Source organism: Yoonia sp. SS1-5 (assembly GCF_038443705.2).
Classification (GTDB): Bacteria; Pseudomonadota; Alphaproteobacteria; order Rhodobacterales; family Rhodobacteraceae; genus Yoonia; species Yoonia rhodophyticola.
Map to the genome: position 1 here is coordinate 2,979,385 of NZ_CP151767.2, position 228,533 is coordinate 3,207,917.

Annotated in this window: 224 protein-coding genes, 2 tRNA genes and 3 pseudogenes (2 of these 229 only partly in view); 136 read left to right on the forward strand and 93 right to left on the reverse strand. The window is 57.6% G+C overall.

The genetic code is table 11. The features are described 5' to 3' along the window. From AABB31_RS16105 to AABB31_RS16115, 3 genes are all read left to right on the forward strand, one after another. Positions 1–157, forward strand: partial view of a HAMP domain-containing sensor histidine kinase gene (locus AABB31_RS16105; RefSeq protein WP_342077180.1) — the 3' end only. Its footprint begins 1,235 nt before the window's first position; 157 of the gene's 1,392 nt are visible here — the last part of the coding sequence; its start codon lies beyond the left edge, outside the window; its stop codon occupies positions 155–157. Positions 158–532: 375 nt separating this feature from the next. After that, a complete protein-coding gene (locus AABB31_RS16110; protein ID WP_342077179.1) occupies positions 533–2,617 on the forward strand; it encodes a DUF1800 domain-containing protein in 2,085 nt (694 codons plus the stop codon). Between the two features lie 17 nt (positions 2,618–2,634). Beyond that, a complete protein-coding gene (locus AABB31_RS16115) occupies positions 2,635–3,828 on the forward strand; it encodes a DUF1501 domain-containing protein (RefSeq protein ID WP_342077178.1) in 1,194 nt (397 codons plus the stop codon). 76 nt (positions 3,829–3,904) lie between these two features. Here the strand turns inward: AABB31_RS16115 and AABB31_RS16120 are convergent, their stop codons facing one another. Next, complete coding sequence (locus AABB31_RS16120; RefSeq protein ID WP_342077177.1) at positions 3,905–4,471, reverse strand: hemerythrin domain-containing protein; 567 nt, start codon at positions 4,469–4,471, stop codon at positions 3,905–3,907. Between the two features lie 168 nt (positions 4,472–4,639). Between AABB31_RS16120 and AABB31_RS16125 the strand changes: the two genes are divergently transcribed. Both AABB31_RS16125 and AABB31_RS16130 read left to right on the forward strand, forming a co-directional pair. Continuing rightward, on the forward strand, positions 4,640–5,572 hold the full coding sequence (locus AABB31_RS16125) for a pirin family protein (protein ID WP_342077176.1): 933 nt from the start codon (positions 4,640–4,642) through the stop codon (positions 5,570–5,572). Positions 5,573–5,644: 72 nt separating this feature from the next. Continuing rightward, entirely contained in the window at positions 5,645–7,588 is a 1,944-nt protein-coding gene (locus AABB31_RS16130) for a serine hydrolase domain-containing protein (protein ID WP_373635005.1), read from the forward strand. Positions 7,589–7,598: 10 nt separating this feature from the next. Here AABB31_RS16130 and ugpC read toward each other — a convergent pair whose 3' ends face one another. From ugpC to ppk2, 11 genes are all read right to left on the reverse strand, one after another. Then, positions 7,599–8,654: a sn-glycerol-3-phosphate ABC transporter ATP-binding protein UgpC gene (ugpC, locus tag AABB31_RS16135; RefSeq protein ID WP_342077174.1), complete on the reverse strand. Its 1,056-nt coding sequence runs from the start codon at positions 8,652–8,654 to the stop codon at positions 7,599–7,601. 3 nt (positions 8,655–8,657) lie between these two features. After that, on the reverse strand, positions 8,658–9,494 hold the full coding sequence (ugpE, locus tag AABB31_RS16140) for a sn-glycerol-3-phosphate ABC transporter permease UgpE (protein WP_342078957.1): 837 nt from the start codon (positions 9,492–9,494) through the stop codon (positions 8,658–8,660). Positions 9,495–9,514: 20 nt separating this feature from the next. Next, entirely contained in the window at positions 9,515–10,396 is an 882-nt protein-coding gene (ugpA, locus tag AABB31_RS16145; protein WP_342077173.1) for a sn-glycerol-3-phosphate ABC transporter permease UgpA, read from the reverse strand. 51 nt (positions 10,397–10,447) lie between these two features. Beyond that, positions 10,448–11,758 (reverse strand): sn-glycerol-3-phosphate ABC transporter substrate-binding protein UgpB, encoded by a 1,311-nt coding sequence (gene ugpB, locus AABB31_RS16150; protein WP_342077172.1) that lies wholly within the window; start codon positions 11,756–11,758, stop codon positions 10,448–10,450. Between the two features lie 140 nt (positions 11,759–11,898). Beyond that, the gene (locus AABB31_RS16155; RefSeq protein ID WP_373635006.1) at positions 11,899–12,522 is read right to left on the reverse strand and encodes a TIGR02466 family protein; all 624 of its coding nucleotides are present in this window, start codon (positions 12,520–12,522) and stop codon (positions 11,899–11,901) included. A 40-nt stretch (positions 12,523–12,562) separates the two neighbouring features. Then, a complete protein-coding gene (locus AABB31_RS16160) occupies positions 12,563–13,807 on the reverse strand; it encodes an ROK family transcriptional regulator (RefSeq protein WP_342077171.1) in 1,245 nt (414 codons plus the stop codon). 78 nt (positions 13,808–13,885) lie between these two features. Next, complete coding sequence (locus tag AABB31_RS16165) at positions 13,886–15,400, reverse strand: CRTAC1 family protein (protein ID WP_342077170.1); 1,515 nt, start codon at positions 15,398–15,400, stop codon at positions 13,886–13,888. A 102-nt stretch (positions 15,401–15,502) separates the two neighbouring features. After that, positions 15,503–15,808: a PDZ domain-containing protein gene (locus AABB31_RS16170; RefSeq protein ID WP_342077169.1), complete on the reverse strand. Its 306-nt coding sequence runs from the start codon at positions 15,806–15,808 to the stop codon at positions 15,503–15,505. 13 nt (positions 15,809–15,821) lie between these two features. Then, on the reverse strand, positions 15,822–16,691 hold the full coding sequence (locus AABB31_RS16175; RefSeq protein WP_342077168.1) for a toll/interleukin-1 receptor domain-containing protein: 870 nt from the start codon (positions 16,689–16,691) through the stop codon (positions 15,822–15,824). 111 nt (positions 16,692–16,802) lie between these two features. Beyond that, positions 16,803–17,051, reverse strand: a complete 249-nt coding sequence (locus AABB31_RS16180; RefSeq protein ID WP_342077167.1) for a DUF465 domain-containing protein — start codon at positions 17,049–17,051, stop codon at positions 16,803–16,805. Positions 17,052–17,071: 20 nt separating this feature from the next. After that, positions 17,072–17,962, reverse strand: coding sequence for a polyphosphate kinase 2 (ppk2, locus tag AABB31_RS16185; RefSeq protein ID WP_342077166.1), 891 nt, complete (start codon positions 17,960–17,962; stop codon positions 17,072–17,074). 193 nt (positions 17,963–18,155) lie between these two features. On the opposite strand from ppk2, the gene AABB31_RS16190 reads away from it, so the two are divergent. The 13 genes from AABB31_RS16190 (at position 18,156) to rpmD (ending at position 24,272) form a co-directional block, all read left to right on the forward strand. Next, positions 18,156–18,503 (forward strand): hypothetical protein, encoded by a 348-nt coding sequence (locus AABB31_RS16190; protein ID WP_373635007.1) that lies wholly within the window; start codon positions 18,156–18,158, stop codon positions 18,501–18,503. A 339-nt stretch (positions 18,504–18,842) separates the two neighbouring features. Beyond that, positions 18,843–19,805 carry a DUF2971 domain-containing protein gene (locus tag AABB31_RS16195; RefSeq protein ID WP_342077164.1) on the forward strand — a complete coding sequence of 321 codons (963 nt, stop codon included), beginning with the start codon at positions 18,843–18,845 and terminating at the stop codon, positions 19,803–19,805. Positions 19,806–19,956: 151 nt separating this feature from the next. After that, positions 19,957–20,163, forward strand: coding sequence for a 50S ribosomal protein L29 (rpmC, locus tag AABB31_RS16200; RefSeq protein WP_342077163.1), 207 nt, complete (start codon positions 19,957–19,959; stop codon positions 20,161–20,163). Positions 20,164–20,166: 3 nt separating this feature from the next. Next, positions 20,167–20,397 carry a 30S ribosomal protein S17 gene (rpsQ, locus tag AABB31_RS16205; protein WP_045997902.1) on the forward strand — a complete coding sequence of 77 codons (231 nt, stop codon included), beginning with the start codon at positions 20,167–20,169 and terminating at the stop codon, positions 20,395–20,397. Positions 20,398–20,474: 77 nt separating this feature from the next. Beyond that, complete coding sequence (rplN, locus tag AABB31_RS16210) at positions 20,475–20,843, forward strand: 50S ribosomal protein L14 (protein ID WP_108386712.1); 369 nt, start codon at positions 20,475–20,477, stop codon at positions 20,841–20,843. After that, on the forward strand, positions 20,843–21,148 hold the full coding sequence (gene rplX / locus AABB31_RS16215; RefSeq protein ID WP_342077162.1) for a 50S ribosomal protein L24: 306 nt from the start codon (positions 20,843–20,845) through the stop codon (positions 21,146–21,148). Before rplN ends, rplX begins: the two co-directional genes overlap by 1 nt. After that, on the forward strand, positions 21,148–21,711 hold the full coding sequence (gene rplE, locus AABB31_RS16220) for a 50S ribosomal protein L5 (protein WP_342077161.1): 564 nt from the start codon (positions 21,148–21,150) through the stop codon (positions 21,709–21,711). The genes rplX and rplE overlap by 1 nt, the downstream gene beginning before the upstream one ends. 13 nt (positions 21,712–21,724) lie before the next feature. Continuing rightward, positions 21,725–22,030, forward strand: coding sequence for a 30S ribosomal protein S14 (gene rpsN / locus AABB31_RS16225; protein ID WP_342077160.1), 306 nt, complete (start codon positions 21,725–21,727; stop codon positions 22,028–22,030). A 12-nt stretch (positions 22,031–22,042) separates the two neighbouring features. Continuing rightward, positions 22,043–22,435 (forward strand): 30S ribosomal protein S8, encoded by a 393-nt coding sequence (rpsH, locus tag AABB31_RS16230; protein WP_342077159.1) that lies wholly within the window; start codon positions 22,043–22,045, stop codon positions 22,433–22,435. Between the two features lie 11 nt (positions 22,436–22,446). Beyond that, entirely contained in the window at positions 22,447–22,980 is a 534-nt protein-coding gene (gene rplF, locus AABB31_RS16235) for a 50S ribosomal protein L6 (protein WP_373635009.1), read from the forward strand. Positions 22,981–22,991: 11 nt separating this feature from the next. Further along, positions 22,992–23,357 carry a 50S ribosomal protein L18 gene (gene rplR / locus AABB31_RS16240; RefSeq protein WP_342077158.1) on the forward strand — a complete coding sequence of 122 codons (366 nt, stop codon included), beginning with the start codon at positions 22,992–22,994 and terminating at the stop codon, positions 23,355–23,357. Positions 23,358–23,494: 137 nt separating this feature from the next. Then, on the forward strand, positions 23,495–24,070 hold the full coding sequence (gene rpsE, locus AABB31_RS16245) for a 30S ribosomal protein S5 (protein ID WP_342077157.1): 576 nt from the start codon (positions 23,495–23,497) through the stop codon (positions 24,068–24,070). Between the two features lie 13 nt (positions 24,071–24,083). Next, the gene (rpmD, locus tag AABB31_RS16250) at positions 24,084–24,272 is read left to right on the forward strand and encodes a 50S ribosomal protein L30 (RefSeq protein ID WP_108386720.1); all 189 of its coding nucleotides are present in this window, start codon (positions 24,084–24,086) and stop codon (positions 24,270–24,272) included. Between the two features lie 347 nt (positions 24,273–24,619). Here rpmD and AABB31_RS16255 read toward each other — a convergent pair whose 3' ends face one another. Then, positions 24,620–25,237, reverse strand: coding sequence for a hypothetical protein (locus AABB31_RS16255; RefSeq protein ID WP_342077156.1), 618 nt, complete (start codon positions 25,235–25,237; stop codon positions 24,620–24,622). 481 nt (positions 25,238–25,718) lie between these two features. Between AABB31_RS16255 and rplO the strand changes: the two genes are divergently transcribed. The 7 genes from rplO to rplQ all read left to right on the forward strand — a co-directional run bounded on the left by rplO (position 25,719) and on the right by rplQ (position 31,014). Beyond that, a complete protein-coding gene (rplO, locus tag AABB31_RS16260) occupies positions 25,719–26,192 on the forward strand; it encodes a 50S ribosomal protein L15 (RefSeq protein ID WP_342077155.1) in 474 nt (157 codons plus the stop codon). A 124-nt stretch (positions 26,193–26,316) separates the two neighbouring features. After that, complete coding sequence (gene secY / locus AABB31_RS16265) at positions 26,317–27,657, forward strand: preprotein translocase subunit SecY (RefSeq protein ID WP_342077154.1); 1,341 nt, start codon at positions 26,317–26,319, stop codon at positions 27,655–27,657. Further along, positions 27,654–28,298: an adenylate kinase gene (locus AABB31_RS16270; protein WP_342077153.1), complete on the forward strand. Its 645-nt coding sequence runs from the start codon at positions 27,654–27,656 to the stop codon at positions 28,296–28,298. Before secY ends, AABB31_RS16270 begins: the two co-directional genes overlap by 4 nt. A gap of 261 nt (positions 28,299–28,559) precedes the next feature. After that, complete coding sequence (gene rpsM, locus AABB31_RS16275) at positions 28,560–28,928, forward strand: 30S ribosomal protein S13 (RefSeq protein WP_342077152.1); 369 nt, start codon at positions 28,560–28,562, stop codon at positions 28,926–28,928. 15 nt (positions 28,929–28,943) lie between these two features. Continuing rightward, positions 28,944–29,333, forward strand: coding sequence for a 30S ribosomal protein S11 (gene rpsK / locus AABB31_RS16280; protein ID WP_008236527.1), 390 nt, complete (start codon positions 28,944–28,946; stop codon positions 29,331–29,333). 108 nt (positions 29,334–29,441) lie between these two features. Further along, positions 29,442–30,458 carry a DNA-directed RNA polymerase subunit alpha gene (locus tag AABB31_RS16285; protein WP_342077151.1) on the forward strand — a complete coding sequence of 339 codons (1,017 nt, stop codon included), beginning with the start codon at positions 29,442–29,444 and terminating at the stop codon, positions 30,456–30,458. A gap of 136 nt (positions 30,459–30,594) precedes the next feature. Further along, positions 30,595–31,014, forward strand: coding sequence for a 50S ribosomal protein L17 (gene rplQ, locus AABB31_RS16290; protein ID WP_342077150.1), 420 nt, complete (start codon positions 30,595–30,597; stop codon positions 31,012–31,014). A 156-nt stretch (positions 31,015–31,170) separates the two neighbouring features. On the opposite strand, the gene AABB31_RS16295 is transcribed toward rplQ, so the two are convergent. Next, positions 31,171–31,566: a DM13 domain-containing protein gene (locus AABB31_RS16295; RefSeq protein ID WP_342077149.1), complete on the reverse strand. Its 396-nt coding sequence runs from the start codon at positions 31,564–31,566 to the stop codon at positions 31,171–31,173. A 193-nt stretch (positions 31,567–31,759) separates the two neighbouring features. Between AABB31_RS16295 and AABB31_RS16300 the strand changes: the two genes are divergently transcribed. Continuing rightward, positions 31,760–32,287, forward strand: coding sequence for a TetR/AcrR family transcriptional regulator (locus AABB31_RS16300; protein ID WP_373635811.1), 528 nt, complete (start codon positions 31,760–31,762; stop codon positions 32,285–32,287). Between the two features lie 125 nt (positions 32,288–32,412). Here AABB31_RS16300 and AABB31_RS16305 read toward each other — a convergent pair whose 3' ends face one another. Together AABB31_RS16305 and merF are read right to left on the reverse strand one after the other, a co-directional pair. Next, on the reverse strand, positions 32,413–32,637 hold the full coding sequence (locus AABB31_RS16305; protein ID WP_342077147.1) for a GDCCVxC domain-containing (seleno)protein: 225 nt from the start codon (positions 32,635–32,637) through the stop codon (positions 32,413–32,415). Beyond that, positions 32,613–32,822, reverse strand: coding sequence for a mercury resistance system transport protein MerF (merF, locus tag AABB31_RS16310; protein ID WP_342077146.1), 210 nt, complete (start codon positions 32,820–32,822; stop codon positions 32,613–32,615). Before merF ends, AABB31_RS16305 begins: the two co-directional genes overlap by 25 nt. A 322-nt stretch (positions 32,823–33,144) precedes the next feature. Between merF and AABB31_RS16315 the strand changes: the two genes are divergently transcribed. The 9 genes and pseudogenes from AABB31_RS16315 (at position 33,145) to AABB31_RS16355 (ending at position 42,595) form a co-directional block, all read left to right on the forward strand. Then, positions 33,145–34,455, forward strand: coding sequence for a replication-associated recombination protein A (locus tag AABB31_RS16315; protein ID WP_342077145.1), 1,311 nt, complete (start codon positions 33,145–33,147; stop codon positions 34,453–34,455). Positions 34,456–34,486: 31 nt separating this feature from the next. Continuing rightward, a complete protein-coding gene (gene crcB / locus AABB31_RS16320) occupies positions 34,487–34,846 on the forward strand; it encodes a fluoride efflux transporter CrcB (RefSeq protein WP_342077144.1) in 360 nt (119 codons plus the stop codon). Further along, a complete protein-coding gene (locus AABB31_RS16325; RefSeq protein WP_373635012.1) occupies positions 34,843–35,898 on the forward strand; it encodes an RluA family pseudouridine synthase in 1,056 nt (351 codons plus the stop codon). Before crcB ends, AABB31_RS16325 begins: the two co-directional genes overlap by 4 nt. Further along, the gene (locus AABB31_RS16330; protein ID WP_342077143.1) at positions 35,891–36,562 is read left to right on the forward strand and encodes an HAD-IA family hydrolase; all 672 of its coding nucleotides are present in this window, start codon (positions 35,891–35,893) and stop codon (positions 36,560–36,562) included. Before AABB31_RS16325 ends, AABB31_RS16330 begins: the two co-directional genes overlap by 8 nt. Beyond that, positions 36,559–37,266, forward strand: a complete 708-nt coding sequence (locus AABB31_RS16335; RefSeq protein ID WP_342077142.1) for an ATP12 family protein — start codon at positions 36,559–36,561, stop codon at positions 37,264–37,266. Before AABB31_RS16330 ends, AABB31_RS16335 begins: the two co-directional genes overlap by 4 nt. A 217-nt stretch (positions 37,267–37,483) precedes the next feature. Next, positions 37,484–38,503 carry an amino acid ABC transporter substrate-binding protein gene (locus AABB31_RS16340; RefSeq protein ID WP_342077141.1) on the forward strand — a complete coding sequence of 340 codons (1,020 nt, stop codon included), beginning with the start codon at positions 37,484–37,486 and terminating at the stop codon, positions 38,501–38,503. Positions 38,504–38,646: 143 nt separating this feature from the next. Continuing rightward, entirely contained in the window at positions 38,647–39,924 is a 1,278-nt protein-coding gene (locus tag AABB31_RS16345) for an ABC transporter permease subunit (RefSeq protein WP_342077140.1), read from the forward strand. Between the two features lie 1,204 nt (positions 39,925–41,128). Next, a pseudogene (locus tag AABB31_RS16350) lies at positions 41,129–41,791 on the forward strand (amino acid ABC transporter permease); the annotation flags it as partial. 12 nt (positions 41,792–41,803) lie between these two features. Then, on the forward strand, positions 41,804–42,595 hold the full coding sequence (locus AABB31_RS16355; RefSeq protein WP_342077139.1) for an amino acid ABC transporter ATP-binding protein: 792 nt from the start codon (positions 41,804–41,806) through the stop codon (positions 42,593–42,595). 46 nt (positions 42,596–42,641) lie between these two features. Here AABB31_RS16355 and AABB31_RS16360 read toward each other — a convergent pair whose 3' ends face one another. From AABB31_RS16360 to ttcA, 8 genes are all read right to left on the reverse strand, one after another. Then, positions 42,642–43,166 carry a histidine phosphatase family protein gene (locus tag AABB31_RS16360; RefSeq protein ID WP_342077138.1) on the reverse strand — a complete coding sequence of 175 codons (525 nt, stop codon included), beginning with the start codon at positions 43,164–43,166 and terminating at the stop codon, positions 42,642–42,644. Beyond that, positions 43,163–43,813, reverse strand: coding sequence for a ferredoxin (locus AABB31_RS16365; protein WP_342077137.1), 651 nt, complete (start codon positions 43,811–43,813; stop codon positions 43,163–43,165). Before AABB31_RS16365 ends, AABB31_RS16360 begins: the two co-directional genes overlap by 4 nt. An 18-nt stretch (positions 43,814–43,831) precedes the next feature. After that, on the reverse strand, positions 43,832–44,332 hold the full coding sequence (locus AABB31_RS16370) for a hypothetical protein (protein ID WP_342077136.1): 501 nt from the start codon (positions 44,330–44,332) through the stop codon (positions 43,832–43,834). Positions 44,333–44,395: 63 nt separating this feature from the next. Beyond that, on the reverse strand, positions 44,396–45,250 hold the full coding sequence (gene argB, locus AABB31_RS16375; RefSeq protein ID WP_342077135.1) for an acetylglutamate kinase: 855 nt from the start codon (positions 45,248–45,250) through the stop codon (positions 44,396–44,398). Positions 45,251–45,267: 17 nt separating this feature from the next. Further along, the gene (gene yihA / locus AABB31_RS16380) at positions 45,268–45,915 is read right to left on the reverse strand and encodes a ribosome biogenesis GTP-binding protein YihA/YsxC (protein ID WP_342077134.1); all 648 of its coding nucleotides are present in this window, start codon (positions 45,913–45,915) and stop codon (positions 45,268–45,270) included. A 1-nt stretch (position 45,916) separates the two neighbouring features. Then, positions 45,917–46,672, reverse strand: coding sequence for an MOSC domain-containing protein (locus AABB31_RS16385; protein WP_342077133.1), 756 nt, complete (start codon positions 46,670–46,672; stop codon positions 45,917–45,919). Beyond that, entirely contained in the window at positions 46,673–48,505 is a 1,833-nt protein-coding gene (gene yidC, locus AABB31_RS16390) for a membrane protein insertase YidC (protein WP_342077132.1), read from the reverse strand. A 119-nt stretch (positions 48,506–48,624) separates the two neighbouring features. Beyond that, positions 48,625–49,494: a tRNA 2-thiocytidine(32) synthetase TtcA gene (gene ttcA, locus AABB31_RS16395; protein ID WP_342077131.1), complete on the reverse strand. Its 870-nt coding sequence runs from the start codon at positions 49,492–49,494 to the stop codon at positions 48,625–48,627. Between the two features lie 45 nt (positions 49,495–49,539). Here ttcA and AABB31_RS16400 point away from each other — a divergent pair, with 45 nt between their 5' ends. Further along, positions 49,540–50,133 carry a DUF1353 domain-containing protein gene (locus AABB31_RS16400; RefSeq protein ID WP_342077130.1) on the forward strand — a complete coding sequence of 198 codons (594 nt, stop codon included), beginning with the start codon at positions 49,540–49,542 and terminating at the stop codon, positions 50,131–50,133. Between the two features lie 27 nt (positions 50,134–50,160). After that, a complete protein-coding gene (locus AABB31_RS16405; protein WP_342077129.1) occupies positions 50,161–50,700 on the forward strand; it encodes a DUF3833 domain-containing protein in 540 nt (179 codons plus the stop codon). Between the two features lie 48 nt (positions 50,701–50,748). Here the strand turns inward: AABB31_RS16405 and AABB31_RS16410 are convergent, their stop codons facing one another. After that, positions 50,749–51,042 carry a hypothetical protein gene (locus AABB31_RS16410; protein WP_342077128.1) on the reverse strand — a complete coding sequence of 98 codons (294 nt, stop codon included), beginning with the start codon at positions 51,040–51,042 and terminating at the stop codon, positions 50,749–50,751. Between the two features lie 175 nt (positions 51,043–51,217). On the opposite strand from AABB31_RS16410, the gene AABB31_RS16415 reads away from it, so the two are divergent. Next, positions 51,218–51,598: a hypothetical protein gene (locus AABB31_RS16415; protein WP_342077127.1), complete on the forward strand. Its 381-nt coding sequence runs from the start codon at positions 51,218–51,220 to the stop codon at positions 51,596–51,598. Positions 51,599–51,671: 73 nt separating this feature from the next. Here the strand turns inward: AABB31_RS16415 and yidD are convergent, their stop codons facing one another. The 3 genes from yidD to rpmH form a co-directional block, all read right to left on the reverse strand. Beyond that, positions 51,672–51,893, reverse strand: coding sequence for a membrane protein insertion efficiency factor YidD (gene yidD, locus AABB31_RS16420; RefSeq protein ID WP_342077126.1), 222 nt, complete (start codon positions 51,891–51,893; stop codon positions 51,672–51,674). Continuing rightward, positions 51,890–52,213 (reverse strand): ribonuclease P protein component, encoded by a 324-nt coding sequence (rnpA, locus tag AABB31_RS16425; RefSeq protein ID WP_342077125.1) that lies wholly within the window; start codon positions 52,211–52,213, stop codon positions 51,890–51,892. Before rnpA ends, yidD begins: the two co-directional genes overlap by 4 nt. An 83-nt stretch (positions 52,214–52,296) precedes the next feature. Beyond that, positions 52,297–52,431 (reverse strand): 50S ribosomal protein L34, encoded by a 135-nt coding sequence (gene rpmH / locus AABB31_RS16430; RefSeq protein ID WP_008231458.1) that lies wholly within the window; start codon positions 52,429–52,431, stop codon positions 52,297–52,299. A 287-nt stretch (positions 52,432–52,718) separates the two neighbouring features. On the opposite strand from rpmH, the gene AABB31_RS16435 reads away from it, so the two are divergent. The 6 genes from AABB31_RS16435 (at position 52,719) to AABB31_RS16460 (ending at position 60,843) form a co-directional block, all read left to right on the forward strand. Then, entirely contained in the window at positions 52,719–53,450 is a 732-nt protein-coding gene (locus AABB31_RS16435; RefSeq protein ID WP_342077124.1) for a TVP38/TMEM64 family protein, read from the forward strand. 3 nt (positions 53,451–53,453) lie between these two features. Further along, positions 53,454–54,872: an NAD(P)/FAD-dependent oxidoreductase gene (locus AABB31_RS16440; protein ID WP_373635015.1), complete on the forward strand. Its 1,419-nt coding sequence runs from the start codon at positions 53,454–53,456 to the stop codon at positions 54,870–54,872. Positions 54,873–54,890: 18 nt separating this feature from the next. Continuing rightward, complete coding sequence (locus tag AABB31_RS16445) at positions 54,891–56,291, forward strand: sensor histidine kinase (RefSeq protein WP_373635017.1); 1,401 nt, start codon at positions 54,891–54,893, stop codon at positions 56,289–56,291. A gap of 61 nt (positions 56,292–56,352) precedes the next feature. Then, positions 56,353–56,429: transfer RNA gene (locus AABB31_RS16450), tRNA-Arg, on the forward strand. 215 nt (positions 56,430–56,644) lie between these two features. Beyond that, a complete protein-coding gene (locus AABB31_RS16455) occupies positions 56,645–58,969 on the forward strand; it encodes an AAA family ATPase (RefSeq protein ID WP_373635019.1) in 2,325 nt (774 codons plus the stop codon). Continuing rightward, positions 58,966–60,843, forward strand: a complete 1,878-nt coding sequence (locus AABB31_RS16460) for a UvrD-helicase domain-containing protein (RefSeq protein ID WP_342077122.1) — start codon at positions 58,966–58,968, stop codon at positions 60,841–60,843. Before AABB31_RS16455 ends, AABB31_RS16460 begins: the two co-directional genes overlap by 4 nt. A 99-nt stretch (positions 60,844–60,942) precedes the next feature. Here the strand turns inward: AABB31_RS16460 and AABB31_RS16465 are convergent, their stop codons facing one another. The 3 genes and pseudogenes from AABB31_RS16465 to AABB31_RS16475 all read right to left on the reverse strand — a co-directional run bounded on the left by AABB31_RS16465 (position 60,943) and on the right by AABB31_RS16475 (position 64,245). Continuing rightward, positions 60,943–61,680 carry a TaqI-like C-terminal specificity domain-containing protein gene (locus AABB31_RS16465; protein ID WP_373635020.1) on the reverse strand — a complete coding sequence of 246 codons (738 nt, stop codon included), beginning with the start codon at positions 61,678–61,680 and terminating at the stop codon, positions 60,943–60,945. Between the two features lie 119 nt (positions 61,681–61,799). After that, a pseudogene (locus AABB31_RS16470) lies at positions 61,800–61,985 on the reverse strand (transposase); the annotation flags it as partial. An 88-nt stretch (positions 61,986–62,073) separates the two neighbouring features. Continuing rightward, on the reverse strand, positions 62,074–64,245 hold the full coding sequence (locus AABB31_RS16475; RefSeq protein ID WP_342077120.1) for a calcium-binding protein: 2,172 nt from the start codon (positions 64,243–64,245) through the stop codon (positions 62,074–62,076). A gap of 260 nt (positions 64,246–64,505) precedes the next feature. On the opposite strand from AABB31_RS16475, the gene AABB31_RS16480 reads away from it, so the two are divergent. Next, positions 64,506–65,885, forward strand: coding sequence for a phosphomannomutase (locus AABB31_RS16480; RefSeq protein ID WP_373635021.1), 1,380 nt, complete (start codon positions 64,506–64,508; stop codon positions 65,883–65,885). Here the strand turns inward: AABB31_RS16480 and galE are convergent. Further along, positions 65,882–66,895, reverse strand: coding sequence for a UDP-glucose 4-epimerase GalE (galE, locus tag AABB31_RS16485; protein WP_373635023.1), 1,014 nt, complete (start codon positions 66,893–66,895; stop codon positions 65,882–65,884). The two genes, AABB31_RS16480 and galE, sit on opposite strands and share 4 nt — an antisense overlap. Positions 66,896–66,953: 58 nt before the next feature. Then, positions 66,954–68,957: a M10 family metallopeptidase C-terminal domain-containing protein gene (locus AABB31_RS16490; RefSeq protein WP_342077116.1), complete on the reverse strand. Its 2,004-nt coding sequence runs from the start codon at positions 68,955–68,957 to the stop codon at positions 66,954–66,956. A gap of 330 nt (positions 68,958–69,287) precedes the next feature. On the opposite strand from AABB31_RS16490, the gene AABB31_RS16495 reads away from it, so the two are divergent. The 6 genes from AABB31_RS16495 to AABB31_RS16520 all read left to right on the forward strand — a co-directional run bounded on the left by AABB31_RS16495 (position 69,288) and on the right by AABB31_RS16520 (position 75,210). Further along, positions 69,288–70,043, forward strand: a complete 756-nt coding sequence (locus AABB31_RS16495) for a DUF2793 domain-containing protein (protein ID WP_342077115.1) — start codon at positions 69,288–69,290, stop codon at positions 70,041–70,043. A 293-nt stretch (positions 70,044–70,336) separates the two neighbouring features. Beyond that, positions 70,337–70,897, forward strand: a complete 561-nt coding sequence (locus AABB31_RS16500) for a F0F1 ATP synthase subunit delta (protein ID WP_373635024.1) — start codon at positions 70,337–70,339, stop codon at positions 70,895–70,897. Continuing rightward, positions 70,898–72,436, forward strand: a complete 1,539-nt coding sequence (gene atpA / locus AABB31_RS16505) for a F0F1 ATP synthase subunit alpha (RefSeq protein WP_342077114.1) — start codon at positions 70,898–70,900, stop codon at positions 72,434–72,436. Positions 72,437–72,459: 23 nt separating this feature from the next. Then, positions 72,460–73,332 carry a F0F1 ATP synthase subunit gamma gene (locus AABB31_RS16510; RefSeq protein ID WP_342077113.1) on the forward strand — a complete coding sequence of 291 codons (873 nt, stop codon included), beginning with the start codon at positions 72,460–72,462 and terminating at the stop codon, positions 73,330–73,332. Between the two features lie 18 nt (positions 73,333–73,350). Beyond that, positions 73,351–74,775, forward strand: coding sequence for a F0F1 ATP synthase subunit beta (gene atpD / locus AABB31_RS16515; protein ID WP_373635026.1), 1,425 nt, complete (start codon positions 73,351–73,353; stop codon positions 74,773–74,775). Between the two features lie 9 nt (positions 74,776–74,784). Then, positions 74,785–75,210 (forward strand): F0F1 ATP synthase subunit epsilon, encoded by a 426-nt coding sequence (locus AABB31_RS16520; protein ID WP_342077112.1) that lies wholly within the window; start codon positions 74,785–74,787, stop codon positions 75,208–75,210. Between the two features lie 174 nt (positions 75,211–75,384). On the opposite strand, the gene AABB31_RS16525 is transcribed toward AABB31_RS16520, so the two are convergent. Genes AABB31_RS16525 through AABB31_RS16535 form a run of 3 tightly spaced genes read right to left on the reverse strand, consistent with a single transcriptional unit; the run spans position 75,385 to position 76,644 of the window. Beyond that, positions 75,385–75,798: a DUF1772 domain-containing protein gene (locus tag AABB31_RS16525; RefSeq protein ID WP_342077111.1), complete on the reverse strand. Its 414-nt coding sequence runs from the start codon at positions 75,796–75,798 to the stop codon at positions 75,385–75,387. Next, positions 75,791–76,210, reverse strand: coding sequence for a DUF4345 family protein (locus AABB31_RS16530; RefSeq protein ID WP_342077110.1), 420 nt, complete (start codon positions 76,208–76,210; stop codon positions 75,791–75,793). The genes AABB31_RS16525 and AABB31_RS16530 overlap by 8 nt, the downstream gene beginning before the upstream one ends. Before the next feature lie 14 nt (positions 76,211–76,224). After that, the gene (locus AABB31_RS16535; protein ID WP_342077109.1) at positions 76,225–76,644 is read right to left on the reverse strand and encodes a DUF2147 domain-containing protein; all 420 of its coding nucleotides are present in this window, start codon (positions 76,642–76,644) and stop codon (positions 76,225–76,227) included. A gap of 115 nt (positions 76,645–76,759) precedes the next feature. On the opposite strand from AABB31_RS16535, the gene AABB31_RS16540 reads away from it, so the two are divergent. Beyond that, entirely contained in the window at positions 76,760–77,368 is a 609-nt protein-coding gene (locus tag AABB31_RS16540; protein WP_373635027.1) for a TetR/AcrR family transcriptional regulator, read from the forward strand. Positions 77,369–77,371: 3 nt separating this feature from the next. Here the strand turns inward: AABB31_RS16540 and AABB31_RS16545 are convergent, their stop codons facing one another. After that, positions 77,372–77,956, reverse strand: a complete 585-nt coding sequence (locus AABB31_RS16545; protein WP_342077107.1) for a hypothetical protein — start codon at positions 77,954–77,956, stop codon at positions 77,372–77,374. 78 nt (positions 77,957–78,034) lie between these two features. On the opposite strand from AABB31_RS16545, the gene AABB31_RS16550 reads away from it, so the two are divergent. Beyond that, positions 78,035–78,487, forward strand: coding sequence for a MarR family transcriptional regulator (locus tag AABB31_RS16550; protein ID WP_342077106.1), 453 nt, complete (start codon positions 78,035–78,037; stop codon positions 78,485–78,487). Between the two features lie 327 nt (positions 78,488–78,814). Here AABB31_RS16550 and AABB31_RS16555 read toward each other — a convergent pair whose 3' ends face one another. Then, positions 78,815–80,413 (reverse strand): phosphoenolpyruvate carboxykinase, encoded by a 1,599-nt coding sequence (locus AABB31_RS16555; RefSeq protein WP_342077105.1) that lies wholly within the window; start codon positions 80,411–80,413, stop codon positions 78,815–78,817. Positions 80,414–80,714: 301 nt separating this feature from the next. On the opposite strand from AABB31_RS16555, the gene AABB31_RS16560 reads away from it, so the two are divergent. From AABB31_RS16560 to AABB31_RS16590, 7 genes are read left to right on the forward strand one after another with little or no spacing between them, the layout of a single operon-like run. Further along, positions 80,715–81,416, forward strand: a complete 702-nt coding sequence (locus tag AABB31_RS16560; RefSeq protein WP_342077104.1) for a response regulator transcription factor — start codon at positions 80,715–80,717, stop codon at positions 81,414–81,416. A 13-nt stretch (positions 81,417–81,429) separates the two neighbouring features. After that, the gene (locus AABB31_RS16565) at positions 81,430–83,166 is read left to right on the forward strand and encodes a sensor histidine kinase (protein WP_342077103.1); all 1,737 of its coding nucleotides are present in this window, start codon (positions 81,430–81,432) and stop codon (positions 83,164–83,166) included. Continuing rightward, complete coding sequence (locus tag AABB31_RS16570) at positions 83,166–83,600, forward strand: HPr kinase/phosphorylase (protein WP_373635028.1); 435 nt, start codon at positions 83,166–83,168, stop codon at positions 83,598–83,600. The genes AABB31_RS16565 and AABB31_RS16570 overlap by 1 nt, the downstream gene beginning before the upstream one ends. After that, on the forward strand, positions 83,597–84,517 hold the full coding sequence (gene rapZ, locus AABB31_RS16575; protein ID WP_373635030.1) for an RNase adapter RapZ: 921 nt from the start codon (positions 83,597–83,599) through the stop codon (positions 84,515–84,517). Before AABB31_RS16570 ends, rapZ begins: the two co-directional genes overlap by 4 nt. Next, positions 84,514–84,909, forward strand: coding sequence for a PTS fructose transporter subunit IIA (locus AABB31_RS16580; RefSeq protein WP_342077101.1), 396 nt, complete (start codon positions 84,514–84,516; stop codon positions 84,907–84,909). Before rapZ ends, AABB31_RS16580 begins: the two co-directional genes overlap by 4 nt. Beyond that, on the forward strand, positions 84,906–85,175 hold the full coding sequence (locus AABB31_RS16585) for an HPr family phosphocarrier protein (RefSeq protein WP_342077100.1): 270 nt from the start codon (positions 84,906–84,908) through the stop codon (positions 85,173–85,175). The genes AABB31_RS16580 and AABB31_RS16585 overlap by 4 nt, the downstream gene beginning before the upstream one ends. A gap of 33 nt (positions 85,176–85,208) precedes the next feature. Continuing rightward, positions 85,209–86,075, forward strand: a complete 867-nt coding sequence (locus AABB31_RS16590) for a lysophospholipid acyltransferase family protein (RefSeq protein ID WP_342077099.1) — start codon at positions 85,209–85,211, stop codon at positions 86,073–86,075. A gap of 9 nt (positions 86,076–86,084) precedes the next feature. Here AABB31_RS16590 and AABB31_RS16595 read toward each other — a convergent pair whose 3' ends face one another. Then, positions 86,085–86,960, reverse strand: coding sequence for a 3-hydroxybutyryl-CoA dehydrogenase (locus AABB31_RS16595; RefSeq protein ID WP_373635032.1), 876 nt, complete (start codon positions 86,958–86,960; stop codon positions 86,085–86,087). Between the two features lie 155 nt (positions 86,961–87,115). On the opposite strand from AABB31_RS16595, the gene AABB31_RS16600 reads away from it, so the two are divergent. From AABB31_RS16600 to AABB31_RS16615, 4 genes are all read left to right on the forward strand, one after another. Further along, on the forward strand, positions 87,116–87,967 hold the full coding sequence (locus tag AABB31_RS16600; protein WP_342077098.1) for a DUF6473 family protein: 852 nt from the start codon (positions 87,116–87,118) through the stop codon (positions 87,965–87,967). Positions 87,968–88,098: 131 nt separating this feature from the next. Continuing rightward, complete coding sequence (locus AABB31_RS16605; protein ID WP_373635812.1) at positions 88,099–88,449, forward strand: transposase; 351 nt, start codon at positions 88,099–88,101, stop codon at positions 88,447–88,449. 129 nt (positions 88,450–88,578) lie between these two features. Next, on the forward strand, positions 88,579–89,136 hold the full coding sequence (locus AABB31_RS16610) for a transposase (protein ID WP_373634885.1): 558 nt from the start codon (positions 88,579–88,581) through the stop codon (positions 89,134–89,136). Between the two features lie 239 nt (positions 89,137–89,375). Then, a complete protein-coding gene (locus AABB31_RS16615; RefSeq protein ID WP_342077096.1) occupies positions 89,376–90,053 on the forward strand; it encodes a hypothetical protein in 678 nt (225 codons plus the stop codon). Positions 90,054–90,142: 89 nt separating this feature from the next. On the opposite strand, the gene AABB31_RS16620 is transcribed toward AABB31_RS16615, so the two are convergent. The 4 genes from AABB31_RS16620 to AABB31_RS16635 form a co-directional block, all read right to left on the reverse strand. Beyond that, positions 90,143–91,522, reverse strand: coding sequence for an IS1182 family transposase (locus tag AABB31_RS16620; RefSeq protein WP_342075069.1), 1,380 nt, complete (start codon positions 91,520–91,522; stop codon positions 90,143–90,145). Positions 91,523–91,729: 207 nt separating this feature from the next. Then, positions 91,730–92,656 (reverse strand): FAD-binding protein, encoded by a 927-nt coding sequence (locus AABB31_RS16625; RefSeq protein ID WP_342077095.1) that lies wholly within the window; start codon positions 92,654–92,656, stop codon positions 91,730–91,732. Continuing rightward, the gene (locus AABB31_RS16630; protein ID WP_342077094.1) at positions 92,656–93,414 is read right to left on the reverse strand and encodes an electron transfer flavoprotein subunit beta/FixA family protein; all 759 of its coding nucleotides are present in this window, start codon (positions 93,412–93,414) and stop codon (positions 92,656–92,658) included. The genes AABB31_RS16625 and AABB31_RS16630 overlap by 1 nt, the downstream gene beginning before the upstream one ends. A 96-nt stretch (positions 93,415–93,510) precedes the next feature. Further along, a complete protein-coding gene (locus AABB31_RS16635; protein ID WP_342077093.1) occupies positions 93,511–93,915 on the reverse strand; it encodes a MerR family transcriptional regulator in 405 nt (134 codons plus the stop codon). A gap of 92 nt (positions 93,916–94,007) precedes the next feature. Between AABB31_RS16635 and AABB31_RS16640 the strand changes: the two genes are divergently transcribed. Continuing rightward, on the forward strand, positions 94,008–94,262 hold the full coding sequence (locus AABB31_RS16640; protein ID WP_373635035.1) for a zinc ribbon domain-containing protein: 255 nt from the start codon (positions 94,008–94,010) through the stop codon (positions 94,260–94,262). Positions 94,263–94,331: 69 nt separating this feature from the next. On the opposite strand, the gene AABB31_RS16645 is transcribed toward AABB31_RS16640, so the two are convergent. Both AABB31_RS16645 and AABB31_RS16650 read right to left on the reverse strand, forming a co-directional pair. Then, complete coding sequence (locus AABB31_RS16645; protein WP_373635036.1) at positions 94,332–95,336, reverse strand: NAD(P)-dependent alcohol dehydrogenase; 1,005 nt, start codon at positions 95,334–95,336, stop codon at positions 94,332–94,334. Positions 95,337–95,348: 12 nt separating this feature from the next. Continuing rightward, positions 95,349–96,077: a DUF4386 domain-containing protein gene (locus tag AABB31_RS16650; RefSeq protein WP_373635037.1), complete on the reverse strand. Its 729-nt coding sequence runs from the start codon at positions 96,075–96,077 to the stop codon at positions 95,349–95,351. A 136-nt stretch (positions 96,078–96,213) separates the two neighbouring features. Here AABB31_RS16650 and AABB31_RS16655 point away from each other — a divergent pair, with 136 nt between their 5' ends. The 3 genes from AABB31_RS16655 (at position 96,214) to AABB31_RS16665 (ending at position 98,150) form a co-directional block, all read left to right on the forward strand. Further along, complete coding sequence (locus AABB31_RS16655; protein ID WP_373635813.1) at positions 96,214–97,113, forward strand: LysR family transcriptional regulator; 900 nt, start codon at positions 96,214–96,216, stop codon at positions 97,111–97,113. A gap of 109 nt (positions 97,114–97,222) precedes the next feature. Continuing rightward, positions 97,223–97,588 carry a glycine zipper family protein gene (locus tag AABB31_RS16660; RefSeq protein ID WP_342077088.1) on the forward strand — a complete coding sequence of 122 codons (366 nt, stop codon included), beginning with the start codon at positions 97,223–97,225 and terminating at the stop codon, positions 97,586–97,588. Positions 97,589–97,772: 184 nt separating this feature from the next. Next, the gene (locus tag AABB31_RS16665) at positions 97,773–98,150 is read left to right on the forward strand and encodes a hypothetical protein (protein WP_342077087.1); all 378 of its coding nucleotides are present in this window, start codon (positions 97,773–97,775) and stop codon (positions 98,148–98,150) included. Between the two features lie 10 nt (positions 98,151–98,160). On the opposite strand, the gene AABB31_RS16670 is transcribed toward AABB31_RS16665, so the two are convergent. After that, positions 98,161–99,189, reverse strand: coding sequence for an AraC family transcriptional regulator ligand-binding domain-containing protein (locus AABB31_RS16670; RefSeq protein WP_342077086.1), 1,029 nt, complete (start codon positions 99,187–99,189; stop codon positions 98,161–98,163). 126 nt (positions 99,190–99,315) lie between these two features. Here AABB31_RS16670 and AABB31_RS16675 point away from each other — a divergent pair, with 126 nt between their 5' ends. Continuing rightward, the gene (locus AABB31_RS16675; RefSeq protein ID WP_342077085.1) at positions 99,316–100,017 is read left to right on the forward strand and encodes a hypothetical protein; all 702 of its coding nucleotides are present in this window, start codon (positions 99,316–99,318) and stop codon (positions 100,015–100,017) included. Between the two features lie 42 nt (positions 100,018–100,059). Here the strand turns inward: AABB31_RS16675 and AABB31_RS16680 are convergent, their stop codons facing one another. From AABB31_RS16680 to AABB31_RS16710, 7 genes are all read right to left on the reverse strand, one after another. Beyond that, positions 100,060–100,551, reverse strand: a complete 492-nt coding sequence (locus tag AABB31_RS16680) for an anthrone oxygenase family protein (protein ID WP_342077084.1) — start codon at positions 100,549–100,551, stop codon at positions 100,060–100,062. 62 nt (positions 100,552–100,613) lie between these two features. Beyond that, entirely contained in the window at positions 100,614–101,663 is a 1,050-nt protein-coding gene (locus AABB31_RS16685; protein WP_342077083.1) for an MBL fold metallo-hydrolase, read from the reverse strand. 92 nt (positions 101,664–101,755) lie between these two features. Beyond that, the gene (locus AABB31_RS16690; RefSeq protein WP_373635038.1) at positions 101,756–102,757 is read right to left on the reverse strand and encodes an AraC family transcriptional regulator; all 1,002 of its coding nucleotides are present in this window, start codon (positions 102,755–102,757) and stop codon (positions 101,756–101,758) included. A 61-nt stretch (positions 102,758–102,818) separates the two neighbouring features. Continuing rightward, positions 102,819–103,391 carry a cob(I)yrinic acid a,c-diamide adenosyltransferase gene (locus tag AABB31_RS16695; RefSeq protein WP_342077082.1) on the reverse strand — a complete coding sequence of 191 codons (573 nt, stop codon included), beginning with the start codon at positions 103,389–103,391 and terminating at the stop codon, positions 102,819–102,821. A 4-nt stretch (positions 103,392–103,395) separates the two neighbouring features. Next, entirely contained in the window at positions 103,396–103,602 is a 207-nt protein-coding gene (locus AABB31_RS16700) for a twin transmembrane helix small protein (RefSeq protein WP_342077081.1), read from the reverse strand. A gap of 59 nt (positions 103,603–103,661) precedes the next feature. Continuing rightward, positions 103,662–104,489 carry an SDR family NAD(P)-dependent oxidoreductase gene (locus AABB31_RS16705; RefSeq protein ID WP_342077080.1) on the reverse strand — a complete coding sequence of 276 codons (828 nt, stop codon included), beginning with the start codon at positions 104,487–104,489 and terminating at the stop codon, positions 103,662–103,664. A 41-nt stretch (positions 104,490–104,530) separates the two neighbouring features. Next, complete coding sequence (locus tag AABB31_RS16710; protein ID WP_342077079.1) at positions 104,531–105,031, reverse strand: SH3 domain-containing protein; 501 nt, start codon at positions 105,029–105,031, stop codon at positions 104,531–104,533. 132 nt (positions 105,032–105,163) lie between these two features. On the opposite strand from AABB31_RS16710, the gene AABB31_RS16715 reads away from it, so the two are divergent. The 5 genes from AABB31_RS16715 (at position 105,164) to AABB31_RS16735 (ending at position 111,790) form a co-directional block, all read left to right on the forward strand. Further along, positions 105,164–107,473 carry a DNA topoisomerase IV subunit A gene (locus AABB31_RS16715; RefSeq protein ID WP_342077078.1) on the forward strand — a complete coding sequence of 770 codons (2,310 nt, stop codon included), beginning with the start codon at positions 105,164–105,166 and terminating at the stop codon, positions 107,471–107,473. 86 nt (positions 107,474–107,559) lie between these two features. Further along, positions 107,560–107,928, forward strand: coding sequence for a hypothetical protein (locus tag AABB31_RS16720; RefSeq protein ID WP_342077077.1), 369 nt, complete (start codon positions 107,560–107,562; stop codon positions 107,926–107,928). A gap of 41 nt (positions 107,929–107,969) precedes the next feature. Next, a complete protein-coding gene (locus AABB31_RS16725) occupies positions 107,970–109,277 on the forward strand; it encodes a PepSY domain-containing protein (RefSeq protein ID WP_342077076.1) in 1,308 nt (435 codons plus the stop codon). Between the two features lie 131 nt (positions 109,278–109,408). Further along, complete coding sequence (locus tag AABB31_RS16730) at positions 109,409–111,289, forward strand: PhoX family phosphatase (protein ID WP_342077075.1); 1,881 nt, start codon at positions 109,409–109,411, stop codon at positions 111,287–111,289. 210 nt (positions 111,290–111,499) lie between these two features. Beyond that, positions 111,500–111,790 carry a hypothetical protein gene (locus AABB31_RS16735; protein ID WP_342077074.1) on the forward strand — a complete coding sequence of 97 codons (291 nt, stop codon included), beginning with the start codon at positions 111,500–111,502 and terminating at the stop codon, positions 111,788–111,790. A 26-nt stretch (positions 111,791–111,816) separates the two neighbouring features. On the opposite strand, the gene AABB31_RS16740 is transcribed toward AABB31_RS16735, so the two are convergent. The 5 genes from AABB31_RS16740 to AABB31_RS16760 form a co-directional block, all read right to left on the reverse strand. Continuing rightward, positions 111,817–112,482, reverse strand: coding sequence for a L,D-transpeptidase (locus AABB31_RS16740; protein WP_342077073.1), 666 nt, complete (start codon positions 112,480–112,482; stop codon positions 111,817–111,819). Between the two features lie 128 nt (positions 112,483–112,610). Further along, on the reverse strand, positions 112,611–112,982 hold the full coding sequence (locus AABB31_RS16745; RefSeq protein ID WP_342077072.1) for a VOC family protein: 372 nt from the start codon (positions 112,980–112,982) through the stop codon (positions 112,611–112,613). A 44-nt stretch (positions 112,983–113,026) separates the two neighbouring features. Next, positions 113,027–113,392: a hypothetical protein gene (locus tag AABB31_RS16750; RefSeq protein ID WP_342077071.1), complete on the reverse strand. Its 366-nt coding sequence runs from the start codon at positions 113,390–113,392 to the stop codon at positions 113,027–113,029. 15 nt (positions 113,393–113,407) lie between these two features. Further along, on the reverse strand, positions 113,408–114,262 hold the full coding sequence (locus tag AABB31_RS16755) for a sigma-70 family RNA polymerase sigma factor (RefSeq protein ID WP_342077070.1): 855 nt from the start codon (positions 114,260–114,262) through the stop codon (positions 113,408–113,410). A 6-nt stretch (positions 114,263–114,268) separates the two neighbouring features. After that, positions 114,269–114,622: a YciI family protein gene (locus tag AABB31_RS16760; protein WP_342077069.1), complete on the reverse strand. Its 354-nt coding sequence runs from the start codon at positions 114,620–114,622 to the stop codon at positions 114,269–114,271. A 209-nt stretch (positions 114,623–114,831) separates the two neighbouring features. Here AABB31_RS16760 and tuf (AABB31_RS16765) point away from each other — a divergent pair, with 209 nt between their 5' ends. From tuf (AABB31_RS16765) to rpsJ (AABB31_RS16775), 3 genes and pseudogenes are all read left to right on the forward strand, one after another. Beyond that, positions 114,832–116,007 (forward strand): elongation factor Tu, encoded by a 1,176-nt coding sequence (gene tuf / locus AABB31_RS16765; protein WP_342077052.1) that lies wholly within the window; start codon positions 114,832–114,834, stop codon positions 116,005–116,007. 382 nt (positions 116,008–116,389) lie between these two features. Then, on the forward strand, positions 116,390–116,644 hold the full coding sequence (locus AABB31_RS16770; RefSeq protein WP_342077068.1) for a hypothetical protein: 255 nt from the start codon (positions 116,390–116,392) through the stop codon (positions 116,642–116,644). 264 nt (positions 116,645–116,908) lie between these two features. Continuing rightward, positions 116,909–117,010, forward strand: a pseudogene (rpsJ, locus tag AABB31_RS16775) (30S ribosomal protein S10); the annotation flags it as partial. Between the two features lie 166 nt (positions 117,011–117,176). On the opposite strand, the gene AABB31_RS16780 reads toward rpsJ (AABB31_RS16775), so the two are convergent. Next, positions 117,177–117,911 (reverse strand): DUF374 domain-containing protein, encoded by a 735-nt coding sequence (locus tag AABB31_RS16780; protein WP_342077067.1) that lies wholly within the window; start codon positions 117,909–117,911, stop codon positions 117,177–117,179. Positions 117,912–117,990: 79 nt separating this feature from the next. Here AABB31_RS16780 and AABB31_RS16785 point away from each other — a divergent pair. The 6 genes from AABB31_RS16785 (at position 117,991) to rplA (ending at position 121,322) form a co-directional block, all read left to right on the forward strand. Continuing rightward, positions 117,991–118,066: transfer RNA gene (locus AABB31_RS16785), tRNA-Trp, on the forward strand. A gap of 38 nt (positions 118,067–118,104) precedes the next feature. Continuing rightward, the gene (locus AABB31_RS16790) at positions 118,105–119,013 is read left to right on the forward strand and encodes a hypothetical protein (protein WP_373635041.1); all 909 of its coding nucleotides are present in this window, start codon (positions 118,105–118,107) and stop codon (positions 119,011–119,013) included. A 54-nt stretch (positions 119,014–119,067) separates the two neighbouring features. Then, complete coding sequence (gene secE / locus AABB31_RS16795; RefSeq protein ID WP_342077065.1) at positions 119,068–119,268, forward strand: preprotein translocase subunit SecE; 201 nt, start codon at positions 119,068–119,070, stop codon at positions 119,266–119,268. A 280-nt stretch (positions 119,269–119,548) separates the two neighbouring features. Then, the gene (gene nusG, locus AABB31_RS16800) at positions 119,549–120,079 is read left to right on the forward strand and encodes a transcription termination/antitermination protein NusG (protein WP_342077064.1); all 531 of its coding nucleotides are present in this window, start codon (positions 119,549–119,551) and stop codon (positions 120,077–120,079) included. 116 nt (positions 120,080–120,195) lie between these two features. Then, entirely contained in the window at positions 120,196–120,621 is a 426-nt protein-coding gene (rplK, locus tag AABB31_RS16805; RefSeq protein ID WP_342077063.1) for a 50S ribosomal protein L11, read from the forward strand. Continuing rightward, the gene (rplA, locus tag AABB31_RS16810) at positions 120,621–121,322 is read left to right on the forward strand and encodes a 50S ribosomal protein L1 (protein WP_342077062.1); all 702 of its coding nucleotides are present in this window, start codon (positions 120,621–120,623) and stop codon (positions 121,320–121,322) included. Before rplK ends, rplA begins: the two co-directional genes overlap by 1 nt. A gap of 121 nt (positions 121,323–121,443) precedes the next feature. On the opposite strand, the gene AABB31_RS16815 is transcribed toward rplA, so the two are convergent. Next, the gene (locus tag AABB31_RS16815) at positions 121,444–122,157 is read right to left on the reverse strand and encodes a phytanoyl-CoA dioxygenase family protein (RefSeq protein ID WP_342077061.1); all 714 of its coding nucleotides are present in this window, start codon (positions 122,155–122,157) and stop codon (positions 121,444–121,446) included. Positions 122,158–122,330: 173 nt separating this feature from the next. After that, a complete protein-coding gene (locus AABB31_RS16820; RefSeq protein ID WP_342077060.1) occupies positions 122,331–123,239 on the reverse strand; it encodes a DUF1963 domain-containing protein in 909 nt (302 codons plus the stop codon). A gap of 467 nt (positions 123,240–123,706) precedes the next feature. Between AABB31_RS16820 and rplJ the strand changes: the two genes are divergently transcribed. Both rplJ and rplL read left to right on the forward strand, forming a co-directional pair. Next, on the forward strand, positions 123,707–124,219 hold the full coding sequence (rplJ, locus tag AABB31_RS16825; protein ID WP_342077059.1) for a 50S ribosomal protein L10: 513 nt from the start codon (positions 123,707–123,709) through the stop codon (positions 124,217–124,219). A 69-nt stretch (positions 124,220–124,288) separates the two neighbouring features. Further along, complete coding sequence (rplL, locus tag AABB31_RS16830; protein WP_342077058.1) at positions 124,289–124,663, forward strand: 50S ribosomal protein L7/L12; 375 nt, start codon at positions 124,289–124,291, stop codon at positions 124,661–124,663. A gap of 175 nt (positions 124,664–124,838) precedes the next feature. Here the strand turns inward: rplL and AABB31_RS16835 are convergent, their stop codons facing one another. Continuing rightward, positions 124,839–125,294: a Rid family hydrolase gene (locus AABB31_RS16835; RefSeq protein WP_342077057.1), complete on the reverse strand. Its 456-nt coding sequence runs from the start codon at positions 125,292–125,294 to the stop codon at positions 124,839–124,841. A gap of 515 nt (positions 125,295–125,809) precedes the next feature. On the opposite strand from AABB31_RS16835, the gene rpoB reads away from it, so the two are divergent. Next, entirely contained in the window at positions 125,810–129,949 is a 4,140-nt protein-coding gene (rpoB, locus tag AABB31_RS16840) for a DNA-directed RNA polymerase subunit beta (protein ID WP_342077056.1), read from the forward strand. A 95-nt stretch (positions 129,950–130,044) separates the two neighbouring features. Continuing rightward, a complete protein-coding gene (gene rpoC, locus AABB31_RS16845) occupies positions 130,045–134,304 on the forward strand; it encodes a DNA-directed RNA polymerase subunit beta' (RefSeq protein ID WP_373635046.1) in 4,260 nt (1,419 codons plus the stop codon). A gap of 78 nt (positions 134,305–134,382) precedes the next feature. On the opposite strand, the gene AABB31_RS16850 is transcribed toward rpoC, so the two are convergent. After that, positions 134,383–134,952, reverse strand: a complete 570-nt coding sequence (locus AABB31_RS16850) for a hypothetical protein (protein WP_342077055.1) — start codon at positions 134,950–134,952, stop codon at positions 134,383–134,385. A 380-nt stretch (positions 134,953–135,332) separates the two neighbouring features. On the opposite strand from AABB31_RS16850, the gene rpsL reads away from it, so the two are divergent. The 4 genes from rpsL (at position 135,333) to tuf (AABB31_RS16870) (ending at position 139,565) form a co-directional block, all read left to right on the forward strand. Next, positions 135,333–135,704, forward strand: coding sequence for a 30S ribosomal protein S12 (rpsL, locus tag AABB31_RS16855; protein WP_045998418.1), 372 nt, complete (start codon positions 135,333–135,335; stop codon positions 135,702–135,704). A gap of 12 nt (positions 135,705–135,716) precedes the next feature. Further along, positions 135,717–136,187 (forward strand): 30S ribosomal protein S7, encoded by a 471-nt coding sequence (rpsG, locus tag AABB31_RS16860; protein ID WP_342077054.1) that lies wholly within the window; start codon positions 135,717–135,719, stop codon positions 136,185–136,187. Between the two features lie 15 nt (positions 136,188–136,202). Next, positions 136,203–138,320, forward strand: coding sequence for an elongation factor G (fusA, locus tag AABB31_RS16865; protein WP_342077053.1), 2,118 nt, complete (start codon positions 136,203–136,205; stop codon positions 138,318–138,320). A 69-nt stretch (positions 138,321–138,389) separates the two neighbouring features. Then, positions 138,390–139,565, forward strand: a complete 1,176-nt coding sequence (gene tuf / locus AABB31_RS16870; protein WP_342077052.1) for an elongation factor Tu — start codon at positions 138,390–138,392, stop codon at positions 139,563–139,565. A gap of 322 nt (positions 139,566–139,887) precedes the next feature. Here tuf (AABB31_RS16870) and AABB31_RS16875 read toward each other — a convergent pair whose 3' ends face one another. Then, positions 139,888–142,107, reverse strand: a complete 2,220-nt coding sequence (locus AABB31_RS16875; protein ID WP_342077051.1) for a methyl-accepting chemotaxis protein — start codon at positions 142,105–142,107, stop codon at positions 139,888–139,890. A gap of 288 nt (positions 142,108–142,395) precedes the next feature. Here AABB31_RS16875 and rpsJ (AABB31_RS16880) point away from each other — a divergent pair, with 288 nt between their 5' ends. The 6 genes from rpsJ (AABB31_RS16880) to AABB31_RS16905 all read left to right on the forward strand — a co-directional run bounded on the left by rpsJ (AABB31_RS16880) (position 142,396) and on the right by AABB31_RS16905 (position 145,325). Continuing rightward, positions 142,396–142,710 (forward strand): 30S ribosomal protein S10, encoded by a 315-nt coding sequence (rpsJ, locus tag AABB31_RS16880; RefSeq protein ID WP_341368335.1) that lies wholly within the window; start codon positions 142,396–142,398, stop codon positions 142,708–142,710. 12 nt (positions 142,711–142,722) lie between these two features. Continuing rightward, positions 142,723–143,568: a 50S ribosomal protein L3 gene (gene rplC, locus AABB31_RS16885; protein WP_342077050.1), complete on the forward strand. Its 846-nt coding sequence runs from the start codon at positions 142,723–142,725 to the stop codon at positions 143,566–143,568. Next, positions 143,558–144,178: a 50S ribosomal protein L4 gene (gene rplD / locus AABB31_RS16890; protein WP_342077049.1), complete on the forward strand. Its 621-nt coding sequence runs from the start codon at positions 143,558–143,560 to the stop codon at positions 144,176–144,178. Before rplC ends, rplD begins: the two co-directional genes overlap by 11 nt. Next, positions 144,175–144,471, forward strand: coding sequence for a 50S ribosomal protein L23 (locus AABB31_RS16895; protein ID WP_342077048.1), 297 nt, complete (start codon positions 144,175–144,177; stop codon positions 144,469–144,471). The genes rplD and AABB31_RS16895 overlap by 4 nt, the downstream gene beginning before the upstream one ends. 125 nt (positions 144,472–144,596) lie before the next feature. Beyond that, positions 144,597–144,965 (forward strand): STAS/SEC14 domain-containing protein, encoded by a 369-nt coding sequence (locus AABB31_RS16900; protein ID WP_342077047.1) that lies wholly within the window; start codon positions 144,597–144,599, stop codon positions 144,963–144,965. 12 nt (positions 144,966–144,977) lie between these two features. Continuing rightward, positions 144,978–145,325, forward strand: coding sequence for a DUF2200 domain-containing protein (locus AABB31_RS16905; protein WP_342077046.1), 348 nt, complete (start codon positions 144,978–144,980; stop codon positions 145,323–145,325). Here the strand turns inward: AABB31_RS16905 and AABB31_RS16910 are convergent. Further along, positions 145,322–145,696: a DUF1304 domain-containing protein gene (locus AABB31_RS16910; RefSeq protein WP_342077045.1), complete on the reverse strand. Its 375-nt coding sequence runs from the start codon at positions 145,694–145,696 to the stop codon at positions 145,322–145,324. The genes AABB31_RS16905 and AABB31_RS16910 overlap by 4 nt on opposite strands. 270 nt (positions 145,697–145,966) lie before the next feature. Here AABB31_RS16910 and AABB31_RS16915 point away from each other — a divergent pair, with 270 nt between their 5' ends. Further along, positions 145,967–146,920: an FkbM family methyltransferase gene (locus tag AABB31_RS16915; protein WP_342077044.1), complete on the forward strand. Its 954-nt coding sequence runs from the start codon at positions 145,967–145,969 to the stop codon at positions 146,918–146,920. 190 nt (positions 146,921–147,110) lie between these two features. Next, complete coding sequence (locus AABB31_RS16920) at positions 147,111–147,392, forward strand: hypothetical protein (protein WP_342077043.1); 282 nt, start codon at positions 147,111–147,113, stop codon at positions 147,390–147,392. 13 nt (positions 147,393–147,405) lie between these two features. Here AABB31_RS16920 and AABB31_RS16925 read toward each other — a convergent pair whose 3' ends face one another. Further along, positions 147,406–148,488: an IS481 family transposase gene (locus AABB31_RS16925; RefSeq protein WP_342074941.1), complete on the reverse strand. Its 1,083-nt coding sequence runs from the start codon at positions 148,486–148,488 to the stop codon at positions 147,406–147,408. Between the two features lie 38 nt (positions 148,489–148,526). Here AABB31_RS16925 and AABB31_RS16930 point away from each other — a divergent pair, with 38 nt between their 5' ends. The 13 genes from AABB31_RS16930 to AABB31_RS16990 all read left to right on the forward strand — a co-directional run bounded on the left by AABB31_RS16930 (position 148,527) and on the right by AABB31_RS16990 (position 161,817). Continuing rightward, on the forward strand, positions 148,527–149,171 hold the full coding sequence (locus tag AABB31_RS16930) for a Fic family protein (RefSeq protein ID WP_342077042.1): 645 nt from the start codon (positions 148,527–148,529) through the stop codon (positions 149,169–149,171). A 178-nt stretch (positions 149,172–149,349) separates the two neighbouring features. Beyond that, positions 149,350–150,192, forward strand: coding sequence for a 50S ribosomal protein L2 (gene rplB, locus AABB31_RS16935; RefSeq protein WP_342077041.1), 843 nt, complete (start codon positions 149,350–149,352; stop codon positions 150,190–150,192). Positions 150,193–150,194: 2 nt separating this feature from the next. Further along, complete coding sequence (gene rpsS / locus AABB31_RS16940) at positions 150,195–150,473, forward strand: 30S ribosomal protein S19 (RefSeq protein ID WP_055295568.1); 279 nt, start codon at positions 150,195–150,197, stop codon at positions 150,471–150,473. Continuing rightward, positions 150,470–150,850: a 50S ribosomal protein L22 gene (gene rplV / locus AABB31_RS16945; RefSeq protein ID WP_342077040.1), complete on the forward strand. Its 381-nt coding sequence runs from the start codon at positions 150,470–150,472 to the stop codon at positions 150,848–150,850. The genes rpsS and rplV overlap by 4 nt, the downstream gene beginning before the upstream one ends. Next, the gene (gene rpsC, locus AABB31_RS16950; protein WP_342077039.1) at positions 150,850–151,554 is read left to right on the forward strand and encodes a 30S ribosomal protein S3; all 705 of its coding nucleotides are present in this window, start codon (positions 150,850–150,852) and stop codon (positions 151,552–151,554) included. Before rplV ends, rpsC begins: the two co-directional genes overlap by 1 nt. An 11-nt stretch (positions 151,555–151,565) precedes the next feature. Further along, positions 151,566–151,979 (forward strand): 50S ribosomal protein L16, encoded by a 414-nt coding sequence (rplP, locus tag AABB31_RS16955; protein ID WP_342077038.1) that lies wholly within the window; start codon positions 151,566–151,568, stop codon positions 151,977–151,979. Between the two features lie 224 nt (positions 151,980–152,203). Then, positions 152,204–154,267 (forward strand): hydantoinase/oxoprolinase family protein, encoded by a 2,064-nt coding sequence (locus AABB31_RS16960; RefSeq protein WP_373635049.1) that lies wholly within the window; start codon positions 152,204–152,206, stop codon positions 154,265–154,267. Beyond that, positions 154,264–155,919, forward strand: a complete 1,656-nt coding sequence (locus tag AABB31_RS16965; protein WP_342077036.1) for a hydantoinase B/oxoprolinase family protein — start codon at positions 154,264–154,266, stop codon at positions 155,917–155,919. Before AABB31_RS16960 ends, AABB31_RS16965 begins: the two co-directional genes overlap by 4 nt. Continuing rightward, positions 155,916–156,902 carry a TRAP transporter substrate-binding protein gene (locus AABB31_RS16970; RefSeq protein WP_342077035.1) on the forward strand — a complete coding sequence of 329 codons (987 nt, stop codon included), beginning with the start codon at positions 155,916–155,918 and terminating at the stop codon, positions 156,900–156,902. The genes AABB31_RS16965 and AABB31_RS16970 overlap by 4 nt, the downstream gene beginning before the upstream one ends. A gap of 45 nt (positions 156,903–156,947) precedes the next feature. After that, on the forward strand, positions 156,948–157,469 hold the full coding sequence (locus AABB31_RS16975; protein WP_342077034.1) for a TRAP transporter small permease: 522 nt from the start codon (positions 156,948–156,950) through the stop codon (positions 157,467–157,469). Continuing rightward, entirely contained in the window at positions 157,462–158,751 is a 1,290-nt protein-coding gene (locus tag AABB31_RS16980) for a TRAP transporter large permease subunit (RefSeq protein WP_342077033.1), read from the forward strand. Before AABB31_RS16975 ends, AABB31_RS16980 begins: the two co-directional genes overlap by 8 nt. Next, on the forward strand, positions 158,748–159,464 hold the full coding sequence (locus tag AABB31_RS16985; protein ID WP_342077032.1) for a GntR family transcriptional regulator: 717 nt from the start codon (positions 158,748–158,750) through the stop codon (positions 159,462–159,464). The genes AABB31_RS16980 and AABB31_RS16985 overlap by 4 nt, the downstream gene beginning before the upstream one ends. Positions 159,465–159,678: 214 nt before the next feature. Continuing rightward, a complete protein-coding gene (locus AABB31_RS16990; RefSeq protein ID WP_373635050.1) occupies positions 159,679–161,817 on the forward strand; it encodes a hypothetical protein in 2,139 nt (712 codons plus the stop codon). Positions 161,818–161,933: 116 nt separating this feature from the next. Here the strand turns inward: AABB31_RS16990 and AABB31_RS16995 are convergent, their stop codons facing one another. From AABB31_RS16995 to AABB31_RS17005, 3 genes are read right to left on the reverse strand one after another with little or no spacing between them, the layout of a single operon-like run. Next, a complete protein-coding gene (locus AABB31_RS16995) occupies positions 161,934–162,794 on the reverse strand; it encodes an MBL fold metallo-hydrolase (protein WP_342077029.1) in 861 nt (286 codons plus the stop codon). A gap of 7 nt (positions 162,795–162,801) precedes the next feature. Further along, positions 162,802–164,148 (reverse strand): aspartate aminotransferase family protein, encoded by a 1,347-nt coding sequence (locus tag AABB31_RS17000; RefSeq protein WP_373635051.1) that lies wholly within the window; start codon positions 164,146–164,148, stop codon positions 162,802–162,804. Then, positions 164,145–164,954: an IclR family transcriptional regulator gene (locus AABB31_RS17005; RefSeq protein WP_342077027.1), complete on the reverse strand. Its 810-nt coding sequence runs from the start codon at positions 164,952–164,954 to the stop codon at positions 164,145–164,147. Before AABB31_RS17005 ends, AABB31_RS17000 begins: the two co-directional genes overlap by 4 nt. Before the next feature lie 107 nt (positions 164,955–165,061). On the opposite strand from AABB31_RS17005, the gene AABB31_RS17010 reads away from it, so the two are divergent. The 5 genes from AABB31_RS17010 (at position 165,062) to AABB31_RS17030 (ending at position 170,869) form a co-directional block, all read left to right on the forward strand. Next, entirely contained in the window at positions 165,062–166,006 is a 945-nt protein-coding gene (locus AABB31_RS17010; protein ID WP_342077026.1) for a tripartite tricarboxylate transporter substrate binding protein, read from the forward strand. A gap of 75 nt (positions 166,007–166,081) precedes the next feature. Further along, complete coding sequence (locus AABB31_RS17015) at positions 166,082–166,621, forward strand: tripartite tricarboxylate transporter TctB family protein (protein WP_342077025.1); 540 nt, start codon at positions 166,082–166,084, stop codon at positions 166,619–166,621. A gap of 12 nt (positions 166,622–166,633) precedes the next feature. After that, complete coding sequence (locus tag AABB31_RS17020; RefSeq protein ID WP_373635053.1) at positions 166,634–168,151, forward strand: tripartite tricarboxylate transporter permease; 1,518 nt, start codon at positions 166,634–166,636, stop codon at positions 168,149–168,151. Positions 168,152–168,155: 4 nt separating this feature from the next. Further along, positions 168,156–169,640 carry an aldehyde dehydrogenase family protein gene (locus tag AABB31_RS17025; protein WP_342077022.1) on the forward strand — a complete coding sequence of 495 codons (1,485 nt, stop codon included), beginning with the start codon at positions 168,156–168,158 and terminating at the stop codon, positions 169,638–169,640. Next, the gene (locus tag AABB31_RS17030) at positions 169,637–170,869 is read left to right on the forward strand and encodes a Tm-1-like ATP-binding domain-containing protein (protein WP_373635054.1); all 1,233 of its coding nucleotides are present in this window, start codon (positions 169,637–169,639) and stop codon (positions 170,867–170,869) included. Before AABB31_RS17025 ends, AABB31_RS17030 begins: the two co-directional genes overlap by 4 nt. Before the next feature lie 277 nt (positions 170,870–171,146). Here AABB31_RS17030 and AABB31_RS17035 read toward each other — a convergent pair whose 3' ends face one another. Further along, positions 171,147–171,332 (reverse strand): hypothetical protein, encoded by a 186-nt coding sequence (locus tag AABB31_RS17035; RefSeq protein ID WP_342077020.1) that lies wholly within the window; start codon positions 171,330–171,332, stop codon positions 171,147–171,149. Between the two features lie 1,046 nt (positions 171,333–172,378). Further along, positions 172,379–172,471, reverse strand: a complete 93-nt coding sequence (locus AABB31_RS17040; protein ID WP_373635055.1) for a PEP-CTERM sorting domain-containing protein — start codon at positions 172,469–172,471, stop codon at positions 172,379–172,381. Here AABB31_RS17040 and AABB31_RS17045 point away from each other — a divergent pair. Both AABB31_RS17045 and AABB31_RS17050 read left to right on the forward strand, forming a co-directional pair. Then, positions 172,428–185,987, forward strand: a complete 13,560-nt coding sequence (locus AABB31_RS17045; protein ID WP_373635056.1) for a hypothetical protein — start codon at positions 172,428–172,430, stop codon at positions 185,985–185,987. The two genes, AABB31_RS17040 and AABB31_RS17045, sit on opposite strands and share 44 nt — an antisense overlap. Before the next feature lie 12 nt (positions 185,988–185,999). Then, a complete protein-coding gene (locus AABB31_RS17050; RefSeq protein ID WP_373635058.1) occupies positions 186,000–189,479 on the forward strand; it encodes a hypothetical protein in 3,480 nt (1,159 codons plus the stop codon). 12 nt (positions 189,480–189,491) lie between these two features. On the opposite strand, the gene AABB31_RS17055 is transcribed toward AABB31_RS17050, so the two are convergent. The 5 genes from AABB31_RS17055 to AABB31_RS17075 all read right to left on the reverse strand — a co-directional run bounded on the left by AABB31_RS17055 (position 189,492) and on the right by AABB31_RS17075 (position 195,022). Then, positions 189,492–190,472, reverse strand: coding sequence for an ABC transporter ATP-binding protein (locus AABB31_RS17055; RefSeq protein ID WP_342077012.1), 981 nt, complete (start codon positions 190,470–190,472; stop codon positions 189,492–189,494). Then, positions 190,469–191,461 carry an ABC transporter ATP-binding protein gene (locus AABB31_RS17060; RefSeq protein ID WP_342077011.1) on the reverse strand — a complete coding sequence of 331 codons (993 nt, stop codon included), beginning with the start codon at positions 191,459–191,461 and terminating at the stop codon, positions 190,469–190,471. Before AABB31_RS17060 ends, AABB31_RS17055 begins: the two co-directional genes overlap by 4 nt. Next, complete coding sequence (locus tag AABB31_RS17065; RefSeq protein WP_342077010.1) at positions 191,461–192,339, reverse strand: ABC transporter permease; 879 nt, start codon at positions 192,337–192,339, stop codon at positions 191,461–191,463. Before AABB31_RS17065 ends, AABB31_RS17060 begins: the two co-directional genes overlap by 1 nt. After that, the gene (locus AABB31_RS17070; RefSeq protein ID WP_342077009.1) at positions 192,336–193,310 is read right to left on the reverse strand and encodes an ABC transporter permease; all 975 of its coding nucleotides are present in this window, start codon (positions 193,308–193,310) and stop codon (positions 192,336–192,338) included. Before AABB31_RS17070 ends, AABB31_RS17065 begins: the two co-directional genes overlap by 4 nt. A 134-nt stretch (positions 193,311–193,444) precedes the next feature. Further along, positions 193,445–195,022, reverse strand: a complete 1,578-nt coding sequence (locus AABB31_RS17075) for an ABC transporter substrate-binding protein (protein ID WP_342077008.1) — start codon at positions 195,020–195,022, stop codon at positions 193,445–193,447. Between the two features lie 335 nt (positions 195,023–195,357). On the opposite strand from AABB31_RS17075, the gene AABB31_RS17080 reads away from it, so the two are divergent. Continuing rightward, the gene (locus AABB31_RS17080; RefSeq protein ID WP_342077007.1) at positions 195,358–196,041 is read left to right on the forward strand and encodes a GntR family transcriptional regulator; all 684 of its coding nucleotides are present in this window, start codon (positions 195,358–195,360) and stop codon (positions 196,039–196,041) included. Here the strand turns inward: AABB31_RS17080 and AABB31_RS17085 are convergent, their stop codons facing one another. From AABB31_RS17085 to AABB31_RS17100, 4 genes are all read right to left on the reverse strand, one after another. Continuing rightward, on the reverse strand, positions 196,042–196,953 hold the full coding sequence (locus AABB31_RS17085; protein ID WP_342077006.1) for a CobW family GTP-binding protein: 912 nt from the start codon (positions 196,951–196,953) through the stop codon (positions 196,042–196,044). Beyond that, complete coding sequence (locus tag AABB31_RS17090; RefSeq protein ID WP_342077005.1) at positions 196,950–198,596, reverse strand: amidohydrolase; 1,647 nt, start codon at positions 198,594–198,596, stop codon at positions 196,950–196,952. The genes AABB31_RS17085 and AABB31_RS17090 overlap by 4 nt, the downstream gene beginning before the upstream one ends. Before the next feature lie 572 nt (positions 198,597–199,168). Continuing rightward, a complete protein-coding gene (locus AABB31_RS17095; RefSeq protein ID WP_342077004.1) occupies positions 199,169–200,038 on the reverse strand; it encodes a DUF5666 domain-containing protein in 870 nt (289 codons plus the stop codon). Continuing rightward, positions 200,035–200,832 (reverse strand): DUF6502 family protein, encoded by a 798-nt coding sequence (locus tag AABB31_RS17100; protein WP_342077003.1) that lies wholly within the window; start codon positions 200,830–200,832, stop codon positions 200,035–200,037. The genes AABB31_RS17095 and AABB31_RS17100 overlap by 4 nt, the downstream gene beginning before the upstream one ends. 242 nt (positions 200,833–201,074) lie before the next feature. Here AABB31_RS17100 and AABB31_RS17105 point away from each other — a divergent pair, with 242 nt between their 5' ends. The 3 genes from AABB31_RS17105 to AABB31_RS17115 are packed head-to-tail and all read left to right on the forward strand — an operon-like array spanning position 201,075 to position 204,728. Continuing rightward, complete coding sequence (locus tag AABB31_RS17105) at positions 201,075–202,649, forward strand: AMP-binding protein (protein WP_342077002.1); 1,575 nt, start codon at positions 201,075–201,077, stop codon at positions 202,647–202,649. Then, complete coding sequence (locus AABB31_RS17110; protein ID WP_342077001.1) at positions 202,646–203,962, forward strand: hypothetical protein; 1,317 nt, start codon at positions 202,646–202,648, stop codon at positions 203,960–203,962. The genes AABB31_RS17105 and AABB31_RS17110 overlap by 4 nt, the downstream gene beginning before the upstream one ends. 1 nt (position 203,963) lies before the next feature. After that, positions 203,964–204,728: an enoyl-CoA hydratase-related protein gene (locus AABB31_RS17115; protein WP_342077000.1), complete on the forward strand. Its 765-nt coding sequence runs from the start codon at positions 203,964–203,966 to the stop codon at positions 204,726–204,728. Between the two features lie 783 nt (positions 204,729–205,511). On the opposite strand, the gene AABB31_RS17120 is transcribed toward AABB31_RS17115, so the two are convergent. From AABB31_RS17120 to AABB31_RS17135, 4 genes are all read right to left on the reverse strand, one after another. Beyond that, positions 205,512–205,757, reverse strand: a complete 246-nt coding sequence (locus tag AABB31_RS17120) for a hypothetical protein (RefSeq protein ID WP_373635060.1) — start codon at positions 205,755–205,757, stop codon at positions 205,512–205,514. Positions 205,758–205,816: 59 nt separating this feature from the next. Beyond that, entirely contained in the window at positions 205,817–206,248 is a 432-nt protein-coding gene (locus AABB31_RS17125) for a hypothetical protein (protein WP_342076997.1), read from the reverse strand. Next, a complete protein-coding gene (locus AABB31_RS17130) occupies positions 206,245–206,565 on the reverse strand; it encodes a hypothetical protein (protein WP_342076996.1) in 321 nt (106 codons plus the stop codon). The genes AABB31_RS17125 and AABB31_RS17130 overlap by 4 nt, the downstream gene beginning before the upstream one ends. A gap of 167 nt (positions 206,566–206,732) precedes the next feature. Further along, a complete protein-coding gene (locus tag AABB31_RS17135; RefSeq protein ID WP_342076995.1) occupies positions 206,733–208,814 on the reverse strand; it encodes an SdrD B-like domain-containing protein in 2,082 nt (693 codons plus the stop codon). A 357-nt stretch (positions 208,815–209,171) separates the two neighbouring features. On the opposite strand from AABB31_RS17135, the gene AABB31_RS17140 reads away from it, so the two are divergent. Further along, a complete protein-coding gene (locus AABB31_RS17140; RefSeq protein WP_342076994.1) occupies positions 209,172–211,652 on the forward strand; it encodes an EAL domain-containing protein in 2,481 nt (826 codons plus the stop codon). Between the two features lie 116 nt (positions 211,653–211,768). On the opposite strand, the gene AABB31_RS17145 is transcribed toward AABB31_RS17140, so the two are convergent. The 3 genes from AABB31_RS17145 to AABB31_RS17155 form a co-directional block, all read right to left on the reverse strand. Further along, the gene (locus AABB31_RS17145; protein ID WP_342076993.1) at positions 211,769–213,826 is read right to left on the reverse strand and encodes a pyridoxamine 5'-phosphate oxidase family protein; all 2,058 of its coding nucleotides are present in this window, start codon (positions 213,824–213,826) and stop codon (positions 211,769–211,771) included. An 11-nt stretch (positions 213,827–213,837) separates the two neighbouring features. Continuing rightward, positions 213,838–214,467: a glutathione S-transferase family protein gene (locus AABB31_RS17150; protein WP_342076992.1), complete on the reverse strand. Its 630-nt coding sequence runs from the start codon at positions 214,465–214,467 to the stop codon at positions 213,838–213,840. A gap of 110 nt (positions 214,468–214,577) precedes the next feature. Next, positions 214,578–215,474: a LysR family transcriptional regulator gene (locus AABB31_RS17155; RefSeq protein WP_342076991.1), complete on the reverse strand. Its 897-nt coding sequence runs from the start codon at positions 215,472–215,474 to the stop codon at positions 214,578–214,580. A 101-nt stretch (positions 215,475–215,575) separates the two neighbouring features. On the opposite strand from AABB31_RS17155, the gene AABB31_RS17160 reads away from it, so the two are divergent. The 8 genes from AABB31_RS17160 to AABB31_RS17195 all read left to right on the forward strand — a co-directional run bounded on the left by AABB31_RS17160 (position 215,576) and on the right by AABB31_RS17195 (position 221,376). After that, positions 215,576–216,205, forward strand: coding sequence for a DsbA family protein (locus AABB31_RS17160; RefSeq protein WP_342076990.1), 630 nt, complete (start codon positions 215,576–215,578; stop codon positions 216,203–216,205). 24 nt (positions 216,206–216,229) lie between these two features. Further along, the gene (locus AABB31_RS17165; RefSeq protein ID WP_342076989.1) at positions 216,230–216,859 is read left to right on the forward strand and encodes an NAD(P)H-binding protein; all 630 of its coding nucleotides are present in this window, start codon (positions 216,230–216,232) and stop codon (positions 216,857–216,859) included. Positions 216,860–217,093: 234 nt separating this feature from the next. Then, positions 217,094–217,717, forward strand: a complete 624-nt coding sequence (locus AABB31_RS17170; protein WP_342076988.1) for a rhodanese-like domain-containing protein — start codon at positions 217,094–217,096, stop codon at positions 217,715–217,717. Between the two features lie 11 nt (positions 217,718–217,728). Then, entirely contained in the window at positions 217,729–218,298 is a 570-nt protein-coding gene (locus AABB31_RS17175; protein WP_342076987.1) for a LysM peptidoglycan-binding domain-containing protein, read from the forward strand. A 201-nt stretch (positions 218,299–218,499) separates the two neighbouring features. Continuing rightward, positions 218,500–220,230, forward strand: coding sequence for an OmpA family protein (locus AABB31_RS17180; RefSeq protein WP_342076986.1), 1,731 nt, complete (start codon positions 218,500–218,502; stop codon positions 220,228–220,230). A gap of 23 nt (positions 220,231–220,253) precedes the next feature. Next, on the forward strand, positions 220,254–220,502 hold the full coding sequence (locus AABB31_RS17185) for a hypothetical protein (protein WP_373635061.1): 249 nt from the start codon (positions 220,254–220,256) through the stop codon (positions 220,500–220,502). 222 nt (positions 220,503–220,724) lie between these two features. Beyond that, complete coding sequence (locus AABB31_RS17190) at positions 220,725–220,913, forward strand: PLDc N-terminal domain-containing protein (RefSeq protein WP_342076984.1); 189 nt, start codon at positions 220,725–220,727, stop codon at positions 220,911–220,913. Positions 220,914–220,989: 76 nt separating this feature from the next. Next, positions 220,990–221,376 carry a DUF202 domain-containing protein gene (locus tag AABB31_RS17195; RefSeq protein WP_342076983.1) on the forward strand — a complete coding sequence of 129 codons (387 nt, stop codon included), beginning with the start codon at positions 220,990–220,992 and terminating at the stop codon, positions 221,374–221,376. 29 nt (positions 221,377–221,405) lie between these two features. Here AABB31_RS17195 and AABB31_RS17200 read toward each other — a convergent pair whose 3' ends face one another. Next, entirely contained in the window at positions 221,406–221,588 is a 183-nt protein-coding gene (locus AABB31_RS17200) for a hypothetical protein (RefSeq protein ID WP_342076982.1), read from the reverse strand. A gap of 106 nt (positions 221,589–221,694) precedes the next feature. On the opposite strand from AABB31_RS17200, the gene AABB31_RS17205 reads away from it, so the two are divergent. Next, positions 221,695–222,753, forward strand: coding sequence for an AI-2E family transporter (locus tag AABB31_RS17205; RefSeq protein WP_342076981.1), 1,059 nt, complete (start codon positions 221,695–221,697; stop codon positions 222,751–222,753). On the opposite strand, the gene AABB31_RS17210 is transcribed toward AABB31_RS17205, so the two are convergent. From AABB31_RS17210 to AABB31_RS17225, 4 genes are read right to left on the reverse strand one after another with little or no spacing between them, the layout of a single operon-like run. Further along, entirely contained in the window at positions 222,687–224,186 is a 1,500-nt protein-coding gene (locus AABB31_RS17210) for a phospholipase D family protein (protein WP_342076980.1), read from the reverse strand. The two genes, AABB31_RS17205 and AABB31_RS17210, sit on opposite strands and share 67 nt — an antisense overlap. A gap of 12 nt (positions 224,187–224,198) precedes the next feature. Next, on the reverse strand, positions 224,199–225,902 hold the full coding sequence (locus tag AABB31_RS17215; RefSeq protein ID WP_342076979.1) for a sensor histidine kinase: 1,704 nt from the start codon (positions 225,900–225,902) through the stop codon (positions 224,199–224,201). Beyond that, entirely contained in the window at positions 225,899–226,456 is a 558-nt protein-coding gene (locus AABB31_RS17220) for an RNA polymerase sigma factor (RefSeq protein WP_342076978.1), read from the reverse strand. The genes AABB31_RS17215 and AABB31_RS17220 overlap by 4 nt, the downstream gene beginning before the upstream one ends. Continuing rightward, complete coding sequence (locus AABB31_RS17225; protein ID WP_342076977.1) at positions 226,453–226,617, reverse strand: NepR family anti-sigma factor; 165 nt, start codon at positions 226,615–226,617, stop codon at positions 226,453–226,455. The genes AABB31_RS17220 and AABB31_RS17225 overlap by 4 nt, the downstream gene beginning before the upstream one ends. Before the next feature lie 103 nt (positions 226,618–226,720). Between AABB31_RS17225 and AABB31_RS17230 the strand changes: the two genes are divergently transcribed. Next, positions 226,721–227,527 (forward strand): response regulator, encoded by an 807-nt coding sequence (locus AABB31_RS17230; protein WP_342076976.1) that lies wholly within the window; start codon positions 226,721–226,723, stop codon positions 227,525–227,527. Between the two features lie 112 nt (positions 227,528–227,639). Here AABB31_RS17230 and AABB31_RS17235 read toward each other — a convergent pair whose 3' ends face one another. Beyond that, positions 227,640–227,801 carry a DUF1328 domain-containing protein gene (locus AABB31_RS17235; RefSeq protein WP_342076975.1) on the reverse strand — a complete coding sequence of 54 codons (162 nt, stop codon included), beginning with the start codon at positions 227,799–227,801 and terminating at the stop codon, positions 227,640–227,642. A gap of 161 nt (positions 227,802–227,962) precedes the next feature. Between AABB31_RS17235 and AABB31_RS17240 the strand changes: the two genes are divergently transcribed. Next, the gene (locus tag AABB31_RS17240) at positions 227,963–228,298 is read left to right on the forward strand and encodes a DUF883 domain-containing protein (protein ID WP_342076974.1); all 336 of its coding nucleotides are present in this window, start codon (positions 227,963–227,965) and stop codon (positions 228,296–228,298) included. A gap of 1 nt (position 228,299) precedes the next feature. Then, a protein-coding gene (locus tag AABB31_RS17245; protein WP_342076973.1) for a phage holin family protein crosses the window boundary here: on the forward strand, positions 228,300–228,533 show its 5' portion. 99 nt of this gene lie beyond the right edge of the window; only the first 234 of its 333 coding nucleotides appear in the window; the start codon lies at positions 228,300–228,302; its stop codon lies off the right edge, out of view.

Here is a 228,533-nt window from a genome sequence, read left to right on the forward strand (position 1 = left end):
TCGCGCTGATAGCAGCCGGTCGACGCCCGGCAATGGGCTGGGCCTGAGCCTTGTGCAGGCCATTGCCGAATTGCACGCGGCTGATATCGCCGTCGCCGATGATACGCCGGGGGCCGTGTTCACGCTGCGGTTTCCGGTTAGGGTCAGGACCCAATAATTCCATGCCGCCAGCGCAGATTTCACGAAATATCAGCGGTTTGGGACGCGCAGGCCATAGTTGCTCTACGGACAAGCGGCCCACGCCGCTGAGATGAAGTGAAATCTGTGCCCGAAGGGTTTGGCTGATTTTGGCCGTGACCATCGTTGCATCCCCTTGAAATAGAAACACTATTACTGCGGGGCTGCGCCTCGTCACGACCAAAATCAGTCAAACTGGCGACGTGGAATTATTGGGTCCTGACCCTAAGGCCTGAACTTTACAGCATTGTATGAAACCGGTGCGCGACATGTAAAACCGCGCGCCGCATGCGCGTGCTAGCACGGTATTGCGCCGCGATCCCCATTGGTTGCGGCCCAACCGAAAGAGGCTCGCATGTCCATACTCCACCAAAAAATCCTGCTGATCGGGGCCGCATTTTGTCTGATGCACACACCCGCATTTGCCGGACCCGAGGCCATGACGGCAGAGGAGGCCCGGCATCTGATCGCCCGCACGGGCTTTGGCGCCGCACCGCATGAAATTGCCGCGATGACCGGTAAATCCTATCGGGACGGTATTGCTGAAATCATGGCAGGGCTGCGCAGCACAGCCCATACACCAATGCCCGCATGGGCGGATCACTGGGACTATCCGGCGGAACAAATCTGGACACTCGGGCAAACCCCGGCCGAGCTTTTCTACGCCCGGCGCTGGTCAGAGATGGAGGAACTCTCGGGCTGGTGGATCGCTGAAATGGTTGCCACGCCCTCACCATTGACCGAACGTCTGGTCCTGTTCTGGACGGACCACTTTGCGAACTCTTTTGATGATCACGAGAATGCGCAATGGCTTGTGCGGCAGAACCGGTTCCTGCGTCGCAACGCGGGGGGCAATTTTGCCGATCTGGCCCATGGCGCGCTGAACGACCCTGCGATCCTCGAATATCTGGACAATGTGTCAAACTTTGCGGATGCTCCGAACGAGAATTTGGGTCGCGAATTTCTGGAACTGTTCACCCTGGGCGAGGGTCGTGGGTACACGCAGGACGATGTGCGCGCGGCGGCCCTGATGCTGACCGGATTGACCATTGCCGAAATCGGGGCGCCTGTCGCGTTTCTTGATCCAGAGGTTCACGATGACGGGCCAAAAACGATCTTTGGCACGCAGGGGCGCTTTGGGGCTGATGATCTTGTTCGCCTGACGCTCGCCCATCCGGAATTCGGCCCCTATATCGTCGAAAAACTGTGGCGACACTTTATTTCGGACACACCGGATCCAGCCGAAATTGCCCGCCTTGCCGAACTTTGGAAGGCTGAGGATCTCGACCTTGCACCGCTGCTGACGGCCTTGTTTGAAACAGATGCGTTCTGGGATCCGGCCAATCGGGGCCGGTTGGTCAAAAGCCCGATTGAGTTGCTGGTTGGCACCTCGCGCAGTCTTGGGCTTGCCAGACCGGACGGGCGCGAGTTTGCATGGATCAGTTCGGAACTTGGTCAGGCCCTGTTCCTTCCGCCCAATGTGGGCGGCTGGCCCGAGGGGGTGGCGTGGATCAATGACGCAACCGCGGCTGGCCGCGCCGCTGCGCTTGCCTATCTTCTATCGGGTGCCGAGATCGACGCCGCTGCATCAATGGCGCCGATGATGACCAGCCCTGATACCCCGACCGACGCAACTGTCGGCGCCAATGATCTGCGCGTGGGTCAGGTGTTTACGACCTATGTCGAAGAACGCGACCCCGGCGAGGGCTTCGGCGGGTTGTTCACCCTTTATGATGTGGGGTTCGACGGGCACACATGGCGGTCGATTACCTTTTGGCTTGAATATATGGAGGATGAGGAATTCACCGGGCTTTATATCTTTACCGGTGATTGCGGATCTGGCTGCCTGATCAGCCTGCCGGATGACCCCGATGACCCCGGTTGGGTCACGTTTGAACCATGGGCGGATTTTCTGGCAGAAAGTCCCGCACTTACCCAGGCTGATCAGGCGTTGCTGTCTGCCCTTGGGGCACATCTGCCCGCCATCATTGCCGCCACAGAGCATCAATCGCCCTTTACCGATGATACCTATGCGGACACCGCCGCATTTGCCCCGTTTCAGGAGGCCGCGAATATCTTCGCCACGCAGTCGGCAGCCCATATTGGCACCCATGACGGGGCCTTTGTGCAGGCGCTGAGCCATCCAGAGGTGCTGGGTATTCCCGGGCGCGCGATGTCCATCAACATGGATGAGGTGGACGATTACCTAGAAGCTGATGACGCCCGGCGCGGTGTCGCGGCGATACCGGCCGTGACATATGCCACCGCGCGCGACTGGATAGATGCACTTGACGGCGCAGGCCCGGAAAGCACCCGGGCGGCCGAGGCATTGCTTGCGGTGGCGCGCCCGGCGCAAGGACAGCGCGACGCGTTGATTGCCAGTGATCCCGAGGCGCTGCTGCGTCGGTTGATCATGTCCCCCGCTTACCAGCTCAAATAATGCAAAGGAGATGATCAATGCGGAATTCAGACCTCTCACGCCGGCGTTTCATGGCGGCAGTTGGATCAGGGCTTGCCAGTCTCCCGCTTTTGCCTGCGGTTGGGTTTGCCCAAAACCTTGCCACGGCAGACGGCAATATCCTGATTTTGGTGGAGCTTGCCGGTGGCAATGACGGGTTAAATACGGTGATCCCGATCAAGAACCCGACCTACCGCCTGCTGCGCCCGGAAATCGGGCTTCATTCATCCGACACTTTGACACTGGACGCGGATACCGGGCTTCACCCGTCAATGCGCGCCGCCGCAGACCTGTGGGAAAGAGGCGAGATGCAGATTATCGAGGGGGTCGGCTATCCCGATCCAAACAGATCGCATTTCCGGTCGATTGAAATCTGGAATGCAGGTCTGGGCGCGCAGACCAAGACCACGCAGGGCTGGATATCACACGCCTTTGACAACGAGGATCATCGTTTTGATACGGATGCGGACGGTCTTGTACTGGGCGGTGAAATGGGCCCGCTTGCCGGACAGGGTCGGTTTTCCGCAATGCGGGATGAAGAGCAGTTTCTGGATACGCTGCAGGATTTATCCGGGATGCAGCATCCCGTCAGGCCGGCCACGCATCGCACCCCCTTGGCGCATGTTCTGGCGACATACGAGAATGCCCAGATCACCGGCGATGCCATCCGCCGCAAACTGGAAGCCAGCCGGGAACGCCAGTGGCATTTCCCGCAAACTGATCTGGGCCAGCAATTGCGCACGGCGGCCCGGCTGCTGGATGCAGGCGTCACTGTTCCGGTGCTGAAGGTTGTGCAGGACGGGTACGATACCCATGACGCACAACCTGATCAGCACGCGGCCTTGCTGCAGGATCTGTCGGACGCGATAGACAGCTTTGCGGCCGCGATGCGTGATATCGGGCTGTGGGAGAACGTGACCATCCTGACCTATTCCGAATTCGGCCGTACCGCGCGGGAAAATGCCTCTGCTGGCACTGATCATGGCACTGCGGCCCCCGTGTTTGCGATGGGCGGGCGGGTCAGGGGTGGTCTGTCGGGCAAACAGCCGTCGCTGGATGCGCTGGTGGATGGCGATCTTGCCCATACGACCGATTATCGGGACGTCTATCGTGCTGTGCTGACTGATTTATGGGGTATCCGGCCCACGGCTGGGCTTGCCGGGGACGGTTCGGACATTCAGTTACTTGGTTGAGGTCCCGATGCGGGCGCGCCTTGTGTCGCATAGCCGGGCCATATCTGGCCCGGTTGATTGTCGATGCGCGGCGCGTCTAGCCGCGCAGGCGGTGGTGCAGGATAATCGGCACCGCAAGTTCCTCTTCATCGCCCAGATGGCGATCAAGAAATGCGTCAATTGTCGTTGACGCATTGTGCAGTTTGCCCACCTCGTCGCGGGCAGCGCTTTCGTCCAGCTGGATCAGTTTGATCGTGCGATTTGCCGACCGGGTGAAATGATCCAGCACGATGTCCAGTGCGGCATGATCCTTTTCCAGGATCTCGAGCCCCGCATCAAAACGTGGATCAGCCGCAGACAATTCGGGAAAGTAGGCGTGATCTTCCCAATGGTGATGCCCATGCAGGTTGCCAACCAGCGCATTGCCGCGAACGGATAATCTGCCGGCATAATCCTGCGGGTCGATCTCGCGATCCAGATAGAGCGCGGTGTCCTTGCCGATTGTCGCGCTAAGGTGGCGGAACATGCGATGCGCACCCAGCCATTGGCGGGTCTTCTCGCGAAAGCCCGGGTGATCGCCCCACGCGTCGCGCGGGTATTGCTGCAACAGGCTCTGCATTTCTGCTGGCATGTCATCGGTGCGGATGTTGAATTGATCAAACATGGCGTTTCCTTTCCGGGCCTAAATGGGATGCGCCTTACCTCAGGAGTACCGGCGCGCGGACATGACAGCTATGCAGTGAGGGGGCTTGTCACTGGTGACATGTCCGGGCCCGAGTGGTTTTATGCGGGTATAGGCAGTCACCCCACCTGCATCACAAGGAGGCCTCACATGAGCTGGAACCCCGCCCTCGAGCCGCATTGCCCGGCCGCAAATGCCGTTGACGCGATAGAGACGATCATTGTGCCGCGTGCGCGCGATATCGGTGATTTCGAAGTGCGCCGCGCATTGCCATCGGTCGAGCGCAAGATGGTCGGCCCATTCGTGTTTTTTGATCAGATGGGCCCGGCGGAGTTTCTGACCGATCAGGGGATTGATGTGCGTCCGCATCCGCATATCGGCCTGGCCACGGTCACCTATCTGTATCAGGGCGAGTTTCAGCATCGCGACAGTCTTGGCACCAACCAGATGATCTACCCTGGCGAGGTGAACTGGATGATCGCCGGCAATGGGGTGACCCATTCAGAACGGACAAGTGCCGCCACCCGCGCGGGCCCCAGCAAACTGTTCGGCATTCAGACATGGGTCGCCCTGCCCGAAAAAGACGAGGAAACCGATGCTGGCTTTGAGCATCACGGCCAGGACGCGCTGCCCTTTCTTGAGGGCGAGGGCAAGCAGGTGCGGCTGATCCTCGGCACTGCCTGGGGGGAACGTGCGCCCACAAAGACATTTTCAGAGATGTTTTATGCTGATGTCATATTGCAAGCCGATGCCCAGCTGCCGTTGCCGGATGACCACGAGGATCGCGGGCTCTACGTCATTCAGGGCAGCATAGACGTGGCTGGCGACACGTTTGAGGTGGGACAGATGATGGTCTTTCGGCCGGGTGACAAGATCACCGTCAAAGCGGGCCCTGCCGGTGCCCGCCTGATGGCTTTGGGCGGCGAGACATTGAACGGCCCCCGTCACATCTGGTGGAATTTCGTGGCCTCATCAAAGGACAAGATTGAAGCGGCCAAGGTGGCATGGGCTGCGGGTGACTGGGCGCATGGGCGGTTTCAGTTACCACCTGATGACAAGGATGAATTTATCCCATTGCCTTAGTGCACCTTGGTTTTCCCGCCACCCGTTCCTACCTGATGATGACGGGTTTAAAAGTGGGGGTAAGGGGCTGGCATGCGTCTGATCAGTTGTTTGGCAATGATTTTGGCCCTCATGCTTTGCGGGCCGTTGGCGGCCCAAACCGGTTCAGCGCAGGGGCAGGATCAATCCGCTGTCGATCCGCGCTTTGGCCCGACGGATATCGACGCATGGCTTGACGGCTTTGTGCCGCTTGCCATCACGCAGGCGAACATCGCCGGCGCTGTTATTGTGGTGGTTGACCGTGGCGGGATCGTATTCCAGCAAGGATATGGCCTTTCCGACATCGCCGCCGCCAAGCCTGTCTCGGCCACAGATACGCTATTTCGCCCGGGGTCCATCTCCAAACTGTTTACGTGGACGGCTGTGATGCAGCAGGTGGAAAGGGGACATCTTGATCTTGATGCGGATATCAACACCTATCTGGATTTCGAGATCCCACCCTATCAGGATCAGCCGATCACCCTGCGTCAGATCATGACCCATACGCCCGGTTTTGAAGAAGCGCTGCGCTATCTCTTCACCGCGGATCTGATGCCGCTTGAGACCTATATCAAACAGTCGCTGCCCGCGCGCGTTTTTGCGCCCGGATCGACCCCGGCTTATTCGAATTATGGATCTGCCCTTGCAGGCTACATCGTTGAACGCGTCAGTAGCATGCCGTTCAATGACTACGTGGATGCCAATATCCTGGGTCCGCTTGACATGACCAACGCCACATTCGCCCAACCGCTGCCGGCGGCGCTGGCCGATCAGATGGCGCGTGGCTACCAGGATGCCCGTTCCCCGCCCCGTGACTTCGAGATCATCTCGGCTGCGCCTGCAGGCGCGTTGTCAGCCAGTGGTCAGGATATGGGAAAGTTCATGATCGCCCATCTGAATGCGGGGCGGGGCCTTTTGCGCCCGGCAACTGCACGGATGATGCATGACTATCGCGCACCGGGGATTGACGGGCTGAACCGCATGGCACTGGGCTTTGTCGAAAAATGGGTCAACGGCCATCGCGGTATTGGCCATGGCGGCGACACCCAAGGGTTTCACAGCGATCTGACGCTCTTTCCAGACGCGGGCATTGGCCTTTATATCTCGCTGAACAGCGGCGGCACGGCTGGCGAGAGCTTTGCAATACGTCAATTGCTGCTGGAAGGTTTTGCAGACCGCTACCTGCCGGAAGTTGCCCCCATTGATCTGGTTCCGGGTGTTGATGCCGAAACGGCCCGCGCGCATCTTGATCTTGTCGCAGGCAGCTATGTCAGCAGCCGCGGGTCATTCACCAATTTTCTGAGCCTTGCAGGTTTTCTGGGGCAGACGCCGGTTGGCAAGACGGCCGATGGCAAGCTGTCATTTCCGATGCTGGACAGTATCGGCATAGGGCCGTTTGATTGGGTCGAGGTTGAACCGTTCATCTGGCAAGACAGATATTCAAGTCAGACCATCGCGGCCGAGGTGATCGACGGGCAGGTTGTCAGGCTAAGCACGGATATCTTTTCGCCGGTGACGGTTCTGACCCCGGCGCCTGCGTCACAGAATGCGGCAACGTTGCTGCCGCTTCTGGTGGTTGCGCTGCTCACGATCCTGCTGCAGGCGGTCCTGTGGCCCACACGGTTGTTGGTGCGCCGCAAGTTCGGGGCTGCCTTAGCGCTGGATGGCGGGCATTTGGCGGCCTATCGTTTGACGGGCCTGTTTTCGTGGGTTGTGCTGATTGCGATCATCGGATGGGTCGTGTTTGCAATCGCCGTTTCGGCCGATGTGACGCTGCTGGGTGGTGGGCTGGATTGGTTGATCAACGCGCTGCGGATCGTGCTGCCACTTGCAGCAATTGGGCTTGTTCTGGCGTCGGCGGCGCATTTGATCCTGTCGTTCAACAAGGGGCGCGCCTGGCTGTCGCATCTTGGCCGCATCCTGTTGCTGCTATCGGCGCTGTTGATCCTGTGGATCGTCTTTTCCTTCAACCTTTACGGCCTTGGGCTGCAGTTCTGATGATCGCGGACTAGCCGGTGCGGCGCAGGCCGGTTGCCGCGTCAAACAGGTGGGCTTGACCGGGTTGAACAGAGAACTGCATCGCCGCCGTTTCACTGGTCAGGATATGCACGCCCGGCAGGCTGGCGGTAAAGCCTTCCTGCGTCTCTGTCAGATGACAATGCAACAGGGTATTGGCACCAAGCGGTTCCGCCATTTTGGCATGCACGCGAATAGGGCCGGTGTCTTCGGCAATCAGATGCTCGGGCCGGATGCCAAGCTTGACGGGACCATCCGGCCCGGTGGCTGGGGCTATTGGCTGATCGCCCAGAATGATCTGGCCGTCCCGGACTGTTGCATCCAGAATGTTCATGGCCGGACTGCCGATGAATTGCGCTGCAAAAAGGGTCCGCGGGGTCTCGTAAACCTCCAGCGGTGTGCCGATCTGTTCAGCGACGCCGCCATTCATCACGATCATGCGGTCGGCCATGGTCATCGCCTCGACCTGATCATGGGTCACGTAGAGCGACGTGATCCCCAGCTTGGACTGCAATTCCTTGATTTCCAACCGCATCTGCACACGCAGTTTGGCATCCAGATTGGATAGTGGTTCGTCAAACAGAAAGACCGCCGGTTCGCGCACAATCGCGCGCCCCATCGCAACGCGCTGCCGCTGGCCGCCAGACAGCTCTCTTGGTTTGCGATCCAGGAGCGGTTCTAGCTGCAACAGCTTGGCCGCTTCGCCGACCTTGGCGTTGATCTGATCCTTGGACATGCCCGCGATTTTCAGCCCGTACCCCATGTTCTGCCGGACCGACATATGCGGATAAAGCGCGTAATTCTGAAAAACCATGGCGATATCGCGGTCCATCGGCTCTTTGTCATTGGCGCGGTTGCCACCGATCAGGACGTCGCCCGCCGTCACGGTCTCCAGACCTGCAACCATCCGCAAAAGCGTGGATTTCCCGCAGCCAGAGGGGCCAACGATGACAATGAACTCACCGTCCGCGATGTCGGTGGTAATCCCGTGGATCACATCAGTTGATCCAAAGCTTTTCTTGATGTCTTTGAGGGAAACGGTGGCCATTTGCTATTTCTCGCTATCGACAAGGCCGCGAATGAACAGCCGCTGCATGCCGACGACAACGATCACCGGCGGGATCATTGCCAGGATTGAGGTCGCCATGATCGTGGGCCAATGCGCAAAGTCATCCCCACTGGGGAACATCTGCTTGATGCCCATCACGATGGTATTCATTTCGGGGTCGGTGGTGATCAGAAGCGGCCAGAGATACTGGTTCCAGCCGTAGATAAAGAGGATCACAAAAAGTGCGGCGATGTTTGTCCGGCTCATCGGTACGACGATATCCCAGAAAAACCGCATAGGCCGTGCGCCGTCGACCCGTGCGGCCTCGGCCAGTTCATCGGGGATCGTCAGAAAGAATTGCCGGAACAGGAATGTGGCCGTGGCCGATGCGATCAATGGAAAGATCAGCCCGGAATATGAATTCAGCATCCCGAACCCGGCCACGACCTCGTAGGTGGGGACGATCCGGACTTCGACGGGCAGCATCAATGTCAAAAAGATCAGCCAGAAGAAAACGGTGCGCCCGGGGAACTTGAAATAGACAATCGCAAAGGCCGATAGCAGTGAGATGATGATCTTGCCCACTGCAATCCCGATTGCCATGACAAGGCTGTTGAACAGCATGGTGGCCACCGGAACATTCACCCCCGAGAACAAGGCGTTTTTGTAGTTGGTCCAGAACTGGTCGCCCGGCCATACGGGCATCGGCGGCCGGATGATATCGGCCTGTGTGACGGTCGAGGCGACGAAGGCCAGCCAGATCGGGAAGAAGATCACCAGCACACCGATGATCATGAACACATGGGTCAGCCACAGCCCGGCCCCCCGTTTTTCAACCATGCCATGGGTTTCGCGCGCCATCAGTAATGCACCCGCTTTTCAATGAATTTGAACTGCACCACCGTCAGCAAGCCCACGACAATCAGCAATATAACAGACTGCGCCGAGGACGACCCAAGATCCTGCCCCACAAACCCGTCTGAAAAGACCTTGTAGACCAGGATTGTGGTTGTCTGTTGCGGCCCGCCGGCGGTGATCGTGTGGATGACGCCGAAGGTCTCGAAGAAGGCGTAGACGATGTTCACAACCAGCAAGAAGAAGGTGGTGGGTGATAAAAGCGGCAAGACAATTGTCCAGAACCGCCGCCAGAAATGCGCGCCGTCGATTGCGGCTGCCTCGATCACTGATTTCGGCACGGATTGCAGGGCCGCAAAGAAGAACAGGAAGTTATAGCTGATCCGCCCCCAGGCGGATGCAACGACGACCAGCCCCATCGCCTCGCCCCCGTTCAGCACATGGTTCCAGTCGTAGCCCAATTGCCCCAGATACCACGACACCACGCCCACCCGTGTGTTGAACATGAACAACCACAGCACGCCAGCAACAGCGGGCGCCACTGCGTAGGGCCAGATCAACAAGGTGCGGTAGACCCCTGATCCCTTGATCAAGCGGTCCGCGATGACCGCCAGAAATAGCGCGGGTATCATTGAACACAGCGTGACCAGGATCGAAAAGATCGCCGTTGTGACGAAAGATGCGCGGTAGAACCTGTCCGATAGCAGAAATTCAAAATTGCCCAGGCCCACATATTGCATCGACAGGCCAAACGGGTCGGGGATGAACAGTGATTGCCAGATGGCCTGCCCGGCAGGATAGAAAAAGAAGACCGCCGAGATCACAACCTGCGGCGCAATCAGTAGCAGCGGCAAAAGCCAGCCACGGAATTTGACCCGTTTTTCCATCACGCCCCTCGATAAAAAAGGCGGGCTGTTTTGCCCGCCTTTTCGATTGCCTTAGCCGTTTGCGGCTTCGAACCGGCGCAACAGCGCGTCACCGCGTTCCTTTGCGCTGTCCATGGCCTCTTGCGCGGTCTTGTCGCCCGCCCAGATCGCTTCGAGTTCTTCGTCGATGATCCCGCGGATCTGATCAAAGGACCCAAGGCGCAGACCCTTGGAATTTGCTGTCGGCTCTTTCGCGGTCATCTGGATCACGGCGATATCCGTGCCGGGGTTTTCGTCATAAAAACCGGCTTCGCGCGTGGCTTCACCAGCTTCGGCCGTGATGGGCAGATAGCCGGTATCCTGGTGCCATTGGGCTTGCACAGCACTGGATGACAGGAACGCAAGGAACGCGCCGACGCCGGCATATTCATCTGCTTCATGCCCTTCCATGACCCAAAGCGATGCACCACCGATGATGGTGTTTTGCGGGCCGTTTCCAACGCCTTCCCAATAAGGCAGCGGGCGGACGTCAAAGTCAAATTCGGCCTCGGCCTTGATACCTGCATAACCAGCAGAGCTTTCGGTGAACAGCGCGCATTCACCGGCCCGGAAATTGGCACCACCTTCGTTGCGGCGGCCGGTATAGATGAATTTGCCATCCTGGGCCCATTCGCCCATCGCGGTCAGATGTGCGACCTGTGCTTCGCCGTTTAACATCAGTTCGGTATCAAGCCCGGCAAAACCGTTATCCTGACTGGCGAAAGGCACGTCATGATAGGCCGAGAAGTTTTCCAGGTGGATCCAGCTTTGCCATGCGGTGACCAACGGGCATTCAGACCCGCCTGCTTTCAGCGCCTCAAGCGTTTCGCCGACATTCTGCCATGTGGACAGGTCTGTGTCAGGGTCGACGCCTGCGGCCTCGAACGCATTCCGGTTCACCCAGAGCACTGGCGTGGATGAATTGAACGGCAGGGACAGCATGTCGCCTTCGGTTGTGGTGTAGTACCCCTTGACCGATCCGATATAGGCTGACGGGTCAAATGTGGCGCCGCTTTCGGCCATGACTTCAAAGACAGGTTTGGTGGCGCCCTGGGCAGACATCATGGTGGCGGTGCCAACCTCGAAAACCATCAGGATATGCGGCTGTTCGCCCGCGCGGAACGCGGCGATCCCGGCATTAAGCGTCTCGGAATAGTTGCCCTTGTGGCTTTGCACGACAACATAGTCGCTTTGGCTGGCGTTGAATTCCTCAACCTGTGCGGCAACCAACTCACCCAGTCGGCCGGTGAACGCATGCCAGAATTGCACTTCGGTTTGGGCCATTGCTGCCACTGGCGACAGAATGGTGCTTACGGCGAGTGCGCCGATCAAAGACTTTTGCATTATTCCTCCCTTGCACCGCAACGGTGCTTTGTCATGTGATGCAGTGGTTCATGCCCTGCACATATTATGCGACCTCAAAACGATACACGCGTCAGGCATTTTGGCAAGCACCTGGAAATCGCGTCGGCACTGTGTGTGGGTTATTCCCACTTGTAGTTGAAGCTGACCGAGATCCGCTCATCCTCTTCTGACATGTTCATCGGCACTTCGTGACGCAGCCAGCTTTCCCATAACAAGACATCCCCCGGCTTTGGCGCGACATAGACAAATTGGCGCATTTCCTCGGGCGCGTCGGTTATCCGTGGGGGGGCGGCCATCATCATCGCAAGACGCGGATCTTCGAATTTGATCGCTGCGGCCCCTTCGGGAACGGCGACATATGTGGTGCCGCTGACCACGGAATGCGGATGGATATGGCCGGTATGGATGCCGCCGGGGGGCAGGATATTGATCCAGATATCCTCAAGGATCAGTCTTTTCTCGCCCAGATCAAAGGCTGCGTCTTTGGCAAAGGCAGCGACATGGGCATCAAGTGCTTTGACAAGATCTGCAAAAATGGGAAATCGCCACGGAAGATCCGTCAGCGACGCATAAGAGGTATAGCCCGGAAAGGCCTTGGCCTCGCACCATTCCTGGCCGGCTTCATCATCATCGGCGATCACAAGGCAGGAATTTTCCAGCTCTGCCGGGTCTACTGCTGCCCCAAAGGCGGACAGGTCGGCCTGATATAGCCGGGTCGCAAAAAGGGATCTGATATTTGTCATGCTGTCTCTGAACGTGCTGGTTGATGATGGGCAGACGAAGCTACCCCGCCTTTGTTTCCGCTTTGCCCAAGGCATGCACCGAAAGTTGCGAAATCTGTTCGATCCCGTAAGCCGCCGCGCCCTTGGCCCACATCAGGTCGCCCCATCCATGGACGCAAATCTGCGGCATGGGGCTGTCAACATGCATGACCAGCCGGGCGACATCATCCAGGACAGACTGATCACACAAGGGGTGCCTGATGGTATTCTTGCTGGCCAGTATCAGCAATTCGGGATCAAAGATATTGATCAGATTGGCCAGACCAACCGCGAATAACGCGCCTGCGTGTTGCAGGGTTTGTGCAGCGGCAGCGTCGCCGTCGGCCGCGGCCTGGCTGAGGGCGTTGATGTCGGTAAACGGTGTGCTGCGTCCGCGATTGGCGTGGCCCAGCAGGGCGTATTCACCTGCATAAGCTTCAAGACAGCCGCGCTGGCCGCATTGGCATTCCGCGCCATCGGTATTGACCTTTGTGTGCCCGAACTCGGCGCCGCAGCCCCGTTTCCCGCGGTACAGTTTGCCATCAATGACGATCCCCATCCCAATCCCATGTTCGATAGAGACGACCAGAAAATTATCGAAATGCCGTCCTTCGCCAAAAAGCTGTTCAGCCTTGGCCACAAGATTGGCGTCGTTTTCGATAAAGACCGGGCAGGGGGCCTTGGTTGCCAGAATGGCCCCCATATCCACATTCCGTTCTAGCAGGGACGAGGACCAATGCACGTAGCCCGAACTGCCGTCAATCTGTCCGGCCAGCCCCAGCCCGATCCCGGATATGTCGTTGATGCCCAGACCATGGGCGGCGCAGGCCCCACGCACGGCGGCCATGATCTGATCTGCAAGGGCATCGCCGCTGAACTTTGTGGCGGGCAGCGCGTGTTCGAAATCGCCCAGCGCGGTGCCTTCGAAATCGCTGATCAGGACCGTGATGCAATCCGTGGCGACTTTCAGTCCCGCGACACGTTTGTAGGCGCCGCGAATTTTCAGGGTCTCGCGTGGGCGCCCGCGCTTGGCACCTGCCAGCAGGCTATCGGCACTGATCACGGGCTCGATCATGCCAACCGCCAGCAATTCGGCAGTCACCGCCGTGACGGTTGCAGGGCTAAGCCCGGTCTGCCGCGAGATATCAATCCGCGCGATCTGACTTTCCCGGCGGATCAGGTTCAGGACACGCAGCCTGCCTTGTCGGCGCGGGTCGTGGGGTGTCGTGTCAGATGCGGCGGTCTTGGTATGCAAGTTCAAGCTCATACCCCTTTTTTGCGCTTTCGCAGCCAATTTGGAAAGCCGCATTCGAAGAACGGCACAAAGATAAGGTGTGTTGGCCCGTCAGCGTGCCTTGGTCAGGGTGATCTGCGTCCCGCTGGACACAAGGGTCCAGTCCCCGACGGTCTGATCGGGCCAGATCACCCGGACCTGCGCATTCTTTGCCGCACCGAGCCCGAAATGTGCCGCCCCCAATTGCCCGCTGACATGGCCGCCGCCGATTGTGACCTCGCGGGTTTGCAGCCCCTGATCCGTCCGCAATTCGATGATCGCGCCGATAGCATGTGTGTTACCGCCGTTCTGGCGTAAGTTGATGCCAACCCAATGTCCGGCATCTTCGGTGGTGTTCTGCCAGATTTCGAGCGGTGCGCGCCGGTTCAGCACAACGATATCCAGTCGCCCATCGCCGTTCAGATCAACCAGGCCGGCCCCGCGCGATCTGGCCCCACTGGCAATACCTGCCTGATCGGCCATTTCCACAAAGGTCCCGTCAGGTTGCTGCATCAGCAGGTTGTTGGGGTCCTCCATCGCCATGCCGGGCATCTGGTCCACATTGCCCTTGGCGATAAACAGGTCATCGCGCCCGTCATTATCCATATCGCCAAATTCCGCGTGCCAGCCGGTCGAGGGGCGCCCGTCATCGCCCACGAAAGGGCGCTGCGCAAATGTGCCTGTCGAATAGGGAACGATGTCAAAGCCGGTGCCGCTGTTGGTCATCAGTTTCTGGTCGCCCATTGATGTCAGCATCACCTCGGGCAGACCGTCGCCCGACAGGTCGCGGCTTGCGATACCCATGCCCCATATCTGAACCGGCCCCCAACCGTCCGCATCCCCCCATTCCCGTAGCGGGTTCAGATCCCACATTTGCTCGTACCCGTCCCGGACATAATATTGGCGGTCATTGGATATCCGTAGCATTGCCTGGCCCGTGCGACGCCAGTCGGTGAACAGCATGGACAGAGGGCAAAACCCCGGATCAAGCGCGGTTGGTGGTGCAAACGCGCGGCCATCAGGCCGGATCAGCCAATTTGTGTCGCAAGTGCCAAAGGGCCCGTCAGGATCATCTGCATCCACATAATTCCCTACCGCCAGTGTTGGAAAGCTGTCGCCGGGCATCCACATGGCCGAAAAGGCGGTGGACCATGCATCACCCGCCGGAAAATTCCAGTCGGTGGTCACGTCGTGAAAGGTGCAGTCCCCCTGTCCCTGCCAGACAAGATTGGGGCCGTTGCGCAGGATGATCAGATCGGCATGGCCATCGCCATCAATCTCGATCGGATAGGCGCCGGTCACGTCCGTTAGCTGGCCGATATCTACGGGTTCAAAGGTAATATCCGGACCAGAGCTGTTGATCAGCATGCTGGCGGGGTTCTTGCCACCAGCCGCGAATATGTCGGGCCGCGCGTCGTTGTTGCAGTCGAAGATCGCAACGCCGCCGCCGACAAAATGCGCCCAGCCGCCGTCATAGACATGCGCCACCGGCAGATGCGCGGCCCGGTCCACAAATTTCGGGCCAGCCTGCGCGCCGCTAGCGATGATCGCGCAGGTCAGAAAAGGCAGATAGAATCCTGGTCGCATTGCCGACTTTCGTATTCGTATTTTTGGCGCAGGATGGGCCGCGCATCCGCGAAGGTCAAAGCGCAATTGCACCAATCGCATTGCGGGCTGATGCGCGTGCCGTCACCTGATCGACAGGGACACCCTTTTACCGATCCCATCCCGATCAGCCCGCAAGGTAAGGCTGCTCAGGCCGACCCGCTCTGACAGTGCAATGACAGCGACAAGGTCAGCCAGCGAGGACACATCGTCAGGGCCTGCTTTGACAATGCGGTCGCCAACGCGGAGCCCGCCGCGATAGGCTTCGCTCAGCGGATTGATAAACAGGACCCTGAGATAGCTGTCGTCACCATCGGTGTGTGTTTCCAGCAGCATCCCTGCCAAGACAGCAACCCCGGTTTCCTGACCGGGTGGGACATCAGACAGCATTTCATCCAACGCATCAAATGCGGCCTCGTAGCGTGTGATCTGCTGCTGCAGGGATGCAAGCTCGGCCGCGTCGGCCGGCGGCAGTTTCGGCAGGCGGCGTTGCCAGCGCCTCGCGCAGGCGGATGCGCAACGCCTCTAGTTCCTGGTAGGCTGCGGATAATTGGGACTGGGTGACTTGCAACCTTTCGTCTGTGCCGGGATCGGGCCGAATATCTGACGGCATGCTTTGAAACGATGCATATCCAGCCGCGGCCGTGCCTAACGCAACCGTCAGCGCCAGAACCGGAAGCCTCCTGACGGGCGCATACCAGCGGCGCAGACCTTTGGCCTGCTTTGTGGCCGCGTCTACAAAGACACCGTCGGGATAGACTTCAACATATTTCTCATATGCCTCTGCCAGCCCGATCTTGTCGGCGACCTGATAGAATTCCAGATCGCCTTCTACCAATTGTGACTGGACCTCGGCGGCGGGCTTGGCCAGCCTCGGTGGCCCAATGATCCGGTAGATTTCGGCCTGAATGTCGGCCAACTGATCCGTTACCGGACCATCGGACAGATCAAGCCAGTTATTGCCGCGCACCGCCAGCGGGAGAGTTCCGGGGCGCAGCTTGCCGATGCGCAAGCCAAAATATTTGCCTTGTCGCTCTGCCTCTTCGGCTTCCTTGCGGACCCAGCGTGACGTGACTGACGCTGCCGTCCACAAGACGACGACCAGCTTGGCTTGACGGATCATGGCGTCAATCGCATCGCCGAAATCCACGGCCTTCTGGATATTGAGATCGGTTACTGTCGTGTACCCAAGATCCGTCAGACAACGCGAAACGGTTTCGGCAAGGCCCTGTTCTTCGCGCTTGTACGAAATGAAAACGTCGATTTCACTCACAAAACTACTCCACCCCTGGATGACAGCAGATTATCAGCTTCAACGCAAAAAGGAACGGATTCGGTGGCAGGTTGCCATCCGGGCGTGGTTGCTGGGGCGGTGAACGATCCGCTAGCTGGCTTGCTGGCTCTTGAGGTAGGCGTAGATCGTATCCTCGAGGTGCATCCGCGCTTTGCGGAGCGCGGCCATATGTTCGTCCGATGTTGGCGCGACATCCGTTTCGGCCCGGTGCACCGCCCGGTTGGCGGTGTGATAGGCCTCGGACAGATTGGCAAAATGCGCGTCGGCCGTGCGCAATTGATGCATCAGGCCCACATGTTCGGGGAATTCCTCGGCAAGCTCATGGGGTGTGTTGGACATGGTATTGGTTCCTTCGGGTTTCAGCGTTTGCGGGTTTGCGGGTGTAGCGACGACGCCAGAATATGTTCCGACCGCTGCAGGATATGATTGGCATGCAGCACGATCTTGGGGTCAGCAGGCGTGGCGATTTCGGGGTTCTTGTCGGGGTAGTCGAGCTGTGACAGGAAGTGCTTCATACAGTTCAACCGGGCGAGTTTCTTGTCGTTGGATCGCACGACCGTCCAAGGCGCATCTGCGGTATCGGTGTAAAAGAACATCGCTTCCTTGGCTTCGGTATAGTCATCCCACCGGTCAATACTGGCCCGATCCACGGGTGAAAGTTTCCACATCTTGAGGGGGTCGGTTTCGCGTGATTTGAACCGTTGTCGCTGTTCTTCACGCGTGACCGAGAACCAGTATTTGAACAGTTTGATCCCGCTGCGTACCAGCATCCGTTCCAGTTCCGGGGTCTGGCGCATGAATTCCAGATATTCGGCCGGTTCGCAAAAGCCCATGACCCGCTCAACCCCCGCCCGGTTGTACCACGACCGGTCATAAAGCACGATTTCCCCCGTGGTCGGCAGATGCTTGATGTAGCGTTGAAAGAACCATTGCCCTTTCTCGGCGTCGGATGGTTTGTTCAGCGCGATGACCCGGGCAAAGCGGGGGTTCAGATGTTCGGTAAACCGCTTGATCGTCCCGCCTTTGCCAGCCGCGTCCCGCCCTTCAAACAAAAGTACGAATTTCTGCTGCGTTTCCTGCACCCAGTGCTGGACCTTGAGCAATTCGACCTGCAAGGCGGCTTTCTCGGCCTCGTATGCCTGCCGGTGCAGTTTCTTGGCGTAAGGGTATTCACCTTGCTCAAAGCCGATGATTTCCGCTGTGCGGGCGTCTTTCTGCGCGGCGGCGGGTGTCTGTTTTGCGATTGGCATGGGACCTCCTGACGAATTCAGGTCGACCCTAGGGGCCGTCGAAACACCGGTCGTTGATGCAGGTAAAATTGGGAAGGCGTCGGACCCAGATCGATGACGCGGTTTTTCGGCCGAGGGCGTGTGCGGCGAAAGTGGGAATATGGCACGAAAGGTTTGCGGTCTGTCGGATGAGCACGGTATTGTCTCAAGAATAATGACAGATCGGGGACAGCGTTTGTTCAACCTATTGAAGCTCGCCTTGATTGCTGCCGCGCCTTTCTTTGCTGGCGATGCACGCGCGCAGGGCATGGAACTTGTTTTCACACAAGAGATCGGCGGCCCATACACGCAGGATTGGTGGACGGCCTACCTGACCGATGCGGGCGAGGCCGGACACGAGATTTACGTCAAGGGTGACGGTAAGAATGGCGACTTCTTTGGTGTGCTGCGGCTGGACTGCGCAACGCCGCGGCTTTCCCGGTGGCTCGCGCTGGGGGGATATCTGAGTGAAGACGACGTGCCGGCGGAAGCTGTGCGCGAGATCAGGCAGCGATATTGTTAGAGCGGCGCGATTAAGAATTCGCGACAGTGGGCGCGGTGGAGGCCCCGGACCAAGTCCGGGGCTGCGTCGCGACAAAGCGCTGAGGGCAGCGCCCGACCTGGAGGGCGTTTGCTAGGATTGTGTTATGGGTGATGGTGCTACGAGGGCTGGTGTTGTATTGTTTGAGACGTTGCAAGAGCGCGCTCCGGGGGGAGGTCGGGCGCTGCCCGGCGGTGCCGCCGGGCGAGGGATTGCAATTATTGCCTGAGCGCCCCAGTCTTTGTCAGCTATTGGAGTTAATACCACACCTGCAACCGTAGCTAATAGTTTTGCGATTGCATATTTAGCGAGGGACTCAGCTTGAACGAATACGACAAGGACATGCTCACTTACATGAATGTGTTTTTTCCCGGATATCTGGAGAGAAACGCCCAAAAACTCTCTGATGGCCAACGACTTGTCTATTACACATCCGCGGAGACCGCTCAGAAGATCATTCAAGATCAGCATCTGTGGTTGAGAAACGCTAGCTTGATGAACGATTTCTCCGAGATATCGTATGGGTTAGAGTTCGTCGCCGAAACGTTGTTACGCGATAGCGGTCAGGAATTCCGTGATGCAGTTTCTGAACTTAATCCAGAAGTCCTAGAGCTTACCTTGGACAACCTTCGTGGTTGGGAGCAAGATTGGCGGTTAGAGACCTACATTTCGTGTGTGTCTGAACATGACTTTTCTGAAGACCAGAGTGGACGACTTTCAATGTGGCGAGCGTATGGCGATGTTGCACTCGTACTAAATAGCACCCCGTTCGGTGCAGTAACTGACAAACTAAAGGTTTACTCAACTGAGGTGAACTACTGGGACGGAACGCATCTTAAAGCACACTTGGATGACATCATTCTCAAGATTGATGAAAACTCAGATTATTTATCAGAGTTGTCGACAAATCAGTTTGTTGGATTTCTACATGAGAAGTTCAAGATAATGGCTTTGGCCACAAAGCACCCCGGTTTCAAGGAGGAGCGGGAGTGGCGTATCTATTTTAGACCGTCTGAGTTGGGCGAAGATGACTGTATTCTTTCCAAAAAGATTGTTGTTCTCGATGGTGTTCCTCAAACAATTTGGTCATTGCCGTTGCGCCACGATCCCGACAATGGTCTTTTTCACGCCGATTTGCCAAGCCTTCTGGACCGCCTCATTATTGGCCCCACAGAATATCCGTACGTTTCTGCCGAAGCTTTCCGAGAACTGTTAGTAAGAGCGGGCGTTGACGCCTCGGACCCGAAAGTGACTGTTTCCGATATTCCACTGAGGTCCAAGTGAATTGGTGATCCCGCCACCTGATGCACGAGTGGATATAATGGCCCTTGCCAACCCAACTTCCTCCCCCTATACGGCGCACTTCTACACCCCTCCACCGGGAATCGGGTGACGTTTTGCGCGGCCCACCGGTGATGTTGAAAGGACCAATGGCATGGATGCCAATGAACTGCGGGAGAAAACTCCCGATCAGCTTCGTGAAGAGCTGACAAATCTGAAGAAAGAAGCCTTTAACCTGCGTTTCCAGCAGGCCACTGGCCAGTTGGAAAACACCGCTGCAATGCGTGCTGCCCGCCGCAATGCAGCCAAGGTCAAAACCATTCTGAACGAAAAAGCTGCCGCAGCAGCCAAGGAGGCTTAACCTATGCCTAAGCGTATCCTGCAAGGGGTTGTGACAAGCAACCAGAACGCCCAGACCGTCACTGTATCGGTCGAGCGTCGTTTCAAGCACCCGCTGCTGCAAAAGACCGTCCGTAAGTCCAAGAAGTACCGGGCCCACGACGAGAACAACGCTTTCAACGTTGGTGACACAGTCCGCATTCAGGAATGTGCCCCAAAATCGAAAACCAAACGCTGGGAGGTGATTGCCTCCTGAGGCGGTCACACCCGGTTTAATGAAACCCTGGGGCGCCGGTCAGAAATCGGCATCTCCCCAAAGGTCGGAGAAACCAAATGATCCAGATGCAGACCAATCTGGATGTTGCTGACAACAGCGGCGCGCGCCGTGTTCAGTGCATCAAGGTTCTGGGTGGTTCTCACCGTCGTTACGCCAGTGTTGGAGACATCATTGTCGTATCGGTGAAAGAAGCCATCCCGCGTGGTCGCGTAAAGAAAGGTGACGTCCGTAAGGCCGTCGTCGTACGCACCGCCAAAGAAGTTCGCCGCGAAGATGGCACCGCCATCCGCTTTGACAGCAACGCTGCTGTCATCCTCAACAACAACAATGAGCCGATCGGTACACGTATCTTTGGCCCGGTTGTGCGCGAGCTGCGTGGCAAGAACTTCATGAAGATTATTTCTCTCGCTCCGGAGGTGCTGTAATGGCTGCCAAGCTCCGCAAAGGTGACGACGTGATCGTTCTGGCCGGTAAGGACAAGGGCAAGAAGGGCACAATCAGCTCTGTCGACCCCAAGTCAGGCAAGGCGATTGTTGATGGTCTGAACATGGCTGTCCGTCACATGAAGCAATCCCAGACGACGCAGGGTGGCCGCACCCCAAAGGCGATGCCGATCCAGCTGTCGAACCTGGCTATCGTTGACAAGAATGGCAAAGCGACCCGCGTTGGCTTCCGCATGGATGGCGACAACAAGGTCCGTTACGCCAAGACAACAGGGGATGCGATCTGATGCTTGATACCGCAAACTATACCCCCCGTTTGAAGACCGAATACACTTCCAAAATTCGCGCCGCGATGAAGGAAGAGTTCGGCTATAAGAACGAGATGCAGATCCCGAAGCTGGACAAAATCGTCCTGAACATCGGCTGCGGTGCAGAAGCTGTCCGTGACAGCAAGAAAGCAAAATCCGCACAGGAAGATCTGACAACCATCGCCGGTCAGAAGGCCATGACAACACGCGCCAAGAAATCCATCGCTGGTTTCCGCGTGCGTGAAGACATGCCACTGGGTGCAAAGGTGACTTTGCGCGGCGACCGGATGTTTGAATTCCTGGATCGTCTGATCACTGTTGCAATGCCTCGTATCCGTGACTTCCGCGGCGTATCTGGCAAGTCTTTCGACGGTCGCGGCAACTATGCCACTGGCCTGAAAGAGCATCTGGTGTTCCCCGAGATCAACTTCGACAAGATCGATGAGAACTGGGGCATGGACATCGTCATCTGCACAACAGCGAACACTGACGCTGAAGCAAAGGCACTGTTGAAGCACTTCAACATGCCATTCAACAGCTGAGGGGAAATTAGATATGGCTAAGAAATCCATGATCGCACGCGAAGTGAAGCGTGAAAAGCTGGTCAAGCAGTATGCCGAAAAGCGTGCCGCCTTGAAAGCAATCATCAACGACAAAGAAAAGCCCGTGGAAGAGCGGTTCAAGGCCACACTTGAACTGGCCAAACTGCCCCGGAACTCTTCTGCGACCCGTTTGCACAACCGTTGCCAGCTCACCGGGCGTCCACACGCCTATTACCGTAAACTGAAGATCAGCCGGATCGCGCTGCGGGACCTTGGGTCCAATGGCGAAATCCCCGGCATGGTCAAGTCAAGCTGGTAAGGAGCATTTGATATGAACGATCCTATCGGTGATATGCTCACACGTATCCGCAACGGCCAGATGCGTGGCAAGGCGGCGGTGGAAACACCAGCGTCCAAGCTGCGTGGCTGGGTTCTGGATGTGTTGTCTGACGAAGGCTACATCCGCGGCTATGAAAAGAAGGACGGCAAAGACGGCCATCCTGCTTTCAACATCGAGCTGAAGTATTACGAGGGCACCCCTGTTATTCGTGAAGTGAAGCGGGTTTCTAAACCCGGTCGTCGCGTTTATCTGGGCGCTAATGACATCCCATCAGTCCGTCAGGGCCTGGGTGTGTCGATTGTCTCCACCCCCAAAGGTGTGATGTCGGACGCGAATGCACGCGCAGCCAATGTTGGCGGCGAAGTGCTTTGCACCGTATTCTAAGGAGATCGTAGATGTCTCGTATTGGGAAAAAACCGGTTGAGCTGCCATCAGGTGTTTCTGCATCTGTCAGCGGTCAGACCATCGAAGTGAAGGGCCCCAAGGGCACCCGCAGCTTCAAAGCAACCGACGATGTATCCATCACCGTTGACGGCCAGGCCGTCACCGTGGAACCCCGCGGCAAATCCAAGCGCGCCCGCCAGCAGTGGGGCATGAGCCGCACGATGGTTGCGAACTTGGCCACGGGTGTTTCCGAAGGTTTCAAGAAAGAGCTTGAACTGTCTGGTGTTGGTTATCGTGCGCAGATGCAGGGCAATGTCCTGAAACTGTCGCTTGGTTATAGCCATGACGTGAATTTCGAAGTGCCCGAGGGTGTCACAGTGACAGCCGCAAAGCCCACCGAAATCACAGTGGAAGGTATCGACCAGCAGCTTGTTGGCCAGGTCGCGGCAAACATCCGCGAATGGCGTAAGCCAGAGCCCTACAAGGGCAAGGGCATCAAGTACAAAGGCGAATATATCTTCCGCAAAGAAGGTAAGAAGAAGTAAGGACCGCAAAAATGGCAAACAGCAAGAGACAACTGTTTCTGAAGCGCCGTATGCGCGTTCGGAACAAGCTGCGCGGTGTGACCGCCAATCAAGGCCGGGCCCGTTTGTCCGTGCACCGCAGCAACAAGAACATCAGCGTCCAGCTGATCGACGATGTAAACGGCGTGACAATCGCGTCGGCCTCATCGCTCGAAAAAGCTCTGGGCGTGGTTGGCAAGAACAACATCGAAGCGGCCACAAAGGTGGGTTCTGCAATTGCAGAGCGTGCCAAGAAAGCCGGCGTCGAGGTTGCGTATTTCGACCGTGGTGGTTTCCTTTTTCATGGCAAGATCAAGGCCTTGGCCGATGCTGCCCGTGAAGGTGGCTTGAAAATCTAAAAGGTAAGATGGGTTAAAACCCATCTTACGACCCTGTAGTTGTCCCGCGCGATGTGGGTCAGCTCGATGATCCGGGAGCGATGCTCACTTGGATTGGACAACCGGGCGGGAGCCCAGAATGACAAAGGATGCCATCAATGGCAGAACGTGAAAACCGCGGCCGTGGCCGCAACCGTGAAGAACAGGCCCCCGAGTTTGCTGACCGTCTGGTCGCGATCAACCGGGTGTCCAAGACCACAAAAGGCGGCAAGAACTTTGGTTTTGCAGCCCTTGTCGTTGTGGGTGACCAGAAGGGCCGTGTCGGATTTGGCAAAGGGAAAGCCAAGGAAGTGCCTGAGGCAATCCGCAAAGCCACTGAGCAAGCCAAGCGCCAGATGATCCGCGTGCCTTTGCGCGACGGTCGTACCCTGCACCACGACATGGAAGGCCGTCATGGCGCCGGTAAGGTTGTGATGCGGACCGCCCCTGTTGGTACCGGGATCATCGCCGGTGGTCCGATGCGTGCCGTCTTCGAGATGTTGGGCGTACAGGACGTTGTGTCCAAATCCATCGGGTCCGCAAACCCCTACAACATGATCCGCGCCACCATGAACGGCCTGACCAAGTCGCAAAGCCCACGCAATGTGGCCCAGCGTCGTGGCAAGAAAGTGGCTGACATTCTGCCCAAGCGGGACGAGGCACCAGCCGCCGCCCCCGCCGAAGCTGACGCATAAGGAGACCTGACAGATGGCTAAAACAATCGTCGTCAAGCAGGTGGGTTCGCCCATCCGTCGCCCCGAAAAGCAGCGTGCCACGCTGATCGGCCTTGGCCTGAACAAAATGAACCGCACCCGCGAGCTGGAAGACACCCCTTCCGTGCGTGGCATGGTGAACTCTATTCCTCACCTCGTAGAGATCATCGAAGAACGCGGTTAAGGATGCGGCGCCCGTAAGTGCGTCGCTTAAGAAACAGATAAACGCCCTCGAGAGATCGGGGGCGTTTTTCTGTTCGGAGATGGGGTGGAGATGAACTCCGGGAACCTACGGATATTGGAATTGACCTGCGCCCCTAAAAGGCTCTCGATTTGAGGTTGGTCTGGTCGCTAGCTGAGGAAACAAAAGAACATCATGCTGGGCTGGACGCGAAGGCACTGTGCCCGAAGCGGGGGCAGTGATGCGACTGTCTATAAACGGGGGTGAGCGGACAGTGAGGTCACCCTGCAAACTGCAAACGCCACCGGGATGTTCCGACGGCGTTTGTGGTAATCCCTAGATCGCGATGATCAGAACGTATATCGCAGGCTGAGACCGAAATCGAACCCGTCAAGTTCCGTTGTGTCATCGGCGGATGCCGCAGGTGATGGCGTGCAGGCGTCGGCGCTGGGGCCCGTGCATTCGGCGGTTTCATCCAGGTCGACCCAGCTATAGCCTAGTCTTGAGACGGCCGCGATATTATCTGTAATCGCGGCATTCACCCCGAGCGACAGCCCGATCCGGCGTCCGTCCATTTCTTTGATCAGGAAGTTTCCGCTTTCGTCGGCCAGGTTTGCTTCGTGGTCAATCCGGGCCCAGCGCAGGCCAGATGTCCATGACCACGTGTCGTTGATGGCCATCTCATGCTCGACCCGCACACCCAGTTCGCGCCATTCAAAATATCCGCCAGGATTGTCTGTGGAAATGACGCCCCTGTTTTCGCTGGACGCCCCGTCAAAGGCCTGACTGTAATAGGGGCTGACGATCCACCGGCGCTGATTTTGGCCCAGATCACCGCTTGCGAAGTTCAGGGCGAATGTCAGGTTGCTGGCCTCGGCTCCGGCAAACTCATCTACTGCGGGTGGCGTTCCGCCGAAAAGATGCGCGCCGTCGAACTCGGCCCCTTCGATGCCTGCCTCGGCGCCCATGAGATGCCAGCCTCTGGTTGGCTCCGGCTGGGGCGCTGGTGCTTCAATAATGGGGTCTGCGAGCCCGCCTGCAAAGCTTGCAGTGCTCAGAGATGCGCATGAAACGATGCAAAGACCGGTGAATAATGTGGTTGTGAAAGCCCTGTGAAATGTGGCCATGTGAAATCCTACTTGTTACATACCCGCCACCGGCGCAGTCCCTAGCAGCGCTTATTGGCCAAAAAAAGGCCATTTGGGTATTCTTGGTGAACAGGTTTGGCCCGCCGATGCATGATGACATCATATGTTTTAGTGTCCCGCCTTTGCCGAAGCCTGAACTGTTCGATAACGGCATACCAACAGTGTGCCCCTACATTCTTGACCTGTTCCTGCACCCCGTCTATACGCCGCTGGTCGGCAGGCATACGCCCCGACTCAGATGAAACGCCGTGTTTGCCCGCTCCCGTCGCTGGGGGGTAGTTCCGGCCAAAGGAGAAGCGACATGAAACTGAACGAACTTTCCGACAATCCGGGCGCCACACAGCGCAAGAAGCGTATTGGCCGTGGTCCGGGTTCCGGCATGGGTAAGACCGGTGGCCGTGGTATCAAGGGTCAGAAGTCCCGTTCCGGTGTGGCCATCAAAGGCTACGAGGGCGGCCAGATGCCACTCTACCAGCGTCTGCCGAAGCGTGGCTTTAACAAGCCGAACCGCAAGGCATTTGCTGTGATCAACCTGGGCCTGATTCAGAAATTCATCGACGAGGGCAAGATCGACGCCAAAGCAGACATCACTGAGGATGCGCTGGTGGCATCCGGTCTGGTCCGTCGCAAAAAGGACGGTATTCGCGTGCTGGCCAAGGGTGATTTCAAAGCCAAAGCCAAGATCACGGTCACGGGCGCATCCAAGGGTGCCGTCGAGGCTGTTGAGAAAGCGGGCGGCTCACTGACCGTCACAACACCGGCAGCGGCTGAGTAAACCCTTGTGGGTGGCCGGGTGGTCGCCTACATAATTCTTCGAGTTTTCCAAAACGCCGCTGCCCGGGGAACCGGTTGGCGGCGTTGAGCATGAAAGGCCCCTTATGGCTTCTGCAGCAGAGCAAATGGCATCCAACATCAGTTGGAGCGCCTTCGGCAAAGCAACTGAACTCAGGCAACGGATCCTTTTCACGATCGGCCTGTTGATCGTCTACCGGCTTGGCACGTTCATTCCTGTTCCGGGCATTGATACAGCCGCGCTCGCCCAGTTCATGGAAGATGCGCAGGCGGGTATCGGTGGCATTCTGTCGATGTTTACCGGTGGCGCCCTGTCCCGGATGGCGATCTTTACCCTTGGGATCATGCCATATATTTCTGCATCCATCGTGATGCAGCTGCTAGGGTCCATGTGGGAGCCCTTGAAGAACCTCAAGAAAGAGGGCGAGGCCGGCCGCCGCAAGCTGAACCAATATACCCGATACGGGACGGTCATTCTGGCAACAGCGCAGGCTTACGGCCTTGCTGTCAGCCTGGAGGCTGGCGGTCTTGCTGCTGATCCGGGGCTGTTTTTCCGCGCCTCCTGCGTGATTACCATCGTTGGCGGGACAATGTTCCTGATGTGGTTGGGCGAACAGATCACCGCCCGCGGCATCGGCAACGGTATTTCGCTGATCATCTTTGTTGGTATCATCGCCGAGATCCCTGCAGCCATGGCCCAGTTTCTGTCGCAAGGGCGGTCCGGTGCGATCAGTCCGCTGGTGATTGTGGGCATCATCCTGATGGTCATCGTCATTCTGACTTTTGTGGTGTTCATGGAAAGGTCCCTTCGCAAGATCCATATCCAATACCCACGTCAGCAGCGCGGCATGAAGGTCTATGATGGCTCTTCCAGCCATCTCCCGATCAAGGTGAACCCGGCCGGTGTGATCCCGGCGATCTTTGCCTCTGCCCTGCTTTTGCTGCCGACCACGATCAGCACATTCAGCGGCGGGACATCGGGGCCGGTCATGTCGACCATCCTTGCGCTATTCGGGCCGGGGCAGCCGCTCTACCTGATTTTCTTTGGTGGGATGATCATCTTTTTCACCTATTTCTATACGCGCGAAGTAGCGTTCAAAACGGAAGATGTGGCCGAGAATCTCAAGAACCAGAACGGGTTTGTCCCCGGTATTCGTCCGGGCAAGAAGACGCAGGAATATCTGGATTACGTGGTGACCCGTATTCTGGTCCTTGGCTCGGGCTATCTTGCGCTTGTGGCCTTGTTGCCGGAAATCATCCGGGCCGAGCTGTCAATCCCGTTCTATTTCGGCGGTACCTCGGTGCTGATTATCGTGTCCGTGGGGATGGACACTATCCAACAGATCCAATCCCATCTGGTGGCACACCAATACGAAGGTCTGATTGAGAAGTCGCAATTGCGTGGTAAGCGCGGTGCAGGCAAACGCAAAGGACCGTCGCGTCGATGAATATCATACTGCTGGGACCGCCGGGGGCGGGTAAGGGAACACAGGCACGCAAGCTGGTAGATGAACGCAATATGGTGCAGTTGAGCACCGGCGATATGCTGCGCGCGGCTCGCACCAGCGGGACCGAGATGGGCAAGCAGGTTGCCGCCGTCATGGACCGTGGAGATCTTGTCACCGACGAGATTGTCATCGGTTTGATCCGCGAGCAGCTGGAGGCTGATACCGGGGCTGGTGGCTACATCTTTGACGGCTTCCCCCGCACATTGGCGCAGGCCGATGCATTGGGCCGCCTTTTGGTTGATATGGGCGAAAACCTGGATTGCGTGATCGAGATGCAGGTCGACGATGAGGCCCTCGTCGCCCGTATTACCGCCCGTGCGACATGCAAGGATTGCGGCGAAGTCTATAATGACAACACCAAACCGATCCCGGCAGACGGCAATTGCACCAATTGCGGGTCGCGCCAGATCGAACGGCGTGCGGATGATAATGAGGAAAGCCTCAAGACCCGGTTGATGGCCTACTACAAGCAGACCAGTCCGCTGGTCGGGTACTATTATGCTAAGGGTGATCTGAAATCCATTGATGGCCTGGCCAGCATGGATGAGGTTGCAACGAGCATCGCAACAGCGTTGGGTTGAGCCAACAAAATTTTTGCAAAAATTTTGTCCGACAGATGGATTTTCGCGAAAATCCATCGCCCCTCGGGGCACCTATTGACCATCAGGGCGATGCCCCCTAAACAGCGCCATCCCGCAAGGGAATCAACTTGTCTGTTAAGGGTCGCGCCCTGAAACTGACGACCACCTGATATGACGCAGCCCGGCGCCCAAACGCTCCGGGCTTACGTTGTGAAAAAAGGGTCTGGAATGACGGACCCGCAACGAAAAGGAATTGCACACGTGGCACGTATTGCCGGCGTAAACATACCCACTGGAAAGCGGGTTCCAATCGCCCTGACCTACATCACCGGAATTGGCCCTGCCAAAGCCGAAGAAATCTGTGAAGCAACCAAGATCGACCGCGCCCGCCGCGTCAATCAACTGTCCGATGCCGAAGTTCTGGCCGTGCGTGAATATATCGACGCCAACCTGATGGTTGAAGGTGACTTGCGTCGCGATACGCAGATGAACATCAAGCGCCTGATGGATCTGGGTTGTTACCGTGGCCTGCGCCACCGCCGTAACCTGCCGGTCCGCGGTCAGCGTACATCAACCAACGCACGTACACGCAAAGGCCCCGCAAAGGCCATTGCCGGTAAGAAGAAATAAGGGAGGGCTTGATCCATGGCACGTGATACAAAACGCACCAAAAAGAAGGTCTCCAAGAACATCGCCGCTGGTGTGGCGCATGTGAACTCTTCTTTCAACAACACGAAAATCCTGATCTCTGACGTGCAGGGCAACGCCATTTCATGGTCCTCTGCGGGTACGATGGGTTTCAAGGGCTCTCGGAAGTCTACGCCTTATGCGGCCCAGATGGCTGCGGAAGATGCGGGCAAGAAGGCACAGGATCACGGCGTCAAGACGCTGGAAGTCGAAGTGCAGGGCCCCGGTTCTGGCCGTGAAAGTGCGCTGCGCGCGCTGGCTGCTGTTGGTTTCAACATCACATCGATCCGTGACGTGACCCCAATGGCCCATAACGGCTGCCGCCCACCTAAGCGTCGCCGCGTATAATTACCCAACGCTTTGGGGTCGTGTGTTTTCGCACGGCCCCAATCCGTCATTTTAAACCTCGGGCGTTTGCCTTTTTGGACATGAAGGCAGACTGGTATGGAGGGACATATGATCCACAAGAACTGGGCTGAGTTGATCAAACCAACTCAATTGGAAGTAAAACCGGGCAACGACCCGGCACGACAGGCAACCGTCATCGCTGAGCCGCTGGAACGTGGTTTTGGTCTGACTTTGGGCAACGCCCTGCGCCGCATTCTGATGTCGTCTTTGCAGGGTGCCGCGATCACTGCAGTGCAGATCGACAATGTTCTGCACGAGTTCTCATCCGTGTCTGGTGTGCGTGAAGACGTCACCGATATCGTGCTGAACCTTAAAGGTGTTGCGATCCGCATGGAAGTCGAAGGCCCCAAGCGGCTGAGCGTTCAGGCCAAAGGCCCTGGCGTTGTGACGGCGGCTGATATCTCTGAAACCGCAGGCATCGACATTCTGAACAAAGATCACGTGATCTGTCACCTGGATGACGGTGCTGACCTGTACATGGAACTGACCGTCAACACCGGTAAAGGCTATGTCGCCGCCGACAAGAACAAGCCAGAAGATGCGCCCATCGGCATGATGGCGATTGATGCGATCTATTCACCGGTCAAGAAAGTCAGCTATGATGTCCAGCCAACCCGCGAAGGGCAGGTTCTGGATTATGACAAGCTGACCATGAAAGTTGAAACTGACGGATCACTGACCCCTGACGATGCGGTCGCTTACGCGGCCCGCATCCTGCAGGATCAGCTGTCGATCTTCGTGAACTTTGATGAGCCTGAATCCGCACAAGCTGGTGCCGACGATGACGGTCTGGAATTCAACCCGCTGCTTTTGAAGAAAGTGGACGAGTTGGAGCTGTCTGTCCGCTCTGCAAACTGCCTGAAGAACGACAATATCGTGTATATTGGTGATCTGATCCAGAAGACCGAAGCCGAAATGCTGCGCACGCCGAACTTTGGCCGCAAATCCTTGAACGAGATCAAGGAAGTGCTGTCAGGCATGGGGCTGCACCTTGGTATGGACGTCGAGGACTGGCCACCAGACAACATCGAAGATCTGGCGAAGAAGTTCGAAGATCAGTTCTAAGATCGTAGGATGGGTTTAAACCCATCCTACCAAATGCCCGCGTAGGCGGGGAACATCTGGGCAATTCCGCCCCAAGGAGAGTGGCAGACACGCATCTGACCGCCAGACAAAGCATAAGACTTTAGGAGACTGAAAAATGCGTCACGCAAGAGGTTACCGCCGCCTGAACCGCACACATGAGCACCGTAAGGCGCTCTTGTCGAACATGGCAGGCTCGCTCATCGAACATGAGCAAATCAAAACAACACTGCCCAAGGCGAAAGAACTGCGCCGTGTGGTTGAAAAGCTGGTCACACTTGGCAAGCGCGGTGATTTGCACGCCCGCCGTCAGGCTGCCGCCCAGCTCAAGCAGGACAAGGACGTCGCCAAGCTGTTCGAAGTCCTCGGCCCGCGCTACGCCGAGCGTCAGGGTGGTTACATCCGCATCATGAAAGCCGGTTTCCGTTATGGGGACATGGCCCCAATGGCGATCATCGAATTTGTTGATCGCGACGTGGACGCCAAAGGTGCCGCCGACAAGGCCCGCTTGGCCGAATATGAGGCCGCCGAAGACTAGGTCGCCTTACAGATCGATTTGCACATAAAAGGCCCCGCATTGCTGCGGGGCCTTTTATGTTTGGGCGGTTGCCGCACTGTCGCGGGCACCTGGAAAAGGCGGACCACCAGACACGAACCATGCTTGGTGGCCATCGCCAGGTCGTTTGTTTTGAGCTCAGGAAATCTGTGCAACGCCCAGCGGAACGCCAAATTCCAGACACCAGATATACACTTCGTTGAAGTCATCGACATTGACCGAAGCCGGGACGATGTAGACCTGAACGCCCGTCAGATTCTGAAGTTCGCCCAGATCTGCAGCCTCTGCGTAGACACCGTCTTTACCAAAGCCCACGCGTGGATCAGGGGCACCGTCGAGGCTGAAATTGCTGTCGAGTATCACAACTGCGCCGCCGTCTGCTGTCTTAACAATCTGGACGCCGCCCGTCGTGATGTGCTCGCTTGCGCCACTAAAGGTGCCGGCTACGGGTTTGGTGACCTCGTCAGCTGACGCCGCCGTAAAGCCGATTGTCGCAATGGTAAGTGTGATGAGTGCGGTTGAGAAGAGTTTCATATTTTGATCCTTTGTGCATTTTCTAGCGGACATTGATCGTCCGAATGCGCCATCGTTAGCATTAGGAACTGACCAGTTCCAAACACGGTTGCGTGATTAGGAACTGCTTGGTTCCAAAATTGGGAAACCTGTATATATTTGCCCTATGGCAAGACCAAGAGAGTTCGAATTTGACGAAGCTGTCGCCCGCGCGATGAACGTTTTCTGGACGTTGGGTTATGATGCCACAACGACAGATCAGTTGTTGCAAGGGATGAAGCTGACACGCGGCAGCTTGTACAAGGCCTTCGGCGACAAGAAACAATTGTTCCTTAAATCATTGGAGCTTTATGACCAGCGCGAGGTGCAAGAGGCTGTTTATGCGCTGGCGACGCCGGGCACGTCGGGAGCAGAGCGCATCAGACTCTTGTTTTCGTCAATTGCCAACGCGGTCGAGGCCGGAGATCATATTGGCTGCCTGCTTTGCACAACATTGTCGGGCCCGTCGGCAACCGACCCGGAAATTGCGGCAAGCACGTCGGCTCAGGCACAGAAATTGCGTGATGGTTTTTCAATCGCGCTGAAACATGATGGTGATGGCAAGTACCCAGACAGTTATGCCGACTTGCTTGTTACACAATATGTTGGGCTGCGCATGCTCTCCAGAGCGCGGGTTCCCGTTGCAATCATTCGGGAAAGCGTGGATGCCATCAGCCAGCTGCTTGAGCGTCCGGATCAATAGCAACTGCCCCGGCAGGCAAACTATATCAAGATCGCCCGGGATGACGCCACTGCGGACCTGAGCGACCAAGGCACCGAATGACTATCCCGTTCCGCACCGTCGCTACTGATCATCTGAAGGGCAGGTCAGGTGCCGCAGGATTTGCCTTCCTGGATTGGCGGGCAAGGGACAGTCGCGTAGGAACAATAAACACAGCAGTCACCTTCAAGCGGTTTCAAGACTGTTTTGCATGACCTGCACTCGTAAAACCACTGGCATGCATCAGTTGGCATGGTTTCGGTTTCGACATGTCCACAGGACGGACAGGTCAATGTCGAGCTCAACACTATTTTTGTTTCGCCATTCGCCATAGTGCGTACCCCGTCAAAATGAGAAATCCAGCCAAGACTGGTAAAAGGACCGCGTCATTATATATCACGCCAAGCAGCCCGGTGAGGCCGAGCGCCGTCAGTATAATCGGCAATAGTGGCGTGAAGCAGCACAGAACCGCTAGAATCGTGCCGCCCAATCCGATCACGAGTAGTCGGTTGTTCATTATGTCTCTCTCCACAAGTCGCGCCTGACCGATTGCGCGACCTTTGACGCTGGCGGCGCATTATTGGCCGAACATACCCCAATTCCGGATTGTATCATCGTTTTCGGGATCCTTTTTTGGGTCCGTCACGAAACAGTGATGACGGGGCAGCAGCATGCCCGATGCTCGACCCACTGATGGGCGACCGCGCCGGTGATGGTTTCCATGCAACGCCGGCCCCTTGCAATCCTACCCCCGCCCGAACATATCTGGTGCGCCATGATCTTTGCGTACCCATCAGTTCAATTTGCCGCAGCCCGCAGTGGCTGGTTAGCGTGCGTCGATGGCTGATCTCTTCGACACTGGTGCCGCGACGCCACCCACCGCACCCCGTCCCCTCGCGGATCGTCTGCGCCCTGCCAAGCTGGCCGATGTGATCGGGCAGGATCAGGTGCTTGGCCCGGATGCGCCACTTGGCACGATGCTGGCGTCGGGATCTTTATCATCGCTGATTTTCTGGGGTCCGCCCGGGGTCGGCAAGACCACGATTGCCCGGCTGCTGGCCGATGAGACGGACCTGCATTTCATCCAGATCAGCGCGATCTTCACCGGTGTTCCCGAATTGCGCAAGGTGTTCGAGGCGGCCAAGATCCGCCGCCAGAACGGCAAGGGGACATTGCTGTTCGTTGATGAAATCCATCGTTTCAACAAGGCGCAGCAGGATGGGTTTCTGCCGCATATGGAAGACGGCACCATCCTTCTGGTCGGCGCCACAACCGAGAACCCAAGTTTCGAATTGAACGCAGCGGTGTTGAGCCGGGCGCAGGTGTTCATCCTCAAGCGGCTGGACCTGAAGGATCTTGAGTTGTTGGCCCAACGGGCGGAACAGGAGTTGGGCAAGGGTTTGCCGCTGGACGGACCGGCCCGCGAGGCCTTGCTGGAAATGGCCGACGGCGATGGTCGCGCCCTGCTGAACCTGATCGAGCAGGTCGCAGCCTGGAAAGTGGATGCCAAGCTATCAACCGATGATCTGACAAAGCGGTTGATGAAGCGGGCGGTGAAATACGACAAGACCGGCGATGAGCACTACAACCTGATTTCCGCTTTGCACAAGTCCGTGCGCGGGTCTGATCCGGATGCCGCGCTGTACTGGTTCGCGCGGATGCTGGAAGGGGGCGAGGATCCCCGCTTTCTGGCCCGGCGTATCACCCGCATGGCCGTTGAGGATATTGGTCTGGCCGACCCACAGGCGCAGGCCGTGTGCCTGCAGTCATGGGAGACGTACGAGCGGCTGGGCTCGCCAGAGGGCGAATTGGCGTTGGCCCAGGCGCTTGTCTACCTTGCGCTGGCGCCGAAATCGAACGCGACCTATGTGGCATATAAGGGCGCTGTGAAGGCCGCCAAGCAGACCGGATCAGAGCCGCCACCCGCGCATATTCTGAACGCCCCGACGGCCTTGATGAAAGAGCAGGGATTTGGGGCGGGCTATGCCTATGATCACGATGCCGAGGATGCGTTTTCGGGGGCCAACTATTTCCCCGACACCATGAAGCGTGGCGTCTATTACACCCCAGTTGATCGCGGGTTTGAGCGGGAATTGAAAAAACGCGTTGACTACTTTGCGGGTCTGCGTGCGAAACGCCGCAAGAATTGACATCGGCCTGCGAAAGGGCGATGGGACGCGCATGATGACACCTGTGATCTCTGTCGCTTTGGGCGGCGCGTTGGGCGCTGTGGGCCGTTACCTTGTTGGGGTAGCGGTGGCGTTCCCTTTCGGCACCTTGGCGGTCAATGTGATCGGGTCTTTTGCCATTGGCCTTTTGTGGGTCCTGCTGGCCGCACGGGGCCTTCAGCATTGGGTGCCTTTTCTGATGACGGGGTTGCTGGGCGGGTTCACGACGTTTTCCGCCTTTTCGCTGGATACGTTGCGACTGGTTGAGGCTGGACGTGTGACAGCCGCAGGCGGCTACGTACTGGCGTCTGTCATGTTGTCGTTATTGGCCTGCGCGCTGGGTCTGTGGTTGGCCAAAGGAATGACGACATGAGCGGTGTGCAGACGCGGGTCATTGGCCCTGATGATGGGGATCAACGGGTCGACCGCTATTTGCGCCGCCTGTTTCCGCATTTGACCCAGGGCCGGATCGAGAAGATGTGCCGCAAGGGTGAATTGCGCGTCGATGGGGGGCGGGTGAAGACCGCAACCCGCCTTGAAGCGGGCCAAAAGATACGTATTCCCCCCCTCCCGACCGAGGAAGAGGCGAATGCGCTGCGTTCGCTCGCCAAGCAAGGCGTGACCAAGGCCGATGCCAAACTGATCCAGTCCTGTGTGATTTATAAGGACGACCATATCATTGCGATTAACAAGCCCGCGGGCCTCGCCACGCAAGGTGGGTCCAAGACCACCCGCCATGTCGACGGCATGGCTGAGGCGTTGACCTTTGGCTATGAGGAAAAGCCGCGCCTCGTTCACCGGCTGGACAAGGACACGTCGGGTGTTTTGCTGCTGGCCCGGACCCGGATGATGGCCAAGCAGTTGACAGAGAACCTCAAGCACCGTGAAACCCGCAAGATCTATTGGGCTGCCGTGGCAGGTGTGCCGCATCCGCGTGCCGGGACGATCAAATACGGGCTGGTCAAGGCCCCCGGTCACGGCAGAGGCGGCGAGAATGAAAAGATGCGTTGCGTGCATCCACGCGATGTCGACAGCACCGAAGGCGCCAAGCGGGCGACGAGCGACTATGCGGTGATGGATCAGCTTGCCAGCCGGGCCGCATGGTGTGCCTTGGTTCCGATCACAGGCCGGACCCATCAGTTGCGCGCCCATATGGCCGAGATCGGGCATCCCATTATCGGCGACGGCAAATACGGTGGATCAGGGCAGGAAAACCTTGGCGACGGTTGGGGCGCCGGGATGGGATCAGAGATCGGGCGCAAGATGCATTTGCACGCCCGTAGCCTGACCATCAAGCATCCCGCGACGGGTGCTACCTTGCATCTCACCGCGGACCTGCCCGAACATATGCAGAATACCTGGGATTTTGTCGGTTGGGTCGTAGGCCATGCGCCGGTGGATCCGTTCAATATGCCTGATGAGTGATCTGCGGCTTGTCATCTTTGACGTCGACGGCACGCTGGTCGATAGTCAAACCGAGATTTTCGCAGCCATGACAGGTGCGTTCAGGGCCGAGGCGCTTGCGGTTCCGGATCGAACGGCGGTGCTGTCGATTGTAGGCCTGTCGCTGGACGAAGCCTTTGCGCGGCTTTGCCCCGATAGCGACGCCGCCCTGCGGCGGCGCCTGGTGGATGGCTACAAGGCCTCCTTTGCCGGATTGCGTGCCGAGAACAGGGAGATGGGCCCACTATTTCCCGGCGCCAGGGCGGTGTTGCGCCAGCTGGAGTCCATCGACGACGTTCTTTTGGGCGTCGCGACAGGCAAATCGCGTCGCGGTCTCGACAAGGTGCTGGAGCGTCATGACCTGCAGGGCGTTTTTCATACCGAGCAGGTTGCAGACCATCACCCGTCCAAGCCCAACCCCTCGATGATCCTGACCGCGCTGAACGAGCTTGGGGTCGCCGCACGGTCTGCGGCCATGGTGGGTGACACGACATTTGATATGGATATGGGGCGTGCGGCTGGTGTGCATACGGTTGGGGTAAGCTGGGGTTATCACCCCGCAGACAGCTTGCGTCCGGATGTTCTGATTGATGCGTTTGACACCCTTCCTGCGGCAATCAACAAGGTGATGGATACAGAAAGATGAGCGATTGGCAGCCAAAACGGTTCTGGAAGGTAGCAGAGGTCGTTGCCGGGCCAGAAGGCCACGAAATCCACCTGGATGGTCGGCCGGTCAAAACGCCAGCAAAGGCATCGCTTGTGGTGCCAACGGACGCCATGGCGCGTGCAATTGCACAGGAATGGGACGCACAAGCGGATAAAGTTGATCCGCGGACCATGCCCGTCACCCGCAGTGCGAACGCAGCCATCGACAAGGTGCGCGTCCAGCGCAATGAGGTCATTGACCTACTGGCAGAGTATGGCGACAGCGATTTGCTATGCTACCGCGCGTCGGGGCCGGAGGGTCTGGTCCTCAAACAGGCAGCGGCATGGGATCCGATGCTGGAATGGGCGGCCCAAACGCTGGGTGTCCATCTGGCGGTCGGTCAAGGTGTCATGCATGTCGCGCAGGATCCGGGGGCGGTTGCGCGTCTGCGCAGCGAAATAGCGGGGCTTGATGAATTCGCGCTTGCCGCTGCGCATGATTTGATCAGCCTGTCAGGATCACTGGTGCTGGCCTGTGCGGTAATGCGTGAACACATTGCGCCGCAAGATGCATGGGACAGATCCCGCGTGGACGAGGATTGGCAAATCAGTCAGTGGGGCGCCGATGACGAAGCCAGCGCCGCCGCCGAAGTCAAACGGGCCGCTTTTTTTCACGCCGCAAAGTTTTATGACCTTACGTCATGATCAACGAAAGGGAGTGTTTGCCCGCATTGTCCCTAAAAATGCCGATTTATTGAGCAAATGCACCCGCTTTTCCACTGTCGACCCTTGACGTCAATCCTTGTTTCCGCCCACTCTAGGCGCGCTGGGGCGGGGGACCGCTCTCACAATCATACTGTCTAATGGGACGGACAAAAAAAACCGCGGCTGCATGGCCGTGGAAACTCAGGAAGAGGTAAAAATGAAAACAACCGTATTCTTCGGCGCGCTGACCGCCGCTGGCTTGGCAGCTGGCATGGTATCTGCGGCAACACTTGACGACGTCAAGGCACGCGGGTCGCTGAACTGCGGCGTGACAACAGGTCTGGTCGGCTTTGCTGCCCCCGACGCCAACGGTGTATGGACCGGTTTTGATGTTGGTGTGTGTCGTGCTGTTGCTGCTGCAATCTTTGGTGATCCGACTGCGGTCGAATTTATTCCAACAACCGGTCAGACCCGCTTTACAGCGCTCGCATCCGGCGAAATCGACATGCTGGCCCGTAACACCACATGGACATTCAGCCGCGACGTTGACCTGAAGTTCGAATTTGTTGGCATCAACTACTATGATGGCCAGGGCTTCATGGTTCCAAAAGAGCTGGGTGTGACCTCGGCCAAGGACCTGGACGGCGCGACTGTGTGCATTCAGACAGGGACCACGACAGAGTTGAACCTGGCTGATTTCTTCCGGACCAACAACATCGAGTACAAGCCTGCACCGATTGAAACCAACGCCGAAGCACAACAGAAGTATCTGTCTGGTGCCTGCGACGTCTACACAACCGATGCATCCGGTCTGGCCGCGACACGTGCAACATTCGAAGCACCAGGCGATCACGTTCTGTTGCCTGAAATCATCTCCAAAGAGCCGCTTGGCCCGCTTGTGCGTCACGGCGACAGCGAATGGGGTGATGTGGTGCGTTGGACATTGAACGCGCTGATCACAGCCGAAGAGCTGGGCGTGACATCCACAAACGTCAAGGAACTGGGCGCTGCGGCAACCGACAACCCAGAAGTAAACCGTCTTCTGGGCACCGAAGGTGAGCTGGGCGCGATGCTGGGTCTCGACGCTGACTGGGCGATGAACGCAATCCTTGCTGGCGGTAACTACGGCGAGCTGTTCGAGAAGAACATTGGTGAGAATACGCCAATCGGCCTTGCACGTGGCCTGAACGCCAAGTGGACCGAAGGTGGTCTGATCTACTCTCCACCTTTCCGCTAAACTCAAAAATGGTGAAGGGCCCGGTTCTGACCGGGCCCTTTTCCTGACAGCGCCATGCTAGAAATACGCGCATCCCGCGCGCAGTGACATTCGGAAAACCGAAGCCTGCGCAATACGCCAGCGGGATCGACCGGGAGAAATACATGTCAACGTTGACGGACGCTCCGAAACAAGGGTTTCGGCTGAGCCAACTTATCTATGATACCCGCTACCGATCAATCACCATCCAAGTGGTGGCGATGGTCCTGATGCTTGCCGGGTTCTTTTGGCTGATCAACAATACCGTGCAAAACCTGGCCAATCTGGGCAAGGATTTCGATTTCGGTTTCCTGGGGAATCCGGCGGGCTATGACATCAACCAGATGTTGATCGAGTACAACAACCAGATGTCCCACGGACGTGCGGCAATGGTTGGTATTCTCAACACGCTTCTTGTTGCCTTTCTGGGCTGCATCACGGCCACGATCCTGGGCGTGATCATTGGTGTGCTGCGCCTGTCCAAGAACTGGGTCGTCAGCCGCTTGATGGCAGTTTATGTCGAAGGCTTTCGAAATGTGCCGCTGCTTTTGTGGATTGTCCTGATCATGGCAATCGTCAACGAAAGCATGCCGCAACCACGTGATTTCCGCGGTGACGAGCCCGCTGCCGAGATGATCCTGAACGACAGCGTGGCGATCACAAACCGCGGCGCCTACATTCCGCGCATTGCATTCACCCGCTCGCTAAGCGGTAACGAACCCGTTGCCTCGGCCGATGGCCTGACCCCGGTTGCGTCAGGTGGCATTGATTGGCTGCTTATCCTGGGCGTTCTGGCGACGAGCATTTTCGCGGTGCGCTATTTGCGCAAACGTGCCGACAAAATCCAGGCTGCAACTGGCGACCGGCCAACCCAATGGTATCTGGAACTTGGTGTTCTGATCGTGCCGGTTGCGATTGTGTTGCTGCTGCTGGGTGCGACGATTGTGAAACCCTACCTCAAAGGGTTCAACTTTGCCGACGGGATCGAGATGAGCGACTCGCTTATCGCGCTGTGGTTGGCCCTGTCGCTTTACACGGCGGCCTTTATTGCGGAAATCGTGCGGGCCGGGATCATGGCGATCTCGAAGGGGCAGACCGAAGCAGCCTTTGCGCTGGGCGTTCAGCCGGGCCGCACCATGCGCCTCGTGATCCTGCCACAGGCCATGCGGGTGATCATCCCGCCGCTGATTTCGCAATTCCTGAACCTGACGAAGAACTCATCATTGGCTATTGCGGTGGGGTATATGGATGTGCGCGCCACGCTGGGCGGCATCACCATCAACCAGACAGGTCGCGAGCTTGAGGGGATGCTGTTGCTGGGCGCCTTCTATCTGGCGCTGTCATTGGCCATTTCGGGGCTGATGAACATCTACAACCGATCCACACAGTTGCAGGAGCGCTAGGATGTCTGACACACACGCACAGACCGTTTCATACGTCCGCGACACCATGATCCCCGAGCAGGCACCGCCGGTGACCGAGGTGGGCGTGATCAAGTGGGTTCGCGAAAACCTGTTCTCCAGCTGGCTGAATATCATCCTGACGGTGATCTCGCTTTATGTGATCTATGTGGTCCTAAGCGGCGTTCTGCCTTGGCTCTTTGGGTCGGTATGGAATGCCGGGTCGCTGACGGAATGCCGCGAAGTTCTGGCTGCTTATGGCAAAAGCGGACATGACGGGGCCTGCAATGCGGTTGTCCGTGATCGCTGGTTCCAGCTGATCTTTGGGTTCTATCCGACCGGGCTGGTTTGGCGGCCTATTCTTGCCTTCGTTCTGCTTTTTGTCGCCTTGATGCCTGTCCTCTATTCAGAGAAATTTCCGCGGCAGATGCTGTGGTTCTCTTTCGCGTACCCGTTTCTGACCACCTGGTTGATCTGGGGTGGCGCGTTCTGGTCGCCATTGCTGGTCTTTGCGGGCTTTGCGGCGGGGTATGTCGGATATCTTGTCGGCGCCCGCTTTGGTGGGCAGTTACTGGGGTCCATCCTTGCTATTGTCGCGGCCTTGGTCTGGTGGTTCTTTGTTGCCGGCGCTTTGAACGAGACGTTCAACCGGATGTCGACAGCCGTCCGCTCGGAAAGTGTTGCCGCCGAGATGACGGAGGTTGTCGAGACACTTCCCGCGGAGATCGCCGCGCTTGAGCAAGAGCGCGAGGCGATCGGCGCCGAGGTCGACGCCTTGCTGGCTGAAAAGAATGCGCTGGCCCCTGCGGTTGCGGCCGCTGTCGAGGAGGGTGCCGACAATGTCGATGCGGACCGTGATGCGCTGATTGCGCTATTTGCGGAACTCACCGACAAACGCGAGCGGTTCAACGAATTGTCCATCGCGATATTCACCCGCGAAGAGCAACTGTCAGAGGCGCGGACCTTGCGCGCCAATATCGCAGGCTTGCCTGCCCGGGTGGAAAGCCTGCCGAAACTGCAGGCCACAGCCAATGAGTTGACAGAAGCCTTGCCGGATAGCGTGCGCGATATTGATACGCTTAACCTGCTTGAAAATACGAACGCGCCTGCAGACGCAAAATCCGCATGGACCGAAGCCAACAAAGCCCGCAACGACCTGTCCGCCATGGAAGGGATTGTGCGGGATACATATGCCGAGGTTGGTCGTATTGGCCTGCAACCCGTTGCCAGCCGCGAAATTGGCGGCTTTATGCTGGCCATTATCATCGGGGTGGCCGCAATTGTCCTTTCGCTGCCGCTGGGCATTCTGTTGGCGCTTGGGCGGCAATCAGACCTGTTTGTGATCAACAAGCTCAGCGTGATCTTTATCGAAACGATCCGTGGCGTGCCGTTGATTGTGTGGCTTTTCACCGCGCAGTTGCTGTTGAACTACTTCCTGCCGCCGGGGACCAGTTTTGACCTGCTGCTGCGGGTGATCATCATGGTGACCTTCTTCTCGTCGGCCTATATCGCCGAAGTGATCCGGGGCGGTCTGGCCGCGCTGCCTAAGGGCCAGTACGAGGCCGCAGATGCGCTTGGTCTGGATTATCCCCGCGCCATGCGCCTGATCATCCTGCCGCAGGCGTTGAAGATTTCGATCCCGGGCATCGTGAACACCTTTATCGGCCTGTTCAAGGACACCGTGCTGGTGGTCTTCATCGGCCTTTCCGACCCGATTGGTTTTTCCAACCTGATCCGCGCCTCAACCGACTGGAACGGTATCTATTGGGAACTCTTCCTCTTCATCGGCATCATGTTCTTTATCTTCTGCTACAGCATGGGCCGCTATTCACTTTACCTCGAGCGCAAGCTTCAGCGTGAACACCGCTAAGGAGACCTGACAATGGTTGAAATGACACAAGAACGCGAGATTGATCGCAGCCAGATGCAGGTCTCTGACGAGGTCGCCATCGAGATTCAGGACATGAACAAGTGGTATGGCACCTTCCACGTGCTGCGCGACATCAACCTGACCGTTCAGCGCGGTGAGCGGATCGTTATTTGCGGCCCGTCCGGTTCGGGCAAATCGACCCTGATCCGGTGCATCAACCGGTTGGAGGAACATCAATCCGGCCACATCATCGTTGACGGGACGGAACTGTCATCGGACCTCAAGAATATCGACAAGATCCGGTCAGAGGTCGGCATGTGCTTTCAGCATTTCAACCTGTTCCCGCATCTGACAATCCTCGAAAACTGCACGCTGGCCCCGATCTGGGTTCGCAAGACGCCCAAGAAAGAGGCCGAGGAAATTGCGATGCATTTCCTTGAAAAGGTCAAGATCCCCGATCAGGCATTGAAATACCCCGGTCAGTTGTCAGGCGGGCAGCAACAGCGTGTGGCCATCGCCCGGTCGCTTTGCATGAAGCCGCGCATCATGCTGTTTGATGAACCGACATCGGCGCTTGACCCCGAAATGATCAAGGAAGTTCTCGATACGATGATCGAGCTGGCCGAGGAGGGCATGACCATGTTGTGTGTGACACACGAGATGGGCTTTGCCCGGCAGGTCGCCAACCGCGTGATCTTTATGGATCAGGGCCAGGTGGTCGAGCAGAATGAACCAGAAGAGTTCTTCCTCAACCCGAAATCCGAGCGGACGCAATTGTTCCTTAGCCAGATCCTGGGCCACTAGGAACCGCAATGGCCTCGGGGTGCCGATGCGCCCCGGGCCTTTTGCGCTAGTCGATATCGCCCCCCGCGCCAACCAGATCGCGGGGTACGACAAATGCGACACAATCTCCGCCCTGCTTTTGCATGTCCTGCCAATCGTCGATGGCAAAGTCGATGACCGTGGTGGCGCATGTAGGATAGTCATCGAACCGGTGATGTAGCGGGCGCGTATCCACCAGCATATCAGCGGCCATCCCGATCCCTGGATTATGCCCGATAACGGCGATTGTGTCGGTTTGTGCCTTGCGGACCAGGTCAATGACCGTGTCCGGTGCGGCATGATACAGCATTGCCGTCAGTTCCAGTTTTGGCTGTGCGGGCAGGGTGCTGATGATCCGTTCCGCTGTTTCTTGCGTACGTGCCGCGTCAGAGCAAAGGATCGCCTGTGGGACGTGTCCTTCAGTCCCCAGCCAGTTGCCGATGGCCGTCGCAGCGGCGCGGCCGCGCGGGTTCAGCACCCTTTCATGATCATCTGCAAAGGCATTATCCCAGCTTGATTTCGCATGGCGGATCAGGATCAGACGTTTGGTCATAGGAATGCTTTCATGTGGAAATGGGCTTGCGCTGGCAGTCGTCGGCCCTGGCCAACCGGGCAGGCCCGTCGTGCGGCACAGCCTTGATGCATGCAGTCATTGCCAGCCGGGGATCGCAGATAGGTCTTGCAGGTATCGACGTCGTAGCCATCGTCAAATGCGCCAACCGGGCAGGCCGTTTTGCAGGGCTGTGTCGGGCAGGTATCGCATGGGCTGCTTTGGGGTGGCGCCTGGGCAAAGGTCCAATTCAGCAACAGCGCGCCCCGATAGGATGCAAACAGCCCTGCGGTCGCATGTACCAGAAAGCCGATAGGGGATGTCCATGCCTGCCCACTGCGCAACGCCCAGCTATGAAAGGGCTGAAATGGTGGCCCGCCAAAGGGGTAGAGTGCCAGGGCATCGTGATCAGCTGCGACTTTATCGAGGGTTTGCCGGGACCAGCGATCAAGCGGATCAGCGCCCTGATCCCGATAGGCCGGGCTTTGCGTGAAAACACTCCAAAACCGCGGCTCGTCCGGCCCGATAAGCATCAGCGTACCAGTCTCAAGCGGAAGCATGTCCTGCGCGGTGATTGCAAAATGCCCCATGGATTTCAGCCCATGTGTGGCCAGCTCTGCTAGCAATGCGTCGTGACGCGGCGGGTTCATGGCAGGCTTGCCCTGTCTTCAGCCTGCGCGCGTCCAGCTTGGGGGCATGGTTGGGTTTGGTCCGTCCGTCTGGAACGTGACCGCGCTACTGCTGCAGTCATAGGTGCCACTGCCCCCGCCCATCATACCGGTGGAAGAGTCAAACGGGATCGTCATCGTCTGGCCCATGACATTCGCGGATCCAACCAGGTTGTAGCTGGATGTCGCAACTGTCCAGCGTCCGCCCTCGGCGGTAAAATTGCCACTGCTGACGCCGTTGACCCCAACATCCATCGCCGGTGCGTTCGGGACCACCACGTTGATGACCATATTGTTCACATTCATGCTGGCGACACCATCTGGTGTGATCTGCATCGTCACACTGCCACCGACCGGTGTTGCGGTGCCATTCATCTGACCTGCCATGATATCCGCCAGCCCGGCCAAATCGGCCTGCCAGGTGCCGATCAGACAATCATCAACCGCGAGCGCCGGCGATGCACAAACTGCAAGGGCCAGCGTGAAGGACGTAAGACGCATCTGAAAGCTCCTGTGTGACAATGTCACCCGCAGGTTAGCACAAGATCTGCATTGCGGAAGGGTCTAACGCGGTTCGCGAATGATCGACCCGGCCCCGTGTTCGGTAAAGAGTTCCAGCAGGCTCGCATTGGGCAACCGCCCATCCAGGATGACCACGGCCCGGACACCGCGCGCAAGCGCGTCCAGCGCGGTCTCGGTCTTGGGGATCATGCCGCCTGCAATCGTACCCTCGTTGATCATTTGCCGTGTCTGATCGGGGCTAAGCTGGGTCACCACCTCGCCGCTGGCATCCTTGACGCCGGCCACATCCGTCAGAAGCAACAGACGATCCGCCTTTAACGCGCCGGCAATTGCACCTGCTGCAGTGTCACCATTCACGTTGAATGTCTGGTTGGCATCCATGCCGGTGGCAACGGGTGCCACAACCGGGATAATCCCGGCAGAAAAGAGATCGCGCAGCACCTGCACATTCATCTCGGTTGGTTTGCCCACGAAACCCAGTTCAGGGTCATCTGCCTCGGCCACCATCAGGTCATCATCCTTGCCGGACAGGCCAACCGCCCGCCCGCCTTCATCCATGATGGCTTGCACGATGCGCTTGTTGACCAGCCCGGTCAGCACCATTTCAACCACTTCGACAGTGGCCTGATCTGTCACGCGCTTGCCGCGCACAAACTCGGACTGGATCCCGAGCTTGTCGAGCATCTGATTGATCATTGGCCCGCCCCCGTGGACGACAACGGGGTTCATACCGACCTGTTTCATCAACACGATATCGCGCGCGAAATTCGCCATCGCATCCGCGTCACCCATGGCATTGCCGCCGAATTTCACGACAACAACCGCGCCGGAATAGCGTTGCATATAGGGCAGGGCCTCGGACAGGGTGCGGGCGATGGCGATCCAGTCACGGCTCATATCTTGGTTCCTTGTCTTCATGCGATCCCCGCGATGATCGCGCGCAGGGTCGGGATACCTTCGCCCTTTTCGGACGAGGTCAGCAAAAGCTCTGGAAAGGCGGCGGGATGCTTGGCGAGGGCCGCGCGGGTCTTGGCCAGGCTTTCGGCAAGGGCTGCACCCTTAAGCTTGTCGATTTTGGTCATCACCACCTGAAACGTGACCGCCGCGCTGTCGAGCAGCGACATGATCTCCTCGTCCACGGCTTTGGCGCCATGGCGCGCATCAATCAGCACAAAGACCCGGCGCAGGGTTTGCCGGCCTTGCAGATATTGTTTCAACAGGCGCTGCCACTTTTCCACAACGGCAACAGGGGCATTGGCAAAACCGTAACCTGGCAGGTCGACCACATAGATATCCCCGGCGGTGAAATAGTTGATCTCTTGTGTCCGGCCGGGCGTGTTTGATGCGCGTGCAAGCCCCTTTCGGCCGGTCAGCGCATTGATCAGGGACGACTTGCCGACGTTGGACCGGCCCGCAAAGCAAACCTCGACCCGGTCGGCGGGGGGCAGGCCGTCCATTGCGACCACGCCCTTGACGAAGGTGGTTTCACCCGCAAACAGCAGGCGGCCTTTTTCAATCGCGTGATCATCTGGAGTTTCGGCTTCGGGGAAGTGCATCTGCATTCTAAAGCACCTCTGCTATATCGTTCAGGCTGATGGTGCCGGATTTCGTCACCGTGGCATATACGCCAAAATGTTGGTGGTCCCACGCTTCGCGCAGGATCCCAAGCGTGTCGGTATCGCGGTGTCCGGTGCGTGGATTGGCCATCGTCGCCTTGCAGCGCCGGATGGGCTCTTGAATATCAAGCTCGGCCGTTCCGATCCGAATTGTCTTGCCGGTCCATTCGAACTCTTCCCAGGCTGCGGGGCCGTCCAGCCAGATATTCCCGCGCCACCGCTCGGGTTCAAGCTTGCGTCCGAGCCGCCCTTCGACCGCGCGGTGTGTGGCCGTATTCATGATTGAGATCGACGGGAAACTGGTATCTGTCATGCCGCGGGCCGGTACCGCAACAATGCCGGTGGGAACCCGTTGATCGGCCGGGCAAAGCGGCATCACCCAGGCCAGAAAACCAGCGATCTGATCCGGATCGTCCGGGTTGAACCGGTGGCTGCCCAAATCGTCATGGCGCAGGGTGATTTCGCCTGCAGCCTCATCCAGGGTGGCCCAGATACCGGCAAGCCCCGGGGTGGCGACGGTGATCATGAAGTTGCGGCACATGACCCAGCGCGGGTCGGCCTGATCGAACTTGTGATCTGCATGGGTGACGGCCCAATGACGATCCCATGGCATGGTCTGTCCGGCGGTCAGCGCAACCGTCTCGATCGCCTCCCGCCCGTGACTTTTGATCGGATGCCGCCACAAAGCGGCGACACGGGTCATTTACTTGCCCTCTTTCTTGGCAGGCTCTGCCGCGTCTTTCGCCTCTTTCTTGCGTCTGACGCTGGACTTGATGTTTCCAAACACATCTGGCTTTGCCCCATGACTGCGCATGATGAAATACTGCTGCCCGAAGGTGATGATGTTGTTCGCAATCCAATAGATCACAAGGCCGGACGCAAACGATCCAAGCATGAACATAAAGACCCACGGCATCCATGCAAAGATCATCTGCTGGGTCGGATCGGTTGGAGCGGGGTTCAGTTTCTGCTGCAGCCACATCGAGACACCCAACAGGATCGGCAATATGCCAATCATGACAAGCGCCAGAATTGATCCAGGCTCGGGTGCGGCCCATGGCAGGGCGCCAAACAGGTTGAAGATCGAAGATGGGTCAGGCACGCTGAGGTCCTTGATCCAGCCAATCCACGCGGCATGCCGCAATTCGATGGTGACGAAGATCACCTTGTAGAGCGAGAAAAAGATCGGAATTTGCAACAGGATCGGCAGACACCCGGCGGCGGGGTTTACCTTGTTGTCCTTGTACAGCTTCATCATGCCTTGCTGCATGGCCTGCCGGTCATCGCCTGACCGCTCTTTCAGCGCCTCCATCTCGGGCTGCAGCTCTTTCATCTTGGCCATGGAGACGTAGGATTTATATGCCAGCGGCAGCACCAGCGCCTTAAGGATGAATGTCAGCGCGATGATCGACCAACCCATATTGCCGATGGCCAGGTTCAGCGTGTGCAACAGCCAGAAAATTGGCTTTGTCAGGAAAAAGAACCAACCCCAGTCGATACTGTCCAGAAAACCCTGCACGCCGCCTTCGTTTTCGTAGTCACGGATCGCTTCCCATTCCTTGGCGCCAGCGAAAAAGCGGGTGCTGACCGTGGCCGACGCCCCGGGCGCAACTGTCTGCGGGGCCATGACAGCCTCGGCCTGATAGAGATCGCGGTTATCGAAATATTTGGAGGTCGAGCGGAATGGTGATGACTGATCGGGGATCAAGGTCGTCATCCAGTAATGGTCTGTGTAGCCGATCCAACCGGATGAGGATACATCCAGACGCTCGGCCTGCGTGCGTTCGCGTGGGTCAATGTCATATTCGGTAATGGCGTCATAGTCGGTCTCTTCCAACTCGCCATCGGTCATCCGCACCAGACCCTCGTGCAGGATGAAGAAGTTTTTCAGGTCATCGGGCTGCCCATGCCGGCGGATCAGCCCGTAGGGCCGCGCGGCGACTGGTTGTGCCCCGGTATTTTCCACCGATTGGGTAAAGGTGAACATAAAGTCATCATCCACCCCGACTTCGGTCCGGAATGTCTGACCCGCACTGTTGTCCCAAACCAGGGTCACCGGGGTGCTGGGTGTCAGCACATCGCCGCTTTCCAGCGCCCATTCGGTGTCGGGGCCGGGGACATTGGCAGGATCAATACCGTCCGTTGCGGTCCAGCCGAATGTCGCAAAATAGGCCCCGACTTCGCCAACCGGGCGCAACAGGCGCACTGTCTCGGCCCCCGGATCCAGTGTTTCGCGGTAATTGGTCAGCGCCAGATCATCAATGCGCCCGCCCAGCAGCGACAGCGACCCGCTCAACACATCCGTCTTGATTTCGACACGGGGTGCGTCAGCGACCGGTTCGGGCACATCTGTGGGCGCGGTGGGCGCACCTGCAACCGGATCTGCAGCCGGAAGCGCCCCGCCTTCGGTACTGACGGCCGTTTCTTGGGTGGGCGCGACAGGAATGTCTTCTGGCGGGAAGAATGCGGTCCAGATCATGATGACCGCAAAGCTCAGCACAGTGGCGAGTATGAGGTTCCTGTTCTGTTCGTTCATCTGAAAACCGCCCGTTTCCCACAAAAAATCTAGACGCCGTTCAACCTGTCAGGGGGCAAAAGGTCAAGCGGTTTTGCCTCATATAAGGCCAAATGACCCAATTGCGATGGGCGTTTTGACTAGTCTTGCCGTTTCTGGGGTGATCCCAATGCCAAGCCCGCGAAATCGAACAGTTTCGGGTCGAGCAAATGGGATGGGCGCGCGTTCATCAATGCGCGAAACATGACCTGTCGCCTGCCAGGGCTATTCTTTTCCCAACCGTCGAGTATTTGCTTGACCTGCTGGCGCTGCAATCCGTCCTGCGAGCCACACAGATCACATGGAATAATCGGATAATTCATGGCCTTGGCAAATTTTTCGCAATCCGCCTCGGCCACATGGGCCAATGGCCGATAGACGAAAAGATCACCCTCTTCGTTGAGCAGTTTGGGTGGCATCGTTGCCAGCCGTCCACCGTGAAACAGGTTCATGAAGAATGTTTCGAGAATATCATCCCGGTGGTGCCCCAGAATGATTGCGTCGCACCCTTCCTCGCGCGCCACACGGTAGAGGTTGCCGCGCCGCAGCCGCGAGCAGAGCGCGCAAAAGGTCCGCCCCTGCGGGATCTTGTCCATTACGATTGAATAGGTGTCCTGATATTCGATCCGGTGAGGGACACCCATTTTTTCAAGGAATTCAGGTAAGACCGTCGCCGGAAAGCCCGGCTGCCCCTGATCAAGGTTGCATGCCAGCAACTCCACCGGCAAAAGCCCGCGCCATTTCAATTCGTAAAGCACCGCCAGCAATGTGTAGCTGTCCTTGCCGCCGGACAAGCATACCAACCATTTGGGTGTTTTGCCCGCCTGTCCATCGCCGTTTCCAGGCGCGATCATGCCGTATTGTTCAATTGCCTCGCGGGTCGCGCGCACGATACGTTTACGAAGTTTCTTGAACTCCGTCGTAGAAGGGGCGCCATGAAAAAGCGGATGGATTTCGGCATCGTCAAGCATGCCCAAGCCCTACCCCGCGTCAGCCCTTCCGCCAAGAGGTAAATCATGAAGTGTTACCACGGCCCGCTGCAAGCCAGCGACCCTTATCCCGCACCCGGAACGCCCGTTGCGGCGGCAAGTTTTGAAAGCAGTCTGGTGCTGTTTCGTCCGGTCGAGGGGATCGTCGCATGTGACGGTACCACCCCGCGCGACGGCGAAGACGTCTATCTGACGGGTGCGCCGCTGGTCTGCCGATGGCAGGATGATCAGCAAAACCAGTTCGAGGTTGTGGTCACGCCCGGCTTTGTCACTGACCTGACAAGCGTTCCCGCACCGCTGCGGGGTCTGATCAGCCGGGCAGGGCCATGGTTAGAGGCCGCCATTCTGCATGACTATCTTTACGTGGCCTGGCAGGATCTGCCCGGGCGCGGCGCCTTGCCGGATGATCGCCGCTTTGCTGATCGGGTGATGCTGGCTGCGATGCGGGCGGCCGGGGTCGGGGTGATCCGGCGCTTTGCGATTTTTGCAGCCGTACGCATTTTTGGCGGACCCGGCTACCGGACTGCCCGGGCGTTTCGATTTGGCGATGCGACCGACCCCCGGCTTGTCCATCTTGCAGCGGTACCTGATCTGGTCGAGGACGCGCCCCGTATTACCTGATAGATAAATATCAGGAATTCAGCCCATATGCGTTTCTTTGCAATCTGCGCCATCGCCCTTCTGACCGCCTGCACGGGCAAGCCGTCATTTGATGACCCGCCCTTGAGTGACCGCAAACTGAACCTTGAAGAGTTCTTTGCCGGCGAGCTGGTGGCTTATGGCCAGTTTCAGGATGTGCTAGGCACCGTGCGCCGCAGTTTCGTCGTCACCATAAATGGCGACTGGGATGGGGAGCGGCTGCGGTTGGTTGAGGATTTCGTCTACGAGGATGGCTCAACCGAGCAACGGATCTGGACCCTCACCAAAACCGGCCCCGACAGTTGGACGGGCACCGCGCCCGGCGTGATTGGCGCCGCCACAGGGATCGAGCAAGGCGATCGGTTCAACTGGAAATACGAGATCGACCTGCCGGTGCCGTCAGCCACGGGTGAGGCGGAAACACTGCGTGTCACGTTCGATGACTGGATGTGGTTGTTGGCGGAGGACCGATTGCTCAATCTGGCTTACGTGAAACGGTTTGGACTGGACATCGGTGTTGTGACGATCTCGTTTGAGAAAAAGGTATAACTGGCGGCTTCTGAATTGCAAATTTCTGCTCTGAGCCCGACTTTGACATTAGATCACGGTCCATTCTTCCGTGGTAACCCAATTGTCTTCCGCGACGTGGTGGTCTGATGCGCAGAATAATATAGCGTCGGACATTTTTTCAAAAAAGTAGTCGTTGCGTTCTTCAAGTAGGTCTTGATCATTGTATAGCACCACATTTACAGGTGGGTTTATCGGATCATTTTCAATTTCTTGCGAACCAGTTTCGATCGAAATTGATCTTGGATAGTCCTGTTCCTCGCCATATTTTTCTTTCATCAAGTCGCCATCTAGCAATGCTGTGGATTTGCGCAGCCAAGCCATGAAAAAGGCCCTCTCAAGAGTCTAGTCGGATCGTAATGCATCGCCGCAACGGATGGCAACAAAGTCCGCCCTGCGCGCTTTGATAACCCGCCAGCAGTCAATCCGGCACATTGTCGATGATGCTGCATTGAGGCTAACGTCCGCTATGCGGAAATAGGAAAGGATGAGACCAAGAATGGGGCGCCGTTATTTGACATCCAATGAAGTCGAAGCCGCTTTGGGTAGGGGGAAGACAATCGAGTGCTTTATTGGTCCTTTTTCTTCAAGTGGCCGAACGGGCGTTCGTCATCTTGCTTTGAAAGCCACAGGAAAAAGGATTGAGCTCAAGGTCTTTGAAACAGCCGACCTAGGTAGCCCGGATTTTCTTGACTTAGGTGAGTTTGGCTCTGTCAATCCAGACGTCGAGTTTGGAGATGCAGACGTGGTGATGAAATTCGACGATCTCGCTGCTTGCTTCTCATATCTGGAAGAGAGATGGCATGGATGCACGCAAGCGTTGGTGAACGAGGGCATTGTGCAGGATGAATATGCCGACTATCTGGCTCGAGATTGTTGAAAGCTGACTTTAGCGCCAAGATACCCAATGACCGCTGTGTCCCGCCCTGCGCGCTTTGATAGACCGCCAGCGGTCAATCCGGCACATTGTCGATACCGGCCCCGCCCCACGGGTGGCAGCGTCCGATCCGCCGGGCGGCAAGCCAGCTGCCCTTGATCGCACCGTGTTTTTCCAGCGCTTCCAGCGCATAGGCCGAACATGTCGGTTGAAACCGGCAGCCATGGCCGACCCATGGCGACAGGATCAGTCGGTAGCCTCGGACAGGCAGTGCAACGAGATGGGCCAATGGTGTCATTCGTGCACCTTGCGTAGCGCCCGCCGCAGATCTGCCAGCATATGATCAAAGGGGAGATCCGCCGTGGTATCCTTGCGGCCGACCAGCACATAGTCCCATCCGGACCGACCGAATTCAGGCAAGACGATCCGTGCTGCTGCGCGCAGACGCCGCTTGGCCCGGTTGCGGGCTACGGCGTTGCCGACCTTTTTGGAGCATGTGAAACCGACGCGCATCCCATCCGCGTCGCCATCGCCGCGCTTGCGGGCCTGCAGGTGAATTGCGGGCGTGGCCTGCCGACGCGCCTTGGATGCCCGCACGAAATCGGCCCGCTTTTTCATCACCTGTAGACAAACAGAAACCGCCGGTGTGCCCCTATCAGGCGCAACCGGCGGTTTGAAATCGGTCAAGACGTGTCCGGCGCTTACGCGCTCAGCTTCGCGCGGCCTTTGGCACGGCGATTGTTCAGGATCTTGCGTCCGGCCTTTGTGGCCATCCGTGCGCGAAACCCGTGGCGGTTCTTGCGAACCCGGTTAGATGGTTGGAACGTGCGCTTCATCGCGTTCTCTCCGGTCTGTGGCCAAACCCAACAAGGGATTCGAAGCCGATCAACATTTCAGACCTGTCGTTTAGAGGGGGCATGCGGATGTGTCAACGAGGATCACGCCCGCTTATTGCAACAATTTAACCCCTTGTTTGCCCCCAAATGTTTCAAATATCACGACGAAAGGCCCTGAAACTGAAACAACCGCGGTGCTTTCCATCAATGGCCCGTGAAGTGGGTATCGCGGCGGGCCGGTTCCGTCCATCTAGGCTGCAACCCGACATCCTCACAGGACCCGAAAGATGACCGATATGCCCGACACCCCCGCCAATCCCTTGTTACGCAAGCTGCCGTTGATCGCCATTCTCGTGGTCGCTGCCTTGGGGGCGTATTTCTTGCGGGATTATCTGACCTTCAACGCGCTGGCCGAAAACCGCGAGGCTTTGCTGGCCTTTCGTGACAACAACTATGTGCTGACCGTTCTGGTCTTTATTGCCGCCTATGTGCTGATCGTCGCATTCTCGCTGCCCGGTGCATCCATCGCCACGCTGACCGGCGGTTTCCTGTTTGCCACCTTCCCCGGCGCGCTGTTCAACATGACCGGCGCCACAATCGGGGCAACGGCGATTTTTCTGGCCGCCCGGTGGGGGTTCGGTGAAAGCCTTGGCAAACGGCTGGAGGATTCCGAGGGGATCGTCAAAAAGATTAAGGACGGGATCGACGAAAACCAGTGGTCCATGCTTTTCTTGATCCGTCTGGTCCCTGCTGTCCCGTTCTTTCTTGCGAACCTGATCCCTTCATTTCTTGAGGTAAAGCTGCACCGCTTCGTGATTTCGACCTTTATCGGGATTATTCCGGGGTCGGTGGTCTACACATCCGTCGGTGCGGGTCTTGGTGAGGTCTTCGCGCGTGGCGAGACCCCGAACCTGGGAATTATCTTTGAGCCGCAGATCCTGTTTCCCATCATCGGCTTGTGTGTTCTTGCGGCCCTTCCAATCGTGATCAACACGATCCGCGGCAAGAAAGGGCTCTAGATCATGAACCGGATCAAAACAGATATCTGCATCATTGGTGGTGGTTCCGGCGGTTTGTCCATTGCGGCAGGTGCCGTTCAGATGGGGGCCAAGGTTGTGCTGCTGGAAGGCCACAAGATGGGGGGCGACTGCCTGAACTACGGTTGCGTTCCTTCCAAGGCCCTGATCGCCTCGGCCAAGCAGGCCCATGCCATGTCGCATGGCGAAAAACTGGGCGTGGCCGAGGTGCAGGCACAGGTCGATTATGCGGCTGCCAAAGACCATGTTCATGATGTGATCGCAACGATTGCACCCGTCGACAGCGTGGAACGCTTTGCGGGTCTGGGTGTGCACGTGATCGAAGAATTCGGGACCTTTATCTCAAAAACCGAAGTGAAGGCCGGCGACACGATCATCGAAGCACGCCGGTTTGTCGTGGCCACGGGATCCGGCCCCTTTGTCCCCCCCATTCCGGGGCTGGATACTGTCAAGCACTACACCAACGAAGACATCTTTGATCTGCGCGAGAAGCCCAAGCATCTGATCGTCATCGGTGGCGGACCCATCGGGATGGAGATGGCGCAAGCGCATCGGCGTCTTGGCTGCGAGGTCACCGTCATCGAAGGCGCAAAGGCCTTTGGCAAGGACGATCCGGAAATGGCCGCCATTGTGCTCGACAATCTGCGCGCCGAGGGGATCAATATCATCGAAGAGGCGCAGGCCGAAAAGATCAGCGGTGATGATGCCGCCATCACGGTGCATACGCCAAAGGGCGATTTCGCCGGGTCCCATTTGTTGATGGCCGTCGGGCGCAAGGTGAACACTGACAAGCTTGACCTTGATACAGGCGGCGTCGCGCATGATCGCGCCGGGCTTAAGGTTGGTCCCGACCTGCGCTCTGTCACCAACAAAAAGGTCTATGCGGCCGGCGACGTTGCTGGTGGGCTGCAGTTCACCCATGTGGCCGGCTATCATGCGGGCGTGTTGATCCGGTCCATGCTGTTTGGCCTGCCGTCAAAACAGCGCACGGACCATATCCCATGGGCGACATATACCGATCCGGAACTGGCGCAGGTTGGCCTGACCGAGGCGCAGGCAAAGAAGAAATTCGGCGCCGCACTTGAAGTGGTGCGGTTTGAATTTCACCACAATGACCGGTTGATTGCAGAAAGAAAGACCAAGGGCCTGATTAAGGTGATGGTGGTCAAGGGCAAACCTGTCGGGGCCTCGATTGCAGGTCACATGGCGGGCGAGCTGATCGGGATGTGGGCCATGGCCATTGCCAACAAGATGAAGATGTCAGCCATTGCCAACACCGTTTTACCCTATCCGACCGTCAGCGAGGTTAACAAACGCGCAGCGGGCGCCTATTTTAGCCCAAGACTTTTCGAGAACCCCACCGTAAAGCGGGTTGTCGGATTTGTGCAGCGCTGGCTGCCGTAACAGACAGGCGACGTTGCAATGATCAACTCTCTCTCAGGCCGCTTCTTGATCCTCACGATTATCTTCGTGATGCTGGCCGAGGTTTTCATTTTCGTGCCCTCCGTCGCGCGGTTTCGCGAAGACTATCTTTTGGCACGGCTTGAGAGGGCGCAGATCGCTTCGCTCGCGTTGGAGGCTGACGACATGATCAGCCCCGCGCTGGAACGGGAGCTGCTCAAGAACGCCGAGGTCTATAACGTTGTTCTGCGCCGGGACGAAATTCGCCAATTGGCGCTGTCATCGCCAATCCCTTCGCCCATTGTCGCAACCTATGACATGCGTGACCCGTCCGGCATGGTGCTGATCCGCGATGCCATGATGACCCTGGCCAATACCGATGACCAGATCATCAGGGTCATCGGCAACCCGGTCCGCGATGGCGGTTTGCTGATCGAAGTCACCATGGACGAGATGCCCTTGCGTGCCGCGATGCTGACCTATGGGCGCAATATCCTGATCATCTCGGCGTTCATTTCCATCGTGACAGCGGTCTTGCTGTTTCTGGCGGTGCAGATCCTGCTGGTCCGCCCGATCAAGGGCGTGGTTTCCCATATGCAAAGCTATGCCAAATCGCCCGAAGACGCCCGCCAGATCATTACGCCCTCGGCCGGCGTCACGGAATTGCGCGATGCCGAGGAAGCCCTGCAGATGATGCAAACCCAATTGACGGGCGCGCTGAAACAGAAAGAAAGGCTCGCACAGCTTGGTGGCGCGGTGGCCAAGGTCAGTCACGATCTGCGCAATATCCTGACCTCTGCGCAGTTGTTCACTGATCGGATCGAAGGGTCCGATGACCCGCTTGTCAAACGGATGGCCCCGAAGCTTGTGAATTCCATTACCCGGGCGGTCAATCTCTGCGAAACCACCCTGGCCTTTGGCCGCGTTGATGAACCTGCCCCGACACTGGGGCGGGTGAACCTTGGGTCGATCGTCGGTGATGTCATTGATAGCGAAAGGCTGGCTGCGGGCGACTACCCGTTATCATTCGCCGAAGACATCCCTGCGGTGCTGAGCCTGCGGGCGGATGGGGAACAGCTGTTTCGGGTGATTTTCAATCTTGTCCGGAATGCCCGACAGGCGATTATGGCGACGGGTAATCCCGGCGAAATTGCGGTGCAGGCGACAGAGGATGACAGCGCCTGGCATATCACGATCACCGATACGGGGCCGGGCTTGCCCCCCAAGGCGCGCGAGCATCTGTTCCAGCCGTTCCAGGGCGGCGTGCGAAAAGGCGGGTCCGGTCTTGGTCTGGTGATTGCTGCCGATTTGATCCGTGGTCACGGTGGCCGCCTTGAACTTCAGCGCACTGACGAGACAGGCACCACATTTGCCATTCAACTGCCCAAGGCCGACCTGGCCCTTAGCCCCGCCGCGGAATAGTGCCACGATGGGCAATTGCCCCTTGCATCAAGGCGAACGTCGGTCTAAATCGCCTCTACGCGGATTGGTAGCTCAGCTGGATAGAGTACTTGACTACGAATCAAGGGGTCGGGGGTTCGAATCCTCCCCAGTCCGCCATCACCCCACTTGTCGAATGTTGATGTAAGTTGCTTTTTTGAGCGCATTGTTACCTTTTCATTGATCAGAGCAGGCTAAAACCTCCATTAAAGTCTTAAGTCAGATGCCAATCCGACATGGAATATTCAGCCTAGCCGTGTCTGGACAGTGTTGGCGACCATCTAAAGATGTTACGACTACCCATATTGATCTGTGGCGATTGTATGGGACTAGGTATGCTTATTAAGTTTTTTGAGATCGCAAATTTTCGTAAACTTCTATCGGTTCGAGTGGACCTATCAGAAAAGCAGACGCTCTTCGTAGGGGCCAACAACAGCGGAAAAAGCTCAGCAATGCTTGCGCTCAGACGTTTCCTGGTTCCCAAGCGATGCCCATTCGAAATTCATGATTTGACCCTATGCCACTGGCCGGAAATTGACCGCATCGGTCAAACATGGATTGAGGCCGTCAAAGCGGAGAAAACTACCGACCTGTCACTCGGTCAATGGCTACCATTTCTTCCGACGCTTGACCTCTGGCTTGATGTGGATTCAGGCGAGATGCACCATGTCCGAGACCTAATACCAACACTTGATTGGGAAGGAGGCCTTCTTGGCGTGCGTCTCCGCTACGAACCGGCAAACGTAGAAGATTTGTTCAAAGATTTCATTCTTGCAGTGAAGGACGCAGAGGAGCTTAAAGCGGCTGCCTCAAAGCAACACGACGAGAATGTGAAAGCGGCTGGCGTCGAACAACTGCGCCAGAAATTGACCCTTTGGCCAACGTCATTGACCGACTTCCTGAGAAAGCGATTATCTCAACATTTTAAGGTCTGTGCTTATACGCTTGATCCAAACGAAGTGAAGGCACCGCAAAACGGGCAGGCTAATCTACAAGTATTGCCATCGACCTCCCCTGCCCTAGAGGGTGATCCTCTCAGGGGCCTCTTGCGCATTCACGATATTCCAGCACAGCGAGGCTTTGGAGAGGAAAACCCCAACGAAGAAGACGAAGATGCGCCCGCCGGATCGCCTGGGAGCAAGCTCTCAGATCAGCTCCGAAGTTACTATTCCAAGCATCTCGATCCTACCAAAGGGCCAGATGCAAACGATCTAGGCGCATTGCAGGCAATAGAGGCCGCCCAAGATGCGTTCGATCACAAGCTAACAGAGAGCTTTGCCGCCGCATTCAATGAAGTTGAAGGAATGGGCTATCCGGGCGTTACCGACCCCAAGCCCAAAGTTTCGACTCGACTGAAAACAATTGACGGCCTTAACCATTCTTCAGCGGTGACGTTTGTTGTCGATGTTTCGCCGACCAAGGGCGAGACGGCGGTTCCTTTGCTCCGCCTGCCCGAAAACAACAACGGCTTGGGCTATCAGAATCTAATTTCAATGATTTTCCGTTTAATGAGTTTCAGGGATTCTTGGATGCGAGTCGGTAAGGCATCTAGCGACGACAAGGCGATGCATTTTGAACCGTTGCATCTTTTGCTGATCGAGGAGCCGGAGGCGCATTTACATGCGCAAGTACAACAAGTTTTTATCAATAAGGCCTACGAAGTACTCCGAGCTCATAAAGACTTGGGTTCTACCAAACTTCGCCGCACCCAGTTGGTCGTTAGTACGCACTCGAGCCATGTTGCACATGAGGTATCGTTCGATTGTTTGCGGTATTTTCGAAGACTTCCGGCGGGGATGGCAAGTCGCATTCCTGTTTCGACAGTGATCAATCTGACTGAGGTGTTCGGACCCAACAACGCGACGGCAAACTTTGTCACGCGGTATCTGCGTGCTCAACACGCTGATCTCTTCTTTGCTGATGCTGCCATTTTAGTTGAGGGTCCGGCTGAGCGCATGCTTGTCCCAAATTTCATCCGATCCAATTTCCCTGTATTGAACAAGTGCTATGTTACTATGCTGGAAATTGGTGGCAGCCATGCCCACAGACTTCGACCTCTGATTGAGCATCTTGGCTTGCTGACTCTGATTGTGACTGATCTTGATAGCCTATCGGCGAAACCAGCTAGTGCGGCGGCGCAGCCGTGCCCGGCCAAAGGGCAAACCACAGACAACGTTACTTTGCGCGATTGGGTACCCAAGAGAACTGGAATCGACGATCTGTGGGCCGCTACGCCTGCCGAGCGGACTTTGGAAGGCGATGAAGATCCACTGTTCGCGGTGCGCGCAGCGTATCAACTTCCGATAGAGCTGAAAATGCCTGAATCACCCGATGACGACAAGGCATACCCATACACATTTGAAGACGCGCTCGCGTTTGAAAACCTCGATTTTTTCAAGGCATTAGAAGGATATGGGTTGGTAGCAAAGTTTCGTAAGGCTATCGAAGACGGCGGAAATGCCTCGGCAGTCGGAGAGAAGTTTTTCAAAGATCTCAGAACAGGCAAGAAGGCTGAGTTTGCGTTGGATGTGCTCAACTCTGAGAAATTTGATACACTGAAAGTCCCTACTTACATCGTAGATGGATTGACCTGGCTCGAGGAGCGTTTGCAGAAAAAGCAGGTAGAAGTTCTGCCCACGAAAGTTGAGGGGCCAGAATGACTGCGGCATCTTCAGACAATAGCCACGACGCTTTGGCGGATGAGACTATTCGAGAATGCCTTGCGTTGGATAGTCCAAAGAGCTTTTTCCTTTATGCTGGGGCGGGTTCGGGGAAAACGCGTTCCTTGGTGACTGCGATCCGCGACCTGCTAGAAAAGCAAGGGCGCCAATTGGTGCTAACAGGTCGAAAGGTGGCAATAATTACTTACACCAACGCTGCCTGCGATGAAATTAAGCAGCGGCTTGAATTTGACCCTCGCATTGATGTTTCTACAATTCACAGCTTTGCATGGTCCCTTATCCGAGGCTATGACGACGACATTCGTAGATGGATCGATGCGCGGTTGCTTGAAGACATCGCCGAACTCGAAGAAAAGCAAAAGAAGGGACGCGCTGGCAAAGCCACGATTGAGCGCGCTCAGTCCATCGAAAGCAAGACGCGGCGCAGAGCCATGCTCGGGGATATCCAGCGTTTCATCTACAGCCCCACGAGTGACAACAGGACACGCGACGCCCTCAATCATGCTGAAGTAATAGCCATGACAGCCGATTTCTTGAGCCAGAAACCAGGGCTACGTCGCCAACTTGTGACGCGCTATCCAGTTCTGCTTATTGATGAAAGCCAGGATACGACTAAACGCCTGATGGACGCCTTTCTCTTGGTACAGGAAGCATTTGCTGAACAGTTTTGCTTAGGGCTCCTTGGCGATACGATGCAGCGGATTTATGCAGACGGTAAAGTTGGTCTAGCAGAAGCAATTCCATCGACCTGGGCGTTTCCCCGCAAGGTTATGAATCATCGCTGCCCCAAACGTGTCGTTACTCTAATTAACAAGATACGCGCTGACGACGACGCTCAGGAACAAAAAGCGCGAAGCGATGCATCAGAAGGTTTCGTTAGGTTGTTCCTCATTTCAGAAGGTGTGGCCGACAAAAACGTGATTGAAGCGAAAGCCGCGGCACAGATGGCTCAACTGACTGGCGATCAGGCTTGGGCTGGTGAACATGCTGATGTCAAAACACTGGCGCTCGAGCACATGATGTCGGCCCGCCGTTTTGGTTTCGAACGTTTTTTTGAACCGCTCTATGGCTATGAGCCAATACGAACGGGCCTGCTCGATGGTTCAGGCCGTGGCATAGGTTTCTTTACTCGCGAACTCTTGCCTCTTGCGCATGCGCTGATGTCAAAAGATCATTTCGGGGTCGCGTCAGCAACTCGCCGCTCCTCTCCGTTGCTTGATCGCAGTTTTCTTGCTGAAGCTGGCAAAGATCAGAAAGAAGCCCTTAAGGCAGCAAAGCTGGCATGTGACGGCCTTTACGAGCTTTTGGTGGACGAGACGCCTCCTACTCTGCGAACAATCCTGCGTCATGTCGCTCAAACCAAGTTGTTCGAAATTCCAGATGTTCTCAAACCGTTCGTACCCGAAAATGACGAGGTGATCGAAGAAGGCGAGGATGATGCAAAGTCTGAGCTGGGAGCATGGCGAATGGCGCTGGACGCACCCTTTCAGGAGATTCAAAAGTATGATCGCTATGTGCGCGGGGTCTCTCAGTTCGATACGCACCAAGGCGTCAAGGGCCTCGAGTTTCCACGGGTTATGGTAATCATCAGTGATGCAGAGGCTCGTGGCTTCCTCTTCAGCTACGGCAAGCTCATGGGCACCAAAGAAAAGTCAAAAGCCGATTTGGATAATGAGGTTGCTGGCAAGGACACCAGCATCGACCGCACCCGCCGACTCTTTTACGTGACTTGTAGCCGAGCGGAAGAAAGCTTGGCCGTAGTTTACTATTCAGATGACCCGACAGCGGCACGCGCAGCAATCCTTGAGCAGGGCTGGTTTGGCGAGCAAGAAATTGAAATTATGACCGCCTAAAAGGAGTGCTCACGCGAAGCCACTCCCTAAATGATTGATAGAGGCACGCCGCTATTGCGGAACGCTTTGAGGGGAGTAGGCGCGCTTGTTCGGGTAGCGTCAACTTCTTTCTAGCGTGCCCAAATTTTCAAAATACTGCTCTATCATCGCAATTTCCGCGCCCGATAAGCCGTAGAGGCTGAAAACTTCGCGCTCATTTTCATTGTCCAGTTTTGTGAACTCTTCGGGTAAATCACCACTACTGGCCATCTCAATGAGTTGGATCGTCCGCGTTGAAACTCTTGATAGTAGGTCCTTATTTCCAGCCAGTTCTGGCAATGGAAAAGTCTTTACATCATTCACAAGAATTTTGGGGAATGCACCCTTCGTTGCTTTAGGAGATGAGTTGAAATGGAAGAAGCTAGCAACTTTAGAGTTCAAGATCGCGAGCAACGCATACCGATCAAATGCCTGATCATTCTCGACCAAGATGTTGATGAGCGCAGGATCATTGTATAGCTCTTCCTGAGTGTATGCCGCAAAAACCCTTGGATTTGTGATCTCTCGAACCAAAATCCTTGGTTTCTGAAAGAATTCTGGCTTTCTAGGGTTCGCGAGTTTTGGGGAATACTCTACATACTCACGCTCGTTCCACCTGACGGAAAACCGAGTTACGTCTTCCCCTTTAAGCCAAGGAGAATTGGTGCTTGTTGCGTGCTCTGAGTGATATACTCGATTCTTGATTATTTCTTCTGATTGCCCTTGGTATTTGTCGTAGGCGATCAGGCCTTGGGAAATCAACGGGAAGTGATCCTTGAGTTGTTGACCAACGTTTCGGATCTTCGAAACGGCGCTCATAACCTTTGCATCCAGTCGAAACACGAGGCCCCAGTTCCCGATATTTTCTGAAAGAACGTTGACGGGTGCGTTTTCAATCGGTTGCAAGAGGTAGGAGAAAACATCCCTGCTTTGCCCGGTTCGTCTTCCAGCTCACGCAGCTTCTTCATGTCCGTCGGCAACATACCGGCGTACTTCTTCTTCCAATTGAAGTACGTCGCTTGGCTGATCCCAGCCTTCCGACAAATCTCAGCAACTGGCGTGCCTTCGTCGCCTTGCTTGATGATGAACGCCTTCTGCGCGTCCGTGAATTTGGATGCTTTCATCGTCATCTGCTCCTCTCCCAGCCAAGGGAAATCTAGCGGAAAACTCTAGCCAGAAACGAGGACGTTTTCAGGGATCACAGCACCCAGTTCAGAATAACGCCATGTCGTCAGCAAATGTGCTGTAATTGCTGACCCCGCTGACCAACAGGCTGTTGCCTTCGCCGAGGTCGATCATGACGTCGGTTCCGGCGATGGTGCTGTAGGCGAGGACCACATCGGACGCCGATGTCAGCCCGGTCCAGAGTGACGCATCCAGGGTGATCTGATCGACGCCTTGCTGGAAATCCGCGATGTGGTCACGACCGCCCACAAAGATGAAATGGTCCGCACCGGCACCGCCGAACAAAACATCATCGCCCAGGCCGCCATCGAGCGTGTCATGACCCGATCCACCCATCAGCGTGTCGTTGCCAGCGCCGCCATCCAGCGTGTCACGACCAGCGCGACCCAGAAGGATATCGGCACCGTTCCCGCCGGTCACCCGGTCATTGCCGCCGCCGGCCATGATGACATCATCACCTTCACCACCATCAAGTGTTTCGTTGTTCGTCTCGCCCCAGATGATGTCAGCCGCATTGGAACCCACAGTTGCGGCAGCAGATGCGCTTCCGGCTGCGGCAGTGCGCAAATCCCCAAGAACCAAGCCGCTGAGAAGGCCGATGCCGGTGCTGGCGTTCATCTCGGCGTCTGGGCCGGTTGCCGGGCGGGTGATTTGATCGGCGACCGGGACGGCCGGGCCCGCATAACCGGGCTCGAGCGTGGTATTGATGCGCGTGCTGACGATGATGTCTGTCGCAGTCAGCGTGCGGTAGTCGATGGTGTTGCCATCGGCGCTTTGGACGATCAGTGTTTCGTCCCCGTATGTGATCTGCATCCCGTCGGTCCGAAGCGCAAAGGTCAGTTGGCTGATGTCACGCAACATCGGCCACAGCCCCAGGTCGATGCTGTCCTCGCCAAGGGTGAAGTCAGTGATCGTGTCTGTGTCCCCGTCGCGCGACATCACAAACATGTCTGCACCGGCGCCGCCTGTCAGCGTGTCACTGCCAGCCCCATCGCGCAGAATATCCGCACCAGCACCGCCATGCAGGATATCGGCCGCATTCCATCCTTGCAGGATGTCGTTGCCGACGGTCCCGGTCATCAGCCCGCCAGCGGCATCGCCGCTAAGCGTCACGCCCGCCGGCCCAGTATCATAGCGAAGCTGGGTGACGCCGGTTTCAGAGCTGCTTGCGACAAAGATATCAAGCCCATCATCATTGCCACGTGCGGCCAAGGCGCTGATATTATCCAGACTTGTCAACGTGGTGTCAGCAATATGATCCCGCGCGACAAGCTGACCGCCATCCAGAAGCAGGAAGATCGAGATACCGTCATCCGCGCCGCCAGCAATGACAAAGGTCCGATCCTGATGCGTCACGACCTCTAGGCTGGTGACACCGGCAAACCGGGTATCGCGGCTGTCGATGATGTGATCGCGCAGGTCCAGCGCGCCATCGGGGCCAATTGCCATCACGGACAGGCTGTTGCTTCCGGCGGCGCCAAGAATGACATAATCACTGCCATTCACCGATGCGGTTTCAATCACGCTTGGCGCGCTGATCCACAAGCCGTCCTCGGGCGTCAGGGTGTCTGCGACGGCCAGCGCGCCATCCGTGCCGATTGTCCAACTGACAATCGCGTTTTCAGCGGTATCTGCGGTGAGCAGGAATGTCTGCGTATCTGTGGACGCTGTGGCCAGGGCCGCGACCTGCTCAACCGGGGCTGTCGCAGGTTGCATCACCGCATGGGCGGCGAGCGTCCCGGCAGACGTGAAAAACAGCGCGGCCATCCCCGGATCACCGGCAATGGTGCCATATACCGCCAGCGTGCCGTCTGTCAGCGTGGCGGTGACCCCATGTTGAAAGCCGCTCATGGCGCGGGGCAGGCTGGATAGATCGTTTATTGTGCCGAACGTGCCATCGGGCAGGACCTGCAACATTTGCACGGCGCCATCTGTTCCGCCGCCCGCCAGCAGATTGCCATTCCCAAGCGTGGTCAGGGTCGGATCACTGCCCGGCAAATGACCACCGTCCAGTTCCCATGCATCAGCGGCGCGCAACCCGCTTGTGTCGATGGACCAACTTGTCGCAAACCCGTCATACCGGGTTGTTCCCACTAGAAAGTCATCATCCCCACGTGTCGTGATCGCCAGATCGGTGATCCGCGAATGATCAACTTCGCCTTCGGAAAAAACAGTTGTGACATGAAACAAAGATGACATTTTACTACCCCACGATACCGGCCCAGCGCCTGCGTAGAACTTGGCGTGACAGGGCGGCTGGCCCGTGACGGAAATGCGGCGCAAGGGTGAACCTTGGCGCAGAATTGGCTCAAGAACTTCGCGTGTTTGGTTCAACACCGAGGCGAGTTTGACGTGGTTTTGGCGTGCTTTTTATGCAAAGTGACCGGGGCGGTTTTTTGGTGTCGGTTTGCGTTGCCAACCGATAGAAGACCGCGAGGCAACAGGGTTGAGGCAGGCGCATGGCACCAAAATTCGGAACAAGCGGGCTACGGGGGCTGGTGACCGAGCTTGATGAACGCTGCGTTGGCGATCATGTCGGGGCGTTTATCGCCGCCTGTCAAACCGGCACGGGCCTTTTTGTGGGCCATGATCTGCGCGACTCTTCACCGGATATTGCCCGGATGGTTATGAATGCGGCCCGCGCATGCGGTCTGCAGGTTACCGATTGCGGCGCCGTCCCAACGCCGGCCCTTGCGCTGGCGTCGACGAGTACGGATGCGGCGGCCGTCATGATCACCGGCAGTCATATCCCGGCTGATCGCAATGGTCTGAAATTCTACACCCCAAATGGCGAGATCACCAAAGCGGACGAGGCTGCGATTGTCGCGACACTTGGCGCTGCGCGTGATCGGGTCACGCCCGGTGATCTGACGTCCGCTGATGATGTCGGGCAGGCGTATCTGGCCCGTTACACAACGGCCTTCGGCGCGGATGCCCTGGCGGGGATGCGTATCGGTATTTATGCGCATAGCGCCGTTGGGCGCGGATTGATGGCGGATTTGTTGCGTGCACTCGGGGCAGAGCCGGTGATGCTTGGGGCGTCGGATAGTTTCATCCCCGTTGATACAGAGGCCGTGGCACCTGAAATCCGTCAACACCTGCGCGATTGGGCAGCGGCAGAGCGTGTGGACGCCATCGTCTCGACCGATGCGGATGGTGATCGCCCGCTGGTAACCAATGAGCTGGGCGAGGTCGTGCCAGGCGATATTCTGGGTCAGATTGCAGCAACGATGCTGGGGGCCGACAAGGTGGTCACGCCGATTTCATCCAATACCGGCGTTTCGGCGAAAGGTGTGTTTGATGATGTGGTGCTGACCCGGATCGGGTCGCCCTATGTGATTGCCGCGATGGAGGATATCGGCGGTCAGGTCGTGGGCTACGAGGCCAATGGTGGCTTTCTGTTGGGTTTTTCAGCGGATGGCCCGGCCGGGATACTGGCCCCGTTGATGACGCGCGATGCGCTATTGCCCATGCTGTGTGTTTTGACCGCCGCCAGATCCAGCAGTCTCAGCGCGCTGGTCGCTGCGGAACCACCGCGTTTCACCGCAGCCGACAGGTTGCAGGAGGTGCCGACGGCGCGGTCGACCGCCTATGTTGCCAAGCTGACCGAGAATGCGGCAGATCGCGCCGGTTTTCTTGCCCATTTTGATGGTGCCGAAGCCGAGGTGAACACGACGGACGGCTTGCGCATGACATTGACGGATGGTCGCGTATTGCATCTGCGCCCATCGGGGAATGCGCCCGAACTGCGCCTTTATGTGGAAGCAACTGACAGGCAGGTCGCCCAGGCAACGCTTGATCAGGGACTTGCTGTGTTGCGGACGATCTTTACGGGCTAGCCTTCATACCCGTCGGGGTTTTTGGACTGCCAGGCCCAGGTGCTTTGCGTCATGTCGTCAAGATCGTGCCGGGCGGCCCACCCCAATTCGTCTTTGGCCCTTTGGGCGTCCGCCTGCATTGCCGCAATATCGCCAGCACGGCGGGCGGCAACCTTGGCCGGGATCGGTTTGCCGCAAGCCTTGGCGAAAGCCGCGATCATGTCCCTGACGCTGTAGCTTTGGCCGGTCCCGATATTAAAGGGGCGGGCGCCCTTGTGGCGCTTGCCATAGTCCAGTGCGGCCACATGCGCGCGTGCCAGATCCACGACGTGAATATAGTCTCGCTGGCCGGTCCCATCGGGGGTGTCATAATCATCGCCAAAGATCGTCAACGCCTCGCGCTTGCCAACCGCGACCTGCGCAATGAAGGGCATCAGATTGTTGGGAATATCGCGGGGATCCTCGCCGATCCGGGCTGACTCATGCGCGCCGACGGGGTTGAAGTAGCGCAGGATCACGGCAGAGGCCTGATCACGGGCGGCGGCCCAATCCGTCAGGATATGTTCCACCATCAGCTTGGACCGGCCATAGACAGATGTGGGATTGGTTGGGTGTGCTTCGTCATAGGGCAGATAGACAGGTTCGCCATAGACGGTCGCGGATGACGAAAAGACGATAATGTTGCAATCAACCTTTGCCATCGCGTCGAGCAGGTTCAGTGTACCGGCGACATTGACATCGTAATAGTAAAGCGGCTTTTCGGTGCTTTCGCCAACGGCCTTCAGCCCCGCAAAATGGATCACGGCCTCGGGTCGGAAATCGGCCATCACTGCGTCCAGTGTAGCGCTGTCCCGAATATCACCTGTGTGATCACTGATCTGGCCGTTTGACAGGCTGCGGACCCGGGTCAACACCTCGGGCGAGGCATTGCTGTAATTGTCCAAGACGCAGACCTCGTGGCCTTGCGCCATCAGTTCCAGCAATGTGTGACTACCGATGTAGCCGGCCCCCCCGGTAACCAAGACCCGCATGACCAAACCCTTCCAATACAATAATTGCGGTTCTAATCGGTGGGCCGGATTATCGCAATCAAAGGATCAGGTCAGACGCGGAGAGATCTGTTGTGTTCAGCAACAAGATCTCAAGGTCGGCATGGCCATCACCGTCGGCGTCCAGTTGAAGAACCGCATCCGTGCCGTCTTGGTCAAGCCGCAGCTGACCTGCGCCGTCAAAGTCCCGGGTGCCGATAAATGCAAGCCCGTCCGGTGCACTTGTGGCGATCAATCCAAGGTCGATCATGTCATGTCCTGTTTCGAAATCGGTAATCACATCGCGCTGGCCACGTCCTGCCGCGCTGTCGGATGCGATATGAAAGACAAAGCTGTCTGCGCCCAGACCACCGGTCAATGTGTCAGCGCCCCAGCCGCCGGTGATTTGATCGTCCCCGTCACCACCATCAATGATGTCGCGGCCACGTCCACCGAACAGGACGTCGTTTCCGTCCCCACCCGTCATCATATCATCACCGCTGCCCCCATGGATCAGGTCATTGTCAACGCCACCGGTCAAAACATCGGCACCGCCGCCGCCATGCATTTCGTTCTGTCCGGCTGTCGCTGCGATCCGATCTGCACCAGCGTTGCCCGTAAGACTATCGTCACCAGCCCCGCCTGAGAGATCGTCGTTACCGATCCCGCCGAACAAGGCGTCCTGACCCGCGCCGCCAATCAGCGTGTCATCGCCTGTGCCGCCGATCAGTTGATCGTCGCCATCATTGCCTTCGAGGCGGCTGTCCGCATCAGACGCAATCAGCGTGTCGTTGCCCGCGCCGCCAACGGCCCCTTCGATCTGAACCCCATATGCAATCAGGTAACCACCGGTGAACCCGTCAACCGACGAGATATGGCCGGCCCCGCCTTGCCCATACGCCAGATCGGCGGCGCGCAGGTCAATTGTGGTATCAGCTGTGCCGTCATAGCGGATCGTGTCATGGCCGGCAGCGTCCCAGATCGCCTCCCAATAGGCCATGTCGTCGAACAGCACGTAGCTGTCATCGCCCCGGGCCGTTGTCGTGTTGGCGCCGTAGAGGTCTTGCAACGCAATGATATCAAGCGTCATCGGGCCGGCCTCGTTATGGCGAAAGCGTCCGACATGGCCGGTCGTGGCGTAGCCGCCATTGTAGGACATCGTTGTATAGATGCCCTGATTGTAACCATTGGCGCCCAGATCCTCGAACGCGACATGCGTGCCTGCAACGGATGACGCAGATTCGTGCGGATGGTCCAGACCCAGACCGTGCAGCAGCTCGTGGACGATGGTTGCGTAGCCCAGACCACCCTTTTCCAATCCGCCCCGGCTTTCGTCGCTCCACCCCTGGCCCTTTGCATTGAAGACGCCGACGCTGGGGCGACTGCTGGAGGGTTGATAGAAATAGCCAAGCAGACCGTTATTCTGCAGCTCGTTATCATCCAGTACCAACTGATAATCCGCATTGGGGTTGTCGGTGATTGTGAAGGTCACGTTGGTCACGGCCGCGATGGCGTCAAAGGCGGCAATGAACCGTACCATTTCATAGTCGGTCCAGCCATCGGATGTGATGTCGTCCTGTTTGTCGCGGCTGGTCCGGTATCCCTGGTTCGCCCGGTCACCCTCGGGCACAAAATACACGCTGATGTCGCGATCACTGCGCTGGTTCCCGCTTTCAAGTACATCTGCAAGGCTGCCGCGTGGGGCGGCCACCTGCTGTGCGTTCAGAACATAGTCGCCGGTTGTCCGATCCCGGTAAGAGGCGGCCTCGATATAATAGGTGCCGCCGACGCCGCCGTCGAACAAAAGGGCTGCGTCAAGGTTGCTGTTTGATGCGTTCAACTCGTCATCTGCTGTCAGCAGGTTCATCTCGGAATCGTAGACCCGCAGGAACGAGTCGCTGACCGGGTTGGCGCCTGTACCACGCTGGGTGACCTGTACCCATGCACCCGGTGCAACATCAATCTGGTACCAATCGCGGTCGCGGTAGGTTTCCAGTGATCCGGTGACGTCGGTACCATAAGTCAGGATTGCGGTGGTGGTGTCGTCGGCTGGCAGGTCTGGCATCGTTGATATCCCCATAGATCAATTGCGTTGATCAACAGGTACGATGCGAAACATTTCCAACAGATGCAGAAATTAGGCGCAATTGTTCCCAACCGGGCCATTTGCACCTTTTTTGTTCCGTCAATTTTGTTCGGTTTTGACAGGCCTTCCCTAACAAAGCGTTACCGTTTCCCGGCCAAATTGTCTTTTTTTTGTGTCTCTCCGGATAGTTTCAAATTTTTCCTCAATTGGGCCGTTGCCACGTGACCGCGCGTGGCCTCAAAGATGTGTTTATGCAAACGGCTTGATAGTGCGGGCAACTTCAATTCTTGCGGAAGGTGCAGCGTTTCCATGCCTGATCAGACCCCCAATCTCGCCATGCCATTCATTCAGCCTGCGCAGGCGCAAAAACACGTGACCCATAACGAAGCGATTGAGCTGTTGGACGTCGTTGTCCAACTGACACTGGAATCCGTTGGCGCGACTGCACCGCCCGGGACGGCGACGGAAGGTCAGGCGTGGATCGTGGGCGACGCCGCAACCGGGGACTGGTCCGGGCAGGACGGCATGATTGCGGGCTGGCACGGTGGCGGGTGGCTCTACGTGACGCCGCAGGAAGGCTGGCGCGCCTGGGTCGTTGATGCTGGCATGATCATGGTCCTGGTCGGTGATAGCTGGCAGGCGGCTGCATCGCTTGAGAATATCGCGGGCATCGGGATCAACGCCAGTTTCGATGCGATCAACCGGTTGAGTGTGTCGGCCGCTGCAACCCTTCTTAGCCATGAAGGTGCCGGTCATCAGGTCAAGATCAACAAGGCTGCCGCAACTGATACGGCGTCGCTGTTGTATCAGTCCGGGTTTTCGGGGCGGGCGGAACTTGGTCTGGCCGGGAACGATGATTTAAGCATCAAAGTGTCGGATGATGGCGCAAGCTTCGTCAATGCCCTGACCATTCCGGCGGCTACCGGGCATGTGCAGGTTGATCAACTGCTGCGTCTTACACCCGGAATTCCGCCGGTCACGCCGACGGCGGGTGATATCTATTTCGATGCGGCCACAACAAAACTGCGATGTTATGACGGAACCGGCTGGCAGGACCTGTTCTGACACGCACACATATTTCGATGAACATTAGCGCGGGATCAGCAATGATCTCGCGCTTTTTGTTGTTTTCGGCCCAATCATGCATCGAATTGGCTGGCGAAGTTCCACCCTCGCACCATATGGCAAATGCAGAGACGGATTCTTAACGCAGAGTCCTTGCGACCCCATAGTAGCTCTGCTACATCGCGCAAGATTTTGCCGCTCTCGTGGAAACGGGGGCAAAACAACATGTCCATTCGCTTGCCCCGCTTTGCGGGGCGTCGCGGGTCTGGGCCCAAGACATCGGAAGGCGACACGTGTCCGAAACTGCTGGTATTTCAACGGGTATCGCGCAGCGCTATGCGACTGCTGTGTTCGATATCGCCAAAGAAGGCAAAGCCATCAAAGCACTCGAATCAGATGTTGCTGCACTGGAAGGTGCAATGGCCGAAAGCGCAGACCTGCGCACATTGCTGACCTCACCGCTTTACAGCCGTGATGAACAATCCGGGGCGATTGGTGAAATCGCCAAGAAAATGGAACTCTCCGACACCACACGCAACGTGTTGTCCTTGCTGGCAAGCAAACGTCGCTTGTTTGTAATGCCGCAGTTGCTGGCTGTTCTGCAGGACATGCTTGCCGACGAACGTGGCGAGGTCACTGCAGAAGTCACAACCGCCAAGAAGCTGACAAAAGCGCAGGCCGACAAGCTGGCCGAAACGCTGAAGGCTCAGGTCGGTAAATCCATCACCATCAAAGAAACCGTGGATGAGAGCATCATTGGCGGTCTTATTGTTAAAGTGGGCTCAAAGATGATCGACACGTCGATCGCCTCCAAGCTCAACGCACTCCAAAACACTATGAAAGAGGTCGGATAAATGGCGATCCAAGCGTCTGAAATCTCTGCGATCCTGAAGGACCAGATCAAGAACTTCGGTCAAGAAGCCGAAGTGGCCGAAGTTGGCCGGGTACTCAGCGTGGGCGATGGTATCGCCCGTGTCTACGGCCTGGACAACGTGCAGGCCGGTGAGATGGTTGAATTCCCTGGCGGTATCCGCGGGATGGCATTGAACCTGGAAGCCGACAACGTGGGTGTTGTTATCTTCGGTTCCGACCGTGACATCAAAGAAGGCGACACAGTCAAGCGCACGAAATCCATCGTGGACGTCCCTGTGGGTGACGAACTGCTGGGTCGCGTTGTTGACGGCCTTGGCAATCCGCTGGATGGCAAAGGCCCGATCAAGACAAAGACCCGCGCTGTTGCTGACAGCAAGGCCCCGGGCATCATCCCACGCAAATCGGTGCACGAGCCGATGGCAACTGGTCTGAAATCCGTTGACGCGATGATCCCAATCGGTCGTGGCCAGCGTGAGTTGATCATTGGTGACCGCCAGACAGGTAAAACCGCAGTGGCGCTGGATACGATCCTGAACCAGAAATCCTACAACGATGCTGCCGGCGACGATGAAAGCCAAAAGCTGTATTGTGTTTATGTGGCTGTTGGCCAGAAACGTTCAACCGTTGCGCAGCTGGTGAAGAAGCTCGAAGAATCCGGTGCGATTGAATACTCCATCGTGGTCGCCGCGACGGCATCTGACCCCGCACCAATGCAGTTCCTTGCACCTTACTCCGCAACAGCAATGGCCGAGCATTTCCGCGACAATGGTCGCCACGCGCTGATCATCTATGATGACCTGTCCAAACAGGCCGTGTCTTATCGCCAGATGTCCCTGCTGCTGCGCCGTCCGCCAGGGCGCGAAGCCTACCCAGGTGACGTTTTCTACCTTCACTCCCGTCTGCTGGAACGGTCTTCGAAACTGAACGAAGACAACGGGTCCGGTTCGCTGACCGCACTGCCGATCATCGAAACCCAGGGTGGTGACGTGTCGGCCTTTATTCCGACGAACGTGATTTCGATCACCGATGGTCAGATTTTCCTTGAGACCGAGCTTTTCTATCAGGGTATCCGCCCTGCGGTGAACACCGGTCTTTCTGTTTCTCGTGTTGGATCGGCCGCGCAGACAAACTCTATGAAGTCGGTTGCAGGTCCGGTGAAACTGGAACTTGCCCAGTATCGTGAAATGGCGGCCTTTGCGCAGTTTGGTTCCGATCTGGATGCCGCGACACAGGCATTGCTGAACCGTGGTGCGCGTCTGACCGAGCTGATGAAGCAGCCGCAATATTCGCCGCTGACCAATGCCGAGATCGTGTGTGTTATCTACGCTGGCACCAAAGGGTATCTGGACAAGGTTGATGTGAAAGATGTTGGTCGGTTTGAGGCTGGCTTGTTGAAGCACTTGCGCACAAACGCATCCGACGTGTTGGACTACATCACCAAGGAAGATCCAAAGATCAAAGGCGAGGCTGAAGACAAGATCAAAGCCGCTTTGGACGCATTCGCCAAAGATTTCGCCTGATTCATTGGACATAGGAGACCCTTATGCCCAGTCTTAAGGACCTAAAAAACCGGATCGAGTCGGTCAAATCGACCCGCAAGATCACAAAGGCCATGCAGATGGTCGCGGCTGCAAAACTGCGCCGCGCCCAGGATGCAGCCGAGGCATCGCGCCCCTATACCGAACGGTTCAACGCCGTGATGGCGGGGCTGGCTGCATCGGTTGGCGGATCAGATTCTGCGCCAAAATTGCTGTCCGGCACAGGCAGTGATCAGGTGCAATTGCTGATCGTCATGACCGCCGAACGCGGGCTTTGCGGTGGCTTTAACGGCAACATCGCCAAGCTGGCCAAAAGCCACGCGCAAAAGCTGCTTGCCGAAGGCAAGACAGTGAAAATCGTGACCGTCGGCAAAAAAGGCCGCGACGCGATCAAGCGTGACCTTGGCAGCCACTTCATCGACCATGTCGACCTGACAGAGGTAAAGCGTGTCGGCTACGCCAATGCCCAGGAGATCGCCAAAGGCGTTCTGGCTCGCTTTGATGCCGGCGAATTTGACGTGGCGACGATCTTCTTTGCCCGCTTCGAAAATGTCGTCACACAGCACCCCACCGCCCAGCAGATCATTCCTGCCAAGTTCGAGCAGGCCGAAGACGCGGAAGCGACTTTGTACGACTACGAGCCCGGCGAAGAGGAAATCCTCGCTGATCTGTTGCCACGCGGTGTCGCCACGGCCATTTTCAGCGCGCTGCTGGAAAACGCGGCCTCTGAACAGGGCGCGCGGCAATCTGCCATGGACAACGCGACACGCAACGCTGGTGAAATGATCGACAAGCTGACAATCGAGTTCAACCGCTCGCGTCAGGCCGTCATCACCAACGAGCTGATTGAAATTATTTCGGGCGCGGAAGCGCTCTAGGACCCCGGAGAAACATAAATGGCAAACGCAAAAGGTAAGATCACGCAGATCATCGGCGCCGTCGTTGACGTGCAGTTTGATGACCATCTGCCTGAGATTCTGAACGCCCTGACGACCGATAATAACGGCAAGGAACTGACACTTGAGGTGGCACAGCACCTCGGTGAAAACACGGTTCGTGCCATCGCGATGGACTCGACCGAAGGTCTGGTGCGCGGTCAGGAAGTCACCGACCAGGGGACGACCATCACCGTGCCTGTGGGCGACGCCACATTGGGCCGGATCATGAACGTTGTGGGTGACCCCGTTGATGAAAAGGGCGCAATCGGCGAGCAAGAGCGCCGGTCTATTCACGCAGAAGCCCCACCATTCGAAGCACAATCCACCGCGTCCGAAGTGCTGGTGACCGGGATCAAGGTCATCGACCTTCTGGCCCCTTATGCCAAGGGTGGTAAAATCGGCCTCTTCGGTGGTGCGGGTGTTGGTAAGACCGTTCTTATTCAGGAACTGATCAACAACATCGCCAAGGTGCACTCTGGTTACTCTGTTTTCGCCGGTGTGGGTGAACGGACCCGCGAAGGGAACGACCTTTACTACGAATTCATCGAATCCGGTGTTATCAACGCCGAAGACCTGACCAAATCCAAAGTGGCACTGGTTTACGGCCAGATGAACGAGCCTCCGGGTGCGCGTATGCGTGTGGCCCTGTCCGGTTTGACCATGGCGGAATCCTTCCGCGACCAGTCCGGGACAGACGTTCTGTTCTTCGTCGACAACATCTTCCGCTTTACCCAGGCCGGTTCCGAGGTGTCCGCGCTTTTGGGTCGTATCCCATCCGCTGTGGGCTATCAGCCAACACTGGCGACCGACATGGGTGCGATGCAGGAACGGATTACATCCACCAAGAACGGGTCGATCACCTCCGTTCAGGCGATCTACGTGCCTGCGGATGACTTGACCGACCCTGCGCCTGCGACATCGTTTGCGCACCTCGACGCGACAACCGTTCTGAACCGTGCGATTTCGGAAAAGGGTATCTACCCGGCCGTTGACCCGCTCGATTCTACATCGCGTTTGCTGGACCCAGCGATTGTTGGTGAAGAGCATTACGCCGTGGCCGCCGACGTGCAGCAGATGCTGCAGCGCTACAAGTCGCTTCAGGATATCATCGCGATCCTTGGCATGGACGAACTGTCAGAAGAAGACAAACTGACCGTGTCCCGTGCGCGTAAGATCGAGCGCTTCCTGTCGCAGCCGTTTGACGTAGCCGAGGTGTTCACCGGCTCACCTGGTGTTCAGGTGCCACTGGAAGACACAATTGCATCGTTCAAGGCCGTTGTGGCCGGTGAATATGACCACTTCCCTGAAGGTGCCTTCTATATGGTTGGCGGCATTGAAGAAGTGAAAGCCAAAGCCGAGAAAATGGCTGCGGACGCAGCGTAAGGAGCCGACATGGCAAACCTACAATTTGATCTCGTCTCGCCCGAACGCCGTCTGGCGTCGGTCGAGGCATCCGAGGTCCAGATCCCCGGCGCAGACGGTGACATGACCGCGATGGCGGATCATGCCCCGACGATCACCACATTGCGCCCTGGCGTGCTGACCGTGGTGCATGGTGGCGGGTCCGACCAATATGTCGTCTCGGGCGGTTTTGCGGAAATCACAGCTGCGGGTGTTTCGGTTCTGGCCGAACAGGCGCTGCCCAAAGCCGAAGTGACGCAAGAGGTCTATGACCAGATGGTTGCTGATGCCAAAGCCGCATTTGGCAAGGCGCAGGAAACGTTCAAGAACGAACCGGGCCCCGTGGATGACGCGGCCAAGCTGTTGGCTGACATGGTCGCTATCGGCGGAACTATCGGATTGAACGCCAACAATTGAGATCTGCGTTTCAATATTTCAAAGGGCTCCGCATTGCGGGGCCTTTTTTGTTTGTATGAATGTCAACTCAGAGCCCTGGTTACCTACATTCCGCGCCGCAGTTAAGGTCCGCTTTGGCAGATACGGCAACCTGCTGGTCAAGACTGGTTTGTGCCATTTGGGTCCAGCCATTGATCACGCGACAAATGACAGAGCAGCGAAGGCTGCAAGCATCATAAAGGTTCTAGCATGATGCCAAATTGCCCATCGTTCTAAGACCTTCGGAAGATCAGCCTCGTTATACGCATGCGCCGACAGCTTGTTATTCACTGCCCGGAAAAACACGAAAAACGAAGCGAAGGTCAGGCAACACAAACTCGCGGCGATCCAAGACCCGATATCCCCGTCGGTCACCGCGTGAACAATCGAAGCGACAACAGCAAGCGCGGTCAAAGGCGCAAAATAGCGAAATAGCCTGGGACCACCCGAGCCATGCAATTCATAGAATTTATCCATCGGCAAACTGCGCCAGAACGGGACCAAGACCATCCCTTCGGTCAAGAGGCTTCCTGCCAAGAGACCGACGAGGATCAGTGTGAGTTCATACATGTCCCTGGTCCCCCGCTGCCTTGAATATCCATAGCCCAAGCAGTGGGACCAAGATCAGCTCGGCGATCAATGAAGGCGCAATCGCTCCGCTGAGTAGCAGGCTGCTATCGCCTTGGGTCAAACGCATCAGGCCACCGACAAAAATCATTGCGATCAACGCAAGCATGACAGCGCGCATTTGCGGTAAAGCGAACGCGCCGGCGATGAACAAAACACCGACACTGGTCCACACCCCTGCGATGAACCGTGTATGGTTATCTTGGACCGCAAAGACTGCGGCATCAGTGATTTCGAGAAAGCCGCTTGCGCCCTGCCAGCCGAGGGTTTGAATGCCGCCAAGCCCGACATTCAGACCAAGCCAGGTGATGACAAGGCCAGTGAGAAAGAGAATGGGTCTGAGAAGTTTCGTCATTGTCGTGTCCTTTGCTATTGGGAAACACGGTGCCAGATATTGCTGCGGCAAATGACGCCCCAACATCCGGTCACACGTAGGGTTTGGGACGATTGCAATGCGATGCGCGCGTCAAAGCTGTTGCCGTCATGCGGGTTGTAGATGGTTCCAGATGCGCCGCTATTGGCGGTAGCTGGCACATCAGACAGGATTTCAGTCCCGGTGAGGTCTCTGTTGCGAAGGGTCGGGTTTGGGTTTTGACGGTCAATCGGACCCGTAGGCGATTGTGGGTCAAACCAAACGAGCGTTCCGCAAAACCGGTCTGCACCGCAGGGTTGGATGTGCACATGGCCGTCGCGGTCTTGGGTTTGCCAGATACCAATAACGCTGTCAGCGCTCGCGGATATGGGCATCGTTCCTGCGATCCAGATGGCTGAGATGAGTTTTCTAAGCATCGGCATACTCCTTTAAAAGTACGCGTACATTAATATATGCCTGCCTGTACATATTAAATATACGCGTATACTATTTTGTGAGAAAAGTTACTGATATCCGTGAAAGCCCGTGACAATGGCAAAACAACCCGCCCTTCGTGGCCGTCCCACTCTGTCCGATAATGCAATGACCGAACGCCGCGAAGAGATTGCGTCGGTTGCTTTGCGCTTGTTTCTGGATGAGGGGTTCGCGTCCGTTTCCATGCGCAGACTGGGCAAAGAGGTCGGGCTGACGCCTATGGCGCTTTACCGATATTACTCGAGCAAGCTAGATATATTGGCGCGGTTGTGGGGTCATATCATTGGGAAAGCCTTCGAGGATGTGTCAGCCGCGACCCAGGACTGTGCGAATGCGCGGGCTATCCTGCACGCGGCCGCGCAAGCCTACACAAGCTATTGGTGCAATCACACCGACCATTATCATCTGGTTTTTATGAATTCTGGCGTCGGCAATGCAGATGTGCGGTCTTTCGTGGGCGACGATGCCACCATCGCGCACTACGAGGTTTTCTTTCAGGCTGTTGCAAGCGTCCGGTCAGAGGATCGAGACAGCCCATCTGTCAAAATAGCGACAGACGGGCTGCTGTGTCATTTGCACGGGATCATGCATTCCTTGATCACCATGCAGGGCTATCCTTGGACCAATGCCTCGCAGTTGGTGGACGATGCGGTGACGCGGGTCTAAGGATCACTGGGACGCCTCAATCGCTGCCGCTGAAAATCGCTCAAGCCCCCCAGCAATGAAGCCTTCGATGCTATCCATATTGCCGCGTATCACCTGCCGCGCGACGAAATGCTTGGGCAGCACCTTGTAGGTCCATTCAAACCGCGTGCCTCCATCAACCGGTACAAAGCGCTGCTCGCCAACGATTTGATCCACGCCACGTCCGGCCGCATTTGTGAAGACAAATATCTGATAGTCGAATGCACCGGGATCATTGCGAAGAATCCGCTCGATTGCATAGTGGCCATCGGCCAGTTTCACGCGGCGCGTTGCTCCAATCTCACCCCACGTTCCTTCCAGCGTTTCAAACGCGACCGGGTTCGAGATATTTCCGGTGGGTTCCAGAAACGTCACGATGGGGCGTTCCAGCATAAACTGACGCAAGTCAGGAAGCGACATAGGGATCACATGTTCGGTGTAAGCGATAACAAAATCGGATGTTCCGACAGGCGGGGGCGCGGTCAGCTCTGGTGGTTGATCTGGTGGGGCGATGTCAGAACAACCGGCGAGAATGCCCAATGCACCGATAAGCGTGGCAAGTCTGTTCATGGGTGAGGTCCTCTTGTATAGTACGGATATCGTATGAGTTAGTACGGTATCCGTACTATACAAGAGATGGACGCGAAATTGTCTGACGACCGCACAAAGGAACTGGGCCTCTATCTCAATCTGATCATTCGGGCGCTGCTGGTTGCAGGCAAACAGGGGGCACCGGCAGAAGGCCTTATCCCGTTCAACCCGCTCTATTTTAACATGCTGCGCATTCTTCAAGCGGAGGGACGTTGTCGTCCTTCGCATCTTGCGGAGGTCTTGTCGGTGCCGCGCACTACCATCTCGACTGCAGTTACGTCTCTCGTAAAACGCGGAATTATCCAGTCGGAAAAAGACAAGGACGACGGACGCGCTGTCGTCCTTTCTTTGACGGAGCAAGGGTCGGAAGTGATTGCGGCTATCATTCGCCAAGACCTTCGGAATGCCGGAGCCATGTTGAGCGCCTTGGACGACACCGAGCAAAAGGCTCTGCTTTCAGCATTGGCTAAGGTTTCAAAACATCTATCTGGCCCAAAGGCTGGTGGCTGATATATCCTTGCGGGCATGACTTCGAAGTTGCGAACGAACAGTAGAGCAGGAGAGGCGAAACGTCTCATGCATATTGGCAAAGCCGATCTTGGCGCTCGCGCAGCGAAGGTCGACAATGTCCCGTATATGAGACACTAGGCGTTGACCGCAGCGAAGCCCACCGTGCCTGTTAGAAACACCGCGTTCGGAGGCTAAATCAAAGCCGTGCAACTTGCTGCGTAAGCCTCTTCCTATTCGTACCTGACAGGTTGTCTGCTTTGCTGCTGCTTCACACGCGCAGATGCGCAAGTGGCCGGGGTTTGCATCCAAACCCCATGCCATCTTTGCCTAGCCAATCGCAGCAGCCTTCACGTCGTCGTCAATAAAGGGCACATACTTCTCAAAATTGTCGCTGAACATCGCCACAAGTTTTGTGGCCTGCTTGTCATAGGCCGACGCGTCTGCCCAGGTTGAACGCGGGTCCAGCAAGCCATCATCTACCCCGTCAACCGAAACAGGTACCTCAAAACCGAAATGCGGATCCTTGCGGAAGCTGCTTTCGATCAATGTCCCGTCAAGTGCGGCCGATAGCAATGCGCGTGTCGCCTTGATCGGCATCCGAGACCCGACACCATATGCTCCGCCCGTCCAGCCGGTATTGACCAGCCAACAAGTCGCGCCATGGCTTGCGATCTTGCGGCGCAACAGGTTGCCGTATGCTTCGGGACGGCGCGGCATGAATGGTGCCCCAAAACAGGTGCTGAATGTGGGTTCAGGTTCTGTCACCCCGCGTTCTGTTCCGGCTACTTTGGATGTAAAGCCCGACAGGAAATGATACATCGCCTGTGCCGGCGTCAGCCGGGCAATTGGTGGCAGAACGCCGAATGCATCACAGGTCAGCATGATGATATTCTTTGGATGTCCGCCAAGCGCACTTTCGGATGTGTTCGAAATATAGTGCAGCGGATAGGCGCAGCGCATGTTGGCGGTCAGGCTGTCATCCTCGAAATCAAGCTCTTTGGTGTCCGGATCGAACACCATGTTTTCGATCACGGTATGGGGCATCTCGCAGGTTGCGTAGATATCAGGCTCTGCCTCGGCGCTCAGGTTGATTGTCTTGGCGTAGCAGCCGCCCTCGAAATTGAAAGTGCCCCGATCAGACCAGCCATGTTCATCATCACCGATCAGAACGCGTGACGGGTCTGCCGAAAGCGTGGTTTTCCCTGTGCCAGAAAGACCGAAGAACACGGCCGTATCAACCGGGTTGCCGGGGGCATGATTGGCCGAGCAATGCATCGGCATAATACCCTTTTCGGGCAGGAGATAATTCAGCAGGGTAAAGACAGATTTCTTATTTTCGCCCGCATATTCCGTGCCTGCGATCAGGATCATCTTCTTGTCGAAATTCAGCGTGATGACCGTATCAGACCGGCAACCGTGCCGTTCCGGATCGGCCTTGAAGGAGGGGCAGTTGATGATTGTGAAGTCCGGCGTGAAGGTCGCAAGCTCCGATCGCTCGGGGCGGCGCAGCATGTGGCGGATGAAAAGCCCGTGCCATGTCAGCTCTGTGATGACGCGCACATCCAGTCGGTGGGCCGGATCCGCGCCGCCGAACAGATCCTGCACATCATAGCTGCCGCCCTGCATATGGGCCAGCATGTCGGTATAGAGCTGATCAAATTTGGCGGGCTCCATCGGCGGGTTGTTTTCCCACCAGATCGTGTCTTCGACATCGGGTGTGCGGACAACGAATTTATCCTTCGGAGAGCGGCCCGTATGCTTGCCGGTCGACACCAGAAACGTCCCGCCCTTGCCGTTCACCCCTTCGCCAGCAGCGACCGCAGCGTCCTGCAATTCCTGCTCGGTCCGGTTGTAATAGACATAACCCAGCCCGGTGATGCCTTGATCTTCAAGTTTCATCTCGGGGTTGACCTGACCTTGGTCCATGGGTTCGCTCCTTAAAATATCGGCCGGAAGTGGCCAGCGACCCGTTATGCATAACACTATGTTTTTAAGGCCGGATAGTCCGGTTTGTCGCAGTTAGCGCAACCAATTCAGTGTTAGCGCAACCAAATTCAAGAGATTGGAAACAATTGCCGCGTAGGTACATTGCCAATTGCAAAAATGAACCAATGCGCCGCACGAAAGGGGCGCAGGCGGAGTTAGGGATTGATTCGTCCGCGCAAAAAGATGAAAACTCTCCTAGAAGGTTCAAAAACAACATCAAATACTATCGAGGGGGCAACCCATGTCCAGAATCGCGTTGGTCGACGATGACCGCAATATCCTGACCTCGGTGTCGATGACACTTGAGGCTGAAGGATTCGAGGTCGAGACCTATAATGACGGTCAGTCTGCCCTCGAGGCTTTCAATAAACGCATGCCCGACATGGCGGTTCTTGATATCAAGATGCCCCGCATGGATGGTATGGATCTGCTTCAGCGACTGCGCCAGAAGACGTCGATGCCCGTGATCTTCCTGACCTCCAAGGACGACGAGATTGACGAAGTCTTGGGCCTGCGGATGGGCGCGGATGACTATGTGAAAAAGCCGTTTTCGCAGCGTCTGCTGGTGGAGCGTATCCGCGCGCTGCTGCGTCGTCAGGATGCCATCGCCGGCGAAGAGATTGAAGAAACCGAAGAAACCAAGGTCATGGTGCGTGGTGAGTTGGTCATGGACCCGCTGCGCCACGCCGTGAAATGGAAAGGGCGGGACGTTTCGCTGACAGTGACCGAATTTCTGTTGCTGCAGGCGCTGGCCCAACGCCCCGGTTTCGTCAAAAGCCGCGATCAGTTGATGGATGTGGCCTATGATGATCAGGTGTATGTCGATGACCGCACGATCGACAGCCACATCAAACGTCTGCGCAAGAAGATGCGTAACACGGATGACGAGTTTTCTGCGATTGAGACGCTTTACGGCATCGGATACCGCTACAACGAAGAGTAACATGAGTTAAGGCATGACAGCCGCCCCGAAGATTGACGTACGCGACCTCAAGTCCGTGCGCGCTGCCGCGCGTACGCCTGATCTTGTACTCGGGGATGACTGGGTTGATCCCGAAATCGTCGAACCCGAGGGGATAGCGGATAGTCAACGCCAGCGTGGTGTCTATGCCCTGCGTGGATCCCCGATTGCCCGCAAGATTGTAACCTTCAACCTGATCGCGCTTATTCTACTGATCGCTGGCGTGCTGTATCTGAACCCGTCCCGGGATAACCTTGCCTATCAGCGTGCCAAGGGTCTGGTGAACGAGGCGCAACTGATCGCCGATGTTTTTGAGGCGCAATTGCCGACGATGGCGCCGGTCAATCTGGCGACGGCCGATGGGATCAACCCTGCGGCAACCCTTGCAGGTTTGAACCTGCGCGGCGGGGTTGAGGTTTCAGTATACACAACCGATGCCACCCTGGTTGCGACAGCCACCGGCCGATTGGCCGCAAATGAGATTGCGGAACTGGATATCCAGGCCGGTGGTACGTTTATCACCGACTTTCTGGGCGCGGTGTGGAACATATTTGTGGGGTTGCTCACTTTTAACGATGATCAACGAACGCCCGAAGAACAGCTGATAGAATTGTCCCAGGAAAGCGTCCGCGCCGCAATCGAGGGGGGCACGCTCTTGGGCGCGTCCTCAATCGGCGGTGTCACAAGCTTTATCGTGACCACACCGATCATGCGCGACGGCCAGGCAGTGGGCGTTATTGGCGTGACCACCGCGGCGGGGGAGGTCGACAGCCTGGTGCGCCGCGAGCGCGAGCAGGTCTTGCGCCTGTTTCTGGTCGGGATCATGGTCAGCATCGGCTTGAGCCTTGTGTTGGCATCAACCATCGCAAACCCGCTGGCTGATCTGGCGACAGCGGCCGAGGCAAGCCACGAAAAGAACGCCCGAAAAATGTCACCGGTCAAGGTGCGCATCCCCGACCTGACCGCCCGCCCGGACGAGATCGGGCGTCTATCGGGGGCTTTGCGCGGCATGGTTTCAGCGCTCTACGAGCGGATTGAAGGTAACGAACAATTTGCCGCCGACGTTGCCCACGAAATCAAGAACCCGCTTGCGTCGCTGCGATCTGCGGTCGGCACCATGCGCGTGGCCAAGCGGGATGACCAGCGCGAGAAGCTGCTTGAAGTGATCGAGCATGATGTGAAACGTCTTGACCGGCTGGTCAGCGATATTTCAAACGCCTCGCGGCTTGATAGTGAGCTGGTCAAGGAAGAAGAGGAAACATTCGATCTTCTGACGATGCTTGGCAATATCATTGATTTCCTTGGCAAAGACGCCGCCGATCGCGGGATCGAATTTATCGCCGATATGCCCGAGCAACCCATCGAAGTGCAGGGCCTTGAAGGCAGGTTGGCCCAGGTCTTTGTCAACCTGATCACCAATGCGGTGTCGTTCTGCGAAGATGGCGATGCTATTCGGATCTGGGCCCGCAAACGTCAGAACCGCGTTCTGGTCGTGGTCGAGGATACCGGTCCCGGCATCCCGGACGAGGCATTGGCCAAGATTTTCCAGCGCTTCTATTCCGAACGCCCCGAAGGTCAGTTCGGCAATAATTCCGGCCTTGGGCTGGCGATTTCCAAACAGATCGTCGAGGCGCATGGCGGTGTGATCTGGGCAGAAAATATCCGGCCCACCGACGCTGATGCGACGTCAGAGCCGTTGGGCGCGCGGTTTGTGGTCGGCCTGCCGGTCTAGTGGCGCTATCCGACGCCGACCAACCTGTGCATGCAAGCTGCGTGGCGTGGCAATCGCAAGGGGTGCTGATTACGGGGGCATCGGGCGCCGGGAAATCCGCGCTTGCCCTGATATTGATGGGCTTTGGGTGTGATCTGGTCGCTGATGACCGTGTTTGCCTGCGCCGCGCCGGTGATCGGCTGCTGGCGACCGCACCGGACACAACCCAGGGCCTGATCGAGGCGCGGGGGATCGGGATATTGCAAGCCCAGCCCCGACAGCAGGCCGAAATTGTCCTGATGGTTGACCTGGATCAGACCAGCGCAGAGCGGCTGCCCCCCCGACGCAAGGTCACGGTTTTGGGATTGGAAAGACCCTTGATATATGGGGTAACAGGCCCACATTTTGCACCGGCAATCATTCAAATCCTCAAAGCGGGTTGGAGCGACCGATGACCGTCTCGTCACTTGATACGCCGAAAGATACACTTGCCGTGGTTCTTGTGACCGGCCCGTCAGGTGCGGGCCGATCAACCGCGATCAATGCGCTTGAGGACCTCGGATATGAGGTGATCGACAATCTGCCACTGTCCCTGTTGCCGCGACTTCTGGAAGGTCCGCCACCGAACCGGCCGCTGGCGCTGGGTCTGGATGTGCGCAACCGGGACTTTGGGACCAACGCCCTGATCCAGACGATTGACCGGCTGTCCGCCGAAGGGCAGCCCGCTGTGCAGGTGCTGTATCTTGACGCCGCAGAAGAAGAGTTGCTGCGCCGCTATTCCGAGACGCGACGCAGGCATCCGCTTGCCCCTGCCGGTCCCCCGCTGGCCGGCATCGCGCGCGAGCGTGACCTGTTGGTTCCGATCCGGGCGCGGGCAGATGTGCTGATCGACACGACCGGGCTGTCGCCCCACGACCTGCGCGCCGAGATCGAGCGATGGTTTGGTGGCGAGGATGGGCGCCCGATTGGGGTCACGGTGCATTCGTTCTCGTATAAGCGCGGGCTGCCGCGTGGTATGGATATCGTGATTGATTGCCGGTTTTTGCGAAACCCCCATTGGGAGGCCGCGCTGCGCCCGTTGGATGGGCGGGATTCTGCGGTGGCGATCTATGTGGCAGAGGACCCGCGCTTTGATCCGTTCTTTGAGCGGGTAAAGGCGCTGATTGATCTGGTCCTGCCCGCGCATACAGACGAGGGCAAATCGCACCTGTCCATCGGGTTCGGATGTACCGGGGGGCAACACCGGTCTGTCGCAGTGACGGAACGGCTTGCATCCGCTCTTGCGCAGGACGGATGGCAGGTGTCTAAACGGCATCGGGAAATGGAACGGCGCGATGGGCACGCGCTTGCGGAAAAGGGACAAGGGGTGTGATTGGTATCGTGATTGTTGCGCATGGTGGGCTTGCGCGCGAGTATCTTGCGGCGGTTGAACATGTGGTTGGCGAACAGCCCGGCATGACGAGCATCACCATTGGCGCCGATGACGACAGGGCCGCCAAACAATCTGAAATCTGTTCAGCGGCGGACGCGGTTGACACTGGCAGCGGCGTGGTGATTGTGACGGACATGTTCGGCGGATCACCTTCCAACCTGTCCCTTCGCGCCTGTCGGCCGGAAAATCGTCGCATCCTCTATGGCGCCAACCTGCCCATGTTGATCAAGCTGGCAAAGTCCCGCAAGCGCACTGTGCCTGACGCGGTCGAGGCCGCGATTGCCGCTGCGCATAAATATATTGATTGCCACAATGGCGGCCTGCCCCAATGACCACCAGCCGGCTGAAGATCGAGAATATCAAGGGTTTGCACGCCCGCGCATCCGCACGGTTGGTCGAAGTGGTTGAAAGCTTTGACGCAGACGCCACAATCAGCAAGGATGGGATCGAGGCCAGCGGCAACAGTATCATGGGCCTTTTGATGTTGGCAGCTTCGGTGGGAACCTATATCGAAGTAGCTACAAGTGGGCCGCAGGCAGATGCGCTTATGGCCGCGTTGACAGAGCTTGTCGCTGACAAGTTCGGAGAACCAGATTAGGCGAGGCGGGCAAGGCCCGGATAGGACGACCGTTTGACAGAAACGACCCGGCATATCACTGCGCCCGATGTCCCGCCGCGCGTCTATGACAGGCGCAGCCTGACATATTCCAACACATTCGACAGTCCGGTAAAGCGCAACATCATCCGCACGATCGAGTGGTTTACCGGCAAGATTCATATCATTCGGATGATCCGGAAATTCGAGAAGCAGGGCAAATTTCACGGCCAGGCCTTTTGGCGCGGTGCCTTGGATGTGATGGGTATTGACCTGCTGACCCCGGCAGAACAGTTGGCCCGTATTCCCAAAACCGGCCCTGTTGTGCTGGTCGCAAATCACCCGCATGGCATGGTTGACGGGATGATCATGGCCGATCTTATTGGCAAGGTCCGGACAGACTATCGCATTCTGACCCGCTCTATCCTCACTGGCATTGATCAGGATGCATCGGATTTCATGATCCCGGTTCCGTTTCCACACGAGCCGGATGCACAGCAAAAAATGGTCGAGATGCGGCGCGCGGCGATGGATCATTTGAAAAATGACGGTCTGGTGGCCTTGTTCCCATCCGGGGTTGTCGCGTCATCTGATACGATGTTCGGCCCCGCGCAAGAGGCGGAATGGAATGTCTTCACCGCCAAGATGATCCGGATATCCGGGGCGACTGTTGTGCCATGCTTCTTTCCGGGCGCGAATTCGCGTTGGTATCAGATCGCGAACCGGATTTCGGCGACTTTGCGTCAAAGCCTCTTGCTGCATGAAATCGTGCATGCCTGCGGCAAACCGCAGAAACCGGTGATCGGCACACCGTTTGAAAAGGCTGACGTCGACGCCCGCCTGAGCGAGCCGCGCGCCTTCATGGCCTGGCTGCGCGAGAACACGCTGGCCCTACGCGAGTAGGCGCGCGCCCTACCGGGTCGGAACCGGCGTATCGCCTCTGTAGTCGTAAAATCCGCGCTTTGATTTGCGCCCCAGCCAGCCCGCCTCGACATATTTGGTCAAAAGCGGGCAGGGGCGATATTTGGTATCCGCCAAGCCATCATGCAGCACATTCATGATCGCCAGACAGGTATCCAGCCCAATGAAATCCGCCAGCTCCAGCGGCCCCATCGGATGATTGGCGCCCAGCTTCAGCGATGTATCAATGGACTTCACTGAACCGACACCCTCGTAGAGAGTATATATCGCTTCGTTGATCATCGGCATCAGGATGCGATTGACGATAAAGGCCGGGAAATCCTCGGCCGTGGCGGATGTTTTGCCCAATTTCTCGACGACGGCATGGCAGGCCTGAAATGTCGGCTCGTCGGTTGCGATGCCGCGGATCAGCTCGACAAGCTGCATGATGGGCACGGGGTTCATGAAATGAAACCCCATGAACTTTTCCGGCCTGTCCGTGCGTGACGCCAGTCGGGTGATCGAGATTGACGAGGTGTTCGAGGTCAGGATCGTGTCGGGTTTCAGATGCGGGACAAGATCTTCGAAGATCGCGGTTTTCACCGTTTCGCGTTCGGTCGCGGCCTCAATGATCAGATCGGTCGGCCCCAGATCTGTCAGGCGCGTCGTTGTCGCAATCCGGGCCATCGCGTCGGTTTTTTCGGCGTCGGTGATCAACGTTCGGCTGACCTGCCGGTCCAGATTGCGCGCGATTAGCGAGGTTGCGCTGGTCAAGGCATCTTCGCTGATATCAGTCAGCAGCACCTCATATCCCGCCAGTGCAAAGACATGGGCAATGCCGTTTCCCATTTGGCCGGCGCCCACGACGCCCACACGTTCAATCGCCATTGCAGTCCCCTGTCTGGTTCACCGGCACCTTATGCTGCAGCGCGGCCCAGCTTCAAGGTCAGGGCCCGTGGAAAACTTATATACAATTGGCCCTTTAGTGATTTCTCAAGCGATTTGGGCGAATCTGACTTGGGAAAAAAGGAGTGGTGGTACAAATGAAGCATGAAAATATCGAGGATGGTGACCTGTCATATGCGCCGTGTCGCTATGGTAGTTCACGGATCCTGTTTCGCGGACCCCGGCGTCGCCTTGATCAGCCCTATATTGCCTTTATCGGCGGGACAGAGACTTACGGCAAATTCGTCGCAAAGCCGTTCCCGGCGCTTGTCGAAAAGGCCATGCGCCAAACCTGTGTCAACCTTGGTTGCGTGAATGGCGGCATTGATGCCTTCGTGAACGATGCAACCGTGATGGGAATTTGCCACGACGCGGATATGACCGTCGTTCAGATCATGGGCGCCAATTTCCTGTCGAACCGGTTCTATTCAGTGCACCCGCGTCGGAATGACCGGTTCTTGCGGGCATCAACCGTTCTTCAGGCCATCTACAGCGATGTCGATTTCTCGGAGTTTTCGTTCATTCGGCATATGCTTGGGGCGCTGCATACAAAGTCGCCCGAACGGTTCGATATCGTCGTGGCAGAACTGCGCGAGGCCTGGCTTGCACGGATGAAAAACATGCTGACGCAGATCGGGCCGCGCAGCATCCTTTTATGGTTCTCGGAAGAAGAGTTGAACGATCAGGATTGGTCCGAAAGGTCCAGTCAGCTGCAAAGCGATCCGCTGTTCATCACCGCCAGCATGGTCGAGGAGTTGCGGCCATTGGTCAAAGATGTGGTCGTCGTCAATCCATCTGAGGACGCGCTGGCCGAGGGCACAAAAGGCATGCAGTTTCGTGAAAGCCAAAGCGCGCTTGCGTCCGAAATGCTGGGTGTCCGCTGCCATGCCGAGGCTGGTATGAAATTGGTGCAGTCGCTGCGGGAAAGTCTTTACGCGATGCAGGAGTAAAAAAATACCATGCTGGACGGCGGCGCGGCTGACTGCTGCGATGCCGGAACATTCCCAACCAAGGAGTTTCCAGCATCGTCAAGAAAGCAACACGTATTTCGCGGTTTCTAGCAGCCGTCGAAGATCGTCCGATCTATGTCGGTCTTGATGTCCACAAGAAGACTTATTCAGTTGCGCTGTTCGATCCAGAAGACGGGATCGTAGAGACCTATACTTGTCCATCCGGCCAAGAGGCGCTGGCCGATCAACCGTCAGGGCTTGGATGTCAGATCGCGCATGTCGTGTATGAATCGGGTCCGACGGGGTTCGCCTTGTCGCGTGCCTTGGAGCGGGCAGGTTTCGCAGTCTCCGTGATTGCTGCTTCTCGCATTCCACGCGGTTACGCAGCGGCGGCCAAGACTGACCGTATTGATGCAGTGAAGCTGGCGAACTATTTCGCGCGGGGTTTGCTGCGCCCGATTGCCATTCCCACCGTCGAGTAGGAAGGCTATCGCGCCCTTGTTCGGCGGCGGAAGCGGATCGCGGAAAGTCGAGGCAAGATCGAACAGAAGATCAAAGGCTTTCTTCTGGCCTCCGGTATCGACGAACCTCCAAGCCTACAGAAGTGGTCATTGGCGGCGTCCGACGACCTGTCAGCACTGCCGATCCCACCCCAGCACCGTATGGCACTTGCCTCGATGGTCCGCGAGTATCTTTTCCTACTTTCCGAGGACAAGCTGCTGCGTGCTGAGATCAGGACAGCAACGATGCGGATGCATCCTGACCGTTTCAAACGGCTGACGTCCATCATTGGGGTGGGGGAGACTGCGGCGTCGCATTTTCTCGCTGAACTGTTTTCACCAGAGCGCTTCAACCGGGCGGAAGAAGTCACCTCATATCTTGGGCTCGCACCAGTGGTCAGCCAAAGCGGCAACAGCAAAGCGCGGGCAAAGCTGCGCCCGGTTGGACAAAAACGCTTGCGCGGCATTCTTGTCGAGGCCGCGTGGCAATGGACCTGGCGCGATCCAGAAGCTAAGGCCATCTACAATCATCATTTCGCGAAGCATGGGATCGGGCAGAAGGCCATTGTCGCCGTCGCCCGCAAGCTCGCGATCAAGCTCTGGCGCATGACGGTGGAAACGCCGCCTTCGCCAGTCGAGGGTGTCGCGCGCGGGGCCTGGTCGGGATAACCGACAACAAAAAAGGGCGGCACCCTCATCAACCGGCGCGTACCGAAAACGGTACTTGGTGATCCTGCATCCTGACAGGCACGAATAAGAAAAGGCTTACGCAGACCGGGTAACATCGCTGTTTTGGCTTCAATCCGCCGCGCACAAAGCGAGCGGATAAGGCTGATGTGCGACCGATCAATGACTGATGTGCGGCCATTGATGCCGTTGACGATTTGCATGCGAGGCCGCAAAACTCGATGCTTAGTTTGTCAGATTGCGAGCCGTTCAACATGATTCCAAAATCACTTTTTGCTTTGCTGGATACAACTGAGATCATACATCCGACTTCAGTTCGGGAACTTAGAATATCCGATGGCACAGCGGTTATGGAAATTGATGGATTTCCATGGTGGCTCCCATTCGAGGACGCCAAGAAAATTCAAGAAGGCTCGGCAACTATTGAGTTTGATGAGATTTTGCGAGCGAAGTTAACCGAGTCTTGTCTTGCTTCCGTTCCATTGAGCAAAGACCCTTGCAGTGAAGACCTCGAAGAATTCAGCATCACTAATTTGGCGCAAGCGACTTGGAATAAGGTAAATTCCACTGAAGTTTTTTGCTCCGAGCCACTTAATGATCCACTTGCTTTTTTGACTTCACTGGACCGCTTTTTGACTGATACCGAATGCCCCTTTGGACACTCGGAGTTCGTCAATTGCGGCGAGGCTCTCGAGAAGTTCGTAAGTCTGTCTAAGTTGGACATGTTCCAGATCGCGAAAGGGCCAGATGCCATATGCCAGATGATATCTGAAGAACTCAACAGGCAAGGCGTTAAGCACACAACCACACAGACAGATGTTTCATATGCGACCGGGTTTTTGGTTCTATGGTGGGATGGGTTCTTAATCTGTAAGGGCGCCAAGATTTATTGGAGTTAAAGCCCAAAAGCCACTATGGGCGGATTGTGTTGAAAAACTCGGCTTGAGAGGTGCCTTCGCTTGCGGATTTAGTTTGGCCAGCGTTGATCTTACGCCATCGCCGGGCCTGCTGGGCGCAGCTTTGCAAGCTTCCGGAGGTTTTGGGCGGTTGCTGCGAGAAGGAACTCGTCTTTTACGCCGTTTGGTCCACGAAGGCGCAGGCGGTCGAGCCGCATGATCTTCTTGAGGTGTGCAAAGAGCATTTCGACCTTTTTTCGTCGCCTGCTTGCATCGGTATAGGCGTCGGTTTTGGCAATTTGGCGTGCTTTGTTGCGAGCTGCCTCATGAACATGTCTTGAGACGATGCGGGCGTCTTGGTTTGGGGTGCATTGGTCCTTGAGGGCGCAAGTCGCGCAGTGTGTTTTGCTCGCGTAGTAGCGCTTGATGCCATCCTTGCTGACGCCTGTCCGTGCGGTGCGCATCTTTCGCCAATATTTCTTGAGGGGATTGCCGCCAGGACATGTGTACTCATCAGTTTTCTGATCATAGCTGAAGTCGAGGTTTGAGAACGAACCATCTTTGCGATCCGATCTATCGATGACAGGAATGTGCGGGTCGATGTTCTGGTTCACCAGCCACCCCAGCATGTCGCCGGACCCGTAAGCGGTATCAGCGGCCAAACGATCAGGAAACAGGTCGAACCGATCTCGCGTGCGCGTCAGCATGGTGCGTGTCGCACCAACCTCGGCTTGGCGGATGGCACGAGAGGCTTCCACATCAAGGATGATCGCATGGTCGGTGTCGATCAGGTAGTTGGTCGAATAGGCAAAGAATGCTGGCCCTTTCAACGCACCCGTCCACTGGCTGGCTGGGTCAGAGAAAGACATGAACTTTGGTGTCACATCACTGGCCGCACCAAATGCGGTGTCATCCAAGGTCTCCAGATACTCCCGCACGGCCCTTGGCACGACCGCCGGATCAATCTTTGCCGTTTCCCATTCTGCCTTTGGTGCCGAGTACTGCTTGTTCGCATCGGCCTGGATTATGCTGGCATCCGTCGCAAAGGTCTCGCCGCCAACCAAGCCCTCTGCCATGCAACGCGCCACGACGGTCTCAAACAGATGCCGGAACAGATCGCTGTCACGGAACCGTCCATGTCGGTTTTTGGAAAAGGTCGAATGATCCGGGATCGGATCTGAGAGATCGAGCTTGCAAAACCAGCGGTAGGCGAGGTTCAGATGGACCTCTTCGCATAAGCGGCGTTCTGATCGGATGCCAAAGCAATATCCCACCAATAGCATTCGGATCATTAGTTCGGGGTCGATCGAAGGACGTCCAGTATGACTATAGAAATCCGCTAAATGAACACGAATTTTGCTCAGATCCGTGAACCGATCAATCGCCCGCAATAGGTGATCCGGCGGGATGTGATCCTCAAGCGAGAACTCATAGAACAATGCTGCTTGCGCTTCCTGCTTTGGTCCCATCATCGCGATAAATCCTCTGCATCAATGAAGAGATTGAATCAGGGTGCAGCACCCTAAACAAGCAGAGTTTTTCAACACAATCGGCGCAATCCTGCTATTTGAGAGCGGATTGAGTTATCGCAGCATCGAGCGTTCCACTTGACAAGTGTCCACATAAGAAAAGGCCCCGCGAAATACGCGAGCCCCTTACTATCTTGTGATGCGTCCGGATCAGAGCTTTTCTGTCAACGCAGGAACCGCCTCAAACAGGTCGGCAACAAGGCCGTAGTCGGCCACCTGGAAGATTGGCGCCTCTTCATCCTTGTTGATCGCAACGATGATCTTGCTGTCCTTCATCCCGGCAAGGTGCTGGATTGCGCCCGAGATGCCGACTGCCACATAAAGATCTGGTGCGACAACCTTGCCCGTCTGACCAACCTGCCAGTCATTTGGCGCGTAGCCGCTATCAACCGCCGCCCGTGATGCGCCGACAGCCGCGTTCAGCTTGTCAGCCAGCTTTTCAATCAGTGCGAAATCTTCCTCTGATCCCACGCCGCGGCCACCTGACACAACAACACCCGCTGATGTCAGCTCTGGCCGGTCGGAGGCTGCAACCTTGTCCTCGACCCATTCCGAAAGGCCGGGATCGCCAGCGGCCCCAATGGTTTCGACGGCCGCAGCGCCGCCCATACCTGCGGCATCAAAGCCTGCCGTCCGGATCGTCATGACTTTCTTGGCGTCAGCGGATTTCACGGTCTGGATCGCGTTGCCCGCGTAGATGGGGCGCTCAAACGTGTCGGCATCCACGATACCGGTCACCTCTGAGATCACCATTGCATCCAGCAGGGCGGCAACCCGTGGCATGACGTTTTTGGCGTCTGTCGTCCCGGGGGCGGCGATATGGGAATAATCGCCGGCCAAGGACACGATCAGGTCTGCGGTCGGTTCGGCCAGACGATGCCCAAGGGCAGCATCTTCGGCACAGAGTACCTTGGCCACACCGTCAATTTTGGCGGCTTCATCTGCCGCCGCCTTTGCATTTGCGCCCGCGCAAAGCACGGTCACATCGCCCAGTGCGGCTGCCGCTGTGACGGCCTTGGCCGTGGCATCAACTGCCAAGGCACCTTCGGTGACTTCACCAATGAGAAGAACAGCCATTATACAGCCCCCGCTTCTTTAAGTTTTTCGACCAGTTCGTCCACTGACCCAACGACGATGCCTGCCTTGCGGGCCTCTGGCTCTGTGGTGCTGACAATGCTCAGCCGTGGCGTGACATCAACGCCGTAGTCGGCGGGTGTCTTTTCATCCAACGGCTTTTTCTTGGCCTTCATGATGTTGGGCAGGGATGCATAGCGCGGTTCGTTCAGGCGTAGATCGACGCTGATGATGGTGGGCATGGACACCTTGATCGTCTGCAGACCGCCATCCACTTCGCGGGTGACCGTGGCGCTGTCGCCGTCGATATTCACCTCAGATGCGAATGTGGCCTGTGACCAACCCAGCAGTGCCGACAGCATCTGACCCGTCGCGTTCATGTCGTTGTCGATGGCCTGTTTGCCGCACAGGACCAGACCAGGGGCCTCTTCCTTGACGACAGCGGCCAAAAGCTTGGCAACGGCAAGTGGTTCGATATCTGTGTGCACGTCGTCCGCAGCGACAATCAAAATGGCCCGATCCGCGCCCATGGCCAGCGCCGTCCGCAGGGTTTCCTGCGATTGTTTGACGCCGATGGATACTGCGACAACCTCTTCGACCTTTCCTGCTTCGCGCAGGCGAATGGCCTCTTCGACGGCAATTTCATCAAACGGGTTCATGGACATTTTGACGTTGGCGAGATCGACACCTGAACCATCCGCTTTGACGCGAACCTTCACGTTGTAGTCGATCACGCGCTTGACGGGTACGAGGACCTTCATCTGCGTTTCTCTCCCTAAGAATCTGAGCTATTTTTGTCTCGGGACGTTACTATCCTGCACGCGCGGGCGAAAACAGTGCAAAATCGACGCGGGTCGTCATCCGGACGTCACGTCCTGCCGGTGCGCATGTTTCGACACCAAATCATCCGCATGCGGGCTGATTGCCGCCTTGGTTGCCAGCAGCACATCGCGCGTACGTTCGGCGGTGGCAATAATATGGTCCAAATGGCGGATGCGGGTTTCCAGAAAATCATCCAGATCAAAAGCCCCCAGTTCGCCATGTTCCATACAGTCCAGCAAGGTCTTCAGGTCGGCGATGGACAGGCCGGCATCGCGTGCATCCGTGATCATTCGCAGACGTTCGGCCGTATCGTCGGGGTAGTCCCTGTAGGTGTTTGACGGTTCATCCGATGGATTGGATCGGATCAGCCCCTGCCTTTCATAGTAACGCAGCGTGTCCCGCGACAGCCCTGTCAGGGCAGAAAGCGCACCAATACGCATCAGGCCTCCAAAACCATTGACTCCACTCCATGGTTTTATGACACTGGGGTCCATCCGGCAAGACCGGAACGACAGAACGGAAAGGACGAACCATGGGCCAGATATGTCAAAGCTGTGCGATGCCGATGAACAAGGATCCGGCTGGTGGTGGAACCGAGGCTGACGGATCGCGCAGCGCTAAATATTGTTCGCTATGCTATGATGAAGGCCGCTTTCGTATGCCCGATATCGACGTCGCCGGCATGCAGGCGTTCTGTATCGAGGCTTTGCAGAAAAAGGGCATGCCACGGTTCATGGGCTGGGTCTTTACCCGCTCGCTTCCGCGTCTGGAACGGTGGAAAACCTGACAGGCCGGCCCAAAGGAGCGCCGCAAAACCCCCGCCACCTTGCCGGGCGGGGGTTTATGTGGGCTCATATCAGCTGGCCAGTTGTTCGGCATTTTCAAGTGCTGAAAATGCAACCACGACATTCCCCTTCTTGTGCCCGGTATCCACATGGGCATGGGCCGCGATCATCTGATCTGCGGCAAAGCAGCGGTCGATCACCGGGTGGAACGCGCCTGCTGCGGTCAGGTCTACCACGGCTTGCAGGATCTCACGGCTTTCGGTGGCAACGCCCCCGATCAGCCGTTTGCCGCGTAATCGTGCCTTCAGCCCGCCGAAAATCATATCCGATGTGCTGCCCGCGATCAGCAGCATGCGCCCGCCCGGTCGCAAGGCATGTTGTGTCCGCGACCACGGCGCGCTGCCCACGGTATCGACAACAACATCATAGGTGGCGTCCTGATCGGTGAAGTCCTGCGTCTGGTAGTCAATGACCCTGTCGGCCCCAATGGCGCGCACCATATCCGCGTTCTTGCCGCTGCAAACGCCTGTGACATGCGCGCCCAGATGTTTGGCAATTTGGACCGCGGCAGATCCGGTCGACCCGGATGCCCCGTTGACCAACACACGCTCGCCGGCGCGCAGCTGTCCTTTGTTGACGAGGAAATCATAGGCGGTTGAAGCCCCGAACGGGATCGCGGTAGCTTGCGCAAAGCTGATATTTTCAGGTTTGCGCACCAGTTTGCCAGCCGCTGACATGGTGATGTATTCCGCATGCGCGCCAAACGCGGCACCAGGAAAACCGATCACCGCGTCGCCCGGATGATAGGCCGTGACGTTGGCCCCCACGGTTTCGACGACGCCCGAAAACTCGGTGCCCAGAACGGGTTTACGCGGTCCGGTGACGCCAAAAACCAATCGTCCGACCCAGCCCATGCCTGTTGGCATTGTCAGGCTGCGCGCCCGCCAATCCCCGGCGCTGACCGTTGTGGCCACAACCTTGATCAGCACCTCGTCGCGCTTTGGGACGGGTTTGCTGATTTCAACCCGTGTGACGACGTCGGGGGCGCCGTATTGTGAATAAGAATATGCAAACATGATGATGCTCCTTCAGGCCGCTGCGGCCATTTGATTTTCGGATTTGCGTGTGGGTGCGCCGCCGCGAAAAAGAAGCCACAGGCCAAAGCTGACCTCGGACAATGTGACAACGACGAGCAATGCGATGATGATCTGGTCCAGCAGGGCAATGTCGGTAAACGTCAATTCGACCAGCCCCTGGATCAGATAGCCAAATGCCCCGACAAACAGACCCCAACCCAAAAAGTTTGGGACCGCGTCGGATTTGCAAACCAGCCAACCCAGTGCCAGCAGGTGTGCGCCAAAGAACAACTGCCAGACAAAGACGCCCATCGCATGCGCGTCAAAGCAGAACTGCGCGAGTATGTGCGGTTGATCTGAGGAAAAGGCCTCGGGGCCGGTCAGGACGATATAGCTCATCACCCAGAACAGCAGGTTGACGCCCATGATGACGATCATGCCCGCCCGTGAGAGCAGGGCAACCATGGCCATCGTTGGGCTGGTTTGTCGGAACAGGTGATAGAGGATGACGGTAATCGCCAATTCGAACAGGATCACCGCGCTATCGGCAAGAACGCCGAGGCGAAACAGCCCCTGGTTGGCCAGAAGATTTGCGGCAGAAGCCGCCGGATCGCCTGCGACGACAATCTGCATCGGGACGTACCCGATACTGAAACCGCCACAAATGGCGATGGCAAGATAAAGACCGCCCGCAGCTCGCGCTGCGCTGGGGTCCCATTGGGTCTGCATTTGATGTGTCATTTCCAATCCTTTTTCTGTTGGGCCGCGCGATCCGCACAAGCACTGCCGATGCCGCGGCTGGGTTTCCGTTGCGGTACTGCGACCGGTCTAACGCGGATGGAAAATCATGCGAATTGACCAAATTTTCAGATTTGATATGCAGATATGCATGGATTGGAGAGCGGTGAAATTTGACTGGAACAAAGCCCGCGCCTTTCTTGTGACAGCGGAAGAGGGGTCTCTTTCTGCAGCCGCGCGTGCATTGGGCATGGCGCAGCCAACTTTGGGCCGGCAGGTCGACGGGTTGGAGCAGGAGTTGGGCATCGCCTTGTTCGAAAGGGTTGGCCGTGGCCTGACGCTGACCCCCAGCGGGATCGAATTGTTGGCCCATGTCCGCGAAATGGGCGCGGCGGCAGGCCGCGTGTCGCTCAGCGCCCTTGGCCAATCCCAGGCGCTGGAAGGCAATATCAGCATCTCGGCAAGCGAGACTTATGCGGCCGTCCTTCTGCCGCCGATTGTCACCCGGCTGCGCGAGGCTGAACCTGGCATTCAGGTTGAGATCGTTGTTGCCAATCACGCCAGCAATCTGTTGCGCCGCGAGGCGGATATCGCCATCCGAAACTTTCGCCCGACAGAGCCTGATCTGGTCGCCAAGAAAGTTGGCACCGCAGACGCGGTGCTTTACGCAACCCCTGACTATCTGCGCCGTCTGGGGTACCCGGCCACACCTTATGACCTGCGCCATGCGAGTTTTGTGAACATGGACCGGTCGGGGGGAATGATCAAAGGATTGAACAGTCTCGGCCTCGGGCTGACCGAAGCAAATTTCCCGATCCTGACCGAAAGCTATATCGTCATGTGGGAACTGGTGAAACAGGGTGCGGCCATCGGCATATTGGACGCGCTTATTGGCGACGCAGAGCCGGGTGTCGTCCGGGTTTTACCCGATCTTGAACCGCTAACCTTTCCGATCTGGCTGGTTGCCCATCGCGACGTGACAACCAGCCGCCGGATTCGCCGTGTCTATGACTTTCTTGCGGATGCATTACATCGCTAAGCAGCGTTTGGGACGCCCGGTCTATCCATTGCAACCAACGGTCATGTCGGTGCGCCCCCCTACATTCTAAATCGGTCCTGCACATGAAACATCATATTGTAGGTCCATCATGAAATTATTTTATATTCTCGCGCTATGTCCACTGATTGCAATCGCCGGATGCGCGGATAGCGGGGCCGCCTACACGCCGATCCTGGATGGTCCCCCGCAGCCCTCCTTCCAATCCGATCTGCAGGCCTGTCAGGGGCTTGCGCGCAATCAGTCGCAATTCGATCAGGAAACAGCGGCCGCCGCCGTGTTGGGCGGTGGGGTCGGTGCCTTGCTTGGCAGGTTCGATGATGACACGACCGTTGCCGAAGGGTTGGTCGGTGGTGTGCTTGCCGGTGGTGTCGCCGCCGCCGTCGACGCAAACGACCGGCGGGAGGCTATTGTCATGGCCTGTCTGAAGGGGCGCGGCCACCGTGTGGTGGGCTGATGAGGTTGGAAGTGACAAGCGGCGGTCATGCAGGTCGCATCGCGCCGCGGCCTAACCGGCGGCCTTGTCAAAGCGGGGTGAACCTGCCCGATACATTGCGGCATGATATGGGTCTGGCGGCGATGGTGCCGGTGATGTCCCGGGTCCCGCATTGGCAATTGTGCAATAGCAGATGGAGGTCCCCATGCCCGAGACTTTAGCCGCGATCCTGTATGCATGCCTTGTCGTGCCGCCCGCCATTGTTCAACTGGCTTTGGCGCTTGGGGCGCCTTGGGGCGTGTTGACCCTTGGTGGTCGCTGGCCCGGTGTGTTGCCCCCGGCGATACGCGGTATCGCCCTGTTGCAAATGATCATTCTGGCCGTGATGGCGTTTGTGGTTCTGGCCGATGCGCATGTGGTTGATGCGGTGGTGCCCGCCTGGGCCATCTGGGCCGTCGTCGGGCTGAGCATCCTGTCGGCCATTGGCAATCTGGCAACGCCGTCGCTCCCGGAACGACGCATGTGGGGGCCGGTGACTGTGTTGATGCTGATTGCATCGGTGATCGTTGCGGTCAGTGGCTAGGGTCAGGCCCCTAGGTCAGCGAATGCTGTTGGCCACGATACTGGACCGGTGTCATACCGGTCCATCGCCGAAAGGCACGCACAAAGGATGAGGCCTCGGAAAATCCAACCAGATATGCGGTTTCATTCACCGATGCTTTGCGGGCAGACAGGTAGTCCGAGGCCATCCGGCACCGCAGATCATCCAGTATCTGCGCAAAGGTCACGCCCTCATCTTTCAGACGCCGATAGAGCGTTTGCCGGCTCATCCCCAAATCGCGCGCCACCGTGTCGATCTTGACCTCGCCCTTGTGCAATTCGGGCAGGACAAGCGCCTCGATACGTGCGCGCAGGCTGTCTTCGGTTTCCAGCCGGGCCAGCAAGGCATCCGCCCGTTCGGCGTAGATACCAAAAACATAGCCGATGTGATCATCGAACTCCTGTTCGAGCCATTCCGAACCAATCAGCATCGCGTTGCGCTGGGCATTGAACGTCACTGGGCAGCGCAGAACCCGTTCATAGGCCTCGGCATAGGATGGGGCTGGATGCGTCACCTCGATTGCCAATGCAAACGGATGGTCGGGGAATTCGCGGGAAAACTCGCTAACGAAACGACCGTAATTCGCCTCGGTCAATTCGGGAAAGCTGTTCGGATCGGGGCGGTTATCCACAACCCAGACGCCTTCGGCGCAAGGCTCCATGCTGAAACGCTCGCCACTATCCATCACGTCAACTTCGACCATCAGCTTGGCATAGCGGTTCAGCTGCACCATTGAATCGGCCATGGATTTCGCGCTGTGCACGATCAGCCCCACCACCGAGATTTGCCGCAATTCGGTATCCATCGCGTGGTGCAGCACAAATGCAGGATCGCCCGTGGCATCCTTGGCCGCCAAGATCAGGGTGCGATAGGTTTCAAGCGGCAGCCGATCATCCTGATCGACGATGGCTGCTTCGGTCAGGCCCGCGGCAGATAGCAAAGCTACCCGATCCGCGCCCTTGCGTTCGGCATAGTCGATATAGGTTCTGGCTAGTCCGGCCGCGACAGTCAGCACTTTCATAGCTGCAATTTTGCCCAAACTGAGCCCGCAGGACAAGCGATTGATACCAACGGTCATGTGGGCCGAGGCGTAAACCATGTATTGTTGCACCCATTAAGACTGATACGAGATTTGAAAGGGTGAAAGATGAAAGATCCACGATTTTGGGGCGGCACGGCGGCATTCGTCTGCGCAGGCACATATATTTTCGGCTTTGTGGTGTTGCTGACTTTACTGGCCCCGTCAGGATATGGGGCCAACGATGCCGATCCGGCAGCGATTGCCGCCTTCATTGCCGAAAATACCGGGCTGATGATCATTTGGAACCTGGCCATCTACGTGGTCAACGGGTTGGCGCTTGCAGCACTTGCCGTCACATTGGGGATGTATTTTGCCGGTACATCACCGCATCTGGCACAGATGGTCCGCAGTTTTGGCATGCTTTGGGCCACATTGGTGGTCGGCGCGGGTATGGTCGCCAATGTTGGCATTGCAGCGGTAGCCGAAAAGTTCGCCACCGCCCCCGATGATGCCGTTCGCATCTGGGAAGTGATAAGCCTTGTGGAAAATGGTCTGGGCGGCGGGAACGAGATCGCGGGCAGCGTCTGGGCGATCCTGATTGCGATCGCTGCGATGGCCCTGCCGCGCCCACCCCGCGCGCTTGCGCTCTTTTCGGTAGTGATCGGCGTCAGCGGTCTGCTGACGATCATTCCGCAAACCGGCGAGCTACCCGGCGCAATCTTTGGCCTTGGTTATATTGTCTGGTTCATTTGGGTTGGCATCCTGCTGATCCGGGATGGTCGCCAGGCGCAAGCCGGCCGGCCCGTGTCGACAGCAGGTCTGGCCTAAGCGCGCAGGGCGGCGTGTTTTGCGCCGCCCTGCAAGGGCGTGTCATCTAACCAGCATCGGCAATGCCAGCAGCAAACAGACGGATGCCGCGACGCAGGCAATCGTGCGGATGCTGTTCCAATAGGTCCAGTTCGGCAGGTATACCTGATCCCAGTAGGCCTCTGTTCCCGCTGCATCCAGCGCCATTGCGCCCAGTGTTTCGTTCATCGGCACATTGAACCGGATCGTGACCCCGAAACATCCGATCAGGTAGATCAGACCGGCGCCCGTCACCAGATTGCCAGCCAGCCCGTTAAGATTGGTCACACTGTAGACAATCAGGACAAGCGATATCGGGGCCAGGCCCAGAAACAGGACCATGAAGACCCACCGAAACACCTCGCGGTTGATGATTTGCATGGCTTCGATGCCGCCCTTTTGCCCAGTCCGGCCAAGCGCGCGCATGATGAAATCGGAAAAGGCAAGAAAGACGCCCCCCACAGTCGCATATGAGATGAGGGCAATTTGGATAAGAACAAGAAACGTTACAGACATCTGATGATCCTCTTTGTTGGAGCCGCGCGGAGGGCGCCATTGGCTGACGCCGTCTGCCGGGTTCAGTGCATGATGGCGAATGTGACGATGGTGTCGCAGTGGCTGTCTGCCCAAAGGTCGACCACCGATAATTCGTCCTGCCACCGGTCAATGATCTGCCCGGCGCAATCGTCCCGGATCGTTTCCATTGCGTAGCGGTAGGCAAGATTGGGGTTCTCGAATGCAACGGCCTCAAGCGCCTCCATCATCCGGTCATTGAACGTGGGCATCAGCGCATACACCGTGTCACGCACGTCGAACGCATAGTCCCTGCTCTTGATGACATCATCGCGGGTCCCAAGAACAGAGACATGCCCCGACAGAAAGTGGGTGAAGTCGTAAGACAGGAATGTCTCGAAATTGGCCAGATAGCCGCTGATATCGGCTGTTGCGCCGAAATTCTTGAACGGCGCCTCGCCGGGTGTGATCGTATCAATGGCCATGAGGAACTTTTGGTCCGGCAGATAGATCAGCGTGTCCACATCTTCGGCATGGAAATCCGCAGTCTGCAAGTTGATCGCAAGACCGCCAATGTTCAATACCAGCGTATCAGCGAAGGTCCGTGTTGGGGTCAGCACGCCCTGCAAAGGATGGGCCGCCAACGTGTCTGCGACGGCCGCGGCGCTGATGACCTCCAGGTCGGGGATATCGGCAAAGGTGTAACCACCCCCATTGTGATCACTATGCCCGTGGCTCATGATCAGATGGGTAATGGGTTGGTCGGGAGCGACCAACGCTATGGCCTTGCGCAGATTGTCACCAAAGCTGGGCGGGGCGTCAAAGACGACAACGCCGTCATCCGTGATGGCGAATGCGGACTGGTAGACCAGATCTGTGACAAAGAACAAGCCGGGTTCAATTTCGCTGACATGAAGGCCAAACGCCGTGTTGATCTGCGCCGCCCGGGCGCGCATCTGGGGCAATTCGGGCGCAAAATTCAAAAAGCTGTTGGGGTGATCTGCCGATAGCGAAATTGCATTGGCCCGGTTAACGTCCGGGTCCATCGCAAAGGCCGCAGTTGCCGCGCAAAGAAGGCAGGCCGGTGTGATCAGCGTGGTGATAAGATTGTGCATGGGTGGTCTCCTTGGTTGATAACTGCACCAAGGGATAGAAGGCCGGACCGCATCGGTATTGCCCGTCGCCGCCAAAGCATTGACCGGGGCGGTCAGACCTGACCGCGTTCCTTACGAAAGTTGGCAGGGGTCACGCCCAGCCAGCGTTTGAATGCCCGATTAAACGAGCTTTGTTCCGCAAAGCCGGTCAGAAACGCAACCTCGGACAGGGAAAAGCGTGCGTCGCCAAGCATGCCGATGGCCAATTCCTTTCGGGTTGTTTCGGCCAGGGTTTGAAAGCTGACCCCGTCATCCGACAGCCTGCGATGCAAGGACCGGCTGCTCATCCCCAGCCGCCGCGCAATATCATCCATCTTGGGTTGCCCCTCGCTCAGCGATCGGGCGATCAGATCGCGGATCCGGTCCTGTAGCTGCGATTGGCTGGTGACTTGGGCCAGTTCCTGTTCCAGATGGGTGATCAGAAACTGCGTGATCCCCTGATCCCCAAGCTTGTTTGGCCGATCAAGGGATGCATTTGCGAAGATGATCCCGTCACGATCCGAATTGAAGATCACAGGGCAGTCAAAATAGTCCCGATGCTGCTGCAAGGTCGGGGGTGGTGCGTGGGTCAGATGGACCTCCTGTGCGCGCAACTGACCGTCTGGCGACACCTCGCGGCCAATGGCGATCGCGCTGGCAAGTGTCGCCTCGTTGGACAGGCGCATGCCCAACCGCCGCGGCCCATGCCGGTGCAGGTTGAACCAGGTCCCGGCATCTGTGCGCTCGGAAGAGTATTCAACAACATTTGTCCAAAGGCGCGCAAAGCGTGCGACACGCGCATAAGAGTCGCGCAGGGTTGGTGCCGCCTTGAAAGCAAGGCCCAATGCGCCGTAATCGTCACAACGCATCGACGCCCCCGTGCGCAGGGGCAGGGCGGTCGCGTCTGTTTCTGCCGCGATACGTTCCAGCAATTCGTAGTAAGCCGTTGCCGCAACCATCGCCTTGGGGTCAATGGTTGCATCGGCGGACAGCCCGACCGAGGCAAGCAGTTTCGCCTGATCGAGGGTCGATGCGGCTACCATCTTGCGCACAAAAAGTGAGGTCACAAAATCCATCGGCCGCATATTATCGGCGCGTGCGGCGCTGTCACCCTTGTCGTGGCTTTAACCGTCGCGGCTAGCGATTGGCGCCCGGCACCCACAGGACGTCGTTCTTGCCGTTATCATTGGCAATGCGCCCGGCCTGAAAGAACCAGTCGGACAGACGATTGAGGTATTTTACCGCTGGCGGGTTCACCGCCTCCATCGTGGCCAGCTCAACAGCCAGCCTTTCGGCCCGACGCGAAACAGTGCGGCACAGATGCAATTGCGCGGCCAGCGGTGATCCGCCCGGCAGGATGAAACTGCGCAGCGGCGCGACCAGTTTGGTCATTGCGTCAATCTCATCCTCAAGCCGCGAGACCTGCGCATCTGTCATGCGCAGCACCGGATATTCAGATTCCGCATCCTTTTCCATATCGGGTCGGCAAAGATCGGCGCCCAGATCAAAAAGGTCATTCTGGATCATTGCCAGTTGCGCATCCATCTGGCCATCCGCATGCAGCCGGGCGAGACCGACCGTGGCGTTGGTTTCATCAACAGTGCCGTAGGCGCAGACGCGCATTGCGTGTTTTGCCACGCGGCTGCCATTGCCAAGCGCGGTTTCGCCTGCATCGCCGGTCTTGGTGTAGATTTTGTTCAGTACAACCATTGGTTCAGGCCCCCTGCCTGCGAAGATAAACAAATAGCAGGATCAACAGGACCGCGATGAACTGCGCCCCGATCCGCCAGCGCATGATTTTGTTGGCGTTCTTGCGGTTAAACTCGCCGCCTTTGCCAAATGATCCGATACCCAAAAGCAGGATACCCAGCACAATCAGAACCGCGACAGCGACCAACCAAAACAGGGGATCATCAGCCATTTTTCATTTCCTTTATTCTTTGGATGTGAACCTAGCGGGGTCGCGCCTGAAGGAAACCCTTAGACGCGTGATACGACGGCATCCAGCAACCGGGTCGACATGATCCGCCGCAAAATTCCCATCAGGTATGTGGGGAACGTGATGTAGTACCGGGGTTTTGGTCTGTTCGCCGTCAGCGCGTGCAACAGTTTTTTGGTCACGGCACTTGCTGGCAATTCGAATTGGTCGGGGCCGCTGTCTTCGTAAAGCCGTTTGCGCAGAACACCATATTGCGACCGCCGGGCCGAGTTTTCCCAGTCAATCCACTTTTCAAAATGCGGGATCGCATTCTGACGGATCTTCGAGGTAACGGGGCCGGGTTCGACCAGAATAACCTTGATCGGGGTGTCCGCCATTTCGATCCGCAGCACGTCCGTCAGGCCTTCGAGCGCAAATTTGGTTGCCACATAGGCACCGCGCCAGCGCATCCCGACAATCCCCAGAACGGAGGAATTGTTGATGATCCGCCCATGCCCCTGTGCTCGCATCACCGGGATCACCAAACGTGTCAGCGCATGGTATCCAAACAGGTTGGCTTCGAAAATCTCGCGCAATGCTGCGACCGGCAGATCCTCGACCGCGCCGGGGCAGCCGTAGGCCCCGTTATTGAACAGCGCGTCCAGCGTGCCGCCGGTCGTTTCAAGGACTTCGGCAAGCCCGTTGGTGATGCTGTTTTCGTCGGCATAGTCGATCAGTGGGCTGTCAAAGCCTTCGGACTGCAATTGCGCGCAATCTTCGGGTTTGCGGCAGCTGGCAAACACGCGCCAGCCCGCACCGCGAAGCCCCTGTGCTGCGTCAAGGCCGATGCCGGACGAACATCCGGTGATCAATATCGTTTTCTGTGTCATCCTGCTGTCTTTGCCCAAAAGGACAGCAACAGCAAGGGCGCTTAACTATCGCTAAGCAGGCGCTTGGCCATCCAGCCGGTTTCGCCGCTATCTTGCAGGCGGACCTGTGCCCAACCATCGGCATTGACTTCGATAAGCTCTGCCGCAGTCCCGCGCGGCACGGTGGTCAGAACCGCGTAATCGGTGCTTGGCCCATCGCGCATATTCACCCAATCCGCAGCCACCTCGTAGATCACGGGTGTATCTTCGGTTTCAGGTTCCGGCGCGGCAACGGGTGTGGGTTCAACGATGTCCTGCTGCGGCGCGGCTTCGATCAGCGCGTCGGGCACGATCTCTGCACTTGCCAATTGGACATCTTCGACCGGTGCTGGCGCTGATGTGGCCAGTGCAGTTTCGGGCACCAGCGTAAAGGTATCCTCGGTCTTGGCCGGTTCACTGGCTGCGACCGCCTCGCGTGCCAGTGGCTCAAAATCGGCGCCGCCTGACAACTCGTAAAAACCCCAAAAAAGCACAAGGCTGGAAAAAATAATAAACTTAGGCATGAGAACCCCCCTCAACCACTTGTAAAGAATCATTAATTATCACGATTCGGTGTTCCCACCTACAACGTGTCATGGGAAATTTGGTTCCAACCCGCCTTTACGGCCAATTTTCCCGACGCTACACCAGCTTTCATGAGTGATGAGACAGATGCCGATCTGGGCCCAAATGACGTAACCGAAAGCCTGCGGCGCGCAATCGGCGATCGCTACCTGACCTATGCGTTGTCCACGATCATGCACCGGGCCTTGCCGGACGCCCGTGATGGGCTCAAACCGGTGCATCGCCGTATTCTTTATGCCATGTCGCGGCTTCGGCTGTCGCCAACAGGCGGTTTCTTGAAATCTGCGAAGATCAGTGGCGACACGATGGGTGATTTCCACCCGCACGGGGATGCGGCAATCTACGATGCGATGGCCCGCCTCGCGCAGGATTTCAACGTCCGCTACCCGCTGGTCGACGGGCAGGGGAACTTTGGCAATATCGACGGTGATAACCCGGCTGCGTCGCGCTATACCGAGGCACGGATGACCGCAGCGGCCGAGGCGTTGCTGGAAGGCCTGTCCGAGGATGCCGTTGATTTCCGTGACAATTACGATGGCAGGCTGACCGAACCTGCCGTTCTGCCCGCAACCTTTCCGAACCTTCTGGCGAATGGGTCTTCCGGCATTGCGGTTGGCATGGCGACCAACATCCCACCCCATAACCTGCACGAGTTGATTGATGCCTGCCTGCATCTGATCAAGGCCCCGAACGCGCGGGACGAGACCCTGTTAGAGATCATCCCCGGCCCGGATTTTCCAACCGGCGGGACAATTGTCGAACCGCGCGAGAATATCGCAGAGGCCTATCGCACCGGGCGCGGCTCCTTCCGGCTGCGCGCAAAATGGGAGGTCGAGGATCTGGGCCGCGGGCAATGGCAGATTGTCGTTACCGAAATCCCCTATCAGGTGCAGAAATCCAAGCTGATCGAAAAGCTGGCCGAGGTGATCCAGACCAAGAAAGTGCCATTGCTGGCCGATGTGCGCGACGAAAGCGCGGACGATATTCGCGTGATCCTCGAACCTCGCGCCAAAACGGTCGACCCCGAGGTCATGATGGGGATGCTGTTCCGGAACTCCGATCTGGAAACCCGGTTCAGCCTGAATATGAACGTGCTGATTGACGGGCTGACCCCCAAGGTCTGTTCGCTCAAGGAAGTGCTGCGCGCCTTCCTTGACCACCGGCGCGATGTGCTGATCCGGCGCAGCAGGTATCGGCTGGAAAAAATTGATCACAGGCTGGAAGTGCTCGAAGGTTTTATCATCGCCTTCCTGCATCTGGATCGCGTGATTGATATCATCCGCTACGATGACGACCCCAAACAGGCGTTGATGGTCGAAGACTGGGCCAAGGATCACGTGCGGGCCACGTCCGAAAAAGACTATGCGTCCCCGATCATCCCCGGCGCCGACCCCGAGGTGGCGCTGTCCGAAATCCAGGCCGAGGCGATCTTGAACATGCGCTTGCGCAGCCTGCGACGGCTGGAAGAGTTGGAGCTGATCGCCGAACGCGATGCGCTGATGGAAGAACGCGCGGGTATCGAGGACCTGCTGGAAAGCGACGATCTGCAATGGGCAAAGATCGCCGAGCAGTTGCGCGAAACCCGCAAGATATTTGGCCGCGACAGTGCCGGCGGTGCGCGCCGCACCCAGTTTGCCGAGGCTGCCGAAGTGGTCGAGGTTCCGCTGGAAGCCATGATCGAACGCGAGCCGATTACGGTGGTCTGTTCCAGGATGGGCTGGGTCCGTGCCATGACCGGGCATATCGACCTGACCCGCGAGTTGAAGTTCAAGGATGGGGACGGCCCGCGGTTTATCTTTCACGCCGAAACCACGGATCGGTTGCTGGTCTTTGGGGCCAATGGCCGCTTCTACACGGTCAGTGCCGCAAACCTGCCCGGCGGGCGCGGGATGGGCGAGCCCCTGCGCCTGATGATCGACCTGCCCAATGAGGCCGAGATCGTCGATATCCTGATCCATCAGCCGGGCGCCAAGATCCTTGTGGCCTCTGCCGAGGGGAATGGTTTTGTGGTCCCCGAAGATGACGTGCTGGCCCAAACGCGGACCGGCAAGCAGGTTCTGAATGTCGGTTCCGGCGTGGCGCAGGTGTGCCGCCGGGTCAGCGGGGATCATGTTGCCGTGGTTGGTGAAAACCGCAAGGTTCTGGTCTTTCCGCTGGACGAGTTGCCCGAGATGGGGCGCGGCAAAGGCGTGCGGCTGCAGAAATACAAGGATGGCGGGATGTCCGACGCCACCACCTTTGTATTGTCTGAAGGGCTTAGCTGGCTGGATCCGGCAGGCCGGACGCGGACAGAGACTGCATTGGACGAATGGGTGGGCAAGCGGGCCAGCGCCGGCCGCATGGCCCCGCGCGGCTTTCCACGTGACAATCGCTTCAATTGACGGATTGTTAACCAAACTTCCGCAATTTTTCAGATAGCGGGATCAATCAGGGATCACATGAGTCGCGTCAGGCAGCCTCTTACAGGATGATGTTATGTGGGCGTGGTCTGCGCCTCGCGCTGGTGTCGCTGATGGTTATCGCAATGCTGGCCCCGCGTGTGTCCGCGCTTGTCGTCGACATTCTGCCCGGTATGCAGAAGATGGTGATCTGCACCGGTGACGCGCTTGTCGTCTGGACGATTGGCCCCGACGGCACGCCGATAGAGGCGGTCGAAGTTGTCGAACACCCGTGCCTGATCGGCGAAGACGCCGTTTTTGCGGCGGCCGCAAGCGCGCGTTGGATGGCGCTGGCGCAGGACTATCAGAACCGTTTTGCCATTGTTGAAAGCCCTGCTGGATGCCCTGATCATCCGGTGGCGGTTGGCCCGGTGCGCGGCCCCCCTGTCGTTGTCTAAGAACACCTACTCGACAACTTTACCTATGACAGGAAAATCTGATGACTGATGCAACCGCATCGGCACCAGCCGCGTCTGAAAAGACTGCTGGCGGCGCCTTCTATCGCCTCGTTTGGAAATGGCATTTCCTTGCGTCTCTTTATGTTCTGCCGTTCATGGCCATGCTGGCCGTCACCGGCGGGATCTATCTTTACAAACCCCATATCGAAGAAGTGATTTATGCCGACCGGTTGAACGTCGCGGTCGGCCCGGAACGGCAAAGCTACGAGGCGCAGCTTGCAGCCTTGTCCAAAGTGGCGGATGTCACCCGCATTCGCGGCATCGAAACCGAGGACGCACCAGGCCGCGCGACGCTGGTGACCTATGATGATGCTGACAAGATACGAACCTATGCATGGATTGATCCCTACACGACCGAGGTTCTGGCGACCCAACCGCGTGACGAAACAGCGATGCGTGTTTTGCGCAAATTTCATGGCGAATTGCTGTTGGGGGATTTCGGGACAAAGTTTGTCGAACTGGCCGCGCATTGGGCCATCGTGATGTTCGTCACAGGGATCTATCTATGGTGGCCCCGCGGGCAGCGCACGGTGAAAAAGGCATTCACGCCGCCCGCAGGTCGCGGTCGCAGCTTTTGGCGGGAAACGCATTTGTTTACCGGCTTTCTTGCGGCGGTCTTGGTGCTGCCGATTATCTTTGCAGGGTTGCCCTGGACCGATGTCTGGGGCGGTGGGCTGGGCATGATCCAGGAACGGACCGGCACCACGACCAAAAGTCTGCGATTTGGCGGGGATGTGCCCGGCTCTACCACTGCGGATGGCACGCCGATCAGCTATGACGCTGTGTTTGCCGTTGCAAAGGCCCAAGGTCTTGTCCCGCCCTACGAGACACGCCCGCCCCGCGACGCCGCAGCGGCCTATTGGGTCCGCTCGGCCAGCGTGAACCGGGCCGAGCAAACAGAATTGATTGTCGATCAGTATTCCGGCGCGGTCCTCAAACGGCACGACTTTGCGGATAACCCCGCGCTGGCTCGCGTGGTGTCACAAGGCATCTCATTTCATCAGGGCGAGCTTTACGGGTGGTTGAACCTGGCGCAAAATACCCTGGCCGTCATTCTGACCTTGATCTTATCCGTCTCCGGATTTGTCGCATGGTGGATGCGCCGCCCCGCCGGATCGCTGGGCGTGCCAGCGGCGCCGCAAGCCTCACTGGGTATCGGAATGATCGTGCTGGTTATCGGGCTGGGCATCCTGTTTCCATTGGTGGGCGCGTCGCTGATCGTCGCCTTGTGCCTTGATTGGCTGATCTTTCGCAGGCTAGGGTGGTTCCAAGGCCATCAGGCAAACTAGTCCCATTTGGGGGCGGCTTTTTCGCCGCCCCGCCGGACATGGTGACGCATTACAAGTACCTGTCATATAGCTGTTAAAAATTGTGCCTAACGGTCTCGGAGTGAATGAACGCCAGCAAGGGGGCCAGCACTATGAAAGATATTGATACTTACGATCTGTCCTGGGACGAATGGGATGAATTGCAGCGACCAGCTGCTGAAAACACGGATTTTGATGCCGTGGTTGAGGCCGCGATTTCGCGTCGCGGATTTCTGACCGGTGTTGTCGCCTACGGATCAGGTGCCGCCGTGATGGGCACAGGGCTATTGTCCGGCACATCCGCCGAGGCCCAGGCTGCCAGCCGTTTTGGATTTACCCCGATCCCGATCGCAACCGATGGGACGGTCCACGTCCCCGAGGGGTATACATGGCACACGGTCGCCAAATGGGGCGAGCCGCTGTTTTCGGACGCGGAACCGTTTAGCCAGGATACTGCCGTAGGCGTCGCCAGTTCCGACCGCGTGTTTGGCGAGAACACCGATGGGATGGAAGCCTTTGTCGTAGATGGCCGACAGGTGATTGCGGTCAATCATGAATATGTAAACACCCGGATCAACCTGCCACTGACCGAAGGCGAGACGACCAGCGCGGATGATGTTCTGACATTGCAGAACATGCAGGGTGTCACCGTGATGGAAGTGGCCGAAGGCGACGATGGCTGGGCCATTGTTGTTGATAGCGACCTGAACCGTCGGATCACGCATAACACCCCGATGACAATCGCAGGACCTGCCGCCGGTCACCCACTGCTGCAAACCGAAGCGGACCCTGTTGGCACAACGGCGCTGGGCACGATGAACAATTGCGGCGCCGGCAAGACCCCGTGGGGCACCTATCTGACTTGCGAAGAAAACTTTAACGGCTATTTCGGATCAACCGACGAGGCCTTTGAATTGCCCGAGGACTATGCCCGCTACGGCATCGGTGCCGAGGGGCGCTATGGCTATGAAAAGTTTGACCCGCGCTACGATGTCTCGAAGAACCCCAACGAGCCCCGGCGCTTTGGCTATATCGTAGAGATTGATCCGTCCGATCCGACATCCACCCCGATCAAGCACACCGCGCTGGGCCGGTTCAAGCACGAGAACGCAGCCGCCGTCATCGCACCGGATGGCCGTGTTGTCGTCTATATGGGCGATGATGAGCGTGGCGAGTTCATGTATAAATATGTCTCGAACGGGGTTTACACGCCCGGTGGTCCCACATCTGCCCTGCTGGATGATGGCCAGCTTTATGTCGCCAAATTCAACACCGACCTGACCGGTCAGTGGGTTGCGCTGACACCCGAGGCGACCGGCATGGAAGAGGCCGAGATCGCGATCTTCTCGCGTGTTGCGGCATCCAAGGTTGGGGCCACGACAATGGACCGTCCTGAGTGGGTCGCCGTGAACCCGGTCTCGGTCGAGGGCTATTGCTGCCTGACCAACAACCGCAATCGCGGCGTCAAGCCGAATGCAGGCGGTGACGATACCGCTGTCAACGGCCCTAACCCGCGCGCCGAGAACAACTATGGTCAGATTGTGCGCTGGTTCCCCAGCAATGATGACCACGGAGCCGATACGTTTACATGGGACCTGTATGTCATGGCGGGCAATCCAACCGTACATGATGATGCCTATGCAGGATCGGCCAATATCAACGAAGGCAACCTGTTCAATTCACCCGACGGGATGATGTTCGACAGCACAGGCTTGCTTTGGATCCAGACCGACGGTGATGACAGCAACGAAGAAGGCTTTGTCGGGATGGGCAACAACCAGATGTTGGCTGGCGACCCCGCAACCGGCCAGATTGAGCGTTTCCTGACCGGGCCAAACGGGTCAGAGGTGACAGGTCTGACATGGTCGGCGGATAAGCGGACAATGTTCGTGGGTATCCAGCACCCCGCCGCACCTTTCCCCGATGGTGAAGGCCAGCTTCCCCGTTCGTCGATCATCGCGGTCAAACGGGCCGACAACGCGATGGTTGGCTGATCAATCCTATCCTTGGGGCGGGCCGCATCTGGCCCGTCCCAGTTTTCTTTCAGGCGCAGTTGCCATCGCCAATTGCCGGTACTGCGACCAAGATGTCGCAGGTTTTGTCTTTCAGCGCCGTCAGGCTGGTATTTGCCCAAACGCTCGCCCAATCTGCATCCCGGGCCGCGACCGCATTCGCAGGCCCTGCAATACATGGGGGTGATCGGTGTGAGAGTTTCAGTCAGTATCTTGGTGGGCGCGGCGTTTCTGGTGACGGCCTGTAGCGATATTCTTCCGACCGGTTCTTCGCCCGATGAGGCTTTTATCAAGGAATTGCCTGAAGGCGTTGCCGCTATTGCGGCCCCAAATCAGGATTTACAGGCGGTCAAGATTGACCCCGCAGACGGATGTTATGTCTATCGCTATGCCGGACCTGTTGAGACAACCTTCCTGCCATTGCGCACGCAACAAGGGCGCCCTATCTGCGGGGCCAAACCGGAACCGCAGGCCGAGACCTGATTGACAGCGACCGGACGGACCGGTTGTCAGCTGGTTGATGCCAGTGCGCTCTCGGGCGCATAGAGGAAGGCGGTTGAACCCGTCGATACCTGCTCGTACAGCCCGTTGATATGAGCCATAACCATGCGCACGCAGCCAGAGCTTGCGCGCCCGCCGATGGATCGCGGGCTCGGCGTTCCGTGGATCCGCAGATAGGTGTCCCGGTTCCCAACATAGAGATACAGCGCCCTGGACCCCAAGGGGTTGCGGGGGCCGCCATCCATGCCGTCGGCATGTTGTTCGAAAAGCTCGGGCTCGCGTTCGATCATGTCGTCGGTTGGTCGCCACGTGGGCCATTTTGCCTTGCGCTTGATCGTGTAAGTGCCCGGCTCGTAAAGATTGCCCCGTGCGATGGCCACGCCATAGCGCATGGCCGTACCGTCTGCCCGGATGTGATAAAGATAGCGCGCCACGGCATCCACGTGGATGTCGCCGGGCCGCAGACCGTCATTGGCCTGCACCAATTGCGGCAGAAAGCGCGGGTGAAAACCCCAGGGGTTCGTTGTCGCAGGGTCATAATTTGCAGGCGTCACCTGCGCGTCCCAGCGCGCCCATTTAGAGCGGTCCGATACCGGGTTGGCGGCCACAGCCCCCGGAATGGGCGCCGAGAAGAGCGATGCAGTCGTGATGACAAAATGGCGTCGTGTTAACATGGAAACCGTATCCTTTTCAGACCCGCTGACTGTTTCAACGACTCAACGGTTAAGACACCAGAAGTGTCGCATCCCGATCCAATAACAATTTCGTGACCCTGACGCCAATCAATTGGTGCCGCAGGTCCCTAGCGGTGCTGATCGACCAGAACGGGATTTCCGTCAGGGTCCATGATGACAAAGCTGGCCGGCCCGGTTGTCGTCTCATCCGCCTCGCTGACGAAGGTGACACCATCTGCCTTCAGCCGCTTCTGAATATCGCGCACATCTTCGAAGTCTTCGACATTCTGTGCGTGTTGGTCCCATCCTGGATTGAAGGTCAGCGCGTTGGCCTCAAGAAACCCGCCGAACAAGCCCAGCACGGTTTCACCATTGCGAAGCATCAGCCAGCCCTGGGCTTCGTCACCACCGAAAGGTTCAAAGCCGAGCTTTGCATAAAAAGCCTTTGAAGCTGCAATGTCCTTCACATTCAAACTGATCGAAAAAGCACCTAGTTTCATGAGAGTCTCCCCGTTCAATATACTTCAGCCTACCCAAAAGCGGCTTAGTGAGAAAGCGCATCAAGCTTGCGTTGCAAAAACGCGCGGTTCGGGGCCTCATCAGTAAGTGCGATAGCGGTGACATAGCTTTCGCTTGCCGAAAACCTGTCGCCTGCGCGTTCCAACAGATCCGCGCGTGCGGTATGGTAAGGCTGATAGCCAGCTATCTGCGGGTCATCGGCGATGCTGTCGAGCAGTGCGATCGCGTGGGAGACCGAATGCGCATAGGACACCGCCATCGCCTGATTGATCCGAACGACTACGGACGGCTGTATCTGATACAGCAACGCATAAAGCGCTGAAATCTGTGGCCAATCCGTATCCTCCCATGTCGGGCTTTGGGCGTGTAGCCCGCTGATTGCGGCCTGCAACTGGTAAGGACCGACCTAACCAAGCGCCAGCGCATCTTTCAGGATCATGTCACCCTGTTTGATTTTGGACCGATCCCAGCGCGCCCGGTTCTGGTCAGCCAAAGCCACCATATCGCCGTCTGCATCAAGACGGGCCAAGCGCCGCGCGTCATGCATCAGCATTAGTGCCAACAAGCCCGCGACCTCGGGTTCATCTGGCATCAATTGGTGAAAGATGCGGGCCAGCCGGATAGCTTCGTCGTTCAAACGCGACTGACCAGATGTTGCTGTCGTGTAGCCTTCAGTGAAGATCAAATAAATCACTGCCAGCACGGCCTTCACCCGCTCGGGCAACATGTTCTGGTCGGGCACCTCGTATGGGATCTTGGCCGCTGCAATCTTGCGTTTGGCACGCACCAGGCGCTGGGCCATCGCCTCTGGCTTGTCAAGAAAGGCGGCGGCAATGGCATCGGTGGTCAGGCCGCCCAAGGTGCGCAAGGTCAGCGCCACTTGGGTCTTTTGTTCTAAAGCGGGGTGGCAGCAGGTGAAGATCATCTCCATCCGCTTGTCGGGTATCACCTGGGTGTCATCAGTTTGCGTGTGCGCGGCCTCTGCAAGCAGCGACAATTCCGGGATGCGCGCGGCAAAGCGCGCGTCCCGGCGCAATCGGTCATTGGCACGCCGGCGGGCCGTTGTGATCAGCCAAGCCGCAGGAGAGTTTGGCAGACCGGCGTCTGGCCAAACCTCCATGGCTTTTGCGATAGCGTCCTGCAGGCTATCCTCTGCAAGCTGCAGATCGCCAAGCGACTTGGTCAAAGCGGCCAATATGCGGCCCCACTCTTCCCGAACGACCGCCTCGATGGCTTGCGCAGTGGTCAGGTGAGGCAGCATTGGGGTTTAGCTATCCCAGACGACGACAGGGCGGATTTCGATCCGACCATAGGTGGCCGTCGGGATTTTGGCGGCCTTGGCGATGGCCTCATCAAGGTCTTTGCATTCCAGCAGGTAATAGCCGCCAAGCTGCTCTTTGGTTTCGGCAAACGGGCCGTCTGTGGTGATGGTTTTACCGTCGCGGACCGTCACCGTCGTTGCGGTGGCAATAGGTTGCAATGCGTCGGCATGGACCATCGCGCCGCTGTCACGCATCTCTGTGGTGTAGTCCTGATAGGCTTTCATGAAAGGACCAAATGCATCGGTCCCCGGCTGCGGTCCGGTTCCTTCGGCCGAATAGATAAGACACATATATTGCATGTTTCCGTCTCCTGTTATGCGGTCGGCGTGATTGCCTTCCTGCCTACCAGACGTCCGGGTTTTTCCAAAATCGACATCCATGGGGAAATTTTTTTCAGGCACCGCGCATGATGTACAGATGTGCTTGATTTCCCGGCCGATTCCAAATACATCGCCCGCGATGTTGGAACGGGCCGCTATGGCCCCTCAGAATTAAGGGCCCGCACGCTATGGCTAAGGCAAAGTTTGAACGCAATAAACCGCACGTTAACATTGGCACGATTGGCCACGTTGACCACGGGAAGACGACGCTGACAGCGGCGATCACGAAGTATTTTGGCGACTTCCAGGCCTATGACCAGATCGACGGCGCGCCCGAAGAAAAGGCCCGCGGGATCACGATCTCGACCGCTCACGTGGAATACGAGACCGAGTCGCGTCACTACGCCCATGTCGACTGCCCCGGCCACGCCGACTACGTCAAGAACATGATCACCGGTGCGGCGCAGATGGACGGCGCCATCCTGGTTGTGAACGCAGCCGACGGCCCGATGCCACAGACGCGCGAGCACATCCTGCTCGGCCGTCAGGTGGGCATCCCCTACATGGTCGTCTACATGAACAAAGTTGACCAGGTCGACGACGAAGAGCTGCTGGAACTGGTGGAAATGGAAATCCGCGAGCTTCTGTCCTCTTACGAATATCCTGGCGATGATATCCCTGTGATCCCTGGTTCGGCCCTGGCCGCCATGGAAGAGCGTGACGACAATATCGGCAAAGAATCCATCGAAAAGCTGATGGCCGCTGTTGATGAATACATCCCAACGCCTGCCCGTGCGGTTGACCTGCCATTCCTGATGCCAATCGAGGATGTGTTCTCGATTTCTGGCCGCGGGACAGTTGTAACCGGCCGTGTGGAACGTGGCGTGATCAATGTCGGTGACGAGATTGAAATCGTGGGTATCCGCGACACCAAGAAGACGACCTGCACAGGCGTTGAAATGTTCCGCAAGCTGCTGGACAGCGGCGAAGCTGGCGACAACATCGGTGCGTTGCTGCGCGGTGTTGACCGTGACGGTGTTGAGCGTGGTCAGATCCTGTGTAAGCCGGGTTCCGTCAAGCCACACACCAAGTTCGAAGCAGAAGCCTATATCCTGACCAAGGAAGAAGGCGGGCGTCACACGCCGTTCTTCGCGAACTACCGTCCACAGTTCTACTTCCGGACGACAGACGTGACCGGCACGGTTGAGCTGCCAGCGGGCACCGAAATGGTGATGCCGGGCGACAACCTGAAGTTCAACGTTGAGCTGATTGCGCCAATTGCGATGGAAGACGGTCTGCGTTTCGCGATCCGCGAAGGCGGCCGGACTGTTGGCGCGGGTGTTGTCTCCAAAATTGTAGAGTAAGCCACAGGCTTACTCACTATTCAGGAGCGGGAATGGCAGGCGTTTGCAAAGCAAATGCCGAGAACGCACCTGGTAGCAAATTGAACGCAACGCCGTTCCTGACGTGATCCGGGACCTCCCACAGTAACAAAGGCCGCCTCGAATGAGGCGGCCTTTTTGCATTGCGCTTGGTTAGCGGCGAAACGACCTTGGCGCTTCTCGGGACAGAGCCAGACAGACCGACACCGTAGGTTGGGCCTCGACCCATCATACCCAAACAAACAAGGTCACTTCGAACTGGGCGACTCTTAAGTGGTTCCTGATAATCAATTTGAATTGGTTTCTTGGTAGTCAATGTATGAATCACCGACTAAAAATACACGAAGTCGAAAAGGGAAATTAGATGAAACATTTTTTATGGTCTCTGGGTCTGCTAGCCGTGACTGCCGCATGTAGTAGCCAGCCATCTCCCGATATGCTTGTTCAAAATCGCGATGGAGACATGGTTACAGGTAAGTTCGGTTCAAACTGGACTGTTGAAGAGCTTCGAGGCGATGGGTTGGGTGCTGTTTGCGAAGCGGGTGAAACTGCAACTAATTTTGTCGCAGAACTTGCTCCAGATGGATCGGGATCATTTTCAGCGACCTGCACGCGTTAGTGCAATAGCTTAGCGCACCTCCGGCAGGACAACTCGTCGGAGTGCGCGCCAATGTGCATCGGTAATCAACCCAGTCCATTCCGGGCTATGGCGGTATTGGTTGATCACGCACTGTCCATTCATCCCGTTACGCCTCCCCCTACACGCCCGGTACCCAACGAGGACGCGCCGCGCGGGCCCTTTATGCGTTGGGCAAAAAAGACGCGATGAAGGGGCGGATGAGCCTCTATCCTACTCTCCGATTCAGGCCCCATCGAAAAGGTGATGCACCTGGCCGCTCCGCGCCAAAACATCCGTATCCGCCTTAAGGCGTCGGATTACCGAGTGCTTGATGCAGGCACGCAGGAAATCGTCAGCAACAGGCGCTTGCGTTCACGATACCAACGCTGACAAGAAACCCCGCGACAAGTTGCGACCAAACCCCCAATCCTTGTTTAAGTGAAATCTGCTTTGCCAAATTACATTCAACGAAAGTGGTCTGCGCTTTGGGACGACCCTTGTTCAAATCCTTGCACATCTCTCACAAAGACCTCTACGGCCCCGCCGGCAGTCCCAGCGCCTTGTCGGCCTTTGCCGTCTGGGCCAGCAAAAAGGCCTGCATCTCGGACCGTAATGCTATCTGCTGCGCTGCATCCATCTTACGTGGCACTTCTGACGGAAACCGCGAGAACACGACCGACCCTTTTGTAAAGGGCAGCGGCACCAGCATCCTGTCCCAACTGTCCACCCGCTTGGCCCGCTGCGTGGCAAAGGCATAACTGAACACCGGTCGCCCGGTGGCCCGCGCCCAGTCGATTGGCGGGTCCTTCATGATCAGGGCAGGGCCTTCGGGCCCATCTGCCGTGATCCCGATACTGGTGCCTTCTTTCACCTGCTTCATGATCTGGCGTGATGTGGCCCGGTTGGATCGCTTTTCGCGCATCTCGAAGGGTTGCAGCCCTTGTTGGCGTTGCATCGCCCCGACGACGCGTCCAATGGGCGAACTGGTGTGGATGCTGGATAGCTGCCCGTCTTTGACCGGCCAGTGAAACGGACCCATCAGCAACCGGCTATGCCAAACGACCAGAATGATTGGTCCATCCGCAAGTGCGGCCTTTAACGCGTCCAGCCCCTGAATGTCCCAGCGTGTTGTCCGGTAGCACAGCCCGAAGTAACAGCGCGCGACAAACCCCAGTATCCAGGCGAGCGTCTTGGATTTTTCGAGCCGTTTGCGCAGCGACATGAGAACCGGGCCTTCATCCAGCAATTGTCCGCCCTGTTTCAACATTTCTTGGGGTGATGACAAGCCTGCCGCGTGTTCACTCTTGAACCGCTCCGCAATTCGGACTAACCCAACACCCGGTCATAGGGGTATAGCTCAGTTGGTAGAGCGGCGGTCTCCAAAACCGTAGGTCCCGGGTTCAAGTCCTGGTGCCCCTGCCAGACCAGATCACCGCCCGCCGGAGGATCGTTGTTTTCCCATGCATATCGCCAAGGATCGGCTGAGCATCGCGTTTCACGTGGGCGCCCATAAAACCGCAACGTCCCATCTGCAGCGGTCGCTGCGCGCGGCGTCTGATGCGTTGGCAGATCAGGGCGTGATGTATTACGGCCCCGATCATTTCCGGTTGCCCGGTCGGTCGCTGCCTGCGCTATTTGGCCAGAAAGCCACCCAGAAACGCGCCCCTGCCGATCAACTGGATCTGCTGCGCAAGGGCGGTCACCGGCTGATCATCAGCGAAGAGAATTTCATGGGCGTTCTGAACAGTCCGCGCCGCCGCCCCGTCAAGATGCGCTACCCCGAGGCCGGACGCCGCGTTGCCGACATCGCAACTGCCGTGGATGTTGGCGGGCTGGATGTCTTTCTGAGCATCCGGAATCCCGCGACCTTTCTGAACTCTGCCTATTGTCAGATGTTGCTGGGCGGCCGGGTGATGCCCTTTGCAAAATTCGCGCGGATCAACCCGATTGAAAGCGTCAATTGGCATTCATTGGCAAAGCGATTGAGCAGAGCGCGCGGCGTCAATCGGGTCGTGGTCTGGCGGTTCGAGGATTACGCGCCGCTCTTTCCGCGCATCTGTACGGCGCTGGCGGGTCCAGATGCGGGCGGGCTGATCGCCCCCTTGGCGCGGCGCATCCATGTGGGTCTGTCTGCGACCGCTGTTGCAGAGGTTCTGATGCAGGACGGAACGGGGGCTGATGACAGGGTCGCGAACCGTGCGCGTAAGGCACATCCGGTATCCGCTGACACCCCCCCTTTTGACGGTTTTGATACACATATTCATGGATTGGCAGATGCCGCATATTCCGGGCAGATCGCGGCAATCCGGGCACTCCCGAAGGTCACTTTTCTTGATCCTGCTGTCACGCCCGATACAGTGCGGTCTTGAAACTGCGCCGCAGACTTCGTATGTGCAGCCCTGTTTCCACAAAGGACCTCTGCCATGGCCATCGCCAATCCCGCCAAATTCATTCAGGAAGTCCGCGCCGAAATCGCCAAGGTGGTTTGGCCGACCCGTCGCGAGGTGATCCTGACCACGATCATGGTGTTCATCATGGCGGCTGTCACTGCGGTGTTCTTTTCCCTTGTAGATCTCCTGATCCGTAATGGACTGACCGGCGTTTTAAACTATTTCGGCGGCTAGGGCCGCAGTGATCGGGGCGGTATCCGGCGCTGGCCCACGGCCAGGACCGCCGCATCAAACCGTCTGGTCTATCGTTGGGGTTTCGCGGCCAGACCCGGGCAGAATATATCCCTCGCCCTCTTGAAAAACGGCAGGGTCGGCGGTATCAGCCACACAACTTCCGAAAATGGCGTGCGGCGAATCGTGTTGCGCGCCGCTTTTATTTTCGGCGGACAGCCATGCGGCTGGATGAACATGAAATTTCGGCCCGGTGGGTCGGCGACGACAGGGTGCCCTAAACATGGCAAAACGTTGGTATTCGGTGAGCGTTCTCTCGAATTTCGAGAAAAAGATCGCAGAAGAAATCCGCACCAAGGCGGAAGAGCGTGGTCTGGACGAACAGATCGACGAAGTGCTGGTGCCCACCGAAGAAGTCATCGAAATTCGGCGCAACAAGAAAGTCACCGCCGAGCGGCGCTTTATGCCTGGATATGTGCTTGTTCACATGGAAATGTCCGATGAGGGCTATCACCTGATCAACTCGATCAACCGCGTTACAGGCTTTCTTGGCCCCCAGGGTCGCCCGATGCCGATGCGTGACGCCGAGGTGCAGGCCATCCTTGGCCGCGTTCAGGAAGGCGAAGAAGCCCCGCGCACGCTCATCAATTTCGAGATCGGCGAGAAAGTCAAAGTCAACGATGGCCCGTTCGAGGATTTCGACGGGATGGTCGAGGAAGTGGACGAAGAGAACCAGCGCTTGAAGGTGACGGTCTCTATCTTTGGCCGGGCGACACCGGTCGAATTGGAATACACGCAGGTTACCAAACAGTAATCCGCGTGCTCAGACGTGGGAGGTCCGGATTTGATCCGCACCGAACCACGGCATCACCGCCCCAACCGGGGCAAATGTAGGTCGGGCAGGTCCCGACGCTGAAAAGGAGAAGGCCAATGGCCAAGAAGATTATGGGTACGCTCAAGCTGCAGGTTCCTGCAGGCCAGGCCAACCCGTCCCCACCCGTGGGTCCGGCGCTGGGTCAGCGCGGTATCAACATCATGGAATTCTGCAAGGCGTTCAACGCCAAGTCAGGCGATCTGGAGCCCGGTGCCCCATGCCCGACCGTGATCACCTATTATCAGGACAAGTCGTTCTCGATGGAAATCAAGACGCCGCCTGCGTCTTATTACATCAAGAAAGCGGCCAAGCTGAAATCTGGTTCGAAAGAACCGGGCAAGTCCGTTGCAGGCTCCATCACTGGTAAGCAGGTGCGCGAAATCGCCGAAGCAAAGATGAAGGATCTGAACGCCAACGATATCGAAGGCGCAATGCTGATCATCGCGGGTTCTGCCCGCTCTATGGGCATCGAGGTGAAGTAATGGCTAAGTTTGGTAAGCGCACAACTGCGGCCCGCGCCGCATTCGAGGGCAAGCACAACGTCACCGTTGAAGAAGCCGCTGCATTGGTCAAAGACAACGCCAAGGCAAAATTCGACGAATCCATCGAGATTGCGATGACACTGGGCGTTGACCCGCGTCACGCTGACCAGATGGTTCGCGGGACAGTCTCCCTGCCGCATGGCACTGGCAAAACCGTTCGCGTGGCTGTTTTTGCCCGCGGCGAAAAGGCCGAAGAAGCCAAGGCCGCCGGCGCTGATATCGTTGGTGCCGAGGATCTGATGGAAACCGTCCAGGGCGGCACCATCGAATTCGACCGTTGCATTGCAACACCTGATATGATGGCTGTTGTCGGTCGTCTGGGTAAGGTACTTGGCCCACGTAACCTGATGCCGAACCCGCGGGTTGGCACTGTGACCATGGACGTCAAGCAAGCTGTCGAGGACGCCAAAGGCGGTCAGGTGCAGTTCAAGGCGGAAAAGGCCGGTGTTGTACATGCGGGTATCGGCAAAGCGTCGTTCTCTGCCAAGCAAATCGAAGAGAACATGTTGGCCTTTGTTGACGCGGTTGGCAAAGCAAAGCCATCAGGTGCCAAGGGGACCTACATGAAAAAGATCGCCGTCAGCTCGACCATGGGTCCAGGCGTTTCCATCGACGTGTCCTCGGCAACCGGCAACGCGTAAAGCGCAGTACTGCGCATCTCGGCTAGAAAGGGCGGTCCATACGGGCCGCCCTTTGTTTTTTGTGACATGAAAATGGCAGGATAGCGGGACGAAGTTGCCGTTCGTATTCAGGCAACGAAGGTCAGGTTTCTGTAGTCTGCTCGCTCCATGACAAAGGCGGCGGTAGCTGAGACGCAGAAAAATCTATTCGCAATACTCTGCGGCCGGACGGCAACTGTGCTGGCTTTGATGAGTGCAACGTCAGCATCTTCAGTATCAATACATCGCCGCGCTTGGCCACGCATGTCTCAATTGGATGAGTGTTTGCCATTTCTTCTGCTTTTGCCGCAGGAACAATCCCAACTGAATGGCTTCCCACAGCTATCTCCATCGCTCCATTGGATTGATCAGCGTCATCCAAGTGAACCCGAACGAAAAGCATCTCATCCAAGATCGACTGTGGAGGTTCGCAGTGCCAAGTGCCTGACTTGTTAGTCCAATTGGTGTATCCAGCGACGTCTACCTTCTCAGCTACTGCGATGACCCGGTCTTGATGCCAAGGAACACCCCAGTTGGCGCTTTCGGACTTGTTGAACGCAACAATTCGCACAGGCATCGCTTTGGGAGTGAGACGTTGCACGGCACCCAACAGCGAGCTTTCCTCCGACAACGCGGCTCTCAAAGTCGCTGAGACATCAAGTCTTCGTCCTGCTTTCGCAGTGGCTGCAGTCGGATTATCGAAGAGCGCTAGGTCCTCTTCCGAAATGGCGTTCCTGAACCAGACACGACCACTTTCTTCAAATTCATCGCCAAGTGAATGTCCTGTTACCATGTCTTCCTGCTCTTCAATCGTCATCGAAGCTGACATTGGCTGCGTTGCAGAAAACTTGCAACTCGGGCTCGCTCCAGACCTTAGCCGCAAGTCGTTCGGATAGCGGTAAGGCGGACAAAGCGCCGTTTCGCTGCGGCTGCGCCAATGGCTGCTTGCGCGAAAGATCAGTTTTAGGACGGTTGCGACCTAAACGAGGATCAACCGCAATCCCAGGTCAGGTAGGCTTTCTGAAAGTCCCTATGCGCTAAGGCTTCATGGCTAATCATCACATTTAGCAATCCGGCGTCGCCTAAATTGATTTGATCATCACAGCCCAAGTGAAACAAAACGCGATCCAGGTGCCGACATGCGGGAAATTCGCCACGAACGTCATATTGTACAAAGGTAGGATGACCACCGACCCAATGGTCACCATACCCAGCCACAATCCGTTCCGACCTGTCCTCCCATTCTCCAAGAATTGCAGCGACCTCTTCGTTTTCAGGGAGCCTGTTCTCCATTGTTGGATCGTTCTTTTCGAACGGCCAGTTATATGGATTGCCGGGTGCCGTATCAGCTGCGAACGCCAATGGCAGCCCAACACACCTGGCAGTTTCGGAGAAGTCTCTTGTTTGACGTGTATTCTTCTGAATTTCACTAGGAATCTCAATGAGTTCATCCGTCTGAGGATCGGGATCCCATCGGATCACTCTGTCGCACGCGCCTGTATCATCGATCATCTCGAACGATGAAAATATTTGAAGTACTCCGCCTTTTGGGAATCCCTCAATTTGAGGCAGGTCAGCAAAATTTATTTGGGCAACTAGTGCCTTCGGGAAACTATTTGCATTTCTTGGCCAAACCGCATCGTTCCCTATAGCGAGTGGAGCGCCGCCGATCCTGCTTTCTTGTGGCGTCAGTGGAGGCCGATCCTGAACAGTGGCTTTGGCAATGGGTAGGTTGCTTTTCTCAATGTCATCCCAAAATGACCTCACTTCAGCGAGGGTGACATGAGGTGCTGCCTCTGCCTCCTTCCTTCGTTTTGGTTGCCAGACAAACCGATCCAACATGTGAACAACTGCAAAAAATGCGGCGATGACGACGACAAAATAAAGAACAGTACTCATGTACTTCCTCTCATACCAACACATGCTTTAAGGCAGCAAATTCTGACAATTGTGTGATTGTTCTGATAAAAATCCGAAAGCTGAGCAGACATTCATGCAGGGTGCAGCATCATGCAATTTGGGCTCGTAGCTGCCATTGATGTTCGTCTGCGCAACATCTACTCAGAGCCGCCTCTATAGCTGCTTGCCTTCCCGAACATTCCCTCTTTCTTTGATGGGCGAAGGCTTTTATACGATCCGCACGAGCAGCGGCCCGATTCGTCGGGATGCTGTTTGTATTCGTCCGAGACGGTGGGTCGGCCATGTGCCAGTAATTCCTGCCTGAGACGGGATAGACCAGATATCAAACCGTGGCTCTCTGCGGTCCAGGCTGGCTCAACCCCCGTATATGTGGACATCGACTGTCAGGCAGCGTGCTGCTTGGCAAAATTGAGCCGGGGGGAAACCCCCAAACTTGGAGTGAAACTGTGGATAGAGCACAAAAAGAACAGCTGGTTGACGACCTCGGCCAGATCTTTGAAAGCTCTGGCGTTGTAGTGGTTGCCCACTACGAAGGCATGACAGTTGCTGAAATGCAGGACCTGCGCGCAAACATGCGTGAAGCGGGCGGTTCCGTGCGCGTTGCCAAGAACAAGCTCGCCAAGATTGCCCTTGAAGGTAAGCCATGCGCAAGCATCGCCGAATACCTGACAGGCATGACCGTGCTTGCCTATTCCGAAGACCCTGTGGCTGCGGCCAAGGTCGTCGACAAGTACGCCAAGGATAACGAAAAGCTCGTCATCCTCGGTGGTGCTATGGGTGATCAAGCACTTGATCCTGCTGGTGTGAAATCAGTTGCCGGTATGCCAAGCCGTGAAGAGCTTATTGCTTCGATCGTTGGCTGCATTGGTGCACCTGCTTCCAACATCGCCGGGGCCATTGGCGCGCCTGCTTCGAACATCGCGAGCATTCTTTCGACCATCGAAGAGAAAGCTGCATAAAGCATCTGAATTGACTTGAGGGCCTGTCCCTCACGTTGGAACACACATAACGGAAACGGAAAGCATAAAATGGCTGATCTGAAAAAACTGGCTGAAGAGATCGTTGGTCTGACCCTTCTCGAAGCACAAGAACTGAAAACAATCCTCAAAGACGAGTACGGCATCGAGCCTGCCGCTGGTGGCGCTGTCATGATGGCAAGTCCAGCGGATGGCGGCGGCGAAGCTGCTGCTGAGAAGACTGAATTTGATGTTGTGCTGAAAAACGCTGGCGCATCAAAAATCAACGTCATCAAAGAAGTGCGCAGCATCACCGGTCTTGGCCTGAAAGAAGCCAAGGATCTGGTCGAAGCTGGCGGCAAGATCAAAGAAGGCGCGTCCAAGGACGAAGCCGAAGAGATCAAAGGCAAGCTGGAAGCAGCTGGCGCCGAAGTCGAACTGGCCTAAGCCACCTCGATTTGATCAAAAAGAACCGGGTCGCGTCATGCGGCCCGGTTTTTTGTTGCCCGGCCAGATAGTGGCGCACGCGATCATTGGTTTTGAACCTGCCCGGCGGTTCAAAGAGGCCGGCTCATTGCGCGGCGGTCCGGGCAGGTGTCGTTGGATCGGGCAGGGGGCGGCGTTACTTGACGCCGATACACTCCACCTCGACCCGCGCCCCAAGTGCCAGGCCACTGGCGGCAAAAGCAGCCCGCGCGGGGAACCGGCCGGCTTCGAAATAGTTTACATAGACGCCGTTGAATGCGCCCCATTCGGAAATATCTGCGAGGATCACGGTGCATTTCACCAGATTTTCCAGAGTATACCCGTGCGCCTCCAGTGACGTCTTGATGTTGTCCATAACTTGCTTGGATTCACCTTCAATCCCGCCTTCGGCAAGTTCAAGCGTGCCGGGCACATTCCCGATTTGGCCGGATACATAAAGCGTGTCGCCTGCCACAACGAGTTCCGAGAATGGCAAGTCTGTCGGCAGCACCGCGCCCGAGTTCAGGTATTCCACATGCCCATCGGCCAATGCCGTTGCGGCTGGCAAGGTGATCGCCAGTGCGGCGGCGGCAATGCTGTGTGATAATTTCATGTCATTCGTCCCCTGTTTTGTCGAAGGCTCGGGTATCAGCGAGCCGGGTTTTTGTAAGCGGCCGGCATGTCCGGCCCTACAAAAATGTTAGGACGCAAGTTTCCGCAAAGTCGAGAGAAAAGAGAACATGTCCACCTTCCTGACGCCCGCTTAGCGCCCGAAAGTGGCGTTGCCGGTTGCTTAGGCGCCGTCGCCTGACAACCGTGCTTGACGCATCACCGTTCGTCCTATTGACAAAATCCCATTGATTTTCTGGATGGACCTTGAACTTCGGGCGAATCTCACTTAGTTGGACCGCTCAGGCCCGCACAACATTCGGAAATATACAATCTGGTTTATTTGAAACTTATCTTTCAAAGCGCCCAATCCTGTGCGCTTTGATAGGTAAGTTGATCGTTTCGGGAGAGGTGTTTGGGATACACCTCAGGTATTGGAACGGTCCTTTCCTCAATCGGACGTGTGTTTTGGTTGCCCGACCAAAGCGCGCGTTCTGACATTATGGAGACCCGGCAAACATGGCTTCAACGTTCCTTGGTCAGAAACGCCTGCGTAAGTACTACGGTAAAATCCGCGAAGTACTTGAAATGCCGAACCTTATTGAGGTTCAAAAATCATCCTACGATCTGTTCCTGCGCTCTGGCGACAGTGATACACCGCTTGACGGTCAAGGCATCAAAGGTGTCTTCCAGTCCGTTTTCCCGATCAAGGATTTCAATGAAACCGCTGTGCTTGAATTCGTCAAGTACGAGCTGGAAAAACCGAAATACGATGTTGAGGAATGTCAGCAGCGTGACATGACCTACAGCGCCCCGTTGAAGGTCACCCTGCGTCTGATCGTGTTCGATGTGGACGAAGACACAGGCGCGAAGTCCGTCAAGGACATCAAGGAACAAGACGTCTTCATGGGCGACATGCCTTTGATGACCCCGAACGGCACTTTTGTCGTCAACGGTACAGAGCGTGTGATCGTATCCCAGATGCACCGCTCCCCCGGCGTTTTCTTTGACCACGACAAGGGTAAGACCCATTCGTCTGGTAAGCTTTTGTTCGCCTGCCGCATCATCCCATATCGCGGTAGCTGGCTGGACTTTGAATTTGACGCCAAGGATCTGGTGTTCTGCCGTATTGACCGTCGTCGTAAATTGCCTGTGACAACCCTGCTTTATGCGCTGGGTCTGGACCAGGAAGGCATCATGAATGCCTATTACAACACCGTCGATTATAACCTCGATAAAAAGGCGAACGCCTGGCAGACCAAGTTCTTCCCAGAGCGTGTGCGCGGCACCCGCCCCGCCTTTGATCTGGTCGACGCCAAGACAGGTGAAGTCATCGCGAAAGCCGGTGAAAAGGTCACCCCGCGTTCAGTGAAAAAGCTGATTGATGCCGGCGAAGTGACTGATCTGCTTGTCCCTTACGAGCAGATTGTCGGTAAATTCGTCGCACAAGACATCATCAACGAAGAAAACGGCGCGATCTATGTCGAAGCTGGTGATGAACTTACTGTCGAAGTCGACAAGGACGGCGAAGTTACTGGTGGTACGCTCAAGGAACTGGTTGATGCGGGCATCACCACGATCCCTGTGCTGGACATCGATAACGTGACTGTGGGCGCCTATATGCGCAACACGATGGCGGCGGATAAGAACATGAACCGCGAAACCGCGCTCATGGATATCTACCGCGTCATGCGTCCGGGTGAGCCACCCACCGTCGACAGTGCGTCGGCCTTGTTTGACACGCTTTTCTTCGACTCAGAACGTTATGACCTGTCTGCGGTTGGTCGCGTGAAGATGAACATGCGTCTGGATCTGGATGCCGAAGACACCATGCGCACCTTGCGCAAGGAAGACATCGTCGCCTGTATCAAGGCGCTGGTTGAGCTGCGCGATGGCAAGGGTGATGTCGATGACATTGACCACCTCGGCAACCGTCGTGTCCGTTCCGTTGGCGAGCTGATGGAAAACCAGTATCGCGTTGGTCTGTTGCGCATGGAGCGCGCGATCAAGGAACGCATGTCATCCGTCGAAATCGACACGGTGATGCCGCAGGACCTGATCAACGCCAAGCCTGCCGCTGCGGCTGTGCGTGAGTTCTTTGGCTCGTCCCAGCTCTCGCAGTTCATGGACCAAACCAACCCACTTTCCGAAGTCACGCACAAGCGTCGCCTGTCAGCCCTTGGGCCCGGCGGTCTGACCCGCGAACGCGCTGGTTTTGAAGTGCGCGACGTGCACCCAACCCACTATGGCCGCATGTGCCCGATTGAAACGCCGGAAGGGCCAAACATCGGTCTGATCAACTCGCTGGCCACATTCGCGCGCGTGAACAAATACGGCTTTATCGAAACACCCTATCGCAAGGTTGTCGAAGGCAAGGTGACAGACGAAGTCAGCTATATGTCCGCGACCGAGGAAATGCGTCACACTGTGGCGCAGGCCAACGCGAATATGAATGACGAAGGTGCGTTCAACAACGAACTGGTCTCGACCCGTAAGAACGGTGACTACACGCTGTCCCCGCGCGAAAACGTTGACTTGATTGACGTGTCGCCCAAGCAGCTTGTCTCTGTTGCGGCTTCGCTTATCCCGTTCCTGGAAAACGACGATGCGAACCGGGCCCTGATGGGATCGAACATGCAACGTCAGGCGGTTCCACTTCTGCAGGCCGAAGCCCCGTTGGTGGGTACAGGTATCGAAGAAGTGGTCGCCCGCGACAGTGGTGCGGCGATCATGGCGAAACGCGCCGGGATCATCGACCAGGTTGATGCACAGCGGATCGTCATTCGCGCCACGTCTGATTTGGAACTCGGCGATGCCGGCGTCGACATCTACCGGATGCGTAAATTCCAGCGGTCTAACCAAAACACCTGTATCAACCAGCGTCCGCTGGTGAAGGTGGGTGACACTGTTCTGAAAGGCGAAGTGATTGCCGACGGTCCATCCACGGATATCGGTGAATTGGCGCTTGGTAAGAACGTGGTCGTCGCATTCATGCCCTGGAACGGCTACAACTACGAAGACTCGATCCTGATTTCCGAACGCATTGTGCGTGACGATGTCTTCACCTCGATCCATATCGAGGAATTCGAAGTCGCCGCCCGCGATACCAAGCTGGGGCCAGAGGAAATTACCCGCGACATCCCAAACGTGGGTGAGGAAGCACTGCGCAACCTGGATGAGGCCGGTATCGTCTATATCGGGGCCGAAGTTGGCCCAGCGGACATTCTGGTTGGCAAGATCACACCAAAGGGCGAAAGCCCGATGACGCCGGAAGAAAAGCTTCTCCGCGCCATCTTTGGTGAGAAAGCATCCGATGTGCGCGATACATCCCTGCGCCTGCCGCCCGGTGATTTCGGGACGGTCGTTGAGGTGCGCGTGTTCAACCGCCATGGTGTGGAAAAAGACGAACGTGCGTTACAGATCGAGCGGGAAGAAGTTGAACGCCTCGCCCGTGACCGCGACGACGAATTGGTGATCCTGGATCGGAACATCTATGCCCGTCTCAAAGATATGATCATCGGCAAGGAAGCGGTGAAAGGTCCCAAAGGGTTCAAGTCAAACTCTGTCGTGACCGAAGAATCGCTGGAACCGTTCAGCCGCGGCCAGTGGTGGCAAATCGCGCTGAAGGATGAAGCTGACGCACAGGTCGTTGAAGCCCTGAACGAACAGTATGAAATCCAGAAGCGCGCCATGGATGCGCGGTTCGAGGACAAAGTCGAAAAAGTCCGCCGTGGTGACGATTTGCCACCGGGCGTGATGAAGATGGTCAAAGTCTTCGTCGCGGTGAAGCGTAAGCTGCAGCCGGGCGATAAGATGGCCGGTCGTCACGGGAACAAAGGTGTGATTTCCAAGGTTGTGCCAATGGAAGACATGCCGTTCCTCGCAGACGGGACACCAGTGGATTTCTGTCTGAACCCGCTGGGCGTGCCGTCACGGATGAACGTCGGTCAGATTCTTGAAACCCATATGGGTTGGGCCGCGCGCGGTCTGGGGCTGCAAATCGACGACGCTTTGGGTGAGTACCGCCGCTCTGGCGATCTGACCCCTGTGCGTGATGCGATGAAGATCGTCTATGGCGACAATGTCTATGACGAAGGCATCGCAGGCATGGATGAAGACCAGCTGGTTGAGGCGGCGGGCAACGTGACCCGTGGTGTGCCGATCGCAACGCCTGTTTTTGACGGTGCGAAGGAGGCTGATGTGAACGACGCGCTGGTGCGTGCCGGGTTCAGCACATCCGGTCAGTCGATCTTGTTTGATGGCCGCACGGGTGAGCAGTTCAGCCGCCCTGTGACCGTCGGCGTCAAGTATCTGCTGAAATTGCATCACCTTGTCGATGATAAGATCCACGCGCGTTCCACTGGGCCTTACAGCCTTGTCACGCAGCAACCTCTGGGTGGTAAAGCCCAGTTCGGCGGCCAGCGTTTCGGGGAGATGGAAGTCTGGGCATTGGAAGCCTATGGCGCGGCCTACACGCTGCAAGAGATGCTGACCGTGAAGTCGGATGACGTCGCAGGGCGGACGAAAGTGTACGAGTCCATTGTCAAGGGCGAAGACAATTTCGAAGCCGGTGTGCCAGAGTCGTTCAACGTGCTCGTGAAAGAAGTCCGGGGCCTCGGCCTCAACATGGAACTCCTGGATGCGGAGGATGAGGAATAAGAGTTTTCGTGACGAAAACTCTTACGCATTGAAAAGTCTTCGTTTCGAAGACTTTTCGCACCCCATCCGATGCACCCCAATTCAAGGAATTGAAGATGAACCAGGAACTGACAAACAACCCGTTTAACCCGCTCACCCCGGCGAAAACGTTTGACGAAATCAAGGTCTCGTTGGCCTCACCCGAACGGATCCTGTCGTGGTCCTTTGGTGAGATCAAGAAGCCGGAAACCATCAACTACCGCACGTTCAAGCCAGAGCGTGACGGACTTTTCTGTGCGCGTATCTTTGGCCCGATCAAAGACTACGAATGTCTGTGCGGCAAATATAAGCGCATGAAATATCGCGGTGTTGTCTGCGAAAAATGCGGCGTAGAAGTTACCCTGCAAAAGGTCCGCCGCGAGCGGATGGGCCATATTGAGCTGGCTGCTCCGGTTGCGCACATCTGGTTCCTGAAATCGCTGCCATCCCGCATCGGCCTGATGCTGGACATGACGTTGCGCGATCTGGAACGCATCCTTTATTTCGAAAACTACGTTGTGATCGAACCCGGCCTGACGGATCTGACCTATGGTCAGTTGATGACCGAGGAAGAATTCAACGACGCGCAGGACCTTTACGGCATGGATGCATTCCAGGCCAATATCGGGGCCGAAGCGATCCGCGAAATGCTGTCCCAGATTGATCTGGAAAGCGAAGCAGAACAACTGCGCGCGGACCTGAAAGAAGCGACAGGCGAATTGAAGCCCAAGAAGATCATCAAGCGTTTGAAGATCGTCGAAAGTTTCCTTGAGTCTGGCAACCGCCCTGAATGGATGGTTCTGACCGTGATCCCTGTGATCCCGCCGGAACTGCGCCCTCTGGTTCCACTCGACGGCGGCCGTTTTGCCACATCCGATCTGAACGATCTGTATCGTCGTGTGATCAACCGGAACAATCGTCTGAAGCGTCTGATCGAACTGCGCGCACCTGACATCATCGTCCGTAACGAAAAGCGGATGCTGCAGGAATCTGTGGATGCGTTGTTTGACAACGGCCGTCGTGGTCGTGTGATCACTGGTGCGAACAAGCGCCCGCTGAAATCACTGTCAGACATGCTGAAGGGTAAGCAAGGTCGTTTCCGTCAGAACCTTTTGGGGAAACGCGTCGACTTCTCTGGCCGTTCGGTGATTGTGACCGGCCCGGAACTGAAGCTGCACCAATGTGGTCTGCCCAAGAAAATGGCGCTGGAGCTGTTCAAGCCGTTCATCTATTCGCGGCTTGAGGCCAAAGGCCTGTCTTCCACAGTGAAGCAAGCCAAGAAACTGGTCGAAAAAGAACGTCCAGAAGTCTGGGATATCCTCGACGAGGTCATTCGCGAACACCCAGTCATGCTGAACCGTGCGCCTACGCTGCACCGCTTGGGCATCCAGGCGTTTGAACCTGTCCTGATCGAAGGTAAAGCCATTCAGCTGCACCCACTGGTCTGTTCGGCCTTTAACGCTGACTTTGATGGCGACCAGATGGCGGTTCACGTGCCGCTGAGCCTTGAGGCACAGCTGGAAGCCCGCGTTCTGATGATGTCTACGAATAACGTGCTGTCACCGTCCAACGGTGCGCCAATCATCGTGCCATCGCAGGATATGATCCTTGGTCTGTACTACACGACCATCATGCGTGAAGGCATGAAGGGTGAAGGCCTGACATTCTCGGATATCGAGGAAGTTGAACATGCTTTGACCGCTGGCGAAGTGCATCTGCACGCCAAGATCAATGCGCGTATTCCGCAGATTGATGACGAAGGCAACGAGGTGCTGACGCGCTTTGAAACCACACCTGGCCGTTTGCGTCTGGGGTCGTTGTTGCCGCTGAATGCCAAAGCGCCATTTGCCTTGGTCAACCGCTTGCTGCGCAAGAAAGAAGTGCAGCAGGTGATTGATACGGTCTACCGCTATTGTGGTCAGAAGGAATCCGTCATTTTCTGCGACCAGATCATGACAATGGGTTTCCGCGAGGCGTTCAAGGCCGGCATTTCCTTCGGTAAGGACGACATGGTTGTACCTGACACCAAGTGGGACCTCGTGAACGAGACCCGCGAGCAGGTGAAGGATTTCGAACAGCAATATATGGACGGCCTGATCACCCAGGGTGAGAAGTACAACAAGGTTGTCGATGCCTGGTCGAAGTCAAACGACAAGGTCACTGACGCGATGATGGCCACGATTGGGACCACCCCAACCATGGAAGATGGATCAGAGGGTGAGCCGAACTCGGTTTACATGATGGCCCACTCCGGTGCCCGTGGTTCGGTGACGCAGATGAAGCAGCTGGGCGGGATGCGCGGCCTGATGGCCAAGCCGAACGGTGAGATCATCGAAACGCCAATCATCTCGAACTTTAAGGAAGGTCTGACCGTTCTTGAGTACTTCAACTCCACCCACGGTGCCCGTAAGGGGCTGTCGGATACGGCGTTGAAAACGGCGAACTCTGGTTACCTGACACGTCGTCTGGTTGACGTCGCTCAGGATTGTATCGTCCGCGAGGTCGATTGTGGCACCGAGACATCCATCACTGCTGAAGCAGCCGTGAACGATGGTGAAGTTGTTGCATCACTGGCCGAACGTGTGCTGGGCCGTGTTGCTGCCGAAGAGGTTATTAAGCCCGGCACAGACGAAGTCATCGTCGAGCTGGGTGAGTTGATCGACGAACGCAAGGCGGACATGATTGATACGTCCGGCATCACCAAGATGCGCATTCGGTCGCCACTGACCTGCGAAAGCGAAGATGGCGTCTGTGCAATGTGCTACGGTCGTGACCTGGCACGCGGGACACGGGTGAACATTGGTGAGGCTGTCGGCATCATCGCCGCCCAGTCCATTGGTGAACCTGGTACGCAGCTGACCATGCGGACATTCCACATTGGTGGTGTTGCGCAAGGTGGCCAGCAGTCCTTCCTCGAGGCGTCACAGCCCGGCCTGATCCGGTTTGATAACGCAAACCTGTTGGAAAACGCCAATGGCGAAATGGTCGTGATGGGCCGGAACATGACCCTGTCGATCACCGACAAGGAAGGCACCGAACTAGCCAGCCACAAGGTCGGTTATGGGTCCAAAGTGTTTGTCAAAGACGGTCAGGATTGTCTGCGCGGCGACAAGCTGTTTGAATGGGATCCATACACGCTGCCGATCATCGCTGAAAAGTCAGGTACGGCGAAATATGTCGATCTGGTCAACGGTATCGCTGTCCGCGAAGAAACCGATGACGCAACGGGCATGACCCAGCGCATCGTTTCCGACTGGCGTGCGGCACCAAAGGGCAATGAGCTTGCACCAAAGATCATTGTTGTTGGCGCAGACGGGGAACCAGCGTTGAAAGACGACGGCAACCCGGTGTCTTACGGCATGTCCGTTGACGCGGTTCTGTCTGTTGAAGACGGGCAAGAGGTGAAAGCCGGTGACGTTGTCGCCCGTATCCCACGCGAGGGTGCGAAGACAAAAGACATCACCGGTGGTCTGCCACGTGTGGCCGAATTGTTCGAAGCCCGTCGTCCGAAAGATCATGCAATCATCGCCGAAATCGATGGCTATGTGCGCTTTGGCAAGGACTACAAGAACAAGCGTCGCATCGCGATTGAGTCTGCGGATGATGCAGATATCAAGGTCGAATACATGGTGCCCAAGGGCAAGCACATCCCGGTTGTGGAAGGTGATTTTGTCCAGAAGGGTGACTACATCATGGACGGCAACCCGGCCCCGCACGATATTCTTGCGGTTATGGGTGTCGAGGCCTTGGCTGACTACATGATCGACGAGGTTCAGGACGTGTATCGCCTGCAGGGCGTGAAGATCAACGATAAGCATATCGAAGTGATCGTGCGTCAGATGCTCCAGAAATGGGAAATTCAGGACAGTGGTGACACGGTTCTGCTGAAAGGCGAAAACGTTGATAAGGCCGAGTTTGATGAAGCCAACGCCAAGGCGCTTGCACGGGGCGACCGCCCTGCGCAGGGTGAGCCGATCTTGTTGGGTATCACCAAGGCGTCCTTGCAGACCCGTTCGTTCATCTCTGCCGCATCGTTTCAGGAAACCACGCGTGTGCTGACCGAGGCTTCGGTTCAGGGCAAACGTGACAAGCTGATCGGCCTGAAAGAGAACGTCATCGTGGGCCGCCTGATCCCAGCGGGGACAGGTGGGGCGACCCAGCAGATGCGCCGGGTTGCGGCTGACCGTGACAATGTCGTCATCGAAGCCCGTCGGGAAGAGGCCGAAGAAGCCGCCCGTCTTGCAGCGCCGATGGAAATGGCAAGCGATACAAGCGACGCAAACGTGTTCAGCGATGATCTGGTCGTGGACACTCCCGAAGGGGACGGCGACGCATAAGCGACGTTGATTGCAGAATTTGAAAAGGCCCGGGCAATGACCCGGGCCTTTTCTGTTGCGAAAGCAGAGTTGCTGAGCCTAGCGGCGCTCACCAAAGAAGACACCGTCGACATCAATATCAAAGTCGCCGCGGGCTTCGCCTGTCACGGACCCGTATACAGCATCACCAAAACCGCGATCATCGCGAACAGAACCGCGCAAATCCAGGAACATATCCGCTTCCAGCGCCTGACCGTTGTTATCAACAGCCGAGATTTCGCCGCTCGCACCGGCATCAAGCGCGCCGCTATTCTCGACACCAGCGATTTGCAACGTGCCGCCCAGGCGTTGATCAGGGCGGCCGGACTGATCAATCAGATTGATGTCGCTGATACTGCCGCTGATCCGGTTGCTCGCAAATCCGACATCCATGCGCATGTCCCCAACAATACTGCCCAACGTGTCGCCGGAAAGGTCGGCGCCGATCTGGCCGTCATAGGTGACCGTCCCGGTGGGGACGTCAATCGGGGCCGTCACCGGCAAGGCAGAAACGCGGGCCGCCTCGACAAAGGCGCGATCCACGTCGCGACTGGTCACGGTGGGTGGATTCGGTGTGGCACAGGCGGCGACAGCGGCAAGACTGGCAGTCAGGATAAGAACGCGCGGCATGGGGGATGCTCCTTGATGTGTTCGGGGTGTTCGTAAAAGCTGTAGAAAGGTAGAAAACACGCCCGAATGCTCAGCAATAACGGTTGTTTGCTATCTGCTAACAACGGCCTTGCAGACCAGTATTCCCGCGCTGTTGACAGCAAAACCGCAACCGCCTATACGCCGCTCATCCGGGCGGGGGTCTCCTCCATTTGTCCCGATATCAACGTTGTCGTAGTCAAGAACCGGGCCACTATCGTCTTGTTCCTCTGAATACCCACCGCACCGAACCTCCGGTAAGGGTTCGACTGCGGAATTTTTGTGCTTTCCACGACGGAAAGTGCGTTTTGAAACCTCCGCGCTTGCCGGGCGCACATGTGAATAGATGGGAACATCACACGATGCCAACGATTCAGCAGCTGATCCGCAAGCCGCGCCAGCCGAAAGTCAACAAATCCAAGTCCATGCACCTGGAATCCTGCCCACAGAAGCGTGGCGTTTGCACACGCGTCTACACAACCACACCAAAGAAGCCGAACTCGGCCATGCGGAAAGTCGCCAAGGTGCGTCTGACCAACGGCTTTGAGGTCATCTCTTACATCCCCGGTGAAAGCCACAACCTTCAGGAACACTCTGTTGTTCTGATCCGTGGCGGCCGTGTAAAAGACCTTCCCGGTGTGCGTTACCACATTCTGCGCGGTGTGCTTGATACCCAAGGTGTCAAAGACCGTAAGCAACGCCGTTCGAAATACGGCGCGAAGCGTCCTAAGTAAGGGAAATCATAGATGTCACGTCGTCACGCCGCTGAAAAACGCGAAGTTCTGCCAGACGCAAAGTTTGGCGATATCGTTCTGACCAAGTTCATGAACAACCTGATGATCGACGGCAAGAAAGCCGTCGCTGAACGCATCGTCTACAACGCCTTTGATCGCGTTGAAGACAAGCTGAAGAAATCCCCTGTGGAAGTCTTCCACGAGAGCCTGGACAACATCAAACCATCCGTCGAAGTGCGTTCGCGCCGCGTCGGTGGTGCGACCTATCAGGTGCCTGTCGAAGTCCGCCCCGAGCGCCGCGAAGCGCTGGCCATCCGCTGGCTGATCGCTGCTGCGAAAAAGCGCAACGAGAACACCATGGAAGAGCGTCTTGCAGGCGAGCTGATGGATGCGGTCAATGGCCGTGGCACAGCCGTCAAGAAACGTGAAGACACCCACAAGATGGCCGATGCGAACAAAGCATTCAGCCACTACCGCTGGTAAGAGGAAGTACCTGATATGGCACGCGACTATCCCCTCGAACTTTATCGGAACTTTGGCATCATGGCGCATATTGACGCCGGTAAGACCACATGTTCCGAGCGTATCCTGTATTACACAGGTAAATCCCACAACATCGGCGAAGTGCATGATGGTGCGGCCACCATGGACTGGATGGAGCAAGAGCAGGAACGGGGTATTACAATTACGTCCGCTGCGACCACCACATTCTGGGAACGCACTGAAAACGGTACTGAGGCAGACAGCCCCAAGCACCGTCTGAACATCATCGACACCCCTGGCCACGTTGACTTCACCATCGAAGTTGAACGTTCGCTTGCCGTTCTTGACGGCGCCGTGTGTGTTCTTGACGCCAACGCCGGTGTTGAGCCACAGACGGAAACTGTTTGGCGTCAGGCTGACCGGTACAAGGTGCCGCGCATGGTGTTCGTCAACAAAATGGACAAGATCGGCGCTGACTTCTTCAAGTGCGTTGAAATGGTCGAAGACCGCACAGGCGCCCGCGCTATCCCTGTTGCTTTCCCAATTGGTGCCGAAACCGAGCTGGAAGGCCTGGTTGATCTGGTCACCATGGAAGAATGGCTGTGGCAGGGCGAAGACCTTGGCGCGTCATGGGTCAAGGCACCTATTCGTGACAGCCTGAAGGATCAGGCCGACGAATGGCGCAACAAGTTGATCGAAGCTGCCGTTGAGCAGGACGATGACGCGATGATGGAATATCTGGAAGGCAACGAGCCTGACGTACCAACCCTGCGCGCTCTGGTGCGCAAAGGGTGCCTGTCCATGTCATTCGTGCCTGTTCTGGGTGGCTCTGCGTTCAAGAACAAGGGCGTTCAGCCCCTGTTGAATGCTGTTGTGGACTATCTGCCAAGCCCGCTCGACGTTGTGGATTACATGGGCTTTAAACCCGGTGACGAGACGGAAACACGTGATATCGCCCGCCGTGCGGATGATGACATGGCGTTCTCTGGTCTTGCGTTCAAAATCATGAACGACCCGTTTGTGGGGTCTTTGACTTTCACCCGGATCTACTCCGGTAAGTTGGTCAAGGGCGACAACCTGCTCAACTCCACCAAAGGTGGGAAAGAGCGTGTGGGCCGCATGATGATGATGCACTCCAACGATCGCGAGGAAATCAACGAAGCCTTTGCAGGCGATATCATCGCGCTGGGTGGTCTGAAGAACACCACAACCGGTGACACGCTGTGTGATCCGCAAGACCCGGTTGTTCTGGAAACAATGACCTTCCCCGATCCTGTGATCGAGATTGCCGTTGAGCCCAAGACAAAAGCCGACCAGGAAAAGATGGGTATCGCCCTGCAGCGCTTGTCGGCCGAGGATCCGTCCTTCCGCGTGGAAACTGACCTTGAATCCGGTCAGACCATCATGAAGGGTATGGGCGAATTGCACCTCGACATTCTTGTCGACCGCATGAAGCGCGAGTTCAAGGTCGAGGCCAATATCGGTGCGCCGCAGGTGGCCTACCGTGAAACCATTGGCCACGAAGTTGAGCACTCGTACACCCACAAGAAGCAGTCTGGTGGGTCTGGTCAGTTCGCCGAGGTGAAAATGATCATCTCGCCGACAGAGCCGGGCGAAGGGTATTCGTTCGAAAGCCGCATCGTTGGTGGTTCCGTGCCCAAGGAATACATCCCGGGTGTTGAAAAAGGCATCCTGTCTGTCATGGATAACGGCCCGTTGGCTGGCTTCCCCGTGATCGACTTCAAGGTGGCCTTGATCGACGGTAAGTTCCACGATGTTGACTCCAGCATCATGGCGTTCGAGATCGCAGCCCGGATGTGTATGCGTGAAGGCATGCGCAAGGCTGGCGCGAAGCTGCTAGAGCCGATCATGAAGGTCGAGGTAGTGACACCCGAGGACTATACTGGCGGGATCATCGGTGACCTGACATCACGCCGCGGCATGGTGCAGGGTCAGGACACACGGGGCAACGCGATTGTCATCGACGCGATGGTGCCGCTGGCGAATATGTTCGGCTACATCAACACGCTGCGTTCCATGTCTTCGGGCCGCGCGCAGTTTACGATGCAGTTCGATCACTATGATCCGGTGCCAAGCAACATCTCTGAAGAGATCCAAGCGAAATACGCCTAAGCCCTCGGGCTTGGGTGCCCCGGACCCGGTTCCGGGGCCTCATGAAATAGAATATTTAAGGAGGCCATCATGGCTAAGGCAAAGTTTGAACGCAATAAACCGCACGTTAACATTGGCACGATTGGCCACGTTGACCACGGGAAGACGACGCTGACAGCGGCGATCACGAAGTATTTTGGCGACTTCCAGGCCTATGACCAGATCGACGGCGCGCCCGAAGAAAAGGCCCGCGGGATCACGATCTCGACCGCTCACGTTGAGTATGAGACCGAGTCGCGTCACTACGCCCATGTCGACTGCCCCGGCCACGCCGACTACGTCAAGAACATGATCACCGGTGCGGCGCAGATGGATGGCGCCATCCTGGTTGTGAACGCAGCCGACGGCCCGATGCCACAGACGCGCGAGCACATCCTGCTCGGCCGTCAGGTGGGCATCCCCTACATGGTCGTCTACATGAACAAAGTTGACCAGGTCGACGACGAAGAGCTGCTGGAACTGGTGGAAATGGAAATCCGCGAGCTTCTGTCCTCTTACGAATATCCTGGCGATGATATCCCTGTGATCCCTGGTTCGGCCCTGGCCGCCATGGAAGAGCGTGACGACAATATCGGCAAAGAATCCATCGAAAAGCTGATGGCCGCTGTTGATGAATACATCCCAACGCCTGCCCGTGCGGTTGACCTGCCATTCCTGATGCCAATCGAGGATGTGTTCTCGATTTCTGGCCGCGGGACAGTTGTAACCGGCCGTGTGGAACGTGGCGTGATCAATGTCGGTGACGAGATTGAAATCGTGGGTATCCGCGACACCAAGAAGACGACCTGCACAGGCGTTGAAATGTTCCGCAAGCTGCTGGACAGCGGCGAAGCTGGCGACAACATCGGTGCGTTGCTGCGCGGTGTTGACCGTGACGGTGTTGAGCGTGGTCAGATCCTGTGTAAGCCGGGTTCCGTCAAGCCACACACCAAGTTCGAAGCAGAAGCCTATATCCTGACCAAGGAAGAAGGCGGGCGTCACACGCCGTTCTTCGCGAACTACCGTCCACAGTTCTACTTCCGGACCACAGACGTGACCGGCACGGTTGAGCTGCCAGCGGGCACCGAAATGGTGATGCCGGGCGACAACCTGAAGTTCAACGTTGAGCTGATTGCTCCAATTGCGATGGAAGATGGTCTGCGTTTCGCGATCCGCGAAGGCGGCCGGACTGTTGGCGCGGGTGTTGTCTCCAAAATTGTAGAGTAAGCCACAGGCTTACTCGCAATTCAGGAGCGTGAGTGGCAGGCGTTTGCAAAGCAAATGCCGGGAACGCACCTGGTAGCCAAATCGGACGCAACGCCGTTCCTGACGTGATCCGGGACATCCCAGAGTAACAAAGGCCGCCTCGAATGAGGCGGCCTTTTTGCATTGCGCTTGGTTAGCGGCGAAACGACCTTGGCGCTTCTCGGCACAGAGCCAGACAGACCTACACCTTGGCCAAGGGATGAATGGTGTCGACGGTGCCGAGGCGTTCAAGGTGGTTTGCCCGTCCGATGCCACCAAAGAATGACCGATATAAAGTTCGCGTTTAGGCAGCGCTTTCATAGCTTTGGGTATCATTAATTCGGAAATGCCCACCCGCTTCGGATAGTTCAGCAACGCTGACATTCAGGGCCTGACTGTTCTGTGTTGCAGTTTCGACCATCGCCGCGTTTTGTTGCGTCACCTTGTCCAGTACCGAAACACCGACATTTATCTCGGTCAGGGAGTTTGATTGTTCCTCGACGCTTGATGCAATTTGGGCGGTAAGCTGGGATATGTGACTGATCCGGTCAATAATAGTTGTGAGCGTCTGGCCGGCTTCACCGACCAATTGTGATCCACGCTCGACATGCGCAGTGCTGCCGTCGATAAGTTCCTTGATCTGACGGGATGCATCCGTCGACCGCTGGGCCAGGGCCCGGACCTCCGAGGCGACGACAGCAAAGCCGCGGCCCGCCTCGCCCGCCCGGGCAGCTTCGACGCCAGCATTCAAGGCCAGCAGGTTGGTCTGAAATGCAATGTCATTGATCACACCGGTAATTTGCGAAATTGCCGCGGATGACGCCTCTATCTCGCCCATTGCGGCGACGGCATCGCGTACAACCGGCGCGCTGTTTGTCGCGTCACGCCGTGCCACGTCAACCACCGCTTCCACTTCCTTGGCGCCGGTTGCTGCTGATTTGACGCTGGTGGTCAACTCATCAAGGGCGGCGGCTGTCTCTTCCAGCGTTGCGGCCTGATTTTCGGTTCTGCGCAAAAGGTCATTTGATGACGCCGCGATAACGTCAGACCCATCACGGATAGACTTTGTATTGATGATCATTGTTGCCACAGTCGATGACAGCCGCGCGAGCGAGCGATTGTAATTATTGCGTAGCGGTTCGAATTCGGCCGCAAATGTCATGTTGATCGTTTGGGTCAAGTCACCTTCGGCCAGACTGTTCAGGGCGGTATTCAGCCGATCAACGACACGCTCTTGTTCGGCGTGCTGCTGCAGCCTTGTGCGTTCAAGACGGTCGGTTTCGTCAAGCTTGTCGCGGAAGGCAACCAATGTCGAGGCGATCCGCCCGATCTCATCCCCACGATTGGTATCAGCGACGTCGATGTCGGGCGCGCGATCCGCGATTTTTGTCATAGCGTATCCCAGACGCGTCAGCGGTCGGGTTACACTTGCCGCAAATAGGATCCCCAGAAGCCCGGCAATCCCAATCCCAACGGCGCCGATGACGATCATGACATTGCGCAGCCTTTGCGTCGGGCCCAGTACCTCGGCCACATCTATTTCGGCCACAAGACGCCAGCCGAGATCCAGTACATTGGCGCTGTGCGACAGGGTGACCACATCGGCGCCCCGGTAGCCGCGAACATTTGTCAGCACGATATCTTCTGCGTCCGCAAAGCGTGCGAGCCTGTCTGCATCAATCAATTGCGAGAGCATCGCAGGACCATCCGCGAAACGTGAACCCGACCGGGTCCGCCCCATGGGACCGATCGCCACAATCTCGCCCGTTTCCATTAAGCCGGCCTCGTTGCTGAGAATGGTTGTCATCAGATCCAGCGGCAGTTGAATGGCAAACACACCAATGACATCACCCCATTCCCCAACAACCGGTGTTGCAATAAAGGCGGCCGGCGCATTGGCGCTTGGCGCATATGGCGTGAAATCCTCGATCGCCAGTGTTCCGGGTTCCAGCGCAAGTGCGGCTTGATATGCACGCCCCAACCCGCTGTCCGCATATGGACCCTCGAGAAAGTTGGTCGCAAAATCCGCTTCTTTGTAGACGGAGTAGATCAGGTCGCCGTCAGTGTTGAACAAGAACACATCATAGTAGCCATCTGTGTCTTTGAGGTTCCGAAAGAAGGGATGCAAATTGCCATGTTGCAGGTGGTAGGGATGTGATGCCTCTGGTTCGACAAGTTCGTCGCGTTCCCCCAGACCAAAGGGATTGTCGGTGATGTATACCTGGTGCAGCATCGTCATCGGATCCTCACCCAACAAGCGAAATGTGTTGGTGAATGCAACGACAGCCTCTTGAACGGTGGGGTCTGATCCGTAGCCGATCAAATCATCCTCCATCCCGTCTGCCCAGCGTTCCAACTGTGCCGCCCGTTCCAACATCAAGAGGCTTAACCGGTCCTCTGCCTGTTCCAGCAAGGTTGCGCGCGATTGTGTAAAGGCGAACAGCGAAATTGATGCCCCCACCAAGAAGCAAAGCGAGACAATCACCACCGGCAGTTTTGTCGCGATATTGACGGAGTTCAGCATTGCAGTTACTCTTCCTATTCGAACCAATTCGAACTCATAAAGACAATGTCTTTCGGAATTGTTATCCACCGCAGCCACCAACGCGCCCTTCTCCGGCCTCGCCGGTATTTTGGCCAGACAACATGCAGAATCCCACTTGCATATTACATGCCAACCCCCTAAACGGACCAAGTCCTGAAGGGGTGCGGCTTGCTGCGCCCTTTTTCAGTTCGAAAAAAGACGCGATGAGGGTGCCGGATGAGCCGGTATCGTCCAATCCGTTAAGGCCCTATCGAAAGGGTGATGCTCATGGCCGCTCAGAGCCAAAACATCCGTATCCGCCTTAAGGCGTTTGATTACCGGGTGCTTGATGCAAGCACACAGGAAATCGTCAGCACAGCCAAGCGCACAGGCGCTTCTGTCCGTGGTCCGATCCCACTTCCAAACAAGATCGAAAAATTCACCGTTCTGCGTGGCCCCCACGTTGACAAGAAATCCCGCGATCAGTTCGAGATCCGGACGCATAAGCGTCTTCTCGACATCGTTGACCCAACACCACAAACCGTGGACGCGCTGATGAAGCTCGACCTGGCGGCCGGTGTTGACGTTCAGATTTCTGTATAAGGAGGGTCCTAGATGCTCCGTACAGGACTTATCGCAAAGAAAGTCGGCATGACCCGGCTGTTCATGGAAGACGGCAAGCAGATCCCTGTGACCGTTCTTTCGCTTGAAAACCTGCAGGTTGTGGCACAGCGCACCGCTGACGCCAACGGCTACACAGCTGTTCAGCTAGGCGCAGGCAATGCCAAGGCAAAACGCACATCCAAGGCGATGCGCGGTCACTTTGCCGCTGCAAAGGTGGAACCAAAGCGCAAGGTCGCCGAATTCCGCGTGGCGCCAGAGAACATGATCAATGTGGGTGAAGAAATCCTCGCCAATCACTACTTCGAAGGCCAATATGTGGACGTGTCCGGCACATCCATCGGTAAAGGTTTTGCCGGTGCGATGAAGCGGCACAACTTCGGCGGTTTGCGCGCGACACACGGTGTTTCGATTTCGCACCGTTCGCACGGGTCTACGGGCCAGTGTCAGGATCCGGGCAAGGTTTTCAAAGGCAAGAAAATGGCCGGTCACATGGGTGCGGCGAAAGTCACCACTCAGAACCTGCAAGTGGTCAAGACCGATGCCGACCGCGGCATCATCATGGTCAAAGGCGCTGTCCCAGGCTCCAAAGGTGGTTGGGTGACGTTGAAGGATGCGGTGAAAAAGCCGACCCCTGAAAACGTGATCTACCCTGCCGGCCTGAAATCCATGAAGGAAGAAGCCGAGAAGCTGGCCGAAGAAGCCGCCGCCGCTGCCGCCGCTGAAGAGGAAGCCGCCGCAAAGGCCGCAGCCGAGGCAGAACAGGCCGCACTGGAGGCAGCTGAAGCTGACGCCGCAACCGATGCCCCAGAAGAAGGAGGCGAGAACAATGAAGGCTGATGCAATCAAACTGGACGGCAAGAAAGCCGGTTCCGTTGATCTGAACGACGACATCTTTGGTCTGGAGCCCCGCATGGACATCCTGCACCGCGTCGTCCGCTGGCAGCGTAACAAGGCCATGGCCGGTACACATGATGTACTTGGTCGGTCTGAAGTGTCCTACTCAACCAAAAAGATCTATCGCCAAAAAGGCACCGGTGGCGCACGTCACGGGTCGCGTGGTGCGCCGATCTTCCGGTCGGGTGGTATCTATAAGGGCCCAACGCCCCGCAGCCACGCCCATGATCTGCCCAAGAAGTTCCGCAAGCTGGGTCTAAAGCACGCATTGTCCGCGAAAGTGGCCGCAGGCGAGCTGGTGATCGTTGACACGATCGAAGTGAAAGACGCCAAAACCGGCGCACTGGCCAAAATGGTTGGCGCATTGGGTTGGAAGCGTGCCTTGATCATCGACGGTGCCGAGGTCAACGCAGACTTCAAAAAGGCCTCGGCCAATATCACAACACTGAACGTTCTCCCGTCCCAGGGTGCCAACGTTTACGACATCCTGAAGTCAGACACGCTTGTCCTGACCAAAGCAGGCGTCGCAGCACTGGAGGCTCGTTTGTCATGAGCGCGAAAGCAGAACATTACGATGTGATCCGCAAGCCGATCATCACCGAAAAGGCAACCATGGCGTCCGAACAGAATGCCGTTGTCTTTGAAGTGGCGATTGATGCGAACAAACCAATGATCAAGCAGGCTGTTGAAGCCCTGTTTGGGGTAAAGGTCAAAGCAGTCAACACCTCGATCACCAAGGGCAAGGTCAAGCGCTTCCGCGGGTCGCTCGGCACCCGCAAGGACGTAAAGAAAGCCTATGTGACGCTCGAAGAGGGTAACACCATCGACGTGAGCACAGGTCTGTAAGACTACCCTTGCAAAGATGAATAGAAAGGCCCTCGCTTCGGCGGGGGCCTTTTGCTTTGATCTGTGACAATGCGCACCCGCATGGCCTGCCCTATACTGTTGGGATCAAAACAGGAGGACGCGAGATGCTGAAGGTGACCAAACCCGCCCCAAACCGATTGGATATCCAGCTAGAGGGCACCATGGACGCGGAAAAGATGCGCCACGGGCTGGACACCCTGCTGCGCCTGTCCGCCGACATCAATCAGGGGGTGATGATGTATCGGATTAAAGGGTTCACCATGCCCACGCTGGGGGCGCTGGGGGTTGAATTCGGATACCTGCCCAAGCTGATGGGACTGGTCGGGCGGTTCGACAAATGTGCGGTCTGTTGCGATACCGCCTGGATCCGTACCGCGGCCGAGGTTGAAGGGGCCATTATCCCGGGTCTTGATATCAAGACCTTTGATCTGGATGATCGGGATGGGGCAGAGGCATGGCTCGCCTCTGCATAAAAGGACAGCGATATGGGACACCCGATCTTTCAGACGAGCTTTGCCAGCATCTATCCCCACTACGTCACCAAGGTGGAAAAGAAGGGGAAGACCAAAGCGCAACTGGATGAGATCATCGCTTGGCTGACGGGCTATGATGACGATGGGCTGGCGCAAGCGCTAGAGGACAAGCGCGACTTCACGGCGTTCTTTGCGGATGCCCCGAAGATGAACCCCAACCGGTCGCTGATCAAAGGGGTCGTCTGTGGTATTCGGGTTGAGGATATTGAAGACCCATTGATGCAGGAGATCCGCTACCTCGACAAACTGGTCGACGAGTTGGCGCGGGGCAAGAAGTTCGAAAATATCCTGCGGCACTAAGCCTTTTGACGGCCCATCCACAGCAGGATCAGGGCAAGTGTCGCAGGCACAGATTGCACGAACAGGATGCGGGTGGACACGGTCGCGGCCCCAAAGATGCCTGCGGTCAGCACAAATAACAGAAAACAGGTCGCGACGTGTCGCTGCCACGCGCGGTCGCGGATCAGCAGGGACCAGATCAACCCGGCGGCCAGGAAAGCGTTATAAAGCCCTTGGTTCGCGGCCATCGCGACGGTGGGGGTGAAGATGTCGGCGGGTAGGGTAGTGAACACCTCGGGCCCGCGGGTTTCCCAGGCAAAAATCTCAAAATAGGCGATGTAGAGGTGAATTGCCGCGATCAGCGCGACAAGGATCAGACCGGCGATGCGCATGGCGATGGCTCCCTTTTGGTGGAGGGTAGGGTGCAATCCCCAGGTCAACAACGGTTCTTTTCGCGGTAAGTACAACATCGCGATCTATAGCGGAGCGCGATTGCACTGTCGGCTGATTGACATCATCATAAATTCCAGCAGGTTATCCTTAAGGCATACTCGGGGTGTCAACAGGGTCAGCCGGTCGCGCGTCTTGTTGCCAGGGTTGTTCGTTCGAATGAAAAAGAGCTTTGCCAAGGGCCTGCTGGTGACGCGGACAAGGAATGTTGAATGTCATTTTTAGTGAAGACACCTCACCACACCGCCATCGCAAAGGCGCAACCCTACGCGCAGTATATCGATGTGCTCAACCGCAAAACCACGGCCGTTCAGCGCGAACTGTTCAGAGGCGGTAGCGGTGGGTATGAGCATGATATGCAAGCGACACTGCTTTCGGTTTGCGAATTTCTCGGCCCAAACTGCGTGTTCTTCGATGTCGGTGCGCATGTTGGCTACTATGCCGCTATGGCCCAAACGATCTTTGGTCACCAAGGCATCAAGATTACCGCATTCGAACCCACCCCGGATACCGCTGCGGCTGCGCGGAGCATTCGACAGGTCAACCAACTCAGTTATGAGATTGTAGAAAGTGCAGTCACCGATGTTCCAGGCACTGTGGAACTGTTCCTGTCTCCGAAGGCCGAAACGTCAAATTCACTTAATGCTGAGTTTCGCGAGGGGTCAAAACCGGTCGAGGTGCCTGCGACAACGATCGACGCATTTTCCGCCTCACAGAAAGTGTACCCTGATTTCCTGAAAATTGATGTCGAAACATTCGAACATGCCGTCTTGACGGGTGCGATGCAGACAATTGCTGCCGTAAAACCAGTGATCAGTTGTGAGTTGCTGCGTTCAGGTAACTTTTCAGACACGACGCCGGTTCTTCAGCAATTGGAAAAAATCGGCTATCGGTTTTATCAAATTTCACAAGCAGCGGATTGGCCGGTGCGTACCGCGCATCAGGTTGAGGGTCACCTTGACGAAACGCTCCGTGATTGGTTGTTCCTGCCTTATGAGATGCCTGCAGAGCTGCAAACCATGATTGCCGCCTGGAGGGTGCGGTTGATGGAATGTACGAAGGATACCAATATTCTCGTGTCCCGCCGCGGATCATTCTTGCAACAGATCCAACGGTTGCTTCAAATGCGTCGGCTGATGAAAGCAAGATGGACCGGCGATGAGTGACCTTTGGTCCCCTAGGTTGCAGGGCTTTGTTTACTCTGCAATCGGGGAAAAGCGCTGATCAAGTCGCGCGGACGGCCGTCAATGGGGCGGCAAAGGTCACGCAGGCAGAGCATCAGCCCGCCGTAACGGACAGGCTCTCGCCCAGCGCTTTCGGCTTGTTTCGGGCGGGGTAAAGCAATTGTCGCCCCAATTGGCCCGGATCGGGAAGTTTCTAGACAAGATACTGGCGGGGAAAGGGGCGTGGAGCGGTGTGGGTGTTGCTGTAGACACAACGCAGTTTGTTGTTGGTTTGCAGGAAACAAAACACTTTGTTTCTTTGTCGGGGGGTTCTGTAGATACAAGGTTGATTGTCTGCTACCCACAAGATACAAGCGCCTTTATGACTACAGCTCAGACAATCACCATCAACAACACAACATATGACGTGTCTGGCGCGGTCGAATACCACTATGGTGTAAAACTTCAGACTTGATCTGACGGACATCTCAGCTTGCGACGCTGAGAACGGGTTGCGCACTGTCCGATTGGTCGTGCGTTTTGATCGTCTTCTCGACAGCGATGTGTAGCGTTTCGCGGAAGGTCTGCATAGGTGTTTTGCCATAGCAGTGACGTCCCGAATGTGGCCGCTGTTCGTTGTACTTTGCCAGCCACGCATCCAGATCGGCCTGCAACTCTTCGACTGACCGATACAGTTTCTTGCGGAATGCGATGTCGTAGAACTCATCCTTGATGGTGCGATGGAACCGCTCGCAGATGCCGTTTGTTTGCGGAGAATTGGCCTTGGTTCGGGTGTGGTCCACGTCCTCGACGGCCAGATAAAGCTGGTAGGCGTGGTTCTCGACCTTGCCACAGTATTCCGTGCCCCGGTCTGTCAGGACGCGCAGCAGGCTGATCTCATGCTCTGCAAAGAACGGGATCACGCGGTCGTTCAGCAAGTCGGCCGCGGTGATTGCCGTCTTTTCAGTGTAGAGCTTGCAGATCGCCACGCGGGCATAGGTATCGACAAAGGTCTGTTGATAAATGCGTCCGACGCCCTTCATTGTGCCCACATAATAGGTGTCCTGGCTGCCCAGATAGCCAGGGTGGTGGCTCTCGATCTCGCCATGGGCTTCTTTCTTGGCCTTGGCTTTTTCCAGCGCGGCCAACTGATCCTCGGTGAGCAAGATACCCTCTTGGGCGGCACGGGCCTCCAGGGCCTTGAGGCGCTTTTTCATGGTTTCCAGATCATTACGCAGCCAGATCGACCGGACGCCCGACGATGACACCATGATGCCTTTCTGCTGCAGCTCCCACGACGCCCGTTTCTGACCCAGAGCCGGGTTGTCGATGGCCAGTTCGATGACCGCCTTCTCGACATGTTCTGGCACGCGGTTTTTCATCACCGGCTTGCGGCGGCTGAGATCCATCAGGGCTTCTTCGCCACCCTGATCGTAAAGTTCTCTGAACCGGTAAAAGCTGTCCCGCGAATAACCCATCACTTTGCAGGCCTGCGACACGCTTCCGAGCTGTTTGGCCAGTTCCAACAGCCCCAGCTTCGGCTTGATGATCTTCTCTTGAATACTTGTCATTGATCGACACTCCTTGATTGCGCTCCAGAAGAGCAGAAATGTCAGATCAAGTCGTGTGTTTTACACCTGAACGTCTCTCACAAGGTATGAGCGATCTAGTAAATTTCATGGGCAATACTGGTGTTCACCCACTTCTGAATGCAGCTGTTGCTCACGCCGAATTTGAAGCGTTGCACCCATTCGAAGATGGGAATGGACGCGTCGGTCGAATTCTGATTCCACTTATGCTTTGGCAAAAGGGAATATTAAGTGCGCCGCATTTCTTTGTCAGCGACTATTTCGAACAGAACAAGGACGAATACATCGAACGTCTGCGCGATGTCTCGGCAACAAACGAGTGGAATGCTTGGTGCGCCTTCTTCCTGAACGCACTGCATTCGCAGGCTACCACGAACATTGAAGTTGTGGGACGCATACAAGCCCACTACGTCGAGATGGGGGACCGATTTCGTGATGTGCTGCGCTCGCCCCATTTCGGAGCCGCACTCGATTACATGTTTGCGCGCCCGATTTTTTGGAATAACCACTTTGTCGAAACAGCGAACGCGCCAACTTCGACACTAAGAAACTACACTTCCCGGCTTGTTCAGGAAGGTATCTTATCCATACTCGTGCCACCGTCTGGAAGGGCACCTGGTCTCTATGCGTTTTCATCGCTTCTCGAGATCATCAACTCGGCTTAGCATACATTACAAGAGTCGCGGCAATCCCCTTGCCACCCCGCCTATCCCCCGCTATACGCCGACCATTCATTCCACCCCGGATTCGTTCGGGGTGTTTTGATTTGAACATTGGGCACCTACGGGGGCCTTAACCACATAGGCCTCATCAGAGGCCGCCAAGCAAACGGAAGAAGCTAACATGGCACTCAAGTCGTACAAACCGACGACGCCGGGCCAGCGTGGGCTGGTGCTGATCGACCGTTCGGAGCTTTGGAAAGGACGTCCTGTCAAATCCCTTACTCAGGGTTTGACCAAATCGGGCGGTCGGAACAATACCGGACGGATCACCATGCGTCGCATTGGTGGGGGCGCAAAACGTCTCTACCGGATCGTCGATTTCAAGCGCAACAAGATGGATATGTCCGCTGTTGTTGCTCGCATCGAATATGACCCGAACCGGACCGCTTTCATCGCACTGATCCAGTACGAAGATGGCACACAGAATTACATCCTTGCTCCACAGCGTTTGGCGGTCGGTGACAAGGTGATCGCCAGCGCCAAAGCTGACATCAAGCCCGGCAACGCAATGCCTTTCTCTGGCATGCCAATCGGGACAATCGTTCACAACATCGAACTGAAGCCAGGCAAAGGCGGCCAGATCGCCCGTGCTGCTGGTACTTATGCACAGTTCGTTGGTCGTGACGGTGGTTACGCACAGGTGCGTCTGTCATCTGGCGAATTGCGCCTGATCCGTCAGGAATGCATGGCCACAGTCGGTGCTGTATCCAACCCTGACAATTCAAACCAGAACTTCGGTAAGGCTGGCCGCAACCGGCACAAGGGCATTCGACCATCTGTGCGCGGTGTTGCCATGAACCCGATTGATCACCCGCATGGTGGTGGTGAAGGCCGGACATCTGGTGGTCGTACGCCGGTTACTCCTTGGGGCAAAGACACCAAGGGCAAGCGTACCCGTAACAAAAACAAAGCATCCCAGCGTCTTATCGTGCGTTCACGGCATGCCAAGAAGAAGGGTCGTTAATTATGGCTCGTTCCGTCTGGAAAGGCCCCTTTGTGGATGCCTATGTCTTGAAAAAGGCAGAAGCATCACGCGAAAGCGGCCGCAACGAAGTGATCAAGATCTGGTCACGCCGTTCAACAATCCTGCCTCAGTTCGTTGGCCTGACCTTTGGGGTCTACAACGGCAAGAAGCACATTCCTGTCAACGTCACGGAAGACATGATTGGTCAGAAGTTTGGTGAATATTCCCCAACACGGACCTATTATGGTCACGCCGCCGATAAGAAGGCGAAGCGCAAATGAGCAAGGATAAGAACCCTCGCCGCGTTTCTGATAACGAAGCGATGGCCAAGTTGCGCATGCTGCGCACGTCTCCGCAAAAGCTGAACCTTGTCGCGGGCCTGATCCGTGGCAAAAAGGTTGAGCAGGCGCTGACTGACCTGACCTTTTCCAAGAAACGCATCGCTGGCGACGTGAAGAAATGTCTTCAGTCCGCCATCGCCAACGCAGAAAACAATCACAACCTGGATGTAGATGAGCTGGTTGTCGCAGAAGCCTATTGCGGCAAGAACCTGATCATGAAGCGCGGTCGCCCGCGGGCTCGTGGTCGCTTCGGCAAGATCATCAAGCCGTTTTCGGAAATCACAATTGTGGTTCGCCAAGTTGAGGAGCAAGCATAATGGGTAACAAAGTCAACCCGATCGGTATGCGTCTTCAGGTCAACCGCACCTGGGACAGCCGTTGGTACGCTGATACCAAAGACTATGGCGACATGCTTTTGGAAGACCTCAAGATCAAGGACTTCATCAAGAAAGAATGCGCCCAGTCCGGCATCAGCAAGGTGATCATCGAGCGTCCGCACAAAAAGTGCCGCGTGACGATCCACGCAGCCCGCCCCGGTGTGATCATCGGCAAAAAGGGTGCTGATATCGAAGGTCTGCGCAAGAAACTTGCCAACCTGACCGACAGCGAACTGCACCTGAACATCGTTGAAGTGCGCAAGCCCGAACTGGACGCAGCCTTGGTTGCCGAAAGCATCGGTCAGCAGTTGGAGCGTCGTGTTTCCTTCCGCCGCGCCATGAAACGTTCTGTTCAAAACGCGATGCGCATGGGTGCCCTTGGTATCCGCGTCAACCTCGCTGGTCGTCTTGGCGGTGCTGAAATCGCGCGGACCGAATGGTACCGTGAAGGCCGCGTGCCGCTGCATACGTTGCGTGCCGATATCGACTATGCGCTGTATGAAGCCATGACGCCTTATGGGATCATCGGCATCAAGGTGTTCATCTACAAAGGTGACATCATGGAGCACGACCCATCCGCGCACGACCGTAAACATGCCGAGCTGCAAGAGGGTTCCATCCCTCGTGGCGCTGGCCGTCGCTAAGGAATAGGTAAATGCTACAACCAAAGCGTACAAAACACCGCAAGCTGCACAAAGGCCGCATCAAAGGTGAAGCAAAGGGCGGGTCTGACCTGAACTTTGGCACCTATGGTCTGAAGGCAACCCAGCCAGAGCGGATCACAGCGCGCCAGATCGAAGCGGCCCGTCGTGCGATGACCCGTCACATGAAACGTCAGGGCCGGGTCTGGATCCGGATTTTCCCCGACACGCCTGTGACGTCGAAGCCCGTCGAAGTGCGTATGGGTAAAGGTAAAGGCTCCATTGATTTTTGGGCATGTAAGGTCAAGCCAGGCCGCATCATGTTCGAAATCGACGGCGTGTCCGAGCCGATTGCACGTGAAGCCTTGCGTCTGGCCGCGATGAAGCTGCCAATCAAGACACGGACCGTGGTTCGGGAAGACTGGTAAACCGACAAACCTTATGGGTTTGACGGCGCTGGCTTAGATATTTGGCACCGCCAAATGCAGCCCGACCAAGTCGAGAAAAAAGAAGCCCCCGCTGAGAAATCAGCGGGGGCTTTCTTGTTAAACTAGGTCCGTGCTGCCAGCTTGATGGATGTTGTTCATCAGGAAGGCATTCGTCGGATACCTCTATTGTTGACTCATATTTAATAGGTACGTACTTATATTGAATGCTGCGGATCGCGATAGATATTGGCGGGACTTTCACGGACGTTGTTGCTGAAACGACGGACGGGCTGGCATCTATCAAAGTGCTGACCAGTGCGGAGGCCCCGGAAATCGCCGCGTTGGATGGTGTGGCCCATATTCTGGATCGCCTGTCCCGTACCCATGCAGATATCTCTGACATTGTGCATGGCACGACGCTGGCCACAAATGCATTGATCGAGCGGCGCGGCGCAAAGACCGCCTTTGTAACGACAGCAGGCTTTCGCGACGTATTGGCGATGCGTTATGAAAAGCGGTTCGATCAATATGCGCTGGATATCGAGATGCCTGCCCCGTTGGTCCCGCGCCCGCTGCGGCTTGGTCTGGCAGAACGCATCCTCGCAGATGGGTCGGTGTCCACTGCGCCCATCGACCGCGACATTGATGCAATCGCCGCCACTCTGCGTGATCAGGCGGTCGAGGCCGTCGCCATCGGCTTTTTGCACGCCTACAAGAACCCCGCACATGAGGAATACGTGGCAGACCGGCTGCGGCATCATCTGGGCAATGACGTGACGATCTGCCTCAGTTCCGAAGTTGCAGGGGAAATCCGGGAATATGAACGGTTTTCGACCGTTTGTGCCAATGCCTATGTGCGCCCGCTGATGTCTCGGTACACCGGTCGGCTGCTGGGCAGATTACAGGCGCAAGGCTTTGGCGGGTCCTTTCTGATGATGCTATCTGATGGGGCGCTCACAACCGTGGATCAGGCAACCCGCTTTCCGATCCGGCTGGTCGAAGGCGGCCCCGCAGGTGGCGTTGCCCTGGCTGCCCATGTCGCGCGCGAGGTTGGGTCGCACAAGACGCTGTCATTGGATATTGGCGGCACCACTGCCAAGATTTGCTTTATCGAGAATGGCACCCCCAAAACCAACCGCCGGTTCGAGGTTGCGCGGGCCTGGCGCGATGTAAAGGGCAGCGGCTTGCCTGTTATGGTGCCGACCGTTGAACTGGTTGAGATTGGCGCCGGGGGTGGTTCGATTGCGGCAATCGACGGGTTGGGACGGCTGAAGGTTGGTCCCAAAAGCGCAGGCTCTGCGCCTGGTCCGGCGGCCTATGATCGTGGCGGGGAAGACGCAACAATCACCGACGCGCATTTGACGCTGGGCAACATCGCGGCAGATGGCTTTGCGGGCGGTATCATCGAACTGGCACCTGACCGTGCGCCTGCTGCAATCGTAAAGCATATCCAGACCCCGCTGGATATGGGATCGACCGAGGTTGCGGCGGCGGGCATCGTGGAATTGGCAGATGAAACCATGGCCAATGCCGCTCGGGTCCACGGGATTGAGCTGGGCCTGGATATCGCAAGTTTTGATCTGCTGGTGTCCGGTGGCGGTGGCAGCCTGCATGGTGCCCGCATTGCTGAAAAGCTGGGGATCAAGCGGATCATCGTCCCACAGAATGCCGGGGTTGGGTCGGCGGTCGGGTTTCTGCGATCACCGGTGGCGTTTGAAAGCGCTGTGACCGTGGCCGAGCTGTTGGATGATATCGACGCGGCGGGCCTTGCTGAACGGATCGCGGCGGCACAAACCTATGTTCACAACATCGTGGCGGGGGCCATCCCGCCTGCGCGCATCGTCTGCGCGGTAAAGGCGGAATTGCGCTATCAGGGGCAGGGGCTGGAAATCGCAATGCCGCTGCCTGCATGGGATGCCGATCAGCTTGGCGACCTGTCCGCGCGGTTTGAAGCCCGCTATCAAGACCTTGTTGGGTTCACCCTGAAAAATGTCCCGATTGAACTGATCTCGGTCAGTGTCAGCGCGCGCGAGCGTCGCGACACCGTGACGGCACCTCGCGCTGATCCGGGGCCATCGGCAAAAACGCGTTGCTATCGCAATATCTTTGATCTGAACGCCCAGAAGAAGGTGCAATACGAGGTCATCGACCGCAGCGCATTGAACGGGCATGATCATGCCGGCCCCATCGTTATCCCCGAGGCGCAGACAACCACGCTTGTGCGCCCGGGCTGGTCTGTGCGCAGCGCTGCCCAGGGGCATCTTGTGATGGAGCAGGACAGCCAATGACCGACGGGCTTGATATTGTCGCGCAGAATGTGCTGTGGAACCGCCTGATTTCGGTCTGTGAAGAGCAGGCCAATGCGCTGATGCGGGCTGCTTTTGGCGCCATTGTCCGCGAGGCGGGCGATCTGTCCGCCGGGGTGTTTGATGCCAATGGCGATATGCTGGCGCAGGCGGTGACAGGCACCCCTGGCCACGTCAACACCATGGCGGCATCGGTGCGGGAGATGCTGCGCTTTGTTCCGCCAGACATGTTGGCCCCCGGTGACGCACTGGTCACGAATGATCCGTGGCTGGGGGCGGGGCATGTATTCGACTTTGTCGTTGTCACGCCCGCATTCCTGAATGGCGTGATCGTGGGCTATCTCGCCTCGACCAGCCACATTGTCGATGTGGGCGGGCGGGGCTGGTCCGCGGAGGGGCGTTCCGTCTTTGAAGAAGGGATCACAATCCCGGTGATGCGTCTGCGCCGGGGCAGCAAGCTGAACGAAGACCTGCTTGATATCGTCGCGATGAATTCGCGGGTGCCGCATGAGGCGCGCGGTGATATTCTGTCGCTTTTGACCTGCAATGATACCGGGATTGCCCGGCTGATTGACCTAATGTCCGAATATCAGCTGACGGATTTGTCAGACCTTGCCGCGTTTATCTTTGAACGCTCGGCGCATGGCACCAAAACTGCGTTGGCACGGGCGCCTGCGGGCGTCTACCACAACCAGATGCAGCTTGACGGCTATGACAGCCCCATCGCGTTGCACGCAAGAATGACGGTGGGTGATGGCTGTATTGATGTCGATCTGTCCGGGTCATCCCCGGCCGTGGATCGGGGCATCAACTGTCCGCTGAACTATGCGGCCGCCTATGCCGCTTTTGGGATCAGGGCGCTGCTGACACCGGATATCCCGAATAATCAGGCGTCGCTGGACGCGATTACGGTGACTGCCACGCCCGGCCTTGTCGTCAGCGCAGAACGCCCAAGCCCGGTCACGGCCCGGCACGTGATCGGGCAAGCGCTGCCCGATCTTATGCTTGGATGTCTTGAGCAGGCCTTGCCCGGCCAGGTTCTGGCCGAAAGCGCAGGCGCGCTGTGGACGATGTCGCTATCCGGCACAGGCCGGAATGCATTTACGTCCCTGAATGTCGCCCTGGGCGGTATGGGTGCGCGCCCTGCGCTGGACGGGTTGTCGACCACGGCCTTTCCATCGGGCGTGGGGGCGGTGCCGGTTGAGGCCGCCGAGGTCGCAGCCCCCTTGATCTATCATGCCAAGGAGTTCGCCACCGACACGGGCGGTGCGGGGGCCTATCGCGGGGGGCTTGGGCAACGGATCGAGATTGGCGCCCGTCACGATCAGGACCTGTCCTTGTCGGCGGCCGCATTTGAACGGCTGACCACCGGCCCGGCAGGCCGGCAAGGTGGGCTGGATGGCGCCCCCGGCGCCGTCACTATCACCGATGGCACCAGAATAACCGACAAGGGCATTTACAAAATTCCAGCGGGCGAAAGGTTGATCCTTCAAACGCCGGGCGGTGGCGGGTTTGGGACACCCGCAGACCGCGACAGGGAAGCGGTCGCGCAAGACCTGTCAGATGGGCTGATCTCGGCAGAGGCGGCCGCAACCCTGTACCAATCCAACACGAATGGGAGGAACCAAAAATGACAATCATGAAATCCATACTCGCAGCAGGTGCGGCGATTGCGCTTGGCACGTCAGGGGCCAGCGCCGAAACCAAATGGGACCTGAGCACCGCATGGGGCGCCAACAATTTCCACGCCCAAAGCGCCATTGCCTTTGCTGACGCCGTGCGCGAAGGCACCAACGGATCAGTTGACATCACTGTGCATCTGTCAGGCGAAATCGGCGTCAAGATCAGCGAAAAGCTGTCATCGGTTGAGAACGGCATCATCCAGATGGCGGATATGCTGCTGTTCCTGCAAGCGGGCGAAGCCCCGTTTCTGGGCGTTGATACGCTGCCCTATCTGATCCAGGGGCAGGGTGAGATGAAAACCTGGCTTGAGGTCGCGGGCCCCACCTATGACGAGATTTTTGCCAAACATAACCAGAAGGTCCTCTACTACGTGCCGTGGCCGTCGCCCGGGATTTACACCAAGGACCCTGTGATCAGTGCCGATGACATCGCGGGGCAACGGATCAGAGCATTCAACGCCACCTCCTTTGACTTTCTTGAACGCTTAGGTGCCGCCCCGGTCGAGCTGCCTTTCGGTGAACTTGCCGCCGCCGTTGCGGCAGGCACGGTTGACGGGGCTGCAACCTCGACCTCGACGGGCGCGAATTCCAAGCTTTATCAGTTCACCGGCCACTTTAACCCGCTGAACTGGTCCATGTCCCCCGATGCGGTGACGGTGAACCTTGATGCGTGGAATGCGCTGAGTGATGAAGAACGGGCCGTCATTGAAGGGCTGGCCGACACGATGGAGGCCCAGTTCTGGGAGGTGTCAGCCGCAGAGGATAGCGCACAAACTGCCGTTCTGGTCGAAAACGGCATGACCATTTCGGCGGCCGATGACAGTCTGACGGCGAAAATGGCCGAGGCAGGCAAAGACATGTGGGCGGAATTCTTTGTCAACGTCCCCGAGGCGCAGGCCGTTGTTGAAGCTTATGCCGCCAAAGTCGGCAAGTAAGGCATATCGTCGGGGGTCAGCCCCCGGCGACGCGTGCGTCCGATCATGACCCGTCTTCTGTCGTTCATTGACCGCCTGTCACGGCTTGCCGAAACAGTGGCCGTGCTGCTGATCTTTGGCTATTGCGCCCTGATGCTGACCGAAGTGGTCGCAAGGGCCCAGGCGCAGAGCTTTTCCTTTACGTGGGAGTTCAGCCAATACGCGATGGCTGCGATCTTTGCGCTGGCGTCTGGCCCGGCCATCCGCACGGGTGTGCATGTGCGGATCACGCTGGTGGCCGAGATGTTGCCGCCAGGCCTGCGACGGGTCCTTGATATTCTCGCAAACCTCGTGGCGCTGGTCATTGTTGCGCTGATCGTCTGGGCGATGTGGACCAAGACTGCCACCTCTTACGAGCGTAATATTCTGGCGACCAGTGTCACGAAATCCCCGCTATGGGTTCCGCAGGCCGTGGTGCTTTGGGGCATGGCGCAGCTTTGGCTGGACCTTGCGGCCCGGTTGATCCGCCGGCTGGCAAACCAGCCCTATGAATGGCGCGACGCCGACGCGGAGCCCTCGGATGTTTGAAATCGCGGTTGTGACGATCCTGCTGTTTGTTGCGTTGCTGGCCGGGTCCGTCTGGATCGGATTGTCCCTTTTTGCGACGGGCTATCTTTTGCTGGCCATCTTCAAACCGAATATCCCCATGGACATCTTTTCCAGCGGGGTCATCTGGGGGTCGGTTATTCCAACGCCGCTATTGTCGCTGCCCCTGTTCATCCTGATGAGCGAGGTGCTGGTGGCCGCGGGGCTGGGTCGATCCCTGTTTTCGGGCCTGGCCCCATGGCTGGGGCGGCTGCCGGGCGGGTTGCTGCATGTCAATGTCGTGGGCTCAACGCTGTTTGCTGCCGTCTCGGGATCTTCGGCGGCAACGACAGCCATTGTGGGCAAGGTCAGCCTGCCCGAGCTGCAGGCGCGTGGATATGACCGAAAACTCGCCATGGGGTCGTTGGCCGGGGCAGGGACGCTGGGTTTCCTGATCCCGCCATCAATCATCATGATCATCTACGGGGTTGTGGCAGAGCAATCTATTCTGGAACTTTTCGTGGCCGGGGTCATTCCGGGCCTTTGTCTTGCTGCGCTTTACATGGCCTATATCGCCGGGCACCAAATCGCGACCGGGTCACAGCCCCGGCAGGAACGGGCCACATGGGGCGCGCGGCTGCAAGGGATGCGGGATATCGGGCCGGTTGCGGCATTGATTGTTGCGATCATGGGGTCGCTCTATCTTGGGCTTGCCAGCGTCACGGAACTCGCAGCCATTGGTGTGCTGGGCGCGTTGGTGATTGCGGTCGTCATGGGGCGGTTTACGTTCCCGGCCATGGTGCGGGCCGGGCGGCGGGCCGTACGTACATCTGCCATGATCGGGCTGATCATCATCGGCGCGGCGCTGCTGAATTCGGCCTTCGGCTTTCTGGGCATCCCAAAGGCAATTGCATCGCAAATTGCGTCTCTTGGGCTGTCGCCATTTGTGCTGATCGCGGTGCTGTTGGTCTTCTACGCGCTTTTGGGGATGTTCCTTGATGGCACCTCAATTATCGTCATGACCCTGCCAATCACGCTGCCGCTGGTGACAGCGGCGGGATATGATCCGATCTGGTTCGGTATCTTCGTCGTTGTGGCGGTTGAGATCAGCCAGATCACCCCACCCATCGGGTTCAACCTGTTTGTCATTCAATCCCAAACCGGCGAGGGCATCGGGACGATTGCCCGCGCTGCGTTGCCGTTCTTTTTCCTCCTGCTTGCATTTGCTTTGCTACTTGCCGTATTCCCGCAGCTTGCATTGTGGTTGCCGGGGACATTGCGATGAGCACGCTTTATGCGCAGGTTTGTGAAAAAATCCTGGATCAGATCCAGAATGGTGCGCTGAAAGTCGGGGATCGCCTGCCACCCGAAGCGGATTACGCAGCAGAGCTGGGCATCAGCCGGTCAACCCTGCGGCTTGCGTTTTCGGAACTGGAAGCAGCGGGCGTCCTGAAGCGCAAAAAACGGGCCGGCACCGAGATTATCTCGGACACGCCAAAACCGCGCTTTAATATGGCGACCAGCGGGATTGGTGAACTGCTCAGCCTTGGGCGCGACACGGAATTCACCATCTTTGAAACCCGCACATGCCGCACCGAAGATATCGAGCAACTGGAAGGGCTGTTCAGCGAGACAGGCCATTGGCTGCATGTCAGCGGTGCCAGATCGCTTGCCAGCGAGACGCGACCGTTCAGTGTGAACCAGGTTTTTGTTCCGGCCCGCTTTGCGGCGATTGAACCATTGCTGACAGCCAACAAGACATCCGTCTATCAGGCTATCGAGGACACGTTCAGCGTCGCAGTTGGCCGGGTCAGCCAAACTGTCCGCGCCATCGCCTGTCCTGCGGCAGAAGCAAAGATCATGGGCCTGGCAGAGAATGCACCGGTCCTGCAGATCGAAGCGCAGCTTTTTGTGCAGGACGGATCCTTGATGGAAGTTTCGGTTGCCACCTTCGATCCAGCCCGGTTTCAGGTGCGGACGGATGTCGAAATCGAATAGCGGCCCCCGTGTCAGCCTGCGTGCAGCAATTCAGCAAATAAAACCTATGGTTGCGCGTCGGTTTTGACCGGTGACGCGGCAAGCGCGCGCCGATGATCCGATCTTGCCTTTGCATTTAAAGGGTTAACAGGCCGACGATTTCATTTGACTCCACACCAGACACCGACCCAAGCTGACCTAAGGTCAATTTACACAAAGCGAATTGGAGTGAGCGATGCTCGAGCCGCTCGGCGATAATGAAGACGCCCCCACGTACCTTGTCCCGAAGATGGGCGAATTTGCGGTGTCGAATACGGCCTTCTACACCTCTTTATACATTACCGATATTGAACCGCCGAAAACGAAACTCGAGGCTGACCCCCGGACCGAACTCGCCGAGCCGCTTGATCCATTTGCCAAAACGGCCGAAAGCGGCGCCGATGCGTCGACGCCCGCAATCGGGGTGCTTTTGACCCATGAACAAGGGTGGTTTCAGGAAGGGCTTGCGCTGGGCACGTTGCTGCATTCGCTTTGCCTGGCACCGGGCGAAGTCACCAAGGTTGCAATTGTCGACTGGCAACGACGGGCCGCAGCCATTGACGCGCAAGCCACGGATCAAAGCGAAGAGGTCTCCAGCGAATCCAATCAGGCCCTGTCCACCAACGAAGTTCAGCGCGCACAGGCGCGCGAGCTGCAATTTGGGCAATCCTCAAGCTCGTCCGTGTCAACGCAATCGAATATTGGCGGCAGTGCGGGCTTTCTGGGGATGGGCATATCAGGGTCGTCATCTCTGGCCACAAGCCATGCGCATTCCGCATCAATGAGTACCGGCCAGCGGGATTTGTCAGCCGAATCCAGCCGCGATGTCAGTCAGCGCACCGAACAGCTAAGCCAGGCCACCCGGTCGCGCCGTTCAACCCAGGTGCGCGAGGTGCAGGAAGGCGAGACCGAGAATGTCACCACCCGCGTTGTTGCGAACTACAACCGGATGCACGCGCTGACAGTGCAGTATTACGAAGTGCTGCAGGTCTATGCGCTTAAAACACGGGTCTCCAAGGCGGAACGATGCTTGTTTGTCCCGTTTGAGGTGATTGATTTTAACGAAGAAACCCTGAAAGCGTGCCGCGAGGTATTGATCGCCATCGCGACAGATTTGGGGCTGGATGATTTGCGCATGCTTCTGATGGAAGCCGATGACAATGCCCAGTCGCGACAGGATGAAGTCGCCGCCGCAGAATTGGCCGTGGCCGAGGCAGCCAAGGCGATTGGTACTGCAAGCACCGTTCTGAATGCGCATCTGGCGCATCCTCCCCAGCCGCCGCAAGCATCGACGGACCTGTCGAAGTTCACCAAGGCGATGATTGAATTTCCCAAGGCAATGACCCGATGGGCGCTGCAGGCGGAAAAGCTCAAACTGGCCGTGCCGCAGGCTATCAAAATCCATGCCGAGACCGTCGCGCGTTTGGCCGCAATCAAGACGCGGCACAGCGTGACGCAAGAACGGCTGTATGAGTATCTTAATCGTGACAAGCTTGCATTGAACCAGATGATGTGGATGCGGCTTGACGCGCACAAGGTCCACGCGCTCCTGTCCAAACACCTGTTTCAGGGCAAGCCGCTGATCGGCCTGATCGACCCCAAACCGGTGGGTGTGTTTGGCAATTATGTCGCGTTGAAATGGCACTTTGACCACAAGGCCAAGCGGGATGATTTTTCTGCGAAATATGTGCGCGATGAGGAAGCAACCGTGAACACGCGCGTGGTCCTGCCATCTGACGGCGTTTTTGCCGAGGCCGTCCTGGGCCAGTCCAACGCAGCCGAGAAGATCGACCTGACCCGGTATTGGGATTGGGGCGACAATCCGATCCCGATCCTGCCACCGGATATTGCCGACATCAAAACCGGCAGCCGCGCGACTGATGTCGCGACAAAAGATGGGGCGCTTGATCCGTCCCTCGCGGCTTTGGGGCAGCTGCAGGGCTTGCCCGGCTCTGATCTGGCCGCCATTCTTGGGGCTTTGCAGCAAGGGTCGATTTTCCGCAATATGAGCGGGATCGAACAAACTGCCGAGCTTGCCAAGCAGACCAGCGGTGCAGCATCCAAAGGTGCATCAGAGGCTGCGAAAACGGCATTAGAAGCGCAGAAAGCCTATGCAGATGCCATGGTGCAACTGGCCAATTCCGACGTGGGCAAGGCTGCGGTCCAACTGGCCATGACAGCAACACCGCAAGGCAAGGCTGCAACCGTCTTGGGCGGTCTGATGAATGCCGCCAAAGGGTCAGGTGACCCCGAGGCACCACCCAAAACGCCCGTTGATACCGGCGTGCAGCGCACGTCACGCACCGTGGGCAGCAAGAACCGCCGGCGGTCGTAGGCCGCCGTCGGAACGGTCCGATTTTGGCATGATGGGAGAGGAAAGTAGAATATAGTGTTCTATTTTGATGTATTTCGCATCGCGCCATGGGCCATTGGCTGACCCTTACGCAAGGTTCAAATGGATATCCTGCATCCGTCTGTGCCAACCGTGAAATTGTCCGACCAATGATCTTCGACGGCCTTTTGCCAGTCCTTTTCACCGTAATCGGGGTCGTCTGACGGGATCAAATGCGACAAGACAAGGTGTCTGACCCCGGCGTTTCGGGCCGTCTTGGCCGCATCATGCGCGTAGGTATGGGATCGGAGCCAGTGTTCCATCAGCTTTTCTGACCCATTGCCGATCCGCTTCATCAACGCGGGCAGGGCGGCGCCCAACATGGCTTCGTGAACCAGCACATCAGCGCCCCGGGAAAAGTCTTCCATCGCGTTCATGGGTGCAGTGTCACCCGAGAAAACAACCGATTTGTGCGCGGTATCAAACCTGAATGCAAAGCAATCCACCAATGGCGGGTGCTCTGTCCGCATCGCGGTGATGGTAATGCCATCAATCCGCAAAACCTCGCCCGCGTCGATAACGTGCAAGGTCACCAGGTCGCGCAAGTCTGGGCGACCTTCGTCTTCGATCCGCAGGTCGATGTCGGCTTTCATGGATGTCAGGAATGCCTGCCAATAATCCTCAAGGCCTTTGGGCCCATAGACATCAACCGGCGCATTCAGCCCGGCCACCCAAGCCGTGTGCAACAGCGCCCCAAGTTCAAGATAGTGATCCGAGTGAAGGTGGCTGATCAGGACCAAGGACAGGTCCTTAAGCTGCATTCCTTGATCGACAAGACCGCGGGTCACACCCAGACCGCAATCAAGCACAATGGACCGCCCGTTCAGGTGAACAAGGTTTGACGTCGGCATGGAAGACCCGGGCCGAATGGCTGGCCCGCCTTTGGTGCCCAACAGGGCGATGTAATCATCTTGCATCATTGGGGCCTCACAAAGCGGAAAATGCGGTGTCCAATGCGGACACGATTGTGCTGGTGTCTGCCTCGGTCAGGACAAGGGGCGGCGACAGGATGATATTCGGGCCCGAAACCCGGACCATCGCGCCGTTTTGGTAGGCGGTTTCTTGGACCTTTGCGGCGGTCACCGGGTCAATTGGCGTCTTGGTCGCACGGTCACTGACCATCTCGATGGCGGTCATCAGGCCGTGACCACCACGCACATCGCCAATGATGTCATATTTTTCTTTCAGGGCCTGACAACCTGTAAACATTTGCGTACCGCGCGCGGCTGCGTTTTCAGGCACATTCAAGCGTTGGGTTTCTTTCAGACAGGCAAGTGCTGCGGCCGCCCCAACGGGATGACCGGAATAGGTGTAGCCATGGCCGATGCGCGCGTTTGGATTATCCTCAAAGGTCTCGATCATGCGCCCGCCAATCATGACGGCCCCAAAAGGGAAGTAACCGTTTGTGATGGCCTTTGCCGTGGCCATCATGTCGGGCTGAATGCCCCACAGGCGGGCGCCAGACCATGCGCCCGTGCGGCCATAGGCGGTAATGACCTCATCGGTGATCAGCAAAATGCCATGACGGTTGCAAATCTCTTGCACCATTGGTGCGAAGGATTTGTGCGGCGGGATTACGCCGCCTGCACCAAGGATCGGCTCCATGATCATCGCGGCGATTGTGTTGGCGCCCTGGAACGCGATCTCATCTTCCAGTGCTTGCACGCAAAGCTGCGCCAGCCGCTCTGGGTCCGTTTCATTGAACGGATTGCGATAGGTATAAGGGGCCGGAATGTGGAAGCAGCCGGGCAGCAGTGGCTCGTAGGCGGTGCGGAAGTTGGCATTGCCGTTGACGGATGCGCCACCGATATGCGTGCCGTGATAGCCTTTCTTGAGGCTCAGGAACTTGGTCCGCCCCGCTTCGCCGCGCAGCTTGTGATACTGCCGCGCCAGTCGCAGCGCCGTTTCGACGGAATCAGACCCACCCGAGGTGAAAAACGCACGCGACAGGCCATCAGGCGCAAAAAACTGGCTTAACTCATATGACAGTTCAATCGCGGCATCGTTCGAGGTACCGCGGAAGGTCGAATAATAGGGCAGTTGTTCAAGCTGCGCTGAGATTGCGTCTTTTACCGGCTGACACGAATAGCCCAGGTTGACGTTCCAAAGACCGCCGACCCCATCAACTGCCTTGTGCCCATCAATATCAATGATGCAGACCCCTTCGGACCCGGTGATGATCTTGGGCGGTTGATCAATGCTGTCTTGCGGCGACGTCATCGGGTGCCACATCAGACGCCCGTTGTGTTCTTTCAGGAAATTGCTGTCTTTCATGAGGTCTGTTCCATTTCCTTGCATGACGCGATGGCCTTGGACCATGCGGTTTCAATATCTTGCGGGATGATGCCGCCCCAATTGCGCGTGATGTCCCGGCTGGCCTGAATAAGACCTTCCGTGATGATTTGTTCGAGTGACGCGGTAAAACGTGTTGCGACGCTGGCGACCGACACCGCACCCGCAAAGGCGCCATCTTGATCGAAGATCGGTGAAGACAGGCTGTGGATATCAGTCTCAAACTGGCCGTTTGATCGTGCGATCCCACGGCTGCGCGCGTCCTCGACCAAGATGCGCAACCCGTCTGCTGTCGTGGGCGTGGTGGGGGTGAAGGGCGCCAAATCTTCACACGCGATCGCGAACAGATCATCAGGACCAAATGCGAGCGCGCAAATCCCTGATGCGGTGGCATGAAGCGGAAAAGTTGCGATGTCGATGACGGCCCGCGTGCTGTGTTTGGGTGATTCTTGGGATAGCAGGGCGAAAATTGTAGAACTCGACAAAACCGTGACGTGTACGGTTTCGCCAGACAGTTCCGACAAGGCCGACATCGGGGCTGCGGCACCAGTTTCGCGGGGGACAGTTTGTTCGCGCAAGCGGCCAAGCTGTAGCAATGCAGGCCCCAGGCGATATCCCTTTGTTTTGTGATTTTGTTCAACAAAACCAGCGGCCTCCAGTGCCATCAGATGCCGGTATGTGGTTGCTTTGTCGCGCTTGGCGAGACGGCACATCTCTGACAGGCCGATCTCGGGTTTCAGGGCGCTAAAATGCGCCAGAAGTTCAAGTGCTTTGGTCGTGGAAGACATCGGTTTTTCCCTTTGCTCAAAAAAAATTTGCCACAACCCGGCCAAGCGGGCAAGCTATTTTTCATAACATCGGTTCATTATTTGAACCAATCAACTGGGAGACTCCAATGAAAAAGATTTTGACCACAGCATCTCTTGCTGCGCTTGGGTTGGCCGCGTTCGCTGCACCCGTCGCTGCAGAGTATCCGGAAAAGCCGGTTGAGTTTGTTGTGCCCTGGCCACCGGGTGATCTTGAAGATGTGCTGACACGCATGATCGCCGAGGACTTTTCCGCCGCATATGGCGTGCCTGCGGCTGTGGTGAACAAACCTGGCGGCGGCGGTGGGCCGTTCCCCGGTGCAATCGAAGTGGCAAACGCGCCCGCTGACGGCTACACCATCGGATCATTTATCATCGCCATTCCGGTCGTTGGTCCAAATCTGGGTATCCCGGAACTAAGTCCGAACCCGTTTGAGCCACTTGGCAACTTCCTGACATATCCGTTTGTGATCGCAGCAGGTGGCGATGCGCCTTACGATGACATGGCCGGTCTGGCCGCCCATGCGCAGGACAACGACGTTGTTCTGGGCCACTTTGGCGCACCGCTTGTTCCGACGCAGGTTACGCTCGGTCTTGCCGCTGAGATGGGCTTTTCCTTTGCGTCAGACGCGCCATTTGACGCGCTTGACTGCAACACGCTGGCATCCGGCGATGTGGACGTGATCAACACCACATTGCAGCTTATTCTGCCATGCCTTGATGACGTAAAAGTCCTCGCCTCCGTGGGCGGCGAACGCATCTCGCTCACACCCGACACGCCGACCGTGGCAGAGCTGGCGCCAAGCCTGAACGTATCCCTTTGGAACGGTTTGTTTGTTCACAAGGATACACCGGCGGATGTGCGCGAAAAGATCATCGCGGTAGCTGAACAGACAATGGCGTCTGAGCGCGCGCGAGAGCTGGCAGCGCAAACCGGTGCTTTGATTTACTGGCAGTCTGCTGACGAAGTGGCCGCCCAGATCGAGGCTGATACAGAAACCCTCGGTGCTATCGGCACACTGCTCGGGAATTAATCGCGACATGTAGGCGGGCAGCGGTTTCTGCCCGCCCATCACCTATTTTCGGCACCTTGCTCCGGGGGGCGTAGGATGACACGCGTCAAGACGCTACAAACATTGTTCAAGAGATACCGCAGACCGGGCGACATCGTCTTTGCGTGGTTTGCTTTGGTGGTGTCTGTCTTCCTCTTATCCCAGATCGCAAGCGAAACAGCTTGGCGTCCCGGCAGCAAACTTGTGGCACAACCCCGGTTTTGGCCAGCGGTGGCCCTGGGTGCGATGGCCATTTTCGCGGCCTTCCACCTTTTGGGCTCCGCAATGTCGGAACGGATCGACGGACGCTGGCGCGAAGTCCTGCTGTGGTTTGCCTCGCTTGAATACGCGGCGTGGTTCATCGCATATGCCCTGGCTGTGCCCTATAGCGGCTACCTGCTGACCACGATTGTCTTTGCCATCGTGCTGACCTTGCGGGTTGGGTATCGCAAGACATCCATCATTGTTGGCGCAGCAGTGACCGCCCTGCTGATCGTGCTGCTTTTCAAAACATTTCTGAAAGTGAACCTTCCATCAGGTCTGATATACGAAGTCCTGCCGGCCGGTTTGCGTCAGTTCATGTTGACCTATTTCTGATCGGATCCTGACATGGAAAACCTCATTGCCGGACTGGAAATGTTGGCACGGTGGGACGTTGTCCTCGCCTTGCTTGTAGGATCAATAGGTGGGGTGATGATCGGCGCCATCCCCGGTGTCGGCCCTGCTGTTGCAATTGCAATCATGTTGCCGGCCACGTTTTCGATGGACCCAATCGTTGGCCTGACGATGCTGCTGGGGATTTACGGGTCGTCGATGTATGGCGGCGCGATCCCGGCGGTCTTGATCAATACGCCGGGAACGGCGGTGAATGCGCTGACGTCTTATGACGGCTACCCGATGACCGAACGGGGTGAGGCGCACCGGGCCGTGTCATTGGCCTATTCCGCCTCCTTCTGGGGCGGCATTTTCGGCATCGGCTGTCTGATCCTTCTCTCGCCGGTCCTTGCGATCATCGCCCCGATGTTCGGGAGCCGCGAAATCTTCCTTGCGGCCCTCTTAGGGATCATCCTTGTGATCTTGGCACACCGGGGGCAGACCTTTGCGGCAGGCATGTTGGCGATGTTTGGGATATTCCTCAACACAGTGGGTCTTGACGCGGTGACCTACACGCAGCGCTACACCTTTGGGCAGTCGTTCCTGAGTTCCGGCATCAACCTGATCGTGGTCGTGTTGGGCTTGTTTGCGCTTAGTCAGGCGTTCTTTCTTTTGACCGCACCTGACAACAGCCCGGACGCAAAGCCCGTGACTGGCAGGATGGGGGCAGGGGTCCGCGAATTGCTTAAACACAAACGGATCGCTACGGCCGCATCCGGTTTTGGCGTGCTGCTGGGCATGATCCCGGGCACCGGTGAATTCACCGCACAATTCATGAGCTACACCTACGCGCAGAAAACCTCCAAAAAGCCTGAGCTATTCGGCAAGGGCTCACCCGAAGGTTTGATCGCGTCTGAGGCTGCAAATAATGCCGTGCCAGCCGCCGCGATGATCCCGCTTTTGGCGCTGGGTATCCCGGGCGAGGCGCTGACGGCGATGATGTTGTCGGTGTTCTATGTCCACAACGTTGTGCCGGGGCCGCAGCTGTTCCAGAACAATATTGATCTGGTCTACGGCCTGTACTTTGCGCTGATCGCACTGAATGTGATCGTGTTCATCTTCCTGCTGACATCGACCAACCTGATGACCAAGATCATCCGGGTGCCGACCCGATTGCTTGGGGTCATGATCCTGCTGTTGTCATTTGTGGGCGTCTATTCGCTGCGCAATTCACTGACCGATTGCATGATCGCGGCTGTCTTTGGTGTGCTAGGGCTTGTGCTGAAACGGCTGAACCTGCCGATTGTCCCGATCATTCTGGGCATGGTTCTGGGCGGCATCATGGAGGTCAAACTCCGCTCTGCTTTGCCGCGCCTCAACGGACCGTTTGACATGATCGACCGTCCCATTGCGGCCATTCTGTTTGCCTTGATCGTGATGGTCATTGGCCTGCACATCCGGACATTGATCAAAGAGGTGCGTGCGGCCCAACCCGCCGAAGATCACGACCTTCACGACACGCAAACAAGGTAGCCCCATGGACCAGACCAAGATTGATGCCTTGCGCATGCAGGCCGTCCCGGACTTCAAACACCTGATCAACGGCCAGCATGTCGCGGCCTCTGACGGGGCGACCATGGATGTTGTTTCGCCTGCGGACGGAACGCTTCTGACACGCGTGGCGAAGGGCACAGCGGCAGATATGAATGCCGCCATCACAGCGGCACGCGCCGCGTTTGAGGATCGCCGCTGGGCGGGGCAGCCGCCTGCGACCCGCAAAAAGGTCCTGCTGAAATGGGCCGATTTGATCGAGGCCAACGCGCTGGAACTTGCGGTTCTGGGCGTGCGCGACAATGGCACCGAAATTTCTATGGCGTTCCGCGCCGAACCGGGCTCAGCGGCGGCCACCATCCGGTTCTATGCTGAGGCCCTCGATAAACTCTACGGTGAGATCGCGCCAACCCCGCCGGGTATCTTGGGCATGATCCACAAAGAACCGGTGGGCGTTGTCGGGGCCATCATCCCGTGGAACTTCCCGATGATGATCGGGGCATGGAAAATGGGCCCCGCATTGGCGATGGGCAATTCTGTTGTTCTGAAACCTGCTGAAACCGCGTCGCTCTCCTTGATGCGTATGGTCGAACTTGCGCATGAAGCGGGGCTACCGCCCGGTGTTCTCAATGCGGTCACGGGCGAGGGGGCCGTCGTGGGCGAGGCGATGGGGCTGTCCATGGACGTCGATGCGCTGGTGTTCACAGGCTCCGGTGGGACTGGTCGCCGGTTGATGACCTATGCCGCGCAATCAAATCTGAAACGGGTCTATCTGGAACTTGGCGGGAAATCCCCCAACGTTGTCTTTGCAGATGCGCCAAATCTGGACGAGGCCGCAGCCGTGGCCGCCGCTGGGATCTTTCGCAATGCGGGACAGGTCTGTGTCGCGGGGTCACGGCTGCTGGTCGAGGCAAGCATCCACGACGACTTCGTCGCAGCCGTCGCCAAGGCGGCAAAGGCGATGCGTGTCGGCGACCCGCTGAAGCTGGAAACACAAGTGGGCGCGGTCAACTCAGAAGCGCAGCTAGACGCAAATCTTGGCTTTGTCGAAACGGCTATGGCCGAAGGCGGCAATGTGGTCACCGGCGGTACACGCATCTTGCAGGATACTGGCGGCTATTACATGGCCCCAACAATCGTGACGGGCGTGACGCCAGACGCGACATTGGCGCAAAAGGAGGTCTTTGGCCCCGTTCTGGGCGTGACCCCCTTCGAGACCGAAGAAGAGGCCATTGGGATCGCAAATTCCACCGTCTACGGGCTGGCTGGCGGCGTTTGGACAGCGAACCTGTCGCGGGCGCACCGCATGGTGGCGGGCATTCGGACGGGCGTTGTGCATGTGAATACCTATGGGGGCCCGGATGTGGCCGTCCCGATGGGGGGCGTGGGCCAATCAGGTAACGGCCATGACAAATCGCTGCATGCGATCGACAAATACATCAACCTCAAGACCGCCTGGATCAAACTATGAGCGACAAAACCATTCTGATTGTCGGCACTTACGACACCAAAGATGATGAGCTGGGGTTTCTGGCCTCGGTGATCCGCGATCAGGGCGGCAAGGTGCTGACCATGGACGTCTCGGTTTTGGGCGATCCATCGCAGCCCACCGATTATTCCAAGCATAACGTGGCCGAAGAAGGGGGCAGTTCCATCGCAGAGGCGATTGCCAGCGGCGACGAAAACCACGCGATGCAGATCATGGCCAAAGGGGCCAGTCTGCTGACGGCGCGGCTTTTTGCAGAAGGGGTCTTTGACGGGGTCATCGTGCTCGGCGGGACAATGGGCACAGATTTGGCGCTTGATGTTGCCTCGGCTTTGCCATTGGGCGTGCCGAAATACATCGTGTCGACGGTGTCGTTCTCGCCGCTCATACCTGCGGAAAGACTGCCTGCGGATGTGCAGATGATCCTGTGGGCCGGGGGGCTTTACGGCCTCAATGCGGTTTGTAAGGCATCCCTGTCCCAGGCCGCGGGGGCGGTTCTGGGGGCAGCGCGGGCGGTGCAAAGGCCTGATCCAGACAAGCCCCTCATCGGGATGATGTCACTTGGCACGTCAGCATTGAAATACGTGGTCCCACTAAAGCCCGCGCTTGAGGCGCGGGGCTTTGAGGTCGCTGTTTTCCACGCCACAGGCATGGGTGGGCGCGCATTTGAAAGCCTGGCCAGCCATGGTGCATTCGCTTGTGTGATGGATTTTTGCACGCAGGAGCTGGGCAACTATATTCACGGCTCAGATGTTTCCGCAGGTGGCGCGCGGTTGACGGGTGCCGGCCAATCCGGGACACCACAAATCGTGGCACCGGGGTGCTATGACCTGGTCGACGTGGTTGGCTGGAAGCCGATCCCAGAAAAATGGGCAGACCATCCGAAACACGCGCATAACCGGTTGCTGACCTCCATCGTATTGAACATTGAAGAGCGTAAGGCGGTTGCGCAGGCGCATTCGGATCGCTTGGCCCAGGCAACCGGCCCGGTCGAGGTGATTTTGCCCGAACATGGACTAGGAGAATGGGACCGCGAAGGGGCAGATTTGCACAACGCGGAAGGCTTAACCGCGTTCTTGGCCGAGTTGGAGGCGACGTTGCCCGACAACGTCATTGCGACACGTTTGCCCTGTCATATCAATGATGCAGAATTTGCGGAAAAGGCGCTGGCAATATTTGACAGCTGGCGTGTTGCGGATGTTGTGAAAGGTTAGATCACACCCAAAGCATCGCAGCGTTCGGCCCATGTATCAATCACCGACTTGCGCGTCCTTCATGTACCGGCGATAGATCCTGGATCAGTCCAGTTGCGATTTTGCGCGAATGCTGAATGGGGTCCTAAACCTCGTGAAAAATTGTCCACATCGCTGGATATCTGCAGGTTCATCAATACAGACGAGGTGTACCAGAGCTATGCCCTAGATGATCGGGATCCCGAAATCGGTCAGCGGGTCGCAATGGCCCGCAAGGACGATGAAAGGAGCGGTGAGTTCACATGCGCAGGTGGCCGGGATTGTCGTTTTTGGAATAACTGAAATCCAAGATTGGAAAATAGAAAACATCTAATACACTCATTTTAATATAAAAAAGCGGGCGCGAGCTATCTGCGCCGCTGTGCGTGTGCGGGCCGTAAATCTTCGGGATCGGCCAGCAGCGCCGCTGCCCGAATTCTGACATATTCCAGTCCCCAACCCGCCCGATTGTTGTTGTTTAGCAACGACCGCACACAGAAACGTGATTTCTGAATCGTAAATCGACCCGGGATTTGACTTGATGATGTTGTCGACGCCAACTGACGCAACCGAGGCGGGAAAAGCTGCGGTTAACGATAGATGCACACTGAACATCGGGTGTCCTTCACCAAAGAAGAGTAGTGTCATGAATCTCATTCCGCACAGAATACATGTTCCTGACCGCGAAGTTCCTGCGGATAGTCCTGTGGCCCGGACCGGACACGCGCTTTCCGCCCAATCTCATTCCACCGACCTGACCGGCAGGAGCTCTTTGCTCATGACAATGATGACAACCATCCTCACCTTTGTGACCATGCTTTTCGGGCGGGGTCTGCGCGCGCGCGGGCTAGCTGCCGCCGACAAGGTCTTGCGGTCATGGGCCGTCGCTGCGGCTGGTGCGGTGTATCTGCTCGCGGCGCCAGCTGCTGCCCAAACACCGGATGGGGTTCAGGATACCGATTTTCCCGTCGGCTATTGGGCGACCGACTTCTGGCAGGGTGGTGCCGCGATCCCCGCATCGCCTTACGGTGATCGCACCGGGACCGGCGGTGCTGGCGCACCAACCTGGCGGGGCGAGACGTTTTTCGGGGTCGGGCAATTTGGGCCACTGCCCCTTTCTTCCTATGGGACACGACCTGACAACCGGTGGGACAACGATGAAACGCCGACCGATCCGACTTTGCCGCCGGGATATGCCGGTACGGCCTGGAGCCAGACAAACCCGCATTACGAGATTATTTTCCGCCGCACAGCGCGGTTTGATGGTACTTTGCGCGTTGGTTTTGACGGCGCAAGCTTTTTTGATGATACGCTTGACGTTTTCGTGGACGGAACGCGCGAATACGCCTATTGGCCGGGCGGATCGGGCGCCACAGCTGCCCCCGATCCACGCATTCTTCCCGCCCCCAACGCGTTCCAAGGTATCGATATTCCAATCGCCGAAGGCGATACGATGTCCGTGGCCTACCAAAACCTTGGATTTATCGGCGGCTATGTCTTCAACCTGCAAGAGATCGCGGCCAACCCAACCTTGACCAAGGTGGTCACCAGCAACGCCGACGAGGATGGCTCTGGTACGGTCACTGTCGGGGACACGCTGACTTACACGGTGACCGCAACAAACAACGCCAACGGTACCGTGGTCAATGTCACCGTATCCGACCCGATGCTGGCACCTAACTCCACCACCTGCGCCACCCTGGCAGATGGTGCATCTTGTGTCCTTACCGGTACTTACGAGGTGATGCCGGGGGATTTGACGGCTGGTTCCATCGACAACACCGCCACCGTGTCGTCGCCAGACTATCTGGAAGATCTTGAAGTCGACCTCAGCACCCCGGTCGTCGCTGTTCCCCCTTATGAACCCGTTGTTCCGCTGGGCGAATGTTCGACAACATATGCGTCATGGAACTTTACGCGGGCTGCTGGTGGCGCGAGTGATCAGTCACAGGTGGGTACCGCCTTTGTAAATGCCGGATATACGTTTGACGCCAGCGGTACGCCGCTCTTCCCGGCTTTCCCTGAACCGGATGAAACCGGCACAGTTGATGCGACAGCGACCAACCCCGAAGTGCCTGAATTGAACCTTTTGGGTGAGCTCCCGGAAACATATGTCTCCGTCACCCGGCTGGAGTTAGAGCCGAACACCACACGCGATGTGGTAATGTTCGACCTTGGTCGGTTCGAGCACCACATCTATGAATTCCGGGCCTCCGACGGAACAGTGCTGGATTTTGAGGGCGAGTTTTACGGTGATCCGTCGATCAACCGCACCTACGCCATCTCCGTCCCTGCTGATGGTGTGGTGAATGTCTATACATGGCTGGTCGACTACCGGGACCGCTACGAGACCTCCTTGCCGCTGAACTGTCAGTACCTCCCGACGCTTGATGTCGCAAAAAGCTTTGGCACCCCAACCACGCTGGCCGATGGCAGCCTGTCGGTGCCGGTGACCATTACCGCTACAAATGCGGGCAATGTTGATCTCGACAACCTGCAACTGGTCGATGATCTGGCGGATCCGTCGAATTTTGGCACCGCCTTCCAGTCAATTACCGGAACGCCCGTGATTGCGGTTACCAACAATGCGGGCACCTCGATCAATGGCACTGACAGCACGGCTGTTGCGCCAACGGGGCCAGCCACAGCCTTTGACGGTGATGCGAACCCGAACCTGTTGGCCGGCACAGATGGGCTGCTGGGTGTGAATGACGTCCTGACCGTTACCTTCACCGCGCTCATCGACCCCTATGATGATACAGCCCCCGCGACATTGCAGAACCTCGCGACGGGCACCGCGACTGATCCATCGGGTGAGGCAACGTCCGATGACAGCGGATCAACCGCAGGCGGCCCGGGCACGCCAACGGTTCTGACCCCACCTGCCGTCTCTTCCGGGCTGAATGTGGGCAAATCCTTTGCCACGCCTGTGGCGAATGCGGATGGGACCTTTGATGTGGCCTATACGGTGACAGTGCTGAACTCGGGCGCTGTGAACCTGGATGGGCTGAGCCTTGTGGATGATCTTGGCACGCAGTTCGGGTCGGCCTTTACGGCCTCAACCGCGGCGACCACAACGGGTGGTGTGCTGACCGGCCCGGCGGTGGTGCTGACCAATACATCGGGCAATTCCACAGCACCCACGGCCAACACGGCCGGCTATGACGGGACAAACGCCCTGCTGGCGGGAACCGATGGGCTGCTGGCCCCCGGCGACAGCTATGCGGTGAGCTTTACGGTGCGGGTTGATCCAAATGCGGCCGGCGCCCCGGCGAGCATTGCGAACACGGCCACGGCCAGCGGGGATGACCCGACCGGGACGACTGTGTCTGATGCCTCCGACACGGACACCCAGCCTGACGGGACCCCGGATACCGATCCCAACACCCCTGACGAGCCCACAGGTGTGCCCACCGTGGTCACCCCCCCAACCCTGGCGGGCGGGCTGAATGTGGGCAAATCCTTTGCCACGCCTGTGGCGAATGCGGATGGGACCTTTGATGTGGCCTATACGGTGACAGTGCTGAACTCGGGCGCTGTGAACCTGGACGGGCTGGGCCTTGTGGATGATCTTGGCACGCAGTTCGGGTCGGCCTTTACGGCCTCGACCGCGGCGACCACAACGGGTGGTGTGCTGACCGGCCCGGCGGTGGTGCTGACCAATACATCGGGCAATTCCACAGCACCCACGGCCAACACGGCCGGCTATGACGGGACAAACGCCCTGCTGGCGGGAACCGATGGGCTGCTGGCCCCCGGCGACAGCTATGCGGTGAGCTTTACGGTGCGGGTTGATCCAAATGCGGCCGGCGCCCCGGCGAGCATTGCGAACACGGCCACGGCCAGCGGGGATGACCCGACCGGGACGACTGTGTCTGACGCCTCCGACACGGACACCCAGCCTGACGGGACCCCGGATACCGATCCCAACACCCCTGACGAGCCCACAGGTGTGCCCACCGTGGTCACCCCCCCAACCCTGGCGGGCGGGCTGAATGTGGGCAAATCCTTTGCCACGCCTGTGGCGAATGCGGATGGGACCTTTGATGTGGCCTATACGGTGACAGTGCTGAACTCGGGCGCTGTGAACCTGGACGGGCTGGGCCTTGTGGATGATCTTGGCACGCAGTTCGGGTCGGCCTTTACGGCCTCGACCGCGGCGACCACAACGGGTGGTGTGCTGACCGGCCCGGCGGTGGTGCTGACCAATACATCGGGCAATTCCACAGCACCCACGGCCAACACGGCCGGCTATGACGGGACAAACGCCCTGCTGGCGGGAACCGATGGGCTGCTGGCCCCCGGCGACAGCTATGCGGTGAGCTTTACGGTGCGGGTTGATCCAAATGCGGCCGGCGCCCCGGCGAGCATTGCGAACACGGCCACGGCCAGCGGGGATGACCCGACCGGGACGACTGTGTCTGATGCCTCCGACACGGACACCCAGCCTGACGGGACCCCGGATACCGATCCCAACACCCCTGACGAGCCCACAGGTGTGCCCACCGTGGTCACCCCCCCAACCCTGGCGGGCGGGCTGAATGTGGGCAAATCCTTTGCCACGCCTGTGGCGAATGCGGATGGGACCTTTGATGTGGCCTATACGGTGACAGTGCTGAACTCGGGCGCTGTGAACCTGGACGGGCTGGGCCTTGTGGATGATCTTGGCACGCAGTTCGGGTCGGCCTTTACGGCCTCGACCGCGGCGACCACAACGGGTGGTGTGCTGACCGGCCCGGCGGTGGTGCTGACCAATACATCGGGCAATTCCACAGCACCCACGGCCAACACGGCCGGCTATGACGGGACAAACGCCCTGCTGGCGGGAACCGATGGGCTGCTGGCCCCCGGCGACAGCTATGCGGTGAGCTTTACGGTGCGGGTTGATCCAAATGCGGCCGGCGCCCCGGCGAGCATTGCGAACACGGCCACGGCCAGCGGGGATGACCCGACCGGGACGACTGTGTCTGATGCCTCCGACACGGACACCCAGCCTGACGGGACCCCGGATACCGATCCCAACACCCCTGACGAGCCCACAGGTGTGCCCACCGTGGTCACCCCCCCAACCCTGGCGGGCGGGCTGAATGTGGGCAAATCCTTTGCCACGCCTGTGGCGAATGCGGATGGGACCTTTGATGTGGCCTATACGGTGACAGTGCTGAACTCGGGCGCTGTGAACCTGGACGGGCTGGGCCTTGTGGATGATCTTGGCACGCAGTTCGGGTCGGCCTTTACGGCCTCGACCGCGGCGACCACAACGGGTGGTGTGCTGACCGGCCCGGCGGTGGTGCTGACCAATACATCGGGCAATTCCACAGCACCCACGGCCAACACGGCCGGCTATGACGGGACAAACGCCCTGCTGGCGGGAACCGATGGGCTGCTGGCCCCCGGCGACAGCTATGCGGTGAGCTTTACGGTGCGGGTTGATCCAAATGCGGCCGGCGCCCCGGCGAGCATTGCGAACACGGCCACGGCCAGCGGGGATGACCCGACCGGGACGACTGTGTCTGACGCCTCCGACACGGACACCCAGCCTGACGGGACCCCGGATACCGATCCCAACACCCCTGACGAGCCCACAGGTGTGCCCACCGTGGTCACCCCCCCAACCCTGGCGGGCGGGCTGAATGTGGGCAAATCCTTTGCCACGCCTGTGGCGAATGCGGATGGGACCTTTGATGTGGCCTATACGGTGACAGTGCTGAACTCGGGCGCTGTGAACCTGGACGGGCTGGGCCTTGTGGATGATCTTGGCACGCAGTTCGGGTCGGCCTTTACGGCCTCGACCGCGGCGACCACAACGGGTGGTGTGCTGACCGGCCCGGCGGTGGTGCTGACCAATACATCGGGCAATTCCACAGCACCCACGGCCAACACGGCCGGCTATGACGGGACAAACGCCCTGCTGGCGGGAACCGATGGGCTGCTGGCCCCCGGCGACAGCTATGCGGTGAGCTTTACGGTGCGGGTTGATCCAAATGCGGCCGGCGCCCCGGCGAGCATTGCGAACACGGCCACGGCCAGCGGGGATGACCCGACCGGGACGACTGTGTCTGACGCCTCCGACACGGACACCCAGCCTGACGGGACCCCGGATACCGATCCCAACACCCCTGACGAGCCCACAGGTGTGCCCACCGTGGTCACCCCCCCAACCCTGGCGGGCGGGCTGAATGTGGGCAAATCCTTTGCCACACCAGTGGCGAATGCGGATGGGACCTTTGATGTGGCCTATACGGTGACAGTGCTGAACTCGGGCGCTGTGAACCTGGATGGGCTGAGCCTTGTGGATGATCTTGGCACGCAGTTCGGGTCGGCCTTTACGGCCTCAACCGCGGCGACCACAACGGGTGGTGTGCTGACCGGCCCGGCGGTGGTGCTGACCAATACATCGGGCAATTCCACAGCACCCACGGCCAACACGGCCGGCTATGACGGGACAAACGCCCTGCTGGCGGGAACCGATGGGCTGCTGGCCCCCGGCGACAGCTATGCGGTGAGCTTTACGGTGCGGGTTGATCCAAATGCGGCCGGCGCCCCGGCGAGCATTGCGAACACGGCCACGGCCAGCGGGGATGACCCGACCGGGACGACTGTGTCTGATGCCTCCGACACGGACACCCAGCCTGACGGGACCCCGGATACCGATCCCAACACCCCTGACGAGCCCACAGGTGTGCCCACCGTGGTCACCCCCCCAACCCTGGCGGGCGGGCTGAATGTGGGCAAATCCTTTGCCACGCCTGTGGCGAATGCGGATGGGACCTTTGATGTGGCCTATACGGTGACAGTGCTGAACTCGGGCGCTGTGAACCTGGACGGGCTGGGCCTTGTGGATGATCTTGGCACGCAGTTCGGGTCGGCCTTTACGGCCTCGACCGCGGCGACCACAACGGGTGGTGTGCTGACCGGCCCGGCGGTGGTGCTGACCAATACATCGGGCAATTCCACAGCACCCACGGCCAACACGGCCGGCTATGACGGGACAAACGCCCTGCTGGCGGGAACCGATGGGCTGCTGGCCCCCGGCGACAGCTATGCGGTGAGCTTTACGGTGCGGGTTGATCCAAATGCGGCCGGCGCCCCGGCGAGCATTGCGAACACGGCCACGGCCAGCGGGGATGACCCGACCGGGACGACTGTGTCTGACGCCTCCGACACGGACACCCAGCCTGACGGGACCCCGGATACCGATCCCAACACCCCTGACGAGCCCACAGGTGTGCCCACCGTGGTCACCCCCCCAACCCTGGCGGGCGGGCTGAATGTGGGCAAATCCTTTGCCACGCCTGTGGCGAATGCGGATGGGACCTTTGATGTGGCCTATACGGTGACAGTGCTGAACTCGGGCGCTGTGAACCTGGACGGGCTGGGCCTTGTGGATGATCTTGGCACGCAGTTCGGGTCGGCCTTTACGGCCTCGACCGCGGCGACCACAACGGGTGGTGTGCTGACCGGCCCGGCGGTGGTGCTGACCAATACATCGGGCAATTCCACAGCACCCACGGCCAACACGGCCGGCTATGACGGGACAAACGCCCTGCTGGCGGGAACCGATGGGCTGCTGGCCCCCGGCGACAGCTATGCGGTGAGCTTTACGGTGCGGGTTGATCCAAATGCGGCCGGCGCCCCGGCGAGCATTGCGAACACGGCCACGGCCAGCGGGGATGACCCGACCGGGACGACTGTGTCTGATGCCTCCGACACGGACACCCAGCCTGACGGGACCCCGGATACCGATCCCAACACCCCTGACGAGCCCACAGGTGTGCCCACCGTGGTCACCCCCCCAACCCTGGCGGGCGGGCTGAATGTGGGCAAATCCTTTGCCACGCCTGTGGCGAATGCGGATGGGACCTTTGATGTGGCCTATACGGTGACAGTGCTGAACTCGGGCGCTGTGAACCTGGACGGGCTGGGCCTTGTGGATGATCTTGGCACGCAGTTCGGGTCGGCCTTTACGGCCTCGACCGCGGCGACCACAACGGGTGGTGTGCTGACCGGCCCGGCGGTGGTGCTGACCAATACATCGGGCAATTCCACAGCACCCACGGCCAACACGGCCGGCTATGACGGGACAAACGCCCTGCTGGCGGGAACCGATGGGCTGCTGGCCCCCGGCGACAGCTATGCGGTGAGCTTTACGGTGCGGGTTGATCCAAATGCGGCCGGCGCCCCGGCGAGCATTGCGAACACGGCCACGGCCAGCGGGGATGACCCGACCGGGACGACTGTGTCTGATGCCTCCGACACGGACACCCAGCCTGACGGGACCCCGGATACCGATCCCAACACCCCTGACGAGCCCACAGGTGTGCCCACCGTGGTCACCCCCCCAACCCTGGCGGGCGGGCTGAATGTGGGCAAATCCTTTGCCACGCCTGTGGCGAATGCGGATGGGACCTTTGATGTGGCCTATACGGTGACAGTGCTGAACTCGGGCGCTGTGAACCTGGACGGGCTGGGCCTTGTGGATGATCTTGGCACGCAGTTCGGGTCGGCCTTTACGGCCTCGACCGCGGCGACCACAACGGGTGGTGTGCTGACCGGCCCGGCGGTGGTGCTGACCAATACATCGGGCAATTCCACAGCACCCACGGCCAACACGGCCGGCTATGACGGGACAAACGCCCTGCTGGCGGGAACCGATGGGCTGCTGGCCCCCGGCGACAGCTATGCGGTGAGCTTTACGGTGCGGGTTGATCCAAATGCGGCCGGCGCCCCGGCGAGCATTGCGAACACGGCCACGGCCAGCGGGGATGACCCGACCGGGACGACTGTGTCTGACGCCTCCGACACGGACACCCAGCCTGACGGGACCCCGGATACCGATCCCAACACCCCTGACGAGCCCACAGGTGTGCCCACCGTGGTCACCCCCCCAACCCTGGCGGGCGGGCTGAATGTGGGCAAATCCTTTGCCACGCCTGTGGCGAATGCGGATGGGACCTTTGATGTGGCCTATACGGTGACAGTGCTGAACTCGGGCGCTGTGAACCTGGACGGGCTGGGCCTTGTGGATGATCTTGGCACGCAGTTCGGGTCGGCCTTTACGGCCTCGACCGCGGCGACCACAACGGGTGGTGTGCTGACCGGCCCGGCGGTGGTGCTGACCAATACATCGGGCAATTCCACAGCACCCACGGCCAACACGGCCGGCTATGACGGGACAAACGCCCTGCTGGCGGGAACCGATGGGCTGCTGGCCCCCGGCGACAGCTATGCGGTGAGCTTTACGGTGCGGGTTGATCCAAATGCGGCCGGCGCCCCGGCGAGCATTGCGAACACGGCCACGGCCAGCGGGGATGACCCGACCGGGACGACTGTGTCTGATGCCTCCGACACGGACACCCAGCCTGACGGGACCCCGGATACCGATCCCAACACCCCTGACGAGCCCACAGGTGTGCCCACCGTGGTCACCCCCCCAACCCTGGCGGGCGGGCTGAATGTGGGCAAATCCTTTGCCACGCCTGTGGCGAATGCGGATGGGACCTTTGATGTGGCCTATACGGTGACAGTGCTGAACTCGGGCGCTGTGAACCTGGACGGGCTGGGCCTTGTGGATGATCTTGGCACGCAGTTCGGGTCGGCCTTTACGGCCTCGACCGCGGCGACCACAACGGGTGGTGTGCTGACCGGCCCGGCGGTGGTGCTGACCAATACATCGGGCAATTCCACAGCACCCACGGCCAACACGGCCGGCTATGACGGGACAAACGCCCTGCTGGCGGGAACCGATGGGCTGCTGGCCCCCGGCGACAGCTATGCGGTGAGCTTTACGGTGCGGGTTGATCCAAATGCGGCCGGCGCCCCGGCGAGCATTGCGAACACGGCCACGGCCAGCGGGGATGACCCGACCGGGACGACTGTGTCTGACGCCTCCGACACGGACACCCAGCCTGACGGGACCCCGGATACCGATCCCAACACCCCTGACGAGCCCACAGGTGTGCCCACCGTGGTCACCCCCCCAACCCTGGCGGGCGGGCTGAATGTGGGCAAATCCTTTGCCACACCAGTGGCGAATGCGGATGGGACCTTTGATGTGGCCTATACGGTGACAGTGCTGAACTCGGGCGCTGTGAACCTGGATGGGCTGAGCCTTGTGGATGATCTTGGCACGCAGTTCGGGTCGGCCTTTACGGCCTCAACCGCGGCGACCACAACGGGTGGTGTGCTGACCGGCCCGGCGGTGGTGCTGACCAATACATCGGGCAATTCCACAGCACCCACGGCCAACACGGCCGGCTATGACGGGACAAACGCCCTGCTGGCGGGAACCGATGGGCTGCTGGCCCCCGGCGACAGCTATGCGGTGAGCTTTACGGTGCGGGTTGATCCAAATGCGGCCGGCGCCCCGGCGAGCATTGCGAACACGGCCACGGCCAGCGGGGATGACCCGACCGGGACGACTGTGTCTGATGCCTCCGACACGGACACCCAGCCTGACGGGACCCCGGATACCGATCCCAACACCCCTGACGAGCCCACAGGTGTGCCCACCGTGGTCACCCCCCCAACCCTTGATAGCGGCATCGCGATTGTGAAGTCTGCTGCCGCTGTTTTGTCTGATCCGCCTGCGGTGGACGATGTGGTGACCTATACATATGAGGTCACAAATACCGGCGACACGGTTCTGTACAATGTGAGTGTCAGCGAAACCACTGCCAGCTTTACCGGGACCGGTACGCCGCCCGCGCCTGGCTATGACAGCGGCGGCACGGATGAGGATGGCGGTGCCGGGACGCTTGATCTTTTGCCCGGTGCGTCGATGACCTTTACTGCAGAATACGAGCTGACCAGTGATGATCTGGCCGCAGGTGGTCTTGAGAACTCTGCCGCCGCAGAAGGCGCAGACCCTGCCGGTGATCCGGTCACTGATACGTCTGACGCAGGGACAGATCAGGACGGGGCGCCGATTGCGACGCCTGAGACGACGGAAACCCCTGATCTTGATGGCGACACGGATGCTGATCCCACCAATGATCCGACGGTTTTGCTGATCCGGTCGCCGCCGGTTGCAAATGACGATAGCGAAGGTGGCTTTACGCCCGGTGCGCCTGCAACGCTGACCGATGCGCTGACGGCAAATGACACGGATGTCGACGGCACGGTGCAGGCTGACCGCGTGAGCTTTGTTGTGCCTGCGGGCGCAACTGGCGGTACGCCGGATGTCGATGGTGACATCACCTCGGTCACTGTGCCGGATGAGGGGACCTGGACCGTGGATGACAGCGGTTTTGTAACCTTCACGCCGCTGCCGGGCTTTGAGGATGACCCGACCGACATCACCTATACCGTCGCCGATGATGACGGGCTGGTATCCGACCCTGCCACGATCGCGATTGACCACGATCAGTTGCCATCACTGTCGGTTGAGAAGACGGCAGACCTGACGGCGCTGCAAACGCCGCCGCAGGCAGGGGACGAGATCACCTATACCTATGTGGTGACCAATGATGGCAACGTCACATTGTTTGATGTGACCGTGGATGAGGTGACCTTTACCGGCACCAACGCCGCGCCGGCCCCGGGGGACGAGTCCGTCACGACGAACACGTCCGGCGACAGTGCTGATGCGGCGGTTGATGTCAGCATCGACACGTTGGGCATTGCCGATACGGCGACATTTACGGCGGTCTATGCCTTGTCGCAGGCCGATATTGATGCAGGCGAGATCACCAACCAGGCAGAAGCGACCGGCGACAACGTGACCGGCACGCCTGTGACGGACCTGTCCGATGATCCAACCGATCCAACAGACACACCGGATGATGGTGACCCGGCTGACCCAACCGTCAGCACATTGGATCAGACAGGTGGTATCGCGCTGATCAAGAACGTCCTGACCGTTCCGGATACGAATGGTGATGGCCTGTTTGGCGGTGAAGACGATGTGATTGTCTTTGGCTTTACGGTGATCAACACCGGCAACGTGACGTTGAGCGATATCACAGTGGATGATCCGCTGCTTGATGCTGTGACCGGTGGCCCGATCACGCTGGCCCCCGGCGCGGCGGATGACAGCACATTCCGCGGTGAATATACCGTATTGGATGCGGATATTACCCGCGGATATTTCCAGAACACTGCGACGGTTGATAGTGACGACCCTGACGGGAACGCGGTGACGGATGTCTCGGACACCGGGACTGACCCTGATGGCGACACGATCCTTGATCCTGAAATGGTCGAAAGCCCGGATGGGACCGGTGCCACTGATACCGATCCAACAAATGATCCGACCGTGATCAGCATCCCTGCGAACCCAGAACCGGAACTGTCGGTCACCAAATCCATTGCGGGTGTGACGGATGTGAATGCCAACGGCATCACGGATGCGGGCGACACGATTGACTACGTGTTTACCGTCACCAATACCGGTAACCTGCGGCTGGCCGATGTCACCATTGATGATCCATTGGTTGATGTCCCCGGCAGCATTGATTTCCTTGAAATCCTCGAGGTCAATTCCGTTGATCTGACCGGGACTTACGAGATCCTGCCATCAAACGTCACGGCCGGTTTCGTTGAAAATACGGCCGAAGCGACCGGTCTTGCCGTCAACAGCGCTGGCGATCCGATCACGGATGGCGGCGTGCAGTTGAGCGCGACTGACACCTCTGACAGCGGCACCGAACCTCGGCTCGACGCGGCCGGTGATCCGATCCCGGTCGCGGCACCCGAGGTGACCGAAACCCCGGATGGGGCAGGGGCCACAGACGGCGACCCACGCAATGACCCGACGGTTCTGCGTATTCCTTCGCCGGGCCTGACGCTTGAAAAGTCGGTGCTGATCGTCAATGACAGCAATGGTGATGGCCTGTTTGGCGGCACGGATGACGAGATCGTCTTTACATTCACAGTCACGAATACAGGCGACACCGATCTGGTTGGTGTGACCATTGATGACCCGATTGTTTCGGTCAGTGGCGGCCCGATTGATCTGGCCATTGGCGAGACGGATGACAGCACGTTTACGGCGACTTACACAGTGCTGCCTGCCGACACGACGCGCACCTATGTCCAGAACACCGCCACGGCCGAGGCAACATCTGTTGATGAGACCGGCACGCCATTCTTTGGACCTGATGGGGACCCTGTTGAGGTCACCGATATTTCGGATAGCGGAACCGATGCAGACGGGACGGGCATTGCCGATCCGGCAGGCACGGAAACGCCTGACGGTGCGGGAAATACGGACACTGATCCAACCAATGACCCAACGGTCGTCTCTATCCCGCTGAACCCCGAGGCTGGCATCCGCTTGGTAAAATCCGCGACAGGGGTCGCCGATACCAATGGTGACGGCGTGGTTGGTGCCTTTGAGGATTTGATCACATACAGCTTTGATGTGACCAATACCGGTAACCTGCCATTGGGCGATGTGGTGGTGAATGACGATGCCCTGGGCGGGGTCATTGCGACAATTCCACGTATCGACGTGGCAGAGACGGTCACCGTCACGTTTGGCTACGAAATCAGCGATGATGATTTCTTTGCCGGCGAGATCGTGAATACGGCGACGGCGACGGGTGGTCTGATCAATGATACGGGGGATGAGGTCCGCGATCCGGTGACCGGTGATCAAATCACGGCCACTGATGTTTCGGACACGGGCACAAACCGCGATCTGACCACTGTCGGCACGCCAGAGACGACCGAGACACCTGATGCCGATGGCAGTACGGACGGCGATCCGACCAATGATCCGACCGTCACTGATCTGCCGCTGACGCCGTCGGGCGCGTCGATCAGCGGTGTCTTCTTTATCGACAACAACCGCGATGACGATTTTGACGGCGGCACGGATGAGGTGCAGGAAGGCGTTGTCGTCACCTTGCGCGATGACGAGGGCCGGATCGTTGGGACCACAACGACAGGTCCTGACGGGTCCTATTCGCTATCCGGTTTCCCGGTCGGGGATGACTATGTGCTGACCTTCACCGCATCTGCCGGCGGCCTGATCCTGGACGAGATTACCGGACTTGATTTCGATCTGGACACGATCCTGACCGATCAGAACGGGTGGATTGACCCAACCGGTACCTCCGATCTGATCCTGGTCAAAGAGACGGCCAGCAGCACGGTTATTCTGGGCGAAAACGTTCTTTATACCATCACGGTTACAAATACTGGCACAGGCCCTGCCTCTGCGGTTGATGTGACCGATACGCTGCCCGCAGGGATGCTGTATGTGGATGGAAGTGCGACGATTGATGATGTGCCGGCGACGCCGGTTGTCACCGGACGGACGCAGACCTTTGAGGATGTGTTTGTCGCAGCGGGTGCATCCGTAACTATCGCCTTGCAGGCCACGGTTTTGCCCAATGCGCCGTTTGGTGATCTGACGAATACCGCGTCGGTTATTGATCCGGTGACGGGAACGCGACTGGCACGGGATACGGCGACAGTCTCGCGCCCACCCGAGGCGGTGTTTGATTGCGCTGTCGTGATCGGCAAGGTCTTTGATGACCGGAACTTCAATGGCTATCAGGATGGTGCACCGGATCTACGGTCGCAGATTACCAATCAGGATATCTTTACGGGCAAGTTCGGCATCAGCCCACAGGCGTCCGAGCCTAAGGGTGAGCCGGGCCTGCCAAATGTGCGCCTTGTGACGCCAACAGGGACCGTGATCACGACCGATGCGTTCGGCCGCTATTCGGTGCCATGTGCGGAACTGCCGGGGCCGACGGGGACCAACTTTACCCTCAAGCTGGATCCACGGTCATTGCCAACGGGCTATCGCATCACAACGGAAAACCCACGCACGATGCGTTTGACCGCCGGTATCATGACCGAAATGAACTTTGGCGCGGCTTTGGGGCAGGTGCTGGATGTGGATCTGACCGCCGCAGCGTTTGACGGTACCACACCTGTTGACCGGCTTGATCAAGGCCTGACACAGCTGTTGCGTCAGGTCGCTGATACCCCATCGGTGGTGCGGATCAGCTACTTTACCAATGGCGAAACAGCGGATGTGGCACGGGCAAGGGTCGCAGCGGTCGAAGAGCTGATCGAAGATCGCTGGGACGGCATTGGTCGCTATCAGCTGATCGTTGAAACGACGATCAAGCAGTTGCAGTAAGGAATTCGACAGATGACAAAAACAGCTTTCAACAAAAGCCAAGTCTCTCGTTTGGCCCTTATTGCGGTCCTGGCGGCCGGGTGGGCAGACGCGCAATCCAATGTCGATGGCGGCGGGATCAATCCTGCCCCCATTCTGCCCAATACCGAGCAGGAGACAGGGCCGGTCGACAATTCCGCCGGTTTTGTTCTGTCGCTGGATGGTGTGCCGGTGGACGCAGATCCGCAGATTGAGGATCGCGTGCGCCAGACCGATGTTGCATTGGCGCAGGCCGATGTGCGGGTCCAGCTGAATACGCTTGATCCGACACCCCGTCTGGATGTCGAGGTGGCGGGCCCACCCAAGGCCTATGGGCCCGGCGACCAGGTGACGCTGATTTCCGAAAGCAACTATCCGGCCTTTATCGACCGGGCCGAGATGCGTCTGATCGACCGCGCGGCCCCGGGTGGGGCGCGGCTGGTTGCAACAGTGCCGGCCCCGGTGAATGGTCGGGTGTCATTGGTCCTGCCTGAAGGCCGTGATCTGGTTGTGGTTCACCGGGTCTACGACGCACGCGGCCGGTATGACGAAACCCAGGCCTTGCCACTGACCCGCCCCGTTGATCGGGCGCAGCGCGATGATGTAGAGGAAGGCACAGATTTCGGCGCCCGCCGTGGCATCCGTGTCAATGGTGGTACGGTCACCGTGTCGGCCAGCAATGTGGCACCCGGGGCGGTTCTGCAAACCATGGGCGAAACGGTCCGTCCGGACCCGAACGGAAACCTCGTTCTTGAACGTATTCTGCCGCGCGGCGACTACGAGATTGATGTTGCCGTGCACGGCGGCGGTCAGAACCTCGGGCTTAGCCGCCCTGTCGAAATCCCCGGCGGCGAATGGTTCTATGTTGCTGTCGCGGATCTGACCTTTGGGCGGTATTCCGATGGGCAAACCGGTGAGACCTACACATCATCCACTGGTCGCTTGCAGTATTTCGTTGAAGGCGAAACCAATGGCGGCGTGCGCATCACCTCTTCGCTTGATACAGGCGAGGAAGAACTGGACGAGATCTTCAGGCGTCTGGATGACAAAGATCCGCGCGGCATTATTGAACGCATGGACCCCGAGGATGGCTACATCACCTATGGTGACGACAGCAAAACCGAGGATCTGACCCCGACAAGCGGCAAATTCTATTTGCGGGTCGAGCAGGATAACAGCTTTGTTGTCTGGGGGGATTACAAGTCCACACTGGATGGCAATGGGTTCCTGCGCAATGAACGCAGCCTTTATGGTCTGCAGGGCCACTACGAGACACAATCGACCACATCACGCGGTGATGCACGGGTCACCGTGGATGCCTATGCCGCCCAGCCCGATCAACTGGTCGGGCGCGACGTGTTCCGTGGCACCGGTGGATCGGTCTATTTCCTGCGCGAACAGGATATTTCGGTTGATACCCAGACCGTCACGGTCGAATTGCGGGACAGTGCCACAAACCGTGTTGTGGACCGCGTCACCCTTGTCGAGGGCCGCGACTACCAGATCAATGCGATCCAGGGGATTATCACGCTCAGTCAGCCATTGACCGATGCGCTTGACCGGCGGCTTATTTCGACCAACGCGTCGGGCGACGAGACCGTCAATCTGATCGTCCAGTATGAATTCACCCCCACAACCTCTGACGTGGATGGTTTCAGCTTTGGGGGCCGGGCGGAAAGCTGGGCAACCGATGATCTGCGCATTGGCGTGACCGCGATGGAAGACGAAACCGGCGTATCCACCCAGCGCAGCGCGGGCGTCGATCTGCGGTATCAGATGGGCGATAACAGCTTTGTGCAGCTGGACTATGCCGAAAGCGAAGGACCGGGTTTTGAAACGTCGCTATCGGATGATGGTGGCTTGGTCTTCGCGACAAATACCGGCGTTGATGGCACAGGCACCGCCGCCAAGATCGAGGCACAGCTTGACCTTGCTGATTTTGGCAGCAGCCGCAGTGGCGTTGTCGGCGGCTATTTCGAGGACCGGACCGAAGGGTTCTCGACCCTCGATCACACCGTTACCGCAGATACCGGTGACGAGCGGCTTTATGGTGTCTTTGCGAATGTCGAAAAGACCGACGATGCCTTTGGTTATCGGGTCTACGCCGATATCTACGAAAATGCCGTCGGCGATGAACGCACAGAGGTTGGCGCAGAGCTGTCTGGCGATATCTCGCCGCGTTTGTCCTATGATCTTGGGATCGAAAATCTGGACGAGCGTGAAGATGGCGTTGATGGCAACCGCACGGATGTCGCCGCACGCCTGACCTACGCGGTTCGCGATGACCTTGATGTCTATATCTTTGGGCAGGGCGCTGTCGCGTCCGAAGGGCTGACCGACAATGATCGCGTTGGTCTGGGTGTCAATGGCGCATTCGGCAATGGCTGGAAGGTGGGCGCAGAAGTGTCCGACGGCACCGGGGGGCTTGGCGCCCGCGTGCTGGCAACCCAAACCCGATCCGACAACAGCACGGCCTATTTTGGTTACGAGCTTGACCCCGGTCGCGCCCTTGATGCAGGTGTCGCCGCCGCGGATAATGGCGGGAAATATGTCCTGGGGGGCACGCGCCAGATCAGTGATCAGGTGTCGATGTTCGGCGAAAACACCTATGATATCTTTGGCACCTCGCAAGAGTTGATCGGCGCCTACGGTGTCACTTATTCGCCAACCGATTTCCTGTCCTACACGGTCACGATGGATGTCGGACAGCTCAGGGATGATGCGGATGGCGATATTGATCGCCGCGCGCTTAGCTTTGGCGTCCGCTACGAAGATGAAAGCCTGCGGGCCGCCGGTCGCATCGAAGTCCGTAATGACGATTTCGAAGACCCGGACCGGCAAGACACAAACGCATTCTTCGTTGTGGCCAAGACCGATTATCGTCTGTCAGATGATGCGCGCCTGTTGTTCAAGGCCGACTACGCCCGAACAGAAGCCAATGGCGCCTCGTTCCAGGACGGCACCCTGGTGGATGCAAGCCTGGGCTATGCCTATCGGCCCGTGGATAACGAGCGCCTGAACGTACTGGCCCGTTATCGTTATTTCTATGACGATGTGGGGCAGGAAGTTGACGGCGTGTCCAGCGCGGGGCCGGTGCAAGAGTCCCACGTGCTAAGCGTCGATGGCAGCTATGATCTTAACCAGCAATGGACCCTTGGCGGCAAATTTGGTGGTCGCTGGACAGACAGTGCCGCAACCGCCGGTGCCGAACTGGCCAGCAATGATGCTGTGCTTGCGGTGGCCAATGCCCGCTATCATGCGCTGAACAAATGGGACATCCTGGTCGAGGCCCGCCATCTGGAATTGATTGACGCAGAAGCCTCTGAAACCGGTTTTCTGGGGGCGGTGTACCGGCAGGTTGGCGACAATGCGCAAGTCGGCGTCGGATATAATTTTGGCCGGATTTCAAGCGATCTGACCGATCTGACATTCGACGATCAAGGTCTGTTCCTGAACATCGTGGCCGCGTACTGACCCATTGCGGGTCTATGGCGCGTCCACAAGATGGCATCGTACCCAGTGGTCGGGCGTGATCTCGCGTAGTGCGGGCATTTGCGCCCGGCATTGATCGGTGGCCATCGGGCAGCGGGATGCAAAGCGGCACCCAACGGGCAGGTTCAACGGGCTGGGCGGATCAACCGGGGCGATGCTGGTGGTTGGGGCTCTGCGGCGGCCTGTCGAAAGCTTTGGCACTGCCGACATCAGCGCCGCAGTATAGGGGTGCAACGGGGCGTCAAACAGCACGTCACGTGATGATTTTTCGACAATTTGCCCCAGATACATGACCGCAACATCGTCGGACATGTGCCGGACCACAGTCAGATCATGCGAAATGAACAGATAGGTAATGGCGTAGTCCCGCTTGAGCCGCTGCAGCAAGTTCAGGATTTGTGCCTGAATGGCGACATCAAGTGCCGAGACCGCTTCGTCACAGACAATCAGGTCAGGGTCCGGGGCAAGCGCGCGCGCAATATTGATCCGCTGACGCTGCCCGCCCGAGAACTGGTGGGGAAACAGCGATTGCTGGTCCTTGCGCAGCCCGACCAGTTCAAAAAGCGCGTTCACGCGAGCCTGTCGGGATGCCTCATCCCCGATATTCATCACATCAAGCGGGCTGCGCACGATACTGCCCGCCCGCTCGCGCGGGTTCAGGGATGAATAAGGATCCTGAAAGACATATTGCAGATGTCGGCGGGCCTGCTGCAACCCGCGTCCCGTCAAGGTGTCGATGCGCTGGCCGTTCAGGCGAACCTCGCCGGATGCGGGGTCAACCAGGCGCATGATGGCGCGCGCAACGGTGGTTTTGCCAGACCCGGATTCGCCAACCAGGCCAAGGGTTCGCCCTTTTTTCAGGGTCAGGCTGACATCATCGACGGCCTGCACGACCTTGCGTGGCTGCATAAAGCCCGCGCGCGGCCCGGGATAGGTGACCGACAGGTTCTTCAGCTCTAGCGCGGTATCGGTCATGTGGCGCCCCCTTCAGGATACCAGCAGGCAACGGTATGGTTGCCATTGACCGATTGTGTTGCGGGCATTTGGTCAAAACACTGGTCTTGCGCCTTTGGGCAGCGATCCGCGAATGGGCAGCCCGGCAACTGATCCCAGACAGACCGCACGACGCCCTCGATTTCGGGCAGATCGGCATCAGCGGCCAATGCGCTGTCCAGCGAGGGCATGCAGGCCATCAAACCCACCGTGTAAGGGTGCAAGGGGGCATTCAGGACATCAGTGGTCAACCCGGTTTCAACGACCCGGCCACCATACATGACCGCCACCCTGTCCGTCATTTCCGAGATCACGCCCATATCATGGGTGATCAGGATCATCCCCATGCCGCGACTTTGCTGGATTTCGTTCAACAGATCGAAAATCTGCGCCTGCACGGTCACATCAAGCGCGGTTGTGGGTTCATCGGCAATCAAAAGGCTGGGGTCGCAGGCGATGGCCATCGCGATCATGACACGTTGGCGCATACCGCCCGACAGCTCGTGCGGGTAGGCATCCACCCGTCGTTCCGGGGATGGAATGCCCACCTGCGTCAACAGGGCAATCGCCTTGTTGCGGGCTTCGGTCTGCGACACATCCTTGTGCCTGCGCAGCCCTTCGACGATCTGGTCGCCGATCCGCAGGACCGGGTTCAGGCTTGTCATGGGCTCTTGAAACACCATGGCGATCTGATTGCCGCGAATGTCCCGGATGTCCGCCGCCGCCGGATCAAGCAGATCAACCCCGTTGAACATCACCCGACCGGCCGCGATATTGCCCGGCGGTGTCGGGATCAGTTGCAGGATGGTCAGCGCGGTCATGCTTTTTCCGCTGCCGGATTCCCCGACAATGCCGAGGGTTTCGCCCTGGTTCACTTCCAGGCTGACTTTCTTGAGAACGAAAGCCTCGCCCGCCGGGCTGGCAAAGGAGACATCAATGCCCTCGACCGCGATCAATGGGGTTTCCGACATCAGCGACGTTCCCGCAATTTGGGGTTAAGCGCGTCATTCAGGCCATCACCGATCATGCTGATGGACAGCACCGTCAGCACGATCATGATGCCCGGGAATGTGACCGCCCACCAGTTTGACAGCATGGATGTCTTGCCATCCCCGATCATCAGCCCCCAGCTTGTTCTATTGGGGTCGCCAAGGCCAAGAAAGGACAACGCCGCCTCAAATAGAATGGCCAGACCGATGGCCAGTGTGGCGGACACGACCAAAGGGGGCAGGGCATTCGGCAAAATGACCCGCCAGATGATCCGGCCTGATCCGGACCCGATCACGCGTTCTGCATCCACGTAGTCAAGTTTGCGGATCTTCAGGAATTCGGCCCGGGTCAGTCGCGCGGTTGCGGGCCAGATCACCACCCCGATCGAAATCGTGATTGTCGTCAGGGATGGCGCAAACAAGGCCGCAATCACCATTGCAAACAGCAACGCGGGCAGGACCTGAAAAAACTCGGTAAAGCGCATCAGCAGCTCGTCAACCAATCCGCCGAAATATCCCGCCAAAGACCCGATGGTCACCCCGATGCAAATCGAAATCAGCGCGGCAGTCGCCCCCACGGTCAGTGTCGCACTGCCGCCATAGACCAACCTGATAAAGATATCGCGGCCAACGGCATCGGTCCCCAACAGCGGGCCGCCTGCACCCGGTGGGACGGACCGCCGCGCGACAATCTCAAAAGGGTCAGCCACAAATATCATCGGGCCGAAGATGGCAAAGGCGATAATCAGTATCAGCAGGCCCAGCCCGGTCATGCCGACCCAGCTGCGCATGAAAATTTCAGCTGTTTCCTGAAGTGGCGAAACGGCTTTGACCGGTTTTGTGTGTGCTTGATTGCTCATGCGGCTTTGATCCTTGGATCGGCTGCGCGGTAGACAAGTTCTGTCAGCTGATTGACCACGACGACAAGCACTGCTGAAAATAGCAGGATTCCAAGCAGCGTCGGGTGATCGCGGCGCAGGACAGAGTCGAACGCCAATCGTCCCAAGCCCGGCCAGTTGAAGACCGTCTCAATCACGATAGCGCCCGCAAAAAGGGTGCCAAATTGCAGGCCGATCATGGTGATCAGCGGCAAAATCGCGTTGCGTAACCCGTGGCGGAAAAAGACCCGGCGTTCGGACAGGCCCTTGGCACGGGCGGTGCGGACATAGTCCGACCCCAACACATCCAGCATCGCGGCCCGGGTCAGGCGGCTGAACTCTGCCATTTGTGCAAAGGCCAGCGTGAGCGCCGGCAATATCAGGTGGTAGGCCACGTCGATGACATTCGCCAGCCCGGTTTTGGGAACCCCAACCGATCGCATTCCGCCTATGGGCAGGATCGGGAACACTGACGCAAACAGGATCACCAACAGCATGCCGGTCCAGAAAATCGGCGTGGAATAACCCAGAACGGCCGCGGCGGTGATGAACTGCGATAGCGGCCCTTTCGGGTTATGAGAGGCCAGCACCCCAAGGATCGTCCCGATGGTGATCGAAAAGAGCAGCGACGTCAGAAGCAGGATCAACGTGGCCGGCATGCGGCCAAGGATCAGTTCGGATACATCGCGGTTGAAATGATAGGAAAACCCCATATCCCCGCGCACAAGATTGCCCACATAGACGGCCAGTTGTTCAAGAAGCGGCTTATCAAGCCCGTAGCGCTGTGTGATCTGTTCGCGAATTTCCGGCGTTATCGCGCCATAAACACCTGACAGCGCATCGACCGGATCACCCGGTGCCAGTTGCAGCAGGAAGAAATTCATCACGACAACCAGCAAGACCAGCGTGATGCCATACGCGACGCGTTTGAGGATGTTGGCAAGAATTTGCATTCGCACGGGCTCGTTTCAGGGCTGGGTGAGTGGATGATGGTGCAACCGGGCCGGTTTCGGCAACGTTTGTTGATAAAATTTGCCCCCCGCCGGACCAATGTGCCAGCGAGGGGCGGGAGAGACCCTTGTCGTTGCTATTCGCTCAACCACACGTCGAGGAATGGATACGCACCGCCCCAGACAGATGCCGGGAAGCCCTGCACATCCTTGGAATAGGCCATGTAGACCGCGGTTTCCGTCAGAAAGACCATGGGCACATCGCGTGTCACGATCTCTTGGAAATCGGCATAGAGCGCGTTGCGCTTGTCTTCGTCGATTTCAACGGCTGCCGCATTCAGAAGCGCATCAACTTCGGGGTTCTGATACTGCGTCGTATTTGTGAACGGCGCAGACCGGATATTGTCGGACAGGAATGTCCGGTGGTTCCCGATAATGGGATCACCCCAGCTATAGACGCCATCGGTCGACATCTCGAACGTCTTGTCAGACATCGTCTTGGCCCAGGTGGCATAGTCAGGCGAAACGACGATATCGACCTCGATCCCGATCTTTTTCAGCGCAGGTTTGACGTATTCGGCGATACTGCGGCCCGAGTCAGGAAGACCGGGCAGATAGTCGATAGTGGTGCGAAAGCGCACCCCGTCATCGCCGCGCGGGTATCCGGCCTCGTCCAGCAGGGCCTCGGCCTTTTCAAGATCGAACTCATATGTCACCCACCGGTCCGGCGCGGATGAGGAAAAGCCACTGTGGATCGGGCCACCAACCTGCGACAGGCCTTCGTGCAGCACGTCAACGATGAAGTTGGTATCAATGGCGTGCGCAATCGCCTGACGGACACGCAGATCGTTATAGGGCTCGATGGCATTGTTCATCGTGATCCAGTCCAGCGGGCCAAGTGCCTTCAGGCCGTCGCGATCAATTTCCATCGCGTCGCTGGCATCGGCACGGGCGATCATGTCGACAGAGCTAAGCTCTGGAATGATATGGATCGTCCCGTTTTCGACCCCCAGAATGGCCGTCTGCGGATCCGCATCAACTGTCACGATGATGTTGTCGAGCAAGGGACGCCCTTCGATGAAGAAATCGTCAAACCGCTCGAGCACGAACTGCACATCCGTCTCGACCGCGCCAAGCTTGAACGGGCCAGAGCCGACGACGTTTTCGTTGATGCGCGAGTGTTCGCGGATCGGCGTTCCATCGTCATAGATGTGGGCAGGCATGATTGGCATAAAGGGCGGACCAAGCGCCATCATCAATGCGGGGTGCGGTCCGCTCATGCGGATGATGGCGGTGTAGTCATCGGGCGTATCCACACTGGTTACCGGGCCCAGCATGGCGCTGAACGGGTGGTTGTCGCGCACAAGCATCACCGAAAAGGCGACGTCTTTTGATGTCAGCGGCTCACCATCGTGAAATGTTGCATTCTGCACAAGGTTCAGTGTCAGCGACAGCCCGTCGTCTGACAGCTCCCAGCTTTCAGCAAGGTAGGGCTGCGGGTTCCCGTCGGAATCCGTCATGACCGGGCTGGCAAAAAACTGTGCGCCCGGGATCATGTGATTGCCGCCAGAGGCCATCGCGTTGATGAAATGCGCGGGGAAGGCAACCAGGCTCATCACCAGATCTCCGCCGGGCTTGGGCTCCTGCGCCACGGCAGACGTCGCAATCAACGCGGACGCGGCAACAGCCAGCAAGGTCTTGAATGGTCTTTTCATCGCAATCTCCTCTGTTTTCCGGGTAATTTTCTTATGTATTTCAGTTGACGCTAACTAACATGTCAGTGGCGGTCAACTTTTTTCTCGCATCGGAAATTCTCATATTTCGGTTTGTTTCTACCGACCGTGCTTGTTGTTTTCGCGTGATGGTTGAGAGTCGAAATTTTATTAAACAGCTTATTTTTATAACATAAAGTTCCGGATCGGTTGAATTCTGTCAGACGGATCATTGTTATACGGCAGAGTGTTCAGATTGCAGAATTGACATGTTACATCGCCTGTGGTCTTGTCCAAACGTACCGGGAACGCCGATTTATGCCTGAGCGAGGTCACGTGTGAACAAGAATCTGAAGGTTGACGCCGAGACCACGACGCCCAAGTTGACGGACGCGGCGTATGACGCCTTGGAACATATGATTGTCACCGGTGAACTCGCGCCCGGTCGCTGGGTTTCGGAGGCCGAGTTGATGGCCGCCAGCGGCTTTACCCGCGCCCCCATTCGCGCCGCGATGCAAAAGCTTGCGACACAACAGCTGATCGTGATCTATCCGCGCCGCGGCGCACAAATCTGCCCGCTTGATTTTACCCAGCAATTCCGTGTCCTCGAACTGCGGCGTGAGGTCGAAAGCCTGCTGATCCGCAGCGCGACGCGCCGTGCAACTGATCAGCAGCGTGCCAGATTTGCCGAGATGGCAGAGGTGTTTCGCGCCGCCGCGCTGAACCATGACCAGCAGCAAACAACCGCGTTTGATATCGAGTTCTTCAAATTACTATATGCCGCCGCGGACAATCAGTTTGTCGAGGCTGCGATGCTGTCCATCAAGGGGTTGTCGCGTCGCTTTTGGATCCTGCATCAGGAAAAGTTCGGCGATGGGGCGTATCTTGCGGAATGTTCCGCCGCGATGGCCCAGGCCGTCGCCGATGGTGATCTGGAAGAGGCAGCAAAGACCCATAGCGCCGTGCTGGACTATATCGAACGGTTCACGTTGGAAGTTGTGGGTTACAGCCACAAGAAATAGTCAGCCGACGGCCTGCCTGATCCGGTCCATTTCGGCGCTCATGTCCGCCGGTGCGCCCGTTCCGATCATGACAATCGCCGGCGCCATATCTGCCGGAGCCGCGTCAAAGCTGAAGCGGGCGCCAACGGCCTGAAGCAGCATCATGCGGTCAGTATCGGCATCCACAAAAAATCCCTTGGCCCGGTGAATGAAGGTCGGGGATGACTTAAGCGCCTGGTCCAGTTTGCGCTGTGACACGGCCTGCTGTGGGATCCATGTGACTGTATGCAGCGCGGCGTGATCTGTGTCATCGCCGGTTTGGAATGGTGCCCGAAATACCCCGGTGCTGCCAAAAATCAGATCATTGGGCATGGATCCGTTTGGCGCCTCGATCACACGCACATCCGGGGCGATCCCGCGCAGGAACCCGATCACCGATTGGGCCATGTCCGGGCCAATGAGATCTGTTTTGGTAAGGGCGATGATTTCGGCAGCCGCAATTTGGCTGCGGATCAATTTGCCGACAAATTTATCTTTGGCGCGGGCGCGAATGGTTTCGGCATCAACCACCACGATCAGGGCGTCCAGCGTAAATCCCGGCCAATATCCTGCATGCATGGCAACCCGTTTCGGTTCGGCGACGCCGCTGGCCTCTAGCAGGATATGTTCGGGCGGGTCTGCTCGGGCGGCTTGGTCATCCAATGCAGCACCCAGATCATCCCCGATGGAACAGCAAACACAGCCATTGGTCAGGCTGATCCGGTCATCTTCCTGCGTTGCAATCAGACTGGCGTCGATATTCACAGCACCAAAATCGTTGACCAAGACCGCGACCCGACGCCCCGGATCCCCCGATAAAACCCGGTTGATCATCGTGGTTTTGCCCGCGCCCAGATAGCCGGACAGGATCGTAATGGGGATGCGGCCGATCATTTTTCGATGGGGAATGGCGTGCCTTCGAACACTGTCCCCCAGATCGGGATATCTTTCAGGTCGGCCAATGGGACATCCCATGGGTCCTGTTCCAGCACGGTAAAGTCTGCCTTTTTGCCTGCACGGATTGATCCGATGTCGTCCTCCAGCCCCAGAATATAGGCCGCATCAATGGTGATCGCGCGCATTGCAAAATCCAGCGAGACACATTCAGAGGCGCCCAGAACTGCGCCCGATTCCGCGATACGGTTGGCCGCGACCCAGGCCAGTTTCAGTGGCTGCGGCGGCGATACCAGAAAGTCCGAGTGAAACGAGGTCTTGACCCCCAGCCGTTCCAGCGTACCCATCCGCGACATCTGGCTGGCACGTTCATATCCGATAGAGCCACGCCAATAAGCCTCGCCCAATTCATGCACATAGTAGACCGCGGCCGAAACGATACCCCCAAGGTCCTTGAGCCGCTGAATTTGCTCGGGCGTGGACACGCCCAGATGCTCGATTGTGAAACGGTGGTTAAAGCGCGGATGCTCGGCTTGCAGCGTCTCCAGTGTGCTGATCGCCAATTCCACGCCCATATCGCCGGTACAATGGACGTGAATTTGCTTGCCAGCCTTCCAATAGGTCCGGGCCAGTTCCAAAAACAGCTCGGGCGCCATCATCCATTCACCCTCGTGCCCATCAATATAGCCCGGCTCGCCCAATTGCATTAGCTCGGCGTTGAACCCGCCATCGGCAAAAAGCTTGACTGATTCCGTGAAGTTGAACCGGTCGGTCGAGCGGGCCTGATAGCCGTCGATGCGCGTCAGCTCGTTCGCGGGGTCGCCCGCAAATGTCGACATATCCAGCAACCCGCGTGGGGTGATCGAGCAACGGAACTGGCTGTCTTCGAAATGCTTGACCATGCCGGTCCATTCAAGCGTTTCGTCATATAGCGGAAACGCCATGTCACCCACGGTGACTTCGCCCCCCATATGCATGAGGCGCTTCATCTTCTCCATGCCCCTGTCGAACCATTCCGGCGACATCATGACCCGCTTGAGCGCGTTCAGCGCCAGGAACATCCCGGTTTCCATGAATTGGCCGGTCCTCAGATCAACCTGCTGGTGGCGTTCCAGATCGGCCCGGTCAAATCCCATCCAGTCAATCGCGGCATCGTTACAAATCACCTCGTGAAAGGATCGCTGGCAGATCACGATCGGCCGGGTGGTCGATATCTTGTTGAGCGCGTCGAGATAGACATCACCATGCCAGATCTTGTGAAAGCCCCATGTGATCAGCATCTCATCGGGGTCTTCCATCGCGGCTTCGATCTGGGTGAGGCGCGCGATATAGGCTTCATGCGTTTTGATGGCCGGGGATTTCTTTCCCGGCAGGTCCCATTCCATGGCGGTGATCCACTGGGTGGGCAGCAGCATCGCACCAATTGTCGGATGAAGATGCGGGTCGATGAAGCCGGGCATCAGAACGTGGTCCTTGAACCGGTCATCAATGCGATGGGGATGTGCATCCAGCCACGGCCGCAGACTATCCAGCGTCCCAACCTCAACGATGCGCCCGTCGCGCACCGCAACAGCATTGCCCGTCGGAAAGGACGGGTTCATCGTGCGGATCTGGCGCGCGGTGTAGATGGTGAGTTCGGACATTCGCCTACGTTCCTTTTTTACCGGATGAGAGGAAGCGCAGGCAAACGAAGCAATCAAACGAGCAGCAAAGAGCCTTTCAAATCTCTGGGCTGGAGAATTTGATGCCAAGCCAAACAGCGCCATCTGACCCTAAAATTGCGTCGCCGCGCCGTCAAGCTAACCCAAAGTCCAGTCAATTGCGGCTTATGCTTCCCTGCTGAGGGGCAGATCAACGGGCGGTGTCGCCACCGACAATACGCCTTCGTCCGTGATCCCAAATTGCGGTGCAAAGCCTTTGCAGATTGGACTGCCGCGTTTGCAGGTAATTGTTCAGCGTCGCTTGACGTCGTGTCTGACAGCCTGCGCCATGCGCGCAATCAGGTGACGGCATAGCACTCTGATGACAACCACCACCCTCCGCATTCCAGCCTCGCTGGCATGACACCGGCGGAATATCGCGACCGGTCAAAAGAAGGCCGAAACCTGAACAGAGTTGACCTAAATCAGCGGACACAACGGGCAGCAGGTCAGTGATTGTGCGGAAAGACGCAGATCGAAGTTTTGCACGGGGTCCTGCCCCTTAGCTTGAAAAACTACCGGCAAAGCACAGAGACGCCCAATATTGATGTTTGATCAGTTACCAGATCACCGTCCAGGCCGCAGGCCGTCACCAGCCGTTGCTGATTGATCATTTCCGGACGGCTCATCAGGGATGAAATACCTGTTCCAAGGACGGTATAATAGCCTGACGGCGCCGGCGCCGATAAGTATCCTTGCGCCAGGACAGTGCGCACATCCTGCGCAAAATGACCGACCTCGACACTATCGGCGACAATCGTATTCCCGCCGAAGCGCCCGGTCACGCGCACGACATCGCCCTGATCAACTGCCGGTTCCGATTGACTGCGGATCGTGGTGCCGCCAATGCGCCCGAGCCCGGTCGAAAGCGCATCATAGGTGCCCTGGATATGCGCCCTCTGCCGGGGCTGCACGATCTCAATCCGGGTTGCAACGACACCGTCCGCGCGCCAATAGCCGCTGACCGCGACCCAGTCGCCAATGTCCGATCTGCTGAGTTGGGTCAGGTTGTGGACCTGCGTGCCCATCACGGTCAGGGTTTCGTCGGTGACCTGCGTCACCGGGCCAAGCAACTGGATGACCTGTCGGGCCGCAACGACATCCGGGGTCTGCAATGTCCCGCCCAGTTGCAAGGCAATCATGTCACCTGCTTGCAACTGATCGACGGTCACAGGCCCAAGCGGGCTTGTAACAGAAAGGTTGGCTGGCAGAACAACTGACACGCCCTCGATCTCAATCGCGCGTTCATGGTTCAAAATCCCCATGATTCCCGTACCGGTCAGACCGCCTTCCTGAGGTTCGTCCGTTTCCTGACCAACAGCACCCGACGCGCCCAACAAAAGAACAAGCGAAAATCGAAATATATGCGCCAACCTCGGGATCATATTTGTTTCTCTTTTTGCGACGGGACAGGCTGCGGGTGCTTGGGGACGATGTATACCCCTGTGACAAACCTGCCGGTTTCTTGTGGCTCACTTTCCGCGTCGCGGGTCTGAAGATCATGCGCCAGACTATTTAATTTGTTAAGGTAGTCCAGTGCTGCTGCCCGAGACGCCGCGTCAAGCTCTTCAACCGATGCTTGTGACAAATGCGAGTAGCGCAGGACCCGGTCGAACGCTTTATCTGCCGGGTCGTCGGATATGGCATTGTCGACGGCAACACTGACATGATCGGTGACGGTGGCCTGAAACGCCTCAAGAACCGCCGCGCCCATGGTTGGGATATAGGTGTCCGAAATCAGCAGGATTTGCTCGTCTTCGTTGGTGCGTACAAGTTTCTGGTCAACAAGCTCCTGAAGAATTGTTGCAGCCGGGACGTCAACTTTGGCGCGGCGCACGAGGTCTTCAAAGCCCGCATTCTCGCCATCCCGCCGGCGTCGTAGCGGGCGTGCCTGTCCTTGTGTCTGGCAAAAGGCCGGATCTTGTGTCCAACACGTCAGGATTGAAGCGATCGGGGTGGCAACCGACGATGGATCGCTGTCCCAGTCATCCATTTCACGCAATCGTTTGACGTCCTTGCGATGCACACCTGTCTTGAGGCTGACATAGCTGTTGGTCGCCGATTGTTGCTGTGCCAATGCTTCTTCGATCAAGGCGCGCTTGGCCAGTTCAACGAACCGGGACAGCGGCAGGTTGTTTGCGATCATCAGTCGCGCAATGGGCCGCAGAATCAGCCGCAACGTTCTTTCAAAAATCTGACTTTGTGTCTGACTCACGACCAAAACCCTCGCTCACCAACCCCTGGATCTGGACCATTATGCACGAATTGCAATGGCAAAACACAAGAGTGTGACTTAACAGAGGGAATTTTTCCCATTATGCCATCCTTAGTTGTGGGAATTTTTCCCATTAGTATGCATAGTAGCGTTGGAGGAGGGCCCAATTTATGCTCGATAAAAGACAAAGCACGGCAAGACGCGCCGTGTTTGATCAACCAGACATCCACAAGCCGGAAGCCTATCAGGACGTCGACAACCTGCCCGCTGACTGGTTCGCGGCATTTGGCACCGGTCCGGTTGTCGCGCCGCGGTTCGGGACCATTCCACAAGGTTTTGCCAAATTTGCCGCGCAGCAGCCCGGCGCGGTTGCTGTAACATGCGCAGATCAGTCCCTGTCTTACGGTGAACTTGATCAGGCGGCGAACCGGTTGGCCCGTGTGCTTATGGAACATGGCGTCGCCCGCGGTGACGCGGTCTGCCTGTTCCTGACGCGATCTATTCCGATGGTTGTGGGCATTATTGCCTGCATGCGCCTTGGCGCTGCCTATGTGCCGCAGCATCTAGGCGTGGCCCCGGAGAATGCGTTGCGCACGATCCTCGGGGTCACCAAGTCCCGCGTTATCCTGACAACCGCTGCACTTTCGCCAAAGATCACCATGGCGGATGATCAGGTTGTCATCGCTATTGATGATGTCATGGCAGACGAGACGCTTGATGCGCGCCCGGTGGCCGAGCAGGCTACACCTGACGATGTCTGCATGATCCTGTTCACCTCTGGCACGACAGGCGTTCCAAATGGTGTTCAGGTCACCCAACGCAATCTTGCCAATATTCTGCTGACGGCTCCCGGGGATCTCGGTATCAGGCCGGGTCTGAAAGTGGGGCAAATTCTGTCGATTGCCTTTGATATGGCCGCCTGGGAGACACTTGGCTGTTTGTCCAATGGCGGGACGCTTGTGATCCGTGGTCGCGACATTCAGGCCACTGCAGAGGTTGTTGACGTTCTGATCGCCACGCCGTCGATCCTTGCCTCATTGGATGCGGACCGATGCCATAACGTCCAGACTGTTGCCGTGGCAGGCGAACCCTGCCCGCGCCCGCTTGCCGACAAATGGGGGGCCTTTTGCACATTCTACAATTCCTGTGGTCCGACCGAAACGACGATCATCAACACAGCTATTCAACACACCCCGGATAAGGCCGATCTGACCATCGGCAAGCCCACCCCGAATAATACCGTCTATATTCTGGATGACGATCTGTCCCCGCTGCCATTTGGCGAAAAGGGCGAGATGTGGGCTGGTGGTGATTGCGTCACCGCAGGCTATCTGGCCAATGACGTATTGAATGCGGAACGCTACCGCCCTGACCCCTATCGCCCCGGTGCAATGATGTTCCGGACCCGCGATCTGGGCCGTTGGACCACAACCGGCGAGTTGCGCCATTGCGGCCGGGTTGATGACCTGGTCAAGATCAAGGGATTCCGGGTCGAACTGGACGGCGTCAGCCGCAAAATCGAAGATACAGCCGGTTGCACCCAGGCTGCGACACTCAAGTATGACAATGAAACCCTTGTGTCCTTCGTCTGCCCCGCAACAATCGCGCCGCAAGCGGCCTGCAACAGTGTGGCGGCAGGCCTGCCATATTACTGCGTTCCCAAATTGGTGGTGCCTTTGGATGAACTGCCAAAGACCCCGCGGGGCAAGCTGGACAAGCGCAGGCTGATCAGCATGGCGCAGGACATCATGCAAGCTGCAGAAAACGGGGCTGTCCAATGAATACGCAGGCCGTCCACGCCCGCCCCGGGCGCCCGTTTAATATCCGCCGGATCACCCGGCATCCTTCTGTCATCGAATACCGGCGCCTCGCTGCATTGGTCGCGGTCGTCAACCTGTGGATATTCGGATCCGGAATTGCAGATGGCACCTGGATGACAGCAGGTGGTTTCGCGACTGATAAGATTGCTTTTTTGGCGCTGATCAACTTCACGCTGGGGATCATGATCCGGCAGCAACGGATCGTGAATTTCCTGTTCTGGCTGGCCACGCGCATTCCGACCAGTTGGCCACTATGGATCAGGTGGGGGGCCGGCAAGGTCTTTCACTTTGGTGGGCTGCATTCGGGGGGCAACGTGGCAGGATCGCTGTGGTTTGCCTTTGGCCTGTTCGGGATGGGCTGGAACTGGTGGATGGGGGTTGGTCATGTGTCGGCCGGCACGTTGATACTCAGCGCGGCCATGGTTGGGCTGATGGTCGCCATGATCGTCACGGCCATTGGGCCGCTGCGCGCGAAATTCCATAACCGTTTCGAGATTGTCCACCGGTTTGCGGGCTGGACATTGCTTGGGCTGTTCTGGGGGCAATCAATGATGATCTCATCCGATGCAGGGCATGCCTTTACACAAACGACCACATTCTGGTTGCTGTGCCTGATCACCCTGTCGATCATCTCGCCCTGGCTGACCCTCAAGAAGGTCCCGATTGAGGTTATCAAACCCTCAAACCATGCGGTATCTGTGCGGTTCAATTATGGCGACACACCGTTCGCCGGATCGTCCAACGCGTTGAGCCTTGATCCGCTGCGGGAATGGCATTCCTTTGCCAATATCCCAACCCCGGGTGAGGATGGGTACCGGTTGATCATCAGCCGGGCAGGGGACTGGACAGGGCGTTTCATCGACAACCCTCCAAGCCATGTCTGGGTCAAAGGGATCACAACATCCGGGGTCGCCCGCGTCGAGGTTCTGTTCAAGAAGGTCGTCTATGTCGGAACCGGCAGTGGCATCGGCCCGATCCTGCCGCATCTGCTGGCCCATGAGGTGCCGAACAAGCTGATTTGGTCCACCAGGTCACCCCGCAAGACATATGGGGACGATCTGGTCGATGAGATCGAACGCAACACCGAAAACCCGCTGATCTGGGACACGGATGCGCGCGGCAAGCCCGATCTGTCACAACTGGCCTTTGATGCGGTTGCGGAAACCGGGGCGGAGGCTGTGATCGTCATTTCCAATCAAAAGCTGACGCAAAAGGTCATCTACGACATGGAAAGCGCAGGCATCCCTGCTTATGGCGCGATTTGGGACAGTTAAGATGTATCAGACGATTGTCACATCGGTTGCTGACCGGGTCCTGACCATTCAACTGAATCGGCCCGACACACTGAATGCGCTGAACACGCAAGTGATGGAAGAGGTCCTTGATTGTGCGTCTGGACATGATGCCGATCCTGATATCGGGTGCATTGTCCTGACGGGCAATGACCGGGCGTTTGCGGCCGGTGCTGATATCGCCGAATTGATGGTGCAGGATTACGCCAGCATGTATGCAAGCGACTTTTTCGCCGGATGGGATCGGTTTGCGGCACTGCGGACCCCGAAACTTGCCGCCGTCGAGGGCTATGCCCTGGGCGGCGGGTGCGAACTTGCGATGATGTGCGATGTGATCATCGCCGCGGATACCGCGCGTTTTGGACAACCCGAGATCAAGATCGGCTGCATCCCCGGCATTGGCGGGACCCAGCGCCTGACGCGGCTGGTTGGTCGTGCCTGTGCAATGGACATGATCCTGACCGGCCGCATGATTGATGCTGACGAAGCCTTGCGCATGGGTCTTGTCAGTCGGGTCGTCCCGGTTGCCGATCTGGCGCCCACAGCGACAGAAATCGCAACCCGGATTGCCAAGGCGCCGAAGGATATCGCGATGATGGCCACCGCGTGCGTCAGGGAAGCAGAGCAAAGCCCGCTGAGCGCCGGCATACGTTTTGAGCGGCAGATGTATCATGCCTTATACGGATCAGCGGCCCAGAAAGAGGGCATGAGCGCATTCCTTGAAAAACGTGCGCCGAATTTTCGGTAGCTGTTAACGGATGCAGCCGCGATAGCGGATGAGTCGGTCGCAACGCCAGCTGGTGTCAAAAAAGTTCGGGGGCGATGCGTTCCAAATTGATGATCTGTTCCTCAGCATCAAAACCCTGAGGCCGCAAGTATCGCTGGCCCTGCCATTGCTTGGTGACGGACCAACGCTGCCGATATGCGATGACGGACTGAAGGATGTTGTCTTTGGTCGGCTTCGAACTGGGCTGGAAATCATCGAAACCCGGCTCCCAAAGACAGCATGGGCAGATTGCCATGCTAATTTCGCCACCCCGTTTTGAATAGGCCGGAAACTTGGAAAACCCGGGAAAACCACAAACCGGACATAACAAATGCCCATCTGTGTTAACGACATTCAGGGAAAGCAGGGACGCCATCTGTCAGGCTTAAGTCCGTATCTTGCGGGTGGCAAGGTGTCGTAGCACGGTCATGGGGAGGTCCGGTCGATTGCGGTTCGTCCGTTCGGCGGCATTTCCGTTCTGGCAGGTTATTTTGTTTTCCGGACGGTGAAACCCGCCATTGCCTGTCGCATCCGTGCGTTCGTGGAATGAATGGGTTCTGACCCTAGCGCATAACGCCAGTGCCGGTCAGGCCGTCCCGTGTTGTTTGCGAGGTCTCATTCCTCAAGACATGTCCACCCTGTCTATTTTGATCAAGCTGCAAAAGAGATGTTTCTTATCTCACGTCTTGTGGCAGCGAGCCTAAATGAAACGCCTGGCTTTTCACGGGCGTACGCCGCAATAGGCCAGTTTCGGCTAACCCCAGCCTATTTTACGTTGCTGATTGTCGCAGAAATGGCCGGTTCATCATTTCCGGCTGAGCCACCCGAGGATGCCAATGCCGCGACCACCAACAGGGCCAGGGCCGGAAGCACCCAGTTTGAATTTGCCTGGGCCTGTTCGACCACGACGGGCGGGGTCTCGACAATCGTATCGGCCAACCCCCCGGCATGGGCCAATGATGGTGCCGCAAGGCACGCGACGAGGAGGGGCGTTGTCAGTATCTTGTGCATGGTGTTCTCTTGTATTGTGGGCGGGTCCGCCCTGTGAGGGCCGTGAGTGGTGGTTTCGTTCAGTTTTGGGGCGGTGTTGCAGAGCCAACCAAACCGCCCGCGAAGACCACGCTGTCGCTGCTCCCGTGGAATGCCCCAACAACCTGATCGCTGCCGATCAAACCTGTCCGTTGCCCTTCGATATCCAGCCAGCGCACGGTGCCGCCCAGCTCGCTTCCGGATCCCCCGATGAGACCGTCGACTTCAAACTGCTCCGTCGCACCGGTCAGGGTCTGGTCGGCGAAATCAGCGACAAGCGTGATGTCCCCGTTATTCCCAACACCGCTGACAGCGGTCGATTGGCCGCCTTCCTGCGATACATCCACGAAGGCGCTGACAACGAAACTGGCATCATAGACCACGCTGCCGCTTGTCGGTGGCGTGCTGACCTGGCTCGCCGGTAGAATGCCGGAAAACGCGGCATAGCCGGTGTCGCCCATGGCGCCGATCACGTAGGAATATCCAGACCATCCGACGTCTCGTAGGAATACTCGGTGGCGGTTGCTTCGGTGATGCCCAGTCTGGCAAACGTCCCATCCTGGTGCGGTTCGCGAAAGGCCGACTGAATCAGCGGCGAGGGCGCAACCTGCTTGGACGACAGGCTTTGTTCCGGGTCGGCGCCCGAGGCGCAGGCGCCCAGTGTCCCCACCAGCACAGACAAACCCAGCCCACGCAAAACGGATGCGGGGCGCCCAAGGGGTTGTCGGGGGCGATCTGCAAATGACCCCGATCCGGCGGATGTTGCGTGAGTGGCGCTGATATTCACCATGGCTAAGGTGTCCTTTGGTATGTTCTGACGACGATCTTAGGTGCTTGTTCTGCCCAACGGCGAACGGGGTAACTACTGAGAAGCGACCGCAAAACTACGTGGTATGCTGAGTAGTGCTGCGTGATCTGCCCCGTTGTGGGACGGTCGGATCAATTGCGGCCGGTCCATCAGCAGATCAGGCTGAGATCTTCGAAGGGAATGACGAGGATTGAGGCCAGGTCATAGTCGCTGTCTTCCTTCCGATATTTGACGGGTGCATTTGCCTGTGCCTGGATCGGGTCGAGGATGATCGTGACCATATCGCCATCGCCCGGCACAAAGCCCTCGCCATTGGCGTGGGCAAGGGCAAGCAGTGTATCAATGTTTTCCTGCGTTCCGTTGTAGTGACCGCCAACCGCTTCTGGCATCATCAATTCAGAATTGTCGTCAGTCAGCCCCCAGATGGCATGCTGGATTTCGATTTCGGTATAATTCTGCCCGGCGCCCGCGCCTGTCGTGTCGCCGTTATTTTTCGCGGTGAAATCCTGGTTCAACAACCAATTGATCGCGTCGAGGTTTTCGACAAAATCATTTGAGAACAGGCTCGCGTCAAATTCGCCGGCCACGCCACCATAGACGTTCATGGCAACATCAATATTGGGAATGAATGCTTCGTCTCGTTCGATGCAATATGCCGCCTCGAACCGGATACCGTCGAAACGCGCATCCCCTGTTTCATCGACGCGGGATGAGTAGCCGTTTTTGATCGACATACCGCCTTGGACCACCATTGCGGTGTCCGGCAGCGAATTGAAAATATCCGGCAAGGTGTTGCGCGCGCCATCAACTGTCATTGTGACGGTGGCGTCGTCGGTGCCGCCGCGCCCGTCGGACACGGTATAGGTGAAACTGTCGCTGACGCTGGTTCCGATCAACAGATCTGCTGCGCTCACCCCGTCAACAACAAGCGCATTGCTGTCATATGACAAAACCCCGCCATCGTTCACAGTGACGGTTGCGCCACTATCAAGCGTGACGGTGTCGCCAATATCAACGGCAACGCCGTTCACGGCTGTCACGGCCAGGCTGTCACCATCATCCGCGTCCGTATCATTGGCCAGAACGTTGATGATGCCTGTCTCTTCGGCGCAAATGGTTGCAGCGTCATCAGCGGCCACCGGCGCCACGTTGGCGGCGACAAGACCCGCATCAACATGCTGCATATCTTCATCAGCGGACAACGAAAATGTCGCGGTACGTCCATTGCCTGCCTTGGTCTCAAACAGGACATCGCTATCAATCGTATCGTCGTCATCCACGTCGCCTGCGACAAATGTCAGCGCGCTGTCTCGGTTCACGAAGACGACCGCGTAATCATCGCCCGGCGCGATATCATCAAACCGGTAATTGCCGCTGTGATCTGTCCGCGTATGGTCGACGACCACCCCGTCCAGCAGCAGCTTGACCTTTGCGTTTGCAACAACGGAATCCGAGGCGTCCTGAACCGCATTGTCATTTTCATCAATGAAGAACGTACCACTGACGGACGCACTGGGGGCCGGTGGCACATAGCAAATGTCGTCAATCGCACCAGACCCGTGCAACGTAATCGTCATGTGTGCCACATCATCAGTGTCCAGCGGGACACGTTTCACCCCGCCATCACGCGTATGCGGCAGTGCAATGGATTTGATCAGGTTTCCATGTGCGTCAAATAGGTCAACGCTGCCGCCCTCTTCGGTATCAATCACGGTCAGTTCGGTGACCGAAACAGGTGACTTGAAGTCAAAACTGACGGTCCCGCCATGCCGATTGTCGTCGGGGTCGTGGCTGTCATTGTCTTCTGAGATGATCAAAACCTTGCCCTCGCGATTATGAGCCAGGTCGTAATCCCTGCCGGATGGCCGACCCGTGTCAAAAATCATCCCGGTGCCAGGTATCAGCGTCTGATTGCCATAGTGACAATGGGTTGCGCGATGGACTTCGATCGTCACAAAATCGTCGATATTCTGAATTTTCTCACCGCGCCGGAATTCTTCAAAGTCGATCTTGACGGCGTCGGGCCCGTCGCAGGGAGGGCATTCAAAATCCGGGTGGCTGAAATCCATCCAGTCCCGACCCCAATGGCCGACATCACGATGTCCGGGCTTGCCCCAGTGACCATCGTTATCGTGGTGTGTATTTCCCCACGACCGCCCTGAATAATGACTGTCCTGCCCCATCCACTTATGTGAATGGCCACCGCCGTTGTTGTTGTGCCGGTATGTCATTTATTCCCCCGTATTCGGTCGTTCCTACTAAGAAGCCATCCGTTCATTTACTCGGGGACGTCTCAATTTTGCTGAATTTAGGCGGCAAACACGCGCAGAGGGTATCGGCGGTAGATCGCTGATTGCACCGTATTGCTACGGGCTTGGCTACGTGCCTGCGGGTGCGTAGCGTTCAGGAAGCCTATTGGAAAACTGTCATAATCGGATCTGAAGCCAGCAGGGATTGCAGCGTCGCAAAATCACCTTCTTTGATGGGTATCTCAGTGATTGCACGCTTTGGTTGCGCGCGCTACGCTGGTGGCAGATTTCCACTTTTGTAACCAAAGCCCTTTACGATCAATTGATGAACTGTGCGCCGTGGACAGACAACCATCCCAGTCAGAGGGGAATGTAACATTGCAGATCGCCTCAGCCAGCGAAACAGGCGACTACGAGGATATCGTTTCGTTGCTGAAAAGCCCTGCGGCCTTCCTGGACAAGCGGGGGTATATGCTGTGCGCCAATGACGCGCTCGCGCAGCGTCTGGGCCTGCGGCGGGCTGAACTTGCGGGGGAATGTATTGAAACGCTGCTTAGCGAGAATGACTGGGCCGCGTATAAGCTGTTTCAGGCCCGCGCCGAACAGCAAGAGTTTACGGACCCACTTGGTGCGACATTGTTGCTTTCTGACATGGCCCAGCCGGTTCTATTCGATCCGGTCATAAAGGATGGTCAATGGCTGGGTGTTGTTTGCCAGGCCGATCACGCCAGATCGCAGGAAGACCTGCGCCTGCAATACCTGATGGAACATCTCGATCAGGGGGTCTGGGACTATGATACAGCCACAAAGAAATTTGTGGTGTCGAATGCGTGGCGTCGGATGCGCGGGATCGGACCGGACGAGGAAATCACGGCCCTCACGGATGACTGGATGGAAACAGTCCATCCCGATGACCGTCCGCATCTGCGGAATGTCTTTCAGGGTCAGGCGCGGGGCGATACCAGCAGCATCAACATTCAGTATCGCCGCAAACACGCGGATGGCAGCTGGGTATGGATCCTTTGCCGCGCCAATGTTGTAGAGTTTGACGATCAGGGCAGACCCGGCCGTATCGTCGGGACCGATACGGATATCACATCCGTCAAGCAACGCGACGATGATCTGCAAAGGCTGACGCGAAAACTGCAACTCGCCATGGAGGCGTCAGGTATCGGGATCTGGGAGTTTGATCCCAGCTCGCAGAGCGTCCATTGGGACGACCGCATGCTGGAAATGTACGGTATCGAAGACGGTTGCAACGACCGTTCGGGCGAGGCGTGGGAAACCCACCTGCATCCCGATGATCTGGAGGAGACCCTGGCATATTCCGACTATTGCCAACGCCACGGCCTTGACTTCAAGCGCGATTATCGGATCGTGCGCCCGGATGGCGGTGTCCGCCACATTCGCAGCCTCGCAACAACTGTCGCCTCACCCAAGACCAAGGGACGCCTGATCGGGGTCAATATCGACGTGACCGAGGATTACCGCCGCAGCGCCCAGCTGGAAGGAGCGCGCGTGCAGCTTGAATATGACTCGCGGCATGACGCCTTGACCGGCCTCGCCAACCGCCGGTTGCTGGACGAACATACCGATGCCCTGTTTGCAGCGATTGAGGATGACCGGGTCTATGGGGTCATGCATCTGGATCTCGACCATTTCAAAGAGATCAATGACACGCTGGGTCACGCGGCGGGGGATGCGGTTTTGGCGCATGTCGCCAAGACGATCAAACCGATCATCGCCGATGCCGGGCTGGTCTGCCGCATTGGCGGGGACGAATTTGTCGTCCTGATCACAAAAGATGCCACAGTCGACAATATGGCCGCCTTGTCGGGCGAGATCATGAAAGCGCTGGAGGCGCCCATCACCTTTGAAGGGCGCAGTTGTGCCTTTGGGGTCAGCATTGGCTGCGCGATTGGCAAGGGCCCATTGGCCAATCGGGCCGAAATTTTCATCAATGCCGATACCGCCCTTTATGCCGCCAAGCAGGCTGGCCGGGGGTGCTACCGCTTTTATTCCGAGGCCGTCAAAACGCAGGTCAAGGCCGAGGCAAACGCCCGGCAAGAGCTTTTGGACGCCATATCGAGCGACGAAATCACCTGTTATTATCAGCCTCAATATGATGCGCAGGACCTGCAGATCATCGGGGCAGAGGCGTTGGTGCGCTGGCACTGCCCCAAACGTGGGCTCTTGCTGCCCGACGCCTTCATGCCTCTGGCCGAGGCAACCGGTCTATCCGCGGTGGTCGACGAATATGTGTTCAAACATGTCATTGCCCAGCAGACCCGCTGGTATGATGCCGACATCCGCTTTCCCAAAATCGCGCTGAACATATCACTGGACCGTCTGGCAAGTCGCGGTCTTGTTGATCAGGTCCAGTCCCTTCTTGGACCCCATCATCTGATTGCATTCGAGTTGCTGGAAACGGCCTTTATCGACAACCTGTCGCGGGCACATCTTGATACGCTTGAGGCGCTGCGCGGTCTTGGGATCAGTATTGATCTTGATGATTTTGGCTCTGGACACTCGTCAGTTGTGGCGCTTCAGGCGATCAGGCCGGACTGGATCAAGATTGATCGCTGTTTGGTGACGCCGATCACACGGCGCGAACGCCAACGTCAGACACTGCAGCATCTGTCAAAGATTGCCCGACTGGAAGGCGCAGGCGTTGTGCTTGAAGGGCTGCAGACCGGGCTTCATATCGCGGCCATCCAGGATGTTGATTGTGATGCGTTGCAGGGCTTTGCGCTTAGCCCGCCTGTTCCGGAAAAGGAATTTACGACCCTGCTTTCCCAGCAAATCAGACAGGCCATCTGAATGCGTTCTGACCCTACAGCGTTTGACGAAATACCTGATACATCGAGCATCACGTAACGCGTTGAAATCTTTGATTTCAGGCAGCGTTACGTGATTCTAGTTTTTCGCATAACGCTTTAGACATCGAGAATAAGTGGGTCTTCCGACTTCCCCGGGACCGCGCAGCACAACAGAACCTGCCCATCCTCGGGTTCAAAATCGGGTGTTTTTGAATAGCTGACTTTGCCGGATTTGATCTTGCACGCACAACTGCCACACGATCCGCTGCGGCACCCGAAAGCAGGGGTCATCCCGTGGGCTTCGGCGAATTCCAGCAACGTCCCGTCGCCAGTGCGCCAGCCCTGTTCGACCCCGGATGCGGCAAACGTCACCACAGCTTCTTCGGCGGCGTCCGTCGCCGGCGGCGGCGCGCCCGCGCCTGTTCGGGTCAGGGCGGCGGGGCCAAAGCTTTCCGCAAAGATGCGTGCATCCCGCACGCCAAGTGCAATCAGCATGTCATAGGTCGCTTGCATGAATGCGGGGGGACCGCAGAGGAAGAAATCGTAATCAGCCAGCGGCAAAAGTGACTGCAACAATTCCGGCGTGACCCGACCTGCAACGTGAAATTCCTGCCCGGCGACCTCCTCGGGCTTCGGGGATGAGATCACTGACACGTAGCGCAACGCGCCTTGGCTGGCCTGTTGAAACGCGCTGAATTCAGCGGCAAAGGCGCGTTGTTCGGTTGTCTGTGCCGCATGCACAACGGTAAGGGGGCGGTGATGGCGACGCGCCACTGCGTTACTCAGGGCCGCGCGAGCCATGGAAATCATCGGCGTGATCCCGACGCCGCCAGCCAATAGAACGGCTGGACGCTTTTCATCCATATCCATCCAGAACGCGCCTTTGGGTGCGCGGGTGTCGATGATGTCGCCGACCTTGATGTTATCGTGCAAATGCTGCGACACGGCGCCGTCGCGTTTGACCGAAATCCGGTAGGTCGCGTCCGAAGGGGCAGAGGAAAGTGTGTAGGTCCGGGTCAGCGGGCTTTCAGAACTATCCGGTGCAACCCTGATCGTGAGGAACTGGCCGGGTTGGTAGGGCATCAACACCTTGCCGTCGTCAGGCTCCAGATAGAATGACCGGATCACGCTGCTTTCATCGGTGATCTTCGTGACCTTGAAAGGGCGCCAAGCGGCCCGATCTGCCTCTAATTGCCGGGTCTGTGCAGCCTGGGTCCAGTCGCCGGTCAAAAGTGCGTTTGGCGATGGCTCGCGTGCCTCCCATGTCATGGGGGCGGCGGCCCGCAGCACTTGTCCGTGGTCAAGGTGGAAACGCCACGCGCGCTCGGCCCCTTTGAAGGACCGGATCTCGTCATCGGGTTCCCACATCAATGCGACTGTACCGACCAACTGGATCAGATCGCCGGTTGTGAAATCGACAAACAGAAGTCCGGCCTTGGGGTTGACCAGGAAGTTTCCAAGCGTGTTGAAGGCGAAGTTCCCGATATATTCCGGAATGGTCAGTGTGTTTACATCGACTTTGACAAATCCGGGGTTTCCGCCCCGATGGCTGACATCCACACCGCCGGTGTCACGCTGGTCATCGCGGTCATTGTGGCTGGCCACAAAAAGCGTGTCCGCCGCGGTGATTACGGCGGCGACATCCGCGGGCAGGTCAGTAAACCGATCAATCTCGGGGGCGGTGTCGGTTGTCGGGTCGCGGTGAAAGCTGACATCGCGGGTATGAATATATTGCGGGCAGTTGCCATATGACTGGACAACGTCCACCGAAATCTGTGTGCCATCGCCACGGACAATACCGTTCATCCGGTTGCGCCGGCGTGTCGGAAGCTCGATCCCGACAAAACCGACGGATGCGCCGGGTCTTGCGTTGACCCAGAACGGATCACCCTTGATCTGCGCTGCACCTAGTTGCAGCAGACGGTCGGTTGGTGTTTTCAGAAAACCCGGCTGGCCAAACAGGACAGAGGCCCAGGGCCAGCCGTTTTTATCCACACTGCCCGCAAAGATCAGGGGCAGTTGGGCAAAGAAGTCCCGATGCTGTTCAGGCATGTAGGGACGATGAATGTTGCGCGCCACGTTGGTCTGGTGGTCCTTGCGGCCCAGCCTGTCATGCAGCTCTTGCTCGCCTGCATGATAGGGCGATGTCGCCCGATCCCAACCTGAAAGTGCCATGGCGCGAACTCCTATTCGGACTTGAGCGACGCGAAGAAGTCTGCACCAACAACCATGGGCGCAAAACCGTCGATCGCTTCGACGCGGGCCAGCCATGCGTTGATTGCAGGGTATGCATCCAGCGCGTAGTCGCCATCGGTGATCCGCGCGATGTAGCTATAGCAGGCCAGATCAGCCAGGGTCGCATGGTCGCCAACCAACCAGTCGCGGCCGGTCAGGTGCGGCTCGAACAGGTCTGTAAACAGCGCGTCGGATTTTGCCTTGGCCGCATCAAGATCGGCAGGGGCGCCGAACATCTTGATGGCACGGACGACAAATGGCCCTTGCATGATTTCGTTGACGGCCGTGGACAGCCATTCCTGCACTTGCGCATTGCCCTTTGCGTCGGTTGGCAGCCAATAATTAGCCGTGTCGAACTTGCGTGCCAGATAGATCAGGATCGCGGTTGAATCGCGCAATGTCACGTCACCATCAACCAGCACGGGGACCTGGCCCAATGGGTTCATGGCCAGAAAATCGGGTTGTTTATGCTCACCTGCGGGCAGGTTCACAACAATGCTTTCATGATCCACACCCAGAATGCTGAGCAGGGTCAAAGCGCGATGTGCGTTTCCGGAAAGTGGGTGTCCATAAAGTTTCATGCAGGCGGCCTTCCTATGGTCAATGCGATTGCATGACAAAGCCTACGGATCTGTGATTGTCCGCGAAATAGAAGAAAACCTGAAAGACTGTCAGCTTTTTGCTGACAGTGTCAGCGAAGCTGCCCAACTTCTGTATGGCCCATCTCCAAGAACCGCTTTAGCGCGTTGGATCGCACCTGTCCCGGCGGGGTCACGGTGAAAATACCGCCTTTGCGCATTGACCAGTCGGGCAGCAGCTGGACAAGCCTGCCTTCGGCCAGATCATCTTCGACCATGAAATCGGGCAGGACTGAAAAGGCGGTGCTTTCCATCAAATAGGCGCGCATCGCCAGGGTGATGTTCAACTGCGTGACCCCGTTGACGGTGATGGTCTCAGTCTGATCAACCTTCGAGAATGTCCATTCTGCCTGGCCATCCAATGCGTGGCTCAGAACAAATGGCACGTCAATCAGGTCACGCGGGGAGATAGCCCCGATTTTATCGCGTGTTCGCGGTGTGCAGACGGCCACCTCTTCAAAGTCGCGCAGTTTCCGCGCCAGATTACTGGAATCCTTCAGCCAGCCGATACGAAAGCCGACATCATATCGTTCCTCGATCAGATCGACGCGCATGTCGTTCAGAAACAGATCAACGGTGACGTCAGGATAGACCTGCTGAAAGCGGGCCACAAACGGGGCGACATGGGACACCCCGTAATCAACCGGCGCGGTGACCCGAATGCGCCCTTTTGGTTTTTGATCCCGGTCCAGCACCCGTTCATAGGCGTTGTTGGCCTGCGTCAGGGCCGCCTTGGCATCTTTGAAAAACGCAAGCCCCGCATCCGTCGGGCGCAGGTGCCGCGTATTTCGCAACAACAATGGTGTGCCGATTTCCTGTTCCAGGATTTGCAGCTGTTTGCTGACAACCGCCTTGCTGATGCCCAGCTGTGTGGCCGCCGCCGTGATCGTGCCCGCATCGACGGTGGCCACAAAGTAGGCAAGCCGGTTCAGGTTATAGCGAATATCCATGGCCGTCTGTTAGCCAAAAGCTGACAGTCATTCAATCCTTCTTTCGTTTAACTGACGCAGGCCGCCGCCTAACTTGCAGATCAACAGCAAGGAGCCCCCCGATGTCCGATCCGAAATTCACGATTATTTACGACACCTATTGCGGCTGGTGCTACGGCGCCGCGCCCGTTTTTGATGCATTGGTCGCAACTGGCGCCGATGTCGAAGTCTTGCACCGCCACTTGTTTCAAGGCCCGCTCGCCTACCGGATGAGCGAGGGCAAAGGCGCGCTTGTCCTCAAGGCCGATGCCCGTATCCATGCATTGACCGGGCAGGAATTCAGCGACGTCTACAAAAAGAACGTGGTCCTGTCCGACACCGAAATCCTTGCCTCGCATTATACTGCGCAGGCCGCAGCACTTGTGCATGCTCAAGGCCCGGCCAAGGAATTCGCCCTGCGCCAACGGTTGGAAAAGGCCCGCTATATTGACGGCGTCTCTGCCGCTGATCGCGACGCTGTTGTGGCAGCCCTGCGCGCCGAGGATGTGCCAGCGGACCAAGCAGACCAGTTGGGGTCTGCTGATCTGGCTGCCCGCGCCGCGGTGACGACGCGCAAGGCAGAAAGCCTGATGGCGCAGGTCGGCTCGCAAGGTGTGCCGACCGTTCTGAAAACCGTAGGCGATACCATCTCCCAAATTGATCACAGCGCCTTCTACGGACGCCCCGAAGATGTTGCGTCTCTTGTTCGATAAATCCCCTCTGAAAGGTAAACGAAAATGAATATTCTCTTGATTGGTGCTACTGGCATGGTTGGTAGCCGCATCCTGAACGAAGCGGTTGCGCGCGGACACAGCGTCACCGCCGCAGCCCGGTCGCCCGAAAAGATTGCAGCGCAGGCGCATGTCACGCCGGTTGGGCTTGATATCAACGACACCGATGCTGTCATCGCACAGGCCCGTTCGGCTGACGTTATCGTCTCGGCGGTCAGCCCGCGCAACAGCGGGGACGCCTTGAAGGATGCGGCAGCATTCACCGATGCCTTGATCGCCGCGCATCAGGCAACGGACAAGCGGATTGTCATGGTTGGCGGGGCGGCGTCCTTGCATATGCCTGATGGCACGCCGGTGGTGAATTTCATTCCCGAAGAGATCCTTCCAGAGGCGCAAGCCATGCGTCGCGCCTATGGTACGCTGGTCAAAGAAGACATTGATTTTACGGTGATCGCACCGGGTGGGATGATTGCGCCCGGCGAACGAACCGGGCAGTTCCGGCTGGCCGGTCGGCAAATCGTGACCAATGCTGACGGCGGGATGAGCAATATCAGCGCCGAAGACTTCGCCATCGCTGTCCTCGCCGAAATCGAAACGCCACAGTATCATCGGACCATCGCAAATGTAGGCTATTAAGGCCCCCGAACGATATCAGCAGGACAAAGCCGCCCGTCGTAGATCAAAATACGGCGGGCGGTAACGGTGTCTTCGACGCAACGTCGCACCGGAAATCGTACATTCTATCCAAATGGTGCCGGTGGATTGTAACATTTTCGCCCTACTGCGTGACTAGGCGGGCTTTTTAATCCCCTGCATGGTCTCGTTATGTGGGGGCATGTCTGAAACGACTCATTTACCGAGGAAACCGTTATGAAAATGTTTTCGACCCTTACGGCCTGCGCTTGTTTTCTGGCCGCTGCCGTTCACGCACAGGATGTTGCAATCACGCCAGATATGACCCGGGCAGAGTTTGCCGTGAACGGGCAAAATATCCTGATTGAACGTAATCAGGATGCCGATGCCGTCATCGAACCCGGCTTTGCCAAGACATCACGCGCCTGCCCACCTTTCTGCATTCATCCAATGTCCGGTGGCGAAGGCGTTGAAACCGTCGGCGAAATCGAACTGATCGACTTCATCGACAACTATGTCGAGGAAGGCACCGGTCTGCTGGTCGACTCGCGTATCCCGTCCTGGTTCGAAAAGGGCACGATCCCCAGCGCGATCAACATTCCCTTTACCGCGCTTGAGCCGACCAACCAGTATCGCGATGAAATTCTGCAGGCCCTTGGCGGCGTGAAATCCGGCGATAACTGGGACTACTCGGCTGCCACAGACCTGTTACTTTCCTGCAACGGCCCATGGTGTGACCAATCCCCCCGCGCGATCCAGAATTTGCTGAGCGCCGGATACCCAGCCGAGAAGATCCGCTACTATCGCGGTGGTATGCAGCTGTGGCTGTTGCTTGGCCTGACAACAGCGCAAAACGGCTAAGGATCAATCATATGTACAAATTTCTGACCATCCCGACCATCGCGCTTGCCTTGGCTGGCCCTGCCTATGCGCAGTCAGACAGCGACGATGAGTTGCGCAGCCTGACATCCAACGTTCTTGCCAGCATCACCGGGCAGGCCCCCGAACCTGTTGAGACCGCCGAGGTCGAAACCGATGCGTTGCGCGGCCTGGTCGAGCAGGCCCTGTCCGAGGGACAATCCGACGCATATCTTGAGGCTTTGATTGTCGAAGCGGCAGATAATGGCCAGATTGAGGTGCCGGACGCAATGCGGACGACAACTGGCGACGTGGATACACGCACATTGCTGGCCTCGCTTGTTGCGAAGTCCGAAGAAGTCGATGCCACAGGCACAGAGGCCCAGGCTGCCGAGGCGGATGGCGCAGAGGAAGAGCTGCAAGACCAGTTCTACGAAGTTGTTGCTGGCGACAGTCTGGCCGCGATTTCGCTGACCTTCTATGGCACAACCCAGGACTATATCCGGATTTTCAACGCGAACCGCGATTCTCTGAACTCTCCGGATCGTATCCGTGTCGGGCAGACGCTGGTTATTCCACAATAAGCTGATCCGGTCCGATATGACCTAAACAATGGACCGGGCATTGACAGGATGCCCGGTTTTGCTCCAGTGATGCGACGTTTCGTTGGTTTCCGGCATATCAAGTATTGTATTGCCTCAAGCTGATCGCGATGGCAGATGATTGATGTCGGGACGGGCGGGTATTGTTTGCCCCGAAAGTGATTTGGAACTGGGAGTAAGAAGATGAGGTTGGCACTCATTGCGGCAGTGGTGCTTTTGACGGCGTTGGCATATCTTGGTGCCGCCCGGTCGATCCCTGCAGGTATTGAAAACCAGGTTGCCGTGAGTGTCGCGGCACAGGCCCCCAGCGAAGATGATATCAACGCAGCCGTCGCCGCGGAAACTGCCCCACTGCTGCAGCAGATCGCCGATCTTGAGGCGACAAAGCAGGACCTGACCGACCAGATTGCAGCCAATGTGACGCTAAGCGATGAAGAGCTGGATGCCGCCATTGCGGCAGAAACAGCACCGCTGACGCAACAAATTGCTGACCTTGAGGCTGCCAATCAGGAGCTTACCGACCAGATTGCAGCCAACGGGGCGCTGGGCGATGAACAGCTGGATGCCGCCATTGCGGCTGAAACGGCACCGCTGACGCAACAAATCGCTGACCTTGAGGCCGCCAATCAGGACTTGATCGACCAGATTGCATCAAGTGAAACCGACGGCGCCGCGGCGCAGTCCGCTGCCATTGCCGCGGAAACCGAACCGCTGCTGCAGCAGATTGCTGATCTTGAAGCTGCCAATCTGGAACTCACCGATCAATTGGCATCAAGTTCCGAAACCTCCGCCACCAATGCCGAAGATATAGATGCGGCTGTTGCGGCAGAAACAGAGCCACTTATCAATCAAATCACCGATCTGGAGGCTGCCAACCAGGATTTGGCCGATCAGATCGCCGCCCTGACCGCCGACCGGGATCGTCTTGATCAGGAACGTCAGGCGGCTTTGACCGAGCTTGATAATACAGCACCCGCTGTCCAAAACCTGTCGGATGCAAACACCGCGTTGAATGAAGAAGTCGGATCATTGAATGCGGAATTGTCTGCCTTGTCCGCACAAGTGGCGGAACTGACGCTGGAAAAGACCGGTGTGGAAGAGCTGCTGGCAGCCGCCGAGGCCGAGAAAACAGCGCTGACCGAAAGTCTTGCCGAAGAACAGCAAAAGGTCGAAGCGCTTGACGCGGAACTCGCCACAGCGGTTGCAGACGCTGCAGCATTGGCTGAAAGCGCCGCAAGCACGGACAATGCCGCAGCGCAGGACGCCCCGGCGTCAGATGCTGAACTGGCCGAAATGCAGACCCGTATTGACGAGACCAATAGCGCGCTTGAGGCCGCAGGCGGTCGTATTGCCTCGTTGACCGAGGAGGCTGGCCAGCAGGCCGAGGCGCTTGCCGCGATGACAGCCCAGGCCACCGAAGCCGAAGATGAAATCGCGACCTTGCAATCGCAAATCGCCGAACTGACCAGCGCCATCACAGAGCGTGACGACAGTATCGCAGAACTGCGTGCCATTGCTGACGGCGCGGACAGGCCCACCATTTCCAGCTGTACGGCGCAAACGCAGGCGATATTTGCAGATCAAAAGCTGACCTTTGATCGGGGTACCGCGACGATATCCGCAGAGTCTGTCCCGATGCTTGAGGCGTTGATTGATCCCGCCCGCGATTGTGCTGATGCCAATCTGGTGGTTCAGATTGGCGGGCACACCGATAGCCAGGGTGGCGAACTCAGCAACCAGACCCTAAGCGAGGAACGCGCCCGTGCTGTTTTGAACTTCCTCGAAGCAGGCGGTGTTCCAGCGGCGGCGATGCGCGCCGTCGGTTTCGGAGAGACGACCCCAATCGCCGATAACGACACCAGCGATGGTCGCGCCCAGAACCGCCGTATTACCTTTGACTGGCAGCCCCGCTAGCCCACTACCATTTGGATACCATCATGTCTGATCCCATGACCCAAGTAATCATCTACATGACAGGCACATTTGTGCTCGGGCTGCTTCTGGGCTGGTTGATTTGGCGCTTTGGCAGCGCCAAGCAACAAGAGCTGATGAACGCCGAAATCAAATTCTGGCGCGACAATCTGGAACAATCCCGTCAGGAGCGCGAGGGTGAGCTGAACCAGATCGAGGCGCTTCGCAGGGAAAAAGAGAAATTGAAAAAGCGTCTGGATGCCGCGAAATCCTGACGCCCTTTGGGCGCCGCCCTGATCCATGTGGTCGCTTACGGGGTCTGACGCTCCCTGTGTTACCACCTAACTTGTCCCGCCCGCTAACAGTCTGCATCGTTGCAGCGTTGGGACAATAGTCGCAACTGCCACCCCCAACTTCACCAATGACGAAAACGCGCGTGGAACTAATTGCGGTCTCGGGTGTTTGTCTGGTGAACATAGGAACAGGAGTGATCCATCATGGAATATGCAGGTATCGGCGGAATTATTATTCTCGCCCTGAACATCTGGGCGATCATCTCGATTTTGGGATCTGGCGCATCAACAGGCGGCAAGGTTCTATGGACCCTATTGGTACTGGTTTTGCCGGTTGTCGGCTTCATCATCTGGCTGGTTGCTGGCCCGCGATCGCGTCAAAGCCTCGCGTAAACAGTATATGCGTTTCGACGGGGTGCGTGCAGAGATGTGCGCACCCCGTTTTCGTTTCTCGAAAGGAGATACGCCCATGGCTGATGCAAGAACAGACCAAGATGCGTCGTCGCAAGAGCTTGCCAATACGCGAACCGATTGGGCCGAAGATCGGACCATGCTGGCGAACGAACGCACATTCGCAGCCTGGATGCGGACCGGCATGGCCTGTGTCGCTTTGGCGCTGGGTCTAAAGGCTGTCTTTGGGACAACGGATTATCCATGGGTCGCAAAGATTGTCGCGGAAATATTCATTCTATGCGGAATTTTGATTTTCTGGGCCGCGGTGCGCAAGTGTCAAAAGACGCAAGCACGGATGGATGCACATGATGCGCAGGCGCAGTCAGTGGCCAATATGCGGATCGTTGCGTGTATTCTGACCGCCGGGGCCATGGCCACCGGCGTCATTCTTTGGTTGCTTTAGCGGGCGTTCAATGCCCGCGCCCCGGCAATCTATTCAGTACCACCGATCAGTTCGGCGGGCGTCGTCGCGGCGGGATTATCCGCCTTGTATGTCGTCCAAACAATCAATCCAACGAACAGGATTGTTGCAAAGGCCAGAACGGCCTTCATGCCGCGCATGGGACCCCTGTGCTGATGGGCTTGCTTGTCAAGATTTGTGTCAGGTGCGGACATATTATTCTCCATTTGTTCATGTCCCCAACGCGTTGGCCATCATTTGGTTCCACAAAGCGGTGGAACCTTTGATGCGGTCCTGCGTTTGTTGGCGAAGGGATTACACATGAACCACCGCGCGCTGACCACGACCTGTCTGGTCATTCTGACATCTTTGACCGTCTTTGCTGTCCTGCATCAGGCAAAAGACGTGTTTGCACCGATCATTTCGGCACTGCTGTTGGGGGTGGTGTTGACGCCCTTATCCGACCTTTGGGACAGGTTGCGACTGCCACCGGCATTGGCGGCGTTCATTTCGGTGTTTCTGGCGATCCTGTGCATCTCGCTGCTCGTGGTTCTTGCAGAACCCTATGTCAGCCAAGTCATCAGCCAGGCGCCGATCATCTGGGATGAACTGCGTTCCACAATTGACGAATTCAAACGCGTCTTGCGCGGATTGGAGGAAATGTCAGAAGACGTGGCCGAGGCGATTGAGCCAGATGGCAGCGATGCCGAAGCTGCGGAAACCATGACGCTGCCATCCATTACGGATGCGCTGTTTCTTGCGCCGCAATTTGCGGCCCAGTTCTTTATGTTCACGGGGACACTGTATTTCTTCCTGATGACCCGCAATCATATCTATGACTGGTTTAGTGCAACCTTCAAACGCTTTGGCGAGGACGAGTTACGCTATGCCGCGCAAAAGGTGGCCCGCTACGTTCTGACAATCAGTGCGATCAATCTTGGCCTTGGTGTTGTGGTTGCGGCGGTCATGTATGTGATCGGCATGCCATCACCCATCTTGTGGGGGGTTCTGGCCTTTGCCCTGAACTATATTCTGTATCTTGGGCCAATCACCCTGATTGCGACATTGCTGGTGACAGGCATCGTCGTCTTTGATGGGCCAGCCAGCTTTTTGCCTGCAGCGGTCTATCTGGCGATCAATGCAACAGAAGCGCAATTCGTCACGCCCGCACTGGTCGGCCGAAGCCTGTCGGTCAATCCGCTGATGGTGTTCCTGTCATTGGTGTTCTGGTTGTGGCTGTGGGGGCCGATTGGCGGGATCATCGCGATCCCGTTGCTGATCTGGTGCCTTGCAGTCTTTAAGGGGCTGGCGGGTCACACCATTTCCTCAGGCACGCCCGGCAAGTTATACCCGAACGAGGCTGCCGCACCGGCAGAGTGAGGCAGGATAAACCCCTGCCGCTTTTCCGGCGCGGTTTGGGCATTGCGGGCCGCATGAGCCGCCCACGCATCGCAGGCCGTTTTGGTATCAAAGCATGCCGGATCCGCATTGGGGCCAAGCCAGTGGGCAAAGCACCGTTGTTTGAGTTCGGCAACCTCGTCTGTGGTTTCGGTTGCGATCCCGGCCTCGGTATCCCAGCCCATACTGCGCCCGTTCAAATTGGCCGACGACACGATACCGCAGCGATCATCAAAAATAGACACTTTCGCATGCAGATAGACCAACGGTGCGCCGTGATCGGTGGCGCGCCCATCTTCTGTTGTGGTTCGGGGCTGTAGTGGTGACCCGATGAACACACGATCACCAAAGGCGCGCCGGACGATTTCGATACACTTGGTCTGCAAATAGTCGCCATAGGCAACATCGCTGGCCGGTTCATCCTGAAATGCCGCGTCTTCGGCAGCGACGGGCAGGATCACAATCAGGCTGAGCCCCGGTGCTTTCGCCGGACGTTTGGCGAGGTGTCGTGCCAGGTTGCGATCACGAAAGAACTGGCTTTCGAGGTAGATAAGGTCGCGCGCCTGCGAAATCTGCCGGTAGTGCATATCCGCAAGTTCCTGCACCACGTTCCGGGGCGACAGGTAGGGCAGCGATACCTTGCGCCTGGCCGAAATTGTTCGCAGCAGGCGCGTGGTTTTCGTTGGTCGTTTGCCGGCTGTCTGCGCCTGAAAATTGCGCAGATGTGCGGACGCTTCCTGCACAACCGGGCCGTCAACGATCACCTGAACATCGTGCCAGGTCTCTTCCGCGCTTTGGGCGTGATCGGGCGTATCATAGCGCCGCTCATTCAGGTCCAAACCGCCGATATAGAGGCGGTTGTCATCAAACACGGCCAATTTCTGATGGTGGCTCGCAGGGACCAGCGGGGGTGGCGGAAAGAGGCGCGGGGCAGGTCCGCCCACTTTTGATCTGGTCAGCGCCCGAAGCCCGGGGACGTTGTGCAAGGATTCTGATCCATCAAGCGCGTTGCCAAGCTGCTTTATCAGCTTTGGCCAAAGGAACAGACGGGGCAGCAGGCCAACCCGGGCAGGGTGCATTGCCCCTGAGACGTCCAGCAGACTGGGATTTTGCGATGCGGATGCCGCCGCCCGAAGCTTGGCAATACAGGTCCAGGTATAGCGGTGGTTGTCGGGGCGGATGACCGGATCAAAGTCACTGATGGTTAACGTCACCTTGACCCCGCGATCCAGCGTATGCGCGATCAAATCCGACCATGTCCGACCGACCTGCTGCGCGGCAGCGGAACGCAGGGTCGTGTCCGGATCAAAGATGCGAAAACTGGCGATGATCTCGGTCCGGGCGGCCAGAAACTGCTGCTCGAGGGCGGGGAATGCCTCTTGCGCGGTCAGCAATATGTCAAATCGCCTGCCCATCCTATGTTGCCATTAGTAGTCTGCGGCGTCCGGTACAAATTCTGCAATGTCGAACCGGACAGTCATGGTGTAGCTGTCGGCGGTCTGCTCAGTGTCGATCTTGCCACCCAACTGAATGCCGAACGCGTTGATCAGATGGGCACCCAACCCCGTACTTTCAGCTGACGTGGTCCCACCAATCGCGTTGGCCAAGGTCAAGGTGCAGGATGTGCCGGTCTGCCGGAGTGACGCATGCAGCCACGGTTTTTCGGCCGATGACACGCTGAGATATTTCATCGCGTTTGTCATGCCTTCCGCCGCCAATAGGGACAGGGGGACCGCCTGATCGGGGAACAGCAAGACGGGGTCAATACTGGTTTCCACTGTGATTGCATCGCGGTCAGATACGGCCATTTCCAGCGTCTTTTCGACAATGTCAGCAACCAGCGCGCCTGCATCGACCATGCCGCCATTTTGCGACTGATACAGGTCCTTGTGGATCGTGGCGAGGCTGATGATCCGGTCCTGCAGGCGGGACAGAACGGATTTTGTTTCGTCGTGCTGGGCCTCTCGGATTTGCATGTTCATGATCGACGAGATCAGTTGCAGATTGTTTTTGACACGATGATGCACCTCTTTGATCAGCACATTTTTTTCGCGCAACGTATCTTCCAGCCGGGCCTCATCTTGCATGATGTCCTGCGCCATGTTGCTGAAATTTGTGTTCAGCGACAGGAATTCATTTGGCATGGCTGTCGCGTTGACCTCTGCCGGAACCGTACGGTTTTCGGCAAATGCGTCCATATCTTTGCGCAGGCGCGAGATATGCCGCATCACAAGGGTATAGATCGACAACATCGCGACGCTCATACTGGCGACCCACATGAGCACCGGAAACAGTGCTGGCTGGATGAAATTGGCCACACGACCGGCCAGCCCGTCATTTGCGCGCCAGATCCCCATAACAGAGGCTGGGCTGCCCTCGATCGGGACAACGGTGTAGGTCCGGCGGATGCCGTCGCGGTTTGTGGCCCGAAAAGCGGTAGAGGTGGTTGCGGAAAAGCCCGTCAGCGGTCTGGTGGATGGCAGCTCGCCAGCGGCGGTGCTGATATCGGTGCGGGCGGTCAGAATGTCACCTTCGGGACTGAAGGTGATCAGTTCCTCAAGCCCCAGCTCGGTCAGTTCTTCGGTGCTGACCGGCAAGCCGTTATGCGGCACAGACACGCTGATGAACCCGGCAAAGGCCCCGTCAATCGTAAACGGTTCAGAGACGATGAACACCGATTGACCGCTGGCAGGCGCATCCAGATTAACGGTGATCGACCTTTCCTGCGCCGCCATGCGGCGATCAAGGTCGTCCCATTCTGAAAAATCGTAGGTCTGTCCGGTCGAGGCACATGTCATCAGGCCGGATTGCGGCAATATCCCAATAAAGCTGTAGGCATCGTCGTTTTGCACAAAGGGACCCAGCCTTGCGGCACATGTCTCGGGCTGGGCCAGGAAATCACCGGCAATTGACCCGACAAACTGGGCCACGCCAAAGGCCCGCTCGATAATCAATTCTTCGGCCTTTGCCGCGCGGCCTGTGACGGCAAGCAAGGCAAGCTCTGCATCACGCTCGGCTTCGACGGCAACGCGATTGGTCTGGAAAATCGCGACGGCGCCCAGTGGAAAAAGCGCCAATGTCATCAGCAAGACGGTCTGCACCAACAGACCGTTCAGCGCGAGGTATTTCATGAAGAGGGAATTCCGGGGTTGCCCACGACAGCAAGCGTCGCGGTGTCGGTCAGTTCAAGGGCGTCATCGGCATCAAGTTCCAGCAACTCCGTTAGTTTGTTACGCGCGCGGTTGACGCGGCTTTTCATCGTGCCCGTCGCAACACCGCACATTTCTGCCGCGTCATCATACGAAAAGCCCGAGGCACCAACCAGGATCAGCGCTTCGCGATGTTCGTCGGGCAGTTGGTCAAACGCCTGTTTGAAATCCATCATCTGCAACCGCCCGTCATGGTCGGGCTTGACCGCCATCTGATCGGAAAAGGCATTGTCCACGTCGGCCACTTCGCGGTTCAGCTTGCGGCGGCTGGTATAGAAATTGTTCCGCAGGATGGTGAACAACCAGGCGCGCATGTTGGTGCCGGGCTTGAACTTGTCCATATTGGACCAGGCTTTCAGCACGGTATCCTGCATCATGTCGTCGGCGGTTGCACGATTGCGGGTCAGGCTGAGGGCAAAGGCGCGCAACGCTGGCAGATGTGTCACCAGCTCGTCTTTTGGGTCGAGCGCGCTCATTTCTTCGCCTTCAACTCTTCGTCCTGCGCTCGCAGCACGGCCAGCAGATCAACAATTTGATCCGGCATCTCGTCCTTCTCGAGGTCAGAAAAGACCTGCTTGAGGTTTTCGTCAATATATTCAGCGATCTTCGCCTTTTTGGGATCGTCGTTGCTTGCCATGTCGCCCGATTGCCTCATTTCATCAAAAATAACTTAGCCCGATGGGAACTAACGGCGACCCCCTGCGTTTGGTTCCCGAAATAACAGAAAAAAAGGTCAAAAAATGAACCAGACTGAAACGGAGGCGAACTTTTCCGACCTCATTGCAGCGGAATTGCCCTATCTGCGGCGGTATACCAGAGCATTGACCGGCTCGCAGTCCCGCGGCGATAAATATACGGTTGCAACGCTTGAGACGATTTTGAAGGACAGATCGCCGTTCGACAATGACAACCCGGTCAAGGTCAACCTTTTCAAATGCTTCCACGCGATCTGGGTCACATCCGGCCAGCAGTTCGCCGACCCCGAAGACAGCTTGCGCGGCAGGGCGCAAGGGCTACTGGCAAAGCTGACAGCGAACTCGCGCGAGGCGCTGTTGCTGCGCACGATTGAGGAGTTCAGCCTCGATCATATCGCCAAGATCATGGATACTGATGCAGATGAAGTGCGCCGACTGATCAGCGCTGCCAACACTGAATTGGCGACAAGCGTCACCGGGCGGGTCATGATTATCGAGGATGAACCGATTATCGCCGCCGACCTGACCGCAATTGTTAGCGGCTTGGGACATGAGGTAACTGGCGTGGCCCGCACCCATAAAGAGGCGGTCGCGCTTGGCAATGAGAGCGGCGCAGATCTGATCCTGGCGGACATCCAGCTGGCGGATAACTCATCCGGCATCGACGCGGTCAACGACCTGCTTGAGATGATGGATGTGCCGGTGATCTTCATCACCGCCTTCCCTGAGCGGTTGTTGACCGGTGATCGGCCTGAACCGGCCTTTCTGATCTCGAAACCATTCCACGAGGCGCAGGTGCAATCGGCTGTCAGTCAGGCGATGTTCTTTGCGTCAACCGAGACGCTGAAATAAAAAATAGCCCCGCACGCGGTTGGTGCGTGCGGGGCTACGAGGGAATGCAGGGATTGGCGCGATCCGGCAATCTGATGCTGGTCTCACGACAATCCTGCGGGGACATCGGTCGTTAGCTTCGGACTGCGCGCATGATCAGTGTCACCACAAACAGTACCAGGAAGATAAAGAACAGGATTTGCGCGATGCCCGCCGATGCGGATGCGATCCCACCAAATCCAAAGACTGCCGCGATCAGCGCGACGATAAAGAATACGATAGCGTAGTGTAGCATTGAAGATCTCCGTTATAGCGTTTTGCGCCCTCGATCTTTGACGCGGTCTGGCAATAAAACACGCCACTCTCCACTTGGTTCCGAATAATATTCACCGCTTGGCATGGAACGATCTGCGTCGCCGGTCGTTGGGTTATCAACAAGCAATAAAGGAGGCTATCATGGCTGCATCGACCAAAGCACTGAACGGAAAGACGGCAAACCCATCCAGCGAAGATCTCGCGAAACAAATCGAGATTTTGCAGAAAGATCTTGGCCAGTTGACGCAGACTATCGCCGAGATTGGCAAATCGAAAAGTGACGCCGCCGTCTCTGCGACCAAAGCAAAATTGTCCGACGCACGCGATCACGTGGCCGACCAAGCCGAAACCGCGAAACTGCAGGCGATGGAACTGCAGGGTCAGGCAAATGACTTTATCCGCAATCAACCGGCAACCGCGCTGGGCGTTGCAGCCGGTCTTGGTTTCCTCGTCGGCATTATGAGCACGCGGAAATAGGATGTTCGGCATCCGGAAAAAGGCGGCCAAGACCGCAAAGCGCGCAGGGCTCCTGACCGGAGGCCTGCTGCTATGCACGGTGGGTGCCGGGTTTCTGACCCTCGCGGGTTGGTTGGCGCTGGTGCCGATTGTGAGCATGCAGATGACGGCCACGATCATCGCCGCCATCTATTTGGGAATAGGCCTGATCATGATCGGCATCGGCGTGCGCTCTGAAACCGCGGCGGACCAGCCC

Bases quoted from the DNA above. Each gene is read 5' to 3' on its own strand.
- AABB31_RS16990 (WP_373635050.1), top strand. From the start codon at position 159,679: ATGCTCGAGCCGCTCGGCGATAATGAAGACGCCCCCACGTACCTTGTC.
- AABB31_RS17240 (WP_342076974.1), top strand. From the start codon at position 227,963: ATGGCTGCATCGACCAAAGCACTGAACGGAAAGACGGCAAACCCATCC.
- AABB31_RS16970 (WP_342077035.1), top strand. From the start codon at position 155,916: ATGACAATCATGAAATCCATACTCGCAGCAGGTGCGGCGATTGCGCTT.
- AABB31_RS16460 (WP_342077122.1), top strand. From the start codon at position 58,966: ATGACTGCGGCATCTTCAGACAATAGCCACGACGCTTTGGCGGATGAG.
- AABB31_RS16120 (WP_342077177.1), bottom strand. From the start codon at position 4,471: ATGTTTGATCAATTCAACATCCGCACCGATGACATGCCAGCAGAAATG.
- AABB31_RS16910 (WP_342077045.1), bottom strand. From the start codon at position 145,696: ATGCGCATCGCCGGTCTGATCCTTGTCGCGCTGATCGCGGCAATTCAC.
- AABB31_RS17000 (WP_373635051.1), bottom strand. From the start codon at position 164,148: ATGAAAGACAGCAATTTCCTGAAAGAACACAACGGGCGTCTGATGTGG.
- rplB (WP_342077041.1), top strand. From the start codon at position 149,350: ATGGCACTCAAGTCGTACAAACCGACGACGCCGGGCCAGCGTGGGCTG.
- AABB31_RS16700 (WP_342077081.1), bottom strand. From the start codon at position 103,602: ATGGCTGATGATCCCCTGTTTTGGTTGGTCGCTGTCGCGGTTCTGATT.
- AABB31_RS17030 (WP_373635054.1), top strand. From the start codon at position 169,637: ATGAGCGACAAAACCATTCTGATTGTCGGCACTTACGACACCAAAGAT.
- fusA (WP_342077053.1), top strand. From the start codon at position 136,203: ATGGCACGCGACTATCCCCTCGAACTTTATCGGAACTTTGGCATCATG.
- AABB31_RS16985 (WP_342077032.1), top strand. From the start codon at position 158,748: ATGAGCACGCTTTATGCGCAGGTTTGTGAAAAAATCCTGGATCAGATC.
- AABB31_RS16760 (WP_342077069.1), bottom strand. From the start codon at position 114,622: ATGCAATATATGTGTCTTATCTATTCGGCCGAAGGAACCGGACCGCAG.
- AABB31_RS16875 (WP_342077051.1), bottom strand. From the start codon at position 142,107: ATGCTGAACTCCGTCAATATCGCGACAAAACTGCCGGTGGTGATTGTC.
- AABB31_RS16660 (WP_342077088.1), top strand. From the start codon at position 97,223: ATGAAATTATTTTATATTCTCGCGCTATGTCCACTGATTGCAATCGCC.
- rplX (WP_342077162.1), top strand. From the start codon at position 20,843: ATGGCTGCCAAGCTCCGCAAAGGTGACGACGTGATCGTTCTGGCCGGT.
- AABB31_RS16965 (WP_342077036.1), top strand. From the start codon at position 154,264: ATGACCGACGGGCTTGATATTGTCGCGCAGAATGTGCTGTGGAACCGC.
- AABB31_RS16780 (WP_342077067.1), bottom strand. From the start codon at position 117,911: ATGTTGAAACAGGGCGGACAATTGCTGGATGAAGGCCCGGTTCTCATG.
- rapZ (WP_373635030.1), top strand. From the start codon at position 83,597: ATGACCGTCTCGTCACTTGATACGCCGAAAGATACACTTGCCGTGGTT.
- rpmD (WP_108386720.1), top strand. From the start codon at position 24,084: ATGGCTAAAACAATCGTCGTCAAGCAGGTGGGTTCGCCCATCCGTCGC.
- AABB31_RS16595 (WP_373635032.1), bottom strand. From the start codon at position 86,960: ATGGCGATTGAACGTGTGGGCGTCGTGGGCGCCGGCCAAATGGGAAAC.
- rplC (WP_342077050.1), top strand. From the start codon at position 142,723: ATGCTCCGTACAGGACTTATCGCAAAGAAAGTCGGCATGACCCGGCTG.
- atpD (WP_373635026.1), top strand. From the start codon at position 73,351: ATGGCAAACGCAAAAGGTAAGATCACGCAGATCATCGGCGCCGTCGTT.
- AABB31_RS16475 (WP_342077120.1), bottom strand. From the start codon at position 64,245: ATGTCATCTTTGTTTCATGTCACAACTGTTTTTTCCGAAGGCGAAGTT.
- AABB31_RS16670 (WP_342077086.1), bottom strand. From the start codon at position 99,189: ATGAAAGTGCTGACTGTCGCGGCCGGACTAGCCAGAACCTATATCGAC.
- AABB31_RS17175 (WP_342076987.1), top strand. From the start codon at position 217,729: ATGTACAAATTTCTGACCATCCCGACCATCGCGCTTGCCTTGGCTGGC.
- AABB31_RS16415 (WP_342077127.1), top strand. From the start codon at position 51,218: ATGGGGCGCCGTTATTTGACATCCAATGAAGTCGAAGCCGCTTTGGGT.
- AABB31_RS16130 (WP_373635005.1), top strand. From the start codon at position 5,645: ATGCGTCTGATCAGTTGTTTGGCAATGATTTTGGCCCTCATGCTTTGC.
- ugpA (WP_342077173.1), bottom strand. From the start codon at position 10,396: ATGGAAAAACGGGTCAAATTCCGTGGCTGGCTTTTGCCGCTGCTACTG.
- AABB31_RS17130 (WP_342076996.1), bottom strand. From the start codon at position 206,565: ATGGTGAATATCAGCGCCACTCACGCAACATCCGCCGGATCGGGGTCA.
- AABB31_RS16790 (WP_373635041.1), top strand. From the start codon at position 118,105: ATGCATATCGCCAAGGATCGGCTGAGCATCGCGTTTCACGTGGGCGCC.
- AABB31_RS17055 (WP_342077012.1), bottom strand. From the start codon at position 190,472: ATGACCGATACCGCGCTAGAGCTGAAGAACCTGTCGGTCACCTATCCC.
- AABB31_RS17065 (WP_342077010.1), bottom strand. From the start codon at position 192,339: ATGAGCAATCAAGCACACACAAAACCGGTCAAAGCCGTTTCGCCACTT.
- argB (WP_342077135.1), bottom strand. From the start codon at position 45,250: ATGAGCCGTGACTGGATCGCCATCGCCCGCACCCTGTCCGAGGCCCTG.
- rpsC (WP_342077039.1), top strand. From the start codon at position 150,850: ATGGGTAACAAAGTCAACCCGATCGGTATGCGTCTTCAGGTCAACCGC.
- AABB31_RS16730 (WP_342077075.1), top strand. From the start codon at position 109,409: ATGAAAGATATTGATACTTACGATCTGTCCTGGGACGAATGGGATGAA.
- AABB31_RS16405 (WP_342077129.1), top strand. From the start codon at position 50,161: ATGCGTTTCTTTGCAATCTGCGCCATCGCCCTTCTGACCGCCTGCACG.
- AABB31_RS16125 (WP_342077176.1), top strand. From the start codon at position 4,640: ATGAGCTGGAACCCCGCCCTCGAGCCGCATTGCCCGGCCGCAAATGCC.
- AABB31_RS16110 (WP_342077179.1), top strand. From the start codon at position 533: ATGTCCATACTCCACCAAAAAATCCTGCTGATCGGGGCCGCATTTTGT.
- AABB31_RS17050 (WP_373635058.1), top strand. From the start codon at position 186,000: ATGACAAAAACAGCTTTCAACAAAAGCCAAGTCTCTCGTTTGGCCCTT.
- AABB31_RS16930 (WP_342077042.1), top strand. From the start codon at position 148,527: ATGTCAGATCAAGTCGTGTGTTTTACACCTGAACGTCTCTCACAAGGT.
- AABB31_RS16445 (WP_373635017.1), top strand. From the start codon at position 54,891: ATGATCAACTCTCTCTCAGGCCGCTTCTTGATCCTCACGATTATCTTC.
- AABB31_RS16585 (WP_342077100.1), top strand. From the start codon at position 84,906: ATGACCACCAGCCGGCTGAAGATCGAGAATATCAAGGGTTTGCACGCC.
- ugpC (WP_342077174.1), bottom strand. From the start codon at position 8,654: ATGGCCACCGTTTCCCTCAAAGACATCAAGAAAAGCTTTGGATCAACT.
- AABB31_RS16625 (WP_342077095.1), bottom strand. From the start codon at position 92,656: ATGGCTGTTCTTCTCATTGGTGAAGTCACCGAAGGTGCCTTGGCAGTT.
- AABB31_RS16545 (WP_342077107.1), bottom strand. From the start codon at position 77,956: ATGAACAGACTTGCCACGCTTATCGGTGCATTGGGCATTCTCGCCGGT.
- ppk2 (WP_342077166.1), bottom strand. From the start codon at position 17,962: ATGCCAATCGCAAAACAGACACCCGCCGCCGCGCAGAAAGACGCCCGC.
- rpsL (WP_045998418.1), top strand. From the start codon at position 135,333: ATGCCAACGATTCAGCAGCTGATCCGCAAGCCGCGCCAGCCGAAAGTC.
- AABB31_RS16360 (WP_342077138.1), bottom strand. From the start codon at position 43,166: ATGACCAAACGTCTGATCCTGATCCGCCATGCGAAATCAAGCTGGGAT.
- ugpB (WP_342077172.1), bottom strand. From the start codon at position 11,758: ATGCAAAAGTCTTTGATCGGCGCACTCGCCGTAAGCACCATTCTGTCG.
- rpoB (WP_342077056.1), top strand. From the start codon at position 125,810: ATGGCTTCAACGTTCCTTGGTCAGAAACGCCTGCGTAAGTACTACGGT.
- AABB31_RS17225 (WP_342076977.1), bottom strand. From the start codon at position 226,617: ATGGCAAGCAACGACGATCCCAAAAAGGCGAAGATCGCTGAATATATT.
- rpmH (WP_008231458.1), bottom strand. From the start codon at position 52,431: ATGAAGCGCACGTTCCAACCATCTAACCGGGTTCGCAAGAACCGCCAC.
- AABB31_RS16665 (WP_342077087.1), top strand. From the start codon at position 97,773: ATGCCCGAGACTTTAGCCGCGATCCTGTATGCATGCCTTGTCGTGCCG.
- AABB31_RS16480 (WP_373635021.1), top strand. From the start codon at position 64,506: ATGGCACCAAAATTCGGAACAAGCGGGCTACGGGGGCTGGTGACCGAG.
- AABB31_RS16980 (WP_342077033.1), top strand. From the start codon at position 157,462: ATGTTTGAAATCGCGGTTGTGACGATCCTGCTGTTTGTTGCGTTGCTG.
- AABB31_RS17185 (WP_373635061.1), top strand. From the start codon at position 220,254: ATGTCTGATCCCATGACCCAAGTAATCATCTACATGACAGGCACATTT.
- AABB31_RS16755 (WP_342077070.1), bottom strand. From the start codon at position 114,262: ATGCTGCCTCACCTGACCACTGCGCAAGCCATCGAGGCGGTCGTTCGG.
- AABB31_RS17010 (WP_342077026.1), top strand. From the start codon at position 165,062: ATGAAAAAGATTTTGACCACAGCATCTCTTGCTGCGCTTGGGTTGGCC.
- AABB31_RS16835 (WP_342077057.1), bottom strand. From the start codon at position 125,294: ATGAAATTATCACACAGCATTGCCGCCGCCGCACTGGCGATCACCTTG.
- AABB31_RS16155 (WP_373635006.1), bottom strand. From the start codon at position 12,522: ATGACAAATATCAGATCCCTTTTTGCGACCCGGCTATATCAGGCCGAC.
- AABB31_RS17135 (WP_342076995.1), bottom strand. From the start codon at position 208,814: ATGACATACCGGCACAACAACAACGGCGGTGGCCATTCACATAAGTGG.
- AABB31_RS17160 (WP_342076990.1), top strand. From the start codon at position 215,576: ATGTCCGATCCGAAATTCACGATTATTTACGACACCTATTGCGGCTGG.
- AABB31_RS17150 (WP_342076992.1), bottom strand. From the start codon at position 214,467: ATGAAACTTTATGGACACCCACTTTCCGGAAACGCACATCGCGCTTTG.
- AABB31_RS17190 (WP_342076984.1), top strand. From the start codon at position 220,725: ATGGAATATGCAGGTATCGGCGGAATTATTATTCTCGCCCTGAACATC.
- AABB31_RS16305 (WP_342077147.1), bottom strand. From the start codon at position 32,637: ATGGCGAATGGCGAAACAAAAATAGTGTTGAGCTCGACATTGACCTGT.
- AABB31_RS16510 (WP_342077113.1), top strand. From the start codon at position 72,460: ATGCCCAGTCTTAAGGACCTAAAAAACCGGATCGAGTCGGTCAAATCG.
- AABB31_RS16640 (WP_373635035.1), top strand. From the start codon at position 94,008: ATGGGCCAGATATGTCAAAGCTGTGCGATGCCGATGAACAAGGATCCG.
- AABB31_RS16905 (WP_342077046.1), top strand. From the start codon at position 144,978: ATGGGACACCCGATCTTTCAGACGAGCTTTGCCAGCATCTATCCCCAC.
- AABB31_RS16650 (WP_373635037.1), bottom strand. From the start codon at position 96,077: ATGACACATCAAATGCAGACCCAATGGGACCCCAGCGCAGCGCGAGCT.
- AABB31_RS16725 (WP_342077076.1), top strand. From the start codon at position 107,970: ATGACTGATGCAACCGCATCGGCACCAGCCGCGTCTGAAAAGACTGCT.
- AABB31_RS16520 (WP_342077112.1), top strand. From the start codon at position 74,785: ATGGCAAACCTACAATTTGATCTCGTCTCGCCCGAACGCCGTCTGGCG.
- AABB31_RS16770 (WP_342077068.1), top strand. From the start codon at position 116,390: ATGAAACATTTTTTATGGTCTCTGGGTCTGCTAGCCGTGACTGCCGCA.
- AABB31_RS17170 (WP_342076988.1), top strand. From the start codon at position 217,094: ATGAAAATGTTTTCGACCCTTACGGCCTGCGCTTGTTTTCTGGCCGCT.
- rpsS (WP_055295568.1), top strand. From the start codon at position 150,195: ATGGCTCGTTCCGTCTGGAAAGGCCCCTTTGTGGATGCCTATGTCTTG.
- yidD (WP_342077126.1), bottom strand. From the start codon at position 51,893: ATGACACCATTGGCCCATCTCGTTGCACTGCCTGTCCGAGGCTACCGA.
- AABB31_RS17015 (WP_342077025.1), top strand. From the start codon at position 166,082: ATGACACGCGTCAAGACGCTACAAACATTGTTCAAGAGATACCGCAGA.
- AABB31_RS16365 (WP_342077137.1), bottom strand. From the start codon at position 43,813: ATGAACCCGCCGCGTCACGACGCATTGCTAGCAGAGCTGGCCACACAT.
- AABB31_RS16255 (WP_342077156.1), bottom strand. From the start codon at position 25,237: ATGGGCGCCGAGGCAGGCATCGAAGGGGCCGAGTTCGACGGCGCGCAT.
- AABB31_RS16300 (WP_373635811.1), top strand. From the start codon at position 31,760: ATGAACGTTTTCTGGACGTTGGGTTATGATGCCACAACGACAGATCAG.
- rpsG (WP_342077054.1), top strand. From the start codon at position 135,717: ATGTCACGTCGTCACGCCGCTGAAAAACGCGAAGTTCTGCCAGACGCA.
- rplE (WP_342077161.1), top strand. From the start codon at position 21,148: ATGCTTGATACCGCAAACTATACCCCCCGTTTGAAGACCGAATACACT.
- AABB31_RS16115 (WP_342077178.1), top strand. From the start codon at position 2,635: ATGCGGAATTCAGACCTCTCACGCCGGCGTTTCATGGCGGCAGTTGGA.
- AABB31_RS16895 (WP_342077048.1), top strand. From the start codon at position 144,175: ATGAGCGCGAAAGCAGAACATTACGATGTGATCCGCAAGCCGATCATC.
- AABB31_RS16820 (WP_342077060.1), bottom strand. From the start codon at position 123,239: ATGAGTACTGTTCTTTATTTTGTCGTCGTCATCGCCGCATTTTTTGCA.
- AABB31_RS17025 (WP_342077022.1), top strand. From the start codon at position 168,156: ATGGACCAGACCAAGATTGATGCCTTGCGCATGCAGGCCGTCCCGGAC.
- AABB31_RS16490 (WP_342077116.1), bottom strand. From the start codon at position 68,957: ATGCCAGACCTGCCAGCCGACGACACCACCACCGCAATCCTGACTTAT.
- AABB31_RS16695 (WP_342077082.1), bottom strand. From the start codon at position 103,391: ATGGTTGTACTGAACAAAATCTACACCAAGACCGGCGATGCAGGCGAA.
- rplO (WP_342077155.1), top strand. From the start codon at position 25,719: ATGAAACTGAACGAACTTTCCGACAATCCGGGCGCCACACAGCGCAAG.
- AABB31_RS16740 (WP_342077073.1), bottom strand. From the start codon at position 112,482: ATGTTAACACGACGCCATTTTGTCATCACGACTGCATCGCTCTTCTCG.
- AABB31_RS17210 (WP_342076980.1), bottom strand. From the start codon at position 224,186: ATGGGCAGGCGATTTGACATATTGCTGACCGCGCAAGAGGCATTCCCC.
- AABB31_RS16615 (WP_342077096.1), top strand. From the start codon at position 89,376: ATGCTTAGTTTGTCAGATTGCGAGCCGTTCAACATGATTCCAAAATCA.
- AABB31_RS16345 (WP_342077140.1), top strand. From the start codon at position 38,647: ATGTCAACGTTGACGGACGCTCCGAAACAAGGGTTTCGGCTGAGCCAA.
- AABB31_RS16645 (WP_373635036.1), bottom strand. From the start codon at position 95,336: ATGTTTGCATATTCTTATTCACAATACGGCGCCCCCGACGTCGTCACA.
- AABB31_RS16435 (WP_342077124.1), top strand. From the start codon at position 52,719: ATGACCGATATGCCCGACACCCCCGCCAATCCCTTGTTACGCAAGCTG.
- rpsQ (WP_045997902.1), top strand. From the start codon at position 20,167: ATGCCTAAGCGTATCCTGCAAGGGGTTGTGACAAGCAACCAGAACGCC.
- AABB31_RS16440 (WP_373635015.1), top strand. From the start codon at position 53,454: ATGAACCGGATCAAAACAGATATCTGCATCATTGGTGGTGGTTCCGGC.
- AABB31_RS17115 (WP_342077000.1), top strand. From the start codon at position 203,964: ATGTATCAGACGATTGTCACATCGGTTGCTGACCGGGTCCTGACCATT.
- rpsK (WP_008236527.1), top strand. From the start codon at position 28,944: ATGGCACGTGATACAAAACGCACCAAAAAGAAGGTCTCCAAGAACATC.
- AABB31_RS17180 (WP_342076986.1), top strand. From the start codon at position 218,500: ATGAGGTTGGCACTCATTGCGGCAGTGGTGCTTTTGACGGCGTTGGCA.
- rplR (WP_342077158.1), top strand. From the start codon at position 22,992: ATGGCAAACAGCAAGAGACAACTGTTTCTGAAGCGCCGTATGCGCGTT.
- AABB31_RS16555 (WP_342077105.1), bottom strand. From the start codon at position 80,413: ATGGACCAAGGTCAGGTCAACCCCGAGATGAAACTTGAAGATCAAGGC.
- AABB31_RS17075 (WP_342077008.1), bottom strand. From the start codon at position 195,022: ATGAAAAGACCATTCAAGACCTTGCTGGCTGTTGCCGCGTCCGCGTTG.
- AABB31_RS16270 (WP_342077153.1), top strand. From the start codon at position 27,654: ATGAATATCATACTGCTGGGACCGCCGGGGGCGGGTAAGGGAACACAG.
- yidC (WP_342077132.1), bottom strand. From the start codon at position 48,505: ATGAACGAACAGAACAGGAACCTCATACTCGCCACTGTGCTGAGCTTT.
- galE (WP_373635023.1), bottom strand. From the start codon at position 66,895: ATGCGGGTCTTGGTTACCGGGGGGGCCGGCTACATCGGTAGTCACACA.
- AABB31_RS16675 (WP_342077085.1), top strand. From the start codon at position 99,316: ATGAAAGATCCACGATTTTGGGGCGGCACGGCGGCATTCGTCTGCGCA.
- AABB31_RS17165 (WP_342076989.1), top strand. From the start codon at position 216,230: ATGAATATTCTCTTGATTGGTGCTACTGGCATGGTTGGTAGCCGCATC.
- rplD (WP_342077049.1), top strand. From the start codon at position 143,558: ATGAAGGCTGATGCAATCAAACTGGACGGCAAGAAAGCCGGTTCCGTT.
- AABB31_RS16960 (WP_373635049.1), top strand. From the start codon at position 152,204: ATGCTGCGGATCGCGATAGATATTGGCGGGACTTTCACGGACGTTGTT.
- AABB31_RS16295 (WP_342077149.1), bottom strand. From the start codon at position 31,566: ATGAAACTCTTCTCAACCGCACTCATCACACTTACCATTGCGACAATC.
- AABB31_RS16635 (WP_342077093.1), bottom strand. From the start codon at position 93,915: ATGCGTATTGGTGCGCTTTCTGCCCTGACAGGGCTGTCGCGGGACACG.
- AABB31_RS16720 (WP_342077077.1), top strand. From the start codon at position 107,560: ATGATGTTATGTGGGCGTGGTCTGCGCCTCGCGCTGGTGTCGCTGATG.
- AABB31_RS17085 (WP_342077006.1), bottom strand. From the start codon at position 196,953: ATGATCGGCCGCATCCCCATTACGATCCTGTCCGGCTATCTGGGCGCG.
- AABB31_RS16685 (WP_342077083.1), bottom strand. From the start codon at position 101,663: ATGCACAATCTTATCACCACGCTGATCACACCGGCCTGCCTTCTTTGC.
- AABB31_RS16370 (WP_342077136.1), bottom strand. From the start codon at position 44,332: ATGCGTCTTACGTCCTTCACGCTGGCCCTTGCAGTTTGTGCATCGCCG.
- rplQ (WP_342077150.1), top strand. From the start codon at position 30,595: ATGCGTCACGCAAGAGGTTACCGCCGCCTGAACCGCACACATGAGCAC.
- AABB31_RS16900 (WP_342077047.1), top strand. From the start codon at position 144,597: ATGCTGAAGGTGACCAAACCCGCCCCAAACCGATTGGATATCCAGCTA.
- AABB31_RS16315 (WP_342077145.1), top strand. From the start codon at position 33,145: ATGGCTGATCTCTTCGACACTGGTGCCGCGACGCCACCCACCGCACCC.
- AABB31_RS16745 (WP_342077072.1), bottom strand. From the start codon at position 112,982: ATGAAACTAGGTGCTTTTTCGATCAGTTTGAATGTGAAGGACATTGCA.
- AABB31_RS16630 (WP_342077094.1), bottom strand. From the start codon at position 93,414: ATGAAGGTCCTCGTACCCGTCAAGCGCGTGATCGACTACAACGTGAAG.
- AABB31_RS16465 (WP_373635020.1), bottom strand. From the start codon at position 61,680: ATGAGCGCCGTTTCGAAGATCCGAAACGTTGGTCAACAACTCAAGGAT.
- AABB31_RS16715 (WP_342077078.1), top strand. From the start codon at position 105,164: ATGAGTGATGAGACAGATGCCGATCTGGGCCCAAATGACGTAACCGAA.
- rpsH (WP_342077159.1), top strand. From the start codon at position 22,043: ATGAACGATCCTATCGGTGATATGCTCACACGTATCCGCAACGGCCAG.
- AABB31_RS16525 (WP_342077111.1), bottom strand. From the start codon at position 75,798: ATGTATGAACTCACACTGATCCTCGTCGGTCTCTTGGCAGGAAGCCTC.
- AABB31_RS16455 (WP_373635019.1), top strand. From the start codon at position 56,645: ATGCTTATTAAGTTTTTTGAGATCGCAAATTTTCGTAAACTTCTATCG.
- rplN (WP_108386712.1), top strand. From the start codon at position 20,475: ATGATCCAGATGCAGACCAATCTGGATGTTGCTGACAACAGCGGCGCG.
- AABB31_RS17060 (WP_342077011.1), bottom strand. From the start codon at position 191,461: ATGTCGGAAACCCCATTGATCGCGGTCGAGGGCATTGATGTCTCCTTT.
- rplF (WP_373635009.1), top strand. From the start codon at position 22,447: ATGTCTCGTATTGGGAAAAAACCGGTTGAGCTGCCATCAGGTGTTTCT.
- AABB31_RS16600 (WP_342077098.1), top strand. From the start codon at position 87,116: ATGAAGCATGAAAATATCGAGGATGGTGACCTGTCATATGCGCCGTGT.
- AABB31_RS16680 (WP_342077084.1), bottom strand. From the start codon at position 100,551: ATGTCTGTAACGTTTCTTGTTCTTATCCAAATTGCCCTCATCTCATAT.
- AABB31_RS17235 (WP_342076975.1), bottom strand. From the start codon at position 227,801: ATGCTACACTACGCTATCGTATTCTTTATCGTCGCGCTGATCGCGGCA.
- AABB31_RS17230 (WP_342076976.1), top strand. From the start codon at position 226,721: ATGAACCAGACTGAAACGGAGGCGAACTTTTCCGACCTCATTGCAGCG.
- AABB31_RS16815 (WP_342077061.1), bottom strand. From the start codon at position 122,157: ATGACGATTGAAGAGCAGGAAGACATGGTAACAGGACATTCACTTGGC.
- merF (WP_342077146.1), bottom strand. From the start codon at position 32,822: ATGAACAACCGACTACTCGTGATCGGATTGGGCGGCACGATTCTAGCG.
- tuf (WP_342077052.1), top strand. From the start codon at position 114,832: ATGGCTAAGGCAAAGTTTGAACGCAATAAACCGCACGTTAACATTGGC.
- rplA (WP_342077062.1), top strand. From the start codon at position 120,621: ATGGCTAAGTTTGGTAAGCGCACAACTGCGGCCCGCGCCGCATTCGAG.
- AABB31_RS16710 (WP_342077079.1), bottom strand. From the start codon at position 105,031: ATGCCTAAGTTTATTATTTTTTCCAGCCTTGTGCTTTTTTGGGGTTTT.
- AABB31_RS16330 (WP_342077143.1), top strand. From the start codon at position 35,891: ATGAGTGATCTGCGGCTTGTCATCTTTGACGTCGACGGCACGCTGGTC.
- AABB31_RS16385 (WP_342077133.1), bottom strand. From the start codon at position 46,672: ATGACCCGTGTCGCCGCTTTGTGGCGGCATCCGATCAAAAGTCACGGG.
- tuf (WP_342077052.1), top strand. From the start codon at position 138,390: ATGGCTAAGGCAAAGTTTGAACGCAATAAACCGCACGTTAACATTGGC.
- AABB31_RS17205 (WP_342076981.1), top strand. From the start codon at position 221,695: ATGAACCACCGCGCGCTGACCACGACCTGTCTGGTCATTCTGACATCT.
- AABB31_RS17110 (WP_342077001.1), top strand. From the start codon at position 202,646: ATGAATACGCAGGCCGTCCACGCCCGCCCCGGGCGCCCGTTTAATATC.
- AABB31_RS16335 (WP_342077142.1), top strand. From the start codon at position 36,559: ATGAGCGATTGGCAGCCAAAACGGTTCTGGAAGGTAGCAGAGGTCGTT.
- AABB31_RS17095 (WP_342077004.1), bottom strand. From the start codon at position 200,038: ATGATCCCGAGGTTGGCGCATATATTTCGATTTTCGCTTGTTCTTTTG.
- AABB31_RS17200 (WP_342076982.1), bottom strand. From the start codon at position 221,588: ATGTCCGCACCTGACACAAATCTTGACAAGCAAGCCCATCAGCACAGG.
- AABB31_RS16165 (WP_342077170.1), bottom strand. From the start codon at position 15,400: ATGCGACCAGGATTCTATCTGCCTTTTCTGACCTGCGCGATCATCGCT.
- rpsN (WP_342077160.1), top strand. From the start codon at position 21,725: ATGGCTAAGAAATCCATGATCGCACGCGAAGTGAAGCGTGAAAAGCTG.
- AABB31_RS16325 (WP_373635012.1), top strand. From the start codon at position 34,843: ATGAGCGGTGTGCAGACGCGGGTCATTGGCCCTGATGATGGGGATCAA.
- AABB31_RS16975 (WP_342077034.1), top strand. From the start codon at position 156,948: ATGACCCGTCTTCTGTCGTTCATTGACCGCCTGTCACGGCTTGCCGAA.
- AABB31_RS17220 (WP_342076978.1), bottom strand. From the start codon at position 226,456: ATGAGCGCGCTCGACCCAAAAGACGAGCTGGTGACACATCTGCCAGCG.
- AABB31_RS17020 (WP_373635053.1), top strand. From the start codon at position 166,634: ATGGAAAACCTCATTGCCGGACTGGAAATGTTGGCACGGTGGGACGTT.
- AABB31_RS17155 (WP_342076991.1), bottom strand. From the start codon at position 215,474: ATGGATATTCGCTATAACCTGAACCGGCTTGCCTACTTTGTGGCCACC.
- AABB31_RS16690 (WP_373635038.1), bottom strand. From the start codon at position 102,757: ATGGATTTTGTGACCTCACTTTTTGTGCGCAAGATGGTAGCCGCATCG.
- AABB31_RS17195 (WP_342076983.1), top strand. From the start codon at position 220,990: ATGGCTGATGCAAGAACAGACCAAGATGCGTCGTCGCAAGAGCTTGCC.
- AABB31_RS16355 (WP_342077139.1), top strand. From the start codon at position 41,804: ATGGTTGAAATGACACAAGAACGCGAGATTGATCGCAGCCAGATGCAG.
- rpsE (WP_342077157.1), top strand. From the start codon at position 23,495: ATGGCAGAACGTGAAAACCGCGGCCGTGGCCGCAACCGTGAAGAACAG.
- nusG (WP_342077064.1), top strand. From the start codon at position 119,549: ATGGCAAAACGTTGGTATTCGGTGAGCGTTCTCTCGAATTTCGAGAAA.
- AABB31_RS17070 (WP_342077009.1), bottom strand. From the start codon at position 193,310: ATGCAAATTCTTGCCAACATCCTCAAACGCGTCGCGTATGGCATCACG.
- atpA (WP_342077114.1), top strand. From the start codon at position 70,898: ATGGCGATCCAAGCGTCTGAAATCTCTGCGATCCTGAAGGACCAGATC.
- AABB31_RS16190 (WP_373635007.1), top strand. From the start codon at position 18,156: ATGACAGATCGGGGACAGCGTTTGTTCAACCTATTGAAGCTCGCCTTG.
- AABB31_RS17035 (WP_342077020.1), bottom strand. From the start codon at position 171,332: ATGTCAGAATTCGGGCAGCGGCGCTGCTGGCCGATCCCGAAGATTTAC.
- crcB (WP_342077144.1), top strand. From the start codon at position 34,487: ATGATGACACCTGTGATCTCTGTCGCTTTGGGCGGCGCGTTGGGCGCT.
- rplP (WP_342077038.1), top strand. From the start codon at position 151,566: ATGCTACAACCAAAGCGTACAAAACACCGCAAGCTGCACAAAGGCCGC.
- AABB31_RS16535 (WP_342077109.1), bottom strand. From the start codon at position 76,644: ATGCTTAGAAAACTCATCTCAGCCATCTGGATCGCAGGAACGATGCCC.
- AABB31_RS16540 (WP_373635027.1), top strand. From the start codon at position 76,760: ATGGCAAAACAACCCGCCCTTCGTGGCCGTCCCACTCTGTCCGATAAT.
- AABB31_RS16180 (WP_342077167.1), bottom strand. From the start codon at position 17,051: ATGTCCAACACACCCCATGAGCTTGCCGAGGAATTCCCCGAACATGTG.
- AABB31_RS16705 (WP_342077080.1), bottom strand. From the start codon at position 104,489: ATGACACAGAAAACGATATTGATCACCGGATGTTCGTCCGGCATCGGC.
- AABB31_RS17215 (WP_342076979.1), bottom strand. From the start codon at position 225,902: ATGAAATACCTCGCGCTGAACGGTCTGTTGGTGCAGACCGTCTTGCTG.
- ttcA (WP_342077131.1), bottom strand. From the start codon at position 49,494: ATGCTTGACGATGCCGAAATCCATCCGCTTTTTCATGGCGCCCCTTCT.
- rpoC (WP_373635046.1), top strand. From the start codon at position 130,045: ATGAACCAGGAACTGACAAACAACCCGTTTAACCCGCTCACCCCGGCG.
- AABB31_RS16400 (WP_342077130.1), top strand. From the start codon at position 49,540: ATGAAGTGTTACCACGGCCCGCTGCAAGCCAGCGACCCTTATCCCGCA.
- AABB31_RS16340 (WP_342077141.1), top strand. From the start codon at position 37,484: ATGAAAACAACCGTATTCTTCGGCGCGCTGACCGCCGCTGGCTTGGCA.
- rpsJ (WP_341368335.1), top strand. From the start codon at position 142,396: ATGGCCGCTCAGAGCCAAAACATCCGTATCCGCCTTAAGGCGTTTGAT.
- AABB31_RS16655 (WP_373635813.1), top strand. From the start codon at position 96,214: ATGCAGATATGCATGGATTGGAGAGCGGTGAAATTTGACTGGAACAAA.
- rnpA (WP_342077125.1), bottom strand. From the start codon at position 52,213: ATGAAAAAGCGGGCCGATTTCGTGCGGGCATCCAAGGCGCGTCGGCAG.
- AABB31_RS16565 (WP_342077103.1), top strand. From the start codon at position 81,430: ATGACAGCCGCCCCGAAGATTGACGTACGCGACCTCAAGTCCGTGCGC.
- AABB31_RS17120 (WP_373635060.1), bottom strand. From the start codon at position 205,757: ATGCACAAGATACTGACAACGCCCCTCCTCGTCGCGTGCCTTGCGGCA.
- AABB31_RS16925 (WP_342074941.1), bottom strand. From the start codon at position 148,488: ATGACAAGTATTCAAGAGAAGATCATCAAGCCGAAGCTGGGGCTGTTG.
- AABB31_RS16495 (WP_342077115.1), top strand. From the start codon at position 69,288: ATGCCTGATCAGACCCCCAATCTCGCCATGCCATTCATTCAGCCTGCG.
- secE (WP_342077065.1), top strand. From the start codon at position 119,068: ATGGCCATCGCCAATCCCGCCAAATTCATTCAGGAAGTCCGCGCCGAA.
- AABB31_RS16410 (WP_342077128.1), bottom strand. From the start codon at position 51,042: ATGGCTTGGCTGCGCAAATCCACAGCATTGCTAGATGGCGACTTGATG.
- AABB31_RS16170 (WP_342077169.1), bottom strand. From the start codon at position 15,808: ATGCTGTCTGATGTCCCACCCGGTCAGGAAACCGGGGTTGCTGTCTTG.
- yihA (WP_342077134.1), bottom strand. From the start codon at position 45,915: ATGCAGATGCACTTCCCCGAAGCCGAAACTCCAGATGATCACGCGATT.
- ugpE (WP_342078957.1), bottom strand. From the start codon at position 9,494: ATGGTTGAAAAACGGGGGGCCGGGCTGTGGCTGACCCATGTGTTCATG.
- AABB31_RS17145 (WP_342076993.1), bottom strand. From the start codon at position 213,826: ATGGCACTTTCAGGTTGGGATCGGGCGACATCGCCCTATCATGCAGGC.
- AABB31_RS16995 (WP_342077029.1), bottom strand. From the start codon at position 162,794: ATGATGCAAGATGATTACATCGCCCTGTTGGGCACCAAAGGCGGGCCA.
- AABB31_RS16285 (WP_342077151.1), top strand. From the start codon at position 29,442: ATGATCCACAAGAACTGGGCTGAGTTGATCAAACCAACTCAATTGGAA.
- AABB31_RS16620 (WP_342075069.1), bottom strand. From the start codon at position 91,522: ATGATGGGACCAAAGCAGGAAGCGCAAGCAGCATTGTTCTATGAGTTC.
- rpmC (WP_342077163.1), top strand. From the start codon at position 19,957: ATGGATGCCAATGAACTGCGGGAGAAAACTCCCGATCAGCTTCGTGAA.
- secY (WP_342077154.1), top strand. From the start codon at position 26,317: ATGGCATCCAACATCAGTTGGAGCGCCTTCGGCAAAGCAACTGAACTC.
- rplL (WP_342077058.1), top strand. From the start codon at position 124,289: ATGGCTGATCTGAAAAAACTGGCTGAAGAGATCGTTGGTCTGACCCTT.
- rplV (WP_342077040.1), top strand. From the start codon at position 150,470: ATGAGCAAGGATAAGAACCCTCGCCGCGTTTCTGATAACGAAGCGATG.
- AABB31_RS16850 (WP_342077055.1), bottom strand. From the start codon at position 134,952: ATGCCGCGCGTTCTTATCCTGACTGCCAGTCTTGCCGCTGTCGCCGCC.
- AABB31_RS17090 (WP_342077005.1), bottom strand. From the start codon at position 198,596: ATGTCCGAACTCACCATCTACACCGCGCGCCAGATCCGCACGATGAAC.
- AABB31_RS16530 (WP_342077110.1), bottom strand. From the start codon at position 76,210: ATGACGAAACTTCTCAGACCCATTCTCTTTCTCACTGGCCTTGTCATC.
- AABB31_RS16160 (WP_342077171.1), bottom strand. From the start codon at position 13,807: ATGAGCTTGAACTTGCATACCAAGACCGCCGCATCTGACACGACACCC.
- AABB31_RS16915 (WP_342077044.1), top strand. From the start codon at position 145,967: ATGTCATTTTTAGTGAAGACACCTCACCACACCGCCATCGCAAAGGCG.
- AABB31_RS17005 (WP_342077027.1), bottom strand. From the start codon at position 164,954: ATGTCTTCCACGACCAAAGCACTTGAACTTCTGGCGCATTTTAGCGCC.
- AABB31_RS16560 (WP_342077104.1), top strand. From the start codon at position 80,715: ATGTCCAGAATCGCGTTGGTCGACGATGACCGCAATATCCTGACCTCG.
- rplK (WP_342077063.1), top strand. From the start codon at position 120,196: ATGGCCAAGAAGATTATGGGTACGCTCAAGCTGCAGGTTCCTGCAGGC.